The sequence below is a fragment of the Curtobacterium sp. AB7 genome (assembly GCF_044909335.1).
In the GTDB taxonomy this organism is placed as follows: Bacteria; Actinomycetota; Actinomycetes; order Actinomycetales; family Microbacteriaceae; genus Curtobacterium.
Genome location: NZ_JBIYED010000001.1, coordinates 1 through 229,282, shown reverse-complemented (window position 1 = coordinate 229,282; position 229,282 = coordinate 1). Strand labels below are relative to the sequence as shown.

At 70.2% G+C, this 229,282-nt stretch carries 229 protein-coding genes, 2 tRNA genes and 1 riboswitch (1 of these 232 cut by a window edge); of the genes, 146 read left to right on the top strand and 85 right to left on the bottom strand.

The window, feature by feature from the left end; all coding sequences use genetic code 11:
• Positions 1-615, top strand: partial view of a carbonic anhydrase gene (locus ABH929_RS01155; protein WP_404559811.1) — the 3' portion only. The gene continues 153 nt to the left of window position 1, outside the view; 615 of the gene's 768 nt are visible here — the last part of the coding sequence; the start codon falls outside the window, past its left edge; it ends in the stop codon at positions 613-615.
• A 3-nt stretch (positions 616-618) separates the two neighbouring features.
• On the opposite strand, the gene ABH929_RS01150 is transcribed toward ABH929_RS01155, so the two are convergent.
• Positions 619-1,251, bottom strand: coding sequence for a GNAT family N-acetyltransferase (locus tag ABH929_RS01150; protein WP_263089358.1), 633 nt, complete (start codon positions 1,249-1,251; stop codon positions 619-621).
• Between the two features lie 97 nt (positions 1,252-1,348).
• On the opposite strand from ABH929_RS01150, the gene ABH929_RS01145 reads away from it, so the two are divergent.
• Both ABH929_RS01145 and ABH929_RS01140 read left to right on the top strand, forming a co-directional pair.
• Complete coding sequence (locus tag ABH929_RS01145; protein WP_263089359.1) at positions 1,349-1,954, top strand: hypothetical protein; 606 nt, start codon at positions 1,349-1,351, stop codon at positions 1,952-1,954.
• 67 nt (positions 1,955-2,021) lie between these two features.
• Complete coding sequence (locus ABH929_RS01140; protein WP_111083501.1) at positions 2,022-2,324, top strand: DUF427 domain-containing protein; 303 nt, start codon at positions 2,022-2,024, stop codon at positions 2,322-2,324.
• Between the two features lie 18 nt (positions 2,325-2,342).
• Here ABH929_RS01140 and ABH929_RS01135 read toward each other — a convergent pair whose 3' ends face one another.
• From ABH929_RS01135 to ABH929_RS01110, 6 genes are all read right to left on the bottom strand, one after another.
• Positions 2,343-3,602, bottom strand: coding sequence for an Nramp family divalent metal transporter (locus ABH929_RS01135; protein ID WP_404559810.1), 1,260 nt, complete (start codon positions 3,600-3,602; stop codon positions 2,343-2,345).
• 451 nt (positions 3,603-4,053) lie between these two features.
• On the bottom strand, positions 4,054-4,749 hold the full coding sequence (locus ABH929_RS01130) for a CGNR zinc finger domain-containing protein (RefSeq protein WP_123311680.1): 696 nt from the start codon (positions 4,747-4,749) through the stop codon (positions 4,054-4,056).
• 47 nt (positions 4,750-4,796) lie between these two features.
• Positions 4,797-5,288: a SprT-like domain-containing protein gene (locus ABH929_RS01125; RefSeq protein WP_263089361.1), complete on the bottom strand. Its 492-nt coding sequence runs from the start codon at positions 5,286-5,288 to the stop codon at positions 4,797-4,799.
• Positions 5,285-6,115: a hypothetical protein gene (locus tag ABH929_RS01120; RefSeq protein ID WP_404559809.1), complete on the bottom strand. Its 831-nt coding sequence runs from the start codon at positions 6,113-6,115 to the stop codon at positions 5,285-5,287. Before ABH929_RS01120 ends, ABH929_RS01125 begins: the two co-directional genes overlap by 4 nt.
• 125 nt (positions 6,116-6,240) lie before the next feature.
• Positions 6,241-6,906, bottom strand: a complete 666-nt coding sequence (locus ABH929_RS01115) for a hypothetical protein (protein WP_404559808.1) — start codon at positions 6,904-6,906, stop codon at positions 6,241-6,243.
• Between the two features lie 115 nt (positions 6,907-7,021).
• A complete protein-coding gene (locus ABH929_RS01110) occupies positions 7,022-7,864 on the bottom strand; it encodes a spermidine synthase (protein WP_404559807.1) in 843 nt (280 codons plus the stop codon).
• Between the two features lie 142 nt (positions 7,865-8,006).
• Between ABH929_RS01110 and ABH929_RS01105 the strand changes: the two genes are divergently transcribed.
• The 6 genes from ABH929_RS01105 (at position 8,007) to rpoC (ending at position 19,427) form a co-directional block, all read left to right on the top strand.
• Positions 8,007-8,594, top strand: coding sequence for a hypothetical protein (locus tag ABH929_RS01105; protein ID WP_404559806.1), 588 nt, complete (start codon positions 8,007-8,009; stop codon positions 8,592-8,594).
• A complete protein-coding gene (locus tag ABH929_RS01100) occupies positions 8,591-9,925 on the top strand; it encodes a sensor histidine kinase (protein WP_404559805.1) in 1,335 nt (444 codons plus the stop codon). Before ABH929_RS01105 ends, ABH929_RS01100 begins: the two co-directional genes overlap by 4 nt.
• Positions 9,922-10,572: a response regulator transcription factor gene (locus ABH929_RS01095; protein ID WP_263089366.1), complete on the top strand. Its 651-nt coding sequence runs from the start codon at positions 9,922-9,924 to the stop codon at positions 10,570-10,572. Before ABH929_RS01100 ends, ABH929_RS01095 begins: the two co-directional genes overlap by 4 nt.
• A gap of 356 nt (positions 10,573-10,928) precedes the next feature.
• Positions 10,929-11,540, top strand: coding sequence for a hypothetical protein (locus tag ABH929_RS01090; RefSeq protein ID WP_263089367.1), 612 nt, complete (start codon positions 10,929-10,931; stop codon positions 11,538-11,540).
• A 471-nt stretch (positions 11,541-12,011) separates the two neighbouring features.
• Positions 12,012-15,500 (top strand): DNA-directed RNA polymerase subunit beta, encoded by a 3,489-nt coding sequence (rpoB, locus tag ABH929_RS01085; RefSeq protein WP_263055016.1) that lies wholly within the window; start codon positions 12,012-12,014, stop codon positions 15,498-15,500.
• Positions 15,501-15,545: 45 nt separating this feature from the next.
• Positions 15,546-19,427, top strand: a complete 3,882-nt coding sequence (rpoC, locus tag ABH929_RS01080) for a DNA-directed RNA polymerase subunit beta' (RefSeq protein ID WP_205463341.1) — start codon at positions 15,546-15,548, stop codon at positions 19,425-19,427.
• Between the two features lie 129 nt (positions 19,428-19,556).
• Here rpoC and ABH929_RS01075 read toward each other — a convergent pair whose 3' ends face one another.
• Positions 19,557-19,952, bottom strand: coding sequence for a VOC family protein (locus ABH929_RS01075; protein ID WP_111083488.1), 396 nt, complete (start codon positions 19,950-19,952; stop codon positions 19,557-19,559).
• Positions 19,953-20,052: 100 nt separating this feature from the next.
• Here ABH929_RS01075 and ABH929_RS01070 point away from each other — a divergent pair, with 100 nt between their 5' ends.
• From ABH929_RS01070 to map, 44 genes are all read left to right on the top strand, one after another.
• Positions 20,053-21,081, top strand: a complete 1,029-nt coding sequence (locus tag ABH929_RS01070) for a GNAT family N-acetyltransferase (protein ID WP_263055017.1) — start codon at positions 20,053-20,055, stop codon at positions 21,079-21,081.
• Positions 21,082-21,259: 178 nt separating this feature from the next.
• Positions 21,260-22,927: a GspE/PulE family protein gene (locus ABH929_RS01065; RefSeq protein ID WP_205463338.1), complete on the top strand. Its 1,668-nt coding sequence runs from the start codon at positions 21,260-21,262 to the stop codon at positions 22,925-22,927.
• Positions 22,928-22,946: 19 nt separating this feature from the next.
• A complete protein-coding gene (locus tag ABH929_RS01060; protein ID WP_276582678.1) occupies positions 22,947-24,473 on the top strand; it encodes a type IV pilus twitching motility protein PilT in 1,527 nt (508 codons plus the stop codon).
• The gene (locus ABH929_RS01055) at positions 24,473-25,696 is read left to right on the top strand and encodes a type II secretion system F family protein (RefSeq protein WP_263055018.1); all 1,224 of its coding nucleotides are present in this window, start codon (positions 24,473-24,475) and stop codon (positions 25,694-25,696) included. Before ABH929_RS01060 ends, ABH929_RS01055 begins: the two co-directional genes overlap by 1 nt.
• Before the next feature lie 196 nt (positions 25,697-25,892).
• Entirely contained in the window at positions 25,893-26,342 is a 450-nt protein-coding gene (locus tag ABH929_RS01050; protein WP_131845938.1) for a type II secretion system protein, read from the top strand.
• A gap of 73 nt (positions 26,343-26,415) precedes the next feature.
• A complete protein-coding gene (locus tag ABH929_RS01045; RefSeq protein WP_404559804.1) occupies positions 26,416-27,792 on the top strand; it encodes a prepilin-type N-terminal cleavage/methylation domain-containing protein in 1,377 nt (458 codons plus the stop codon).
• Complete coding sequence (locus ABH929_RS01040) at positions 27,789-28,499, top strand: type II secretion system protein J (RefSeq protein WP_404559803.1); 711 nt, start codon at positions 27,789-27,791, stop codon at positions 28,497-28,499. The genes ABH929_RS01045 and ABH929_RS01040 overlap by 4 nt, the downstream gene beginning before the upstream one ends.
• Complete coding sequence (locus tag ABH929_RS01035; RefSeq protein WP_404559802.1) at positions 28,496-30,337, top strand: hypothetical protein; 1,842 nt, start codon at positions 28,496-28,498, stop codon at positions 30,335-30,337. The genes ABH929_RS01040 and ABH929_RS01035 overlap by 4 nt, the downstream gene beginning before the upstream one ends.
• On the top strand, positions 30,334-31,176 hold the full coding sequence (locus tag ABH929_RS01030; protein WP_404559801.1) for a prepilin peptidase: 843 nt from the start codon (positions 30,334-30,336) through the stop codon (positions 31,174-31,176). Before ABH929_RS01035 ends, ABH929_RS01030 begins: the two co-directional genes overlap by 4 nt.
• Before the next feature lie 51 nt (positions 31,177-31,227).
• Positions 31,228-32,280, top strand: a complete 1,053-nt coding sequence (gene pilM / locus ABH929_RS01025) for a type IV pilus assembly protein PilM (RefSeq protein ID WP_404559800.1) — start codon at positions 31,228-31,230, stop codon at positions 32,278-32,280.
• Positions 32,277-33,041, top strand: coding sequence for a hypothetical protein (locus ABH929_RS01020; RefSeq protein ID WP_404559799.1), 765 nt, complete (start codon positions 32,277-32,279; stop codon positions 33,039-33,041). Before pilM ends, ABH929_RS01020 begins: the two co-directional genes overlap by 4 nt.
• Positions 33,042-33,043: 2 nt before the next feature.
• Entirely contained in the window at positions 33,044-33,778 is a 735-nt protein-coding gene (locus ABH929_RS01015) for a hypothetical protein (RefSeq protein ID WP_404559798.1), read from the top strand.
• A 176-nt stretch (positions 33,779-33,954) separates the two neighbouring features.
• On the top strand, positions 33,955-34,512 hold the full coding sequence (locus ABH929_RS01010; protein WP_404559797.1) for a hypothetical protein: 558 nt from the start codon (positions 33,955-33,957) through the stop codon (positions 34,510-34,512).
• A gap of 27 nt (positions 34,513-34,539) precedes the next feature.
• The gene (locus tag ABH929_RS01005) at positions 34,540-35,025 is read left to right on the top strand and encodes a DUF6121 family protein (RefSeq protein ID WP_205463327.1); all 486 of its coding nucleotides are present in this window, start codon (positions 34,540-34,542) and stop codon (positions 35,023-35,025) included.
• Positions 35,026-35,061: 36 nt separating this feature from the next.
• On the top strand, positions 35,062-36,255 hold the full coding sequence (locus ABH929_RS01000) for a hypothetical protein (RefSeq protein ID WP_404559796.1): 1,194 nt from the start codon (positions 35,062-35,064) through the stop codon (positions 36,253-36,255).
• Positions 36,256-36,484: 229 nt separating this feature from the next.
• Positions 36,485-36,853 carry a 30S ribosomal protein S12 gene (gene rpsL / locus ABH929_RS00995; protein ID WP_017885540.1) on the top strand — a complete coding sequence of 123 codons (369 nt, stop codon included), beginning with the start codon at positions 36,485-36,487 and terminating at the stop codon, positions 36,851-36,853.
• A 5-nt stretch (positions 36,854-36,858) separates the two neighbouring features.
• A complete protein-coding gene (gene rpsG / locus ABH929_RS00990; RefSeq protein ID WP_055950927.1) occupies positions 36,859-37,329 on the top strand; it encodes a 30S ribosomal protein S7 in 471 nt (156 codons plus the stop codon).
• Between the two features lie 87 nt (positions 37,330-37,416).
• Entirely contained in the window at positions 37,417-39,534 is a 2,118-nt protein-coding gene (gene fusA, locus ABH929_RS00985) for an elongation factor G (protein WP_111083473.1), read from the top strand.
• Positions 39,535-39,682: 148 nt separating this feature from the next.
• Complete coding sequence (gene tuf / locus ABH929_RS00980) at positions 39,683-40,870, top strand: elongation factor Tu (RefSeq protein ID WP_111083472.1); 1,188 nt, start codon at positions 39,683-39,685, stop codon at positions 40,868-40,870.
• Positions 40,871-41,077: 207 nt separating this feature from the next.
• Complete coding sequence (locus ABH929_RS00975) at positions 41,078-42,055, top strand: DNA topoisomerase IB (RefSeq protein WP_404559795.1); 978 nt, start codon at positions 41,078-41,080, stop codon at positions 42,053-42,055.
• Between the two features lie 79 nt (positions 42,056-42,134).
• The gene (locus ABH929_RS00970) at positions 42,135-42,962 is read left to right on the top strand and encodes a DarT ssDNA thymidine ADP-ribosyltransferase family protein (protein WP_404559794.1); all 828 of its coding nucleotides are present in this window, start codon (positions 42,135-42,137) and stop codon (positions 42,960-42,962) included.
• A gap of 510 nt (positions 42,963-43,472) precedes the next feature.
• Positions 43,473-43,781, top strand: coding sequence for a 30S ribosomal protein S10 (rpsJ, locus tag ABH929_RS00965; protein WP_017885534.1), 309 nt, complete (start codon positions 43,473-43,475; stop codon positions 43,779-43,781).
• 12 nt (positions 43,782-43,793) lie between these two features.
• Complete coding sequence (gene rplC, locus ABH929_RS00960) at positions 43,794-44,450, top strand: 50S ribosomal protein L3 (protein ID WP_027466731.1); 657 nt, start codon at positions 43,794-43,796, stop codon at positions 44,448-44,450.
• Between the two features lie 2 nt (positions 44,451-44,452).
• Positions 44,453-45,112 carry a 50S ribosomal protein L4 gene (gene rplD, locus ABH929_RS00955; RefSeq protein ID WP_111083469.1) on the top strand — a complete coding sequence of 220 codons (660 nt, stop codon included), beginning with the start codon at positions 44,453-44,455 and terminating at the stop codon, positions 45,110-45,112.
• Entirely contained in the window at positions 45,109-45,408 is a 300-nt protein-coding gene (gene rplW, locus ABH929_RS00950; RefSeq protein WP_111083468.1) for a 50S ribosomal protein L23, read from the top strand. Before rplD ends, rplW begins: the two co-directional genes overlap by 4 nt.
• An 18-nt stretch (positions 45,409-45,426) precedes the next feature.
• Positions 45,427-46,266, top strand: a complete 840-nt coding sequence (rplB, locus tag ABH929_RS00945; protein ID WP_111083467.1) for a 50S ribosomal protein L2 — start codon at positions 45,427-45,429, stop codon at positions 46,264-46,266.
• A gap of 11 nt (positions 46,267-46,277) precedes the next feature.
• Entirely contained in the window at positions 46,278-46,559 is a 282-nt protein-coding gene (gene rpsS / locus ABH929_RS00940; protein WP_017885529.1) for a 30S ribosomal protein S19, read from the top strand.
• A 25-nt stretch (positions 46,560-46,584) separates the two neighbouring features.
• The gene (gene rplV, locus ABH929_RS00935; RefSeq protein ID WP_111083466.1) at positions 46,585-46,977 is read left to right on the top strand and encodes a 50S ribosomal protein L22; all 393 of its coding nucleotides are present in this window, start codon (positions 46,585-46,587) and stop codon (positions 46,975-46,977) included.
• The gene (rpsC, locus tag ABH929_RS00930) at positions 46,977-47,789 is read left to right on the top strand and encodes a 30S ribosomal protein S3 (protein ID WP_017885527.1); all 813 of its coding nucleotides are present in this window, start codon (positions 46,977-46,979) and stop codon (positions 47,787-47,789) included. The genes rplV and rpsC overlap by 1 nt, the downstream gene beginning before the upstream one ends.
• Positions 47,790-47,791: 2 nt before the next feature.
• Positions 47,792-48,211 (top strand): 50S ribosomal protein L16, encoded by a 420-nt coding sequence (rplP, locus tag ABH929_RS00925; RefSeq protein ID WP_111083465.1) that lies wholly within the window; start codon positions 47,792-47,794, stop codon positions 48,209-48,211.
• A complete protein-coding gene (gene rpmC / locus ABH929_RS00920) occupies positions 48,211-48,531 on the top strand; it encodes a 50S ribosomal protein L29 (protein WP_111083464.1) in 321 nt (106 codons plus the stop codon). The genes rplP and rpmC overlap by 1 nt, the downstream gene beginning before the upstream one ends.
• Positions 48,531-48,815, top strand: a complete 285-nt coding sequence (gene rpsQ, locus ABH929_RS00915; protein WP_111083463.1) for a 30S ribosomal protein S17 — start codon at positions 48,531-48,533, stop codon at positions 48,813-48,815. Before rpmC ends, rpsQ begins: the two co-directional genes overlap by 1 nt.
• 31 nt (positions 48,816-48,846) lie before the next feature.
• Positions 48,847-49,215, top strand: a complete 369-nt coding sequence (gene rplN / locus ABH929_RS00910) for a 50S ribosomal protein L14 (RefSeq protein ID WP_111083462.1) — start codon at positions 48,847-48,849, stop codon at positions 49,213-49,215.
• A gap of 3 nt (positions 49,216-49,218) precedes the next feature.
• Complete coding sequence (gene rplX, locus ABH929_RS00905) at positions 49,219-49,578, top strand: 50S ribosomal protein L24 (RefSeq protein ID WP_111083461.1); 360 nt, start codon at positions 49,219-49,221, stop codon at positions 49,576-49,578.
• Positions 49,578-50,171, top strand: coding sequence for a 50S ribosomal protein L5 (gene rplE, locus ABH929_RS00900; RefSeq protein ID WP_404559793.1), 594 nt, complete (start codon positions 49,578-49,580; stop codon positions 50,169-50,171). The genes rplX and rplE overlap by 1 nt, the downstream gene beginning before the upstream one ends.
• A gap of 153 nt (positions 50,172-50,324) precedes the next feature.
• Positions 50,325-50,723: a 30S ribosomal protein S8 gene (gene rpsH / locus ABH929_RS00895; RefSeq protein ID WP_017885519.1), complete on the top strand. Its 399-nt coding sequence runs from the start codon at positions 50,325-50,327 to the stop codon at positions 50,721-50,723.
• A 6-nt stretch (positions 50,724-50,729) separates the two neighbouring features.
• The gene (gene rplF / locus ABH929_RS00890) at positions 50,730-51,266 is read left to right on the top strand and encodes a 50S ribosomal protein L6 (RefSeq protein WP_111083459.1); all 537 of its coding nucleotides are present in this window, start codon (positions 50,730-50,732) and stop codon (positions 51,264-51,266) included.
• A gap of 2 nt (positions 51,267-51,268) precedes the next feature.
• Entirely contained in the window at positions 51,269-51,643 is a 375-nt protein-coding gene (gene rplR, locus ABH929_RS00885; protein WP_031259041.1) for a 50S ribosomal protein L18, read from the top strand.
• The gene (rpsE, locus tag ABH929_RS00880; protein WP_123311742.1) at positions 51,640-52,473 is read left to right on the top strand and encodes a 30S ribosomal protein S5; all 834 of its coding nucleotides are present in this window, start codon (positions 51,640-51,642) and stop codon (positions 52,471-52,473) included. Before rplR ends, rpsE begins: the two co-directional genes overlap by 4 nt.
• Positions 52,473-52,658: a 50S ribosomal protein L30 gene (rpmD, locus tag ABH929_RS00875; protein ID WP_173168934.1), complete on the top strand. Its 186-nt coding sequence runs from the start codon at positions 52,473-52,475 to the stop codon at positions 52,656-52,658. The genes rpsE and rpmD overlap by 1 nt, the downstream gene beginning before the upstream one ends.
• Positions 52,655-53,119 carry a 50S ribosomal protein L15 gene (gene rplO / locus ABH929_RS00870; protein WP_027466723.1) on the top strand — a complete coding sequence of 155 codons (465 nt, stop codon included), beginning with the start codon at positions 52,655-52,657 and terminating at the stop codon, positions 53,117-53,119. Before rpmD ends, rplO begins: the two co-directional genes overlap by 4 nt.
• 147 nt (positions 53,120-53,266) lie before the next feature.
• Positions 53,267-54,589: a preprotein translocase subunit SecY gene (gene secY / locus ABH929_RS00865; RefSeq protein ID WP_111083457.1), complete on the top strand. Its 1,323-nt coding sequence runs from the start codon at positions 53,267-53,269 to the stop codon at positions 54,587-54,589.
• Positions 54,586-55,176: an adenylate kinase gene (locus ABH929_RS00860; protein WP_123293144.1), complete on the top strand. Its 591-nt coding sequence runs from the start codon at positions 54,586-54,588 to the stop codon at positions 55,174-55,176. The genes secY and ABH929_RS00860 overlap by 4 nt, the downstream gene beginning before the upstream one ends.
• Positions 55,177-55,236: 60 nt before the next feature.
• Positions 55,237-56,016, top strand: coding sequence for a type I methionyl aminopeptidase (gene map, locus ABH929_RS00855; protein ID WP_216834335.1), 780 nt, complete (start codon positions 55,237-55,239; stop codon positions 56,014-56,016).
• Positions 56,017-56,145: 129 nt separating this feature from the next.
• Here the strand turns inward: map and ABH929_RS00850 are convergent, their stop codons facing one another.
• Positions 56,146-57,432, bottom strand: coding sequence for an LCP family protein (locus ABH929_RS00850; RefSeq protein ID WP_263055032.1), 1,287 nt, complete (start codon positions 57,430-57,432; stop codon positions 56,146-56,148).
• Between the two features lie 294 nt (positions 57,433-57,726).
• Here ABH929_RS00850 and infA point away from each other — a divergent pair, with 294 nt between their 5' ends.
• The 8 genes from infA to ABH929_RS00810 all read left to right on the top strand — a co-directional run bounded on the left by infA (position 57,727) and on the right by ABH929_RS00810 (position 65,450).
• Positions 57,727-57,948, top strand: a complete 222-nt coding sequence (gene infA, locus ABH929_RS00845) for a translation initiation factor IF-1 (RefSeq protein ID WP_017885509.1) — start codon at positions 57,727-57,729, stop codon at positions 57,946-57,948.
• Positions 57,949-58,018: 70 nt separating this feature from the next.
• The gene (gene rpmJ / locus ABH929_RS00840; RefSeq protein ID WP_071276701.1) at positions 58,019-58,135 is read left to right on the top strand and encodes a 50S ribosomal protein L36; all 117 of its coding nucleotides are present in this window, start codon (positions 58,019-58,021) and stop codon (positions 58,133-58,135) included.
• Positions 58,136-58,321: 186 nt separating this feature from the next.
• Positions 58,322-58,696, top strand: a complete 375-nt coding sequence (rpsM, locus tag ABH929_RS00835; protein ID WP_058728274.1) for a 30S ribosomal protein S13 — start codon at positions 58,322-58,324, stop codon at positions 58,694-58,696.
• A gap of 9 nt (positions 58,697-58,705) precedes the next feature.
• Positions 58,706-59,104: a 30S ribosomal protein S11 gene (gene rpsK / locus ABH929_RS00830; protein ID WP_017885507.1), complete on the top strand. Its 399-nt coding sequence runs from the start codon at positions 58,706-58,708 to the stop codon at positions 59,102-59,104.
• Between the two features lie 190 nt (positions 59,105-59,294).
• Positions 59,295-60,290 (top strand): DNA-directed RNA polymerase subunit alpha, encoded by a 996-nt coding sequence (locus ABH929_RS00825; RefSeq protein ID WP_071259847.1) that lies wholly within the window; start codon positions 59,295-59,297, stop codon positions 60,288-60,290.
• 63 nt (positions 60,291-60,353) lie between these two features.
• The gene (gene rplQ / locus ABH929_RS00820) at positions 60,354-60,923 is read left to right on the top strand and encodes a 50S ribosomal protein L17 (protein ID WP_205463321.1); all 570 of its coding nucleotides are present in this window, start codon (positions 60,354-60,356) and stop codon (positions 60,921-60,923) included.
• A 160-nt stretch (positions 60,924-61,083) separates the two neighbouring features.
• The gene (locus tag ABH929_RS00815) at positions 61,084-62,202 is read left to right on the top strand and encodes an aromatic acid exporter family protein (RefSeq protein ID WP_404559792.1); all 1,119 of its coding nucleotides are present in this window, start codon (positions 61,084-61,086) and stop codon (positions 62,200-62,202) included.
• Between the two features lie 41 nt (positions 62,203-62,243).
• Complete coding sequence (locus tag ABH929_RS00810; protein WP_404559791.1) at positions 62,244-65,450, top strand: BTAD domain-containing putative transcriptional regulator; 3,207 nt, start codon at positions 62,244-62,246, stop codon at positions 65,448-65,450.
• A 10-nt stretch (positions 65,451-65,460) separates the two neighbouring features.
• On the opposite strand, the gene ABH929_RS00805 is transcribed toward ABH929_RS00810, so the two are convergent.
• Both ABH929_RS00805 and ABH929_RS00800 read right to left on the bottom strand, forming a co-directional pair.
• Positions 65,461-66,294, bottom strand: a complete 834-nt coding sequence (locus ABH929_RS00805; RefSeq protein ID WP_123339476.1) for an ABC transporter permease — start codon at positions 66,292-66,294, stop codon at positions 65,461-65,463.
• Positions 66,291-67,289, bottom strand: coding sequence for an ATP-binding cassette domain-containing protein (locus tag ABH929_RS00800; protein WP_404559790.1), 999 nt, complete (start codon positions 67,287-67,289; stop codon positions 66,291-66,293). Before ABH929_RS00800 ends, ABH929_RS00805 begins: the two co-directional genes overlap by 4 nt.
• Before the next feature lie 151 nt (positions 67,290-67,440).
• Between ABH929_RS00800 and truA the strand changes: the two genes are divergently transcribed.
• The 5 genes from truA (at position 67,441) to glmM (ending at position 74,224) form a co-directional block, all read left to right on the top strand.
• Positions 67,441-68,328 (top strand): tRNA pseudouridine(38-40) synthase TruA, encoded by an 888-nt coding sequence (gene truA, locus ABH929_RS00795; RefSeq protein ID WP_263055036.1) that lies wholly within the window; start codon positions 67,441-67,443, stop codon positions 68,326-68,328.
• Between the two features lie 81 nt (positions 68,329-68,409).
• The gene (locus ABH929_RS00790; protein ID WP_404559789.1) at positions 68,410-71,529 is read left to right on the top strand and encodes an ExeM/NucH family extracellular endonuclease; all 3,120 of its coding nucleotides are present in this window, start codon (positions 68,410-68,412) and stop codon (positions 71,527-71,529) included.
• Positions 71,530-71,858: 329 nt separating this feature from the next.
• Positions 71,859-72,305 carry a 50S ribosomal protein L13 gene (rplM, locus tag ABH929_RS00785; protein ID WP_071259898.1) on the top strand — a complete coding sequence of 149 codons (447 nt, stop codon included), beginning with the start codon at positions 71,859-71,861 and terminating at the stop codon, positions 72,303-72,305.
• Positions 72,306-72,342: 37 nt separating this feature from the next.
• Entirely contained in the window at positions 72,343-72,828 is a 486-nt protein-coding gene (rpsI, locus tag ABH929_RS00780) for a 30S ribosomal protein S9 (RefSeq protein WP_111083442.1), read from the top strand.
• Positions 72,829-72,850: 22 nt separating this feature from the next.
• Positions 72,851-74,224: a phosphoglucosamine mutase gene (gene glmM, locus ABH929_RS00775; protein ID WP_404559788.1), complete on the top strand. Its 1,374-nt coding sequence runs from the start codon at positions 72,851-72,853 to the stop codon at positions 74,222-74,224.
• Between the two features lie 254 nt (positions 74,225-74,478).
• Here glmM and coaA read toward each other — a convergent pair whose 3' ends face one another.
• Together coaA and ABH929_RS00765 are read right to left on the bottom strand one after the other, a co-directional pair.
• Positions 74,479-75,423 carry a type I pantothenate kinase gene (coaA, locus tag ABH929_RS00770; RefSeq protein WP_404559787.1) on the bottom strand — a complete coding sequence of 315 codons (945 nt, stop codon included), beginning with the start codon at positions 75,421-75,423 and terminating at the stop codon, positions 74,479-74,481.
• Positions 75,424-75,528: 105 nt separating this feature from the next.
• On the bottom strand, positions 75,529-76,014 hold the full coding sequence (locus tag ABH929_RS00765; protein ID WP_111083439.1) for a glutathione peroxidase: 486 nt from the start codon (positions 76,012-76,014) through the stop codon (positions 75,529-75,531).
• Between the two features lie 70 nt (positions 76,015-76,084).
• Here ABH929_RS00765 and glmS point away from each other — a divergent pair, with 70 nt between their 5' ends.
• The 9 genes from glmS to ABH929_RS00720 all read left to right on the top strand — a co-directional run bounded on the left by glmS (position 76,085) and on the right by ABH929_RS00720 (position 84,208).
• Positions 76,085-77,932 (top strand): glutamine--fructose-6-phosphate transaminase (isomerizing), encoded by a 1,848-nt coding sequence (gene glmS, locus ABH929_RS00760; protein WP_404559786.1) that lies wholly within the window; start codon positions 76,085-76,087, stop codon positions 77,930-77,932.
• Positions 77,933-77,939: 7 nt separating this feature from the next.
• Positions 77,940-78,314, top strand: coding sequence for a holo-ACP synthase (locus ABH929_RS00755; RefSeq protein WP_123293157.1), 375 nt, complete (start codon positions 77,940-77,942; stop codon positions 78,312-78,314).
• Complete coding sequence (gene alr / locus ABH929_RS00750; RefSeq protein WP_404559785.1) at positions 78,311-79,414, top strand: alanine racemase; 1,104 nt, start codon at positions 78,311-78,313, stop codon at positions 79,412-79,414. Before ABH929_RS00755 ends, alr (ABH929_RS00750) begins: the two co-directional genes overlap by 4 nt.
• Complete coding sequence (alr, locus tag ABH929_RS00745) at positions 79,411-80,577, top strand: alanine racemase (protein WP_404559784.1); 1,167 nt, start codon at positions 79,411-79,413, stop codon at positions 80,575-80,577. Before alr (ABH929_RS00750) ends, alr (ABH929_RS00745) begins: the two co-directional genes overlap by 4 nt.
• Positions 80,574-81,086 carry a tRNA (adenosine(37)-N6)-threonylcarbamoyltransferase complex ATPase subunit type 1 TsaE gene (tsaE, locus tag ABH929_RS00740; protein ID WP_404559783.1) on the top strand — a complete coding sequence of 171 codons (513 nt, stop codon included), beginning with the start codon at positions 80,574-80,576 and terminating at the stop codon, positions 81,084-81,086. Before alr (ABH929_RS00745) ends, tsaE begins: the two co-directional genes overlap by 4 nt.
• A gap of 41 nt (positions 81,087-81,127) precedes the next feature.
• On the top strand, positions 81,128-81,763 hold the full coding sequence (tsaB, locus tag ABH929_RS00735) for a tRNA (adenosine(37)-N6)-threonylcarbamoyltransferase complex dimerization subunit type 1 TsaB (protein ID WP_404559782.1): 636 nt from the start codon (positions 81,128-81,130) through the stop codon (positions 81,761-81,763).
• Complete coding sequence (gene rimI, locus ABH929_RS00730) at positions 81,760-82,311, top strand: ribosomal protein S18-alanine N-acetyltransferase (protein ID WP_404559781.1); 552 nt, start codon at positions 81,760-81,762, stop codon at positions 82,309-82,311. The genes tsaB and rimI overlap by 4 nt, the downstream gene beginning before the upstream one ends.
• Positions 82,298-83,353: a tRNA (adenosine(37)-N6)-threonylcarbamoyltransferase complex transferase subunit TsaD gene (gene tsaD, locus ABH929_RS00725; RefSeq protein ID WP_111083431.1), complete on the top strand. Its 1,056-nt coding sequence runs from the start codon at positions 82,298-82,300 to the stop codon at positions 83,351-83,353. The genes rimI and tsaD overlap by 14 nt, the downstream gene beginning before the upstream one ends.
• Before the next feature lie 90 nt (positions 83,354-83,443).
• Positions 83,444-84,208 carry a DUF4190 domain-containing protein gene (locus ABH929_RS00720; protein WP_404559780.1) on the top strand — a complete coding sequence of 255 codons (765 nt, stop codon included), beginning with the start codon at positions 83,444-83,446 and terminating at the stop codon, positions 84,206-84,208.
• On the opposite strand, the gene ABH929_RS00715 is transcribed toward ABH929_RS00720, so the two are convergent.
• Positions 84,201-85,391 (bottom strand): SAM-dependent methyltransferase, encoded by a 1,191-nt coding sequence (locus ABH929_RS00715; protein ID WP_404559779.1) that lies wholly within the window; start codon positions 85,389-85,391, stop codon positions 84,201-84,203. The two genes, ABH929_RS00720 and ABH929_RS00715, sit on opposite strands and share 8 nt — an antisense overlap.
• A gap of 160 nt (positions 85,392-85,551) precedes the next feature.
• Between ABH929_RS00715 and groES the strand changes: the two genes are divergently transcribed.
• Positions 85,552-85,848 (top strand): co-chaperone GroES, encoded by a 297-nt coding sequence (gene groES, locus ABH929_RS00710; RefSeq protein ID WP_110893972.1) that lies wholly within the window; start codon positions 85,552-85,554, stop codon positions 85,846-85,848.
• 154 nt (positions 85,849-86,002) lie between these two features.
• The gene (gene rarD / locus ABH929_RS00705; protein WP_404559778.1) at positions 86,003-86,965 is read left to right on the top strand and encodes an EamA family transporter RarD; all 963 of its coding nucleotides are present in this window, start codon (positions 86,003-86,005) and stop codon (positions 86,963-86,965) included.
• 172 nt (positions 86,966-87,137) lie between these two features.
• Here rarD and ABH929_RS00700 read toward each other — a convergent pair whose 3' ends face one another.
• From ABH929_RS00700 to guaB, 3 genes are all read right to left on the bottom strand, one after another.
• Positions 87,138-88,469 (bottom strand): ABC transporter substrate-binding protein, encoded by a 1,332-nt coding sequence (locus tag ABH929_RS00700; RefSeq protein WP_123339487.1) that lies wholly within the window; start codon positions 88,467-88,469, stop codon positions 87,138-87,140.
• A gap of 191 nt (positions 88,470-88,660) precedes the next feature.
• Positions 88,661-89,044, bottom strand: a complete 384-nt coding sequence (locus ABH929_RS00695) for a VOC family protein (RefSeq protein WP_205463310.1) — start codon at positions 89,042-89,044, stop codon at positions 88,661-88,663.
• A gap of 74 nt (positions 89,045-89,118) precedes the next feature.
• The gene (gene guaB / locus ABH929_RS00690; protein ID WP_123293173.1) at positions 89,119-90,621 is read right to left on the bottom strand and encodes an IMP dehydrogenase; all 1,503 of its coding nucleotides are present in this window, start codon (positions 90,619-90,621) and stop codon (positions 89,119-89,121) included.
• 242 nt (positions 90,622-90,863) lie between these two features.
• On the opposite strand from guaB, the gene ABH929_RS00685 reads away from it, so the two are divergent.
• The 7 genes from ABH929_RS00685 (at position 90,864) to ABH929_RS00655 (ending at position 98,542) form a co-directional block, all read left to right on the top strand.
• Positions 90,864-92,258, top strand: a complete 1,395-nt coding sequence (locus tag ABH929_RS00685; protein WP_404559777.1) for a branched-chain amino acid ABC transporter permease — start codon at positions 90,864-90,866, stop codon at positions 92,256-92,258.
• A 12-nt stretch (positions 92,259-92,270) separates the two neighbouring features.
• Positions 92,271-93,257, top strand: coding sequence for a branched-chain amino acid ABC transporter permease (locus ABH929_RS00680; protein ID WP_263055343.1), 987 nt, complete (start codon positions 92,271-92,273; stop codon positions 93,255-93,257).
• The gene (locus tag ABH929_RS00675) at positions 93,250-94,152 is read left to right on the top strand and encodes an ABC transporter ATP-binding protein (protein ID WP_205463308.1); all 903 of its coding nucleotides are present in this window, start codon (positions 93,250-93,252) and stop codon (positions 94,150-94,152) included. Before ABH929_RS00680 ends, ABH929_RS00675 begins: the two co-directional genes overlap by 8 nt.
• A complete protein-coding gene (locus tag ABH929_RS00670) occupies positions 94,149-94,967 on the top strand; it encodes an ABC transporter ATP-binding protein (protein WP_404559776.1) in 819 nt (272 codons plus the stop codon). Before ABH929_RS00675 ends, ABH929_RS00670 begins: the two co-directional genes overlap by 4 nt.
• Before the next feature lie 215 nt (positions 94,968-95,182).
• Positions 95,183-95,374: a hypothetical protein gene (locus ABH929_RS00665; protein ID WP_123936942.1), complete on the top strand. Its 192-nt coding sequence runs from the start codon at positions 95,183-95,185 to the stop codon at positions 95,372-95,374.
• A gap of 97 nt (positions 95,375-95,471) precedes the next feature.
• Positions 95,472-96,590 (top strand): GuaB3 family IMP dehydrogenase-related protein, encoded by a 1,119-nt coding sequence (locus ABH929_RS00660; RefSeq protein ID WP_123293181.1) that lies wholly within the window; start codon positions 95,472-95,474, stop codon positions 96,588-96,590.
• 65 nt (positions 96,591-96,655) lie between these two features.
• The gene (locus tag ABH929_RS00655; protein WP_404559775.1) at positions 96,656-98,542 is read left to right on the top strand and encodes a glycerol-3-phosphate dehydrogenase/oxidase; all 1,887 of its coding nucleotides are present in this window, start codon (positions 96,656-96,658) and stop codon (positions 98,540-98,542) included.
• Positions 98,543-98,675: 133 nt separating this feature from the next.
• Here ABH929_RS00655 and ABH929_RS00650 read toward each other — a convergent pair whose 3' ends face one another.
• Positions 98,676-99,179, bottom strand: coding sequence for a hypothetical protein (locus ABH929_RS00650; RefSeq protein WP_404559774.1), 504 nt, complete (start codon positions 99,177-99,179; stop codon positions 98,676-98,678).
• A gap of 84 nt (positions 99,180-99,263) precedes the next feature.
• Between ABH929_RS00650 and ABH929_RS00645 the strand changes: the two genes are divergently transcribed.
• From ABH929_RS00645 to guaA, 5 genes are read left to right on the top strand one after another with little or no spacing between them, the layout of a single operon-like run.
• A complete protein-coding gene (locus ABH929_RS00645) occupies positions 99,264-99,794 on the top strand; it encodes a cation:proton antiporter regulatory subunit (protein WP_194651291.1) in 531 nt (176 codons plus the stop codon).
• 3 nt (positions 99,795-99,797) lie between these two features.
• On the top strand, positions 99,798-101,240 hold the full coding sequence (locus ABH929_RS00640) for a cation:proton antiporter (protein ID WP_404559773.1): 1,443 nt from the start codon (positions 99,798-99,800) through the stop codon (positions 101,238-101,240).
• A gap of 5 nt (positions 101,241-101,245) precedes the next feature.
• Positions 101,246-102,025, top strand: coding sequence for an SURF1 family cytochrome oxidase biogenesis protein (locus tag ABH929_RS00635; RefSeq protein WP_404559772.1), 780 nt, complete (start codon positions 101,246-101,248; stop codon positions 102,023-102,025).
• Between the two features lie 10 nt (positions 102,026-102,035).
• The gene (locus ABH929_RS00630; RefSeq protein WP_111083416.1) at positions 102,036-102,482 is read left to right on the top strand and encodes a DUF3817 domain-containing protein; all 447 of its coding nucleotides are present in this window, start codon (positions 102,036-102,038) and stop codon (positions 102,480-102,482) included.
• The gene (gene guaA, locus ABH929_RS00625; RefSeq protein WP_404559771.1) at positions 102,479-104,059 is read left to right on the top strand and encodes a glutamine-hydrolyzing GMP synthase; all 1,581 of its coding nucleotides are present in this window, start codon (positions 102,479-102,481) and stop codon (positions 104,057-104,059) included. Before ABH929_RS00630 ends, guaA begins: the two co-directional genes overlap by 4 nt.
• 306 nt (positions 104,060-104,365) lie before the next feature.
• Here guaA and ABH929_RS00620 read toward each other — a convergent pair whose 3' ends face one another.
• Positions 104,366-105,229 (bottom strand): Bax inhibitor-1/YccA family protein, encoded by an 864-nt coding sequence (locus ABH929_RS00620; RefSeq protein WP_123339495.1) that lies wholly within the window; start codon positions 105,227-105,229, stop codon positions 104,366-104,368.
• Between the two features lie 36 nt (positions 105,230-105,265).
• Positions 105,266-106,255, bottom strand: coding sequence for a DUF817 domain-containing protein (locus tag ABH929_RS00615; RefSeq protein ID WP_404559770.1), 990 nt, complete (start codon positions 106,253-106,255; stop codon positions 105,266-105,268).
• A 106-nt stretch (positions 106,256-106,361) separates the two neighbouring features.
• On the opposite strand from ABH929_RS00615, the gene ABH929_RS00610 reads away from it, so the two are divergent.
• The 5 genes from ABH929_RS00610 (at position 106,362) to ABH929_RS00590 (ending at position 115,164) form a co-directional block, all read left to right on the top strand.
• The gene (locus ABH929_RS00610) at positions 106,362-107,372 is read left to right on the top strand and encodes a glycerophosphodiester phosphodiesterase family protein (RefSeq protein ID WP_404559769.1); all 1,011 of its coding nucleotides are present in this window, start codon (positions 106,362-106,364) and stop codon (positions 107,370-107,372) included.
• Positions 107,373-107,384: 12 nt separating this feature from the next.
• Positions 107,385-109,832 carry a UvrD-helicase domain-containing protein gene (locus ABH929_RS00605; protein WP_173168912.1) on the top strand — a complete coding sequence of 816 codons (2,448 nt, stop codon included), beginning with the start codon at positions 107,385-107,387 and terminating at the stop codon, positions 109,830-109,832.
• 150 nt (positions 109,833-109,982) lie between these two features.
• Positions 109,983-111,404, top strand: a complete 1,422-nt coding sequence (locus ABH929_RS00600; RefSeq protein ID WP_263055201.1) for an aspartate aminotransferase family protein — start codon at positions 109,983-109,985, stop codon at positions 111,402-111,404.
• Positions 111,401-112,777, top strand: a complete 1,377-nt coding sequence (locus ABH929_RS00595) for a lysine N(6)-hydroxylase/L-ornithine N(5)-oxygenase family protein (RefSeq protein ID WP_404559768.1) — start codon at positions 111,401-111,403, stop codon at positions 112,775-112,777. Before ABH929_RS00600 ends, ABH929_RS00595 begins: the two co-directional genes overlap by 4 nt.
• On the top strand, positions 112,774-115,164 hold the full coding sequence (locus tag ABH929_RS00590) for a GNAT family N-acetyltransferase (protein WP_404559767.1): 2,391 nt from the start codon (positions 112,774-112,776) through the stop codon (positions 115,162-115,164). The genes ABH929_RS00595 and ABH929_RS00590 overlap by 4 nt, the downstream gene beginning before the upstream one ends.
• Before the next feature lie 25 nt (positions 115,165-115,189).
• On the opposite strand, the gene ABH929_RS00585 is transcribed toward ABH929_RS00590, so the two are convergent.
• The 13 genes from ABH929_RS00585 to ABH929_RS00525 all read right to left on the bottom strand — a co-directional run bounded on the left by ABH929_RS00585 (position 115,190) and on the right by ABH929_RS00525 (position 129,186).
• Complete coding sequence (locus tag ABH929_RS00585; RefSeq protein ID WP_263055204.1) at positions 115,190-115,825, bottom strand: pyridoxal 5'-phosphate synthase; 636 nt, start codon at positions 115,823-115,825, stop codon at positions 115,190-115,192.
• 18 nt (positions 115,826-115,843) lie between these two features.
• Positions 115,844-116,494, bottom strand: a complete 651-nt coding sequence (locus tag ABH929_RS00580; protein ID WP_404559766.1) for an NUDIX domain-containing protein — start codon at positions 116,492-116,494, stop codon at positions 115,844-115,846.
• Positions 116,491-118,071: a nicotinate phosphoribosyltransferase gene (locus ABH929_RS00575; RefSeq protein ID WP_404559765.1), complete on the bottom strand. Its 1,581-nt coding sequence runs from the start codon at positions 118,069-118,071 to the stop codon at positions 116,491-116,493. Before ABH929_RS00575 ends, ABH929_RS00580 begins: the two co-directional genes overlap by 4 nt.
• Entirely contained in the window at positions 118,068-118,919 is an 852-nt protein-coding gene (locus ABH929_RS00570; protein ID WP_404559764.1) for a ribose-phosphate pyrophosphokinase, read from the bottom strand. The genes ABH929_RS00575 and ABH929_RS00570 overlap by 4 nt, the downstream gene beginning before the upstream one ends.
• 59 nt (positions 118,920-118,978) lie before the next feature.
• On the bottom strand, positions 118,979-123,349 hold the full coding sequence (locus ABH929_RS00565; RefSeq protein ID WP_404559763.1) for an FtsK/SpoIIIE domain-containing protein: 4,371 nt from the start codon (positions 123,347-123,349) through the stop codon (positions 118,979-118,981).
• A 312-nt stretch (positions 123,350-123,661) separates the two neighbouring features.
• The gene (locus ABH929_RS00560) at positions 123,662-123,907 is read right to left on the bottom strand and encodes a hypothetical protein (protein WP_404559762.1); all 246 of its coding nucleotides are present in this window, start codon (positions 123,905-123,907) and stop codon (positions 123,662-123,664) included.
• A gap of 58 nt (positions 123,908-123,965) precedes the next feature.
• Positions 123,966-124,550, bottom strand: coding sequence for a hypothetical protein (locus ABH929_RS00555; RefSeq protein WP_205463297.1), 585 nt, complete (start codon positions 124,548-124,550; stop codon positions 123,966-123,968).
• Between the two features lie 28 nt (positions 124,551-124,578).
• Complete coding sequence (locus tag ABH929_RS00550) at positions 124,579-126,039, bottom strand: hypothetical protein (RefSeq protein ID WP_205463296.1); 1,461 nt, start codon at positions 126,037-126,039, stop codon at positions 124,579-124,581.
• The gene (locus tag ABH929_RS00545) at positions 126,029-126,562 is read right to left on the bottom strand and encodes a hypothetical protein (protein ID WP_404559761.1); all 534 of its coding nucleotides are present in this window, start codon (positions 126,560-126,562) and stop codon (positions 126,029-126,031) included. Before ABH929_RS00545 ends, ABH929_RS00550 begins: the two co-directional genes overlap by 11 nt.
• Positions 126,550-127,224: a hypothetical protein gene (locus tag ABH929_RS00540; RefSeq protein ID WP_404559760.1), complete on the bottom strand. Its 675-nt coding sequence runs from the start codon at positions 127,222-127,224 to the stop codon at positions 126,550-126,552. Before ABH929_RS00540 ends, ABH929_RS00545 begins: the two co-directional genes overlap by 13 nt.
• Positions 127,221-128,495 (bottom strand): hypothetical protein, encoded by a 1,275-nt coding sequence (locus ABH929_RS00535; RefSeq protein ID WP_404559759.1) that lies wholly within the window; start codon positions 128,493-128,495, stop codon positions 127,221-127,223. Before ABH929_RS00535 ends, ABH929_RS00540 begins: the two co-directional genes overlap by 4 nt.
• The gene (locus tag ABH929_RS00530; RefSeq protein WP_263055212.1) at positions 128,495-128,788 is read right to left on the bottom strand and encodes a hypothetical protein; all 294 of its coding nucleotides are present in this window, start codon (positions 128,786-128,788) and stop codon (positions 128,495-128,497) included. Before ABH929_RS00530 ends, ABH929_RS00535 begins: the two co-directional genes overlap by 1 nt.
• A gap of 104 nt (positions 128,789-128,892) precedes the next feature.
• A complete protein-coding gene (locus ABH929_RS00525) occupies positions 128,893-129,186 on the bottom strand; it encodes a WXG100 family type VII secretion target (RefSeq protein WP_111089241.1) in 294 nt (97 codons plus the stop codon).
• A 165-nt stretch (positions 129,187-129,351) separates the two neighbouring features.
• On the opposite strand from ABH929_RS00525, the gene ABH929_RS00520 reads away from it, so the two are divergent.
• Complete coding sequence (locus tag ABH929_RS00520; RefSeq protein ID WP_205463292.1) at positions 129,352-129,816, top strand: FHA domain-containing protein; 465 nt, start codon at positions 129,352-129,354, stop codon at positions 129,814-129,816.
• Here the strand turns inward: ABH929_RS00520 and ABH929_RS00515 are convergent.
• From ABH929_RS00515 to ABH929_RS00495, 5 genes are all read right to left on the bottom strand, one after another.
• Positions 129,789-130,649: an oxygenase MpaB family protein gene (locus ABH929_RS00515; protein WP_404559758.1), complete on the bottom strand. Its 861-nt coding sequence runs from the start codon at positions 130,647-130,649 to the stop codon at positions 129,789-129,791. The two genes, ABH929_RS00520 and ABH929_RS00515, sit on opposite strands and share 28 nt — an antisense overlap.
• A gap of 92 nt (positions 130,650-130,741) precedes the next feature.
• Positions 130,742-131,107, bottom strand: coding sequence for a hypothetical protein (locus tag ABH929_RS00510; protein ID WP_404559757.1), 366 nt, complete (start codon positions 131,105-131,107; stop codon positions 130,742-130,744).
• Between the two features lie 61 nt (positions 131,108-131,168).
• Positions 131,169-131,462 (bottom strand): hypothetical protein, encoded by a 294-nt coding sequence (locus ABH929_RS00505; RefSeq protein WP_404559756.1) that lies wholly within the window; start codon positions 131,460-131,462, stop codon positions 131,169-131,171.
• Positions 131,463-131,505: 43 nt separating this feature from the next.
• The gene (locus ABH929_RS00500; RefSeq protein ID WP_123340960.1) at positions 131,506-131,940 is read right to left on the bottom strand and encodes an ester cyclase; all 435 of its coding nucleotides are present in this window, start codon (positions 131,938-131,940) and stop codon (positions 131,506-131,508) included.
• Between the two features lie 194 nt (positions 131,941-132,134).
• On the bottom strand, positions 132,135-133,766 hold the full coding sequence (locus ABH929_RS00495) for a RecQ family ATP-dependent DNA helicase (protein WP_404559755.1): 1,632 nt from the start codon (positions 133,764-133,766) through the stop codon (positions 132,135-132,137).
• Between the two features lie 178 nt (positions 133,767-133,944).
• Here ABH929_RS00495 and sucC point away from each other — a divergent pair, with 178 nt between their 5' ends.
• From sucC to ABH929_RS00455, 8 genes are all read left to right on the top strand, one after another.
• Positions 133,945-135,114 (top strand): ADP-forming succinate--CoA ligase subunit beta, encoded by a 1,170-nt coding sequence (sucC, locus tag ABH929_RS00490; RefSeq protein ID WP_404559754.1) that lies wholly within the window; start codon positions 133,945-133,947, stop codon positions 135,112-135,114.
• A gap of 11 nt (positions 135,115-135,125) precedes the next feature.
• The gene (gene sucD, locus ABH929_RS00485) at positions 135,126-136,013 is read left to right on the top strand and encodes a succinate--CoA ligase subunit alpha (protein WP_111085344.1); all 888 of its coding nucleotides are present in this window, start codon (positions 135,126-135,128) and stop codon (positions 136,011-136,013) included.
• Positions 136,014-136,117: 104 nt separating this feature from the next.
• On the top strand, positions 136,118-138,118 hold the full coding sequence (locus ABH929_RS00480; RefSeq protein WP_404559753.1) for a DUF6350 family protein: 2,001 nt from the start codon (positions 136,118-136,120) through the stop codon (positions 138,116-138,118).
• Positions 138,119-138,159: 41 nt separating this feature from the next.
• Positions 138,160-138,753, top strand: a complete 594-nt coding sequence (purN, locus tag ABH929_RS00475) for a phosphoribosylglycinamide formyltransferase (protein WP_111085342.1) — start codon at positions 138,160-138,162, stop codon at positions 138,751-138,753.
• Positions 138,750-140,384 carry a bifunctional phosphoribosylaminoimidazolecarboxamide formyltransferase/IMP cyclohydrolase gene (gene purH / locus ABH929_RS00470; protein WP_404559752.1) on the top strand — a complete coding sequence of 545 codons (1,635 nt, stop codon included), beginning with the start codon at positions 138,750-138,752 and terminating at the stop codon, positions 140,382-140,384. Before purN ends, purH begins: the two co-directional genes overlap by 4 nt.
• Positions 140,385-140,954: 570 nt before the next feature.
• Positions 140,955-142,763: an ABC transporter ATP-binding protein gene (locus ABH929_RS00465; RefSeq protein WP_404559751.1), complete on the top strand. Its 1,809-nt coding sequence runs from the start codon at positions 140,955-140,957 to the stop codon at positions 142,761-142,763.
• 92 nt (positions 142,764-142,855) lie between these two features.
• Positions 142,856-144,664, top strand: coding sequence for an ABC transporter ATP-binding protein (locus ABH929_RS00460; protein WP_404560462.1), 1,809 nt, complete (start codon positions 142,856-142,858; stop codon positions 144,662-144,664).
• A 37-nt stretch (positions 144,665-144,701) separates the two neighbouring features.
• Positions 144,702-145,127 carry a DUF805 domain-containing protein gene (locus ABH929_RS00455; RefSeq protein WP_404559750.1) on the top strand — a complete coding sequence of 142 codons (426 nt, stop codon included), beginning with the start codon at positions 144,702-144,704 and terminating at the stop codon, positions 145,125-145,127.
• A 24-nt stretch (positions 145,128-145,151) separates the two neighbouring features.
• Here the strand turns inward: ABH929_RS00455 and ABH929_RS00450 are convergent, their stop codons facing one another.
• Both ABH929_RS00450 and ABH929_RS00445 read right to left on the bottom strand, forming a co-directional pair.
• Positions 145,152-145,499: an MGMT family protein gene (locus ABH929_RS00450; RefSeq protein ID WP_240347464.1), complete on the bottom strand. Its 348-nt coding sequence runs from the start codon at positions 145,497-145,499 to the stop codon at positions 145,152-145,154.
• A gap of 14 nt (positions 145,500-145,513) precedes the next feature.
• Positions 145,514-145,969: a GNAT family N-acetyltransferase gene (locus ABH929_RS00445; RefSeq protein ID WP_205463285.1), complete on the bottom strand. Its 456-nt coding sequence runs from the start codon at positions 145,967-145,969 to the stop codon at positions 145,514-145,516.
• An 85-nt stretch (positions 145,970-146,054) separates the two neighbouring features.
• Between ABH929_RS00445 and ABH929_RS00440 the strand changes: the two genes are divergently transcribed.
• Positions 146,055-147,326 carry an ROK family protein gene (locus ABH929_RS00440; protein ID WP_404559749.1) on the top strand — a complete coding sequence of 424 codons (1,272 nt, stop codon included), beginning with the start codon at positions 146,055-146,057 and terminating at the stop codon, positions 147,324-147,326.
• A gap of 144 nt (positions 147,327-147,470) precedes the next feature.
• On the top strand, positions 147,471-149,876 hold the full coding sequence (locus tag ABH929_RS00435) for a lamin tail domain-containing protein (protein WP_404559748.1): 2,406 nt from the start codon (positions 147,471-147,473) through the stop codon (positions 149,874-149,876).
• 77 nt (positions 149,877-149,953) lie between these two features.
• On the opposite strand, the gene ABH929_RS00430 is transcribed toward ABH929_RS00435, so the two are convergent.
• Positions 149,954-150,463, bottom strand: a complete 510-nt coding sequence (locus tag ABH929_RS00430; RefSeq protein ID WP_263091664.1) for a hypothetical protein — start codon at positions 150,461-150,463, stop codon at positions 149,954-149,956.
• Between the two features lie 144 nt (positions 150,464-150,607).
• Here ABH929_RS00430 and ABH929_RS00425 point away from each other — a divergent pair, with 144 nt between their 5' ends.
• The 8 genes from ABH929_RS00425 (at position 150,608) to ABH929_RS00390 (ending at position 161,052) form a co-directional block, all read left to right on the top strand.
• Entirely contained in the window at positions 150,608-151,450 is an 843-nt protein-coding gene (locus ABH929_RS00425) for a PhzF family phenazine biosynthesis protein (RefSeq protein ID WP_404559747.1), read from the top strand.
• Positions 151,451-151,660: 210 nt separating this feature from the next.
• Positions 151,661-153,019 carry an extracellular solute-binding protein gene (locus ABH929_RS00420; protein ID WP_205463280.1) on the top strand — a complete coding sequence of 453 codons (1,359 nt, stop codon included), beginning with the start codon at positions 151,661-151,663 and terminating at the stop codon, positions 153,017-153,019.
• 108 nt (positions 153,020-153,127) lie between these two features.
• Positions 153,128-154,078, top strand: a complete 951-nt coding sequence (locus ABH929_RS00415) for a carbohydrate ABC transporter permease (protein WP_404559746.1) — start codon at positions 153,128-153,130, stop codon at positions 154,076-154,078.
• A complete protein-coding gene (locus tag ABH929_RS00410) occupies positions 154,078-154,977 on the top strand; it encodes a carbohydrate ABC transporter permease (protein WP_404559745.1) in 900 nt (299 codons plus the stop codon). The genes ABH929_RS00415 and ABH929_RS00410 overlap by 1 nt, the downstream gene beginning before the upstream one ends.
• A gap of 37 nt (positions 154,978-155,014) precedes the next feature.
• Complete coding sequence (locus tag ABH929_RS00405) at positions 155,015-158,128, top strand: alpha-mannosidase (RefSeq protein WP_404559744.1); 3,114 nt, start codon at positions 155,015-155,017, stop codon at positions 158,126-158,128.
• A gap of 316 nt (positions 158,129-158,444) precedes the next feature.
• Entirely contained in the window at positions 158,445-159,425 is a 981-nt protein-coding gene (locus tag ABH929_RS00400) for a hypothetical protein (RefSeq protein WP_404559743.1), read from the top strand.
• Positions 159,426-159,458: 33 nt separating this feature from the next.
• On the top strand, positions 159,459-160,199 hold the full coding sequence (locus ABH929_RS00395) for a histidine phosphatase family protein (protein WP_404559742.1): 741 nt from the start codon (positions 159,459-159,461) through the stop codon (positions 160,197-160,199).
• On the top strand, positions 160,189-161,052 hold the full coding sequence (locus ABH929_RS00390) for an NAD(P)H-hydrate dehydratase (protein WP_404559741.1): 864 nt from the start codon (positions 160,189-160,191) through the stop codon (positions 161,050-161,052). Before ABH929_RS00395 ends, ABH929_RS00390 begins: the two co-directional genes overlap by 11 nt.
• A gap of 138 nt (positions 161,053-161,190) precedes the next feature.
• Here the strand turns inward: ABH929_RS00390 and ABH929_RS00385 are convergent, their stop codons facing one another.
• Positions 161,191-161,628, bottom strand: coding sequence for a YdeI/OmpD-associated family protein (locus tag ABH929_RS00385; RefSeq protein ID WP_205463273.1), 438 nt, complete (start codon positions 161,626-161,628; stop codon positions 161,191-161,193).
• Positions 161,629-161,822: 194 nt separating this feature from the next.
• Here ABH929_RS00385 and ABH929_RS00380 point away from each other — a divergent pair, with 194 nt between their 5' ends.
• Genes ABH929_RS00380 through ABH929_RS00365 form a run of 4 tightly spaced genes read left to right on the top strand, consistent with a single transcriptional unit; the run spans position 161,823 to position 165,926 of the window.
• Positions 161,823-162,965, top strand: a complete 1,143-nt coding sequence (locus tag ABH929_RS00380) for an ABC transporter substrate-binding protein (protein ID WP_404559740.1) — start codon at positions 161,823-161,825, stop codon at positions 162,963-162,965.
• Positions 162,966-162,970: 5 nt separating this feature from the next.
• The gene (locus tag ABH929_RS00375; protein ID WP_404559739.1) at positions 162,971-163,948 is read left to right on the top strand and encodes an ABC transporter permease; all 978 of its coding nucleotides are present in this window, start codon (positions 162,971-162,973) and stop codon (positions 163,946-163,948) included.
• Positions 163,945-164,859 carry an ABC transporter permease gene (locus ABH929_RS00370; RefSeq protein WP_404559738.1) on the top strand — a complete coding sequence of 305 codons (915 nt, stop codon included), beginning with the start codon at positions 163,945-163,947 and terminating at the stop codon, positions 164,857-164,859. Before ABH929_RS00375 ends, ABH929_RS00370 begins: the two co-directional genes overlap by 4 nt.
• Positions 164,856-165,926, top strand: coding sequence for an ABC transporter ATP-binding protein (locus ABH929_RS00365; protein ID WP_404559737.1), 1,071 nt, complete (start codon positions 164,856-164,858; stop codon positions 165,924-165,926). The genes ABH929_RS00370 and ABH929_RS00365 overlap by 4 nt, the downstream gene beginning before the upstream one ends.
• Before the next feature lie 141 nt (positions 165,927-166,067).
• On the opposite strand, the gene ABH929_RS00360 is transcribed toward ABH929_RS00365, so the two are convergent.
• A complete protein-coding gene (locus tag ABH929_RS00360) occupies positions 166,068-166,547 on the bottom strand; it encodes an NUDIX domain-containing protein (protein WP_194647422.1) in 480 nt (159 codons plus the stop codon).
• Positions 166,548-166,606: 59 nt separating this feature from the next.
• On the opposite strand from ABH929_RS00360, the gene nagB reads away from it, so the two are divergent.
• The gene (gene nagB / locus ABH929_RS00355) at positions 166,607-167,392 is read left to right on the top strand and encodes a glucosamine-6-phosphate deaminase (protein WP_111085323.1); all 786 of its coding nucleotides are present in this window, start codon (positions 166,607-166,609) and stop codon (positions 167,390-167,392) included.
• A gap of 9 nt (positions 167,393-167,401) precedes the next feature.
• Here the strand turns inward: nagB and ABH929_RS00350 are convergent, their stop codons facing one another.
• Positions 167,402-168,589, bottom strand: a complete 1,188-nt coding sequence (locus ABH929_RS00350) for a MalY/PatB family protein (protein ID WP_404559736.1) — start codon at positions 168,587-168,589, stop codon at positions 167,402-167,404.
• Positions 168,590-168,634: 45 nt separating this feature from the next.
• Positions 168,635-169,207 carry a TetR/AcrR family transcriptional regulator gene (locus ABH929_RS00345; protein WP_404559735.1) on the bottom strand — a complete coding sequence of 191 codons (573 nt, stop codon included), beginning with the start codon at positions 169,205-169,207 and terminating at the stop codon, positions 168,635-168,637.
• A gap of 77 nt (positions 169,208-169,284) precedes the next feature.
• On the opposite strand from ABH929_RS00345, the gene ABH929_RS00340 reads away from it, so the two are divergent.
• Complete coding sequence (locus ABH929_RS00340; RefSeq protein ID WP_404559734.1) at positions 169,285-170,181, top strand: SDR family NAD(P)-dependent oxidoreductase; 897 nt, start codon at positions 169,285-169,287, stop codon at positions 170,179-170,181.
• 8 nt (positions 170,182-170,189) lie between these two features.
• On the opposite strand, the gene ABH929_RS00335 is transcribed toward ABH929_RS00340, so the two are convergent.
• Positions 170,190-171,080: an alpha/beta hydrolase family protein gene (locus ABH929_RS00335; protein WP_404559733.1), complete on the bottom strand. Its 891-nt coding sequence runs from the start codon at positions 171,078-171,080 to the stop codon at positions 170,190-170,192.
• A 127-nt stretch (positions 171,081-171,207) separates the two neighbouring features.
• Here ABH929_RS00335 and ABH929_RS00330 point away from each other — a divergent pair, with 127 nt between their 5' ends.
• Positions 171,208-173,664: a GH92 family glycosyl hydrolase gene (locus ABH929_RS00330; protein WP_404559732.1), complete on the top strand. Its 2,457-nt coding sequence runs from the start codon at positions 171,208-171,210 to the stop codon at positions 173,662-173,664.
• Positions 173,665-173,793: 129 nt separating this feature from the next.
• A complete protein-coding gene (locus tag ABH929_RS00325; RefSeq protein ID WP_404559731.1) occupies positions 173,794-174,096 on the top strand; it encodes a hypothetical protein in 303 nt (100 codons plus the stop codon).
• A gap of 5 nt (positions 174,097-174,101) precedes the next feature.
• Here the strand turns inward: ABH929_RS00325 and ABH929_RS00320 are convergent, their stop codons facing one another.
• The 6 genes from ABH929_RS00320 to ABH929_RS00295 all read right to left on the bottom strand — a co-directional run bounded on the left by ABH929_RS00320 (position 174,102) and on the right by ABH929_RS00295 (position 178,065).
• Positions 174,102-174,446, bottom strand: a complete 345-nt coding sequence (locus ABH929_RS00320) for an amidohydrolase family protein (protein ID WP_404559730.1) — start codon at positions 174,444-174,446, stop codon at positions 174,102-174,104.
• Between the two features lie 89 nt (positions 174,447-174,535).
• Positions 174,536-175,534 carry an FtsX-like permease family protein gene (locus tag ABH929_RS00315; RefSeq protein WP_404559729.1) on the bottom strand — a complete coding sequence of 333 codons (999 nt, stop codon included), beginning with the start codon at positions 175,532-175,534 and terminating at the stop codon, positions 174,536-174,538.
• A 101-nt stretch (positions 175,535-175,635) separates the two neighbouring features.
• Entirely contained in the window at positions 175,636-176,271 is a 636-nt protein-coding gene (locus tag ABH929_RS00310; protein WP_404559728.1) for an ABC transporter ATP-binding protein, read from the bottom strand.
• On the bottom strand, positions 176,268-177,359 hold the full coding sequence (locus tag ABH929_RS00305) for a peptidoglycan-binding protein (protein WP_404559727.1): 1,092 nt from the start codon (positions 177,357-177,359) through the stop codon (positions 176,268-176,270). Before ABH929_RS00305 ends, ABH929_RS00310 begins: the two co-directional genes overlap by 4 nt.
• Positions 177,332-177,661 carry a hypothetical protein gene (locus ABH929_RS00300; RefSeq protein WP_404559726.1) on the bottom strand — a complete coding sequence of 110 codons (330 nt, stop codon included), beginning with the start codon at positions 177,659-177,661 and terminating at the stop codon, positions 177,332-177,334. Before ABH929_RS00300 ends, ABH929_RS00305 begins: the two co-directional genes overlap by 28 nt.
• 200 nt (positions 177,662-177,861) lie before the next feature.
• Positions 177,862-178,065, bottom strand: a complete 204-nt coding sequence (locus tag ABH929_RS00295) for a hypothetical protein (RefSeq protein ID WP_404559725.1) — start codon at positions 178,063-178,065, stop codon at positions 177,862-177,864.
• A 305-nt stretch (positions 178,066-178,370) separates the two neighbouring features.
• Between ABH929_RS00295 and ABH929_RS00290 the strand changes: the two genes are divergently transcribed.
• Complete coding sequence (locus tag ABH929_RS00290; protein ID WP_404559724.1) at positions 178,371-178,574, top strand: hypothetical protein; 204 nt, start codon at positions 178,371-178,373, stop codon at positions 178,572-178,574.
• Positions 178,575-178,665: 91 nt separating this feature from the next.
• Here the strand turns inward: ABH929_RS00290 and nagA are convergent, their stop codons facing one another.
• The 9 genes from nagA to clpS all read right to left on the bottom strand — a co-directional run bounded on the left by nagA (position 178,666) and on the right by clpS (position 185,072).
• Positions 178,666-179,832: an N-acetylglucosamine-6-phosphate deacetylase gene (gene nagA / locus ABH929_RS00285; RefSeq protein WP_404559723.1), complete on the bottom strand. Its 1,167-nt coding sequence runs from the start codon at positions 179,830-179,832 to the stop codon at positions 178,666-178,668.
• Entirely contained in the window at positions 179,829-180,236 is a 408-nt protein-coding gene (locus tag ABH929_RS00280; protein ID WP_404559722.1) for a YrdB family protein, read from the bottom strand. Before ABH929_RS00280 ends, nagA begins: the two co-directional genes overlap by 4 nt.
• Positions 180,237-180,244: 8 nt before the next feature.
• Complete coding sequence (purU, locus tag ABH929_RS00275; RefSeq protein WP_205463260.1) at positions 180,245-181,105, bottom strand: formyltetrahydrofolate deformylase; 861 nt, start codon at positions 181,103-181,105, stop codon at positions 180,245-180,247.
• Positions 181,106-181,155: 50 nt separating this feature from the next.
• On the bottom strand, positions 181,156-181,368 hold the full coding sequence (locus ABH929_RS00270; protein WP_263055186.1) for a hypothetical protein: 213 nt from the start codon (positions 181,366-181,368) through the stop codon (positions 181,156-181,158).
• Between the two features lie 62 nt (positions 181,369-181,430).
• Positions 181,431-182,768 (bottom strand): MFS transporter, encoded by a 1,338-nt coding sequence (locus ABH929_RS00265; protein WP_404559721.1) that lies wholly within the window; start codon positions 182,766-182,768, stop codon positions 181,431-181,433.
• Between the two features lie 100 nt (positions 182,769-182,868).
• Complete coding sequence (locus tag ABH929_RS00260; RefSeq protein WP_404559720.1) at positions 182,869-183,294, bottom strand: MarR family winged helix-turn-helix transcriptional regulator; 426 nt, start codon at positions 183,292-183,294, stop codon at positions 182,869-182,871.
• Positions 183,295-183,370: 76 nt separating this feature from the next.
• Positions 183,371-184,297 carry a GNAT family N-acetyltransferase gene (locus ABH929_RS00255; RefSeq protein ID WP_404559719.1) on the bottom strand — a complete coding sequence of 309 codons (927 nt, stop codon included), beginning with the start codon at positions 184,295-184,297 and terminating at the stop codon, positions 183,371-183,373.
• On the bottom strand, positions 184,294-184,770 hold the full coding sequence (locus tag ABH929_RS00250) for a DUF2017 family protein (RefSeq protein WP_404559718.1): 477 nt from the start codon (positions 184,768-184,770) through the stop codon (positions 184,294-184,296). Before ABH929_RS00250 ends, ABH929_RS00255 begins: the two co-directional genes overlap by 4 nt.
• The gene (gene clpS / locus ABH929_RS00245; protein ID WP_185020990.1) at positions 184,767-185,072 is read right to left on the bottom strand and encodes an ATP-dependent Clp protease adapter ClpS; all 306 of its coding nucleotides are present in this window, start codon (positions 185,070-185,072) and stop codon (positions 184,767-184,769) included. The genes ABH929_RS00250 and clpS overlap by 4 nt, the downstream gene beginning before the upstream one ends.
• A 37-nt stretch (positions 185,073-185,109) precedes the next feature.
• A riboswitch (ZMP/ZTP riboswitch) is annotated at positions 185,110-185,195 on the top strand.
• Between the two features lie 54 nt (positions 185,196-185,249).
• Here clpS and glyA point away from each other — a divergent pair.
• The 3 genes from glyA to ABH929_RS00230 all read left to right on the top strand — a co-directional run bounded on the left by glyA (position 185,250) and on the right by ABH929_RS00230 (position 188,234).
• Complete coding sequence (gene glyA / locus ABH929_RS00240; RefSeq protein ID WP_404559717.1) at positions 185,250-186,554, top strand: serine hydroxymethyltransferase; 1,305 nt, start codon at positions 185,250-185,252, stop codon at positions 186,552-186,554.
• Positions 186,551-187,486 carry a bifunctional 5,10-methylenetetrahydrofolate dehydrogenase/5,10-methenyltetrahydrofolate cyclohydrolase gene (locus ABH929_RS00235; RefSeq protein ID WP_404559716.1) on the top strand — a complete coding sequence of 312 codons (936 nt, stop codon included), beginning with the start codon at positions 186,551-186,553 and terminating at the stop codon, positions 187,484-187,486. The genes glyA and ABH929_RS00235 overlap by 4 nt, the downstream gene beginning before the upstream one ends.
• Before the next feature lie 244 nt (positions 187,487-187,730).
• Positions 187,731-188,234, top strand: coding sequence for a hypothetical protein (locus ABH929_RS00230; RefSeq protein ID WP_404559715.1), 504 nt, complete (start codon positions 187,731-187,733; stop codon positions 188,232-188,234).
• Positions 188,235-188,357: 123 nt separating this feature from the next.
• On the opposite strand, the gene galK is transcribed toward ABH929_RS00230, so the two are convergent.
• Both galK and galT read right to left on the bottom strand, forming a co-directional pair.
• A complete protein-coding gene (galK, locus tag ABH929_RS00225) occupies positions 188,358-189,494 on the bottom strand; it encodes a galactokinase (RefSeq protein WP_404559714.1) in 1,137 nt (378 codons plus the stop codon).
• Positions 189,491-190,588 (bottom strand): galactose-1-phosphate uridylyltransferase, encoded by a 1,098-nt coding sequence (gene galT / locus ABH929_RS00220; RefSeq protein WP_404559713.1) that lies wholly within the window; start codon positions 190,586-190,588, stop codon positions 189,491-189,493. Before galT ends, galK begins: the two co-directional genes overlap by 4 nt.
• A gap of 64 nt (positions 190,589-190,652) precedes the next feature.
• On the opposite strand from galT, the gene ABH929_RS00215 reads away from it, so the two are divergent.
• Positions 190,653-191,498, top strand: a complete 846-nt coding sequence (locus ABH929_RS00215; RefSeq protein ID WP_404559712.1) for a DeoR/GlpR family DNA-binding transcription regulator — start codon at positions 190,653-190,655, stop codon at positions 191,496-191,498.
• The gene (locus ABH929_RS00210; protein ID WP_263055176.1) at positions 191,495-192,427 is read left to right on the top strand and encodes an aldose 1-epimerase family protein; all 933 of its coding nucleotides are present in this window, start codon (positions 191,495-191,497) and stop codon (positions 192,425-192,427) included. The genes ABH929_RS00215 and ABH929_RS00210 overlap by 4 nt, the downstream gene beginning before the upstream one ends.
• Before the next feature lie 74 nt (positions 192,428-192,501).
• On the opposite strand, the gene ABH929_RS00205 is transcribed toward ABH929_RS00210, so the two are convergent.
• The 4 genes from ABH929_RS00205 to ABH929_RS00190 form a co-directional block, all read right to left on the bottom strand.
• Entirely contained in the window at positions 192,502-192,822 is a 321-nt protein-coding gene (locus tag ABH929_RS00205; RefSeq protein WP_263055175.1) for a hypothetical protein, read from the bottom strand.
• A 164-nt stretch (positions 192,823-192,986) separates the two neighbouring features.
• Positions 192,987-193,736 (bottom strand): SGNH/GDSL hydrolase family protein, encoded by a 750-nt coding sequence (locus ABH929_RS00200; RefSeq protein ID WP_404559711.1) that lies wholly within the window; start codon positions 193,734-193,736, stop codon positions 192,987-192,989.
• A gap of 101 nt (positions 193,737-193,837) precedes the next feature.
• A tRNA-Lys gene (locus tag ABH929_RS00195) sits at positions 193,838-193,910 on the bottom strand.
• Between the two features lie 53 nt (positions 193,911-193,963).
• Positions 193,964-194,125 (bottom strand): DUF2207 domain-containing protein, encoded by a 162-nt coding sequence (locus ABH929_RS00190; protein ID WP_146249745.1) that lies wholly within the window; start codon positions 194,123-194,125, stop codon positions 193,964-193,966.
• Positions 194,126-194,251: 126 nt separating this feature from the next.
• Between ABH929_RS00190 and ABH929_RS00185 the strand changes: the two genes are divergently transcribed.
• The 3 genes from ABH929_RS00185 to ABH929_RS00175 all read left to right on the top strand — a co-directional run bounded on the left by ABH929_RS00185 (position 194,252) and on the right by ABH929_RS00175 (position 196,917).
• Positions 194,252-194,881: a DNA-directed RNA polymerase subunit beta gene (locus tag ABH929_RS00185; protein ID WP_173168866.1), complete on the top strand. Its 630-nt coding sequence runs from the start codon at positions 194,252-194,254 to the stop codon at positions 194,879-194,881.
• A gap of 558 nt (positions 194,882-195,439) precedes the next feature.
• Positions 195,440-196,039, top strand: a complete 600-nt coding sequence (gene sigK, locus ABH929_RS00180; protein ID WP_263055173.1) for an ECF RNA polymerase sigma factor SigK — start codon at positions 195,440-195,442, stop codon at positions 196,037-196,039.
• Positions 196,036-196,917, top strand: a complete 882-nt coding sequence (locus ABH929_RS00175; RefSeq protein WP_404559710.1) for an anti-sigma factor domain-containing protein — start codon at positions 196,036-196,038, stop codon at positions 196,915-196,917. The genes sigK and ABH929_RS00175 overlap by 4 nt, the downstream gene beginning before the upstream one ends.
• 300 nt (positions 196,918-197,217) lie before the next feature.
• On the opposite strand, the gene pstB is transcribed toward ABH929_RS00175, so the two are convergent.
• The 8 genes from pstB to ABH929_RS00135 form a co-directional block, all read right to left on the bottom strand.
• On the bottom strand, positions 197,218-197,997 hold the full coding sequence (gene pstB / locus ABH929_RS00170) for a phosphate ABC transporter ATP-binding protein PstB (protein ID WP_111085283.1): 780 nt from the start codon (positions 197,995-197,997) through the stop codon (positions 197,218-197,220).
• Between the two features lie 34 nt (positions 197,998-198,031).
• A complete protein-coding gene (gene pstA / locus ABH929_RS00165; protein WP_111085282.1) occupies positions 198,032-199,117 on the bottom strand; it encodes a phosphate ABC transporter permease PstA in 1,086 nt (361 codons plus the stop codon).
• Positions 199,118-199,130: 13 nt separating this feature from the next.
• Complete coding sequence (pstC, locus tag ABH929_RS00160; protein ID WP_404559709.1) at positions 199,131-200,081, bottom strand: phosphate ABC transporter permease subunit PstC; 951 nt, start codon at positions 200,079-200,081, stop codon at positions 199,131-199,133.
• A 173-nt stretch (positions 200,082-200,254) separates the two neighbouring features.
• On the bottom strand, positions 200,255-201,358 hold the full coding sequence (locus ABH929_RS00155) for a phosphate ABC transporter substrate-binding protein PstS (protein ID WP_205463240.1): 1,104 nt from the start codon (positions 201,356-201,358) through the stop codon (positions 200,255-200,257).
• Between the two features lie 210 nt (positions 201,359-201,568).
• Positions 201,569-202,516 carry an NUDIX domain-containing protein gene (locus tag ABH929_RS00150; RefSeq protein WP_404559708.1) on the bottom strand — a complete coding sequence of 316 codons (948 nt, stop codon included), beginning with the start codon at positions 202,514-202,516 and terminating at the stop codon, positions 201,569-201,571.
• Entirely contained in the window at positions 202,513-204,678 is a 2,166-nt protein-coding gene (locus ABH929_RS00145; protein ID WP_123293277.1) for an RNA degradosome polyphosphate kinase, read from the bottom strand. Before ABH929_RS00145 ends, ABH929_RS00150 begins: the two co-directional genes overlap by 4 nt.
• Positions 204,679-204,780: 102 nt before the next feature.
• The gene (gene mshD / locus ABH929_RS00140; RefSeq protein ID WP_404559707.1) at positions 204,781-205,593 is read right to left on the bottom strand and encodes a mycothiol synthase; all 813 of its coding nucleotides are present in this window, start codon (positions 205,591-205,593) and stop codon (positions 204,781-204,783) included.
• Positions 205,593-206,276 (bottom strand): winged helix-turn-helix domain-containing protein, encoded by a 684-nt coding sequence (locus tag ABH929_RS00135; RefSeq protein WP_123293289.1) that lies wholly within the window; start codon positions 206,274-206,276, stop codon positions 205,593-205,595. The genes mshD and ABH929_RS00135 overlap by 1 nt, the downstream gene beginning before the upstream one ends.
• A gap of 129 nt (positions 206,277-206,405) precedes the next feature.
• Here ABH929_RS00135 and ABH929_RS00130 point away from each other — a divergent pair, with 129 nt between their 5' ends.
• From ABH929_RS00130 to ABH929_RS00120, 3 genes are all read left to right on the top strand, one after another.
• Positions 206,406-206,687 carry a hypothetical protein gene (locus ABH929_RS00130; protein ID WP_214547251.1) on the top strand — a complete coding sequence of 94 codons (282 nt, stop codon included), beginning with the start codon at positions 206,406-206,408 and terminating at the stop codon, positions 206,685-206,687.
• 137 nt (positions 206,688-206,824) lie between these two features.
• Positions 206,825-207,427 carry an FABP family protein gene (locus ABH929_RS00125; RefSeq protein WP_404559706.1) on the top strand — a complete coding sequence of 201 codons (603 nt, stop codon included), beginning with the start codon at positions 206,825-206,827 and terminating at the stop codon, positions 207,425-207,427.
• Positions 207,427-208,512: a YgfZ/GcvT domain-containing protein gene (locus ABH929_RS00120; RefSeq protein WP_404559705.1), complete on the top strand. Its 1,086-nt coding sequence runs from the start codon at positions 207,427-207,429 to the stop codon at positions 208,510-208,512. The genes ABH929_RS00125 and ABH929_RS00120 overlap by 1 nt, the downstream gene beginning before the upstream one ends.
• Before the next feature lie 99 nt (positions 208,513-208,611).
• Here the strand turns inward: ABH929_RS00120 and ABH929_RS00115 are convergent, their stop codons facing one another.
• Positions 208,612-209,388 (bottom strand): class I SAM-dependent methyltransferase, encoded by a 777-nt coding sequence (locus ABH929_RS00115; protein ID WP_404559704.1) that lies wholly within the window; start codon positions 209,386-209,388, stop codon positions 208,612-208,614.
• A gap of 45 nt (positions 209,389-209,433) precedes the next feature.
• Between ABH929_RS00115 and ABH929_RS00110 the strand changes: the two genes are divergently transcribed.
• Positions 209,434-210,180, top strand: a complete 747-nt coding sequence (locus tag ABH929_RS00110; protein ID WP_123293294.1) for a phosphoglyceromutase — start codon at positions 209,434-209,436, stop codon at positions 210,178-210,180.
• A 188-nt stretch (positions 210,181-210,368) separates the two neighbouring features.
• Here ABH929_RS00110 and ABH929_RS00105 read toward each other — a convergent pair whose 3' ends face one another.
• Positions 210,369-210,908, bottom strand: a complete 540-nt coding sequence (locus ABH929_RS00105) for an ATP-binding protein (protein WP_263055283.1) — start codon at positions 210,906-210,908, stop codon at positions 210,369-210,371.
• A gap of 55 nt (positions 210,909-210,963) precedes the next feature.
• Positions 210,964-211,632, bottom strand: a complete 669-nt coding sequence (gene phoU, locus ABH929_RS00100) for a phosphate signaling complex protein PhoU (RefSeq protein WP_111085245.1) — start codon at positions 211,630-211,632, stop codon at positions 210,964-210,966.
• Between the two features lie 146 nt (positions 211,633-211,778).
• On the opposite strand from phoU, the gene ABH929_RS00095 reads away from it, so the two are divergent.
• Positions 211,779-212,945: a sensor histidine kinase gene (locus tag ABH929_RS00095; protein WP_404559703.1), complete on the top strand. Its 1,167-nt coding sequence runs from the start codon at positions 211,779-211,781 to the stop codon at positions 212,943-212,945.
• Complete coding sequence (locus ABH929_RS00090) at positions 212,942-213,622, top strand: response regulator transcription factor (RefSeq protein ID WP_111085241.1); 681 nt, start codon at positions 212,942-212,944, stop codon at positions 213,620-213,622. Before ABH929_RS00095 ends, ABH929_RS00090 begins: the two co-directional genes overlap by 4 nt.
• A 91-nt stretch (positions 213,623-213,713) precedes the next feature.
• Here ABH929_RS00090 and ABH929_RS00085 read toward each other — a convergent pair whose 3' ends face one another.
• A complete protein-coding gene (locus tag ABH929_RS00085; RefSeq protein WP_205463223.1) occupies positions 213,714-214,178 on the bottom strand; it encodes a hypothetical protein in 465 nt (154 codons plus the stop codon).
• 209 nt (positions 214,179-214,387) lie between these two features.
• Between ABH929_RS00085 and ABH929_RS00080 the strand changes: the two genes are divergently transcribed.
• Genes ABH929_RS00080 through rlmB form a run of 4 tightly spaced genes read left to right on the top strand, consistent with a single transcriptional unit; the run spans position 214,388 to position 218,569 of the window.
• Positions 214,388-214,870 (top strand): CarD family transcriptional regulator, encoded by a 483-nt coding sequence (locus tag ABH929_RS00080; protein ID WP_017888066.1) that lies wholly within the window; start codon positions 214,388-214,390, stop codon positions 214,868-214,870.
• A 41-nt stretch (positions 214,871-214,911) separates the two neighbouring features.
• A complete protein-coding gene (gene ispD, locus ABH929_RS00075) occupies positions 214,912-216,102 on the top strand; it encodes a 2-C-methyl-D-erythritol 4-phosphate cytidylyltransferase (RefSeq protein ID WP_404559702.1) in 1,191 nt (396 codons plus the stop codon).
• A gap of 18 nt (positions 216,103-216,120) precedes the next feature.
• Positions 216,121-217,530, top strand: coding sequence for a cysteine--tRNA ligase (cysS, locus tag ABH929_RS00070; RefSeq protein WP_404559701.1), 1,410 nt, complete (start codon positions 216,121-216,123; stop codon positions 217,528-217,530).
• A 28-nt stretch (positions 217,531-217,558) separates the two neighbouring features.
• Positions 217,559-218,569, top strand: a complete 1,011-nt coding sequence (gene rlmB / locus ABH929_RS00065) for a 23S rRNA (guanosine(2251)-2'-O)-methyltransferase RlmB (RefSeq protein WP_111085235.1) — start codon at positions 217,559-217,561, stop codon at positions 218,567-218,569.
• Between the two features lie 385 nt (positions 218,570-218,954).
• Here the strand turns inward: rlmB and ABH929_RS00060 are convergent, their stop codons facing one another.
• Positions 218,955-220,265 (bottom strand): DUF4032 domain-containing protein, encoded by a 1,311-nt coding sequence (locus ABH929_RS00060; RefSeq protein ID WP_404559700.1) that lies wholly within the window; start codon positions 220,263-220,265, stop codon positions 218,955-218,957.
• A gap of 88 nt (positions 220,266-220,353) precedes the next feature.
• Positions 220,354-221,454 (bottom strand): ABC transporter ATP-binding protein, encoded by a 1,101-nt coding sequence (locus ABH929_RS00055; protein ID WP_123311994.1) that lies wholly within the window; start codon positions 221,452-221,454, stop codon positions 220,354-220,356.
• Between the two features lie 264 nt (positions 221,455-221,718).
• Here ABH929_RS00055 and ABH929_RS00050 point away from each other — a divergent pair, with 264 nt between their 5' ends.
• Positions 221,719-222,669 carry a DsbA family protein gene (locus tag ABH929_RS00050; protein WP_404559699.1) on the top strand — a complete coding sequence of 317 codons (951 nt, stop codon included), beginning with the start codon at positions 221,719-221,721 and terminating at the stop codon, positions 222,667-222,669.
• 3 nt (positions 222,670-222,672) lie between these two features.
• On the opposite strand, the gene ABH929_RS00045 is transcribed toward ABH929_RS00050, so the two are convergent.
• A complete protein-coding gene (locus ABH929_RS00045) occupies positions 222,673-223,566 on the bottom strand; it encodes a neutral zinc metallopeptidase (protein WP_263055277.1) in 894 nt (297 codons plus the stop codon).
• A 112-nt stretch (positions 223,567-223,678) separates the two neighbouring features.
• Between ABH929_RS00045 and ABH929_RS00040 the strand changes: the two genes are divergently transcribed.
• Entirely contained in the window at positions 223,679-224,821 is a 1,143-nt protein-coding gene (locus ABH929_RS00040) for a glycerol dehydrogenase (RefSeq protein ID WP_404559698.1), read from the top strand.
• Between the two features lie 26 nt (positions 224,822-224,847).
• Here ABH929_RS00040 and ABH929_RS00035 read toward each other — a convergent pair whose 3' ends face one another.
• Positions 224,848-225,582 carry an NAD(P)H-hydrate epimerase gene (locus ABH929_RS00035; RefSeq protein WP_263092187.1) on the bottom strand — a complete coding sequence of 245 codons (735 nt, stop codon included), beginning with the start codon at positions 225,580-225,582 and terminating at the stop codon, positions 224,848-224,850.
• Between ABH929_RS00035 and ABH929_RS00030 the strand changes: the two genes are divergently transcribed.
• Positions 225,581-226,360 carry an alpha/beta fold hydrolase gene (locus ABH929_RS00030; RefSeq protein ID WP_404559697.1) on the top strand — a complete coding sequence of 260 codons (780 nt, stop codon included), beginning with the start codon at positions 225,581-225,583 and terminating at the stop codon, positions 226,358-226,360. The genes ABH929_RS00035 and ABH929_RS00030 overlap by 2 nt on opposite strands.
• A 74-nt stretch (positions 226,361-226,434) precedes the next feature.
• Positions 226,435-227,466: an aldo/keto reductase gene (locus ABH929_RS00025; protein WP_205463216.1), complete on the top strand. Its 1,032-nt coding sequence runs from the start codon at positions 226,435-226,437 to the stop codon at positions 227,464-227,466.
• Positions 227,467-227,667: 201 nt separating this feature from the next.
• Here ABH929_RS00025 and ABH929_RS00020 read toward each other — a convergent pair.
• Together ABH929_RS00020 and msrB are read right to left on the bottom strand one after the other, a co-directional pair.
• Positions 227,668-227,740, bottom strand: a tRNA-Thr gene (locus ABH929_RS00020).
• Between the two features lie 37 nt (positions 227,741-227,777).
• Positions 227,778-228,185, bottom strand: coding sequence for a peptide-methionine (R)-S-oxide reductase MsrB (gene msrB, locus ABH929_RS00015; RefSeq protein WP_205463215.1), 408 nt, complete (start codon positions 228,183-228,185; stop codon positions 227,778-227,780).
• Between the two features lie 65 nt (positions 228,186-228,250).
• Here msrB and ABH929_RS00010 point away from each other — a divergent pair, with 65 nt between their 5' ends.
• Positions 228,251-228,724 carry a GNAT family N-acetyltransferase gene (locus ABH929_RS00010; RefSeq protein WP_404559696.1) on the top strand — a complete coding sequence of 158 codons (474 nt, stop codon included), beginning with the start codon at positions 228,251-228,253 and terminating at the stop codon, positions 228,722-228,724.
• Positions 228,724-229,282 (top strand): DUF2332 family protein (locus ABH929_RS00005; protein ID WP_404559695.1); only part of this gene is annotated, 559 nt, incomplete at its 3' end. The genes ABH929_RS00010 and ABH929_RS00005, both read left to right, overlap by 1 nt.

Sequence of the window (229,282 nt, the reverse complement as noted above, 5' to 3'; positions counted from 1 at the left end):
GGTGGTCTCACCGACGAGTACGGCACGTGCGGCGCCGGCGACCAGCAGTCACCGATCGACCTCCCGGCGGCCCGAGGTGGCGCCGACCTCGACCTCGTGGGCTCGGGCGCTGTCCGGGGGCTGACGGCGGACAACGGGCACACCGTGCAGTTCACCGCTGACGACGGCGCCTCGACGACCGTCGCCGGCGAGGAACTCGACCTGGTGCAGATGCACTTCCACGCGGGCTCGGAGCACACCGTCGACGGCGATCCGGCCGACGCGGAGTTCCACTTCGTGCACGCCGACGACCGCGGAGCCCTGACCGTCGTCGGGGTCCTCGCCGAGCGGGGCGCGCACAACCCCGCGTACGAGAGCTACCTCGCCGGGGCGACGGCAGGGGCGGGTCGCGAGAGCACCGTGGACGTCGAGGCGATGCTGCCCGCGTCGCGCTCCTTCGTGACCTACGAGGGCTCGCTCACCACGCCGCCGTGCACCGAGGGGGTGCGGTGGATCGTGCTCGAGGACCCGATCGAGCTCGGCGCCGACCAGCTCGCCGACCTCGAGGCAGCGCACGTCGAGAACGCGCGTCCGGTCCAGCCACTGGGCGACCGGACGGTCCGTCACACGCTCTGACGGTCAGGCGTGCCGGGCGGACCGGCGGCGCGACCCCTCGGCGCGGTCGTGCCGCCGGAGCCGCTCGGCCAAGGACAATCGGACCGCCGGCCACTCCGAGGCGATGATCGAGAACACCACGGTGTCGCGGAGCGTGCCGTCGCGACCGATCGAGTGGCTCCGCAGCACGCCGTCCTGCTTGGCGCCCAGACCGGCGATCGCGGCGCGGGACTGGTGGTTGTGCCAGTGCGTGCGGAACTCCACCGCGATGCACTGCCAGGCCTCGAACGCGTGGGACAGCATCAGCAGCTTCGCCTCGGTGTTGATGCCCGATCGTTGCGCCGACTTCGCCAGGAAGGTGCTGCCGATCTCGACGTGCCGGTTGCCCGGGTCGATGTTCATGAAGGTCGTCGAACCCACGACGCGGCCGGTCGGACGGTCACGCACCGCGAAGGGCACCATGCGGCCGGCCTCGTGCTCGGCGAGGCGGCGGTCGATCTCGTCCTCGACCTGGGCCGGCGCGGGCACCGAGGTGTACCAGGTGCGCCACAGATCGCCGTCGGTCACCGCTGCCCGCAGGTCGTCCGCGTGCTCCTGCGACAGGGGCTCGAGCGTCACACGGTCGCCGGTCAGGGTGGGCGCGGGGGCGATCTCCATGGAAGTGCATCCTACGGTCGTCGACCATGGTGGAGCCTGTCGGGACGGCCACCCTGTGGAGAGGGACAGCATCGTCCGGGCGGCTATCGTGACGGACGTGGCAGAACGCACCCAGGAGCAGTACCAGGTCCGGTTCGCGTGGGGCGCCGGTGGTGCGGCACGCATCGTCCACGGCGCACACCTCGTCGTCTGGGTGGACGTCCTGCCGGCCTCGCCGGACGCGGCGGCGCAGCGCCGCGCGTTGCGGAACGCGACCGCCCAGCTGCCGGACGGTCCGGAGGTCGTGCTCGGCCACCTCGGCAACGCGAGTGCGATCGCCGAACGGGTGACGGGCCTCCAGGCCGATCGCGGCGACCGGTGCGTCGTCGCGGTCGTCGCCGCCGGACTGCACCATCCCGGAGCGCTGGACGACGCGGCCGAGGCCGCGGGCGAGACCGTCGACGTGCCCGACGCACCGGACTTCGCCGTCGAGGACCTGCTCGCCGCCGGCGCCGTCGTCGACGCACTCGCCGCGGTCGGGATCGACCACACCTCGCCGGAGGCCGCCGCGGCCTGCGCGGCGTACACCGGGCTCCGGCGCGCGGTGAAGCACCTGGTCACGGCGTCCGAGAGCGCGGCCGTCCTCGGTCGCGAGCAGTCGCACGCGGCGCTCGCCGTCGGACCGGACCTCGTCGTCCTGCGGGAATCGCGGGGCCGGGCGTAGCGTTCGGGCGGACAGGGACCGGAGCGCCGTCCAGGCCGTCCGGCACCAGCGAGCGAAGGAGCAACGCATGAAGGCAGTCGTCGGCGACACGGTGATCGCGGAGGCCCCCGAAGAGGACCTCATCAAGATCGAGGGCAACTGGTACTTCCCGCCGTCGAGCGTGAAGTCCGAGCTGTTCACCGAGAGCCCCACCCAGTACCACTGCCCGTGGAAGGGCGACACCCAGTACTTCACGGTGAACGTCGACGGACAGGCGCTGCAGGACCGCGCGTGGTCCTACCCGACGCCGATCCCGTCGTCGTTCGACCGCGTCGGCAAGGACTACTCGGGCTACGTCGCGTTCTGGAAGGACGTCACGGTCGTCGAGTGACGACCGACGTCATGGCGCTCACTGCGTCACCGTCAGCACGATCAGCGCGACGTTGAGCGCCACGATGACCGCCGCGATCACCCACGCCACCACGCGGGTGGTCGCGGCGTTCACGTCCGTGCCCATGATGCTGCGGCGCGACGTGTAGACGACCAGCGGGACGATCGCGAACGCGATCCCGAAGCTCAGCACCACCTGGCTCACCACCAGCAGCATCGTCGCGTCGGCACCGATCGCGAGCAGCACGATCGCCGGCGCCAGGGTGATCACGCGCCGCGCCACGAGCGGGATCCGGACGTGCAGCAACCCCTTCATGATCTCGGCGCCGGCCATGCAGCCGACCGAGGTCGAGGCCAGTCCGGACGCCAGCAGCCCCACCGCGAACAGCACTCCGACGACGGGCCCGACGTGGTCGGCGATCGCCCGCTGGGCACCGGGGATCGAGTCGGTGCCGGCGACGCCGGGCAGCGTCGCCGCGGCGAGGACGAGCATGCAGATGTTGACGCCGCCGGCGACGACGAGCGCGAGACCGACGTCCCACCGGGTCGCGACGAGCACGCGGCGGCGCTCGGGGCCGGCGGGCACGTCGCCGTGCCGGTCGCGGGCGAGCGCCGAGTGCAGGTAGACCGCGTGCGGCATGACCGTCGCACCGAGCATCGACGCCGCGAGCATCACCGACTCGGAGCCCTCGAACCGCGGCACCAGGCCGCTGACGAGCTCGGCGGGGGAGACCCGCGCGAAGAGCAGTCCGGCGCAGAACCCGACGGTCAGGATCGCGAGCATCGCCGTGACGACGGCCTCGAAGGTGCGGGTCCCGCGGCGGCTGTGCAGGGTCAGCAGGAGCATCGAGACCACGCCCGTGATGAGCCCGCCAGCGACGAGCGGCAGGCCGAAGAGCAGGTGCAGGGCGAGTGCGCCGCCGATCACCTCGGCGATGTCGGTCGCGGCCGCGACGATCTCGGCCTGCCCCCAGAACAGCAGTCTCGGGGTGCGACGCATCCGCAGGCCGAGGTGCTCCGGCAGGGACTTGCCCGTGACGACGCCGAGCTTGGCGGACAGGTACTGCACGACCACGGCGCTGGCGTTCGCGGCGACCAGGACCCAGAGCAGCAGGTAGCCGTACTTCGCACCGGCGGTGAGGTTGGCGGCGACGTTGCCGGGGTCGACGTAGGCGATGGCCGCGACGAACGCCGGGCCGAGCAGGGTCAGGCTCGTGGCGCGGCGGCGCGGCGTACCGGAGGGCTGCTCGGTGGTCCTGGCGGCGGCGGTGTCGGTCACGGGACCAGCATGCCAGAGAATTCGGCATGCCGAATCTTTATCTTCGATACGGCGTTGCGCTGGCCGGTCGCCACTTGCGCGTGAGTGTGTCGGGTGGTCACAACTCATCGCTTGCCTTACGTCGGCTGGTCGCAATCTGTCGGCTGCGCCGCTGTCGGGCGACGGTTGGTGACCGCTCGGCGGAGGTGAGCGGGGTGTCGTGACCGCTCACGAAGGGCGGACAGGAGGCCCGTGGCGGCGCGGCCACGCGCCTCCTGTGCGGTCGGGTGGTCGCGACTCGTCGCTTGCTTTTCGTCGGCTGGTCGCAATCTGTCGGCTGCGCCGCTGTCGGGCGACGGTCGGTGGCCGCTCGGCGGAGGTGAGCGGGGTGTCGTGACCGCTCACGAAGGGCGGACGGGAGGCCCGTGGCGTCGCGGCCACCAGAGGCGGTCACGCCGTGCTCACTCCGCGGTCAGGCCGCCGCGCGCCGAGCGCGGTGTGCACGGACCTTGGCGCGGTTCCCGCAGCGCTGCATCGAGCACCAGCGACGCGTCCCGCCCCGCGAGGAGTCGTAGAAGACCAGCGCGCAGTCGTCCGCCGAGCAGCGGCTCAGACGCGTCGGCCGGCCGTCGGCCTCGACGTCGTCGAAGCCGACCTCGGTGAACAGCGCGACGGCGTCGCGCGCGACGCTGGACAGCGCCTGGGCCAGTCGGACGCGGTTGGCTCCGGCACGGCGTCGGCCACCCGGGAGGCTCGGGGGCACGTCCGGCAGGGCGGCGAACAGGTTGACGGTGTCGATGTCGTCGGGCGCGGGGCGCGTGCGGCCGGTCCCGGCACGCAGGCCCGCCGCGACGGCGGTGCGCTCGGCCGCGGTGGTCGCCGGGCCGGGGGCCGCGGCGACGGCGAGTCGGGCGATCGCCGCGCGGAGCGCGCGGGCGTCCTGCAGCTCGCGCGCACTCGCCCCGACGTCGATCGGCTCGGTGTGGTCGCTGAGCCACTCGTCCAGGTCCGCCGGGCTCGCGAGCAGCTCACCGAGTTGCGATCGGGGACGCCGGCCGTCCGGGTCGTCGGCGAACCCACCCGTGTGCGCGAAGTCCAGGGCGATCCGACCGGCGTCGAAGAACCAGGTGGATCCGGCGTCCGTGCGGATGTGCTGCCCCGTGTGCATCCGTCCAGGCTAACGGGTTACCGGCGCGCCTCCGAGCGCGGACGGACTCATGCGGTAGTCGAGGCCACCGTCGACGGGGTGTCAGCGTCGCTCCGGCGCCGCCAGACGATGGCGTTGCGGGCGTCGAACCGGCGGGAGCACCGCGCACAGGCGAGCTGGCGGGTGGGCGTTCGGTACCGGAAGTGCTCGTGTCCGGCGGGACAGGTCCCGATCCACGGTGCGAGCTCGCTGGCGATCGGGCCGTCGTGCAGCCGCGAACCCGTGTACCCGATGGCGGCCGCGGTCCGCTTCCACTTCGGGCCGTGGCCCGCACGTGCCCCGGCGAGGGCGTGGGCGACCTCGTGCAGCAGGACCTGCTCGACGTCGTCGTCCGAGAACCGTGCGGCCAGGTGTCGGCTGACGGTGATGCGTTTCCGGGCGAAGTCGCACTGTCCCGCGCGGGTCTTCGCGTGGTCGAAGCCGAAGGCCCACGAACCAGCGCCGAGGTGCTCGGTGATGAGTGCCTCGGCCCGGGAGCGGACCGTCTCGAGTGCGGTCACTGGTCGGCGCGGGGGTCGGCCTGGCCCTTCTTGGCTGCCCGGGCGGCGATCCGTCCCCAGATGTCGTCGGCCTCGGTGCGCGCGGCGTCCGGCGCCCCGAGCACCCGGCGGCGGATCGGCGGGACCTGCTTGACCGGCTCGGCGACGCGCATGGTCGGTTCGTCGTCCTCGGCACGGCGGGCGGCGACCTCACGGGCCGTCCGCGGCTTGTCGGCGGGTTCGGCGGGGCGCGTGATCGAGGCCCGCATCGCCGCCTCGACCGCGGTGCGCAGGGCGTCGGTGCGCTCGGACGGGGCTCCGGCCTGACGGAACGCCTGGTAGGCGCGGGACAGTGCGGCGCGGGCCTCTTCGAAACGGTCGTTCTCGAACAGCGACCAGCCCTCGATCTCGGCGGCGGCACCCTCGAGCTCCGGCCACTCCTCGGTCGCCGCGGTGTCGCGGGCCAGGGCGGCCTCGGTCGCGGCACGGTCGTGCCGACCGAGGTCGTGCAGGATGTGTGCGCGCCGGATCCGGGCGGCGACCTTGTCCTGGCGTTCGCCCGTGAACATCGCGAGGCGGAAGACCTCCTCCGCGACGACGAGTGACTCGTCGAGGCGGCCGAGCAGGCGGAGGAGCTCGGCGCGTTCCGCGAGCGCCTCGGTGCTGCGGCTCTGACCGAGGTCACGCAGACGCTGGTGCACGGCGTCGACGTCGACCGCCGGCCGCAGGCTGATGGGCGCGAAGGTGCTGCCCGGGCTGACCCCGGCCGTCACGGGAGCCGCGTGGCGCGGTTCACGGGACTGGTCGGACGGGTCGGGCTGCTGGCGGTCGTCGGGCGGGAGGGACATCGGTTCGAGGGTAGCCGCGCTCTGCCGGGAGCGGCCGGTGCGACGCGCTCGGGCTTCGCGTCGGTGGACGCGGAACGGCCCGCCGTGCCGGAGCACGACGGGCCGTTCCGGACCGGTTCAGCGGGTCAGGACATCCCACTCGCCGCAACCGCAGCGACGCCGACCGCGACGACGAAGACGATGAGCGCGACGACGGCGAGGACGATCGCGAAGACGCCCCAACCGCGGCCACGCTTGGTGACGGCAGCGATGATGCCCTGCACGATCGCCCACAGGCCGAGCGCCGTGCCCAGGTAGAACATGAGGGACCCGGTGATGACGTTCGACGAGGTCATCAGCTCGGTGATCTGCGCATCGCTCGGCGTCGCCCCGCTGTTCTGCATCGATTCGCGGAAGGCGTCGGAAGCGCCGAACGACTGCCCGAACAGGTACCCGCCGATGGCTCCCACGACCAGGGCAGCGAGGCCGACCACGAACGCGATGACGCCGACGGTCTTCTTCTTGGCCTTCGGCTCCTCGTAGCTCTGCCACGCGGGGGAGCCCGAGCTCGCGGGCGCCGCAGCGTACGGCTGCTGGCCGTACCGCTGCTGGCCGTACTGGTTCTGCTGCTGCCCGTACTGGTCCTGCTGCTCGCCGTACTGCGGGGCGGACTGCCCGTACTGCGGCGTCGGGTCGCTCCGCTCGCCGTACCGCGGTGTGTCGGCGGCGGGCTGCTGCTGCGGGGCTCCGCCCCAGCTCGGCGCCTGGCCGTCGCCCGTCCGGTCCTGGTTGCTCCGGTCGTCGTTCGTCATCAGGGGATCCCATCGCTCGGTCGCGCACCTGCGCGGTCGTTCAGACCATCCTGACAGCCGCACCCGCCGAGTGCCCGGGAACGGCCCCCCGCGCCGCCCCGTCGTCGTCGCGGGGTCAGGCGCCGAACACGCTCCGGTTCGGCTCCGGTGACGCCACGGCCGTCGCGTCGGTGACGATCGGCGCCCCGGCGATGAACGCCCGCAACTCGGCCCCGTGGACCACCTTCGCCGGCATCGGGTCCGACGAGTACCGCCGCGGCATCTCGGCGATCGGCAGGTCGCTCGGCGAGCCGAGCAGCACGATGTTCCCGAACCGCCGCCCCTTGAGCATGCCGGTGTCCGCCACCGCTGCCACCGACGGCAGCACGGCCTGCAGCGTCGACGCCTGCCCCCGCGCGAACGCGAGGCCCGCGCCGTCGGCCACGTTCACGGCGACGATGCCGGTCGGTGACAGGAACGCGGCGACCTCGCGGTAGAACTCGATGCTCGTCACGTGCGCCGGGATCTGCGACCCGCCGAAGACGTCCACCACCGCCAGGTCCACCGTTCCGCGCAGCCCGGAGGGGAGCTTGCCGAGCACCTCGCGCGCGTCGCCGTACCGCACCCGGATCGACGCACCGCGGGGGAACGGCAGGACCTCGCGGACGTGGTCCACCAGGTCGCGCTCGAGCTCGATGACCTGTTGGCGCGAGCCCGGCCGGGTCACCGCGACGTACCGGGGGAGCGTCAGGGCGCCGGCGCCGAGGTGCAACGCCGTGACCGGGCCGGACGGCAGCAGGTCGATGGCGTGGCCGATCCGCCGGATGTACTCGAACGCCAGGTGGGTCGGGTCCTCGAGGTCGACGTGCGACTGCGGCGTGCCGTCCACCACGAGCGTGAAGGACCCGGGGCGGTGCCGGTCCGGCTCGACCACCGAGTACCCCGCACCGATCCGGAACCCGTCGAACGCATCAGCCATGCCGTCAATCGAACACCACCCGACCGGCACCGCGATCACCACCCGGGCCCCCACCCCTGGTTGGTGTGCCCGCGGACCCGCCGGAACGAGGCTGGATCCATCGGTCGGGGACGTCCCGCCGGGTCACCTCGAAAGGCACACCATGTCGGTCCAGCTCCTCGTCAACGTCCTGATCGGCGTCGCACTCGTCGGCTTCCTCGGGTACCGCCAGGCCACCTGGCAGTACCTCGACCCGGCGCGCATCTGGCGCACGCCCATGATCATGGCGATCGTCGGCGTGGTGGTCCTGGCGCAGTCGGGGGCGACGATCACCACGACCGACGTCGTGTTCCTCGGCATCGAGGCCCTGATCACGATCGGCGTGGGCCTGACGATGGGCACCATCACCCGGTTCCGTACCGCCGCCACCCCGGACAGCAAAGGTCGGACGATCCAGTCCCGCACGGGGTGGCTCGGGGCGTCGCTCTGGATCGTGCTCATCGCCGTGCGCGTCGGCCTCGACGTCCTCGGCGGCCACCTCGGTGCGCACCTGCTCACCTCGACCGGGGCGATCCTGCTCGTGCTCGCCCTGAACCGCGCCGCACGCGCCGTGGTCATCGACCAGCGCATCCCGCGCGGGCACGGCGGAGACCGAAGCGACCGCGGAGACCAGTGCGACCGCGGAGACCAGAGCGACCGCGGAGACCGGACCGCCAGCCGCCGCACCACCCGCGGCATGATGGTCCGGTGACCCTGCTGAGCGGACAGGACCCGACCGACCTCCCCGGGGGGCGGTCCCGTTCAGCAACCGCCTGGGGACTCAACGCCCTCGGCATCGTGATCGTCGGGTTCTGGTTCGTGAAGAACGGACTCGAGCTGCAGCTCCCCGCGTGGGTGTGGGTGCTCGGTGCGGTGGCGCTCGCCGCGTGGGCACTCCGTGAGTTCGGCCGGACGCCGCAGCTGCTCGTCGTCGCGGGCGCGGTGATGATCGTCGCCGGTTCCCTGACCGTGGTGGCGACCGACTCGCTCATGATCGTCCCCGTGATCGTCGGGCTCGTCCTGCTCGGCGCGAACCTCCGGGTGCCGGTCTGGGGCGCAGCGGTCGCCGCGGTGGGGGCGGTGGTGGTCATCGCCGTCTGCGCGAGGATCGAGCACGCCTCGGTCCAGTTCGTCCTCGGCACGAGCGGCGGGCTGCTGCTCGGCGTGCTCATCGGGTTCAGCCGCCGGCAGTTCCGGGTCGCGGCGCAGCGTACGCGGCAGGCCGAGCGGGAACAGCAGCGGGCACAGCTCCTCGCCGACCGGTCCCGGGCCTCGCGGGACATTCACGACGTCCTCGCGCACTCGTTGGGCGGTCTCGTCCTGCAACTCGACGCGGTCGAGGCCCTGCTCGAGGCCGGCCGGGTCGACGACGCGACGAAGCGCGCCGGCGAGGCCAGGACCCTGGCGGCGGACGGCCTTGCCGAGGCCCGCCGAGCCGTGCACGCGCTGCGCGACGACGCGGACGCCGAGCCCGACGCCACCCCGGACCGCGCCACCACCCCGGACCGCGCCACCGCCCCGGGCGCCTCCACCCCGGACCCGGCCACAGCACTGCAGCCGGCCACGCGGACGCGCGGCGCCGACCTGACGGACGCGGGCCGGGCCTCCCGGCCGTCCGACGACGACAAGCCGGGCCGCACCGACAGTGCCCGCACCGACCGCACCGATCTGACCGCCCTCGTCGACGCCCACCGCTCGTTCGGCGGCACCATCGTGGTGCAGGGCGACGCGACCCTGGCCGCACTCGACGAGGCGCACCGCGCCGCCGTCGTCCAGGTCGTCCGCGAGGCCCTCAGCAACGCCCGCAGGCACGCCCCCGGCCGACCCGTGTCGCTGTCCGTCATCCGCGACGGCGACGCCGTGGACGTCGTCGTGGCCAACCCGCTCACCGGCGGCGGCCAGGGCCTGCTCGGGATGCGCGAGCGCGTCGAGGAGCTCGGCAGCGGCGCGACGGTCGAGGCCGAGCGGTCCGACGACGAGTTCGTCGTCGCGCTGCACCTGCCGGTGGACGCCCTGGTCACCACCGAGGGGGACGCCTCGTGACCATCCGTGTCCTCGTCGTCGACGACCAGGCGATCGTCCGCGACGGCCTGGTGACGGTGCTGTCGCTCGTGCCGGACCTGCAGGTGACGGGTGAGGCCGCCGACGGCGCCGCGGCGATCGCGGCGGTGGACGGTGACGCCCCCGACGTCGTGCTGATGGACCTGCGCATGCCCGGTACCGACGGACCGACGGCGACCGCGCGCATCGTGGCCGACCACCCGCAGGTGGCGGTGCTCGTGCTGACGACCTACGCAGACGACGAGTCGATCGTGACCGCGCTCCGGGCGGGCGCCCGCGGCTACCTGACGAAGGACGCCGGACGGACCGAGATCGCGACGGCGATCCGGGCGGTCGCGTCGGGGCAGTCGACGTTCGACGCGACGGTGGGGGCGCGGCTGGTGGCGCAGCTCGCCGGCGGCGGGGCGACGGCGTCCGTGCCCGCTGTGCCGGCGCTGCGTGAGCGGTTCCCGGACCTCACCCCGCGCGAGGCGGACGTGCTCGAGCACATCGCGGCGGGCCGGACGAACCCGCAGATCGCGGCGGAGTTGTTCCTGACGGTGCCGACGGTGAAGTCGTACGTGAACCAGGTGTTCGCGAAGCTCGGGGTCGCCACACGCGCCGAGGCGGTCGCGCGCGTCCTGCGCTGACGCCACCGGGCGCGGCTCGCGCTGACGCGGCCGCGCGCGTCTCGCGCTGACCGGCCCCGCCCGGCACATGAATGCGTACACATGGACGGCCAGCGGACGCCAAGACTCATTCCGTACTGTTCATCCGGTCGTCACGCGGGACCGCGTCGATGCGTGCAGTGCCCCACACCTCGCGCGTCCGTCCTCCCGACGTGACCACGACGTGCCGTCGAGCGCCCCCACCGCGCGAGCGTGCGCGCCGTCGGCGCGCGTCCGCGTGCCCCTTCCGGTCACCCGCGCGCGCTGGCCGTGATCACATCGCATCCGTCATGTAAAATACGGGATGCAACACTCCGCCGAGCCGCAGGAGACCCGACATGACCGCCGACACGATGAGCGTGCCCACCGCACGCCTGGCCGCACCGACGGCACGCGCCACCGTGCGCACGACCGCGAGCCGGTCGATCCGGGTGCCCCGCGCCTCCCGTCCAGCCCACGCCGACCACGAGACGGCGCCCACCTGGATGCGTGTCGTCGGTGCGGTCCTGCTCCTCGGCGGGCTCGGCCTGACCGCCGCGGTGACCGCATGGCCCGGCGACGCGCCGGAGACCGCGCTCATCGTGCCGGCGCTGGTCGCCGTCGTGGCGGGCGTGCTCCTGTTGCTCGCGCGAGCCGGGTTCGCCGTCACCGACACGCACGTCACCCTGCACTTCCGGCCGCTGCCGCCACGGCGCATCGCGCGTCAGCGCATCACCGGCGTCCGACTCGTCGAGGCGGACGCCCGCACCTACGGCGGCGTCGGCCTGCGGATCGGTCGCGGCGTGCGCGCACTGATCCTCACCCCCGGACTCGGGATCGAGCTCACCGACGACCGCGGCCGCGTCACCTTCGTGCGCACCCGCCGGCCCGAAGACGCCTTGCGTGCGCTGGCGGGACGGCAGGTCCGGCCGGGAGGCTCGGGGCACGTCGAGCGCGAGCGCCTCGGCTGAGCGCACGGCCGGGTCCACTGCGCGGGCCGGGTGCGCAGGCCCGTTGCGGGCCGTCGCGGGCCGGGCGCCGGCCGTCGCGGGCCGGGCGCGGGCCGGGCGCGGGCCGGGAATTCTGCGGGCACGCGGCGGCTTATACACGCCACTGCCGAATCTGGTCAAGCCAGGACTGGACAGCACGACTCGGCGCGAACTATGATGGCAGTTCGCGCTCCCTGGCATCCGTGTCGTCATATTGCGGTCGACGCAGAGTTCTGAGTTGGACAAGCTCAACTCGCCCTGGTGCAGCCGGACCCGTATATGGCGGCGGGTCCCGCTCACGGAGATCATCCCACACGTGCACCGACGTTCCGCGTCAGGCACGCGTCGGCGTGGTCGCAGGGCATGAACTCGCGGGGATCGCCGAGCGATCATCTACTCACCTACATGCTGCTCGTCAGTATCGGCCCGACGGGGCCTACGGAGGTCACACCCTTGGCTGCTGCGCCCAACGCATCCACCAACCCCAAGAACGGTCGCAACCACTCGCGACTCTCGTTCGCCAAGATCACGGACACCCTCACGGTTCCTGATCTGCTCGCACTCCAGACGGAGAGCTTCGACTGGCTCGTCGGCAACGACGTCTGGAAGGCCCGTCTCGCAGAGGGACAGGAGCAGGGTCGCACCGACCTCGCCCTGCACTCCGGGTTGGAGGAGATCTTCGAGGAGATCTCCCCGATCGAGGACCTCGGCGAGACCATGCAGCTCTCGTTCACGGCGCCCGAGCTCGAGGACCCCAAGTACTCGATCGACGACTGCAAGGAGCGCGGCAAGACCTACGCCGCTCCGCTGTACGTCAACGCCGAGTTCATGAACCACATGACGGGTGAGATCAAGACGCAGACGGTCTTCATGGGCGACTTCCCGCTCATGACCGAACGCGGCACGTTCATCATCAACGGCACCGAGCGCGTCGTCGTGTCGCAGCTCGTCCGTTCGCCCGGCGTGTACTTCGAGCGCCAGCAGGAGAAGACGTCCGACAAGGACATCTACTCCGCTCGCGTCATCCCCTCGCGTGGTGCGTGGCTCGAGTTCGAGATCGACAAGCGCGACCAGGTGGGCGTGCGCATCGACCGCAAGCGCAAGCAGTCGGTCACGGTCTTCCTCAAGGCGCTGGGTCTGACCAGCGAGGAGATCATGGAGGAGTTCCAGGGCTTCGCCTCGATCGAGTCGACCCTCGAGAAGGACGCCATCCTCACGAAGGAAGAGGCGCTCAAGGACATCTACCGCAAGCTGCGCCCGGGCGAGCAGGTCGCTGCCGAGGCCGCGCGTGCGCTGCTCGACAACTTCTACTTCAACTCGAAGCGTTACGACCTGGCGAAGGTGGGCCGTTACAAGGTCAACCGCAAGCTCGGGATCGACGCCCCGCTGTCCGACTCGGTGCTGACCGTCAAGGACATCGTCGCGACGATCAAGTACCTCGTGTCCCTGCACGCCGAGAAGACCACGCTGAACGGCGTGCGTGACGGCGAGCCGGTGCAGCTGCGCCTCGACGTGGACGACATCGACCACTTCGGCAACCGTCGCATCCGCGCCGTCGGCGAGCTCATCCAGAACCAGGTCCGCACGGGTCTGTCCCGCATGGAGCGCGTCGTCCGCGAGCGCATGACCACGCAGGACATCGAGGCGATCACGCCCCAGACGCTCATCAACGTGCGCCCGGTCGTCGCCGCGATCAAGGAGTTCTTCGGAACGTCCCAGCTGTCGCAGTTCATGGACCAGAACAACCCGCTCGCGGGCCTGACGCACAAGCGTCGTCTCTCGGCCCTCGGCCCGGGTGGTCTGTCCCGTGAGCGTGCCGGCGTCGAGGTCCGTGACGTCCACCCGTCGCACTACGGCCGCATGTGCCCGATCGAGACCCCGGAAGGCCCGAACATCGGCCTGATCGGCTCGCTCGCGTCGTTCGGTCGGATCAACTCGTTCGGCTTCATCGAGACCCCGTACCGTCGCGTCGTGGGCGGCGAGGTCACGAAGACCATCGACTACCTGACCGCCTCGGAAGAGGACGAGTTCGTCGTCGCGCAGGCCAACGCCCCGCTGACCGACTCGTTCCACTTCGCCGACGACAAGGTCCTCGTCCGCAAGAAGGGTGGCGAGGTCGAACTCGTCGCCAAGGGCGAGGTCGACTACATGGACGTCTCGCCGCGCCAGATGGTGTCGGTCGCGACGTCGCTCATCCCGTTCCTCGAGCACGACGACGCGAACCGCGCCCTCATGGGTGCGAACATGCAGCGTCAGGCCGTCCCGCTGCTCCGTTCCGAGTCGCCGCTCGTCGGCACCGGCATGGAGGGCTACACCGCGATCGACGCCGGTGACGTCGTCACCGCCGACAAGGCCGGTGTCGTCTCCGAGGTCTCGGCCGACGCCGTGACCCTGCAGCTCGACGAGGGTGGCACGCAGACCTTCTACCTGCGCAAGTTCGACCGCTCCAACCAGGGCACGAGCTACAACCACCGCGTGGTCGTCTCGGCCGGCGAGCGTGTGGAGCAGGGCGAGGTCATCGCCGACGGTCCCGCGACGGAGAACGGCGAGCTCGCGCTCGGCAAGAACCTCCTCGTCGCGTTCATGCCGTGGGAGGGCTACAACTACGAGGACGCGATGATCCTGTCGCAGAACCTCATCAAGGACGACACGCTCTCCTCGATCCACATCGAGGAGTACGAGGTCGACGCCCGCGACACGAAGCTCGGCAAGGAGGAGATCACCCGTGACCTCCCCAACGTCAGCCCGGACCTGCTGGCCGACCTCGACGAGCGCGGCATCATCCGTATCGGTGCCGAGGTCCGCCCCGGCGACATCCTGGTCGGCAAGGTCACGCCGAAGGGCGAGACCGAGCTCTCCGCTGAAGAGCGCCTCCTCCGCGCCATCTTCAACGAGAAGTCGCGCGAAGTCCGCGACACCTCGCTGAAGGTGCCCCACGGTGAAGAGGGCACGATCATCGGCGTCAAGGTGTTCGACTCGCAGGACGGCGACGACGAACTCGGCTCTGGTGTCAACCAGCGCGTGGTCGTCTACATCGCCCAGAAGCGCAAGATCACCGCGGGTGACAAGCTCGCCGGTCGTCACGGCAACAAGGGCGTCATCTCGACCATCCTCCCGGTCGAGGACATGCCCTTCCTCGCCGACGGCACCCCGGTCGACATCGTCCTGAACCCGCTCGGCGTCCCCGGCCGCATGAACTTCGGCCAGGTCCTCGAGATCCACCTCGGTTGGCTCGCCAAGCAGGGCTGGAACGTCGAGGGCATCCAGGAGTGGGCATCGGCCCTCCCCGAGGCAGCGCACAGCGCCGCTCCGGGCACGAAGGTCGCCACCCCGGTGTTCGACGGTGCGTACGAGCGCGAGATCGAGGGCCTCCTCGACTCGACCCTCCCGAACCGCGACGGCGAGCGCCTGATCGGCTCGTCCGGCAAGGCGCAGCTCTTCGACGGACGCTCCGGCGAGCCGTTCCCCGAGCCCGTCTCGGTCGGCTACATGTACATCCTCAAGCTGCACCACCTGGTCGACGACAAGATCCACGCTCGTTCGACGGGGCCGTACTCGATGATCACGCAGCAGCCGCTGGGTGGTAAGGCGCAGTTCGGTGGCCAGCGATTCGGTGAGATGGAGGTGTGGGCGCTCGAGGCGTACGGCGCCGCCTACGCCCTCCAGGAGCTCCTGACGATCAAGTCCGACGACATCCTCGGCCGCGTGAAGGTCTACGAGGCGATCGTCAAGGGCGAGAACATCCAGGAACCCGGCATCCCCGAGTCCTTCAAGGTCCTCATGAAGGAGATGCAGTCGCTCTGCCTGAACGTCGAGGTCCTCTCGGCCGACGGCCAGGCGGTCAGCCTGCGCGACAACGATGACGAGGTCTTCCGCGCTGCGGAGGAGCTGGGCATCAACATCTCCTCGCGGTTCGAGTCGTCGTCCGTCGACGACATCTGATCCCGCCCGTACATCGAAGCCTGAATCAAGCAAGAGAGAAGAACATTGCTCGAAGCAACTTCCTTTGACGCCATTCGGATCGGCCTCGCGACCGCCGAGGACATCCGTCAGTGGTCGTACGGCGAGGTCAAGAAGCCGGAGACCATCAACTACCGCACCCTGAAGCCCGAGAAGGACGGTCTGTTCGGCGAGCAGATCTTCGGTCCTTCCCGTGACTGGGAGTGCGCATGCGGCAAGTACAAGCGTGTCCGGTTCAAGGGCATCGTCTGCGAGCGCTGCGGCGTCGAGGTCACCAAGTCCTCGGTCCGTCGTGAGCGCATGGGCCACATCGAGCTCGCTGCCCCCGTCACGCACATCTGGTACTTCAAGGGCGTCCCGTCGCGCCTCGGGTACCTCCTCGACATGGCGCCGAAGGACCTCGAGAAGGTCATCTACTTCGCGGCGTACATGATCATCGACATCGATGAAGAGGGCCGTCACGCGGACATGCCGGGCCTCGAGAACGAGATGCGTCTCGAGATCAAGACCCTCGAGGGCCAGCGCGACTCGATCATCGCCGACCGCCTCAAGAAGCTCGAGGACGACCTCGCAGCGCTTGAGGAAGAGGGTGCGAAGGCCGACGTCAAGCGCCGTACCAAGGACACCGCCGAGAAGGAGATGTCCCAGGTCCGCAAGTCGTTCGACGAGGACATCACCCGTCTCGAGCGTGTGTGGGAGGACTTCCGCAACCTCAAGGTGGGCGACCTCAAGCCCGAGGACGCCGTCTTCCACGAGCTCCAGGACCGGTTCGGGATCTACTTCGACGCCTACATGGGCGCCGAGGCGATCAAGCTCCGGCTCGAGGCGTTCGACCTGGCCGCCGAGGCCGAGGCGCTGCGTCTGCAGATCGCCGAGGGCAAGGGCCAGAAGAAGATCCGCGCGATCAAGCGTCTGCGCGTCGTCAGCTCCTTCCTCGCCACCGGCAACTCGCCGGCAGCGATGGTGCTCGGCGTCGTGCCGGTCATCCCGCCGGAACTGCGCCCGATGGTGCAGCTCGACGGTGGCCGTTTCGCCACGTCGGACCTCAACGACCTCTACCGTCGTGTGATCAACCGCAACAACCGTCTCCGCCGCCTGCTCGACCTCGGTGCCCCCGAGATCATCGTGAACAACGAGAAGCGCATGCTGCAGGAAGCCGTCGACGCGCTGTTCGACAACGGTCGTCGTGGACGTCCTGTCACGGGTACCGGCAACCGCGCCCTGAAGTCCCTGAGCGACATGCTCAAGGGCAAGCAGGGTCGTTTCCGCCAGAACCTGCTCGGCAAGCGCGTCGACTACTCGGGCCGTTCGGTCATCATCGTCGGCCCGCAGCTGAAGCTGCACCAGTGTGGTCTGCCCAAGCAGATGGCGCTCGAGCTCTTCAAGCCGTTCGTGATCAAGCGCCTGATCGACCTGTCGCACGCGCAGAACATCAAGTCGGCCAAGCGCATGGTCGAGCGTTCGCGTCCGCAGGTGTGGGACGTGCTCGAGGAGATCATCCGCGAGCGCCCCGTGCTGCTGAACCGTGCGCCGACGCTGCACCGTCTGGGCATCCAGGCGTTCGAGCCGCAGCTCGTCGAGGGCAAGGCCATCCAGCTCCACCCGCTCGTGTGTGCTGCGTTCAACGCGGACTTCGACGGTGACCAGATGGCCGTGCACCTGCCGCTGTCGGTGGAGGCCCAGGCCGAGGCCCGCATCCTGATGCTCGCCTCGAACAACATCCTGAAGCCGTCCGACGGCCGTCCGGTGACCCTGCCCGCACAGGACATGATCATCGGTCTGCACCACCTGACGACCGTCCGCGAGGGCGCAGTCGGTGAGGGCCGTGCGTTCTCCTCGGTCGCCGAGGCGATCCTGGCCAACGACCAGCACACGCTGCACCTCAACGCCATGGCGAAGATCCGCATGACGGGTGTCCACTTCGCCGAGGGTGAAGCTCCCGAGGGCTACGAGCAGGGCGACACCGTCCTCCTCGAGACGACCCTGGGCCGTGCGCTCTTCAACGAGACCCTCCCGGCGAACTACCCGTTCGTCCAGAAGGTCACCGACAAGGGCGTGCTGTCCGCGATCGTCAACGACCTCGCTGAGCGGTACTCCAAGACCGAGACGGCCGCTGCGCTGGACCGGATCAAGGACGCCGGCTTCTACTGGGGCACGCGCTCCGGTGTGACCGTCGCCCTGTCGGACGTCGTGACGCCTCCTCGCAAGAAGGAGATCATCGCGGGCTACGAGATCCAGGCCGCCAAGGTGCAGGGCGAGTTCGACAAGGGTCTGATCACCGACTCCGAGCGTCGCGCCGACCTGATCAAGATCTGGACCGAGGCCACCAACGAGATCGCGCAGGAGATGCGGGACAACTTCCCCGTCGACAACACGATCAACCGCATGGTGTCGTCGGGTGCTCGTGGTAACTGGCTGCAGGTCCGCAACATCGCGGGTATGCGTGGTCTGGTGAACAACCCGAAGGGCGAGATCATCGCCCGCCCGATCATCAACTCGTACCGCGAGGGCCTGACCGTGGCGGAGTACTTCATCGCCACCCACGGTGCTCGCAAGGGTCTTGCCGACACCGCGCTCCGTACCGCGGACTCCGGGTACCTCACCCGTCGTCTCGTGGACGTCTCGCAGGACGTCATCATCCGCGAGGACGACTGCGGTACGACCCGTGGCCTCGAGCTGCCGATCGCGACCGTGGACGCCGACGGCAAGCTGGTCCGCGACCCGCGCGTCGAGAACACCGTGTACTCGCGCACCCTGGCCACCGAGGCCGTGGACGCCAAGGGCACGGTCGTCGCCGAGGCTCGCGAGGACGTCGGTGACGTGCTCCTCGAGAAGCTGCTCGCAGCCGGTGTCGAGAGCATCAAGGTGCGCTCGGTCCTGACCTGCGAGTCGGCCGTCGGTGTCTGCGCGAAGTGCTACGGCCGTTCGCTCGCCACCGGCAACCTGGTCGACATCGGTGAGGCAGTCGGCATCATCGCCGCACAGTCCATCGGTGAGCCCGGTACCCAGCTGACGATGCGTACCTTCCACACGGGTGGTTCGGCCTCGGCCGACGACATCACCCAGGGTCTGCCGCGTGTCACGGAGCTCTTCGAGGCCCGTACGCCCAAGGGCGCGTCCCCGATCGCCGAGGCCCCCGGCCGCGTCGTCGTCGAGGACACGGACAAGGGCCGTCGGATCATCCTCACGCCGGACAACGGTGACGAGCCGTTCATCTACCCGGTGCTCAAGCGTGCGACGCTCCTCATCGAGGACAACCAGCACGTCGAGCTCGGCGAGCAGTTCATCGCCGGCACCGTCGACCCGAAGGAAGTCCTCCGGGTCAAGGGTGTCCGAGAGGTCCAGAAGCACCTGGTCAACGGTGTGCAGGACGTCTACGGCTCGCAGGGTGTGCCGATCCACGACAAGCACATCGAGGTCATCGTCCGTCAGATGCTCCGCAAGGTCACCGTCGTCGACCACGGCGACACCGACCTGCTGCCGGGTGAGCTCGTCGACCGGTCGCGCTACAACGCGCTGAACCGTGCGGCGCTGCAGGAGGGTCGCAAGACCGCCTCGGCTCGCCAGGAGGTCATGGGCATCACGAAGGCGTCCCTCGCGACCGAGTCGTGGCTGTCCGCCGCTTCCTTCCAGGAGACCACCCGCGTGCTCACGCAGGCGGCCATGGAGGGCAAGCAGGACCACCTCGTCGGCCTCAAGGAGAACGTCATCATCGGTAAGCTCATCCCCGCCGGGACGGGCCTCAGCCGGTACCGCGACGTGGACGTGAACGCGACGGAAGAAGCGAAGGCAGAGCGGTACCCCAACCGCATCTTCGCGGACGACTCGTCGTTCTCGGACGCCGACCTGAGCTTCGTCGACTTCGACAGCTTCTCGTCGGACGACTTCACGCCGGGCACGTACAACTGAGTCTGATGTGATCCCACGAAGGCCCCGTCTCCGCAAGGAGGCGGGGCCTTCGTCGTGTCGTCACCACGTGACGGACAGGAGGCACGGTGCCAGGCCGCCACGGGCCTCCCGGCCTGCGAGCGGTGGCGTCTAGAGCGCGCGGTCCGCGCCGTTGTCGCGTCCCGATCCGCGACCGGTCTCGTCGACGAGCGAGAACAGGCTGAGGACGTTGCCGTCGGGGTCGCGGACGTCGAACCAGTTCACGGCGCCGTCGACGCACTCGACCGGTCCGATGTCGATCCCGAGCGCGCCGATGCGAGCGTGCTGCGCCCCGACGTCGTCGACGCCGAACCGCACGCTCACCGGGTTCTCCTCGGCGGAGTCGTCCTCGTAGAGCTGGATCCAGATCCCGCCGACCTCGTACTCGGCGACACCGTCCTCGGGCTCGAGGTCCGGTTCGGTGCGCTCGAAGACGGCGCCGTACCAGAGGCAGGACGCCTCGATGTCGGTGACGGGCAGCCCCACGGTCACGCTCGTGATGTCCATGACTCATCATGGTCCCGGTCGGGCCTGCTCGTCGAGGGGTTTCCGTGACGCCCCAGCGCCGAGTGGAGCTGGCTGGATCGTGAGATGGCACTGTGGACGGATGGCGACCCTGCGCGAACGGATCACGGCCCCGGCACACCTCTCGTTCCCCACGGCGATCGGCGGGCTGACGTTCCGGGCCGCCGGGCAGGCCGACGTCGGGGCGATGCACGCCGTCGCGGTCGCGTCGGCGGCTGTCGACGACCCGCACGCCCGTCCCTCCACAGCTGACCTCGAACGGTCGTTGTCCACCGAGGGGCTGGACGTCACCAGGGACACCGTGGTGGGCGTCGATGCTGGAGGGCGTGTGCAGGCCTACGGCATCGTCATCGACGTCCCCTCCCGCGTCACCGCTGCGCGCGCCGTGCTCGACGGGGCGGTCCATCCCGACCTGCGCGGGCAGGGGATCGGACGGCAGGTACTCGCATGGCAGGTCGGCCGGGCCCGCCAGCGCCTGGCGACGCTCGACGTCGACCTGCCGGCGACGCTCGACGTCGGTGGGCGGCAGGGGTCCTCGGTGCTCCGGCTGGCGGCGCACCTCGACTTCGCGCCGGTGCGTACCTGGCTCGACATGCAGGTCGTGTTCGACGACCGCGGACCGGACGCCGGTGCCGTACCCGTCCTGGCGGACGGGCTCGTCCTGCGGCCCGTCACGGAAGACGACATCGAGCCGCTCCGGACGGCCAAGAACGACGCCTTCCGCGATCACTGGGGTTCCCAGCCGATGGTCGCGTCGGACTGGCGGGGGTTCCTCACCTCGGACAAGAGCCGGCTGGACCTGTCGCGGGTCGTCCTCGGTGCCGACGGCTCGGTCGTGGCGTTCACGATCGTCGAGGTGGAGCCCGACGGGTTCACTGCCCGGGGCCGTTCGTACGGGTACGTGCACTGGGTCGGCGTCGTGCGTGCCGCACGGGGGACGGGGCTCGCCCCGATCGTCCTCGATGCCACGCTGCAGGCGATCCGCGCCGACGGGTTGTCCGCTGCGGTGCTGCACGTCGACGCCGAGAACCCGAGCGGAGCCGGGCGCATCTACGAGCGACTCGGGTTCGTCGCCGGCGAGGTCCACGTCACCGCGTCGACGTCGCTCTGACCGTCACGTCGGGTGTCCCGGACCCCAGTTCTGGGTGCATCCGGACCCCCTCCGCCCCCTCTTTCTGGGACTGCGGCCGACGACTGCCGCAGAAGTAGCGTGGTCGAGCGCCACATCCCTGGTGGTGCGCAACCCGACCACGTCTCGCCGCGCGCGAGTCCAAGGAGGCACAGGACTCATGGCGACCCTGTCCGAGATCCTCATCCTGAACGGCGCCCTGCCGATCGAGCACCTCGACTCGATGACGGGCGACGAGGACCTGGACGAGCGCGCGATCCGCGGGCTGGTCGACCAGGGCGTCGTGAGCGAGGCGCAGTTCATCACCGCCCGCGCGGCGTCGAACAACTCCCGCACCGTCCCGTTGACCGACTACCCGGTCGACGGCACCGCGGTCTCGATCCTCCCCGCCGCGCTCTGCCGGCGGCACGGCGTCCTCGGCGTCGGGTTCGAGGGCGAGCTGCTCATCCTCGCGATGGTCAACCCCACCAACGTGCTCGCGATCGACGACGCCCGCGCTGCGTCCGGCCGACCGATCAAGCCGCTCCAGGTCGACGAGCGTGACCTGCTCACCGCGCTCGACCGCTACCTGCGTGCCGACGACGAGCTCAACGACCTGACCTCGTCGCTCGAAGAAGAAGCCTCGGTCAGCTCCTCGGCCCAGGTCGACCTGGCCGACGGTGCCCTCGACGACGTCCCGATCGTCCGCTTCGTGAACCTGCTCGTGTCGCAGGCGATCCAGGACCACGCCTCGGACATCCACATCGAGCCCGGTGAGCACGAGGTCCGGATCCGGTACCGCATCGACGGCGTGCTGCACGAGATGGCCCCGGCGCCGAAGAACATCCAGAACGGCGTCATCAGCCGTCTGAAGATCATGAGCGACATCGACATCGCCGAGCGTCGCAAGCCGCAGGACGGCCGCATGTCGGTCCGCCACGGTGGCCGCCAGATCGACCTCCGTGTGGCGACGCTGCCCACCGTGTGGGGCGAGAAGGTCGTCATGCGGATCCTCGACAACACGAACACGTCGCTGACCCTCAAGGACCTCAACCTCCTCGAGCAGAACTTCCAGGCGTACCAGCGCTCGTACTCGAAGCCGTACGGCATGATCCTGGTCACCGGGCCCACCGGCTCGGGCAAGTCCACGACGCTGTACACGACCCTGAACGCGGTCGCGAAGCCCGAGATCAACGTCATCACGGTCGAGGACCCGGTCGAGTACCGGATGGCCGGCATCAACCAGGTGCAGGTCAACCCGAAGGCGGGGCTGACCTTCGCGTCGGCGCTGCGCTCGATCCTGCGATCCGACCCCGACGTCGTGCTGCTCGGTGAGATCCGCGACCACGAGACCGCCCAGATCGCCATCGAGGCGTCCCTCACCGGGCACCTCGTGCTGTCCACCCTGCACACGAACGACGCCCCCTCGGCCGTGACCCGCCTGACCGAGATGGACATCGAGCCCTTCCTGGTCGGCTCCGCCCTGGACTCCGTCGTGGCCCAGCGTCTGGCGCGACGGCTGTGCGACCGCTGCAAGGCACCCGCCGTGTACGAGGCCGACCAGCTCCGCAGCCTCGGGTTCCTGCGACCCGGCGACGAGGTCCCGGCGTTCTTCGCCCCGATCGGCTGCGCGGTCTGCTCGAACACCGGGTACCGCGGCCGCCTCGCCCTGCACGAGGTCATGACCGTCACCGAGGAGATCGAACGCCTCGCCGTCTCGCGCGCCTCGAGCGCCGAGATCAGCCGTGTCGCCCAGGCGCAGGGGATGCTGACGCTCCGCCAGGACGGCTTCGAGAAGGTCAAGCTCGGTCTCACGAGCGTCGACGAGATCCTGCGCGTGGTCGCGTAGCCACGAGAGAGCGCAGCAGATGACCGACTCCGTGTACGACATCACGCACCCCGGCGACGAGCCCGTCGCCGGCTGGCACCCGGGCAACCCCGGCACCGAGGTGGGCTCCCGCCGTGCAGCACGTCTGGCTGCCGCCGCAGCGTCGGCCCCTCCGGAGCAGGTGTACGACCTCGGGGACGACACCGCCGGATGGCCGGCACCGTCCGGATCGCCCGTCGCCGTGCCCGTCGCGCAGCCGCTCGCCGCGCCGGCGACGCCGCCCGCCGGGGTGCCGTCGTCGATCGCGACCTACGGCTACGCCGAGGCGCCGACGCAGCAGCTGCCCGCGCCGCCTGCGGCCCCGGCACCGACCGCCACGATCGGCGGCGACATCGAGTTCTCGCGCCACGCGCGCGAGGTCGCCGACCCCGACCTCATCACCGCACTCGCCCAGGTCGTGTACCAGGGCGCGTCCGACCTGCACGTCACCGCCGACGCGCCGCCCACCGTCCGCGTCGACGGCTCGCTTCGTCCCGCAGTCCCCGGAGGCGCGTGGTCGCGCGGCAAGGTCATCGCCGCCCTCAAGACGATGCTGTCGGTCGAACAGGCCGGACAGTTCGACCAGGAACAGGAACTCGACTTCGCCTACTCGCTGTCGCCGGAGTACCGCTTCCGCGTGAACTTCTACCAGCAGCGCGGCAACTGGGGCGCGGCCTTCCGCATCATCCCCACCAAGATCAAGACGCTCAAGCAACTCGGCATCCCCGAGCACGTCGGCGACTTCGCCGGCCTGCCCCGCGGACTCGTCCTGGTCACCGGCCCGACCGGTTCCGGCAAGTCCACGACACTCGCCGCCCTCATCGACCTGGTGAACGAGAGCCGTGCCGACCACATCGTGACGGTCGAGGACCCGATCGAGTTCATGCACGAGCACAAGAAGGCGATCATCAACCAGCGCGAGGTCGGTGCCGACACGCACTCCTTCGCCGCCGCGCTGAAGCACGTGCTGCGCCAGGACCCCGACGTCATCCTGATCGGCGAGCTCCGCGACCTCGAGACCATCTCGGTCGCGCTCACCGCAGCCGAGACCGGTCACCTGGTGTTCGCCACCCTGCACACGCAGAGCGCCCCCGGCACGATCGACCGTGTCATCGACGTCTTCCCGCCACACCAGCAGGGCCAGATCCGCACGCAGCTCGCGGCGACCCTGCAGGGCGTCGTCTGCCAGACCCTGGTGGCGAAGGCCAACGGTGTCGGCCGGGTCGTCGCCACCGAGATCATGACGATCACCCCCGCCATCGGCAACCTGATCCGCGAGGGCAAGACCTACCAGATCACGTCCGCCATGCAGGCCGGTCGTGACCTGGGCATGCACACCATGGACCAGGACCTCGCCGAACTGGTCAACGTCGGCACGATCTCGCGCAAGGCCGCGATGGACAAGGTGCACGACGAAGAGGGCTTCGACCGGCTGGTGCAGCGCGTCGAGTCCCCGTCCGACTCCTCGGCAGCCGCGATCGCCGCCAGCGGGATCGACTTCGGCGACAAGTTCTCCGGAGGCTACTGATGTCCCTCGCATTCGACTACCGCGGGCGCGACGGTGCCGGCAAGCTCGTCAAGGGCCGTCTCGACGCCTCGTCCGAAGGAGCGGTCGTCCAGCGGCTCCGGGGCATGGGTGTCTCGCCGATCGCGATCACGGAGTCCAAGGCCGGCACGGGGCTGCAGACCGAGATCAAGATCCCGGGCTTCGACAAGGGCGTCGGTCTCAAGGACCTCGCGATCATGTCGCGCCAGGCCTCGACGATGCTCACCTCGGGACTCTCGCTGCTGCGCGCGCTGTCGATCCTCGCCGACCAGACCGAGAGCAAGAAACTCAAGGAGATCCTCGGCAAGGTCCGCGACGACGTCGAGCGCGGCGTCTCGTTCTCCGACGCGGTGGCGAAGTACCCGGTCGAGTTCCCGCCGATCATGATCAACATGATCCGTGCGGGAGAGACCGGCGGGTTCCTCGACGAGGCCATGGACTCCATCGCCACGAACTTCGAGAAGGAGCACAAGCTCCGCTCGACGATCAAGTCGGCGATGACCTACCCCGTGGTCGTGCTGTGCATGTCACTGGCCGCGGTCGTCATCATGCTCGTGTTCATCGTGCCGATCTTCCAGGGCATGTTCGAGTCGCTCGGCGGGCAGCTCCCGTTGCCGACCCTGATGCTCGTCTACCTGTCCCACGCGATGGTGTACGTCGGACCGTTCCTCGCGGTCGCCGTGGCCGTCGGCTGGTTCTGGTGGCGCGCGAACAAGAACACCGACCGTGTGCGTCGGGTGATCGATCCGCTCCGGATGCGCCTTCCGGTGTTCGGTCAACTCAACCGCAAGATCGTGATGGCCCGGTTCGCGCGCAACCTGTCGAACATGATCGGGGCCGGCGTGCCCATTCTCGAGGCATTGCAGATCGCCGGACAGGTGTCGAACAACTTCGTCGTCGAGCAGGCATTGGGGCGCGTTTCTGAAGCGGTTCGGAAGGGGGAATCAATCGCCGCCCCGCTCGAGCGGGAATCGGTCTTCCCGACGATGGTGACGCAGATGATCGCCGTCGGTGAGGACGCCGGTTCGATGGAATTGATGCTCGAGCGGATCGCGGTCTTCTACGACAACGAGGTCGAGGCATCGACAGAAGCGCTGACCTCGCTGATCGAACCGCTGCTCATCGGGTTCCTCGGGGTGGTGGTCGGAGGCATGATCGTCGCGCTCTACCTGCCGATCTTCGAGATATCGTCGCTCGTCAAGTAGCGAACCACCAACACGGGCCACCCTCCGACGGGGGTGGCCCGTGCTGTTCCACCCCCGGTACTGGGGGTATTCCGCACCCCGGATCACCCCCGTTCTCGGGATTCTGCACCGAACCTCGTGTGAATACGCTCGTCACCGGCGGCCGAGCAAGTGCCGGACACTTTCCCCATCACATTCCCGAAAGAATGGAAACACCATGTACTTCGCTCTCATGGGCAAGCTGAACGCTCGCCGCAAGGGTCTTCTCGAAGAGAACGAGAAGGGCTTCACGCTCATCGAACTCCTCGTCGTCGTGATCATCATCGGCATCCTCGCCGCGATCGCCATCCCGGTCTACCTGGGCATCACGAACAACGCTAAGGAATCGAGCACGAAGTCGGACATCACCAACTTCAAGACCGCGGTGATCAGCATCCAGTCGACCAGCGGTTCGTTCCCCGCCGCAGGGACGTACAACGGAACCACCGCGCTCACCACGGCGTTGAAGGGTGCCGGGGCGAGCCTCGGCAGCGACACGTCGTCGATCGTCTACACGATCGGCGGCACCACCGCTGCGCCGACGTTCAAGATCGTCGGCACCAGCTCGACCAACAGCACCTTCTGCACGTCGGACACCTCCGGCGTCGTCAGCGGTTCGACCTGCTGACCTGCCGTCCAGCGACGAGCCGTGACGTCCGTCACGGCTCGTCGCGACCACCGCTCCGACAGAGAGGCAGAACGTGTTGCTGCGCATCGTCGACCGCCTCCGGGCGGCTCGTGAGTCCGACGAGGGCTTCTCGATCATCGAGGTGATGGTCGCGATGACCGTCTTCGCGATGATCGCCGCGGGTGTCGCAGCGGGCATCGTCTCCACGCTCTACCTCACTCAGGACAACCGTTCGCGCGAAGCGGCGCTCAACCTGGCGAACCAGGCGCTGGACGCGGCACGCAGCACGAAGGACGTCTTCACGCTCGACGACGACACGACGCTGCAGTCGGTCGGCAACCAGGCCTACACGATCAAGCAGACCACCAACTGGATCAACTCGGACGGCTCAGACAACTCGTGCGGCGCGGGCTCAGGGGTCCTCGCCTACAAGCGCGTGTCGATCACCGTCTCCTGGACGAGTGGGACGTCGCCGCGCCAGAAGAACGTCGTGCTCGACACCCTGATCTCCCCTTCCGCTGCGGTGTCGAGCGCGAGCGCGTCCACGATCGTGGTCGGGGTCCAGACCGCGACAGGCGGACCGAACTCCGGCGTCGCCGTCACGATCACGCCCGTGTCCGGCGGCGCGACCGGCTTGTCGAACCCGCCAGCGGTGACCGATACGAACGGGTGCAGCTACGCGGTCGGGGTCACTCCGGGAACCTACAAGGTGACGATCGCGAAGGCCGGGAACATCGACAAGGACGGCGCCACCGCCCCGTCGTCGTCGGTGGCGACCACCGCCGGTGGCGTCGGCAACGCGACCTTCCTCTACGACCAGGCGATCACCGTCACGGCCGGTGCGCCGCTGAACCTCAAGGACGGCGTCACAGCGAAGCTGCCGACGTCGCTCCCGATGACCTACCGCTACGACGACACGGTGAAGACGTTCACCACCACGTCCACCGTGCTCTTCCCGTACCAGTGGACCGCGATCGCTGGCGCCTACACCTCGACGTGCAAGGACGTCGACCCGACGGCGTGGCCCACGGCGAGCAACCTGACGACATCGCCGAACATCTTCAACGGGGCCGACGGCTCCACGCCCGGGTACAACCCGACGACCGCGCTCACCGCGACCGCGCGCGCTCCCATGGGGGTGTTCGACGTGAAGATGGGCGGCGTGGACACCGTCCTCGTCGCGACGGTCAAGAACACGGCAGCGGTGACCAACGGCGATCCCGGATGCGCACCGTCGACGACGTACACCTTCACCGGCATGACGCCCTCGGCCGCGACGACGATCGCACTGCCGTTCGGCACGTGGACGCTGCGCGGGACGACCGTACTCGGTGGCGTGCTGAGCAGCAACACGCAGACCATCGCCTCGAACCCGAACGTGACGAACCTCAAGGTCTCCTCGAGCGGCAACGTCGTGACGCTCGACCCCCGAACGGTGCCGACCTCGTGATCGGCCGGATCCGCCGAGTCCTCGACCGCGCCCGTACCGACCAACGGGGCATCACGCTCGTCGAGCTCATCGTGGGCATGAGTCTCTCGCTCCTCGTGCTGACGATCGCGGGCTCCTTCCTCGTCGCGTCCCAGAAGGCCTCCGTGACGGCGAGCTCGATCAGTCAGAACACGCGAGCTGCGTCGACAGCCATGAACGAGATGGGCCGCATGCTCCGGGCGGCGACGGACAACCCGGTGCCGACCGGCGACGACTCGCAGTTCGCCTTCCAGTACGCCAGCGCGACGTCGATCCGGTTCTTCGCGTACGTGAACCTCGACTCGACACTCTCCCAGCCGGTCCAGGTCCAGCTGACGCTCGACCCGGCGACGAAGCGGATCACCGAGACGACGTGGATGGGTACCGCCGTCTCCGGCAACTCCTCGTACTTCTCGTTCCCGCTGGCCCTCGGTGCCACGCTGACGTCGACTCCCACGTCGAAGCGCACGCTGGTGTCCTCCGCGGTGAACGGGGTTGCGTTCTCGTTCACCGATGCGTCGAACAACGTGCTCGGAACGCTGACGTCACCGGTCGCGGTGACGGACCTGCCGAACATCCGTTCGGTCAGCGTGACGCTGACGGTCGGGTCGGGCACGACGGACCCGAACGCCGTGACCCTGACCAACAGGGCCAGCATGCCGAACATCGTGATGGGAGCCTCCTCGTGATCCGACTCCTCCGCGTCATCCGTTCCCGGGACGACGAACGTGGTGTCGCCCTCGTCGCCGTCGTGGGCATCGGCATGGTCGTGATGATCCTGGTCGCGACGATGGTCGCGATCGCGACGTCGGGCGCGAAGGTCACGTCGACGGACCGATCCTGGAACCGAGCCATCGCGGCGGCCTACGCCGGCGTCGCCGATTACCAGTCGCGGCTCAACGCCGACAACACCTACGGCAACTACGGGCAGTCGAGCGCACCGTTCAGCGCCGCGTCGAACAGCACCTTCAGCAAGGGCACCGGCGACAACGCGGCGTTCAACTACCAGACCGGCCAGCAGTGGGTGTCCGTCCCCACCGGCGACGGCTCCGCCAGCGACTCGTCGTACCGGTACGCCGTCGACAACAGCAAGCTCTCGTCGCAGGGCGTGATCCGGGTGCAGTCGACCGGGCGTTCCGGCACGACGACCAGGACCGTCGTCGCCAACGTGCGGCCGGACGGGTTCTCGAACTACCTGTACTTCACCAACTTCGAGTCCGGCGACCCGACCGTCACGAACGAGAAGGGCGTCGGGACGCTGCCGTGCACCTCGGTGTACCGACCGGTCGCGACGTCGTCGACCTGCGACCAGATCCAGTTCGGCGGCGGTGACGTGCTCGAGGGTCCGGTGCGGTCGAACGATCAACTCAAGGTGTGCGGCGCGCAGTTCAAGAGCACGGTCCAGAGCGTCTACGGCGTGAGCAGCAGTGGGTGCACGCTCGGGCGGTACGCCTCGAACCCGACGACGTCCTCGACGTTGACCCCGCCGGCCACGATCGGTGACCTGCGCGACTACACGCGCTCCGATCTGCCCTCGACCACCAGCACCATCGAGGGAGCCGGCTGCATCTACACCGGGCCGACGAAGATCACGTTCAACGGAGACGGCACGATGACGGTGCGCTCGCCGATGACGATCGCGACGCAGGTCACCGGAGCGACCGCGACACCGGGGGCACAGATCACCGGCGTGAACAGTGACACGTCGGCAGCCGCGGCCAAGTGCGGTGCTCCCACCGACCTCCGGAGCGCCAGCGGGGCTCGGGTCACGATCCCGAAGAACAACCTGATCTTCGTGCAGAACGAGCCGAGCGCACGTGCGGCCGGGACGACGCCGGACCCGAACTACTGGAAGGGCAACGCCACCCTCAAGAACGTCGCGACAGCGTGTGATGCGACCTCGGCCGCGAGCACCGCGACCACCCTGAAGCCGAACGGTGTCGGTTTCCCCTTCGTCGGTTCCTCGGCGAACAACTCCGAGACCGACCCCACCGCTGGCGGTGGCACCTCGGTGACGGCGCCGTACGGCTGCGACCGCGGCGACGCGTTCGTGCAGGGCACGGTCGACAAGGCGGTCACCATCGCCGCCGAGAACTACCTCTACGTCACCGGTGACATCCGGTACCCGACGACCCGGTCTGCTTCCACCGTCCTCGGGCTGATCGGCCAGCGTGCGGTCTGGGTGTGGAACCCGGTCAACACGAACAACGCGGCCATCCTGTCGAACGATCGCGAGATCGACGCGGCGATCCTCTCGAACACCGGCACGTTCGTCGTGCAGAACTGGACACGGGGTTCGTCGAACGGCCGGGGGACCCTCACGGTCAAGGGATCGATCGCGCAGAACTTCCGCGGTGCGGTCGGTCTGGCGAGCGGGCAGGGCTACACGAAGGCGTACACGTTCGACTCGAGCTTGGCGACCTACACGCCGCCGAAGTTCCCGCAGCCGACCGTGACGACGTACCGCGTCGCCACCCAGGTCGAGTCGAAGACGGCGTACGACTCGAACGGAGCGCCGATCTCGTGATCAGCGCCGTCCCGGCCCTCGCAGCGTTCGTCGCTGCGTTCGGAGCGGTCTTCGGGCTCGCCGTCGGTTCGTTCCTCAACGTCGTCGTCCATCGGGTCCCCGCCGGCATGTCCGTCGTCGCGCCCGCGTCCGCGTGCCCGAAGTGCGGGCGCGCGATCCGGGGGTTCGACAACGTTCCGTTGGTGTCCTGGCTGGTGCTCCGTGGCCGGTGCCGTGACTGCGCCGAACCCATCTCGGTCCGCTACCCGGTCGTCGAGGCATCGACGGCGGTGCTGTTCGTCGCGGTGATCGTCCGGTTCCTGCCGCGGGTCGGTGCGCCCGGTGCGGTCATCGCAGGCCAGACGGTCCTGCTCGTCGCCCTGCTCTTCGTCATGGCGGTGAGCGTCGCGTTGGCGCTCATCGACATCGACACGCACACGTTGCCGAACCGGATCGTCCTGCCGATGTACCCGGTACTGGTCGTGCTGCTCGCCGCCTCGAGCGTCCTGACCGGCGATTGGGCTGCGATGCTCCGCGGGCTGCTCGGTCTCGTGATCCTCGGTGGCGTGTACCTGGTCCTCGCGATCGCGGCACCGCGGGGGATGGGGTTCGGGGACGTGAAGCTCGCCGGTGCCCTGGGGCTCCAGCTGGCGTACCTCGGATGGGGACCCCTCGCTGTGGGTGCTTTCGGAGCGTTCCTCCTCGGCGGTACCTTCGGGATCGTCCTCCTCCTGACCAGGCGTGCGGGTCGCTCGACGGGGATCCCGTTCGGCCCGTGGATGCTCCTCGGCGCGTGGGTGGGCGCGTTCTCCGGGGCCCCGATCTGGAACGCCTACCTCCGACTCCTCGGTCTCGCCTGACGAGCCGGGCTGACACCCCACCGAGCCCGGCTCGACCGGAAGGAACACGACATGACCAAGAACATCGTCGGCATCGACATCGGTGCCGAGACGATCCGCGCGGTGGAGGTCGCCGACGCCGAGAAGGCGAACCCGACGATCGTCCGTGTCGCCGAGGTGCCGGTCCCGAAGGACGCGACGAAGCAGGGTGAGGTCCTCGAGGCGAACACGGTCGCGGCGGCGTTCCGCGAACTCTGGTCGATCGGCCGCTTCCGGACCAAGGACGTCGTCCTGGGCATGGGGAACCAGCGCGTCCTCTCACGTGACCTCACCGTGCCGAAGGCGCCGCTCGCGCAGATCCGCGAGTCGCTCCCGTTCCAGGTCCAGGACATGCTCCCCGTCCCGGTCGTCGACGCGATCCTCGACTTCTACCCAGTGTCCGAGGGTGTCGGCGAGTCCGGACCGGTCGTGCACGGCTTGCTCGTCGCCGCGATCAAGGACGCGGTCCTCGCGAACGTCCGCGCTGCGGAGCTGGCCGGACTGCGCCCGGTGGGTGTCGACCTGATCCCGTTCGCCCTGTCACGGGTCCTGGCGCCCCGGGTCGACGGCGCCGGAACGGTCGCGATCGTCGACTGCGGCGGCAACACGACGTCGGTCGTGATCGCCAACGACGGGGTGCCCACGTTCGTGCGCATCATCCCGACGGGTGGCGACCACGTGACCAAGACGATCGCCACCCGGCTCGAGGTCACCCTCGCCGAAGCCGAGGCGATCAAGCGGCACTTCGGTCTGGTCGGTCGAGCGAAGACGCCGGACGACGCCCGTGCCGTGGCCGTCACGCGTGAGACCGTCGGCGAACTGCTCACCAGTGTGCGGAACACGGTGACCTACTACGCCAACACCCGGCCTGCCGATGTCGTGCGGGGAATCGTGCTCGTCGGCGGCGGTGCGGCACTCCCCGGCTTCCGGGAGAGCCTCGGCGACGTCTCCGGCCTGCCTGTCGCCGTCGGGGACCCCTTCGTGTCCGCGCGGACGTCGCGGGGCATCACCCCGGAACTCCTCCGGGAGCGGTCGGCTTCCATCTCGGTCGCCTGGAGCCTCGCGGTCGGAGGCCGAGCAGCATGACCAAGATGATCGACACCACCTCGACCGACCGACGGCGCCCCTTCCGGGCGACTCCCGGCCGCAGTGCAGACGCCGCTCCCCACACGGCGAGAGCCGGCGCGAAGTCGCGTGTCCTGGTGGTCGGAGGACCGCCGCGGGTGGACCTGCTCCCCACCGAGGTCCACGTCAGGCGGCGGCAGCGCGCAACGGTCCGGCGCGCGTGGGCGGGCGTGCTGGTCGTCGCGATCGCGGTCGGACTGGCGACGGCGTGGGCGATGACGGACCGCATGTCTGCCGAGCAGGACCTGGCCGCGGCCCAGAGCGAGACGGCGACGCTCGCCAAGCAACAGGGCCAGTACCGGGACGTCCGGGTGACCGAGTCCGAGAGCGCGTTGCTGCAGAGCGCGCAGACGGTCGGCGGGTCGACGGAGATCGACTGGGCGGCGACGCTCGCGTCGGTGCGTTCGAGACTGCCGGCCGGGGTGCAGATCACCGGACTGACGATCGACTCCGCCGGAGCCGAGGAAGCCTACGCGCAGTCGGACGACCCGCTGCAGGGGCAACGCATCGCGACGCTCACCTTCGACGCCACGAGCGACGCCCTGCCCTCGATCCCGGACTGGCTGACCGCAGTCGGCGGGGTCACCGGGTTCGTCGATGCGAACGCCAACTCGGTCGCGCGGTCGCAGGACGGCGGCGGGTACGCGGTCAACATGACCATCCACCTCGACGAGAAGGCGTTCGACGGCCGGTACGCCGCCGACGACGCGAAGAAGGACTGACCATGTCTCGCAACCGCATGAGCCTCTTGCTCGCCGTCCTCGCGATGGCGGTCGTCGCCGTCGGCGGGTTCTTCCTCGCGGTCCAGCCGCAGCTCGCCCAGACGGCTGCGGCGCACACCCAGACGGCGTCCGTCGAGCAGACGAACGACACCAGCCGGAGCGAGCTCGCACGCCTGCGCGAGCAGGCGGCGGACCTGCCAGCCATGAAGCGCGAGCTGTCGACCCGTGCGGCCTCGGTGCCGGACACCGCTCGGCTGTCGGCGTTCATCGACGAGCTCAACACCATCGCCGCGGCTTCCGGGATGCAGGTCTCGTCGTTCACGGCGAGCGATGCGACGGCGTACTCGCCAGCGGTCACGGCGGAGCCCGCGGCTGCGGGGCAGGGCGCTGCAACGCCGTCGGCATCGCCGTCCGCGACGGCCGGAGCGGCGACGTCCGCCCCGCAGGCGCCGAGCCTCGTCACGGACGCGGCGATCACCGGCCAGAACTTCTCGGTGATCCCCGTCACCGTCGCGGTCGACGGCTCGTTCGACCAGGCGCTGCAGTTCGTCAAGGGAGTCCAGGGTGGCGATCGACTGTTCCTCATCACGACGATCTCCTCCGCGGAGAAGAGCGGCGAGGACGGAACCGCCAGCAGCAGCAGCAGTTCGTGGACCTTCGGCGGATCGATCTACGTGCTCGATCGTTCCGCAGACGGGGCCGCCACGACCACGGCGACAACCTCCGCGAACGGCTGATCCGACCCCCTCCCACTGGGGTGTGACGCGCCACGCCGATCCCTCTTCCGCGACATCCGTCGGTGTGCGTACGATGCTCACGACGCCGTGATCGCGGCTGCTCATCTCCCTCTCGAACGGTCGGCCCGAACCGGCCGTTCCCGTCGTGCCCGGAGTCGCGCGTGTTGGTCGGAATCGTGGAGTTCCTTGGTTGGTTCGGCGCTGTAACCGTGCTGGCAGGTTACATTCTCTTCTCGACGGGGAAGCTCCCGAACGGGCCGGTCTACCAGCTCTTCAACCTCGTCGGTGGCCTGGCCGTCGCCGTCAACGTGGCCGCGCACCACGCGGTGCCGTCGACCATCGTCAACGGCATCTGGGCGATCGTCGCCGTGGTCGTCCTGGTGAAGATGGGACGCGCCCGTCGCGCGGCGAAGCGGGGCGAGCCGGCGGCCTCCGAGGCGACCGTCCTGCACGCCGAGCCGGCGTCCACCACCGGCGTCCTGCCGATCATCGGCCCCGCCCTGCGTGACCACGAGCCGGAGGAGCCCTCCGAGGCGGACGCAGCCCCGGGCCTCCAGACCGCACCGACCACCAGCACGACGCAGGTCGCTCCGATGACCGAGACCGTCCCGATCATCACCGCGACGATCGCACTGGCCCTGGTCGCCGCAGCCCAGGGGCACGTGGAGCGTGCGGACAGCGCGGACAGCGCAGACGGCATCGACCACGCGGAGCGGACCGAAGCCATCCGCTGACCGTCCCGTCGGCGATACGATCACCTCATGTCCCGGTGGTTGATCGCGACGATGACGTCCGTCCTCTTCATCGCGCTCGTCGTCGCCGTCGCGGGGTTCGAAGCGCTCCTCGCCGACGTCGAGGCGATCGCGCAGCCGGACGCGACCCCGTACCTCGGCCCGGCCATGGTGGTCGGCGCCGCCGTGGTGGTGTTCCTCGCGACCGCGGTCGGCGCGCGCGAGGGCAACCCCGGTGTCACCGGCCTGGTCGCCGCCGCGACCGCCTACCTGGTGATGCTCGGCGTCGGCGCCGTCGGCTACGCGGCGATCCGCCGCGACCTGACCGAGCTCCTCGTCTTCCCGGCCGGCTACGCACTCGGGCCGTTCGTGGTCGGGTCCGTCGTGGTGGCGCTCCTGTCGGTGATCGGCGGGATCTCCATGGCCCGGCACCAGGCCCGGACGACGGACCGGACGCCCGCTGCCGGGCAGCGGCAGGAGACCACCGTCTCGGGGGACGACACCGTCGGGCGGTAGTCTTCCCGGGCACGACGCACACGCAACGGGGGAACGATGAGCGACCAGCACACGCCGGATCCGGACCAGCAGGACGGCTGGGGAGCCGTGCCGTCGGTGGCGTCGATCCGCGGGACGCAGGAGACGCCCGCCGCCGCGCAGAACGCGCAGGCCGGGTCGAGCGCGCACGGCGCGCAGTACGCACCGTCCGGCTCGCCCGCTCCGCGCCGGAAGCTCCGTCGTGGCCAGCTCATCGGGATCATCTCGGGCGGCACCGCCGTCGTGCTGCTGCTCGTCGCCGGTGTCGTCGGGTTCTCGGTCGGCTCCGCCACCCACTCGGCCGACCGACCCGTGCGGGCCTTCCTCGACGACCTGACCGCGGGCAAGGTCGCCGACGCCCTCGACGCGGCCGGCATCGACCGGACGAAGTCGGACGTGCTCCTGACCGACGACGCGTACGCGAAGGCGACCGCGAAGGTCACCGGTTATCGGGTGGCTGCGACGCGGACGGACGGCGACACCGCCACCGTCCGCGCCTACCTGCGCCAGGCCGGCCGTGACGTCGCGGCGACCTTCACGCTCGACAAGACCGGCACCGACTGGGGCGTGTTCCCGGTGTGGGAGCTGCAGGCGCCGGAGCTCGGCAGCGTCGACGTCAGCGTCCGGGGGCCGTCCGGCGCCGCGGTGCAGGTCGCGGGCACGTCGACGAAGACCTCGAAGGACGGCACGGTCGGTCTCCGCGCGCTCCCCGGCACCTACGCGGTCACGTACGACGGCGGCAAGTGGACGAAGGCCACGGGCGGCAGCGCCGTCGTGGGAGGGTTCGGTGGCAGCGCCTCGACGCCCGTGCAGATCACCGCGACGCTCACGAGCGCGGGGGACCAGGCGGCGAAGCGGGCCGTGGACGCCTGGGTGGACGGCTGCATCGCCTCGGACGACGCCGCACCGGCCGGGTGCAGCTTCTACGCGTACGGCGAGAACCCCGCGTACACGTACACGAACGAGAAGTGGACGCTCGAGTCGCGGCCGACCGTCGCCGTCGGCAGCTGGACCACGAACGGCTGGCTCGTCTCCACCACGACGTTCGGCCGGGCCACCTTCACGGCGGACATCGCCGGCGCCGGCGGCACCGGGACGGCCACCGCCGGGCCGCTCAACGTGAACGCCAGCGGGTACATCACGGGGTTCTCGAGCTCGGGGGCGACGTTCCGGTCGGCGGTCGGCAACGGGTCCTCGGACACCGGCTCATGACGGTGTCCGGCGTGGTGCCGGCCCGGATTGATTTCGTCCCGTTACGCGGGTAGTCTCTTCTGGGTGTGCGCCCTCGGGCGCGCCCGAAAAGTCCGGCGGGCGAGATCGCCCAGTCGGACCACTCCGTCCCCCCGCAGGTTCCTCCGCCGTCAGGCGGTCATCAGCGTGGGACGAGGAAGTCGGCGGATCGCGCCGGCCAGAGAGCACGAGCGAAGAACCAGGAGAACAGTTGCCTACTATTCAGCAGCTGGTTCGCAAGGGTCGTACGCCGAAGGTCACCAAGACCAAGGCGCCCGCCCTGAAGGCGAACCCCCAGCAGCGTGGTGTGTGCACCCGCGTCTACACCACCACCCCGAAGAAGCCGAACTCCGCACTGCGCAAGGTCGCTCGTGTGAAGCTCTCGAACGGCACCGAGGTCACGGCGTACATCCCCGGTGAGGGCCACAACCTCCAGGAGCACTCGATGGTGCTCGTCCGTGGCGGTCGTGTGAAGGACCTCCCCGGTGTGCGCTACAAGATCATCCGTGGCGCCCTGGACACCCAGGCCGTGAAGAACCGTAAGCAGGCTCGTAGCCGCTACGGCGCGAAGAAGGGTTGAGTTAGATGCCTCGTAAGGGTCCCGCCCCCAAGCGTCCCGTCGTCGCCGACCCGGTCTACGGTGCGCCGATCGTCAGCCAGCTCGTCAACAAGATCCTGCTCGACGGCAAGAAGGGCCTCGCTGAGCGCATCGTCTACGGTGCACTCGAGGGCGTCACTGCCAAGAACCAGCAGGATGCTGTCGTCACGCTCAAGAAGGCGCTCGACAACGTCCGTCCGACCCTCGAGGTCCGCAGCCGCCGCGTCGGTGGCTCGACCTACCAGGTCCCGGTCGAGGTCAAGCCGCACCGCGCGAACACCCTCGCGCTCCGCTGGCTGACCTCGTACGCCAAGGCCCGTCGCGAGAAGACGATGACCGAGCGTCTCATGAACGAGATCCTCGACGCGTCGAACGGTCTCGGTGCCGCGGTCAAGCGCCGCGAGGACACGCACAAGATGGCCGAGTCGAACAAGGCCTTCGCCCACTACCGCTGGTAGTCCCGGCACCGTCCGGGCACCGGTGGTCAAGAACCCCGGCGCCCGGACGGCCGCCAACCTCTCCTACAACTCTTCCGGAGGAACCCTGTGGCACAGGACGTGCTCACCGACCTGAACAAGGTCCGCAACATCGGCATCATGGCGCACATCGATGCCGGCAAGACCACGACGACCGAGCGCATCCTGTTCTACACGGGCATCACGCACAAGATCGGTGAGGTCCACGACGGCGCTGCCACGATGGACTGGATGGCGCAGGAGCAGGAGCGCGGCATCACGATCACGTCGGCCGCGACGACCTGCTTCTGGGACAACAACCAGATCAACATCATCGACACCCCCGGTCACGTGGACTTCACGGTCGAGGTGGAGCGTTCGCTCCGCGTCCTCGACGGTGCGGTCGCCGTCTTCGACGGCAAGGAGGGCGTCGAGCCCCAGTCCGAGACCGTGTGGCGTCAGGCCGACAAGTACAACGTCCCGCGCATCTGCTTCGTCAACAAGATGGACAAGCTCGGCGCGGACTTCTACTACACCGTCGACACGATCATCAACCGCCTCGGTGCGGAGCCCCTCGTGCTCCAGCTGCCGATCGGTTCGGAGAGCTCGTTCGAAGGCGTCGTCGACCTCGTCCAGATGCGTGCACTCACCTGGCGCGGCGACGCCAAGGGTGACGTCGCGATGGGTGCGAAGTACGAGATCGAAGAGATCCCGGCCGACCTGCAGGACCGCGCCGCCGAGTACCGCGAGAAGCTCATCGAGCGCGTGGCCGAGGCGGACGACGTCCTCATGGAGCGTTACCTCGAGGGCGACACCGACTTCTCGGTCGACGAGATCAAGGCCGCGATCCGCGCCCTCACCGTGAGCAGCACGCTCTACCCGGTGCTGTGCGGTTCCGCGTTCAAGAACCGCGGTGTCCAGCCGATGCTCGACGCAGTCATCGACTACCTCCCGTCCCCGCTCGACGTGCCGCCGATGATCGGCCACGACGTCAAGGACGAGGAGAAGGAGATCATCCGCAAGCCCGACGCGTCGGAGCCGTTCTCGGCTCTCGCGTTCAAGGTCGCGGTGCACCCCTTCTTCGGTCGCCTCACCTACGTCCGCGTGTACTCCGGCTCGATCGAGTCCGGCGCACAGGTCATCAACTCGACCAAGGGCAAGAAGGAGCGCATCGGCAAGATCTTCCAGATGCACTCCAACAAGGAGAACCCGGTCGCCAACGTGACCGCTGGCCACATCTACGCGGTCATCGGCCTCAAGGACACCACCACCGGTGACACCCTGTGCGACCCGACCAACCAGGTCGTCCTCGAGTCGATGACGTTCCCGGAGCCGGTCATCGAGGTCGCGATCGAGCCGAACACGAAGGCTGACCAGGAGAAGCTCTCCACGGCCATCCAGAAGCTCGCCGAAGAGGACCCGACGTTCCGCGTCGAGCTCAACGCCGAGACCGGTCAGACGACGATCAAGGGCATGGGCGAGCTCCACCTCGACATCCTCGTCGACCGCATGAAGCGCGAGTTCCACGTCGAGGCGAGCGTCGGCAAGCCCCAGGTGGCCTACCGCGAGACCCTCACGAAGATCGTCGAGCGGTACGACTACACCCACAAGAAGCAGACCGGTGGTTCCGGCCAGTTCGCGAAGGTGCAGATCGCCCTCGAGCCGATGGAGGTCACGAGCGAGAAGGTCTACGAGTTCGTCAACGCGACCTCCGGTGGCCGTGTCCCGCGCGAGTACATCCCGTCGGTCGACGCCGGTATCCAGGACGCCATGCAGGTCGGCATCCTCGCGGGCTACCCGACCGTCGGCGTGAAGGCCATCCTCAAGGACGGCGCGGCGCACGACGTCGACTCGTCCGAGATGGCGTTCAAGATCGCCGGTTCCATCGCCTACAAGGAAGCGGCCCGCAAGGCCGGTCCCGCGATCCTCGAGCCGATCATGGCCGTCGAGGTCCGTACTCCTGAGGAGTACATGGGCGACGTCATCGGTGACCTGAACTCCCGTCGTGGCCAGATCGCCTCGATGGAGGACGCCTCGGGCGTCAAGGTGGTCCGCGCGAGCGTGCCGCTGTCCGAGATGTTCGGCTACGTCGGCGACCTGCGGTCGAAGACCTCTGGTCGTGCGGTCTACTCGATGACCTTCGAGACCTACAGCCAGGTCCCGGCCAAGGTCGCCGAGGAGATCATCGCGAAGAACGCGGGGGAGTGACGCTCGAGCGTCTCTCCACAGGCGGGGGTGCCCGGCGACGGGCCCCTCGCCACCAAGTAAAGTAAAGACACACACCGCGCATCAACGGTCGCGAGCCCATCCAGGGCCGGCCGGGGATGACGCTTCCGAGTCCTGAGGAGGACCCACAGTGGCCAAGGCCAAGTTCGAGCGCACCAAGCCGCACGTCAACATCGGAACCATCGGTCACGTCGACCACGGCAAGACCACGCTCACGGCGGCGATCACCAAGGTTCTGCACGACCAGTACCCGGACCTCAACGAGGCCCGTGACTTCGCGCAGATCGACAACGCTCCCGAGGAGCGCCAGCGCGGCATCACGATCAACATCTCGCACGTCGAGTACCAGACCGAGAAGCGTCACTACGCGCACGTCGACGCCCCCGGTCACGCCGACTACGTGAAGAACATGATCACGGGTGCGGCGCAGATGGACGGCGCGATCCTCGTGGTCGCCGCCACCGACGGCCCGATGCCCCAGACGCGTGAGCACGTGCTGCTCGCCCGCCAGGTCGGCGTCCCCTACATCGTCGTCGCGCTGAACAAGTCCGACATGGTGGACGACGAGGAGATCCTGGAGCTCGTCGAGCTCGAGGTCCGCGAGCTCCTCGGCTCGCAGCAGTTCGACGAGGACGCCCCCGTCGTGCAGGTCTCGGCGCTCAAGGCGCTCGAGGGCGACGAGAAGTGGGTCAAGTCGGTCCAGGACCTCATGGCCCAGGTCGACGAGCACGTGCCGGACCCGGTGCGCGCCACCGACCAGCCGTTCCTGATGCCCATCGAGGACGTCTTCACGATCACCGGTCGTGGCACCGTCGTCACCGGTCGCGTCGAGCGTGGCACGCTCAACCTGAACGAGGAGGTCGAGATCGTCGGCATCCGCGCGACGCAGAAGACCACCGTCACGGGCATCGAGATGTTCCGCAAGCTGCTCGACCAGGCGGTCGCCGGTGACAACACCGGTCTGCTCATCCGTGGCCTCAAGCGCGAGGACGTGGAGCGCGGCCAGGTCGTCGTCAAGCCGGGTTCGGTCACGCCGCACACCGAGTTCCAGGCGAACGCGTACATCCTGACCAAGGAAGAGGGCGGGCGTCACAACCCGTTCTACGCGAACTACCGCCCGCAGTTCTACTTCCGCACCACGGACGTCACCGGCGTCATCACGCTGCCCGAGGGCACCGAGATGGTCATGCCCGGCGACACCGTCGCCATGACGGTCGAGCTGATCCAGCCGATCGCCATGGAAGAGGGCCTCCGTTTCGCCATCCGTGAGGGTGGTCGTACGGTCGGCGCCGGTACGGTCGAGAAGATCGTCAAGTAACTCCGGTTACCTGCCTCAGCGGGGTCGAGCCTTCGGGCTCGGCCCCGCTTTGCCGTTGCCCCGACAGGTCGTGGTACCGCCCGCGAGCCGCTGACGGCCGCTCACGGCCCTGGCGGGCGGCGGACGGGAGGCCCGGGGTACGCCCGCCACGACGGCGCCGGTCCGCCCCGTACGGCGTCCCAGGCATCGGGGAGTTGGCTCGGACGGGTGACCCGTCTGCGCCGTTCCACGACCTCCGGTCGTGGCTACCACCGTGTCCGGAGTGGACGCGGCTTCTCGTACCGCGACCCCGACGGCGCGACCGTCACCGATGCCGCGGTGCGTCAGCGGCTCGAGGACCTCGTCATCCCGCCGGCCTGGGACGACGTCTGGATCTCGCCGTACGAGAACGGGCACGTCCTCGCGACCGGGATCGACGGGGCCGGCCGCCGCCAGTACATGTACCACCCGTCGTGGCGCGAGCGGATGGACCGGATCAAGTACGACCGTGCGCTCGCACTCGCGGAGTCGTTGCCGGTCGCACGGCGCGGGGTGACGCAGGACCTCCGGCGACCGGAACCGGATCGCCGCCGAGCGCTGGCCGCGGCGTTCCGGATGCTCGACCAGGGCTCGCTGCGAGTCGGTTCAGAGCGGTACGCCAGCGAGCACGGCAGCCGAGGGCTGTCGACCCTGCTGTGCGCGCACGCCCACGTCTCCGGTGACGACATCGAGCTCGACTTCCCCGGCAAGAGCGGGCAGGAGTGGTCGTCGTCGATCCACGACGCCGACCTCGCGACGGTGATCGCCGGCATGAAGCGCCGCGGGCCGAACGCCCGACTGCTGTCGTTCCGCGAACGCCGCGGTGACGAGTGGGAGCCGTTGTCCGCCGAGGACATCAACGCCTACGTCAAGGAGCGTGCGGGTGACGACTTCACGGCGAAGGACTTCCGCACCCTGCACGGAACGGTGGCGGCAGCCGTCGACCTGGCGCAGACCGGTCCGCTGTCGTCGCAGGCGAAGCGGAAGCATGCGGTGTCCCATGCCGTGAAGGCCGCGAGCGAGGAGCTCGGCAACACCCCGACGGTGTGCCGGCAGAGCTACATCGACCCGCGGCTGCTCGACGCCTACGAACACGGCGAGACCATCGATCCGGCCCGGATCCACGCCGCCGAGTCCGAGGTCCGGGCGCTGCTCTACCGACAATGACCCCGGGAGCGTCCGGATGACGTAGCGTTGGTCGACGTGCCGGACCACCCCACACGGCACGGAAGGACCCACAACAGTCGTGACTGACGAGTGCATCCACGGTTTCCCCACCGAGCTCTGCGACATCTGCGCGCCCCGGCAGCGTGAGGAGTCGGCGATCCCAGCCGCTCCGGCGCCACGGCGGACCCGCATCACCACCAACCTGCGCGTCGACCCGCCGGCCTCCGGCCCCGGGACGTCGCTGCGTTCGCCGACGTCCCTCCGGTCGTCGTCGGCCGACCTGCCCGAGGCTCGGGTGTTCGCGTCGCTGCGTGCGCACCACGTGACCCACATCGACAACCTCGACGGCATCGTCGGCTCCGGTGCGATCCTCGCAGCAGACCAGGCGGAGCCCGCCGTCGACGTGAGCAGCGCCGAGACCCGTGCCGCTCGCGCCGAGGCCGAAGCACCCGACGGCAGCACCATCGCGAGCCACGTGCCGTTCACCCTGTCGCCGGATGCCCTCCGGTGGGACGAGCTCCGCACCGGCGCCGTCGGGGAAAGGTGGTCCGACGCCGCCCGACGCACGCGCGCGGTGGACTACGTCGTGCTCGTCGTCCCGGTCTCGGCGTTCGGTGACTCGGTGGTCGTCGCCGACCAGGACGCCGACGCCGACGACGTCCGCTTCGCCGTCGGCCCCGACGCCGGGACGAACCTGATCCGCCGGACGGACTTCTCCGACCCGGAGATGCTCGGGCTCGAGCTCCTCGCGGGGCCGAGCGTGCCGTTCTCGTCCGTCGCGGTGATCGGCGTCCCGAACGACAAGGCCCGTCAGACGGTCCGTGCGGTGCTCGCCGACCACGGCGGCCACGCGCCGCGCGTGGCGGTCTTCCCGCCGTGGTTCGTCCCCCCGGTGACGGCCGAGTAACCGTCTCCACGAGCGCCCTCCGGACCATCTCCGGAGGGCGCTCCGCGTTGCGGCGGCGACCCGTGCCTCCAGGCCGTCCGATCCCCGTGGATCCGGGGAAGCGAGCCGGTGCCGACACGCCCGGCACATCGCGACACGCCCGGGTTGCACGTGGGCTCGGGACATGCGAGACTTGTCCGGTTCCGAATTCCCCGCGGGTGCGAGTCCGCAGGATCACTGCTCTGGCAGTGCACAACCCCCCTGTTCAGCAGGGCTGGGTTGGGCCGCAGGCAGCAGAACACGACTCCCCGAGGTCATGACGGACGCGACACTGTTGCGCCCGGAGTGCGAGGAAGTCGATTGCCCACGCTGGACGGCCAAGGTCGCCCGCGCGGTTGACAGGTGAACAGCGGTCATCCCCAGCGGATGCGGCCGGTTGGTTCAGGAAAACAGCACGGTCCGCAGCAATGCGGAGCCGAGCGGCGTCAGGCGGCCTGCGGGTGCGCGGCGCAGAGAGAGGACAAGAGACACATGGCGGGACAGAAGATCCGCATCCGGCTCAAGTCGTATGACCACGAGGTCATCGACACGTCGGCCCGGAAGATCGTCGACACGGTGACCCGTGCCGGTGCGACCGTGGTCGGCCCGGTGCCACTCCCCACCGAGAAGAACGTGATCGCAGTGATCCGTTCCCCTCACAAGTACAAGGACTCGCGCGAGCACTTCGAGAAGCGCACGCACAAGCGGGTCATCGACATCGTCGACCCGACGCCGAAGGCCGTCGACTCGCTCATGCGACTCGACCTTCCGGCAGACGTCAACATCGAGATCAAGCTGTAAGGGGGCAGACCAATGGCGAACTCAACCAAGACCGTCAAGGGCCTCCTCGGCAAGAAGCTCGGGATGACCCAGGTGTGGGACGAGAACAACAAGTTCATCCCCGTCACCGTGATCGAGGTCGGCCCGAACGTGGTCACCCAGATCCGCAACGCTGAGCGCGACGGCTACGAGGCGATCCAGATCGCCGCCGGTGCCATCGACCCGCGCAAGGTCAACAAGCCGGCCGCCGGCCACTTCGAGGCCGCTGGCGTGACCCCGCGTCGCACCCTCACCGAGATCCGGACCAACGACTCCGCTGAGTACACGCTCGGCCAGGAGCTCACCGTGGACGGCACGTTCACGGCGGGCCAGAAGGTCGACGTCGTCGGTACCTCCAAGGGCAAGGGCTTCGCCGGTGTCATGAAGCGCCACGGCTTCCACGGCGTCGGCGCCTCGCACGGTGCACACCGCAACCACCGCAAGCCCGGCTCGATCGGTGCTTCCTCGACCCCGTCGCGTGTCTTCAAGGGCATGCGCATGGCCGGTCGTATGGGTGGCGACCGTGTGACCGTCCTCAACCTCACGGTGCACGCCGTCGACGCCGAGAAGGGTCTGCTGCTCGTCAAGGGCGCCGTCCCCGGTGCTCGCGGCCGCTCCGTCTTCGTCCGCACCGCCGTGAAGGGTAAGTGATCATGGCCACCACGACCGCAACCACGATCGACGTCCTCGACGCATCGGGTGTCAAGTCCGGCACCGTCGAGCTGCCCGCAGCTCTCTTCGACGTCGAGACCAACGTCCCGCTGATCCACCAGGTCGTCACCGCGCAGCTCGCAGCCGCGCGTCAGGGCACCCACAAGACCAAGAACCGCGGCGAAGTCCGCGGTGCCGGTCGCAAGCCGTTCAAGCAGAAGGGCACCGGCCGCGCCCGTCAGGGTTCCGTCCGTGCTCCCGAGCACACCGGTGGTGGCGTCGTCCACGGACCGACCCCCCGCGACTACTCGCAGCGCACCCCCAAGAAGATGATCGCCGCAGCGCTGCTCGGCTCGCTCTCGGACCGCGCCCGCGGTGGCCGCATCTCGGCCGTCGACGGCTTCGTCGAGGCCGACGTGCCGTCGACCAAGGTCGCCCGGACGCTCCTCGAGAAGGTCGCGCCCGTCAAGCACGTGCTGATCGTGCTCGAGTCGAACGACGAGCTGACGCTCAAGTCGATCCGCAACCTGCCGAACGTCCACGCGCTCTCGTACGGCCAGCTGAACGCCTACGACGTCCTCAAGTCGGACGCCGTCGTCTTCAGCAAGAGCGCCCTCGACGCCTTCATCGCGTCGAAGACCGCGAAGGAGATCACCGCATGAGCGGCTTCAACAAGGACCCGCGCGACGTCATCATCTCGCCGGTCGTCTCGGAGAAGAGCTACGCGCTCATCGACCAGGGCAAGTACACGTTCATCGTGGACCCCCGCTCGAACAAGACCGAGATCAAGCTCGCCATCGAGAAGATCTTCGAGGTCAAGGTCGCGAGCATCAACACGCTGAACCGCCCGGGCAAGACCCGCCGCACCAAGTTCGGTCTCGGCAAGCGCAAGGACACCAAGCGCGCCATCGTGACGCTCAAGTCCGGTTCGATCGACATCTTCACGGCTGTCGGCTGAGGACCAGAGGGATAAATCATGGCTATTCGTAACTACAAGCCGACGACCCCCGGTCGTCGCGGCTCGTCGGTCGCCGACTTCGCTGAGATCACCCGTTCGACTCCGGAGAAGTCCCTGCTTCGTCCGCTGCCGAAGACCGGTGGTCGCAACAGCTCCGGCCGCATCACCACGCGTCACATCGGTGGTGGCCACAAGCGCCAGTACCGCGTGATCGACTTCCGTCGCTCCGACAAGGACGGCGTGGACGCCAAGGTCGCTCACATCGAGTACGACCCCAACCGCACTGCGCGCATCGCGCTCCTCCACTACGTGGACGGCACGAAGCGGTACATCATCGCGCCGAACAAGCTCAAGCAGGGCGACGTCATCGAGCAGGGCCCCGGTGCCGACATCAAGCCCGGCAACAACCTGCCGCTGCGCAACATCCCCGTGGGTACCGTCGTGCACGCCATCGAGCTCCGCCCCGGTGGCGGCGCGAAGATGGCCCGCTCGGCCGGAGCCTCGGTGCGTCTCGTCGCCAAGGACGGCCCCTACGCGCAGCTCCGTCTGCCGTCGGGCGAGGTCCGCAACGTCGACGCACGCTGCCGCGCCACGATCGGCGAGGTCGGCAACGCCGAGCAGTCGAACATCAACTGGGGCAAGGCCGGCCGCATGCGCTGGAAGGGCGTCCGCCCGACCGTGCGTGGTGTCGCGATGAACCCGGTCGACCACCCCCACGGTGGTGGCGAGGGCAAGACCTCCGGTGGTCGTCACCCGGTCAGCCCCTGGGGCCAGGCCGAGGGTCGCACGCGCAAGCCGAACAAGCCGAGCGACAAGCTCATCGTCCGTCGCCGTAACGCCGGCAAGAAGCGCAAGTAGGAGTTCAGAAGATGCCACGCAGTCTGAAGAAGGGCCCCTTCGTCGACGAGCACCTGCTCCGCAAGGTCGTCACGCAGAACGAGGCCAACACCAAGAACGTGATCCGTACGTGGTCGCGTCGGTCGATGATCGTCCCGAACATGCTCGGGCACACCATCGCCGTGCACGACGGCCGCAAGCACATCCCGGTGTTCGTCACCGAGTCGATGGTCGGTCACAAGCTCGGCGAGTTCGCGCCGACCCGCACCTTCCGTGGTCACGTGAAGGACGACAAGAAGGGCCGTCGCCGCTAACGCGGGGACGCAGAGGAGGAACGAAATGGTGGAGTCGATCGCACGCGTGCGACACATCCGCGTCACGCCTCAGAAGGCCCGTCGCGTCATCGAGCTGATCCGCGGCAAGCAGGCCCACGAGGCGCTCGCCATCCTGAAGTTCGCCCCCCAGGGCGCTTCGGAGCCCGTGTACAAGCTGGTCGCCTCGGCGATCGCGAACGCCCGGGTGAAGGCTGACTCGACGAACAGCTTCCTCGACGAGCGCGACCTCTACGTGAGCCGCGTCTTCGTCGACGAGGGAACGACCCTGAAGCGGTTCCAGCCGCGCGCCCAGGGCCGGGCCTTCCGCATCAACAAGCGCACCAGCCACATCACGGTCGTCCTCGCGACGCCGGAAGAGGCCGAGGCTGCCGCGACGAGCAAGAAGGCGAGCAACTAATGGGCCAGAAGGTCAACCCGTACGGCTTCCGTCTCGGGATCACGACGGACCACGTCTCGCACTGGTTCACCGACAGCAAGAAGGCCGGTCAGCGCTACGCCGACTACGTGGCCGAGGACATCAAGGTGCGCGAGTACCTGAAGAAGACCCTCGACCGCGCCGGTGTCGCCCGCATCGAGCTCGAGCGCACCCGTGACCGTGTCCGCGTGGACATCCACACGGCGCGTCCGGGCATCGTCATCGGTCGCCGCGGCGCCGAGGCGGAGCGCGTTCGCGGTGAGCTCGAGAAGCTCACCAAGAAGCAGATCCAGCTCAACATCCTCGAGGTCAAGAACCCCGAGACCGAGGCCCAGCTCGTCGCGCAGGGCATCGCCGAGCAGCTCTCCGCTCGTGTCGCGTTCCGTCGCGCCATGCGCAAGGGCCTGCAGGGTGCACAGCGCGCCGGCGCCAAGGGTGTCCGCATCCAGGTGTCGGGTCGTCTCGGCGGCGCCGAGATGTCCCGTTCGGAGTTCTACCGCGAAGGCCGTGTGCCGCTGCACACCCTCCGCGCGAACATCGACTACGGCTTCTACGAGGCCCGGACCACGTTCGGCCGCATCGGCGTGAAGGTCTGGATCTACAAGGGCGACATCACGAACAAGGAGCTCGCTCGCGAGCAGGCGAACCAGCGTTCGTCGCGCCCCGAGCGTCGTGGCGGCCCGCGCGGTGAGCGTGGCGACCGTGGCGGCGACCGTCGTGGCGGCGACCGCGGTGACCGCCGCCCGCAGCAGGCCCCGCAGGACGCGCCGGCCGGCGCAGGAGTTGAGGCGTAACCATGCTTATTCCCCGTCGAGTCAAGCACCGTAAGCAGCACCACCCGAAGCGTTCGGGTCAGGCAACCGGTGGTACCAAGGTCAGCTTCGGCGACTACGGCATCCAGGCCCTCACCCCGGCGTACGTGACCAACCGTCAGATCGAGTCCGCTCGTATCGCCATGACGCGTCACATCAAGCGTGGCGGCAAGGTCTGGATCAACATCTACCCGGACCGTCCGCTCACGAAGAAGCCGGCTGAGACCCGCATGGGTTCCGGTAAGGGCTCGCCCGAGTGGTGGGTCGCCAACGTCAAGCCGGGTCGTGTGCTCTTCGAGCTCTCCGGCGTCACCGAGGACATCGCCCGTGAGGCGCTGACCCGTGCAATCCACAAGCTGCCCCTCAAGGCACGCATCATCAAGCGCGAGGAGGGCGACGCATAATGGCGATCGGTTCCAAGGAGCTCCGTCCGACGGAGCTCGACACGTTCGAGAACGAGCGTCTCGCTGACGAGCTGAAGAAGGCCAAGGAGGAACTCTTCAACCTCCGCTTCCAGTCGGCCACCGGCCAGCTGGAGAGCCACGGTCGTCTCCGTGCCGTCAAGCGCGACATCGCTCGCATCTACACCGTCCTCCGCGAGCGCGAGCTCGGCATCCGTGCCACTCCCGCGCCCGTCGAGACCGCCACCAAGGCCAAGAAGACGACGAAGAAGGCTGACAAGCCGGCTGAGTCGACCGAGGCCGAGACCGCCGAGGAGAAGTAATGGCGAACGAAGAGAAGACCTCCGCCGCCCTCACTCGCGGCTACCGCAAGACGCGTCGCGGCTACGTGACCAGCGACAAGATGGACAAGACCATCGTGGTCGAGGTCGAGGACCGCGTGAAGCACGCGCTCTACGGCAAGATCATCCGTCGCACGTCCAAGGTGAAGGCCCACGACGAGCTCGGCACCGCTGGTGTCGGCGACCTCGTCGTGATCAGCGAGACCCGTCCCCTCAGCGCTTCCAAGCGCTGGCGCCTGGTCGAGATCCTCGAGAAGGCCAAGTAGGCCTCGGCCTGCTTCGGAATAGGAGACAGCAGTGATTCAGCAGGAATCCCGCCTGAAGATCGCCGACAACACGGGTGCCAAGGAGATCTTGACCATCCGCGTGCTCGGTGGTTCGGGTCGTCGCTACGCCGGTCTCGGTGACGTCATCGTCGCCACGGTGAAGGACGCCATCCCCGGCGGCAACGTGAAGAAGGGTGACGTCGTCAAGGCGGTCATCGTTCGCACCAAGAAGGAGACCCGTCGTCAGGACGGCTCCTACATCAAGTTCGACGAGAACGCGGCAGTGATCCTCAAGGCCGACGGCGACCCGCGCGGCACGCGCATCTTCGGTCCGGTCGGTCGCGAACTCCGTGACAAGAAGTTCATGAAGATCATCTCGCTCGCGCCGGAGGTGCTGTAAGCCATGGCGAACATCAAGAAGGGTGACCTCGTCCAGGTCATCACGGGCGCGACGCAGGAGCGTGGCGGCGACCGTGGCAAGCAGGGCAAGGTCATCGAGGTCCTCAAGGACAAGCAGCGCGTCGTCGTCGAGGGCGTGAACTTCGTCACGAAGCACGTCCGCGTCGGCCAGACGCAGCGCGGCTCGAAGACGGGTGGCATCGAGAAGCACGAAGCCTCGATCCACGTGTCCAACGTCGCTCTCGTCGACCCGAAGACGAAGAAGCCGACCCGCGTCGGCTTCCGTACCGAAGAGGTGGAGAAGGGCGGGGTCAAGAAGACCGTCCGCGTCCGCTACGCCAAGAAGTCAGGTGAGACGCTCTGATGACCGACACGACTGCAACGACTGAGGCCACCAAGGTCCAGCCGCGCCTCAAGCAGAAGTACAAGGACGAGATCAAGGCCACGCTCACCGAGCAGTTCGGCTACGCGAACGTCAACCAGGTCCCCGGCCTGGTCAAGGTCGTCGTGAACACCGGTGTCGGCGAGGCCGCTCGCGACTCGAAGATCATCGAGGGGGCCATCAAGGACCTCACGGCGATCACGGGACAGAAGCCCCAGGTCAACATCGCTCGCAAGTCCATCGCGCAGTTCAAGCTGCGCGAGGGCCAGGCGATCGGTGCGCACGTCACCCTCCGTGGTGACCGCGCCTGGGAGTTCCTCGACCGCCTGATCTCCCTCGCACTGCCCCGCATCCGCGACTTCCGCGGTCTCAGCGACAAGCAGTTCGACGGGAACGGCAACTACACGTTCGGTCTCTCGGAGCAGTCCGTGTTCCACGAGATCGACCAGGACCGCATCGACCGTGTCCGCGGGTTCGACATCACTGTCGTCACCACCGCGAAGACGGACGACGAGGGACGCGCGCTGCTCCGTCAGCTCGGCTTCCCGTTCCGCTCCAACGAGCAGACGGTCTAAACTACTTCGGGCGGTGCGGGCCGGAGGATTCACGTCCTCCGGCCCGCACGCACGAACACACCGATCCTGGGGAACCGCCCCGGGATCACTCGATCGCTCAGGTCGGCATTCGTGGAACGGGTGTCGAAACCAGGCGAGAAATGGACGAACATCATGACGATGACCGATCCGGTCGCAGACATGCTGACCAGATTGCGGAACGCGAACTCCGCGCACCACGACGCCGTCGCGCTCCCGAGCTCCAAGCTCAAGAAGAACATCGCCGACATCCTCAAGCGTGAGGGCTACATCAGCGAGTGGAAGGTGGAGGACGCCCGAGTCGGGCAGACCCTCACCATCGACCTGAAGTACGGCCCCGAGCGCGAGCGTTCGATCGCCGGCATCAAGCGCGTGTCGAAGCCGGGCCTCCGGGTCTACGCGAAGTCGACGGAGATCCCCCAGGTCCTCGGTGGCCTCGGCGTGGCGATCCTCTCGACCTCGTCCGGGCTGCTGACCGACCGCGAAGCCGAGCAGAAGGGCGTGGGTGGGGAAGTCCTCGCCTACGTGTGGTGATCGACAATGTCACGAATCGGACGTCTTCCCATCGACATCCCCGCCGGCGTGACCGTCTCCGTTGACGGTCAGAGCGTGGCGGTCAAGGGCCCGAAGGGCGAGCTCGCGCTCGTCATCGCGGAGCCCATCCAGGCCAAGGTCGAGGAGAACCAGGTTCTCGTCACCCGTCCGGACGACGAGCGCGAGTCGCGTTCGCTCCACGGCCTGACCCGTACCCTCATCGCCAACAACATCATCGGCGTGACCCAGGGCTACACCAAGGGCCTCGAGGTCGTCGGCACCGGTTACCGCGTGCAGGCGAAGGGCTCGAACCTCGAGTTCGCGCTCGGGTACTCCCACTCGATCACGGTCGAGCCGCCCGCGGGCATCAGCTTCGCGGTCGAGGGCAACAACAAGGTCACGGTCGCCGGCATCGACAAGCAGGCAGTCGGCGAAGTGGCGGCGAACATCCGGAAGCTCCGGAAGCCCGAGCCGTACAAGGGCAAGGGTGTCCGTTACGCCGGCGAGAACGTGCGCCGCAAGGCCGGAAAGTCAGGTAAGTGATCATGGGACTCCTCAAGACACGAGGCAAGAGCAAGGCGGCCGCCAAGGCGCGTCGTCACAACCGTCTCCGCAAGAAGATCACCGGCACCGAGGCTCGTCCCCGTCTCGCCGTCACCCGCTCGTCGCGTCACGTGTTCGTGCAGGTCATCGACGACGCGAAGGGGCACACCCTCGCAAGCGCCTCGACGATGGAGGCAGACCTCCGCTCGTTCGACGGCGACAAGACCGCCAAGGCCCGTCGCGTCGGTGAGCTCCTCGCCGAGCGCGCGAAGTCGGCTGGCGTCGAGGCCGTGGTCTTCGACCGCGGTGGCAGCAAGTACGCCGGTCGCGTCGCCGCGATCGCCGATGGTGCCCGTGAAGGAGGGCTGAACCTGTGAGCGACAACGCGAACACCAACGAAGACGCCAAGACCGAGGCCGTCGAGGCCACGGACGCCGTCGAGACCACCGAGGCGAGCACGGAGGCCACCGAGGCCACCGAGGCAACTGCTGAGGGCACCGACACCGCCGCGAAGGGCAAGGAGGCGGAGGCACCTGCCGTCGCCGAGCGTCCCGTCGAGACCGCTGCCGGTTCCGCATCGAACAACCGTGACTCGGCCGACAACCGTGGCCGTCGTGGTGGCGGTCGTGACCGTCAGCAGGGCCGCGACCGCAACAACCGCGGTGGCGACAGCCAGTTCCTCGAGCGCGTGGTGACCATCAACCGCGTGTCGAAGGTCGTCAAGGGTGGTCGTCGCTTCAGCTTCACGGCGCTCGTCGTCGTGGGTGACGGCAACGGCCTCGTGGGCGTCGGCTACGGCAAGGCCAAGGAGGTCCCCACGGCGATCTCCAAGGGTGTCGAAGAGGCGAAGAAGAACTTCTTCCGCGTCCCCCGCGTCGGCAACACCATCCCGCACCCCGTGCAGGGTGAGGCCGCTGCTGGCGTCGTCCTCCTGCGTCCGGCCGGCCCGGGTACCGGTGTCATCGCCGGTGGTCCCGTCCGCGCCGTGCTCGAGTGCGCCGGCATCCACGACGTCCTGAGCAAGTCGCTCGGTTCGTCGAACACCATCAACATCGTGCACGCGACCGTCGAGGCTCTGAAGCAGCTCGAGGAGCCCCGCGCCGTCGCGAGCCGTCGTGGCCTCGACGTCGAGCGGGTCGTCCCGGCTCGTCTGCTCCAGGCCGAGGCCGCAGCACTGCGTGCCGCGACCGAGAAGGCAGGTGCGTGATGGCGACGCTGAAGATCACGCAGATCAAGTCCGTTATCAGCGAGAAGCAGTACCAGCGCGACACGCTCCGCAGCCTGGGTCTCAAGCGCATCGGCCGTACGGTCGAGCGTGAGGACAACGCCCAGAACCGCGGGTACATCGCAACGGTGGCGCACCTCGTGAAGGTCGAGGAGGTCGACGCATGAGCGACGAGAAGAACGAGCGCGTGCAGGTGCTGAAGCTGCACCACCTCCGCCCCGCAGAGGGCGCCAAGAAGGACCGCACCCGTGTGGGTCGCGGTGAGGGCTCGAAGGGCAAGACCGCTGGGCGTGGTACCAAGGGCACGAAGGCCCGTTACCAGGTCCGGGTCGGCTTCGAGGGTGGGCAGATGCCGCTGCACATGCGCACCCCGAAGCTCCGCGGGTTCAAGAACCCGTTCCGGGTCGAGTACCAGGTCGTGAACCTGGACAAGATCTCGGAGCTCTACCCCGATGGTGGCGACGTCACCGTTGCGGGCCTGGTCGCCAAGGGCGCCGTCCGCAAGAACGAGAAGGTCAAGGTTCTCGGTCAGGGTGACATCACCGTGAAGATCACGGTCACGGTCGACAAGGTCTCGGCGTCCGCCGCCGAGAAGATCGTGGCTGCTGGCGGCACCGTCTCCCAGTAACCCCCGTCGGCGGCCCGTGCGTTTGCGCACGGGCCGCCGTTACGGTTTCCTTGACAGTGGCCGGCATCCGCCAGCCTGGTCGGCCCTGCCGACCGACACCGGAACGGCCGCGATCGACGGCCCCGGTCCCAGAAGTTCGGAGTCCTCGTGTTCAGAGCGGTCGCGCGCATCATGCGCACCCCTGATCTTCGCAAGAAGATCGGCTTCACCCTCGCGATCATCGCGCTGTTCCGGCTCGGGTCGTACATCCCGGCACCGTTCGTCGACTACGCGGCCGTGCAGAGCTGTCTCGCCAGCGCCTCGTCGTCCGGCGGTCTCTACGACCTGATCAACCTGTTCTCCGGCGGCGCGCTGCTGAAGCTCTCGGTCTTCGCGCTCGGCATCATGCCGTACATCACGTCGTCGATCATCGTGCAGCTCCTGCGCGTGGTCATCCCGCACTTCGACTCCCTCTACAAGGAGGGCCAGTCCGGTCAGGCGAAGCTGACGCAGTACACGCGCTACCTCACGATCGCGCTGGGCGTGCTGCAGTCCACCACCCTGATCACGGTCGCCCGCTCGGGTGCCCTCTTCGGCACGAACGCGTCGTCCTCCTGCTCGTCGATCATCTCGAACGACAGCTGGTACGCGATCATGCTCATGGTCGTCACGCTGACCGCCGGTACCGGCCTCATCATGTGGATGGGCGAGCTCGTCACCGAGCGCGGCATCGGCAACGGCATGTCCCTCCTCATCTTCACGTCGATCGCGGCGCAGTTCCCGTCCGCGCTCTGGGCCATCGAGCAGTCGCAGTCGTTCGAGCTCTTCCTGTTCGTCATCCTGGTCGGACTGGTCATCATGATGGCCGTCGTGTTCGTCGAGCAGTCGCAGCGGCGGATCCCGGTCCAGTACGCCAAGCGCATGGTCGGCCGACGCACGTACGGCGGCAACAACACGTACATCCCGATCAAGGTGAACATGGCCGGCGTCGTGCCCGTCATCTTCGCGTCGTCGTTGCTGTACCTGCCGGCCCTGGTCGCGCAGTTCAACAAGCCCTCGGACGGCTCCGAGCCCGCGGCATGGGTCACCTGGATCGAGAACAACCTCGTCTCCGGCGACAACCTGTTCTACATGGTGCTGTACTTCCTGCTCATCGTCGGGTTCACGTACTTCTACGTGGCGATCACCTTCAACCCCGAAGAGGTCGCCGACAACATGAAGAAGTACGGCGGGTTCATCCCCGGCATCCGGGCCGGTCGTCCGACCGCCGAGTACCTCGACTACGTCCTCACCCGGGTGACGCTGCCCGGCTCGCTCTACCTCGGTTTCATCGCGCTCATCCCGCTGGCAGCACTGGCGCTGTTCGGCGCGAACCAGAACTTCCCGTTCGGTGGCGCGAGCATCCTGATCATCGTGGGTGTCGGTCTCGAGACCGTTAAGCAGATCGACTCGCAGCTGCAGCAGCGTCACTACGAAGGGCTTCTCCGTTGAGCGCACGTCTCATCATCGTCGGACCCCCCGGAGCGGGGAAAGGCACCCAGGCCGGCCGGATCGCCGAGTCCTTCGGGATCCCGGCCGTCTCGACGGGCGACATCTTCCGCAAGAACGTCGCGGAGGGCACGCCGCTCGGTGTGCAGGCCAAGGCGATCATGGACGCCGGCGACTACGTGCCGGATTCCCTGACGAACGAGCTCGTGAAGTCGCGCCTGAACGAGGCGGACGCAGCCGAGGGGTTCCTGCTCGACGGGTACCCCCGCACGGTCGGGCAGGTCGAGTACCTCGACGCGCTGCTCGCCGAGCAGGGCACCGGGATCGACGCGGTCGTGCAGCTCGTCGCCGACCAGGACGAGCTCGTCGGCCGGTTGCTCAAGCGTGCCGAGCAGCAGGGCCGCAGTGACGACAACGAGGAGACGATCCGTCGTCGCCAGCAGGTCTACACCGAGCAGACCGCGCCGATCGTCGGCGCCTACGGCGACCGTGGTCTCGTGCTCGACGTCGACGGCCTCGGCGCGATCGACGAGGTCGGCGACCGCATCCAGGCCGCGCTGTCGGCTCGCGGGCTCACCGCGGGCGTCTGACCCGGCGTGGTCCGTTTTCGCAAGCCCTCGATCTACAAGACGCCGGACGAGCTCCGCGCCATGGTGCGCCCCGGGCTGCTGACCGCCGAGGCGCTCGACGCCGTGCGTGCGGCGATCCGTCCGGGCATCACGACGGGTGAGCTCGACGCGATCGCCGAGCGGACGATCCGCGACGGCGGCGGGATCCCGAACTTCCAGCTCGTGCCGGGCTACCGGCACACGCTGTGCGTGTCCGTGAACGACGAGATCGTGCACGGCATCCCCGGTGACCGCGTGCTCGCTCCCGGTGACATCGTGTCGGTGGACGCCGGTGCCGAGGTCGACGGCTGGAACGGCGACAGCGCGTTCACCACGGTCGTCCCCGGTGGCGACGCCGAGGTGTCCGCAGCGCGCCAGACGCTCTGCGACACCACCGAGCGATCGCTCTGGCACGGCATCGCGGCGCTCGCCCACGCGAAGAACCTGCACGAGGTCGGTTCCGCGGTCGAGGACGCCATCGACGAGACCGGTGCCTGGGGCATCGTCGAGGACTACACGGGGCACGGCATCGGTCGCTCCATGCACGAGGACCCGCCGGTCTTCAACTACCGCGTCCGCGGTGCCGGTCCGGCGGTGAAGCCCGGCCTGGTGGTGGCCATCGAGCCGATGGTCACCGCGGGCACGATCGACAGCTCGACGGACGACGACGACTGGACCGTCCGCACGATGGACGGTGGGGACGCCGCGCACTGGGAGCACAGCGTCGCGGTGCACGCCGACGGCGTGTGGGTGCTGACGGCCGCCGACGGCGGCGCTGCGGGCCTGGCCCCGCTGGGCGTGACGCCCGTCCCGATCCCGTAGGACGGGCCTCCAGTCCGCTTCGGTCGCGACGGCCAGGAGGCGCGGGTCGTCCCCGCCTCGTCGCCAGCCGCGCGCAGCCGCGTCTGCCCAGTGCCCGGAGGGCGCCGCGCCGTCAGCCCTGTCCGGCGGTCAGTTGCCGACCGAGCAGGTCTGCTCGGAGGCGCTCTGCCCGGTGATCGACGACGGCAGCGGGGTCGACGTCGCCGTGCTCGTGGCGGACGAGCTCGGTGCGGACGACGTCCCCGACGATGCGCCGCCCGACGCGGGCGACGACGACGTGTCGGACGGCGTGGTGCCGGTCGACGGTGCGGTCGTCGCGGCGCCCCCGGCGGTCGGCGACTCCTCAGACGCGCGCCCCGTGCTCGAGTCGCTCAGCGAGGACTTCACGTCGTTCTGCAGCGCCACGTTGAGCGTGTGGGCGGTCTCCTGGTCGACGATCACCCGCGCGCTGTCGTCGGGGTCGTCGGCGACCGGGTACTGCACGAAGAGCATGTTGGCGGTGCTCATGCCGCGCAGTGCCGAGGCGAGGCCGACGAGGGTGCGGGCCTGTGCCAGGCCGTCCGACAGGGTCATGTTCGACAGTGCCGCGCCAGCGAGCTTGTAGAGCGTGATGGGGTTCGACAGTGTCCCGTCGGAGGTGACCTTGCGGAGCAGCGCCGACAGGAACACCTGCTGCGAGCTGATCCGGGCCAGGTCGCTGCCGTCGCCGACGCCGTGGCGGGTGCGCAGGAACGCGAGGGCGTCGGAGCCCTCGAGGTTGTGGGAGCCGGCGGTGAGGTGCAGACCGGTGAAGGTGTCGTCGATGGGCTCCGCGACGCAGACGTCGACGCCGCCCAGGGCGTTCGACATCTCGATCACGCCGTCGAAGGTGATGAGCCCGGCGTACGGGATGCTCAGGCCGGTGAGGTTCTCGACGGTGTCGACGACGCACGAGACGCCGCCGTTGCCGAGCGCCGTGTTGAACATGGCGGAGGTCGAGGCCGGGTAGGTCGTCCCGCTCGCGGGGTTGGTGCAGGCCGGGATCGGGACCATCAGGTCACGGGGGAAGCTGACCGCGGTGAGCTGCTGGTGGTCCTGCGAGACGTGGATGAGCATCGTGACGTCGTTGCGGGCGCCCTCGACGTCCTCGTCGGAGTCGAACTGGCCGACGCGGGTGTCGCTGCCGATGAGCAGGATGTTCGCACCGCCCTTGATCGCGGTGATGTCGGCGGTCTTCGCGGTGCTCTGGTCGTCGGTGCTGAGCTGCACGGTCTGCGGCGCGGTCGCCAGCTGGGCGCCGGCGATGGCGGCGACGCTCGTCCCGCTCACGAGCACGACGGCCAGCGCTGAGGCCACGACAGCCACGAGCGTGGTCCAGCCGCGACGGCGGGCCTGCTTGCCGTGTGTGGCGAAGGGGCGTCGTGTGGCGTCGGGCACGTGGTCTCCGTTCGGTGGTCCGCGCGAGGTACGTCGGCGGCGGACGTGGCTGCGGAGCAACGCTACGGTCCGGGCAGGGGCGTCGGCCCGGAGCGCGCCGTCAAACCACTGTGGAACACTCAGGCATGCCGCCGGAAGCCCCAGGTGAGGGGGCGTGCCGTGCCTGCACTTGGCAATTGCGGGTTTACCACATAAGATCGATCTTTGGTGTGTCATGCCCTCTCGGGTGTGGCGACCGACCCGCAGACCGGTTCGGGGATCACACCTGTTCCACAACCAAGCGACAGTGAGGCTATGGCCAAGAAAGACGGCGTCATCGAGATCGAAGGCTCGGTGCTCGAAGCTCTGCCCAACGCGATGTTCCGCGTTGAGCTGACGAACGGACACAAGGTCCTCGCGCACATCTCCGGGAAGATGCGCCAGCACTACATCCGCATCCTCCCCGAGGACCGCGTGATCGTGGAGCTGAGCCCGTACGACCTGACCCGCGGCCGGATCGTCTACCGCTACAAGTGATCCGCGAGCTGGAAAGGAACGGCTCGGCAATCCTGCCGCGCACGAAGCCAGCGAGCACGAGGAAAGAACAATGAAGGTCAACCCCAGCGTCAAGCCCATGTGCGAGCACTGCCGAGTGATCCGCCGCAAGGGCCGCGTCATGGTGATCTGCAAGAGCAACCCGCGTCACAAGCAGCGCCAGGGCTAGTCCCCGGCGCGTGACCGGCACCGACGCTGTCCCTCGGACAGCCGGCTGCTCGAGCACGACCCACAACTGAAGATCGACAACGCAGTACCAGAACCCGGTCGCACGACGACCGGGGGACACCTCGGGTCGGAGGCCCGGGCACCGGTACTGCTCCACACCTCCATCGACAACAGGAGCAGCCATCACATGGCACGTCTAGCAGGCGTCGACATCCCGCGCGAGAAGCGCGTGGAGATCGCACTCACGTACATCTACGGCGTCGGCCGTACCCGCGCGGTCCAGGCACTCGCCGAGACCGGTATCTCCGGTGACATCCGCGTCAAGGACCTGACCGACGACCAGCTCGTCGCCCTCCGTGACTTCATCGAGGGCAACTTCAAGGTGGAGGGTGACCTCCGCCGCGAGGTGGCAGCCGACATCCGTCGCAAGGTCGAGATCGGTAGCTACGAGGGTCTTCGCCACCGTCGTGGTCTCCCGGTGCGCGGTCAGCGCACCAAGACCAACGCGCGTACCCGCAAGGGACCGAAGCGCACCGTGGCAGGCAAGAAGAAGGCTCGATAGGAGACCCCGATGGCTACCCCCAAGACTGCCGCGCGCAAGCCGCGCCGCAAGGAGAAGAAGAACGTCGCAGTGGGCCAGGCCCACATCAAGAGCACGTTCAACAACACGATCGTCAGCATCACCGACCCGTCGGGTGCCGTCCTCAGCTGGGCGTCCTCGGGTGCCGTCGGCTTCAAGGGTTCGCGCAAGTCGACGCCGTTCGCGGCGCAGCTCGCTGCCGAGTCCGCTGCGCGTCAGGCGCAGGAGCACGGCGTCAAGAAGGTCGACGTCTTCGTGAAGGGTCCGGGTTCGGGCCGCGAGACCGCGATCCGTTCGCTCCAGGCCGCTGGCCTCGAGGTCGGCTCGATCAACGACGTCACTCCGCAGGCGCACAACGGTTGCCGCCCGCCGAAGCGTCGTCGCGTCTGACGCGAGGAGCAACCGGCCGCGCCCTGCTCGTCCCCTGACGGGGTCGGGCAGGGCCCGCGGCCATTCCTGGTCGTTCGATCGCGCACATCGGTGCGCGTGATCACAACTCAACAGACCCGTCGGGGCCCACGCGGCCCCGTCGTACCGCCAAGTGTCATATAGCGGACACTTCGCCGAAAGGAATCCCACAGTGCTCATTGCACAGCGCCCCACCCTGACCGAGGAGTCGATCTCCGAGCACCGCTCGCGCTTCGTCATCGAGCCGCTCGAGCCGGGCTTCGGTTACACCCTCGGCAACTCGCTGCGCCGCACGCTCCTCTCCTCGATCCCCGGCGCGGCTGTCACCAGCATCCGCATCGACGGTGTCCTCCACGAATTCAGCACCGTTCCCGGTGTGAAGGAAGACGTCACCGAGATCATCCTCAACATCAAGAGCCTTGTCGTCTCCAGCGAGCACGACGAGCCGATCACCGCGTACCTGCGCAAGCAGGGTGCCGGTCAGGTCACCGCAGCGGACATCTCCGCTCCGGCCGGCGTCGAGATCCACAACCCGGAACTCGTCATCGCGACCCTGAACGACACCGCGCGGTTCGAGCTCGAGCTCACGATCGAGCGCGGCCGCGGCTACGTCTCGGCCACGCAGAACCGTTCCGAGTTCTCCGAGGCCGGTCAGATCCCGATCGACTCGATCTACTCGCCGGTCCTCAAGGTCACCTACCGCGTCGAGGCGACGCGTGCCGGTGAGCGCACGGACTTCGACCGCCTGGTCGTCGACGTCGAGTCGAAGCCGGCGATCACGCCGCGCGACGCCATCGCGTCGGCCGGTCGCACGCTGGTCGAGCTGTTCGGGCTCGCTCGCGAGCTCAACACGGCCGCAGAGGGCATCGAGATCGGCCCCGCGCCGGTCGACGCTGTCCTGTCGAACGAGCTGCAGACCCCGATCGAGGACCTCGACCTGTCGGTCCGCAGCTACAACTGCCTGAAGCGCGAGGGCATCAACACGGTGTCCGAGCTCGTCGCCCTGTCGGAGACGCAGCTCATGAACATCCGCAACTTCGGTCAGAAGTCGGTGGACGAGGTCAAGGACAAGCTCACCGAGCTCGGCCTGTCCCTCAAGGACACCGTCCCCGGATTCGACGGCGCCCACTTCTACAGCGGGTACGACGAGGACGAGTCCAACAACTGATCTCGCGCTCACGCGCAAGCGCGCTGACACCGCGCGCACCACTTTCACCACTGGAGAACTGACATGCCGAAGCCCACCAAGGGCCCCCGCCTCGGTGGCGGTCCCGCTCACGAGCGCCTGCTCCTGAGCAACCTCGCCAACGCCCTCTTCACGCACGGTCGCATCACGACCACCGAGACGAAGGCCAAGCGCCTCCGTCCGGTCGCCGAGCGGCTCATCACGTTCGCGAAGCGCGGCGACCTGCACGCTCGTCGTCGGGTCATCGCGACCCTGCGCGACAAGTCCGTCGTGCACACGCTGTTCACGGAGATCGCCCCGCAGGTCGAGGACCGTCAGGGCGGCTACACCCGCATCACGAAGCTCGGCTTCCGCAAGGGCGACAACGCCCCGCTGGCGTCGATCGAGCTCGTCCTCGAGCCGGTGTCGGGCACGCCCGCCCCGGTGAAGCGCACCGCGGCTCCGGCCGCCGCCGCTCCGGTCGAGGAGCCGGCTGCCGACGAGACCACCGAGGAGGCCCCGGTCGATGAGACCGAGACCACCGAGGAGTCCGCGCCGGTCGAGTCGGAGACCGAGACCGAGGCTGCCGCCGAGGTCGAGGCCGACGCCGCCGAGAAGAGCGACGACACCAAGTAGGACCCCGCGTCACCACGACGAAGCCCCCGCGACCCAGGTCGCGGGGGCTTCGTCGCGTTCGGGAGCGATACCCGTGCACCCCGACGTCCGGAGAACGCAGGACCGTCGCCTTCCCAGTGCGTGCCCCGTAGCGTGTCCGCCCGACAGGGAGAGTCACCACATGGAGTTCCAACACATCGCGGGCGTCGGTCGCCGCGCGTGGCGGTGGAGCCGCACGTCCGGCACACAGCCGCGACTGCTGCACGCAGCCAAGGCCGCCGGCGCCGCGGCACTGGCCTGGTTCATCGCCAGGCACGTGCCCGGGGTCGCGTCCGACTACCCGTACTACGCACCGCTCGGGGCGATCGTCGCGATGCAGACGACGGTCTACGCGGGGCTGCGCAACGGCATCCAGACGCTCGTCGGCATCCTGCTCGGCATCGCCGTCGCGGGCTTCACGATGATCGTGGGCGACCCGGGGATCCTCGCCGTGGCCCTCGCGGTCGGCATCGGGGTGCTCGTCGGCGGGTTCCGGGTGCTCGGCGAGGGCAGCACCTGGGTCTCGACGGCGGCGTTGTTCGTGCTCCTCGTCGGCGGGGCGAACGCCGAGGGCTACTCGTTCGGGTACCTGGTGCAGATGGCCGTCGGCGTCGTCGTCGGTCTGCTCGTGAACTTCCTGGTGTTCCCTCCGCTGCACTTCTGGGACGCCGAACGTCGGATCGACGAGGTGAACGCCGTCTTGGCCGAGCACCTCGAAGGCCTCGCCCGGGTACTCGAGAGCGGGGAGCGCGACGAGGACGCCTGGAACCGGCAGCAGGACAAGCTCGACCGCGCGATCGCCGATGTGCGCGCGCGGGTGTCCGTCGCCCACGAGAGCCGGAAGATCAACCCCCGCGGGGCGCTCCGAGGGTCACGGGCCCGGCTCCAGCAGGACGGGGCACGCTTCCGGGCGCTCGAACGGGTCGCCTGGTACACGACGGACCTCACCGAGCTCGTCGCCCGGTCGGGTCCGGTGTCCTCGAACCTCGGTCGTCCGGACCCGGCGTTCACCGAATCGCTCACCGAGGCGATCCGGCAACTCGCCTGTGTGATCCGCGGGGAGTGCCCCGAGGACGAAGGCGACAAGGCGATCGAGCGACTCGAGCAGGCGCTCGACGCCTCGCGCGAGAACCCCTCACACGTCGCGGTGACGGCGTCCGCGCTCGTGGCGCTCCGCGGCATCGTGGAGTCCGAGCGTCGTGCGACGGACAACCTCGACACCCGCACGGGGCCGTCGGCGTTCCACCGTCCGCGCGGCTGACGCGAGGACCCCGTGACACCGGCGCTCCGTAGACTCGCACCGTGACCGTCCCGCCCCGCATCGCCGTCCTCGGACCGGTCACGGTGACGGGTGCGGACGGCCGGCAGTCGCCCGTGCCCGGAGCGCTCGCTCGGGCGTTCCTGACGGCGCTGGTGCTCGCGCGCGGCCACGCCCTGACCACCGAGTCCCTGATCGACGACCTCTGGCCGGACGCGCAGCCGCGGGGTGCGCGTGCGGCGCTGCAGACGCTCGTGTCCCGACTGCGCCGGAGCGTGGCGGACGGCCTCGTGGTGTCGACGAGCACCGGGTACGCGCTGGGCGGCGACCCCGAGGACGTCGACCTCGCCCGTGCCGCGCGTGCGGTGGGCGAGACGGAGCCGGCAGCGGTCCGTGCCGCCCTCGACCTCTGGCGTGGTGACCCGGGCGCCGACGTCGACGGCGACCTGGGCGCGGCGCTCGCGGACCGTGCGGCAGCCCTCCGGCGCACGCTCCGGCGCGCGCTCGGCGGCGCCCTGCTCGACGAGGGCGACGCCGACGAGGCCGCCGCACTCTGGTCGGCAGAGGCCGTCGCCAACCCCTACGACGAGGTCGCGGTCGCCGGTTCGATGCGCGCCCTTGCCGCAGCCGGCCGCACGAGCGAGGCCATCGCCGCCTTCGCGGCGCACCGTGACCGCCTCGCCGACGAACTCGGCGCCGACCCCTCGGCCGACCTGGTCCGCCTCAACGCCGAGTTGCTGCGCCGATCCGGCCCCGCAACGGGCAGCGTCCGCCGCGTCGGCCTGCGTGCTGCGCCGAACACGTTGGTCGGGAGGGAGGCCGACCTCGCCGCCGTCTCGGACCTGCTGTCCGCCGGACGGCTGGTCACGATCCTCGGAGCGGGTGGGCTGGGGAAGACCCGCCTGGCGCAGGCGGTCGCCGCCGGCCTGCCTTCGACACAGGGCGTCGTCGTGGTCGAACTCGCGCCGCTCGCCACGGCCGACGACATCGTGCCGGCCCTCGGCGCGCTGCTCGGCATCGCCGAGTTCCGCTCCACCCGATCGCTCCGGGACGCCGTCGCGGCCGACCTGCGCAGCCGGGTCGTGCGGGCGCTCGCCGACGGGCCGACCGTGCTCGTCCTGGACAACTGCGAGCACCTGGTGGCCGAGGTCGCCGCCTTCGCCGCGGACCTGCTCGCGACCGTGCCCGCCCTGCGGATCCTGACGACGTCGCGCGCGCCGCTCGCCATCGCCGGCGAGGTCGTGGCTCCCCTCGCACCCCTGCCCGTCGAGGCCGACGGGGCGGCCGTCCGGCTCTTCACCGAGCGGGCGCGGGCCGCACGACCCGGAGCCGTGCTGCCGGTGGACACGGTGCGCCGGATCTGCACGCGGCTCGACGGGTCACCGCTGGCCATCGAGCTCGCGGCCGCACGCATCCGGGGGATGAGCGCCGACGAGATCGAGCGCCGGTTGGACGACCGGTTCGCGCTGCTGCGCGGCGGTGACCGGAGCGCCCCGGAGCGGCACCGCACCCTGCTCGCCGTGATCGAGTGGAGCTGGCGTCTGCTCGACGACGGGGCCCAGGACCTGCTGACGCGTCTGGCCCTCTTCCCGGACGGACTCGCGGTCGACGCCGTCGAGGCGGTCGCGGCCCCGGACCGCCGGGCGGACGTGCTCGACGACCTCGCCGAGCTCGTGGAGCAGTCGCTCGTGCAGCTCGTCGAACACGAGGGTGAGCCCGTGCGGTACCGGCTGCTCGAGACCGTGCGGGAGTTCGGTGCGGCCCGGCTGGGGGACCGCGGCGCCACCGAGGCCGTCCGTGCGGCCATGATCGGCTGGGGCCGGGGGTTCGCGGCCGAGCGCAACCTGCTCACGATCACGGGTTCCGCACAGCTCGAGCGGTTCCGCGAGGTCGCCCGTGAATCCGACAACCTCGTCGCGCTGCTCCGCTGGAGCCTCGCTGCCGACGACACCGCGGCGGTCGCGCACCTGTTCGCGGCACTCGGCGGCTACTGGTCGCTGCGCGGGGCCCACGGTGAGGTCGTCGCACTCGGCCCCGAGGTCGTCCCGGTCCTGCGCCGTACCGGACCGGCGGCCGAGGACCGTGCCGCGACGGTGCTCGGACTCGTCGTCACCGGCGGGTCATCCGCGTTCAGCGACAAGCGCACCGCAGCCCTGGCCGTGTCGACCCTGCGCCGCGTGATGCGCGACGGCACCACCGGGTTCGCGGTGCTCGACGCCCAGGCAGCGCTGCTCCTCACCCTGGGGCGACCGGCCGACGGGTACGCCCTGCTCGCCCGCTACCGCGACGACCCGGAGCCCGGTGTCGCCTGCCTGGCGAACATGCTCAGCGCGCCGCTCGCCGAGAACGACGGGGAGTCCGCTGTCGCCCTGCGGTACGCGACCCGCGCCGAGACGCTCTCGCGGTCGAGCGACGACGCCTGGACCACCGGGTCGATCGCCGTCACCATGACCCAGCTCCTGGCGCAGACCGGTCGGCACGCCGACGCCCTGCGGTCCGCCGAGGTCGCCCGCGAGCAACTCGAACGGTTCGGGGCCGACGACGACCTGTACGAGATCGGCTGGACCGTCGGCCTCTGCGCCGCGAGCACCGGCGACGTCGTGCGTGCCCGGCAGGTCGCCGACGACCTGCAGCACCGTCCGGTCGAGGCCCGCGGCGGGTTCGACGAGGACCGGGTGCAGATCGGCGTGCTCGCGATGGCCATCGGTGCGGAGTGCTCGCGCTGGGAAGGAGCCCTCGACGACGCGGCGGCGGAGTACGCCCGCGCCTGGGACTCCGTGCTGCCCCTGCGGAAGCAGACGCCGCACTGGACGCTCATGGCGGGCTCGGCGCGGATCGCGGCGCGGGACGAGGCGGCGGCGCGCCGGTCCGACGGAGCCGCGCCGGGCCTCCCGGTCGACGACGTGGCGGTCGCGAGACGCCTGCGTGTCGGTGCGCTCGTGATGCTGCGCGTCCACCCGTGGTGGCTGGACCTGCCCGTGATCGGGACCGCCCTGCTCGGGCTGGCGCTCGCCGCCGCCCGTGACGGACGGCCGGAGCACGCCGCTCGCTGCTGGGGGCTGGCGACCCGACTCGGTTCGCGGCAGGACTTCGGCGTGCTCGCGCACACGCGGATGCGGTCGGTGCTGGCCGACGCCCTCGGCGACGCGGTGCTGGCCGACGCCGAGACGGCCTCGGCCGGATCGAACCGGACCGAGGCCGTCTCGCAGGCGCGGCTCCTGCTCGAGGAGCTGCGGTTCCGCGTGCGCTGACCGGCGCCCGTCAGGCCTTCCGCATGTACGCGCGGACCGTCAGCGGCGCGAACACCGCGACCACGACCGCTGCGCCGAGCAGGCTGATCCAGAGATCGACGCCCACCGTGCCGTGGTTCACGAGCTCGCGGACCGCCGTGATGAGGTGCGAGATCGGGTTCACCTCGGAGAACCAGCGCAGCCAGTCCGGCAGGGTGTCCGCCGGCACGAACGCGTTCGACAGGAACGTCAGCGGGAACAGCACCATGTTGGAGATGCCGGAGACGCTCGACGCCGTCCGAGCGACGACGCCGAAGTAGGCGAAGATCCAGCTGATCGCCCACGCGACGACGATGACCAGCAACCCGGCCAGGACGACCGCACCGAAACCGCCGGCCGGACGCAGACCCATGATGATGCCGACCGTGAAGGTGATCGTCGTGGCGATCGCGTACCGGACGGTGTCGGCGAGCAGCGCACCCGCGAGCGGGGCGATCCGGGCGATGGGCAGGGACTTGAAGCGGTCGAAGACGCCCTTGTCCATGTCCTCGCGCAGCTGCACGCCCGTGACGATCGACGACGTGATGTTCGTCTGCACCAGGATGCCGGGGATGATGATCGGCAGGTAGCTCGCGACGTCACCCGCGATCGCACCACCGAAGATGTACGTGAACATCACGGTGAAGATGATCGGCATCAGGGTGACGTCGAACAGCTGCTCCGGGGTGCGCCGGACCTTGATCAGGCCGCGGTACGCCATCGTGAGCGACTGCCGGACGGTGGCGCCGAGCCCGGTCGCACCGACGCCGGGGCGCGGGGTGATCCGGGGCGCAGCGGTGCCCGTGGTGGTGGTGATGGTGGTCATGCGATGCTCCCTGCGAGTTCGCGGTCGGTGCTGTCGTTGTCGTCGTCGGTGGTCGCCGGTGCGCCGGTGATCGTCAGGAAGACCTCGTCGAGGGTGGGCTTCTGCACGCTCATCTCGGCGAGGGTGATGCCGGCCTCGCGGAACGACACCAGCAGGTCCGTCACGCGGTCGGGGTCCGACATCGGTGCGGTGAGACGCGAGCCCTCGGGGCTGGCCACCGCGTCGACACCGAGGGTGTTCCGGACGATCGTGCGCGCGGCGTCGAGCCGGAGCGCATCGGTCAGGCGGAGCTGCAGCGACGAACTGCCGATCGAGGCCTTCAGTTCGTCGCTCGTGCCCTCGGCGACGACCCGGCCGTGGTCGATCACGGCGATGCGGTCGGCGAGCTGGTCGGCCTCGTCCAGGTACTGCGTCGTCAGCAGGACCGTCGAGCCCGTCGCCACGAGCTCGCGGATGGTGTCCCACATCTGCGCACGGGTCCGGGGGTCGAGCCCCGTGGTCGGCTCGTCGAGGAAGATCAGCGGCGGCTGCGCGATCAGGCTCGCAGCCAGGTCGAGCCGGCGACGCATGCCACCGGAGAAGGCCTTGAGCGGGCGCGACGCGGCTCCGGTCAGCCCGAAGCGCTCGAGCAGCTCGACCGCCTTGCGCTTCGAGTCGGCGCGGGACAGCCCGAGCAGACGGGCGAAGATCACCAGGTTCTCGGTCGCGCTGAGGGTCTCGTCGACGCTGGCGTACTGACCGGTCACCCCGATCAGGGTGCGGACCGTCTGCGCCTCACGTCGGACGTCGTGCCCGAAGATCCGGGCCTCGCCGCCGTCCGCCTTGAGCAGGGTCGCGAGCATGGAGATGGTGGTGGTCTTGCCGGCGCCGTTGGGACCGAGCACGCCGTAGACCGTGCCGGCCTCCACACGGAGGTCGACACCGTCCACTGCGCGGTTCGTCCCGAAGGTCTTCACGAGGCCGGAGGCCTCCACCGCGAGCGGTGTCGTGTTCATCGAAGGGTCCTTTCGTCGATGTCGAGGACGATGGTGCCGCGGGGCGCTCACGCGGCACTGACGTGGCGCTGACATCGGTGGACAGCGCGCGTCAGCCGGGTGCTGTGCAGGACGGACGGGAGGCGCGGTGCAGCCCCGGTACGGTGGTCGCGTGGACGAGACGGCGGGCCTGCAGGGCGGCGGCGAGGCTGCCGGGATCCGGCTGCGGCTGGACATCGCGTACGACGGGGCCGCGTTCTCCGGGTGGGCACGGCAGCCCGGGCTGCGGACGGTGCAGGGCGCGCTCGAGGCCGCCCTCGCCACCGTCTTCACCCGGTGGGGCGAACCGCCACTGCTCACCGTCGCCGGACGCACCGACGCCGGCGTGCACGCCACCGGACAGGTCGCCCACCTCGACCTGTCCGCCGAACAGTGGGACGCGCTCAGCGCCAAGCGTGGCTCGGGGCGCTCGCCGCTGGACGGCCTCGTCAAACGCGTGAACGGCATCGCGGCACCAGAGGGCGACGTCGTCGTCACCCGGGCCTCGGTCGCGCCGGACGGGTTCGACGCCCGGTTCTCGCCGCTCTGGCGACGGTACGAGTACCGGATCGCGGACGCCGACGCCCCGCGCGATCCACGTCGGCGCGGGTACACGGTCTGGCACGGGGCGAGCCTCGACCCGGCAGCGATGGAGCGCGGTGCGCTGACGCTGTTGGGGCTGCACGACTTCGCGACGTTCTGCAAGCCGCGCGAGGGCGCGACGACCATCCGGACGTTGCAGGAGTTCCGCTGGGACCGCGAGCCGGACGGGGTGCTGGTGGCGCGCCTCCAGGCCGATGCGTTCTGCCACTCCATGGTGCGCGCGATGGTGGGGGCGACCATCGCCGTCGGCGAGGGGCGGTTCGGGCCGGAACGGCTCGAGGAGCTCCGCGTCGCCGAGACGCGGACGAGCGCGTTCAAGACGGCGCCGGCGAAGGGGCTGACGCTGACCGAGGTGGGGTACCCGGCTGATGGGGAGCTCGCGGGGCGGGCGGAGCAGACGCGGGCGCGGCGGGAGTGAACGCCCGGTCCTGATGTTGCCGAACGCAATCATTTACCTCGACGCAACCTGAGGGACTCCGCAGGTCGGTAGCGTGCGGGCATGCCCAACTCCCTCGGGCGCACTCTGCTGTGCGCCACGGCTGCTGCGACACTCCTCGCGGCCCCGCTCGTCACCGTCACCGCAGCGACCGCGAACCCCGAGGGGAGTGGCCTCGTCATCGAGGAGGCCTACCTGAAGGCCGGCAGCAACGGTGCTTTCTACAACCAGAAGTTCATCGAGATCGGCAACCCGACCGACGCCCCGGTGTCGCTCGACGGCTGGTCGCTGCAGTACCGCTCGGCGACGAGCACCGGCGCCTTCTCGACGAGTGCGCTCGAGGGCACGGTGCCGGCCGAGGGCACGTTCCTGGTGTCGATGGCCGGCAACGGCGGGGCCACCCCGGTCGGAGCGGACCTGCCGACGGCGGACGACACCGCCTCGCTGAACCCGTCCGGCACCACGGGCACGCTCGTGCTGTCCGACACCGCCACACCGGTGGCGCTCGCCGCCGGCCCGGTGCCGACCGGCACCGCGGGCGTCGTCGACCTGCTCGGCTACGGCGCCTCGAACACCTTCGAGGGCACCGTGCGCACCGTCGAGGGTGCGAACGCCGTGCCGAACGGCCTGGTCCGCCAGGGCACGGCGGACACCGACGACAACGGCGCGGACTTCTCGGTGACGACGACCCTGACGCCGCGGAACGCCGCGGGCGAGACGGCTGCGCCGACCGATCCGACCGATCCGACGGAGTCGACCGACCCGACGGAGCCGACGGACCCCGGTGCCCCCGCCGAGGCCGTGACCATCGCGCAACTGCAGGGCACCACGGACACCTCGCCCTACGCCGGCAAGACCGTCACCACCGACGGTGTCGTCACCGCGGTCTACGCGTCCGGCGGCTTCAACGGCTACACGATCCAGACCCCGGGGACCGGCGGCGCGATCGACCTCGGCACCCACACCGCGTCCGACGCCGTCTTCGTCTTCTCGTCCGCGACCGCCGGGCTGGTGGCCGAGGGCGACCACGTGCGCGTCACCGGTGGGGTCTCCGAGTACTTCGGCCTGACCGAGCTCACGGTGTCGGACACGGCATCGTTCGAGAAGCTCACCGACACCGTCGTCGCCCCGCAGCCCGCAGCGGTCGCGTTCCCGTCGTCGGACGCGCAGCGTGAGTCGCTCGAGAGCATGCTCATCGCCCCGCAGGGCTCCTTCACGGTCGCCGACAACTACACGACGAACCAGTACGGCGAGGTCGTGCTCGCCAGCGGCGCCGGCCGGCTCGTCCAGCCGACCGAGGTCGGCCGCCCGGGCAGCGCCGAGGCGAAGGCCGTCGAGGCGTCCAACGCCGCGCGCAAGGTCACGCTCGACGACGGCGCCAGCACCAACTTCCTGACGAAGGCCAACCAGGGCATCCCGGTGTCGTGGCTCACCCAGGGGCCGGTCACCGTCGGGGCGACCGCCACGTTCGAGGCTCCGGTCGTCCTCGACTACCGCAACAGCGGGTGGAAGTTCCAGCCGACCACGCCGATCACCGGTGCGACCCCGGCGGCCGACCTGCCCGCGTCGTTCTCGAACGTGCGACAGGCGAAGCCGCAGGACGTCGGCGGCGACCTCAAGCTCGCCGGGTTCAACGTGCTGAACTACTTCCCGACCACGGGCGACCAGCTCACCGGCTGCTCGTACTACACCGACCGCGCGGGCGACCCCGTCACGGTGAACTCCGGCTGTGACGCGCGCGGTGCCGCTGAGGAAGAGGACTTCCTGCGCCAGCAGGTCAAGATCGTCAAGGCGATCAACGGCCTCGGCGCAGACGTCGTCTCGCTCGAGGAGATCGAGAACTCGGCACGCTTCGGCCAGGACCGCGACGCCGCCGTGGCGACGCTCGTCGACGCCCTCAACGCTGCCACCGGCGAGGACACCTGGGCCTACGCGAAGTCCCCCGCGACCGTGCCGGCGAGCGAGGACGTCATCCGGCTCGCGCTCATCTACAAGAAGGACCGCGTCGAACCCGTCGGCGACTCGACGATCCTGCTCGACGCCGCCTTCACCAACGCCCGGCAGCCCGTCGCGGACGCGTTCCGCCCCGTCGGCGGCACCTCCGAGGACGACTTCCTCGTGATCGCGAACCACTTCAAGTCGAAGGGCTCCGGCACCGGCGAGAACGCCGACCAGGGTGACGGCCAGGGCGCCTCGAACGCCGACCGGGTGCGGCAGGCGAAGGCCCTCGTGACCTTCTCCACCGACATGCAGGCGCAGTACGGCACCGACAAGGTGTTCATGCTCGGTGACTTCAACGCCTACAGCAAGGAGGACCCGGTGGTCGTCCTCGACGACGCCGGCTACACCGACCTCGGCCCGGCGCTCGACGCCACCGAGTACTCGTACGTGTTCTCCGGCCTGAGCGGGTCGCTCGACCACGTGTTCGCGTCCCCGGCCGCCACCGAGACGGTCACGGGCGTGGACATCTGGAACATCAACTCGGTCGAGTCGGTGGGCCTGGAGTACAGCCGCTACAACTACAACGCGTCGGACCTGTACAGCGAGTACGTGTTCCGGGCGAGCGACCACGACCCGATCCTGGTCGGGTTCGACCTGGACGCTGCCGGCACCGACCCGGGCACGGACCCCGGGACCGACCCGACTCCGGTGCCGACCCCGACCCCGACGCCGGGTGACGGCGGCACGACCCCGACCCCGACCCCGACGCCCACGTCGAAGCCGACCCCTGCCCCGACACCGTCGGCTCCGGGCGCGGTGACGCCGGTTGCCCCGTCGGAGACCGGCCTGACCGACACGAACCGTGGGAGCGTCTCGGCGCCGTCGTCGGCTCGCGCGGGGGAGACCATCACCGTGACCGTCGGCACGCAGTACGCGGGGGACGTCGTGAACGTCTGGCTGTACTCGACCCCGACGCTGCTCGGCACCGTGACGGTGGCCGCCGACGGGACGGTCCGGGTGACGATCCCGTCGGACACCCCCGCTGGCGCACACCGCCTCGCGGTGACGGCCGCGGACGGGAGCCTGATCGGGTGGACCCCGATCACGATCACCGCTGACGGGCAGCTCGCGTTCACGGGTGCCGAGGGCTTCGGTGCCGGTGCGCTGGTCGCGTTCCTGCTGCTCGCCGCGGGTGCGGGTGTGCTGGTCGTCCGTCGTCGCAAGGCGGCGGCTGCGGAGTAGTCCCCACGCCCCGCGGGGCACTTCGTGAGCAGGAATGGTCGGGTTCGCCGTGCGCGACCCGACCATTCCTGCTCACCAAGCGGGGGAGGCGCGAGTCCACGGCGGACGGGAGGCCCGTGGCCAGGCCGCCACGGGCCTCCCGTCCGGCAGTGGCTGCGTTTGACCGACGCGACCCGCATCGGCTAGGCTCTCACCTTGGTCTGTGCGCCATGCGCGCCGGACAGTCAGATGAGCCCTCCATCCGGGCGTTCCGCCGGCTTCTGCCGCGGGGAACCCCGACCGGAGTGGGATTCACGGACTCCTCACCTCGACACGAAAGCAGCACTCCTGTGACTCGCACGTTCTCACCGAAGCCGGCAGACGTCCAGCACGACTGGATCGTCATCGACGCGACCGACGTCGTCCTCGGCCGTCTCGCCACCCACGCCGCGGCGCTCCTGCGCGGCAAGCACAAGGCCACCTTCGCCCAGCACATGGACATGGGTGACTACGTCATCATCGTGAACGCCGACAAGGTCGCCCTGACCGGTTCGAAGCTCGCGAAGAAGGTCTACTACCGCCACTCGGGGTACCCGGGCGGCCTGACGGCGACCTCCTACCCGGAGATGCTCGAGAAGCACCCCACCCGCGCCGTCGAGAAGGCGATCCGCGGCATGCTGCCGAAGAACACCCTCGGTCGCGAGCAGCTCAAGAAGCTGAAGGTCTACGCCGGCGCGGAGCACCCGCACTCCGCGCAGCAGCCCAAGGCGTACATCTTCGACCAGGTCGCACAGTAGTTCCGGCCACGACGACTTCAAGGACATAGAGAAACTCATGGCTCAGATCGCTGATTCCCTCGACCAGACCCCGGAGAGCTTCACCACGGAGAGCGCACCCGCCGCTGCCGAGGCTGCTCCCCGTCAGATCCTCAACGTCTCCGGCGGTGCCGTCGGGCGCCGCAAGGAGGCCATCGCGCGCGTTCGCCTCGTTCCGGGCTCCGGCACGTTCGTCGTGAACGGTCGCTCGCTCGAGGACTACTTCCCGAACAAGCTGCACCAGCAGCTCATCAACGACCCGTTCAAGGTGCTCGAGCTCCTCGGCTCGTACGACGTCGTCGCCCGCATCACCGGTGGCGGCCCCTCGGGTCAGGCCGGCGCACTCCGCCTCGCCATCGCCCGCACGCTGAACGAGATCGACCGCGAGAACAACCGCGCGACCCTCAAGAAGGCCGGCTTCCTCACCCGTGACGCCCGCGTCATCGAGCGCAAGAAGGCCGGTCTCAAGAAGGCCCGCAAGGCTTCGCAGTTCTCGAAGCGCTAGTCGTCACCGGCTGAAGATCGCAATGCCGCGTCTGTTCGGTACCGACGGGGTTCGTGGTCTCGCCAACGGCGAGCTGACGGCCGCGCTCGCACTGGGTCTTGCCCAGGCGAGCGCGGCCGTCCTCACACACGGACACCATGCGGACGCCCGGCGGGCGTCCGGTCGGCCGCGCCCCCGCGCGGTCCTAGCGCGCGACCCGCGCGTCTCCGGTGAGTTCCTCGGTGCCGCGGTCGCGGCCGGACTCGCTTCTGCCGGCGTCGACGTGCTCGATGCCGGGGTCATCCCCACCCCCGCTGCGGCGTTCCTCGTCGCGGACATCGACGCCGACTTCGGCGTGATGATCTCCGCGTCGCACAACCCCGCCCCGGACAACGGGATCAAGTTCTTCGCCACGGGTGGTCGCAAGCTGCCGGACGAGGTCGAGGACCGCATCGAAGCGGCCATGCACGACCACTCCGCGCCGACCCCCACCGGCATCGACGTCGGTCGGATCACCCGGTTCGCCGACGCCGAGGACCGCTACGTCGTCCACCTGCTCGGCACGCTGCCGCACCGGCTCGACGGGATCCACGTCGTGCTCGACTGCGCCAACGGTGCAGCCGCCGGCGTCTCGCCCGAGGTGTTCGTCAACGCCGGGGCCCGTGTGACGCTCATCGGCGCCGAGCCCGACGGTTGGAACATCAACGACGGCGTCGGCTCGACCCACATCGACAACCTGTCCCGCGCCGTCCTGGCCGCCGGCGCCGACGTCGGCATCGCGCACGACGGCGACGCCGACCGCTGCCTGGCCGTGGACGCCGCCGGCAACGCCATCGACGGTGACCAGATCATGGCGATCCTGGCGCTGTCGCTGCAGGAGCGCGGCCGCCTGAAGGACGACACCCTCGTCGCGACGGTCATGTCCAACCTCGGGCTCAAGCGCGCCATGGCCGACGCGGGCATCACCGTGATCGAGGCCGGCGTCGGCGACCGCTACGTGCTCGAGAAGATGAACGAGGGCGACTACTCCATCGGCGGCGAGCAGTCCGGCCACATCATCTTCAACGAGTACGCCACCACGGGCGACGGCATCCTGACCGGGCTGCACCTGGTCGCCGAGATCGCGCGCACCGGGAAGTCGCTGCAGGAGCTCGCCTCGTGCATGACGGTGTTCCCGCAGGTGCTGCTCAACGTCCGCGGGGTCGATCGGCACGGGCTGGCCGACCAGGGCGTGCAAGACGCGGTCGCCGCGGCTTCAGCAGCGCTCGGGGACACCGGCCGTGTGCTGCTCCGTCCGTCGGGCACCGAGCCGGTCGTGCGCGTGATGGTCGAGGCCGCCTCGCAGGACGACGCCCAGCGCATCGCCGAGGAGCTCGCCGCCGTCGTGCAGGAGCGCCTGGCGCTCGACGCCGCGTAGGGCGGGGCGCCGGGCGCGACTTCGCGCCGCGCGCGCCGCGTTCGCGCCCCGCTGCGGTCGTTGCGCCCCGACTCTTCGGGGCGCGATGACCGTACGGGGGCGCGCACCCGCACCCGCACCCGCGCTCGCGACTGCGTCGCGCTTGCGTTGCGTGCCGCTTCCGTCGCGCGCCCCGCTGCGGTCGTTGCGCCCCGACTCTTCGGGGCGCGATGACCGTACCGGGGTGCAAGCCCGCGCGCACCCGCCCGCCCGCGCTAGATCTTGCGGAGCAGGACCGAGTTCACCTTGTGGTCGGCGGCCTTCTTCAGCACGAGGGTCGCGCGGGACCGGGTCGGCAGGACGTTCTCGAGCAGGTTCGGCTCGTTGATCGCGCGCCACACCTGGGTCGCCGTGTCGATCGCGTCCGAACGCGACAGGCTCGCGAACCGGTGGAAGAACGAGTCCGGGCTCGAGAACGCCTCTTCCTGCAGGGCGAGGAACCGGTCGACGTACCAGGCCTCGATGTCCTTGGTCTTGGCGTCGACGTAGATCGTGAAGTCGAACAGGTCGGACAGCGCGAGCCGCCCGTGCACCGGCGGGGCGAGCACGTTCAGGCCCTCGACGATGAGGATGTCCGGCTGGCGGACGACGATTTCGGCGTCCGGCACGATGTCGTAGACCAGGTGCGAGTAGTACGGCGCCCGGACCTCGGTCGCGCCGCTCTTCACCTGGCTGACGAACCGCAGCAGGGAGCGACGGTCGTAGGACTCCGGGAAGCCCTTGCGGTCCATGATCCCGCGACGCTCGAGCTCGGCGTTCGGGTACAGGAACCCGTCGGTGGTCACCAGCTCGACCCGCGGGGTGTCCGGCCAGCGCTTCGTCAGCTCGCGGAGCAGTCGGGCGACGGTCGACTTGCCGACGGCGACGGAGCCCGCGACCCCGATGACGAACGGCGTGCGACCGGCGCGGTCACCGAGGAACCGGCTCGTCTCGGCGTGCAGGTTCCGTGCCCCGGCGGCGTAGAGCGTCAGCAGCCGCGACAGCGGGAGGTAGACCTCCTGCACCTCCTGCATGTCCAACCGGTCGCCGAGCCCGCGCAGCTGCACGATCTCGGTCTCGGTGAGCGACAGGTGCTCCTTGGGTGCGAGCTGCGACCAGTCGTGCCGCGGGATCTCCACGAACGGTGTCGGGTGCGCGACGGCGGTCTCCGGGATCGGCATGGGGACGAGCGTACAGACGGGAGGCCCGGTGCAGGTGAGCTGACCGGCTCACCTGCACCGGGCCTCCCGTCCAGTGCTCGGTGTACGTCCGCAGGACGCGGTGCATCAGGCGGGCAGGGCGGCCTCGATGGCCGCGATCACCTCGGGGGCGTCCGGCTTCGTGGTCGGACGGAAGCGCGAGACGGTGCCGTCGGGCGCGACGAGGAACTTCTCGAAGTTCCAGCTGACCCGTCCGGCCTTGCCGTCGGCGTCCGGGGTCTCCTTGAGTGCCTGGTAGAGCGGGTGCGCGCTCTTGCCGTTGACCTTGACCTTCTCGGACATCGGGAAGGTGACGCCCCACGTGGTGGAGCAGTACTCGTCGATGGCCTCGGACGAGCCGAGCTCCTGCAGGAACTGGTTGCTCGGGAACCCGAGGACCGTGAAGCCGCGCGGGCCGTACTGCTTCTGGAGGGCCTCGAGCTGCTCGTACTGCGGAGCGAGACCGCACCGCGACGCGACGTTCACGACCAGCACCGCCTTGTCCGCGAACGAGCCGAACGTGGTGTCCTCGCCGTGCAGCGTGGTGATGGCGATGTCGTCGAAGCGTCCCATGGTCGAAACGTTATCCCCAGCCCTGCTGCTTCGCAGGGTCCGCGCTCAGGCAGACCGTAGGATCGCTTCCATGTGTGGAATCGTCGGCTACGTCGGCAGCAACAGCAGCCAGGACGTCCTCCTCGGTGGCCTCCGTCGCCTCGAGTACCGCGGCTACGACTCGGCGGGCATCGCCGTGGTCGACCCCGCGGGGGACCTCGTCTCCGCCAAGAAGGCGGGCAAGCTCCAGGCCCTCGTCGACGAGCTCGAGTCGTCGCCGATCCCGGACGGCACCACGGGCATCGGACACACCCGCTGGGCGACCCACGGTGGCCCGACGGACGGCAACGCCCACCCGCACCTGGCCGACGGCGACAAGCTCGCCCTCATCCACAACGGCATCATCGAGAACTTCTCCGAGCTGCGCGCCGAGCTGCAGGCCGAGGGCATCGAGTTCCGCAGCGAGACCGACTCCGAGGTCGCCGCGCACCTGGTCGGTCGGGCGTTCCGCGAGACCGGTGACCTGACCGCCGCCATGCAGCGGGCCGTGCAGCGACTGGACGGGGCGTTCACGCTCCTCGTCGTGCACGCCGACCAGCCCGGCGTCGTCGTCGGCGCCCGTCGCAACTCCCCGCTCGTGGTGGGCCTGGGCGACGGCGAGAACTTCATGGGCTCGGACGTCGCTGCGTTCGTCGCCTACACGCAGCGTGCGCTCGCGATCGGACAGGACGAGGTCGCCACGATCCGCCCGGACGGCGTCGACGTGATCCACTTCGACGGCACCCCGGCCACCCCGAGCGAGTTCGAGGTGAACTGGGACGCCTCCGCCGCCGACAAGGGCGGCTGGTCCTCGTTCATGGCGAAGGAGATCAGCGAGGAGCCCGAGGCCGTCGCCAAGACGATCCTCGGCCGCGTGCACGACGGTGCCGTCACCCTGACCGACCTCGACCCGATCGCCGAGCGCCTGGCCACGGTCGACCGCGTCATCGTGATCGCCTGCGGCACCGCTGCGTACGCCGGCATCCTCGGCAAGTACGCCATCGAGCAGTGGGCCCGCATCCCGGTCGAGGTCGAGCTCGCCCACGAGTTCCGCTACCGCGACCCGGTGCTGAACGACCGCACGCTCGTCGTCTCGATCAGCCAGTCCGGCGAGACCATGGACACGCTCATGGCCGTCAAGTACGCCCGCGAGCAGGGCGCGCAGGTGCTGTCGATCTGCAACACCCAGGGCGCGACGATCCCGCGCGAGTCCGACGCCGTGATCTACACGCACGCCGGGCCCGAGGTCGCCGTCGCGTCGACGAAGGCCTTCATCGCCCAGGGCGTCGCGCTGTACCTCCTGGGCCTGCACCTGGCCACCCTCCGCGGCACCATGACGGCGGAGCAGATCGCCGAGCAGGTCGCCGAGCTCGAGGGCCTGGCCCCGAAGCTCCAGCAGACCATCGACGACGCCGCCGGCATCAAGGACCTCGCGCGCTGGATGGCGGACACCCGCAGCGTGCTGTTCCTCGGTCGCCACGTCGGCTACCCGATCGCGCTCGAGGGAGCGCTGAAGCTCAAGGAGCTCGCGTACATCCACGCCGAGGGCTTCGCCGCCGGTGAGCTCAAGCACGGCCCGATCGCGCTCATCGAGCCCGGGCAGATCGTCTTCGTCATCGTGCCGTCGCCGCGTGACCCGCGGTCGCTGCACCCGAAGGTCGTCTCGAACATCCAGGAGATCCGCGCCCGCGGTGCCCGCGTGATCGCCATCGCGGAAGAAGGGGACGCCGCCGTGCTGCCCTTCGCCGACGAGGTCCTGCGCATCCCGCTCGCGACCCCGCTGTTCGAGCCGCTGCTGGCCGTGGCGCCGCTGCACATGTTCGGCATGGAGCTCGCCGCGGCCAAGGGCCTCGACGTCGACCAGCCGCGCAACCTCGCGAAGTCGGTCACCGTCGAGTAGTCGCACGATGATCATCGGCATCGGGGTCGACGTGGTGGACCTGGAGCGGTTCGAGCGGGTGCTGTCGCGCACGCCGGCGATGCGTGCGCGGTTGTTCACCCCGGCCGAGCAGGTCCGCGACGGCGAACAACGGCCGATCGCGTCGCTTGCTGCGCGGTTCGCCGCCAAGGAGGCCCTGATCAAGGCGTTCGGCTCCAGCGCAGGGCTCAGCTGGCAGGACCTCGAGGTCGTGTCGGACGACCAGCGCAACCCGTCGCTGACGCTGCACCAACAGGCGCGACAGGTGGCGGATGCGCGTGGCGTGACGAGCGTGCACCTGTCGCTCTCGCATGATGGAGGGATCGCGACCGCGTTCGTGGTCCTGGAGGGAACAACGAAGTGAGTGCGTTCACCGGCATCACGGTCGATCGTGAAGCGCTGATCGAGAACTACGCGACGATCGCCGAGCAGGTCGCACCGGCCGGTGTCATCGCGGTCGTCAAGGCCAACGCCTACGGCCACGGCGCGCTCGACGCCGCACGGGCCTTCGTCGATGCCGGTGCCGAGTGGCTCGGCGTCGCGGACATCGACGAGGCCGTCGCGCTCCGGCAGGGCGGCATCGACGAGGACGTCCGGATCCTCGCGTGGTTGCACGCCCCCGACGAGGACTTCCGCCGGGCAGCGCAGTACGGCGTCACCCCGGCGGTGTCGAGCGTCGAGCAGTTGTCCGCCGCTGCCGACTCCGAGGTCGGCGCCGTGCACATCTGCGTCGACACCGGCCTGAGTCGCAACGGTGCGGTCGAGTCCGAGTGGGCCGAGCTCTTCGCGACCGCCGGCGCTCTCGCCCGTGGTGGCAACCGCACCCGTGTCGAGGGGCTGATGTCGCACCTCTCGAACGCGTCACGCACGGACGACCTCGACCAGGACGCCGCACTGCAGCGCGCACTCGACGGCCTCGCCGCCAACGGCATCGTGCCCGACCTGGTGCACCTCGCCGCGAGCGCCGCGAGCATCGCCGTGCCGGAGACGCGCCGCGACCTGTCCCGCGTCGGACTCGCCCTGTACGGCCTGAGCCCGTTCACCGACCGCACGTCGGCCGACCTCGGCCTCCGCCCCGCCATGCGTGTGACCGCTGCCGTGCTCCGCACCGTCGAGGTCCGCGCCGGCGAGGGCGTGTCCTACGGCTACACCTGGCGGGCGTCGACCGACACCCGCCTCGCGGTCATCGGTCTCGGGTACGCCGACGGCTTCGACCGCGACTTCGGCAACCGGGTCTCCGTCCGCATCGGCGACCGCACGTTCCCCGTGGTCGGCCGGGTCGCGATGAACGCCATGCACGTGGACATCGGCGACGCCGACGTCAGCATCGGCGACGAAGCCGTGCTCTGGGGCGACCCGGCGAACGGCGACCCCGCGGTCGAGGACTGGGCCGCCGCGATCGGCACCATCAACTACGAGGTGGTCGCCCGGGTCGGCCACAGCGTGCACCGGAGGACGACGTGAGCTCCGCACCCCTGCGCCAGGCACGGATCGACCTGGACGCCTACCGCGCGAACCTCGACCTGGTCCGCGAGTGGATGGACCCCGTCGCGGTCATGGCGATCATGAAGGCCGACGCCTACGGCCACGGTCTCGAGCCGATCGCGCTCGCCGCGGTGGACGCCGGCATCCGCTGGATCGGGGTGCTCACGGTCCCCGCGGCCCTGCGGCTGCGGTCGATCGGCGTCGGTGAGGACGTCCACCTCTTCACCTGGCAGCACGACCCCGCACTCGACTTCCGCGACGCCATCGACTCCGCCGTCGACCTCGGTGTCTCGAACGTGCCGGAGCTGCAGCGCGTCATCGACGCCGTCGACCAGCGACCCGCGCGCGTGCACCTCGGCTTCGACTCCGGGCTGCACCGCGACGGAGCGACCCCGGCGGCCTGGCCAGCGCTCGTGTCGCTCGCGCTGGACGCCCAGCGCGCCGGCCGCATCGAGGTCGTGGCGGCGTACACGCACCTGGCGGAGTCCTCGGACCAGGACGACGCCGACGCCGTGGCGCTCTTCGACGCCGCCGTGGAGCAGGCAGACGACCTCGGGCTCGACCTCCCGATGGAACACGTCGCCGCTTCGCTCGCCGGGTTGGAGCGCAAGGAGTTCCGCAAGGACATGGTCCGGATGGGCGCCAACCTGTTCGGCATCCCGGGCGCGGACGGTGTCTCGGCAGCCGACCTCGGGCTCGAACCCGTGATGACCCTGACGGCGTCGGTCGCGAAGACCAAGCGGGTGCCCGTCGACACCGGCGTCTCGTACGACTACACGTACCGCACCGCCTCGGAGACCACCCTCGCGCTCGTGCCCGTCGGGTACGCGGACGGCGTCCCCCGTCTGGCGCAGGGCCGCATCGAGGTCGCGATCGGCGGCAAGCGCTACCCGATCGCCGGCCGTGTGGCCATGGACCAGTTCCTGGTCGACGTCGGCGACGACGACGTCCGCACCGGCGACACCGTGACCCTGTTCGGCACCGGCGAGCACGACGAGATGACCGTCCTCGACTGGGGCCGTTCGCTCGGCACCATCGGCGAGGAGATCGTCTGCCGCATCGGAACCCGCGTGCCACGGTTCTACGAGGGCCACGACATCGAGGGACGCGTCGGGGAGTACCTGCGGGGCGACCAGTCGTGACCGGCACCCCTCGGGTCCTGCTGGACACGGCCGTCGACGGCACCGATGCGATGGGCGAGCTCGGGGCGCGGTTGGCCGCGGTCCTCCGTGCCGGCGACCTGGTCGTGCTGACCGGGCCGCTCGGCGCCGGCAAGACGACGCTGACCCGTGGCCTCGGCGCTGCCCTCGGCGCGCGTGGCCAGGTGTCGAGTCCGACCTTCGTCCTCGCCCGGACGCACCCCACCACCGCCGGACCGGACCTGGTGCACGTCGACGCCTACCGGCTGTCCGACCCCGTCGAGCTGGACGACCTCGACCTCGACTGGGATGCGTCGATCGTCGTGGTCGAGTGGGGCCGCGGCATGGTCGACGGCATCAGCGACAGCGTGCTCGACGTCGAGATCACCCGGGCCACCGGTGCCGACGCCTCCGGCACCACCGAGGCCGATGACCCCGACGACGTCCCCGACGAACCCCGCCGCGTCGTCGTCACCGCCACCGGCCCACGCTGGGCCGACGTCTCGCTCTGACGCGGCCTCGCTGCCACGACGAGCACGCCTACGATGGACGGGTGCTCCTCGCCATCGACACCTCCGCCGGAACGTCCGTGGCCGTCGTCGACCCGACCACCGGCACGCCCGTCGCGACCCGTGACACCGAAGACAGCCGCCGGCACGCCGAGGTGATCGGCCCGTTCCTGGCCGAGGCGCTGGCCGAAGCGGGCATCACCGGCCCGGACGTCACGGGCGTCGTCGCCGGCATGGGCCCCGGCCCGTTCACCGGCCTGCGCGTCGGCATCGCCGCCGCCCGAACCTTCGCCGCCGCGGTCGGCGTGCCCGTCCTTCCGCTCGTCAGCCACGACGCGGTCGCGGCCGACGAGCGCGACGGCCGACGGGACGGACCGTTCGTCGTCCTGACGGACGCCCGCCGGCGCGAGGTCTACTGGAGCGCGTACGACCAGACCGGCACGCGCGTTGCGGGCCCGGGTCTCGCCAGGCCCGCCGATCTCGACGAGGCGATCCGTGCCTCCCGGCCCGGAGCGGTGGGCTGGGACCGCGTGACGGCCCTGTCCATCCCTGCCTGGAGGCTCGGATCACTCGCCGCGGACCGCCTGCGGTCCGGCGCGGGGTTCGACCAGGACACCCCCCTCTACCTGCGGGAACCCGACGTCACGGTGCCGGGTGCGCCGAAACGGGTGAAGCAGTGACGGTGCCGGACGGGCTCCGCTTGCGGCGGGCGCACCCGCAGGACCTCGACGACATCATGTGGCTCGAGCACGTCTCGTTCCCGACGGACGCCTGGTCGGCGTCGCAGATGTCGGGCGAGCTGTACTCGCCGCACGGGTACTACGTCGTGATCGAGACCGTCGACGAACCGGCAGCGCCGTCGGTCGTCGGCTACGCAGGACTGTCCTCGTTGGCGGGCAACCCGGTCGCCGACGTGCAGACCATCGCGGTCGCAGCCGAGCATCGCGGCAAGGGGCTCGGACGGGTGCTCTTCACGGACCTCCTCGACGAGGCCCGTCGCCGCGGTGTGCGCGAGGTGTTCCTCGAGGTGCGCGCCGACAACCCGGTCGCGCAGTCGATGTACACGGCGTTCGGGTTCGAGCACATCGCGACCCGGCCCCGCTACTACCAGCCGGACGGCGTCGACGCGTGGGTGATGCGGGCGGAGCTGCCGGTCGCAGCAGACGCGGCGCCGACGCCGTCGACCGTCGGCCCGATCGGACAGGAGGCGCTCGATGAGCGTGGCTGAACCACTGGTGCTCGGCATCGAGACGAGCTGTGACGAGACGGGCGTGGGCATCGTGCGGGGGAGCACCCTGCTCGCGAACGTCATCGCGTCGAGCATGGACGAGCACGCCCGGTACGGCGGCGTCGTGCCCGAGGTCGCCGCGCGCGCGCACCTCGAGGCGATGACCCCGACGCTGCACGAGGCACTCGAGCGGGCCGGGGTCACCCTCGACGAACTGGACGCCGTCGCGGTCACCGCCGGGCCGGGTCTGGCGGGCGCGCTCATGGTCGGGGTCGGTGCCGCGAAGGCGCTCGCCGTCGCCACCGGCAAGCCCCTGTACGGCGTGAACCACCTGGTCGGGCACGTCGGCGCCGACGTCCTGCGCACGGACGGCAGCGACATCGAGCTGCCGACGATCGCGCTGCTGGTGTCCGGCGGGCACACCTCCCTGCTGCTCGTGAAGGACCTGGTCGGCGACGTCGAACTGCTCGGCGAGACCATCGACGACGCCGCGGGTGAAGCGTTCGACAAGGTCGCACGGCTGCTCGGCCTGCCGTACCCCGGCGGGCCGCAGATCGACAGGGCCGCGGCGGACGGCGACCCGAAGGCCATCCGGTTCCCCCGCGGCCTGACGCTGCCGAAGGACCTGGCCGCGCACCGCTACGACTTCTCGTTCTCCGGACTGAAGACCGCCGTCGCCCGCTGGGTCGAGCGCTGCCGTGACGAAGGGCGCGAGGTGCCCGTGGCCGACGTCGCCGCGAGCTTCCGCGAAGCGGTCGTCGACGTCCTGCTGACCAAGGCCCTGAACGCGTGCCGCGACACCGGCGTGGACCGGCTCCTGCTCGGTGGCGGTGTGGTCGCGAACGCCCGGCTGCGGCAGGTCGCCGAAGAGCGGTGCGCCGCCGCGGGGGTGCAGCTGCGGATCCCGCCGTTCGACCTGTGCACGGACAACGGTGCCATGATCGCGGCCGTCGGCGCACGCTTGGTCGCCGAGGGGCACGCCCCGAGCGACCTCGGGATCGCGGCCGACTCGACGTTGCCGGTGACGACCGTCCAGGTCTGAACCGTCCCGGCGTCGACCCGGTCGGCCCTCGGGCGCCTGTGGGAGGATTCACGTGGCGTCGGAGAGACCGGGCGCCGAGAGGGGTGGACGGTGTCCGATCAGAACGAGTGGCCGAAGCCGGGCGAGACGACGCCGGGCGGCACGACCGGCGGGCAGCCCGAGGGGACGTCCGCTCCGGACGCGCCGCAGGCCCCCGACGCACCCCAGGCCCCGTCGGCTCCCGAGCAACCGCAGAACCCGTACGGGCAGCAGCAGCCGTCGAACCCGTACGCCGCACCGCAGCAGCCGAACCCCTACGGCCAGCCGCAGCAGTCCAACCCGTACGGCCAGCCGCAGCCGTCGAACCCGTACGCGGCTCCGCAGCAGCCGCAGAACCCGTACTCGGCACCACAGGCGCCACAGGACCCGTACGGCGCCGCCCAGAACCGGTACGGCCAGCAGAACCCGTACGCGCAGCAGCAGGGCGGCCAGAACCCGTACGCGCAGCCGCAGCAGCATCCGTACGCGCCCGCGGGTGCCTACGGCGCGACGGGGTACCAGCCCTACGCGCAGCGCCCGAAGACGAACACGCTGGCGATCCTGTCGATCGTGTTCGGTCTCGCCGCCGTCCCGATGTGGTTCATCGCGATCCTGCTCGGCCCGGCCGGCGCGATCCTTGGCCACGTCGCACTCGGCAAGATCAAGCAGAACGGTGAGGCTGGCCGAGGGCTCGCCCTGACCGGCATCATCGCCGGGTGGGTGATGACCGGCGTCTGGCTGATCTGGATCGCCTTCATCATCTTCCTCGCGGCGGTCGGTCAGAGCGGCTACTCCGACTACGGCTACGACTCGGGCACCGGCGCGTTCCTCAGCTGAGCCGCTCGCACAGGATCGCGGTGTGCCGGCCCTCGAGCCGGGTGAGCACGAGCGTGACGCGACCGGTCCCGCGCAGCCGCAGCCGCTTGCGGAACTGTGCGGGATCGACGTCGACGCCGCGCTTCTTGATCTCGACGGTGCCGATGTCGTCGGCGGCGAGTCGCGCTGACAGCCGCTTCACGTCGAGCGGCATGGTGTCGAGCACCCGGAAGCCCTGGGCGAAGGGCATCGACACGGCACGGTCCGAGGTCACGTACGCGATCCCGTCGGAGAGCATGTGGCCGTCCAGGGTGCGGGCCAGGTCGCCGATGAGCCGTGCGCGGATGACGGCGCCGTCCGGCTCGTACAGGTAGGCCCCGAGCGGCCCCACCTCCTCGTCGGGGGTGTCCTCCGGTGCGGTCATCTCGGCGATGCCGTGTGCACCGATCACCGTCGCCGCCCGTCGGATGCCCGGCCGGGCGAGCGGGCCGAACCAGAGCGCGAGCTCGACGACCTCGCGGTCGACGGACGTCCACTGCGCCTCGGCGGTGTCCGGGATCAGGTCGCGGTCGATGCCCGGCCCGAGCTTCACCCCGGTCGGGGTGGTCGTCGCGGTGGCGAACACGGTGTCCAACGAGGGCGACCAGTCGTCCGGGTCGGCGAGGCGACGGGTGTCCGAGTGGCCGGAGGTCCGACGTGCGGGGTCCATCCAGATGCCGTCGACGCGTGCGACGTCGAACGAGGCCGCGTCGCCGAGTTCGACCCGGGCGTTCGGCCACACCGCCAGGTTGTGCGTGGCGACCGCGGCGGTGACCTCGTCGCGGTCGACCGCCGTGACGTCGAGGTCGAGCGCGGCCATCGCCATCGCGTCGCCGCCGATCCCGCACCCGAGGTCGGCAACGCGGGTGAGTCCGGCCGCGGCGAAGCGTCCGGCGTGCTGCGCGGCGACCTGCAGGCGGGTGGCCTGCTCGAGCCCCGCCTCGGTGAAGAGCATGCGGGCGGCGAAGTCGCCGAACTTGGCACGGGCCCTGAGCCGGAGCTTGGCCTGGGTCAGGACCGCCGCGACGAGCTGCGGGTCGTGCCCCTCGGCTCGGAGCCGCGACACCACCCGGACGATCTCGCCGCCGTCCGAGACGCCGGGGGTACGGTCGAGCAGGGCCATCCCGTCAGGGGTCAGCAGTGCGGCGAGTTCGGCGGCTTCCATGTCCCGATCCTCCCAGGTGCTGGATGTTCTCCTGATGTGCTGGCACTCGGATTGACCGAGTGCCAATGGCCCCCTAGAGTTGGCGTTGGCACTCTCCTCTGCGTAGTGCCAACCCGGTTTTCATCTGTACCGAGTCCGTACCGAGAAAGAAGAGGTCACCGTGGCCGTCAGCATCAAGCCGCTCGAGGATCGCATCGTCATCCGCCAGGTCGAGGCAGAGCAGACCACCGCATCCGGTCTGGTCATCCCCGACACCGCGAAGGAGAAGCCCCAGGAGGGCGAGGTCGTCGCCGTGGGTCCGGGTCGCATCGACGACAACGGCAACCGCGTCCCGCTCGACGTCGCCGTGGGTGACAAGGTCATCTACTCCAAGTACGGCGGAACCGAGGTCAAGTACTCGGGCGAGGACCTGCTGGTCCTGTCGGCCCGCGACGTCCTCGCGGTCGTCGTCAACTGAGTCCAGTACTCCACACGAACGCCCCGTTCGGCCTGTCGGCCGGCGGGGCGTTCGTCCGTCTGCGGGCTCCCGGCGGGTCCGTCGCGTGCCCGTGCTCCGACCGGGAGGCCCGTGGCACGCCCGGCCCGTCGGTGGCCGTTCCTAGGATGGTTCCGTGAGTGAACCGAGTCCCGCGCGACCCGTCCGCAGCGAGGCATCCGTCGGCGTGGTGCAGGCGATCATCGCGTACGGGCTCTGGGGCCTCATGCCCCTGCTCTTCGCGGCGATGGCCCCCGCCGGCGCGTTCGAGATCGTCGCCTGGCGCATCGTCTTCGGACTGGTGTTCTGCGCGGTCGCGATCGCCGTCACCCGCTCGTGGCTCCGCACCCGCACCCTGATGGCGCAGCGGCGGGTGATGGCCGTGATGGGTCTGGCCGCCGTCCTCATCCTGGTGAACTGGACCGTGTACGTCCTGGCGACCACGACCGGGCACACCGTCGAGGCCGCGCTCGGGTACTTCATCAACCCCCTGGTCACCATCGCGCTCGGCGTCGTGGTGCTCCGCGAACGCCTGCGGCCGGCGCAGTGGGCCGCGGTCGGCATCAGCGTCGTGGCGGTCGTCGTGATCGCTGTCGGCTACGGCCAGGTGCCGTGGATCTCCTTGGTTCTGGCGTGCTCGTTCGGCCTGTACGGCCTGGTGAAGAAGCGGGTCGGCGGCACCGTCGACGCGTTGAGCGGCCTGACGATCGAGACCGTGTGGCTGCTGCCGATCGCGGTCGTGGCGCTGGTGGTGCTCGGTGCGACGGGGCTCGGGGGCGGCGTGACGTTCACGAGCGAGGGCTGGGTGCACGTCCTCGTCACCGTGCTGACCGGTCCGGCGACGGCGGTCCCGCTCCTGCTGTTCGCGTCGTCGGCGCGGCGGGTGAGCCTGTCGACCCTCGGCCTGACGCAGTACCTCGCCCCCGTGATGCAGCTGCTCGTCGGTGTGGTGGTGCAGCACGAGGCGATGCCGCCCGCGCGCTGGTTCGGCTTCGGGATCGTGTGGTTGGCGCTCGTGGTGCTGACGGCGGACTCGTTCGCCGCCGCGCGGGCGTCCCGTCGCCGAGCGCTCGCACCTGCTCCGGCCGAGCCGACCTGACGGACGCACCCCGGGCCTCCCGTCCTCCCGTCCGCCCGTCCGCGCCGCGCCTGGCCCGAGTCTCGGCGTGTGCGACAGTTCTCGCGTGCGCGACACCGAGAAACGTCGCTGGGCCCGAGTCTCGGCTCCGTGAAGCCGAGACTCGGGCCCAGCGTGGGACCGGTAGTGGTGGTTACTTCTTGACCGCGCCCTGGATGGCGCTCTGGTAGACGGGCTTGTTGTCGCCGTCGAACTTGTAGATGCCGATGTAGGCGCTCGACGGGTCGTTGTTGTCGTCGAACGGACCGATGCCGGACGGGCCGGTGTAGTGGATGTCCTTGCCGTCGTCGAGCAGCGCGACGCACTCCTTGAACGTGGCGCACTCGGTGCCACCGTCCGCTCCGGAGACCGCGGCCATGTTGGCCTGGATCGTGCCCGAGTCGGTGCCCTTGCCCTTCACCGCAGCGAGGGCGGCGAGGACGGTGGCGTCGTAGGACTCCGCCGCGTACGAGTAGTCGGCGAGCGTCTTGTTCGACGACTCCTTGTAGAAGTCGGACAGCTGCTTCTTGAAGTCGTCCTTCGGCGAGGCACCGGGGATGGTGCCCTGGGCGCCGGTCAGGGTGCCCTTGTCGAAGTCCTTCGAGTAGTCCGCCGTGTTGCCGTCGGACATGTAGATCTTCGCCGTGTTCCCCTGCGAGACGAGCTCCGGGATGATCGACTTCGTCTCGTCGAAGGCCAGGACGACGATCGCGTCCGGCTTGGCGGCGAGTGCAGCCGTCACCTCGGACGAGAACGTGGTCTGACCGGGCGGGAACTCCTGGCCCTCGCCCTTGCCGCCGTAGACGACCTGGCCACCGGAGGCCTCGACCGCGGACTGCACCGAGTTGCGGAGGCCCGTGCCGTAGGTGTCGTTGAAGACGAGGAACGCGACCTTGGCGTTGCCGTCACCGGTCACGAGCTGACCGAGCGCCGAACCCTGCACCGAGTCCGGCGGAGCGGTCCGGTAGTAGTACGACGAGTAGCCGGACAGGTCGCTCGCGGTGTTCGCGGGCGAGATCTCGACGATGCAGTTGCTGGTGAGCTGGTCGATGACGTTGAGCGTGACCGACGAGGACTCGGCGCCGATCGCGACCGGGACCTTCGCGTTCACGAGCTTCGTCGCGGCCGAGCTCGACACGGTCATGTCGTTGCTGTCGCCCGAGTCCGTCGCCGGGTCGATGGTGACGTCCTTGTCGAGGACGCCGCCCGCGGCGTTGATGTCCTTCACCGCGAGGCCGACGCCGGACTCGGCCGGCGGGTTCAGGTACGCGAGCGAGCCGGTGAGCGGCAGGATCGTGCCGATCTTCAGCGCGTCGGTGCTGGGGGTGTCGGGGGCCTTGCAACTGGCGGCGGGGTCCTTCTTCGCACCGCTCGACGCCGAGCTGGAAGGCGAGTCGCCGCTGCTGGTGGTGGAACACGCGGCGAGGAGGACGGCTACTGCACCTGCCAACGCCAGTGCCGTGGTGGCACGGGTGGTTCTGATCATCCGTGGAGCCCTTTCTCTGCGCGGAGGCCGTGCCGCTTCGGGTCGAACGCGGCGCCTCCACTGGATGTCGAGAAACGTAGGGTCCTGGTGTTTCGCCCGTGTGACGGGGCGGTACGGAAAGTGTTTCGTTACCGAGCCGTGATCGTTTCTGTGCGGAGGATCAGGGATCGGCGATCCGGGCAGCCCGCGCGTCAGCCGTCGAGTTCAGCCACGGAACGCAGCACGCAGAACTCGTTGCCCTCTGGATCGGCGAACACGACCCACCCGCCGTCGTCGTGGCGGAGGTCCGCGAGTTCGGTCGCACCGATGCCTCGCAGTCGCTCGACCTCGGCATCGCGCGTGCGGTCGGTGGGACGCAGGTCGAAGTGGATCCGGTTCTTCACGGACTTCGCCTCGGGGACCTGGATGAACAGCACCTGGTGCGAGCCGTCGGGTGCCGTGATCATGCACTCCTCGTGCCCGGGGGCGTTCGGGTCGTCGGCGATGTCGACGTAGCCGAGGACCTGCTTCCACCACTCCGACAGGGCGAAGGCGTCACGGCAGTCGATCGTGGTGTGGGAGACGGCGCTGACCATGCCGCGACACTACTGCCGGCAGACGACGAACGCCCCGCTCCGGTGGGGAGCGGGGCGTTCGGGGTGCAGTCGGCTCAGCTGCGGTAGTTCGGCGCCTCGACGACCATCTGGACGTCGTGCGGGTGCGACTCCTTGAGCCCGGCGGCCGTGATGCGGACGAACTTGCCGCGGGCCTTGAGCTCCGGGATCGTGCGGCCGCCGACGTAGAACATCGACTGCCGGAGTCCACCGGTGAGCTGGTACACGACGTTGCCGACCGAGCCGCGGTAGGGCACCTGGCCCTCGATGCCCTCGGGGATCAGCTTGTCGTCGTTCGGGACGTCGGCCTGGAAGTAGCGGTCCTTCGAGTACGAGGTCTTCTTGCCGCGGGTCTGCAGTGCACCCAGGGAGCCCATCCCGCGGTACGCCTTGAACTGCTTGCCGCCCACGAAGACCAGGTCGCCGGGGGACTCGTCGGTGCCGGCCAGCAGCGAACCGAGCATGACGGTGTCGGCGCCGGCCACCAGGGCCTTGGCGATGTCGCCCGAGTACTGCAGGCCTCCGTCGGCGATGATCGGCACACCGGCCTCGCGCGCAGCGAGGGAGGCTTCGTACACCGCGGTGACCTGCGGGACACCGACGCCGGCGACGACGCGGGTGGTGCAGATCGAGCCGGGTCCGACGCCCACCTTGACGGCGTCGACACCGGCGTCGATGAGCGCCTGCGCGCCGGCACGCGTCGCGACGTTGCCGCCGATGACGTCGATGTCCGCGAAGGACGGGTCGGCCTTGAGGCGGCGCACCATGTCGAGCACGCCTTCGCTCTCGCCGTTGGCGGTGTCGACCACGAGCACGTCGACGCCCGCGTCACGCAGGGCCTCGGCACGCTGCCAGGCGTCGCCGAAGAAGCCGATCGCGGCACCGACGCGCAGTCGGCCCTCGTCGTCCTTGGTGGCGTCCGGGTACTGCTCGCTCTTGTCGAAGTCCTTGACGGTGATGAGGCCGCGGAGCTTGCCCTCGGCGTCCACCAGCGGGAGCTTCTCGATCTTGTGCTGCGCGAAGATCGCGATGGCCTCTTCGGGGTCGATGCCCTCCATCGCGGTGATCAGCGGCGCCTTGGTCATGACGTCCCGCACGAAGGTGGTCGACTGCTCGAAGGTCGCCACGAACCGCATGTCGCGGTTGGTGATGATGCCGACGAGGGTGCCGTCCGCTTCGACCACGGGCAGGCCAGAGACGCGGAACTGTCCGCAGATCGCGTCGACCTCGGCCACGGTGGCGTCCGGGGTGGTGGTCACCGGGTTGGTGATCATGCCCGACTCGGAGCGCTTGACCTTGTCGACGTAGGCGGCCTGGTCCTCGATGGAGAGGTTGCGGTGGAGGATCCCGATGCCGCCCTGCCGCGCCATGGCGATGGCCATGCGGGCTTCGGTGACGGTGTCCATCGCTGCGGAGAGCAGCGGGACGTTGACGGAGATCCGCCTGGTGAGCCGGGACGCGGTGGACGCCTCGCTCGGGATGACGTCGGTGTGCCCCGGCAGGAGCATGACGTCGTCGTACGTGAGTCCGATGAATCCGAACGGATCCGGCTGGTCCATGGGTCCCCTTCGTGGGCGAGTGAAGTGGTCGAGACACCGAGAACGCAACGGCGGGTTCCGGATAGGACATGGTAACGCGCGTGGGCCGTCCCGCTATTCCGCGTTCCGCCTGGGAGAACGGATCGCGGCTCTCCTCCACACAGGTCACGGTTGCGCGACGACTCACAGCGGGAACGAGTTGGAAACACGGGTGTCACACAATCCCCATAACGTCACTCGACATCCGAACGAGAGGCTCTTCCGTGGGATCCATCACTCCTCCGGGACGGGCGCAGCCGCGCCTGTTCCGCCTCCGCCAGGCCCGGCGACGACCGGTCCTGGCGGCCGTGCTCGTCGCCGCGTTCCTGGCGACCTTCCTGATCGACTGGGCGGTCACCCTGCCGGCCTTCAGCGCCACGTCGGCACCGGCGACCAGCCAGGCCTGCACCGTCAGCCCGACGAACGGGTGCATCCAGGGCACGATCACCGACTCCGAGCGGGAACCGGCCGTCGACGTCGACGTCGACGTCGCCGGGCCCGGCGGCTTCGCCGAGACCGCCACCACGAACGACGACGGCCGCTGGTCGGTCAGCGTCGACGAGGCCGGCGAGTACACCGTCAGTGTCGACCAGGACACCCTGCCGAAGGGCCAGTACCTGACGAACGCGGCGGATGCGGAGCGCAAGGTCCAGGCGACCCTGAACGCCAACGTCGGACAGATCTTCCAGCTGTCCGACCAGAAGGGTGCCACGACCACGACGGACTCGTCGAGCGTCAGCCCGCAGCGGGCCTGGCAGCAGTTCGCCTCGGGGATCCGCCTCGGCCTGCTCATCGCGCTGGCGTCGATCGGGCTCTCGCTCATCTACGGCACGACGGGGCTGTCGAGCTTCTCGCACGGCGAGCAGGTCACCCTCGGCGGGCTGCTGGCCTACGTGTTCGCGAACCAGCTCGGTTGGAACATCTGGGTGACCGGCATCGTCGTCACGCTGCTGTGCGCGGCGACCGGGTACCTGCAGGACGCCGGAATCTGGCGGCCACTGCGGCGCAAGCGGATCAGCCTCACGCAGCTCATGATCGTGACGATCGGTCTGTCGATCGCCGCCCAGTACGCGTTCCAGTACTTCTTCGGCGCCGCGACCGTCCGGATCCAGCAGGGCAACCCCGAGACCGTCCGGTTCGCCGGGGTCACGCTCACGGTGCAGTCCTACGTGGCGATGGGCATCGCGCTGGTCGTCCTGATCGCCACCGGCCTGTTCCTGGCGAAGACCCGCTTCGGCCGGGCCACCCGCGCGGTGTCGGACAACCCGGCGCTCGCCGCGGCGTCGGGCATCGACGTCGACCGGGTCATCCGGTTCGTGTGGACGCTCGCCGCCGGTCTCGCCGGCCTGTCCGGCGTGATGCTCGGCCTGGTGCTGAACGGCGTGAACTGGCAGACCGGCCTGCAGCTGCTCCTGCTCATGTTCGCCTCGGTGACCCTGGGCGGTCTCGGGACGGCCTACGGCGCGCTGGTGGGGTCGATGATCATCGGCGTCGTCGTCGAGCTCACGAACCTCGTGCTCCCCGGTGACTTCAAGTACGCCACCGCCCTCGTCATCCTCATCCTCATCCTGCTGTTCCGGCCGCAGGGCATCTTCGGCCGCGCCGAGCGGATCGGCTAAGGGAGCACGCGCATGGACTACATCCTCAACCTGCTGTCCTCGCTCACCCAGGAGGCCCTCGCCCCGACCACGGCGGCGTTCGCCCTGGCGGCCATCGGACTGAACGTGCACTTCGGCCTGACCGGGCTCGTGAACATGGGTCAGGCGGCGTTCCTGCTGCTCGGCGCCTACGGCTTCGCGATCTCGATCACGAACGGGCTGCCGTTCGTGATGGCCGTGCTCATCGCCCTGCTCGTCGCCATCGTGTTCGCGATCATCCTCGGCGTCCCGACGTTGCGGCTCCGCGGCGACTACCTGGCGATCGTGACGATCTCCGGCGCCGAGATCATCCGCATGGTCGGCCGCTCCAGCCTGCTGACCACGACGACGGGCGGCTCCAACGGCATCACCGGGTCGAGCTACCGCGACCCGTTCACCGCGCTGAGCCCGCTGCCGGACGGCACCACGACCATCCTCTGGTTCACCTACGCGAACAACGGCGTCAACGGTTGGTGGATCCGCATCGCCGCCTGGGCCCTCGTCGCGTTGTTCACCCTCGTGCTCTTCCTGCTCATGCGCAGCCCCTGGGGCCGTGTCCTGAAGGCGATCCGCGAGGACGAGGACGCCGTCCGCTCCCTCGGCAAGAACGTCTACTCGTACAAGATGCAGGCGCTCGTGTTCGGTGGTGCGCTCGGCGCGATCGCCGGGATCATCTACGTGCTGCCGAGTTCGGTGCAACCGGACGCCATGGGCCGCTCGATGACCTTCTTCATCTGGACGGCACTCATCCTCGGTGGTGCCGCGACGGTGTTCGGTCCGGTGCTCGGTGCGGTGCTGTTCTTCGTCGTCCGGCTCTTCATCCGCACCCTGGCCGGCGACTTCATCCCCGACTCGATCATGAACGCCCAGCAGGCCGAGCAGTTCTCGTACGTGCTCGTCGGCGTCGCGCTCATGCTCCTGATCGTGTTCCGACCACAGGGCCTGCTCGGCAACAAGAAGGAGCTGACGTTCAGTGTCTGAGACCTACGGCTACACGAAGGCCGACCCGATCCTCACGGTCGACGGCGTCACCCGGCACTTCGGCGGCATGACCGCCGTGGACGTCGACCACCTCGAGGTCCAGCGCGGCTCCATCACGGCCCTGATCGGCCCGAACGGCGCCGGCAAGACGACCTTCTTCAACCTGCTGACCGGCTTCGACAAGCCCAGCCCCGGCGCCAGGACGCAGTTCAACGGCGCCACGCTGCAGAAGACCAGCGCGACCCACATCGCCAACCGCGGCATGGTCCGCACCTTCCAGCTGACGAAGGCGCTGTCGCGGCTCACCGTGATGCAGAACATGCTGCTCGGCGCCCGCGACCAGCCCGGCGAGAACTTCTTCGCCGCGCTCGTCAAGCCGGTGTGGGCGAAGCGCGAGCGGGAGATCACCGCGAAGGCCGAGGACCTCCTCGCCCGCTTCAAGCTCGACGACAAGGCGGACGACTACGCCGGTTCGCTGTCCGGCGGCCAGCGGAAGCTCCTCGAGATGGCCAGGGCGCTGATGTCCGACCCGACGATGATCATGCTCGACGAGCCGATGGCGGGCGTGAACCCTGCGCTGACGCAGTCGCTGCTCGGGCACATCCAGTCCCTGCGCGACGACGGCATGACCGTGCTGTTCGTCGAGCACGACATGCACATGGTCCGGCACATCTCGGACTGGGTGGTCGTGATGGCCGAGGGCAAGGTCGTCGCCGAGGGCCCTGCCGACACCGTGATGGACGACCAGGCGGTCATCGACGCGTACCTGGGTGCGCACCACGACACCGACCTGGGTGACGACTCGCTCCTCACCGAGGAGACCTTCGAGGAACTGGCGGAGGAAGTCGCGGAAGAAGACGCGGCGGACGCAGCAGCAGAGGAGAAGACCCGATGACGGACGCAGTCGACCCCACGGACGGGAGCAGCGCCTCCAGTCCGGAAGCGCCGAAGGCGAGCACCGCCACGCTGGAACGCGAGCCGGTGCTGAGCGCGAAGAACCTCGTCGCCGGCTACCTGCCGGGGGTGAACATCCTGAACGGCTGCGACCTGGACTGCTACCCGGGCGAGCTGATCGGGATCATCGGGCCGAACGGTGCGGGCAAGTCCACGCTGCTCAAGGCCCTGTTCGGTCTCGTGTCGATCCGTGAGGGCTCGGTCACGCTGCAGGGCGAGGACATCACGAACCTCAAGGCGAACAAGCTCGTCCAGGCCGGCGTCGGCTTCGTCCCGCAGACGAACAACGTGTTCCCGTCGCTGTCCATCGAGGAGAACCTGCAGATGGGGCTGTACCTGCGGCCCCGCAAGTTCGCCGAGCGCCTCGAGGTCATCTACGACCTGTTCCCGGTGCTCGCGCAGCGCCGCGGCCAGCGGGCGGGATCCCTGTCCGGCGGTGAGCGACAGTCGGTCGCCATGGCACGTGCGCTGATGATGGACCCGAAGGTGCTGCTGCTCGACGAGCCGAGCGCCGGGCTGTCCCCGGTGCGCCAGGACGAGACGTTCCTGCGGACCCGCCGGATCAACAAGGCCGGTGTGTCGATCGTGATGGTGGAGCAGAACGCGCGACGCTGTCTGCAGATCTGCGATCGTGGGTACGTGCTCGACCAGGGGAGGAACGCGTACTCGGGCACGGGGAAGGAACTCGCGGACGACCCGAAGGTCATCGAGCTGTACCTCGGGACGCTCGCAAAGGACGTCGACGCGGGGCGCTAGCGCACTGTGTCGACTGCGGGTACCGCTGTGGGGGTGGTATCCGCGACGGGTGGGGCCGTGCGTGGTCGCTTCGCGCCGCACGGCCCCGCTCCTGCACGTGGGGCCCGTCGGCTCGCGACGGTGCGTGGGGCCCCGTCGGCTCGCGACGGTGCGTGGCCGGTCCGGACCGGACGGGAGGCCCGCCCCGCGTCCGCCGGGTCGGTATCGTTCCGCAGGTGCAGAGACTGTCGGCGGGTGCGATGGACGCCCTGGTGTGGGTGGTCTTCATCGCGCTGTTCGTCGGTGCGGCGCTGCTCGTGAAGGTGGCGGCTGCGCTCCTGGTCGTGCTCGTGGTGCTCGCGCTCCTGCTCGGCTTCGTGCTGCGGGTGCTCCGCAAGCGACGCCGGACCCCGCGCCGTCCCCGCTGACCCCGCGGCCCGCCGCCCCCGCCGCCCCGCGGCCCCTGCCCTGGTCCGCACCGTCCGGTCCGTGCACGCCCCCGGACCTGCCCGGTAGGCTTGCCGGGTGAGCGAAGTCGAGATCGGTGCAGGCAAGCGCGGACGTCGGGCGTACGCGTTCGACGACATCGCGGTGGTCCCCTCCAGGCGCACGCGTGACCCGCGCGACGTCAGCGTGCAGTGGTCGATCGACGCGTTCACCTTCGCGTCGCCGATCCTCTCCGCGCCGATGGACTCCGTGTCCTCGCCGGCCACGGTCATCCAGATGGGCAAGCTCGGGATCCTGGGCGTCCTCGACCTCGAGGGGCTGTGGACCCGCTACGAGGACCCGACGCCCTACTACGACGAGATCAAGTCGCTCACCGACGGCAACGTCACGAAGCGCATGCAGGAGATCTACTCCGAGCCGATCAAGCCGGAGCTGATCACCGCTCGCCTGGCCGAGATCCGCGCCGCCGGGGTGCCGGTCGCCGGCTCGCTCAGCCCGCAGCGCACGCAGGAGTTCTCGAAGACGGTCGTCGACGCCGGTGTCGACCTGTTCGTCATCCGCGGCACGACGGTCTCGGCCGAGCACGTGTCGCAGAACGAAGAGCCCCTCAACCTCAAGAAGTTCATCTACGAGCTCGACGTCCCGGTGATCGTGGGCGGTGCCTCGACCTACACGTCGGCGCTGCACCTCATGCGCACGGGAGCCGCCGGTGTCCTCGTCGGCTTCGGTGGCGGTGCTGCGTCCACCACGCGTGCCGCGCTGGGCATCCACGCGCCGATGGCCACCGCGGTCGCCGACGTCGCGGGTGCGCGACGTGACTACCTCGACGAGTCGGGTGGCCGCTACGTGCACGTCATCGCCGACGGCGGTCTCGACACCGCCGGCGACGTCGTCAAGGCGATCGCGGTCGGTGCGGACGCCGTCATGCTCGGCACCGCGCTCGCCCGTGCCACCGAGGCACCGGGTGGCGGCTTCCACTGGGGTGCCGAGGCGCACCACCCGGAGCTGCCCCGTGGCCGCCGGGTCGAGGTGGGCACGATCGCCCCGCTCGAGAACGTGCTGAACGGCCCGACCCCGACGTTCGACGGCCGCGCCAACCTGGTCGGTGCGCTGCGCCGCTCGATGGCGACGACCGGGTACTCCGACGTCAAGGAGTTCCAGCGAGTAGAAGTGGTCGTGGCGCCGTACCACCAGTGACCACGGTGGCACCCGTGCACCGACGCGGGTGACGCTTCGGCGCCGACCGTGACCCGGAGGCGACGATGGCGAAGTCCAGCACCACGAAGCAGACCAGTTCGGCCGGACGTCCTGGCGACGTCGTGCCGGGGGCGGGGTTCGACCCCGCGGGCAAGCTCGGCCCCGACGAACGCGCGGCAGCGATCGAGACCCTCAAGACGAAGGAGCTCGACGTCCTGGTCGTGGGCGGCGGCATCGTCGGTGCGGGCAGTGCGCTCGACGCCGTCACCCGTGGTCTGACCGTCGGCATCGTCGAGGCCCGTGACTGGGGTTCCGGCACGTCGAGCCGTTCGTCGAAGCTCGTGCACGGTGGCATCCGCTACCTGGAGCAGTTGAACTTCGGGCTCGTGCGCGAGGCCCTCATCGAACGTGGCCTGCTGCTGCAGCGGATCGCCCCGCACCTGGTGAAGCCGGTGCGCTTCCTGTACCCGCTCAACCACCGCGTGTGGGAGCGGTTCTACATCGGCATCGGCATGGCGATGTACGACGCCTTCAGTTGGTCCGGCGGTCGTCCGCCCGGGGTCCCGCACCATCGGCACCTCAGCCGCGCGCAGGTGCTCCGCTCGATGCCGTCGCTCAAGAAGGACGCCTTCGTCGGCGGCATGACCTACTACGACGCCCAGGTCGACGACGCCCGCTACGTGGCCTCGCTCGTCCGCACGGCGGCGTCCTACGGTGCGCACGCCGCGAGCCGGATCCGGATCGAGGGCTTCATCAAGGTGGGGGAGCGCGTGGTCGGCGCGCAGGCCCACGACATCCAGACCGGTGAGCGGTTCGAGATCCGCGCGAAGCAGGTCGTGAACGCCACGGGCGTCTGGACGGACGACACCCAGGCGATGATCGGCACCCGCGGGCAGTTCAAGGTGCGGGCGTCGAAGGGCGTGCACCTGGTCATCCCGCGCGACCGGTTCCAGTCGAACATGGGCATGATCCTGCGCACCGAGAAGAGCGTGCTGTTCGTGATCCCGTGGGGCCGGCACTGGTTGGTGGGCACGACCGACACCGACTGGTACCTCGACAAGGCGCACCCGGCGGCGACCGCGGCCGACATCGACTACATCCTCGAGCACGTCAACAAGGTGCTGCGCGTCCCGCTCACCCGTGAGGACGTCGAGGGCGTCTACGCCGGCCTCCGTCCCCTGCTGGCGGGGGAGTCCGACCAGACCTCGAAGCTCAGCCGCGAGCACGTCGTGGCGCACACGGTGCCCGGACTCGTCGTGGTCGCCGGCGGCAAGTGGACGACCTACCGGGTGATGGGCAAGGACGCCATCGACGAGGCGGTCGCCGCGATGGACGGCAAGATCCCGGCGTCCACGACCGAGGACATCCCCCTGCTCGGGGCCGAGGGCTACCCGGCCGCGTGGAACCGTCGCGCACGGACCGCCCGCAGCTTCAACGTGCACAAGGTCCGCATCGAGCACCTGCTGAACCGCTACGGCACCCTGGCCACCGAGGTGCTGCAGCTCGTCGAGCAGGACCCCGCCCTGGCCGAGCCGCTGCCGGGAGCCGACGACTACATCGGCGCCGAGGTCGTGTACGCCGCCTCGCACGAGGGAGCCCTGCACCTGGAGGACGTCCTCGCCCGCCGCACCCGCATCTCGATCGAGGCCTGGGACCGCGGTGAGTCGGCGGCCCCGGTCGCCGCGAAGCTCATGGCCGACGTGCTCCGCTGGGACCAGGAGGCCACCGAGCACGAGGTGTCGAACTACCTGAAGCGCGTGGCCGCGGAACGCGAGTCGCAGCTGCAGCCCGACGACGAGAGCGCGGACCGGGTGCGGCTCGAGGCACCGGACATCGCGTTCGGCTTCGACGAGGACGACGTCGTCGTGGGCGGCGGCCGCAGCAGCGGCGCCGAGGGCGCGAAGGCGTCCGACGAGCAGGTGGTGGGGGAGAAGACGAGCGAGCCGGAGTAGCGACCCGCGGACGCGGACGCGGCCACAGACCTCTCCCCACCGGCACGGCCGTGACGCCGCTGGCGCGTCGCCCCGGAACCGGCGGCGTGGGCCCAGACCGGGAACACCGGACGGGAGGCCCGTGGCGCGTCCGTCAGATGACGCGCGCCCGCAGGGCGGCGCGGCGCACGTGCACCGCCTGGCCGACGACGAGCACGACCGGCACCGCGATCAGCGCGACGAGACTCGTGACGTACAGCACACCGGCCCAGATGGTGTGGTCCCCGCCGCCGATCCCGTAGCCGTCCGCGACGTCCATGCCGAGTGCGAACCCGCTCCAGAACGACGCCGGAGCACCGAACGCGACGACGGCGAGCAGCACGGCCGCCATCACGTGTGCGGTGGCGCGGGTGATCAGCAGCAGCACGGAGAGTCCGGCGGCGAGCAGGACACCGACTGCGGCGACCACGATGACGATCACCGTGTCGGTCCGCACCGAGAAGCCCTGGCGGGTGAGCTCGGCGTGGATCTGCGCGAGCGACTGCCCGGGCACAGCGCCGAGCGGATCGAGTACGAGCGCGTTGAGCGCCAGCAACCCCGCGTACAGCGTGACGACCAGCGTCCCGACGACCCCGACGACGATCCGAGTTCTCCCCATGCGGTGACGATAGCGGCCCGGCAGGTGTGGAATGGCCGGGCACCACCGGTGGTTATCATCGGGGTACTCGAAAAGGGAGCCATCATGGTCGACGTCCATCGCGTCAAACTCCCCGGAGTCGGCGTGTTGCACACCTTCTACACCGACGACGGTGGCAAGTGCGGTGTCATCACGCACCGGTCGGGTCACTCCGACCTCATCTCGTTCGCCGACGTCTCCGACGGCGCGGACAAGTCCGAGAAGGTCTCGCTGCGCCTCAGCGAGGACGAAGCCCGCACGCTCGCCGAGCTCCTGGGCGGCACCCGGATCACCGAGGGCCTCGACAAGCTCGACGAGATCCCCGGGCTGTCCATCGACTGGTTCTCGGTCGACTACGACGACGCGATCGCCGGCAAGCCACTCGGCGACCTGCACGACTCGGGCTTCATCGGCCTGACCGTGGTCGCCGTGGTCCGTGGCGACAGCGCCAACCCGGCACCCTCGTCGGACTTCGTCGTCTTCCCCGGTGACACCATCGTCGTCGCCGGTTCCCCCGAGAAGGTCGCCAAGGCCTTCTCCTTCTACCGCAGCGGAGAGCTTGCGGCCGCATCGGCCGAGGCCCCGCGGAAGAGCTAGCGCATGCACCTGGGCGGTGAACTGCTCACCATCGGTGTGCTGTTCGTCATCGCCTACGTGCTCGGGCGGCTCGGCAAGACCATCGGTCTGCCGGCGATCCCGATCTACATGATCGTCGGGCTCATCGCGAGTCCGCACACCCCGTGGATCGGGCTCAACGTCGAGTCGCACACGATCGAGCTCATCGCGACGTTCGGGCTCATCCTGCTGCTGTTCAACCTCGGGTTGGAGTTCGACCAAGAGGAGTTCTACGGCAACGCCGGCAAGCTCCTGGTGTCCGGCGGCACCTACGTCGTCATCAACATGGGCGTCGGGTTCGCGTTCGGGTTCTCGCTCGGCTGGGGCACCCGGGAAGCCCTGATCATCGCCGGCATGACGGCCACCTCGTCGAGCGCGATCGTCACGAAGCTCCTCATCGAGCTGCGACGACTCGCGAACGACGAGACCCCGATGATCCTGGGCGTCACGGTCATCGAGGACGTCTTCATCGCCATCTACCTGGCGATCGTCTCGGTCGTGCTGTCCGGCGACACCAACGCCTGGGCCGTCGTCGGCAAGCTCGCGCTCGCGTTCGGCTTCCTCATCGTGATGTTCACGCTCGCCCGGTTCGCCGGCAAGTGGGTCTCGAAGATCTTCGCGACGCGTGACGACGAACTGTTCACGGTGTTGTTCTTCGGGCTCGCCGTGATGTTCGGTGGCATCGGCGACCTGCTCGGCGTGACCGACGCCATCGGCGCGTTCGTCATCGGTCTGCTCTGCGGCGCCACCCGGTACCGCGACCGCATCGAACAGCTCGCCCTGCCGATGCGTGACGTCTTCGCCGCGTTCTTCTTCGTGAACTTCGGCCTCGGTCTCGACCTGTCGACCTTCGGCGAGGTGCTCTGGCCGGTCCTCGGTGCGATCGGCATGACGGTCGTGCTCAACGCGGTCGCCGGGCAGATCGTCGCGCGCATGAACGGCTTCAACGTCCAGCAGGGGATCAACACCGCCGTCATCCTGGTGAACCGTGGCGAGTTCGCGCTGATCCTCGCAACGCTCTCGGCTGCCGCCGGACTGGAATCCCGGATCACCGCGTTCGCGGGCCTCTACGTCCTCGTCATGGCGATCCTCGGGCCGTTGCTCGCTGTGAACTCGGAGCGGATCGGCCGCCTCGTGGTGCGTCCCGCCCGCCTCGCACGCCTGCGCGGGCGACTCGGGGGCCGTCGAGCGGTCGCCGCGGCTGCCGCCGCCGAGTCAGCAGAGGCCGAGGAAGCGTCCGCCGCCGCGGTCCGTCGTGCCGAGCGGGACCGTCAGTTCGCGGAGGAGTTCGCGCTCGTGGAGGCCGCTGGCAGGGACGAGCAGGAGAATGGGTCACCGGAGGCGACCGACGAACCCGTCACGTCGCCCGTCGAGATCCCCACCGAGCGCCCCGAGCGTCCGGTCCGACAGCGCGATCCGGAGTACTGATACAGATGTGGGCCGTTGCCCGACGACCGAGGTGGATCGCGCTGCTGTTGCTGGCGCTCGTGCTCGCGGCGGTGTTCGCCGGGCTGGGCAAGTGGCAGCTGGAGCGGAGCATCGCCAACGGCAAGCCGCTGCCGGCGACCACCGAGACCCGCAAGACGCTCGAGGCGGTCACCGCTCCCGAAGAACCCGCGAGCGAGACCATCGCCGGCCAGAAGGTCACCGTCACCGGCACGTTCGTCGCCGGTGACACCACGATCCTGACCGGCCGCACCGGGGGTGGGACGTACCAGACCGTGGGTCACCTGGTGGACTCGGATGGTGGGGCGAGCCTCCCGGTCGTCATCGGGTGGTCCGACCAGCGGTCGGCCGCCGTCGCCGGTGGTGACCGCCTGGCGGACGGGCAGACGCTCACGGTGCAGGGCCGGTACTACCCCGCCGAGTCGCCCGACCAGGACACCTACAAGCAGGCGGAGTACTCCGCCGTGGCGCCCGCGCGCTTCGTGAACACGTGGAAGGCGTTCGACGACCGGATGTACCTCGGGTACGTCGTCGCCGACGGTGCCACCGCGCAGGCCGCCGACCTCGGCACCATCGCCGACCGGGCACCGTCGCGCGAGGTCCAGTTCGACTGGCTGAACCTGTTCTACGCGATCGAGTGGGTCGTCTTCGCCGGCTTCGCGGTGTTCCTCTGGTACCGGTTCGTGAAGGACGCCTGGGAGCGCGAGGAAGAGGAGCGGCGTGAGGCTGCCCTCAGCGTCGACGGGGCCCTCGCGGACCGACGGTAGGCTGGTCGTCATGGCCTTGACCGTCCGAACCCGCGACATCCCGAAGATCCCGGGTGCGGTGAAGTGGTACCGCGTCTCCGCGTACATCACCGGTGTGCTGCTGCTGGCCCTCGTGATCGAGGTCATCATCAAGTACACGCCGCTCCAGCTCGAGATGCAGCTCGGCAACGGCCCGTTCTTCGTGCCGAACGGCACGGCCGGTGAAGCACCCGGCACGTTCAACCTGTCGATCGCGATCCTCATCGCGCACGGCTGGCTGTACGTCCTCTACCTCTTCACGGACTTCCGTCTGTGGAGCATCATGCGCTGGAAGCCCTCCCGCTTCCTGCTCATCGCCCTCGGTGGCATCATCCCGTTCATGTCCTTCGTGGTCGAACACCGCATGCAGCAGAAGGCCATGGACACCTACCACGAGCTGATCGCTGCCCAGCAGCGTGAGAAGGAGGCCGCTCGGTGAGCGAGACCGAACAGCGTCCCGTCCTCGTCGTCGACTTCGGGGCCCAGTACGCGCAGCTCATCGCGCGCCGGGTCCGTGAAGCGAACGTCTACAGCGAGATCGTCCCGCACTCCATCACGGCGGAGGAGATCCGCGCGAAGGACCCCGCAGCCATCGTGCTGTCCGGTGGTCCGTCGTCCGTGTACGAAGCAGGTGCACCGTCCCTCGACGGCGACATCCTCGACCTCGGCGTCCCCGTGCTCGGCATCTGCTACGGCTTCCAGGCCATGGCGACCGCCCTCGGTGGCGAGGTCGCGAACACCGGCCTGCGTGAGTACGGCGCGACGTCCGTCGACGTCAGCGGGACCGACAGCGTCCTGCTCGGCGGGCAGCCCGGGTCCCAGGTCACGTGGATGTCGCACGGCGACTCCGTGGCGAAGGCCCCCGAGGGCTTCGAGGTCCTCGCGTCGAGCGCGTCGACCCCCGTCGCGGCCTTCGCGTCCGACGAGCGCAAGCTCTACGGCGTGCAGTGGCACCCCGAGGTGAAGCACTCCGAGCACGGCCAGGCCGTCCTCGAGAACTTCCTCCACCGCGCCGCCGGTCTGCCCGGTGACTGGAACTCGAGCAACGTCATCGACGAGCAGGTCGCCCGGATCCAGGCCCAGGTCGGGTCGAACCGTGTGATCGCCGGCCTGTCCGGCGGTGTCGACTCCGCCGTCGCCGCAGCCATCGTGCACAAGGCCGTCGGTGACCAGCTCACCTGCGTCTTCGTCGACCACGGGCTCCTCCGCGCCGACGAGCGCAAGCAGGTGGAAGAGGACTACGTCGCCTCCACCGGTGTCCGGCTCATCACGATCGATGCCGAGCAGCAGTTCCTCGACGCCCTCGCCGGCGTGAGCGACCCCGAGCAGAAGCGCAAGATCATCGGGCGCGAGTTCATCCGCACGTTCGAGGCCGCGGCCGAGGCGCTCGTGCTCGAGGCGCGTGGGGACGGTGACGACGGCGAGGTCAAGTTCCTCGTGCAGGGCACCCTCTACCCCGACGTCGTCGAGTCCGGCGGCGGAGCGGGGACCGCGAACATCAAGTCGCACCACAACGTGGGCGGCCTGCCCGAGGACATGACCTTCGAGCTCGTCGAGCCGCTCCGTGCGCTCTTCAAGGACGAGGTCCGTGCCGTCGGTCGCGAGCTCGGTCTGCCCGAGGTCATCGTCGGCCGCCAGCCGTTCCCCGGACCGGGGCTCGGCATCCGCATCGTGGGTTCGGTCGACAAGCAGCGACTCGAGCTGCTCCGCGCCGCCGACAAGATCGCGCGCGAGGAACTCTCCGCAGCGGGCCTCGACGGGGAGATCTGGCAGTGCCCGGTCGTCCTGCTCGCCGACGTCCGCTCCGTGGGTGTCCAGGGTGACGGCCGCACGTACGGGCACCCGATCGTGCTCCGTCCGGTCTCGTCCGAGGACGCCATGACCGCGGACTGGGCGCGCCTGCCGTACGACGTGCTCGCGAAGATCTCGAACCGCATCACGAACGAGGTACCCGACGTCAACCGGGTCGTGCTCGACGTCACGTCGAAGCCGCCGGGGACGATCGAGTGGGAGTGACGCTCCCCTGAACGACCGGAGGCCCGGCACGCCCTGCGTGCCGGGCCTCCGGTCGTCCGGGCGTGCGTCCGGGGCCGGGCGCGCGTGCGCTGCCAGGGACCGTCGAGTGGCCACAACACCCCGCGGGCCCGTTGCCGAGCGGTCACGAACTGTCGGCTGGCCCCGGCCCGGACGACACTTCGTGACCACTCGCCGGGCGACTGGCGGGATGTTGTGACCGGGCGGCGGAGCGAACGTGGTCGCCCAACGGCCCGGGAACGACGAAGGGCCCCGGCAGCGCCGGGGCCCTTCGTGTACGCGGTGGTACTAGTTGCGCGCGCTGCTCGCGACGATGGCGAGGATGCGCAGGATCTCGAGGTACAGCCAGACGATCGTCATGATCAGGCCGAACGCCGCGGTCCAGGCGTAGATGCGGGGAGCTCCACGACGGACACCGGTCTGGATCTGGTCGAAGTCGAGGATCAGCGAGTACGCCGCCATGACCACGACGAGGATGCCGATGATCACGCCGAGCGGGATGCCGAAGACGGTGATCCCGAGGGCGCCGAACGCGGTGTTCGTCACCCCGGTCCACATCAGGACCAGGTTGATGAGCGAGAACACCATGTACCCGACCATGGCGACGAGGAAGAAGCGCGTGGCCTTCGGTGTGGCCCGGACCTTGCCCGATGCGAACAGCGCGAGCGTCACGGCGAAGACACCGAGCGTCCCGAACACTGCCTGGGTGACGATGCCGCCCCACATCGAGTTGTACGCGCCGGAGATGCCGCCCACGAACAGACCCTGGGCGAACGAGTACGCCAGGACGAGGCCCGGTGAGGGCTTCTTCTTGAACATGTTCACGAGCGCCAGGACGAACCCGACGACGGCGCCGATGATCCAGACGATCGGGGGCAGGTTCCAACCGGCCACTGCACCGACGACGAGCACGCCGAAGGCGAGCAGCGTCTTGACGATGGTGTCCTCGTACGACATGCGGTCGGTGTCGACCGTCGATGCCGCCGGGCGGTCGTACATGTACTGCAGCTGCTCGGGGGTCATCCCGCCCTGTGCCTGCTGCGGGGTCTGTCCCCAGCCGGCCTGCTGCTGACCAGCGCCACGCCCGCCCCAGGTGTTGGCTCCCTGGGCGTTGAAGGCGGGGGACTGGTCGAAACCGGGCTTGAAGGCCATGGTGTCCTCTTCCTAGGAGATATGAGTCCTCTCAGCCTAGGTGCGCTCGGTCGCGGAAGGCTGAGGATTCGCGGCGAGCGGACGCGGGCCCGGAGGCCCTGACGATGGCAGCCTATGGGCGCCCGCTGCACGCACGCCTCGAAGACGTCGAGAGTCCGCTGTCCAACGCGCCGAGCCGGACGGCAGCGCCGGGTGGAGCCAGGTGACGAGCGCCACCGAGATCGTCATGAGCAGGAACCACGCGACGATCTTCGTGGGGGACACCGGGTGCCAGACGGCGAGCTGCGCGGGGTAGCTCCACGCCCCGGCCCAGGTCGCGACGTTCTCGGCGAACCAGATGAACACGGCGACGAGTCCCATGGCGACGAGCACCGGCATGCGCATCGTCGTCCGGTGGATCCGGACGTGCATGGTCGTGCGGGCGAAGAGCAGCACGACGAGTGCGAGCAGGACCCAGCGGGCGTCGGGCAGGAAGTGGTGCCCGAAGAAGTTCAGGTACACGCCGGCAGCGACGACGGCGAGCAGCCACTGCCGCGGGTACCGGTCGAACCGCAGGTCGAACAGGCGGTACACGCGGACCATGTACGACCCGACCGCGCCGTACATGAACCCGGAGAACAGCGGGACCCCGGCGATCACGAACAGCCCGCCGGGTTCGTACGACCACGAGCCCATGTGCGTCTTGAAGACCTCCATGGCGGTGCCGACGACGTGGAAGAGCAGGACGACCCGGAGTTCCCGCACGGTCTCGAGTCCGAACACGAGCATGCCGAGCTGCAGCAGCACCGCCACGACGGTCAGCGCGTCGTTCCGGAACGCCGCCGGCACGGTCAGCGAGGCCACGGCCATCGAACCGAGCAGCAGTGCGCCGAACGCGCACGCCCACGCCTGCTTCGCGCCGAACACCAGGAACTCGGTGACGAACAGCCGGACGGGCCGGTGCGGTTGGTGCCCGGCGTCGAGCAGTCGGCGGGCGGCACGGTCGATCCTGGCCTCGACGGCGGTGGAGAGCGATCGGACGGTCATGCAGCGATGGTCAGCGCCGATGCTGAGATGCACGGGCTCCGGCCGGGTGCGTGTGTCCCGCGACACAGGACGGTCCGCCGTCACCCTGGCCCAGTAGGGTCGCGCCATGACCCTCGTGATCGCCCACCGCGGTGCGTCCGGCTACCGCCCCGAGCACTCGCGGAGCGCGTACGAACTCGCCATCGAGCTCGGTGCCGACGCGATCGAGCCGGACCTGGTGCCCACGAAGGACGGCGTGCTCGTGCTCCGCCACGAGAACGAGGTGTCCGGCACCACCGACGTCGCGGACCACCCGGAGTTCCGGCACCTGCGCACGACGAAGACCGTCGACGGCCAGAGCCTGTCCGGCTGGTTCACCGAGGACTTCACCTGGGCCGAGCTGCAGACGCTCCGCACCCGGGAACGTCTGCCCGCCCTGCGGCCCGGGTCGGCCGAGCACGACGGTGAGGAGCCGATCCTGCGCCTCGAGGACCTGCTCGCGATCCTCGACGCCGCGCCTCGTCCGGTCGGGCTGGTCGCCGAGGTCAAGCACGCGGCGTTCTTCGACCGCGCGGGCTTCCCGATGGGCGAACTCGTCGACCGCACGCTCGGTGACGCCGGGTGGCGCCGTGACGAGCGGCTCACGGTCGAGAGCTTCGAGAAGGGCGTGCTCCGCGACCTGCGCGAGCGGCACACGGGTGGTCGGCTGGTGTACCTCCAGGAGGCCCGTGGCAGCGCCGCCGACGAGGTCGCGTCCCACGGATCGCTCGCCCCCACCTACGCTGCGGAGCGTTCCGAGGACGCGCTCGCGTCGTTCGCGACCGAGTTCCACGGCATCAGCGTCGACCTCGGAACGCTGATGGCCGGGGTGGACAGTGTCGCGCTCGAGGACCCGACGCCGGTCCGGAGCGCGATCGTCGACCGTGCGCACGCCGCGGGCCTCGCGGTGTACACGTGGACGCTCCGTCCGGAGAACCGGTTCCTGCCCGGGCCGCTGCGCCGGGGCGGGGACGTCGCGGCGTTCGGCGACTGGGAGCGCTGGTACACCTCGGTGATCCGGACCGGCCTCGACGGGGTGTTCGCGGACCACACCGACCTGGCGGTCCTCGCCCGGTCGGCTGTCGGGGGTCCCGCTTAGACTGTCCCGAACATGACGATCGTGCTCGACCCCTTCGAATCGACGCCCGAGCCGGGCGCCGGTGCCCGTGCGTACGAAGACCCGTTCACCGCGGGTCTGAACCCCCAGCAGAAGGAAGCCGTCGAGTACCGCGGCGAGTCCCTGCTGATCGTGGCCGGTGCCGGATCCGGCAAGACGAGCGTCCTCACACGCCGCATCGCGCTGCTGCTCGCCAACCGTGAAGCCTGGCCGTCGCAGATCCTCGCGATCACCTTCACGAACAAGGCCGCGGCCGAGATGCGTGAGCGCGTCCGGGCCCTGGTGGGCGGCGAGTCCGACGGCATGTGGATCTCGACGTTCCACTCGGCGTGCGTGCGAATCCTCCGGCGCGAGGCCGAGCGGTTCGGGTTCGCGCAGTCGTTCACGATCTACGACTCCGCCGACTCCAAGGCGCTGCTGAAGCGGATCATCAAGGACCTCGAAGCGGACACGCTCGGGCTCACCGTGGGCGCCGCGGCGTCGAAGATCTCGAAGCTCAAGAACGAGCTGCAGGACATCGACTCGTACGCGCGCAACATCAACGTGAACGACCCGCAGGAAGTCATGTTCACCGAGGTCTTCCGTCGGTACACGAACGACCTGCGCCGGGCGAACGCCTTCGACTTCGACGACCTCATCGGCCAGACCGTCTTCCTGTTCCGGGCGTTCCCCGAGGTCGCTGCGCTCTACCAGCGGCGCTTCCGATTCATCCTGGTCGACGAGTACCAGGACACCAACCACGCGCAGTACTCCCTGATCCGCGAACTCACGCGTCCGGTGCCGGTCGAGCAGGTCGACAAGCTCGAGGACTCCGGCCAGCACGTCGCCCGCATGCGCGAACGCGACGGGTCGATCGCCGGAGCGTCGCTGACCGTCGTCGGCGACTCGGACCAGTCGATCTACGCGTTCCGCGGGGCCGACATCCGCAACATCGTCGAGTTCGAGCGCGACTTCCCGAACTCCAAGGTGATCCTGCTCGAGCAGAACTACCGCTCGACGCAGACCATCCTCGACGCCGCGAACGCCGTCATCGCGAACAACTTCGACCGTCAGGCGAAGAACCTGTTCACGGACGTCGGCGCGGGCGAGAAGATCGTCGGCTTCACCGGGTACACCGGCCACGACGAGGCCCAGTTCGTCGCCGACGAGATCCAGCGCCTGCGCGAGGACGGCATGGACTACCGCGACATGGCGGTGTTCTACCGGACCAACTCGCAGACCCGTGCGCTCGAGGAGATCTTCATCCGCGCCGCGATCCCGTACCGGGTGCTCGGCGGCACGAAGTTCTACGAGCGCGCCGAGATCAAGGACGCCATGGCGTACCTGATCACCGTGGCGAACCCCGCCGACCCGATGGCGCTCCGTCGCGTGCTCAACGTGCCGAAGCGCGGCATCGGCTCCGTCACCGAGACGACCCTGCAGCGCTACGCCGACGAGCACGAGACCACGATGCGCGATGCCCTGCGGCACGCGGGCGAGCTCGGCTTCGGGCCGAAGGTGCGGAACGCCATCACCGAGTTCGCGGCGCTGCTGGACTCCGTGTCCGAGAAGGCCCCGACGCAGCCGGTCGTCGACACCCTGACCCAGCTGCTCGACGGCTCCCACCTGCTCGAGAACCTACGGAAGTCGCCCGACGCGCAGGACGCCGCCCGGGCCGACAACATCGACGAGCTCGTGGCGGTGACGCGCGAGTTCCAGAAGAACAACCCCGAGGGCACGCTGACGGACTTCCTGACCGAGGTGTCGTTGGTCGCGGCGGCGGATGAGCTCGACGACTCGTCCGGCACGGTGTCGCTCATGACGCTGCACACGGCCAAGGGGTTGGAGTACGAGGCCGTGTTCCTGACCGGGGTCGAGGAAGACCTGCTGCCGCACCGGATGTCCGCGAACGAGCCGGGTGGCCCGTCGGAAGAACGCCGGCTGTTCTACGTCGGCATCACCCGCGCGAAGAAGGTCCTGTTCCTGTCACTGGCGATGACCCGCGCCCAGTTCGGTGACGTCAACGTCGCCATGCCGTCGCGCTTCCTGCAGGAGATCCCCGAGGGGCTCATCGAGTGGAAGCAGTCGCCGGGCATGGCGAACAGCCGTGGCGGCACGCAGCCCCGTGCGCTGAACGCGAAGCGCGAGGGCGGCATCGGCGGGGGTGGCGGCGGCGGTGGCTACCGCGGTGGCGGCGGCTGGGGCGGTGGCTCGTACGACCGCGCGGCCGCTGCGTCGAAGACCCGCCCGAAGACCGAGTGGGCGAACCGGGTGTCCGGCCAGGTCCGCGACAACGGCGACATGGAACTCGTCGCCGGCGACCGGATCAAGCACGTCGACTTCGGCGAGGGCACCGTCTCGGCGGTGACCGGCCAGGGCGCGAAGCGCATCGCCGAGATCGCGTTCGACTCCGCGGGCCGCAAGAAGCTGCTCATCAAGATCGCGCCGATCGAGAAGCTCTAGCCAGAGCCGGCTGAACGTCCGTACACCCCGCCGGTTCCCCGGCGGGGTGCGCTCGTCGTGGGTGCGAGGACGTCGCGCCACGCCCGAGACCTGGGAGTCCACCCCTGTTCGGGTGACACCGAAAACCAGGTGAGGTTAGCCTTACCTAACGTGACACCCATCGAACTGCTGACCACTGCCAACGCCGAGCGCTACCGGTCGACCGTCGGGTCGACGGTGGACCAGCTCGCCGACCGACTCGCCACCGTGGATCGCCCGACGACCGCGACCAACCCGGAAGCGCTGCACGACCGGGTGCGCGCGGTCGACCTGGACGCCGCTCCCGTCGGGACGGAACAGGCGCTCGCCGAACTCGACGACCTGTTCGTCCGCGAGGCCGTGTGGTTCCACGACCCCGGCTACCTCGCACACCTCAACTGCCCGGTCGCGCTGCCCGCGGTCGCCGCCGAGTCCGTCCTCGCCGCGGTGAACCCGTCGGTCGACACCTGGGACCAGTCCCGCATCGGCACCGACATCGAACGCCACGTGATCGATTGGCTGGCCCGTCGTGCCGGGTTCGCTGCCGGTGACGGGGTGTTCACCTCGGGCGGTTCGCAGTCCAACCTGCAGGCGCTGCTGCTGGCGCGCGAATCGGTCGGCGTGGCCGGCACCGTGTTCACGACGGCCGAGACGCACTTCAGCATCGCGAAGTCGGCACGACTCCTCGGTCTCGAGGCCGTGGTCGACGTCGCCACGGACCACGCCGGTCGGATGCGGCCGGCGGCCCTCGCGGAGGCGATCGCCGCGACGCGGGCATCGGGCGGGACCCCGATCGCGGTCGTCGCGACCGCCGGCACCACCGACCGCGGGGTCATCGACCCGATCGAGCCGATCGCCGACGTGTGCGACCTCGAGGACGTCTGGCTGCACGTCGACGCCGCGTACGGCTGCGGACTGCTCGTGTCCCCGACGCGTCGGCACCTGCTCGCCGGCATCGAGCGGGCGCGCAGCGTGACGACCGATCTGCACAAGTCCTTCTTCCAGCCGGTGTCCTCGAGTGCACTGCTCGTCCGTGACCCGGCCGACCTGCGTAGGACTGCCTGGTACGCCGACTACCTCAACCCCGAGGACGCCGCCGAACCGAACCAGGTCGACAAGTCGCTGCAGACCACCCGCCGGTTCGACGCCCTGAAGCTCTGGGCCACCCTGCGCGCGACCGGGGCCGACGCGATCGGCACCGCGTTCGACGCCGTCATCGACCTCGCCGCCGCCACCCACCGGATCGTCGAGGAGCACCCCGACCTGGTGCTCGTCGCCCCGACGCAGCTCAGCACCGTGCTCTTCCGCTGGCAGCCGGCCGGGGTGACCGACGAGCAGGCCGACGCGCTCGTCGCCCCGATCCGTGCGGCCCTCCTCGCCGAGGGCCGGGTCCTCATCGCGAAGACCGTGATCGACGGCCGACCCTGCAACAAGCTGACGCTGCTCAACCCCGAGACCACCCCGGCGCAGATGCGCGCCTCGCTGGAGCACGTCGCCGCGACGGCCGCGCGCGTCCGAGCCGTCACCACCACCCCGGAAGGAGCGATCCGATGAGCCACGACGAGCAGCCCGTCCACGACCTGATCGGCATCGGCATCGGCCCGTTCAACCTCGGCCTCGCCTGCCTCACCGACCCGCTCGACGACCTCGACGCGGTGTTCCTCGATGCCGCCGACGGCTTCGCCTGGCACCACGGCATGATGCTCGACGACGCCACGATCCAGGTGCCCTTCATGGCGGACCTGGTGACGATGGCCGACCCGACCTCGCCGTTCTCGTTCCTCGCCTGGCTCAAGGAGACCGGCCGCCTGTACCCGTTCTACATCCGCGAGGACTTCCACCCCCTGCGCAGCGAGTACGACGCCTACTGCCGGTGGGCCGCCGACCGGCTCGACACGCTCCGCTGGGGCCGGTCCGTCACGGCGGTCGAGCACGACCCGGCGACGGACGTGTTCACGGTGCACGCCGAGACCGATCAGGGTCCCGAGACGTACCGCGCGCGCCACGTCGTGGTCGGCATCGGTACGGAGCCGTCGGTCCCCGCCCCGCTGCGTGGGATCGCCGGACCGGTCATCCACTCCGCCGAGTTCCTGCCGAACCGCGACGCGCTCCGCGGTGCCGCCTCGATCGCGGTGGTCGGCAGCGGGCAGTCCGCTGCCGAGGTCTACCGCGAGCTGCTCGAGGACCTGCGCCAGGACGGCTACCGACTCGACTGGATCACCCGGTCGCCGCGGTTCTTCCCGATGGAGGACACGAAGCTCACGCTCGAGATGACGAGCCCGGAGTACACGGACCACTTCCACGGCCTGCCCGAGGGGGAGCGCGACCGCCTCGGCCGCGAGCAGCGCGGGCTCTACAAGGGCATCAGCGCGGACCTCGTCGACGAGCTCTACGACCAGCTGTACCGGATCAGCGCTCGAGGCCCGATCCCGACGACCCTGCGCACCGAGACCAGCGTCGTCGACGCCGAGTGGCTCGCCGACCGGGGGACGTACCGGCTGACGCTCCGCCACGAGCAGCTCGGCGAGACGTACGAGCACGAGGTCGAGCGGCTGGTCCTGGCGACCGGGTACACCCCGCGGGTCCCGCGGTTCCTCGACCCCGTCGAGCACCTCGTCGCCCGCGACGGTCGTGGGCGCCTGGCCGTCGCACGCGACCACCACGTCGACACCCTGGGCGGACGCATCTGGGTGCAGAACGCCGAGGAGCACACGCACGGCCTGACCGCGCCCGACCTCGGCATGGGTGCGTGGCGCAACGCGTCGATCATCCGGTCCGTCACGGGTCGCCCCGTGTACGGCCTGGAGGCCCGGATCGCCTTCCAGGAGTTCGGCCTGCCCGCAACGGACCAGTCCACGACCCCACCCGACGGCGCGCACCGCGCGCCGGCCCGGCAGACGACCGAGCGCACGGAGGTGCCCGCATGAGCACGCACGTGACGGGCGCCCGTCTGACGGGCACTGGACTGGCCGGTGTGCCCGAGGTGCCGGTGTCTGCCGGAGTCACTCCGGGCCTCCTGACCGTCGAACCCGTGGACCCGGATCGCGACGCCGCCGTCGTCCGGTCGTGGCTCGCCCACCCGGCGTCGTCGTGGTGGGAGATGGGGCACCTCGACGTGGCGGGCGTCCGCGACTACCTGGCCGGGGTGCAGGCCGACCCGGCGCAGGCCGCGTGGCTCGGCCGACGCGACGGTGAGCCGTGCTTCCTGGTCGAGACCTACGACCCCGCCGTCGTCCTGCTCACCGACGTGTGGGCGGCGGAGCCGGGCGACGTCGGCATGCACCTGCTCGTCGCACCGGTCCCTGCCGGCGGACGCGTGCACGGACTGACGAGCGCCGTGATGCGCGCCGTCGTCGAGCACTGCCGCGACGCCCTCGGTGCACGCCGGGTCGTCGTCGAGCCGGACGTGCGGAACACCGCGGTGCAGGCGAAGAACGCCGAGGTGGGGTTCCGCGCGCTGCGCCAGGTGGACGTCGACGGCAAGCGGGCCCTGCTGTCGGTGCTCGACACCGACCGGATCGGCGTGACGGACGACGACGGGCCGGCCGCGCACCTGCGACCCGAGCACCTGGAACCCGCCGAACGGCACCTCGTCGCGAAGGCCATCGCCGAGTTCACGCACGAGCGGCTGATCGCACCGGTTCCGGACGAGGAGGGCTGGCGGCTCGACGCGGCGGACTCGACCTACCGGTTCCGCGCACGGCAGCACGTGCTCGAGCACTGGTCGATCGACGAAGCCTCGCTGACGCGCACTCGCTCTGGGATGCCGACGTCACTCAGTGCGCAGGACCTCGTGCTCGAACTGCACGAGGTCCTCGGGATCCCGGACGAGCTGCTCGGCACGTACCTGGAGGAGATCGCCTCGACCTTGGCGAGCGCCGCGGCGAAGCACCGGCGGGGTGGCCCGTCCGCCGCGCAGCTCGCGCGTGGGCGGACTGGCGATTCCGTCGAGGCTGCCGTCGCCTCGTTCCAGGACGTCGAGGCGGCGATGACCGAAGGACACCCGGCGTTCGTCGCCGCGAACGGGCGGATCGGGTTCGGGCTCGACGAGTACCGCGCCTTCGCGCCCGAGGTCGGCGGCCGGTTCCGCTACCGGTGGCTCGCCGCCCGACGCCAGCACACCCACCTGGCGCTCGCCGCGGACCGCACCGAGCGCGACCACTGGGCGGCCGAGCTCGACCCGCAGACCATCGATGGGTTCCGGGCCGTGCTCGTGTCCCGCGGCCTCGACCCCGACGACTACGTGTGGATCCCCGTGCACCCCTGGCAGTGGCAGCACCGGATCGCCGTGACGTTCGCACCCGACCTGGGGCGGCAGGACCTCGTCGACCTCGGTGAGGGGCCGGACGAGTACCAGCCGCAGCAGTCGATCCGCACCGCGTTCGACCACTCGGACCCGACGCGCTCGTACGTCAAGACGGCGCTCGCCGTGCAGAACATGGGATTCCTGCGGGGGATGTCGCCCGCGTACATGCGGAACACCCCGGCGGTGAACGACTGGGTCGAGTCGATCGTCGCCGCCGACCCGACACTCGAGTCGGTCGGGTTCTCGGTGCTCCGGGAGCACGCCGCCATCGGGTACACCGGCGACGCCTACCACCGGGTCGACGTGTCGTCGCCGCAGCGGAAGATGCTCGCGGCACTGTGGCGGGAGAGCCCGCTGCCGCGGCTGGCGGAGGGCGAACGGCTGCTCACCATGGCGGCGCTGCTGCACCGTGACGCCTCGGGCAACGCCGTCGTCTCAGCGCTGATCGAGGCGTCGGGACTTCCTGCCGACGAGTGGGTGCGGCGATGGCTCGACGCCTACCTGTTGCCCGTCGTGCACTGCCTGACCGTGCACGACCTGGTGTTCATGCCGCACGGCGAGAACCTCGTGCTCGTCGTCCGCGACGGTGCCGTGGTCCGTGCCGTCATGAAGGACATCGGGGAAGAGGCCGCGGTGCTCGGGCGGCACGACGACCGTCCCGTGCCCGCCGACATCGACCGGATCGTGCACCCGGTGTCCGACGACGAGGCCGCGCTCGCGGTGTTCACCGACGTGTTCGACGGGGTGCTGCGGTTCGTCGCGGCGATCCTCGACGACGACGGAGTGTTGCCGGAAGGCCGGTTCTGGCAGGTCGTGGGGGAGTGCATCGACGCGCACGCCGCCGCGCACCCGGACCGCCGGCGGCCGCTGGACCTGCGGGTGCCGACGTTCGAGCACTCCTGCCTGAACCGGCTGCAGCTGCGGAACACGCTGTCGATGGTCGACCTGGCGGACCAGTCGTCGTCGCTCATCCGGGCGGGGGCGATGCCGAACCCGATCGGGCGGTAGGGGCTGCGGGCGGGAGCGGACTCGACTACGGCTGCAGGCGGGTGGCCGACCAGGTGCCCTCGTCGAGCACGTACTGCAGCCGGCGGTGCATGCGGTCGCGGCTGCCGTGCCAGAACTCGACGACGTCGGGCTCGAGCCGCCACGCCACCCACCCGGCGGGTCGTGGCACGGCGTCGTCGGACTCGTCGAGCAGCACGTTGGCGTCGTCGATCAGGTCCTGCAGCGTCCTCGGTTCGAGCACGGCGGACTGGTCGGCGATGGCTGTGGCGGCGCGGGACTTCGGCGAACGATCGGCAAACAGCGCGTCGGACTCGTCGTCGGACAGCTGCACCGCCCGGCCCTCGAACCGGAGCTGCTGCATGGTCTCGCGCCAGTAGACCTGCAGCGCCGCGTGCGGGTTGTCGGCGAGCTGACGACCCTTCGGGCTCAGCGTCGAGGTGCCGAACACGAGCCCGCGATCGTCGAGCCGCTTCACGTCGACCGTGCGGGCGGACACTCGGCCGTCCGCCCCGGCCGTGGCAAGGGTCATCGACTTCGGCTCGGAGACGTCGCGTTCGTCCGCGGCATCCAGCCACTGCTGCGCGAGGTCGAGCGGCGACGCCGGGGGTGCGTCGAACTCGGGCAGGTGCAGGGAGTCGTCACCGGACAGGGAGGAGGACATGACTCCACCCAACCGTGCTCAGTCCTGCCACGTCCAGGCTGCCGGGGGACGCCCCCCGCGGGGTCCCGCACTCGCTGGGAGGTCGACCCGGGCAAGCGCGGTGTTCGTGCGGAGCGTCCGGTTGAGGTTGCCCGGGTCCGGTGCGGTCCCCGTCAGTGCGATCCGCAGCCGAGCGGCGTCCGCCGTGGTGAACGGATCACCGAGGAGTGCCCGTGTGAACGGGAGGTCCGACCAGAGGAGGACCCGTGCGCGCTCGAGCGCCGAGTCGACGATCCGGTCGTGGTCGAACGGCAACCCGAGCGGCAGCGCACCGACGTCGTGCCACGTCGCGTCGGCGTGCGCTGCCGGGTCGATGACCGCGAGGAACGCGATGCTGATCGCGGCGTTCCGTGGATCGCGGTCGGGTCCGTCGAACGCGCCGACCTGCGCGAGGTGTCGCACCGCTGCCGGGCCGATGCCGGTCTTGGTCCGCAGGGCGCGCCGCGCGCCGTCGGCGAGGATCTCGGTGCCGTCGAGGAGCACGCCGGGGAGCGCTTCTCGTCCGGCGTACGGTGCGTACGCCCGACGCGCGGTGGCGATCCGCAGACCGTCCGTCGTCGCGAAGGACACCGGGACGACGTCGATCGCGATGAGCGGTTGGTCGCGGATCGCCGCTGCGGCATCGGTCACGCGGTGGCCGCCCGGCGGGTGGCACGAGCCGAACGCTCGTCGCGGAGCGTCTGGCGGACGTCGGCGAAGGACTGGAGGCGCGTGAAGCGGCCGTCGACCCAGACCGGCTGGAGCAGGCTGGTCGCCTCGTCGTCGGCCGTGGCCTGGTCCGTCTGCCGGATCTCGCCGGTCTCGTCGCGGTGCAGGGCGATGCGGCCCTTCGCGCTCTTCTTGCCGCTGCCGGTCTTCGGGTCCTTCTGGATGTCGACGGGCTCGCCGTCGACGAGTGCCCACGTGGCCTTGACCGCGCTGCCGAGGTTGTCGCGGGTCATGTACTGGTACGTGTACGACCCGATGCCGAGCACGATGTTGTCGCTCGAGTACCCCTTGGCGGCCAGGCGCTCGTAGATGCGGCGGGCACGGTCGAGCGTGATGCTGTCGCCGTAGATGACGCCGATGTGCTGGTCGAGGACCTTGAAGCCCTGCTCGTTCACGGTGTGCCCGAAGATCTCGTCGAGCAGTTCGACGACGCCCTTCTGCTCGTGGCTGCGGTCGGCGGCGAACAGTTCCGCCTCGTCGACGCCGTGCACGGTGCCGGTGACGATGTCCACCGGGTCGCCCGAGTCGGGTCGGATGACGAGTTTGCCGTCACGACCAGTGATGCGGTCCTTGAGCTGCGGCAGGGTCTCGGTGATGACCTTGAACAGGTCGAAGCCGTCGCTGACCGCCGAGACGATGCCCGTCGGGTACACGTCGAGGATCTGCTCGAAGGTCGCCAGCTCGCCGTCGGCGCCGCGGACGCACATCACGCTGTGCTCGGTGGCGGGCACGCTCGCGGCCACGAGGCCGTTGTCGCCCGGGTAGTAGCGGTCGATGAAGTCGAGCGACGGCATCGAGTCGGTGCCGAGGAACGACAGGAGGTGGCCCGCGCCGCCGGCTGCGGCCGACTCGATGCTCGACTGCCCACGGAACGAGAAGTCGTGCGCGGCGAAGTCGATGCCGGCCGGGACCGCGCCGGTGCGGGCGGCCCAGTCCTCCATCAGGTCGCGGTACTCGAGCGCCTTCGTCGCGACCGTCGACGGGTGCCAGATCGACGCCGACAGGGCGGTCTCGATGTAGTTGGGCAGCCAGTAGAACTCGTCGATCGTGTTCTCGACGGTGAGGGTCGCGACGCCGATCGGGGCGAGGGTGCCCTCGGGAAGCGCACGGATCTCGAGGGGGAGGAAGCCGAGACGGTGCAGGGCCCGGACGTGGTCGGTGCCGATGTGGTTCGGGCCGAAGTAGCTCTGCAGCGCTTCGTCGAACAGCCGGACGACCTCGTCTTCGTCTGCAGCGAAGAAAGGCGCCCAGGCCTCGACGAGCGAGCGCTGGATGAACGCCTGCAGTCCGAACACCACGGCGTGCGTCGACTCAGGCATGTGCGCGTTCGACCGGTTCGTCCAGTTGATCAGGATGCGGGTGGTGCCTGCCGGGTAGACCTGCCGGTGCGAGTGCTTGTAGCCGTCGACGGCCAGCAGGGGCGCGATCGGGCTCGCCGTGGTGATGCGCGGCTCGATCCCGGTGCTCGTGCTGGTCGTGGTGCTCGTGGTCTGCGTCATCGGATCTGCTCCGTCAGGTAGGGGGTGAGTGCGATCGTGCGCAGGCCGTCGATGGCGTTCTGCGCGGGGTACGAGTCGGTGGTGACGATCTCGCCGAAGTGGTCGGCGAGCTGTGCGGCCCGACCGGAGAAGACGCCGTGCGAGACCCAGAGGCCGAGGCGTTCCTTGGGCAGACCCGTCGAGCCGGCGAGGCCCATGAACGTGCCGCCGCCGTCGCAGATGTCGTCGACCACCAGGAACCGTCCGGTGTCGGGCAGGGGTTCGCAGGTGAAGCCGTCGAGCTTGCCGGTGTCGGGGTTGCGGTGCTTCTCGGCCCGGTAGAGCGGCAGCCCGCACGCCTCGGCGACCGCGGTGGCCCGGAGGACCGCGCCCTTGTCCGGGGCGATGATGCCGGTGTACGGGTCGCCGCCGTCGTACCCAGGTGCGCTGACCACGGCGTCGCGGACGACCTGCTCGCTCGTGACGACGGTCAGGTTGTCGACGAGTCCGACGATGACCGGCGAGTGCGGGTCGAACGCGATGACCTGGTCGAGGTGGAAGCCGTTGAGGATGTCGGCGTAGACCTTCGCGCCGAACGGCAGGCCGCGGTCCTGCCGCGCACCGGGCAGGTAGGGGACGAGCGCGACGGACATCGAGCCGCGCTGTCGCACGGCGTCCGCCCACATGCCGAGCATGATCAGGTCGTCGCCGTTCGTGCCGCGCAGGGTCGCGATCTCGGTGAGGTCCCCCGGCTCGGCGGTGTCGTTCGCGACCTTGACGTGGGCTTCACCGGCGGGGAACCGCATGGCGGAGAACGTCGGTGTCGTCTGGTTGCCCTGGGCATCCCAGGTGCTGAGTTCGACTGCCATGACTCGACCGTACCACGGTAATTGTCAGAATGACAAGAAGCCGTGTCGACTCCCCGGCCTCAGGGTGTCGGGACCTGGACGGAGACCAGTTCGCCGTCACCCAGGTGCACGATCGCGGAGCCGACCTGCACGCGCTCGACGATGCTGCTGCGCGGCAGGCGCATGCCGAGCAGGTCGCCCTCGGTGATCGTCTGCGGACTGAGCAGGGCTCCGGACCGGCGGCGCTTCATGTCGACCTGCCACCCGGTGAACCCGACACCGAACTCGGCCGTCAGGCCCGCGGCGACGATCGCCTGGCCGTTGTCCGCCGCGCTCTTCACGAAGGCCTGCAGCCAGCTCTTCGCCGGGGCGTCCTTGACGAGCTCGGCGTCGTCGATGACGAGGACCCGGCGGCCGGGCCGACCGTCGAACAGCGGTGCGAGGTCGTCCTCGGCGAGGTCGACGCCTTCGTGGGCCGCGAGGACACCGGGCTCGGTGGCGAGTGCGCGGAGCGGGGACTGCCGCGGGGTCACGAGCACGACCTCGCCTCCCTCGCGCAGGACCGACCGGGTCATCGACAGCAGGACGGCGCTGCGCCCGGACTTCGCGGGTCCACCCACCACGAACGATCCGGCGGTTGCGAGGTCCGGACCGATCGCGGTGAGGTCGTCACCGCCGATGCCGACCAGGCCGAACAGCCCGGCATCGTCGTCGCGCATCTCCCATGCGCGCTCGAACGGCACCGGGCCGGAGAGCTGGTCCACCCGGAACGGACGGCGGGCACGTTCGACCGCGCGGTCGCGTTCGGTGGCGAAGGTCGCGAGGGCGGTGATCGCCGCGGCCTGCGACTGGCCGGTCCCGGCGGCGGCGAGCAGCGCGATCTGGGTCTCGGTCGCGGACTCGGAGGCGAACGCGCGACCGTCGGGCACCTGCTCCGGGAGCTTGCGCGGGTTGAGTGACGCGAGCCCGTAGTCCCCGCGGTCCGACAGCCGGAGGACGAGCTTGTCCTCGACCAGGGTCGCCATCCGGCTGGAGAGCAGTTGGCGGTCCCCGGTGACGACGAGGTGGATGCCGACGCTCGCGCCCTCGCGCAGCAGGGTCATCACCTGGTCCGTCGGGGCACCGTGGTCGAGTTCTCCGAGGGAACCGACGAAGCCCTCCCACCGGTCGAGCATGAACACGACGTGGGGGAGCCGCTCGGCCGGCACCACTGCAGCGGCGCGCTGCTCGACGATGCTCGCGAACCCGCCGTCTGCCAGGACCTGCTGCCGCCGGGCGAGCTCCTGCGTGAGCTTCGTCAGGAGGCGCTGCGCCCGCTCGGTCTGCACCCGCTGCACGACCGCGCCGGCGTGCGGGAGGGCCTGGATCGGCAGCAGTGCGCCGTTGCCGCAGTCGAGCGCGTACACGTGGACGTCGGCCGACGAGGTGTTCCGCGCGATGGCCGCCGCGATGGTGCGGAGGACCTGCGAGCGGCCGCTCCGCGGGGCGCCGACGACGTACAGGTGGCCGTCGGAATCGAGGTCGAAGCTGCGCACCCGCTGGGCCTGCTCGGCCGGGAAGTCCTGGAACGCGAACGGCAGCGGGGTCAGCCGGGCGTCGGTCACGGTGCTGTCGTCGAGCTGCCACGCACGGTCGTTGAGGTCGGTGAAGAGCAGGGTCTCCGGCAGGGCGTCGAGCCACGGCCGGTACGGTGCCGGCCCGCCGAGGTCGACCGCGGCCTGGGTGACGGCGCTGACGAGCTCCTGCAGGTCGGTGCGCGCATCGGTGTGCTGTTCCTGCGACTTCGGCGGCGCCGGCGGGGTGGTGCCGAGCGCGGACCACGAGACGGCGCCGGCCCAGACCTGCTTCCGCTGGGTCGACTGCCCGGGACGGCGTCCACCGACGCGACCGGACTGGAAGGGCAGCAGCGCACCGGCGCCGAGCCGGATGTAGCCACGGCCCGGCGTGCTCTTCTGGATCTGCGCCGCGTCTCCGGCGTCGATCACGTCGGTGCTCTCGCTCGAGTCGGTGACCCGCAGCGCGATCCGCAGGTTCGTGTTCGCGCGGATGTCGTTCGACACGACGCCGGTCGGACGCTGGGTGGCGAGGATGAGGTGGATGCCGAGCGAACGGCCGCGTTGAGCGATGTTGACGAGCCCCGTGACGAAGTCGGGCAGCTCCCGCACCAGGCTCGCGAACTCGTCGATCACGATGAGCAGGCGCGGCATCGGCGGCAGGGGCTCGCCACGGCTGAGGCGGTCGAGGTAGTCCTCGATGTCCTTCGCCGCCGCATCGGCCAGCAGGTGCTCGCGACGCCGGAGCTCGGCGCCGAGGGACTCGAGTGCCCGTTCGACCAGGTGCGTGTCGAGGTCGGTCACCATGCCGACGGTGTGCGGCAGCGGTGCGAAGTCGCGGAACGCCGCGCCGCCCTTGTAGTCGATGAGGACGAAGTTCATGCCCTCCGGTGTGTTCGTGGCCGCGAGCGAGGCCACGATCGTCTGCAGGAGTTCGGACTTGCCGGAGCCCGTGGTGCCGGCGACGAGCCCGTGGGGGCCGTCCTTCCGCAGGTCGAACGCGAACGGACCGTCGAGGCTCTCCCCGACGACCACCTCGGTCGTCCGCGGTCGGACGGTCCACTTCCCGGTGATCGCCCGGGCCGTCGGCGGTTCGAGCAGCATGACGTCGAGCAACCGCGACGAGGTGGGGAGGCCGCCGGCATCGCTCTCGTCGTCGGCGTCGACCATCGGTGCGACCGCACGGGCGACCGTCTCGAACCAGCCGTCCGGGATCCGGTCGGGACGCACGTCGGTGACCGTCGCCTGGCGTTGGGCGGCCACGCGGATGCGCTCCGGGCCGACGGTGACGACGACCGAGCACTCCTCCGGCAGCAGACGCGCCTCTTCCTCGATGCAGACGGACCGGACGCCGACCGCCGGACCTTCCTTGAGGATGCGGATCAGGCCGGGCAGCGCGCGGAGCCGTCGAGCGCCGTCGAGCACGACGACGATGTCCGGACCGGGGATGCCGCGCAGGTTGGACTCCCGCATCGCCCGCTGTCGTGCATCGATCAACTGACCGACCTCGGCCACCCGGGCGCCGAGCGTCTCGGCGTCGTTGCCGATGGCGATCACCGCGTCCTGCCCGAAGCCCGGACGGGCCTGTGGGATCCACCGCAGCCACGCCCACTCGTCAGCCGACCGGGTGTCGGTCAGCACGACGAACTGGGTGTCGCGCGGGCTCTGCAGCACCGCGAGTTGCGCGACGAACCACGACGTGAGGTGGCGGGTGTGCTCGTCACGACCCGCGACGCCGACGACGCCCTGCACGCCGAGGTCGACGACCACCGGCACGTCCTCCGCCAGCTTGTCCACGGCGCGACGGTGCTCGAGCGCCGCCGGGTCCTCGAGCACGACACCGGACGGCACGTCAGCGGTCCCGACGCGGAGCGTCAGGTAGTCCGGATCGGTCCGGCGTCGCTCCCACAGGCGGGCGCGACGCCGCAACGCGACGTCGAGCACGGTCGCGGGGTCGGGTGCGCTCGTCCGCAGCTCGCGCTGGTACCGGACCACTGCCTCCAGGGCGTCCGCCTCGACCGCCTTCTTGGTCTCCTCGTACTCGGCGACGCGCTGCTTGTGGGTCTTCTTGCCGTTCCGGCGGTCCCACCAGGCGTTGCCGAACATGATGATCGGCGACATCAGACCGAACGCGAGGTACGCGACGTTGTGGAAGATCGAGATCATCACGGCGGCCATGCCCAGCGGCGCGAGCGCCGCGATGATCGGGATGGAGCGCCGCGACTGCTGCGCCGGCACGGCCGGCAACTTGAACACGGAGGGGTGGTCCTCGGGCAGGAGCCGCGGCGGCCGTGTGTAGTCGAGCGAGCCGCCGCCGGCGGTCAGGGTGATCGCTGCTCGGTCGGCGTCCGGCACCGCGACCGACAGCAGGGTGTCGCCGATGGTGACGATGCTGCCCGGCTCGACCGCGGTCTCGTCGTCGATCTCGGCGCGGTCCACCAGTACCGTGGCGCCTTCGGTCGGCGTGATCGTGAACCGACGGTTGAGGTCGAGCCGCAGGATCGCGGCGTACTCCGGTGCGCTCCGGTCCGGCAGGGGCACGGTCGCGTCGGGCGCTGAACCGACGTGGGCGATGCCGGCGTCGAGCACCACGACGGTGCCGGCGCCAGGTCCGCCGACGATGCGGACGCTCGGCAGGTCACCGGGCAGTGGGAGCACCGGGGCCGGGGCCCCGAACGTCAGCCGAGCACCCTCGAGCAGGACGCCGTCACCGATGCGGGCGTGCGGGGTGGTCGGAACCGCGTCGACCGCGACGTCGACGATCGCCGCGGCCCCGTGGCCGAGCCGCTTGGCGACGACCTCGACGACCTCGCCGAGCAGGGTGTCCTCGTCGCACTCCACCACGAAGTCGGCGGAGGCGCTCGACGGAAGGTGGCTCGCGGTGAACGTCAGGCGCACGTGTGGCGCCCTGCACCGGAGATCGTGGTCGTCGTGGTCGCAGCGCGGTGGTCGGACGAGGCCCCCCGCAGCGTCATGCTGCCGCTCATTCGTCGATTCTCGCAGGTTCCCCGGTCGGGCAGGTCGTGTTGCGTCCGGATTGTGGATGGGCGCTCGGCCTGGAGGCGCGGTGTGGGGGAGCGGGTCGGTTCACCTCGACGCGGGCTCAGTGCAGCCCCCATCGGTCACGTCGCGCCGTGGATGCGTCGGACACGAACGGCCAGGTCATGCGCTGCACGTGCGCGGGCGGTGCGCCGCCGCCAGCGGGCGTCGTCATCGTCCGCCCCTCGATGGACGGGATGCCTTCAGGTGACGACTTCCGATGACGACGCCGACGACCAACGCGATCGCCCACACGACGTACCGGATGAGCCACGCGGTCGGTCCGTCCCAGGGACCCGTGTCGTACTTGCCACCTGGGAGGAGGGAGACGCCGACACCGATGGCCAGCACGATCACCGTGTCGCGGGCGAATGCGGCCCAGCGGCGTCCGGGTGTGCGGGGGACCCGTCGTGTCATCGCTTCCTTCGCGGGTCGGTGGTCGTGGTCGTGGTCGTGGTGGTTGTCGTGGTCGTTCTCACTCGGCGTCTGGAGTGAGCACCAGCCCGAGGGCGAACTGGTCGGCCAAGGGCGCAGCGAACGACTCGTCCGCACGCTTCGGGATGAACGTGGTCAGGACGGCGGTCAGCGGATCGGGCAGCTGTCCGATGGGCTGCACCCATCGGATCGTCGTGGACGGAACCGCGCGGCGCAGGAGTGAGCGAGCCGGTGTCTCCGTCCGGTCGAGGATCCTCGTTGCGGGGCCGAGTGCCGTCGTGACGGTGGACACATCGGCATCCGCTGTCCGTTCGGCGAGCGGGAGGAGTGCGTCGTCGACCGCCCGGGCTGCAGCATCGAGTCCTGGGAAGTACTGGATGACCGTGTAGGCGAGTATCTCGATGGTCGGGGCGTCGGTCGTCAGGACGAAGAAGTCGTGGGCATCGACGTCGTTTCGCAGTCGTGCCAGTTCAGTCATCGCCGACTCGAGCGATCCTGCGACACGCTTCGGAACAGGCCGGTGGATGTGGCTGATCACGTTCGCTGTTGCGGCGCGCCCCGCGGTGGCCGGGTCGCCCTCGATGAACCTCGTCCAGGCGTTGACGTAATCGAATTCGAGTCCCATCAGGAGTTCTCCCTTCTCGGCTGTCCGGTCAATTCCTGCATCCCGTTGCGAGCCAGCGCCCGATGCTCGTCACTCCACGCCGGGACTGGATGGCACGGCGACGGTACAGCGACCAGTGCAACGCCACACTCGCGAAAGCAAGCGCTTCCGCGTAGCAGGCGGTCCCCGGGTCTCCGACCGCGAGGAACCCGACTGCCACGGCGGAGAGGAGGACGAACCAGCCGACAACAGACCCGAAGGTCCGAGAAGGCCGGAAACCTCGAGGAGGCGGTTCGACAGGGGGCAGTCGTCCGCCGAGCTCGGTGCCGATGACCGCGAGCAGGATCACGACGGACGCGGAACCGAACGAGAGGGCGATCCCCCATGTCAGCGGCCCTCCGATCTTCGCGAAGACCGAGACCATCAGTTGCAGGATCGTCGCACCGCCCACGGCGGTGAGCGGGACGACCCCGAGCGAGGTCCACGCGATGAGTGATGTGCCCGGAACGGCGGCACCGCGGTGCGGGTCGAAGCGCACGTCCGCAGACCTGCGTCGGTCGCTGCCTGCATCTCGGATCACCGAGAGCTCTCGGAGCAGTTCGTCGATGTCGGACTCGGGCCAGGACGCGAACGGCAGCTCGGCGCGGACGACGTCCGTCCCGTCGATCAGTACCGCGCGAGCCTGCTTCCCGCGGACCGTGCGCGCACGAACGACAGCCGACGCGGATGAGGTCGCTTGCGGTGTGGACAGCAGGACGGATCGGCCGCGTCCGTCGTCGATCACGACCATGCCGCTCGCGACTGAGATGCCGGCTCGCGCTCGGAACCACCCGGGCCCGGATCTCGGACGAACCACCGTGGTCCCGATCCGCAGTCGCGTTCGACGTCGTCCTCGGACACTGAGCACGACGTTCACCAGAGCGGCTGCTGAGACGGCCGCACTCAGCCAACCCAGCACCGCGACGCTGCCGCCCCACCCTCGGCCGAGCAGCGCGAACGCGATGGGGACGGGAACGAGCGCGATCGCCTGCAGGAGCGCGACCACGAAGGTGCGCCGTCGGGCGCGGCGTGCTGCGGTGTCCGGAAGCGGGACGTGGACGACGGCGCTCGCTGTCTGGAAGCCCGTCATCGCGTCCGGATCGAACGCGATCTCGAGACCGAGTCGGTCGGCGAGGTCGTAGAACCCGCTTGATGACACTGCTTGGCGAGGCGTCGCCGGAGCGGCAGGCTCGATCCACCACACGTCCAGTGGGAACACGTTGGTGCTGTCGTCGCTGATCAGGACAACCGCCCCGACGGAGGTGACGACGCCGATCTCCCGTGGCAGTGCCGTGGCGGGAGCCCATGCCGCTCGGCGGATGCCGGAGCAGAGCGTCTCGATGCGGCCGTCCGATCGGACCGAGAAGACCGTGCCATCGACGACGGTCAGACCGATGAACTGGTCACGCGCCGCTGCCCGATCACTGACGACCGCGCTGCGGACGACGAGTTCAGGGAGATCAGTGGACAACGTCGATGCCGTTCGCTACCAGATCGACGTGACGGGCGACCCAATCGGAATAGACCAGTTGTGTTGTGTTCGAGTGCACGCACAACATCATGTCCGCCGGGAGGACCCACGACCAATTGAGACTCTCGCTCACGATGGTGGCATTCGGTTCGTCGCGCCTCGGCGCTGTGATGGCGGCTCGTTGTCGAAGTCGAAGCGCTCGGCCGAGCGTCGTGTTGCGCATCGCCTCGTCGCTCTCGATCGGATCGTCGTAGCGCGCGGCTCGACGGACGACACCCGGCGCAGCACCTCCGAGGGGTCGGAGCGTGAGCGCGATCCAGGACGCGATCGAATCGTCGACTTCGTCGAGGAGGGCCCATGCGGCATCTGCTCCCCGCGCAGCCAGCAGCTGGCCGAGCTCGGAAAGGTCCTCGCGATCCGTCGTGGCGAGGTCCTCGCTGGTCTGGACGCGGTTCGACACGATCCCGAGCGGGGCCATCACGGTGGTGACAGGGACCTCCAGCCGCGTCGTCATCGTGTCCACCCGAACCCTGCCATGAGCACGTCGAAGTGCCCGACACGTGCTTCGACGTTCGTGGGGCCGGGAGCCGTCAGCGAAACGAGGACGAAGGTCCCCTGCTCACCCGGGATGGGAGCGAGGTAATCGACCGTTGTCGTTGACACCTCGACGTCGGCGTTGTCTGCGACGAATCGGTTCAACGCCTCCAGCGAGCGCTGGGACGGCGCGGAGAGGAGACCGATCCCGGTGGCAGGGGGCCCTGCGGCGCGGAGTGCTGCTCCGGCAGTCTCGCTGACTTCCTTCCGAGCACGGATCATCTTGCCCGCGGGGAAGTCGACGACCCGCGCGTCACCCGAGTCGCTGAGCGCCTCTGCGAAGACCTCGAGCGGCAGGGCGCCGACGGTCACGCCGAAGTGCGCCACGGAGACCGAGAAGCTCATCGGCAGCCGGACACCGCTGACCTCGCCCTCGAAGGAGTACATGTCGACCGCTCCTGCGTCGGCGGCGGCGCCGAAGGACTGGCGAAGGTCGTCTCTGAGCCGGCGTCTGGCGATGGCACCGTCCGAGTCTCCGAAGCGCCCGCGCGGGATCGTCCGCTCGACCATCTGGTCGACGACGTGGTCGAGGTCGCCGGAGAGGCGGGTCCGGATCCACCCTTCCGGGAGTTGCAGGCGGTAGCCGGTCACAGAGAGCCGACCTGCACCGACGTCGCGTTCTTCCAGTAGTTGCCGGAGAAGAGGTCGCCGAGGTCGTCAGCAGCGTCGACGACGCCGTCGTAGATGCCCTTCGCCCCGAGTACCGAGGCGGACACGGCTGGGAGCAGGATCTTCGGCAGCATCTCCTGAGCGATCGGCCCGCCGCTCGCAAGCCGGCTGATGAGCACCGGCGCGATCGCACCGTTGGTGAGCGTGTTGTCGAAGAACTTGACCCAGGCCTTGTCGCCGACCGTTGCCGCGCTCGCTCGCAGTTCGGCGTACTTGGCAGAGAAGACCGGTCCCTCCGGGATGCCGGCCGCTCGCGCGCTGTTCGCAGCTCCGCGTGCGCCGGACTGCAGGGTCGACCGTGTCAAGGCCGGTAGCGCGGACGCAGCAGTCTTCGCGGCTCCGAGGCCTACAGCGGACGCCGCGACGCCGACGGCCGCCCACGCCACATCCGACGCTGTGGCGTCTCCGGCGGCGGCCTGCGTTGCAGTGATACCGAACGTCAGACTCGCCACGACGAGACCGGCGACGGCGAACGCGATGAGGTTGACGCCCGGGATCGCGAAGGCGACGATGACCGCGGCCACCACGAGGACGAGGGCGACCACGTTCAGGATGCTCTTGATCGCCTCGAGCACCCCCTTGGCATCGTGGATCGCCTGCTTCACGTGGTCGAACCAGCCGTCCTTCATCCCGTCGTCCGCACCGTCCCGGATGCGGCTCGCGACGCGGTCGGAGAGGTCCCCGTACTCGCCTGCCAGCCCGGACGGGCCAGCGATCCGGTGGATGATCGCCTTCGCCGCGTCGATGTCGCCCTGCGCCGCACTCAGCGCGCGGTCCTGCGCGTCGACCTGGTCCTGGTGGTCCGGGCTGTCGGCCTCGGCGGTGATCGTCTGGTTCGCCGCCGCGCGGTGCGCATCCCGCGCGTCCTGCGCCTGCACCAGGGCCGCGTCGGCCTCGCGCTGGAGCCCCTCGAGCCCGTTCGCCCAGTCGTCGAGCGCCGCGGCGAGCTGGGTGTAGCGCCCCTTCGCCTTCTCGACGGCGCCGGCGAGGTCACCGGCCGAGTCGCGGAACTTCGTACCCGACTCGCTCTCCCAACCCTCGCCGTCCTTGAGGGAATTGAGGTGGTTGACCTGCTCGGTGATGGCCCGTTCGATCGAACGAGCGCCCGATGCGGACTGGCGGATCTCCGTGGGATCGCCGGGCACCGGGTCGATCGGCAGGTCGACGGCGCTCCAGTCGGTGGGACGCGCCATCAGCTGTCCTTCCCGAGGATCTTGTTGGCGAGTTCGACCTCGGTCTCCGTGAAACCGTCGTGTGCGCTCTCAGCCATCTCGGCGACCGCCTTGATGGACTCCTGGAGTCGCCCCCGGCGGATGTCCCAGTTGCTGGCGAACTCGTCGATCGCACTGACGATGGTCGACGAGCCGACCCCGGACTTGTAGTCAGCAGCAGTCGAGGCGACGTGTTCGAAGTCGCCGTGCAGCCTCGATAGATCAGCTGCCAGGCCGCCGATCATGTCGAGATCGAGTTTGAGCGTGCCGCCCACGGTCCCCCCGTTGGTCCAGTCGTCGTTCGAAGCGTGTGCTGCCGGAGCAGCGAGAGCGGTGGCCGGCATCCGAAGACGCCGGCCACCACCGTTCCGAGCCGGTCTCAGCCGATGCTGGACGCGAGCTGCTCGTCGGTCGACTCGAGGGTGTTCGCCGCGCTCTCGAGGAACCCGGCCATGCCGTCGATGGCCTGGATCGTCTGCGTCGCGCCGGAGTTGAACTCCGAGTAGGTCGAGTCGAACGCCTTCGAGGACTTGTCGGTGACGTAGCCCGACGAGACGAGGTTGTCGATCTGGCTCTTGAGCTGGCTCAGCTGGTCCTCGATGGCCTTCTGGCCGTTGCGAAGCTGCGAAGCCTGGTTGCGAAGATCGTCGTAGGTGACGTTGACGTTGGCCATGGCGCATGCCCTCCCGATGCGTATGTGAAGTACCGGGCGACCCCCGGCGCGATTCGACCATACTGGATCGCGTTGCATCTCGCACCACTTCTGAACAATCACCAGAACGAGGGGTACACGGTGGCTCGACGCCGGAAGGACGACGACACTCCGAGACGTCCGGTCGTGACGCGTGCCGACGTCGAGCGCGACCGACAGGCCGGGTACCTGTCCCGGGCATGGGTGCTGCCAGCGGCTCCGGTGTCGGACGACGAGCCGGACGCCGTCGTCCGGACCGAGCAGCCGCTGCCGACGATCGGCATCGTGCCGCGACTCGTGCTCGAGGTCGCGCCGGGCACCGTCGTGCCGCTCGACCAGCCGGTCGTCGTGGGACGACGCGTCCCGACCGCGCCGGGGCGACGAGCCGTGCTGCTCGACGACCCGGGGAAGTCGGTGTCGCGCGAGCACGCCGCGATGCGGCCGACGGGGGACGGCGGCCTGGTGGTCGAGGACCTCGGATCGTCGAACGGCACGGTGGTCGTCCGCGCCTCCGGTGCCCAGGAACCGAGCGTGGGCGGTGCGCAGGTCATCGCCCGGCCCGGTGACGTCGTGATGGTGGGGGACTACGCCGTGCGGGTACTCGCCGGCTGAGCAGCAGCAGCAGCAGCGCCAGCAGCAGCACCAGCAGCAGTGGCGTGTCGCCCGGCCGTCCGCCGCATCGCCCGCAGCAGCAGCGGACCCGGCAGCCGCAGCAGGGCCCCGGGCAGGACCGACCGCACCCAGCTGACCACGGCGACCGTGCGCTGGAACCGACGGTGCTCGCGCGGCCCCCACGCGAACCCGTAGGCGGTCCGCAGCCGTTCCGGCAGCATCCCGACCGTGACGATCCGGACGAGCGGCATCGCGGCACGCACCCAGAACGGCGCGAAGCGCGGGTGGAGCAGGTCCCGCACCACGCCGCGGGCGTCGTCGGTGACCTCGAGCCGCTCGAGGGCGTCGGCCCAGTACTCGTCGAAGGCCGCGACGGAGGTCGGCCAGCGCTCGGCGGGCACCCGCAGCGTCGTCGCGATCGGGGCGTACGCGGCGAGGACGTCCTCCGCGCGTTCCGCCGTGACGGGCGCACCGAACAGGTCGTGCGCCCGACGAGCCGAGTCGAACAGGGTCGCGGCCACCCACAGCTGCCGGTCGACGTCGTCCGCGCCGGTCACGGGCGCATGGGCCCGGTTCACGAAGCCGGCGGCGATCGCGGCGTCCCGCTCCGTGCCGGAGACGACGGCGTACACGAACATCAGGGTGTGGGCCAGCCGCTGCTGCGGTCGTCGTGCGAAGTCCGAGTGCCGGCGGACGCCAGCCGCGACGACCGGGTCGGCGATCTGCAGCAGGATGGCACGGCCGCCAGCGGCCACGGGCGTGCTGTCACCGAGGAACCGACGCAGGCTGCGGTCGTGGACGTGACCGGACGACGGACGGGAGGTGGGCCCCACCAGCCGGTTCCGGCGCACCGCGCCAGCGGGGTGACGGCCGTGACTGGAGGGACGTGGCGGGCCCGGCACCGGGCCTCCAGGCTGCGGGGTGGTCACGACGCACCCCGTCGGCGTCGCGCCCGCAGGACGGGGACGAGATCAGCGGCGATCGCCGCGACGAGCGTGATCGCGCCGGTCGCGAGGGCGGTCACCAGGTACGTGCCGTCGACCCGGACGGCGCCCGTCAGGGCGAGCAGGGTCGCGACGAGCCAGATCGCGGGGAGCGGCCAGAGGCGGCTCGGTGCTCCGGTGACGACGGCTCCGACCACCGCGATCGCGAGGAGCGGGGCCCACCGTCCTGCCGGCTCGGACTGCGCGGCGAGGTGTGCAGAGGCCGCGACGAGCAGCATCGCCGCGATCGCCACCAGCCGGGCGGCCGACGGCGTGCTGCGGACGCTGGCTCGGACGCGACGGAACACGGCCCGATGCTACGGGCCGTGTTCCGCGGATCCCTGGGGATCGCTGGTCAGGGGAAGCGGATCAGAGCGGCTTGGTGCCGAGGTCGTCACCCAGGTCCGGCCGGTCCTCGTCGGTGTCGTGCTCCCACAGGTCGGGCGAGCCCTCGCGTGGGGAGCCGCCGGTCGGACCGTCGTCGGTACCGTCACCGGGCTGCGGCTCGACGGTCTCGCCGGCGACGGCGTCGTTCGTCACGGTCTCGAGGGACTCCTCGGACTCGTCCACCTCGTACGGGCCGACGTGCTCGCGGTCGATGTCGTCGTCGCGGCGCTGCTGGGCCTCGAAGTCGTCGACGGGGCTGATGCCGGGATCGCTCATGGTGTCCTCCTGGGTGTGGGTGGTGCCGGGTGTCTGATGGTGTTCAGGCGCTGACGAAGTGGACGTCGCCGGAGCCGAGCGCGAGCTGCTCCGCCAGACCCTTCTCGTCGGTCGCGCCCCAGCGTTCGGCGATCTTGCCGTCGCGGAACTTCGAGACCTGGATGCCGCGGACCTCGAAGGTGCGACCCGTCGGCGCATGGCCCTGGAACGGACCGGTGTGGGTCCCGCGGATCGTGAACACCGCCGTGATGTAGTCGTCGGTGACGACGAGCGGGTCGGGCTCGAGCGTGAGGTCCGGGAACGCGGTGGTGAACTCGGTCCAGAAGTCGACGATCCCCGCGAGGCCGGGCTGCTGGTCGGGCGCGGGGTCGTGGTCCACGACGTCCTCGGCCCACACCTCGGGGAAGCGGTCGAAGGCGCGCGCCTCCAGGATCTCGCCGAGTCGTTCCTGCGCCTGCTGGTTCCGTTCCGCGGTCATGCGGGGTCCTTCCGTCGGGGTCTTCTGGTGTACGCCGGTCCCCCTGGGACGACCCGCAACGTCGGGGGAGTTCACCTCGACGTCACCTGCTCGTCACGAGGGACGTGCACACTGCCGGTGCTCGGGGGAGTGGAGCGCGGTCGCCGACGGGTGGTCGAGCGACCGCGCCTTCCCCCGTGGGTCGCGGGGGCGGATCAGACCCGCTGGAGCAGATCCCGCTCGGCGATGTCCGCCAACGCGAGCGTGCGGTACCCGGCGGACTCGAAGAAGACGGTGATGCGGTCCTCCTCCGTGCTCATCACCACGCCGGTGCCCCACTCGGCGTGCTCGACGCGGGCATCCGGCGGCCAGAAGTCGTCGTTCGCGCCGTCGGCCACGTGGGCTCCGCCGTTGAGGGCCGTCCCCGACGAACAGGTGTCGCAGTTGCCGCACGGCTCCGGGAGCTCGTCGCCGAAGTAGCCGAGCAGGAACTGCCGTCGGCACCCGGTCGTCTCGGCGAGTTGGCGCATCATCGCGATGCGGGACTCCTCGACCCGTTCGCGCTCCGCCGCGCGGTCCGCCGTTGCGCGGGCCGCGTGGGCCGCGGTCGCCGGGCCGTCCGGCACCCGCGTGATCCCGTCGACGTCGTCGCGCAGGACGCCGGCGTCGAGCAGGGCGTTGAGGGCACGGCCGGCGGTGCGGGACGACAGACCGGAGGCCTCCGCGAGCGCCGACCGGGCAATCGGGCCGGTGGCCGGGAACGCGTCGAAGACGGCGCGGACCGACGCGGGTCGGGGCGAACCGGACGCGAAGAACGTGCGCAGGCCGAAGTCCTCGGCCCGGTAGTGCAGGGTCGCGCCGGCCGGCTCGGCATCGCGGCCGGCCCGCCCGATCTCCTGGTAGTAGGCGTCGACCGACTCGGGGACGTCGGCGTGCACGACGAAGCGGACGTCGGGTTTGTCGATGCCCATGCCGAACGCGCTCGTGGCGACCACCACGTCGACGTCGCCGTCGAGGAACCCCGTGTGGACCGCCTCGCGCTCCGCCACCCGCATGCCGGCGTGGTACGGCCGCGCGCGACGACCGCGGGCGGCCATCGCGTCGGCGTACTCCGTCGTCGCGGCGCGGGTGGCGACGTAGACGACGGTGGCCCCGTCGAGTCCGACGACCTGGTCGACCACGGCCGCGCGCTTCTCGGCGTCCTCCGCGTGCCGGACCACCTCGAGCCGGATGCCGGGGCGGTCGAACCCCGAGGCGAGCACGAACGGGTCACGCATGCCGAGCCGTTCGACGATGTCGTCCCGCACGGGAGCGGAGCCCGTCGCGGTCAGTGCGAGCACCGGCGGCCGGCCGAGGCGTTCCACGACCTCGCCGAGCGCCAGGTAGTCCGGTCGGAAGTCGTGCCCCCAGGACGAGATGCAGTGCGCCTCGTCGACGGCGACGAGCGCGACACCGGCGTCGCGGAGTCGTTCGAGCACGTCGTCCTTCACGAGCTGTTCGGGTGCCAGGAACACGTAGCCGACCTCGCCAGCGGCGACCGCGTCCCAGGCCTCGGCGACGTCCCGGGCCTTCCTTGTGGCGTTCATCGCGACCGCGCGGGGAGCGTCCACGTGGTGCTCGAGTCCGACGACCTGGTCCTCCTGCAGCGCCACGAGGGGCGAGACGACGATGACGACGCCCTCCAGCTCGAGGCCGGCGACCTGGTAGATCGCCGACTTTCCCGATCCGGTCGGCATCACGGCGAGCGCGTCGCGCCCGTCGAGCACGGCGTCGATGACGGATTCCTGGTCGGGGCGGAGGTGCCAGCCGAACACGTCGGCGGTGCGGGTACGGAGTGCAGCGTTCACCGATCCACCGTGCCGGGAGCTCGCTGGGGAACGGGCCGGGATAGCGCGCACCGGACGTCCACGGTCCGGCGCTAGGCTGGCTCCCGGCCGTTGTCTCGACATCGAGCGACCCTCGATGTGGAGTGCGCGACCGGGAAACCGATGCCGATCGCACGAACCGTGCGGGAAGAAGAACAGCGTGGATCTTTTCGAGTATCAGGCCAGGGACCTCTTCGAGTCCTACGGCGTCCCCGTACTGCAGGGGATCATCGCCGACACCCCGGAAGAGGCGAGAGCGGCGGCCGAGAAGATCGGTGGCGTCGTGGTCGTCAAGGCCCAGGTGAAGGTCGGTGGGCGCGGCAAGGCCGGCGGCGTCAAGGTCGCGAAGACCCCCGACGAGGCGTTCGAGCACGCGCAGGCCATCCTCGGGCTCGACATCAAGGGCCACACCGTCAAGCGCGTCATGATCGCCCAGGGCGCGGACATCGCCGAGGAGTTCTACTTCTCCGTGCTGCTCGACCGGGCCAACCGCTCCTACCTCTCGCTCACCAGCGTCGAGGGCGGCATGGAGATCGAGCAGCTCGCGGTGGAGAAGCCCGAGGCGCTCGCGCGCGTCGAGGTCGACCCGCTCACCGGGATCGACGCGGCCGCCGGCCGTGCGATCGCCGAGCAGGCCGGGTTCCCGGCTGAGCTCGTCGACCAGGTGGCCGACGTCTTCTCGAAGCTCTACGACGTCTACAAGGGCGAGGACGCCACGCTCGTCGAGGTGAACCCCCTCGTCCGCACCGGCGACGGCCAGATCCTGGCGCTCGACGGCAAGGTCTCGCTCGACGAGAACGCCGACTTCCGCCACCCCGCGCACAAGGACCTCGAGGACTCCGCGAGCGAGGACCCGCTCGAGGCCAAGGCGAAGGCCCACGGCCTGAACTACGTGAAGCTCGACGGCCAGGTCGGCGTCATCGGCAACGGCGCGGGCCTCGTCATGTCGACGCTCGACGTCGTCGCCTACGCCGGTGAGCGGCACGGCGGCGTCAAGCCCGCGAACTTCCTCGACATCGGTGGCGGTGCCTCGGCCGAGGTCATGGCCAACGGCCTCGACGTCATCCTCGGCGACCCGCAGGTGAAGAGCGTCTTCGTGAACGTCTTCGGCGGCATCACCGCCTGCGACGCCGTCGCGAACGGCATCGTCGCCGCCCTCGGCATCCTCGGCGACGCGGCCACCAAGCCGCTCGTCGTGCGCCTGGACGGCAACAACGTGGAAGAGGGCCGACGGATCCTGGCGGAGGCAGCGCACCCGCTCGTCACCGTCGCCGCGACCATGGACGACGCGGCCGAGCAGGCCGCCGAACTCGCCGCTGCCGCGGCCTGAAGGGACTGACCATGTCGATCTTCCTCAACAAGGACTCCAAGGTCATCGTCCAGGGCATCACCGGCGGCGAGGGCACCAAGCACACCGCACTGATGCTCAAGGCCGGCACCCAGGTCGTCGGTGGCGTCAACGCCCGCAAGGCCGGCACCACCGTCACCCACGGTGACGTGTCGCTGCCCGTCTTCGGCACCGTGCGCGAGGCCATCGACACCACCGGTGCCGACGTCTCCATCGTCTTCGTGCCGCCGGCCTTCGCCAAGGACGCCGTGCTCGAGGCCATCGATGCCGCGATCCCGCTCGTCGTCGTCATCACCGAGGGCATCCCGGTGCAGGACGCCGCCGAGTTCTGGGCACACGCCAAGGCGCTCGGCGGGAAGACCCGCATCATCGGCCCGAACTGCCCGGGCATCATCACCCCGGGGGAGTCGCTCGTCGGCATCACCCCGGCGACGATCACCGGCAAGGGCCCGATCGGCCTCGTCTCGAAGTCGGGCACCCTGACCTACCAGATGATGTACGAGCTGCGTGACCTGGGCTTCTCGACCGCCATCGGCATCGGCGGCGACCCGGTCATCGGGACGACGCACATCGACGCGCTCGCCGCGTTCGAGGCCGACCCCGAGACCGAGGCCATCGTGATGATCGGTGAGATCGGTGGCGACGCCGAGGAGCGCGCAGCCGAGTTCATCAAGGCGCACGTCACGAAGCCGGTCGTCGGCTACGTCGCGGGCTTCACCGCTCCCGAGGGCAAGACGATGGGTCACGCCGGGGCGATCGTGTCCGGTTCCGCCGGCACCGCCGAGGCGAAGAAGCAGGCGCTCGAGGCCGCAGGCGTGAAGGTCGGCAAGACGCCGTCCGAGACCGCTGCGCTGCTGCGCGAGGTCGTCGCCGCCCGCTAGCGACCATCGCCCGGCACACGGTCGGGACGAAGCCGGGAGGCTCGGTGCGGCTTCCGCGCCGAGCCTCCCGTCGTTCGGGGGTCGGCTCACGTATCCTCGCTGCGATGAACCGCCTGGGAACCGCTCTGCTCGCCGCGATCGAGGCGGTCGTGACGGTCGGCGTCGGCATCGGGATCGCACTGGTCCCGCTCACGCTGCTGTGGGGCTTCGAGTACGGCCTGCAGATCGACTGGGACGTGTTCTGGAAGGCCACCGGCAGCGTCTGGCTCGTCGGCCACGGTGTCGACGTCTCGTTCCTGCTCGGGTCCGCGCTGGCGAAGAGCTCGGGGGTCAGCGGCGCCGCCGACCCGATCAACGTGACGCTCGCGGCGCTCGGCTTCGCGGTCGTGACCGCCTGGCTCGGCGCCCGTGCCGGTCGACGCTTCGCGGAGACCGAGCACCGCACCACCGGCCTGCTGGTCGGGACGGCGGTCGTCGCGGCGCTCGGGCTCGGCGTCGCGCTGTCGTCGACCTCCGCAGCCACGCAGCCCACGATCTGGCAGGCCGTGGTCCTGCCTGCCTTGTGGTTCGGGATACCGGCGCTCATCAGTTCGGAGATCTGCCGACGCCGGCGGGACCTGCCGGCGGACCCCGCCACCCAGCGTGTGCTCGACCTGCTCGACCGCGTGCCCCTGCTCTGGCGTGCGATCGCCGGGTTCGGTCTCCGCGCCGGAACCGCCGCCACCGCAGTCGTCGTCGCGTTCGCCGGAGTCGTCGTCGCGCTCCTGCTCTTCACCTCGTTCGCCGAGGTCATCACCCTGTACGAGCAGTCCCACGCCGGCGTCATCGGCGGCATCGCCCTCACCGTCGGACAGCTCGCGTTCCTGCCGGACTTCGTCGGGTGGGCGACGTCGTGGCTGATCGGCCCCGGGTTCGCCATCGGCACCGGTTCGAGCGTGTCCCCGATCGCCACGACCCTCGGGCCGATCCCCGGACTGCCGGTGTTCGGCGCACTGCCGGCCGCTGGTCACACCTTCGGCCTGGTCTGGATCCTGGTACCGGTGATCGCCGGCTTCGCGATCGGCGGCTCGATGCGCCCGCGACTCGTCCGCGCGCTGGGGAACGCCGACTCCGCACTCCACCGAGCGCTCGCCGGTGTCGCGACGGGCGTCGTCGCCGGTGTGCTGACCGGGCTGATCGCCTGGGTGTCGTCCGGATCGTTCGGCCCCGGACGACTGGCCGACGTCGGCCCGCACGCCCTGGTGGTGGGGGGCTTCGCCGCGCTCGAGATCGGCCTGCCGGCGGTCATCGCCCTCGCCGCGGGCAGCGACCTCGTCCGCCTGGCGGACCGGGGCTGGACACGAGAGCGCTGGACCGAGGCGGACGACGACGAGGCCGTTCGCGGCGGTGCTGACGCGGGGGCGGGCTCGCTGCTCGCCGCGCTCGACCAGGCCGGCGCGGGACGGACCACGGACGTGCACCGGTTCGTGGTCGAGGAGTCCCACGACGGCTCGACCGCTGCTCGCTCGCGCGCCACTGTGGACAGCCCGACGGAACCGATCGCCGACGAGCCGGTCGTGCCTGCGCCCATCGCAACGCATCTGACGCCCCCGCAGGACCCGGACCACGACGTGGAACTGCCGGCCTGGGCGAAGACCGACGCCGTCGCTTCGGAGCGCCTGGCCGACGAGAGCCCGAGTGAACCCCGCTCGTCGGGACGTGCCGCGATGGGTGCCCTGCGCGATCGACTGCACGGTGTCGCCGGCGGTGCGCGCGAACGGGCTGGTGGACTCCGCGAGCGAGCCGGTGGACTCCGCGACCGCGCCGGTGGACTCCGCGACCGTGTGACCGGTGCCGACGCCGTCGCCGAGCAGCAGCGCCCGGTGCCCGCTCCGGAACGGCCCGCCACGTCGACGTCCACGCCCGACCACACCGACGCGCAGCCGGCGTTCCCGTGGAGCACCGAGGAGTTCGTCGCCGGACGGGACGACGTCGACGACGAGCCGGCCGCACCCGAGGCCGCCGCCGCTTCCACCCCGTCGGCGCGGCCGACGAACTGGGACGTCACCGACCAGATCCCCGACGAGGAGCTGCCCTGGTGGCGCCGCCCGAAGGGCGATCGCTAGCGCCGACGTCACGACCCGCGGGTCCCGGTAGGGTTGGTGCCGTGCTCGAACTGGTCGTCCTGATCTCCGGTACCGGGTCGAACCTCCGAGCCCTGCTCGAAGCGACCTTCGACGCCGAGTACCCCGCCCGTGTCGTCGCCATCGGTGCCGACCGTGATGCCGAGGGCCTCGGCCTGGGCGAGGAGTTCTCGATCCCGACCTTCACGGTGCCGTTCTCGCGCTACGAGACCCGCGCCGAGTGGGGACAGTCGCTCGCCGAGCAGATCCGCCCGTGGTCGCCCGACCTGCTCGTGCTCTCGGGCCTCATGCGCCTGCTGCCCCCGGCTGTGGTGTCCGAGTTCGCCCCGGGCATCATCAACACCCACCCGGCGTACCTGCCCGAGTTCCCCGGCGCCCACGGCGTGCGGGACGCCCTGGCAGCCGGCGTCACCGAGACCGGCGCGAGCGTCATCGCGGTCGACGACGGCGTGGACACCGGCCCGATCCTGGCCCAGGAGCGCGTCCCCGTGCTCCCGGGCGACTCCGAGTCGACGCTGCACGACCGCATCAAGCCGGTCGAGCGCCGCCTGCTCATCCAGACCATCCTCGACATCGCCAACGGCACCACCGACCTGAAGGGCACCCCGAGCGCATGAGCGTGCACGCAGCCGACCCCAGCCTCTACCGCGACCGTGACGTGGTGCCGGTCCGCCGCGTACTCATCTCGGTGAGCGACAAGTCCGGCCTGCTCGAGCTCGCCGGCGCCCTCGCCGAGTCGGGTGTCGAGATCGTGTCGACGGGGTCCACCGCCCAGACCATCCGCGACGCCGGGTACGCCGTCACCGACGTCGCGAGCGTCACCGGGTTCCCGGAGTCGCTCGACGGCCGGGTCAAGACGCTGCACCCGTCGGTGCACGCCGGTCTGCTCGCCGACCTGCGGCTCGAGTCGCACGAGCAGCAGCTCGCCGACCTCGGGATCGCGGCGTTCGAGCTCGTCGTCGTGAACCTGTACCCGTTCGTCGAGACGGTGGCCTCCGGCGCCGACACCGCGACCGTGGTCGAGAACGTCGACATCGGCGGCCCCGCGATGGTCCGTGCGTCGGCGAAGAACCACCCGAACGTCGCGATCGTCGTCTCGCCGTCGTCCTACGCCGAGGTCGTCGAGGCCGTCCGCGCGGGCGGCACCTCGCTCGAGCTCCGCAAGCGTCTGGCGGCCCAGGCGTTCGCGCACACCGCGGCGTACGACACCGCGGTGGCGTCCTACTTCGCCAGCGACGTCGTCGCGGCCGCTGCGGCGCCGACGACCAGTGGCGACATCCAGACGCCCGGCTCGTTCGACGAGCACCTCGGCTTCACCGCCGACCTGTCGGCCACGCTCCGCTACGGCGAGAACGCGCACCAGGCCGCCGCGCTGTACACGAGCACCGACGGCGCCGGCATCGCGCAGGCGACGCAGCTGCACGGCAAGGAGATGTCGTACAACAACTACGTCGACGCCGACGCGGCCGTCCGTGCAGCGTTCGACTTCGACACCCCCGCCGTCGCGATCATCAAGCACGCCAACCCGTGTGGCATCGCGATCGCCCCCGCGGACGCCGCCGACGCGATCGCCTCGGCGCACGCCGCCGCGCACGCCTGCGACCCGCTGTCGGCGTTCGGTGGGGTCATCGCCGCGAACCGTCCGGTCACCGTGGCGATGGCCGAGACCGTCAAGGACATCTTCACCGAGGTCGTCGTGGCCCCGGGCTTCGACCCCGAGGCGCTCGAGATCCTGTCGCGCAAGAAGAACATCCGCCTGCTCACGCTGCCGGCCGACTTCGCCCTGGCGCCTCGCGAGGTCAAGCAGATCTCCGGCGGCTTCCTGGTGCAGGACGCCGACCGCTTCACGGCGTTCGACCAGTCCACGTGGACCCTGGTCGCCGGCGAGCCGGCCGACGACCAGACCCTCGCCGACCTTGCCTTCGCGTGGAAGGCGAGCCGTTCGGTCAAGTCGAACGCCATCCTGCTGGCGAACCAGGGCGCGAGCGTCGGGGTCGGCATGGGCCAGGTCAACCGGGTGGACTCGTGCCACCTCGCGGTCAACCGCGCCGGTGACCGCGCGACCGGCAGCGTCGCGGCGTCCGATGCGTTCTTCCCGTTCGCCGACGGCCTGCAGGTGCTGCTCGACGCCGGTGTGCGCGCGGTGGCCCAGCCCGGTGGCAGCGTCCGCGACGACGAGGTCATCGCCGCAGCGACGGCCGCGGGGGTCACGATGTACTTCACGGGCGAGCGCCACTTCTTCCACTGATGCGAGCACCGGTTCGTCCACTGAAGTGAACAAATCGCGGCACCCTATTGCGCGCTGAGAGTCACTGTGAATAGTCTGTAAGGCTCCGCGACAGGCAGCCGACGATCCTCCGGGACCGGTGGCACCGCGGACACAACGGTGACGAAGACGACGACTGGAGTGACGATGGACAACATGACCGGAACCGTGGCGACGGCCGCCCGTGCAGGTCTCGTGTCCGTCGTGGGGACCACTCCCGCACGGCGATCCCTGATCGCACCGCGACCGCGCGTCGCGGCCGCCGTCTAGTCAGGCCGTTCCCACGGCCTCGCGGCGCCGCACGACGAGCGTCCGCGAACCACCCGCCTGAACCCGGGGGACGAGTGTCTCCCGGTGCCCTCCGGCCCGACCGACGTCACGCGAGTGACGGCGGAGGCGCGACCACGCGCCCGGCCGATGATCACCACGCAACGCCACACCGAGCCTCCAGGTCGAGGCCGCGCACGCACCGCACGCCAGCAGCAAGCAAGCAGCAGGCGGCCAGGGCGCAGCGCGACCCGGGGACCCGGCAGACGCATGAGGACGCAACGCATGTCCAAGTCGCCCACCACGGCGCGCCCGTCCACCTTCCGCGCGATCGCGCGGATCTACCCCTACGTGAAGCCCTACCAGGGGCGCCTCATCGGCGGCATGGCCGCAGCGATGGGAGCCTCCTTGGTGGCGCTCGCAATCCCCTACGTCCTGCAGTGGCTCGTCGACGGTCCGCTGTCATCGAAGGACGGCGCACAGATCTGGCCCGCCGGCCTCGGCGTGCTCGCCCTCGGTGTGCTCGAGGCGTTCTTCATCGCCTCGCGCCGCCGGATGGTGATGCGTCCCTCGACGCGGATCGAGGCCAGCATGCGGAACTCGCTGTACGCGAAGCTGCAGGACCTGCCCGTCGCGTTCCACGACCGGTGGGAATCGGGGCAGCTGCTGTCCCGTTCCGTGTCGGACCTGTCGCTGATCCGCCGCTGGCTGGCCTTCGGTGTCGTCCTGCTCGTCGTGAACGTCGTGACGATCGTCGTCGGCTTCGTCGTGCTGTTCACCTTCGGGTGGCTGCTCGGGCTGATCTTCCTGATCGCGTCGATCCCGCTGTGGATCAACGGGTTGCTGTTCGAGCGTCGGTACTCCGTCGTCGCGCGCCGCAGCCAGGACCAGGTCGGTGACCTCGCGACGAGCGTCGAGCAGTCGGTGCACGGCATCCGCGTGCTCAAGGCGTTCGGTCGCGGCGGGTCGAAGCTCGAGGAGTTCAGCGAGCAGGCCGAAGCCCTGCGCGGCACCGAGATCAAGAAGGCGAAGGCCATCGCGAGCATCTGGCTGTGGCTGCTGCTCGTGCCGGACGTCGCGTTCGCGCTGTGCCTGCTCGCCGGCATCTGGCTGGCGTCGCAGGGCGAGATGACCGTCGGGCAGCTGTTCGCGTTCTTCGCGACGGCGACGGTGCTGCGGTTCCCGATCGAGTCGATCGGCTTCCTGCTCTCGATGACGTTCGACACCCGCACCGCGGTCGACCGCTTCTTCGAGGTCATGGACTCCGAGAACACCATCACGGACCCGCAGGACCCGAAGACGATCGCGGAGCCGCACGGTGCACTGTCGTTCAACGGCGTGCACTTCCGGTACCAGGACTCCGCGCCGCAGTACCCGGACCTGATCAACGGCGTCGAGCTGCAGCTGCAGCCGGGCGAGACCATGGCGCTCGTCGGGCTCACGGGCTGCGGCAAGACGACGCTGCTCTCGCTGGTGCCGCGCCTCTACGACGTGACCGGCGGTTCGGTGACGATCGACGGGGTCGACATCCGCGACCTCACCCGCGAGGAACTGCGACGTCACGTCGGCGTCGCGTTCGAGGACGCCACCCTGTTCTCGACGACGGTGCGGCAGAACGTGCTGCTCGGTCGTCCAGACGTGCAGGGTGCCGAGGCCGAGGCGCTCATGCGCGAGGCCCTCGACATCGCGCAGGCGTCCTTCGTGGACGACCTGCCCGACGGCGTCGACACCCGCGTCGGTGAAGAGGGCCTGTCGCTGTCCGGTGGACAGCGACAGCGTCTGGCGCTCGCCCGTGCGATCGCCGCGCGGCCGTCGGTGCTCGTGCTCGACGACCCGCTGTCGGCGCTCGACGTCGACACCGAGGCGCGGGTCGAGGCCGGCCTCCGCCGCGTCCTCGCCGAGACGACGTCGCTCATCGTGGCGCACCGTCCGTCGACGGTGACGCTGGCCGACCGGGTCGCCCTGATGGAGAACGGCGTCATCACCGCCGTCGGGACCCACCACGACCTGATGGCCGCCAACGAGCACTACCGCTACGTCATCTCGTCGCTCGACGACGATGACCAGGTCGCACGACAGGAGGCGATGGCATGAGCCAGCAGACGGACCAGGACCTGCCGGGAGGCACGGCACCGGTCACCGACGACGCTGCGGACGCGCAGTCTGCCGCGCCCGTCACCGCCTCGATCACCACCCTGGGCGTGCGCGGCGAGGAGCGCGAGGACTTCACCAAGGCGGAGAGCAAGCGCCTGCGGCGTCGCTCCCTCGCCCTGCTCGGTTCCCTCGCGGCCCCGCTGAAGCTCCGCCTGGTGCTGCTCGGGATCGTGGTCGTGGTCTCCACGGCGGGCACCGTCGCGGGTCCGGCGCTCATCGCGTGGGGCATCGACAACGCCCTGCCCGCGGTGATGGACCAGAACGACTGGGTGCCGGCGTTCGGCGTCGTCGCGACGTACATCGTCGTGGCCGTCCTCGGCGCGGTGCTCACCGCCTGGTACACCGTGCTCGCCGCCCGGATCAGCCAGGCGATCCTGTTCGACCTCCGCAAGCGGGTGTTCCTGCACACGCAGCGGCTGTCGCTTGAGTTCCACGAGACCTACACGTCCGGCCGGATCATCTCCCGCCAGACGAGTGACCTCGACTCGATCCGCGAGCTGCTCGACTCCGGGCTGAACCAGCTCATCCAGGGCGTGCTCTACATGGTGTTCACCGCCGTGGCCCTGGTGCTGCTCGACCCGACGTCGGGGCTCGTGCTCGCGGTGTCGCTCGTGCCGCTCTGGTTCCTGATCCGCTGGTTCCAGACGAACTCGCAGACGCTGTTCCGCGCGACCCGCGTCACCTCGGCACGCGTGATCGTGCACTTCGTCGAGACGATGACGGGCATCCGCGCCGTGCAGGCGTTCCGCAAGGAGTCCCGCAACAAGGACGAGTACGGCGGCTTCGTCGAGGACTACCGGCTGGCGAACACGAAGGTGTTCAACCTGTTCGGGACGTTCGACCCGGTGCTCGTGCTCATCGGCAACGCGACCCTCGCCGCGGTCGTCATCGTCGGCGGCTTCCGGATCGTCGGCGGGACGCTCGAGGTCGGTGCGCTGCTCGCGGTCGCGCTGTACGCCAAGCGCTTCTTCGACCCGGCGCAGGAACTCGCGATGTTCTACAACGGGTACCAGTCGGCCTCGGCGGCGATGGAGAAGATCTCCGGCGTCCTCGAGGAGCGGCCGAGCGTGCCGGACCCCGTGAAGCCGACCAAGCTGGCCGATGCCACGGGCAAGATGGACTTCGACGAGGTCGTGTTCGCGTACAACGCGGGCAAGGTCGTGCTGCCGGAGTTCGACCTGCACATCCCCTCGGGGCAGACCATCGCACTCGTCGGGTCCACCGGCGCCGGCAAGTCGACGCTCGCCAAGCTCATGGCGCGCTTCTACGACCCGTCGCAGGGATCCGTGCGGCTCGACGGCGTGGACCTGCGCGACCTCGACACGAAGGACATGCGTCGCGCGATCGTCATGGTCACGCAGGAGGCCTACCTGTTCTCCGGCACGGTCGCCGACAACATCGCGCTCGGCAAGCCGGGGGCCTCCCGCGCCGAGATCGAGGCGTCCGCCAAGGCGGTCGGCGCGCACGAGTTCATCATGGCGCTCCCCGACGGGTACGACACGGACGTGAACAAGCGCGGTGGTCGTGTCTCGGCGGGACAGCGGCAGCTGCTCTCGTTCGCGCGGGCGTTCATCGCGGACCCGAAGGTGCTCATCCTCGACGAGGCCACGGCGTCGCTCGACATCCCCTCGGAGCGGCTGGTGCAGGAAGGGCTCGAGACCCTGCTCGCCGACCGCACCGCGGTGATCATCGCGCACCGCCTGTCCACCGTCGCGATCGCGCACCGGGTGCTCGTGATGGAACACGGGAAGATCGTCGAGGACGGCACCCCCGCCGACCTCATCGCGGGTACCGGGCGGTTCGCCCAGCTGCACGCGGCCTGGCGCGACTCGCTTGTGTAGGACGCGGCCGGGCTGCACCACGTGGTTGGCTTGCTCCATGAGCAACGACAGCGTGCAGCCCGGCGGCGTCGCCCTGCGCGACCCCTTCTACGGCGCACCCTTCACCGAGGCCGTCCGGCGGTTCTGGCGGAAGTACACCGTGTTCACCGGACGGGCCTCGCGTGCCGAGTTCTGGTGGTGGTGGCTGACGTCGCTCGCCATCGGACTCGTGCTGCAGCTCGTCCCGCAGGCGTTCACGCCGGACACCGCGCTGTTCGAGAACCCCGTCGGGTCCTACCTGTTCGTGCTCTGGGGCCTCGCGACCCTGATCGGGTCGCTCGCCCTCGGCGCCCGACGGCTGCACGACGCCGGACTGTCCGGGTTCTGGCAGTTCCTGCACGTCGTGCCCGGCATCGGTTCGCTCGTCGTGTACGTGCTGTGCCTGATCCCGACGAGCCCGAAGGGCGAGCGCTTCGACCGCTGACGGCCCACGTCCGCGGGCGGCGCGTCAGAACGGATCGTCCGCATCCGTGGACGGCGACCAGCGGGCACGACGCATGTCGAGCCTCCAGGCCGCCGTCCCCTGCACGATCGGCGTGCCCTCCGCGCGGTAGTGCTGGAGCGCACGAGCCTCGTGGTGCAGCGGCGGGTGCCCACCCGCGCGCACCACACGCCACCAGGGCAGGTCGGCGCCCTCGTGGGCCATCACCTTGCCGACCGCACGCGACGCGCGTGAGCCGAGCGCCGCGGCGACGTCGCCGTACGTCATGACGTGACCGGACGGGATCATCCGGACCACCTCGGCCACCGCCGCCCCGAAGTCCTGCTCCGGCGCGGGGGCGTCGTCCTCGGGCACGTCGGCGGGAAGTACTAGAGCGTCAGGACCGCGAAGTGGTCGCCGTACTGGGTCTCACGGACGACCTCGAAGCCCACGGCGCGGAAGAACGCCTCGGGGCTGTCGTCGCCACCGGGCTCGTACACGACCGTCAGGCGTTCCTGCCCACGGCTGCGGGCCTCGTCCGCCAGGCCGTGCACCGCGAAGCGGCCGACGCCGCGACCCTGCGCGGTGCCAGCGACGTTGACCCGCCAGATGGCACTGCGCAGTTCTTCCTGCGAATTGTCGGCGTCGAACGAACCGATGATGAGGCCCAGGACCTCGTCACCGTCCAGGACCACCCGGGTCCACGCGGAGCTCGGCTTGACGTCGGACTCGGCGACCCCGTAGGTGGTCGGCTGCACGAACTGTTCCTGCCCCGGCTTGAGCGTCAGGGAGTTCGCCGCGGCAGCGGTCTTCGCGGAGAGTTCTTCGAGACGCAGGTCGGCCATGCGGCCAGGGTAACGGTGCGACCCGTGTGGGGGCCAGCGCGGACGGGAGACCGAGACCGCACCGTTGCCGCGGTATGGTCGCGGAATGGCAGAACATCGGCGTGGAGCGAACCTCCCGTCGATCGGCGGGTTCAACCGCACGGTCGTGCTCGATGCCGTCCGACGCTCGCCGGACGGCCTGAGCCGTGTCGAACTCGCCTCGCGAACGGGCCTCAGCGCGCAGACGGTGTCGAACGTCACCCGGTTCCTGATCGAGGCGGGCATGATCGTCGAGTCCGGCACCGTCGTCGCCGGTCGGGGCAAGCCGCGCACCATCCTGCGGCTCGAACCCGGCAGCCGCTACGCCGTCGGCGTGCACGTCGACCCGGCCGTCGTCACCTACGTGCTCCTCGACCTGGCTGGCACCGTCGTCGCCTCGTCCACCACCTCGACCCCCACCGCGGACGACCCGTCCGAGGTCGTCCGCACCATCGGCTCCGCCGTCGACGGCCTGATCGCCGACGCCGGCGTGGACGTCGACGGGGTGCTCGGCGTCGGGATCGCCAGCCCCGGCCCCATCGACGTCGACGCCGGCATCGTGGTCGACCCGCCGTTCCTGCCCCGGTGGCGGGACGTGCCCCTGCGTGACGCGCTCGCCGAGGCGACCGGCTACCCGGTGCTGCTCGAGAAGGACGTCACGGCCGCCGCGGTCGGCGAGATGTTCCTAGCGGGGGAGTCGTCGGCGCGGAACTTCGCGTTCGTGTACTTCGGCACCGGTTTCGGCGTCGGGCTCGTCGTCGACCACGAACCCGTGCGCGGCGTCGGGTCGAACGCCGGGGACGCCGGGCACATCATGGTCGACCAGCGATCGCTCGCCGGCACCCCCGACGGGTCCGGCAGCCGGGGCGAGGTGGGTGCGGCCGTGGCGCCGGACCGGCTCGTGCGGATCGCGCGGGACCGGGGGGTGGCGTTGTCCGGCGGCGGCGATCCTGCTGGTGTGGTCTCGTCCGATGGAGCGGTCGATGCGGTGAACCGCGCGTGGGACGAGCTCGCCGAGGCCATCGTCGCCGGAGACGAGGCCGCGATCACCCTCGCCGCCGAGGCCGGCACCGTGATGGGCGACGCCGCGGTCGTCATCGTGAACCTGCTCGACATCGACCGGGTCGTGTTCGGCGGACCGTTCTGGTCGCGCATCGCCAGTGCCGCGCTGCCGGCTGCTCGCGCGGCGATCGTCGGGTCGCCGTTGCTCGTCCCGAAGCACGCGGTCGACGTGGTCGAGAGCGACCGCGGTGCCGACGTCGCCGCGGTGGGAGCCGCGTGCCTGGTGCTCGACGCCGCGTTGTCACCGCGGGCGAGCGGGCTGCTCATCCGCCGCTGACGTCGAACGTTGCGACGTCGAGCGCTGCGGCGTCGAGTGTTGCGGCGCCGCGCGACACCTGTCGTTCACCGGCCGGCCACCGGTCGGACGCCCGGGTGCTGAACAGTCGTGCAGGTCTCCCCTCCCCTCCCGAGAAGGACCTGCATGCGCACTCCTGCCCTGCGCCCCCGCTCCGTGCGGCTCGGTGCCACGATCGTCACCGCGCTGGCCCTCGGTGCCGGCGTCGTCACGGCCAGCCCGGCACTCGCGACCGTCGGTGACGACGACCCGAGCGTCGGCGCCGCCGCTCGGAACGGCCTCGTCGTCAACGAGGTCGAGTCGAACGGCGACGACACCGACTGGGTCGAGCTGAAGAACACGTCGTCGGCGTCGATCGACCTGACCGGTTACGCGTTCCTCGACGACGACAGCACCCACGACGCATACGTCCTGCCCACCGGCTCGACGATCGCCGCCGGCGGGTACTTCGTGATCGACCAGGTCTCGGCGACCGCGCCCGGGTTCGACTTCGGGCTCGGCGGCGCCGACACCGCGCGGGTGTACGACCCCGCCGGCGACCTGGTGCTGCGGTACTCGTGGACGAGCCACGCGGTCGTCACGTACGGCCGGTGCGCCGACGGGACCGGTGCGCTGGTCGACACCACCGCGTCGACGAAGGGGGCCGCCAACGACTGCTCCTCGCCCGTGCGCATCAACGAGGTCGAGTCGCAGGACGGCACCCCCGGTGACTGGGTGGAGCTGACCAACGTCGGCAGCGCCACGGTCGACCTGGGTGGGTACGTCCTCAAGGACAGCGAGGACGACCACGCGTACACGATCCCCGCAGGCACGACCGTCGCGGCCGGGGGCTTCGCCGTCCTCGACGAGGCGGACTTCGGCTTCGGCCTCGGCAAGGCCGACTCCGCCCGGGTCGTCGATCCGCGGGGTGCGCTGGTCGACTCGTACTCGTGGACGGCCCACGCTGCCGCCACGTACGGCCGCAACCCGGACGGCACCGGCGACTTCGCCGACACCGCCGAGCCGACGAAGGGCACCGCGAACCGGTTCGCCGGAGTCGTCACCGCCGAGCCCTGGCCCGGCGGCCCGGACGAGACCGTGCTCGACGACGAGGACACCTTCACCGGTGACCTGAGCGGCATCGACTGGACCACCTCGAGCACGTCCGAGGACGGCCAGCTGTGGGCCGTGCAGAACGGCGACGGCCTGCTCTACCACCTGACCTCGGACGGTCAGGGCGGCTGGGCGCCGTCGAACGCCGCGGGCACGGACCTGCGGTACGCCGACGGCACGGGAACCCCGGACGCCGAGGGCGTCACCGTGACGAGCGACGACCCGGGCGCCGTGTACGTGTCGACCGAGCGGGACAACGACGTGTCGAAGACCAGCCGTCCGTCGGTCCTGCGGTACGCCACCACCGACGGGTCCGAGTCGACCCTGCGCGCCACCGACGAGTGGGACCTCGCAGCCGACTTCCCGGGGCTCGGTGCGAACGCCGGCCTCGAGGGCGTCACCTGGATCCCGGACTCGTGGCTCACCGAGCACGGCTTCGCCGACGAGCACACCGGCGCGGCCTACGCACCGTCGACGTACGCCGGACACGGCGCGGGGCTCTTCTTCGTCGGCGTCGAGGGCACCGCGAGCGTGTACGCGTACGCCCTGATGGCGGACGGTTCGTCCCAGCGCGTGGCCACCATCGGGTCGCCGTTCGCGGTCGTCGCCGACGTGCAGTTCGACCCGACCCTCGACGCGCTCTGGGTGGTGTGCGACGACGCCTGCGCCGGACGCACCGCGCTGTACGAGCTGACCGACGGCGCCTTCACCGCCGCGAAGGTCTTCGAGGCACCGTCGAACGCCGACCGGACCCTCGCCAACGAGGGCTTCGCGATCTCCGGCGTCTGCACCGACGGGGAGCGCGCCACCTTCTACGCCGACGACAACGACACGGACGGGTTCTCGCTCCGCACGGGGACGTACCCGTGCGAGGGCGGCGGCACCGACCCGGGCACGGACCCGACGCTGACGCCGACACCGACGCCCACGCTCGCTCCGGGTGGCGGTGGATCGACGCCCGCGCCGACCCCCGGGACCGGTGGATCGACGCCGACCCCGTCGCCGGTCGCTCCGATCGCTCCGGTGGCCCCCTCGGAGACCGGCCTGACGGACACGAATCGCGGAAGCGTCTCGGCCCCGTCGTCCGCCCGCGCGGGGGAGACCATCACGGTCACGGTGGGCGCGCAGTACGCCGGTGACCGGGTGAGCGTGTGGCTGTACTCGACCCCGGCGCTGCTCGGCACGGTGACGGTGGCCGCTGACGGCACGGTGCGCGTCACGATCCCGGCCGATGCTCCGGCTGGCGAGCACCGCATCGTGGTGACCGCTGCGGACGGCACGGTGCTGGGCTGGACCACGATCACCGTCACCGCTGACGGGCAGCTCGCGTTCACGGGTGCCCAAGGCCTCGGGGCCGGTGCACTGATCGCGTTCCTGCTGCTCGCCGCGGGTGCCGGCGTCCTGATCGTCCGTCGTCGCAAGGCGGCGGCTGCGGAGTAGCCCTGGGCGCGAGTCCCAGGCGGACGGGAGGCCCGTGGCCAGGCCGCCACGGGCCTCCCGTCCGCCCTGGGGGCGCGTCAGCCGTCCGTGCGCAGCGTGCTCGAGTCGTCCTGACCGGGGATCGCGTCCTTCGTGGTCCAGCCGTACCAGCGGTCGCCGATCTCGGCGACCGCGCGGCCGTCGCCGCACGTGACCAGGCCCGTCGTGGGCAGGTCGTCGGGCAGGAAGTCCGCCTCCATCGCCGGGCCGCCGTACGAGCCGTCGAGCTTCGTGCACGCGGTGAGGTCGACACCGTCCTGTGAGGCGAACCGGATGACGTACCCGGGCTGGGAGGCATGCAGTCGGACGTCGATGTCCTCCGCGTCCTCGGGCACCCACTCCGGCATGAAGAACGCCATGTCCTCCGACTCACCGGACCGCGGCGCGTCCGAGTACGTGGCGAAGTGCTTCTGCGGCGTCTTGTTCGGGACGATGTCCTGGATCACGCTGCACCCCGTGGTCAGCAGCAGCGCGGACAGTGCTGCGGCCCCGGCGAGGGCGATGCGGAGGGTGCGGCGGGAGGTGTTCGGTCGCGTGTCGGTGCTCATGCACCCAGTCTCGTGACGGATCACCTGCTGAAACATCACGTGCACACCCGGACCCGTGCGGGGGTTACCCCCACCTGAGGTGCCGAGCCACCCGTCGGTGATCGGCCCGCGCGGACCTCGCTGCCCCCGCAGTAGCGTCGCACCATGAGCATCGACGTCCTCCGGTACACCGCCTTCGCCGCCGAGTCCGGGGGCGGCAACCCCGCCGGCCTTGTCCTCGACGCAGCAGCGCTTTCCGACGACGAGATGCTCGCCGTCGCCCGCGAGGTCGGCTACCCCGAGACCGCGTTCGTCGTCGGCGCCACCGCAACGGGCCCGCACGTCCGCTACTTCTCGCCCGCCGCCGAGGTGCCGTTCTGCGGCCATGCCACGGTCGCGCTCGCGGTGGCGCTCGCCGAACGGCAGGGGCTCGGCCGCCGGGTGTTCACGACGGCCGCCGGCGAGGTCGCCCTCGACGCCACCACCGGCGCCGATGGTGCGGTCCAGGTCGCGATGACGAGTGTCGAACCGGCGACGCGGGACATCGACCCGGCGCTCCTCGCTCGGTTGTTCGACCTGCTCGGGCTCACGGCTGACGACATCGCGCCGGGGTTCCCGGTGCTCGAGTCCTTCGCCGGCAACTGGCACCCGGTGCTCGTGCTGCACGACCGGGAGCTCTTCCACCAGTTCCGCTTCGCACCCGGCCCGCTCGCCGACCTCAAGCACGAGGCGGGCTGGCAGGGGACGGTCACGGTGCTGCACCGGACCGGGGAGCGTGAGTACGAGGCGCGGAATCTCTTCCCCGCCGGCCGCATCACCGAGGACCCGGCGACGGGTTCGGCGGCGGCGTCGACCGGGGCGTACCTGCGCGAGGTCGGCGCCGTCGAGCCGGGGGACCGCGTCGTCATCCGGCAGGGGCGGCACGTCGGTCGTCCGAGCCTGCTGCTCGTCGACGTCCCGTCGGCCGGCGGGATCACCGTGACCGGGGGCGCGACCCCGATCGCGTGAGCCGCAGCGCGTGGGATGGGAAGCGGAATCGGGCGTACCGGGTCGAAACTTCTGACCAGGTACGCCCGATTCGGCACGGTTCACCCCCAACCACGCGCACCCGACGCGCGCGGCCCGAGAAACTCCTTGACACGGATAAGTCCATACGCTGGACTAATCCTGCGCGCGGGCGATGGAGCCCGCGGATGTCACCCGTGCAAAGGAGCACCGATGAAACGCACCCGCATCATCGCCGGACTCGCAGCCGTGGCCGTCGCCGCGGTCGGCCTGGCAGGCTGCTCAGCCTCGGGGTCCGCCTCGAGCGACACGATCAAGATCGCGTACCAGAAGTTCGGAGCCTTCCAGCAGCTCGACGCCCAGATGAAGGTCGTCAAGAAGGAGTACGAGAAGGACAACCCGGGCAAGAAGGTCACGCTCGTCCCGATCCAGGCCCAGGGCAACGACTACTACACGAAGCTCGCGCTCATGAACAAGGCGCCCGCGACGGCTCCCGACGTCATGTACGAGGACACCTTCCTCGTCAAGGCCGACGCCGAGGCCGGCTACCTCCTGCCGCTCGACAAGTACACGGCGAAGTGGAAGGACTGGGACCAGTTCTTCGACAACGCCAAGCAGGCCGGGCAGGGTGACGACGGCAAGATCTACGGCGTCCCGATGGGCACCGACACCCGCGCTCTTTGGTACAACAAGGACATCTTCGAGTCCGTCGGCCTGCCCGTGCCGTGGCAGCCGAAGACCTGGGACGACGTGCTCGCCGCGGCGAAGACGATCAAGGACAAGAAGCCCGACCTGATCCCGTTCAACATCTACTCGGGCAAGGCGCAGGGTGAGGCATCGACCATGCAGGGCTTCGAGATGCTCCTGTACGGGGCGGACGGCTCCGGCAACACGCTCTACAAGGACAAGAAGTGGGTCACGGGCTCGAAGCAGTTCGAGGACTCGCTGCAGTTCGTGAAGGACGTCTACCAGGGCGGCCTCGGCCCGACACCGCAGCAGGCGCTCGACACGAACGTCGGCACGACCATCGCGCAGACGTGGCTGCCGAAGGGCAAGCTCGCGATCGACCTCGACGGTTCGTGGCAGTCCGGCACGTGGCTGAAGTCCGGCACCGCTCCGTGGGCCGAGTGGAACGACGTGATGGGTCAGGCGCCGATGCCGACGCAGAACGGTCAGGACCCGGGCTACAACTCGATGTCCGGCGGCTGGACCCTGGCGGTCGGCGCGAAGTCGAAGAACCCGCAGGCGGCGTTCGACTTCATCACGAGCTTCCTCGACAAGGACGGCTCGCTGAAGTACGACACCGAGAACAGCCAGATCGCGGTCCGCAAGGACGTCGCGGACGACACCGCCTACACCGACGCCAACCCGACGTTCAAGTTCTTCTCCGGACTGGTGGAGAACACGAACTTCCGCCCGGCGACGAGTGACTACTCGCAGGTGTCCAACGCGATCCAGGTCGCGATGGAGTCGGTCATGACCGGACAGCAGACACCGAAGCAGGCGGCTGCCGTGTACGACAAGGCCGTCACGCAGGTGGTCGGCAAGGAGAACACCGTCTCGGCTGGTTGACGGACGTCACCCACTGACGGACGGGAGGCGCGGGGCGGCCCCGCACCGCGCCTCCCGGTCCGTCCTTCCCCACCTTCGGAACCCCTCCGCACCCGGAAGGCACCCATCGTGTCCAGCACCCCCCTCGCGCCGACGCTGTCGGCGCCCGGTGCGCCGAAGCGCACCGATCCACCCGCGCCGCGCAAGCGGCGGCCACTGCGGAACGTCGGTCGAGCGGTCCCGCTCCTGCCCGCCCTCGTCCTGCTCGTCATCTTCCTGCTCGGCCCCGTCATCTCGTCGTTCTACGGGTCGTTCACGAACTCCGCGCTCACCGGCGCCGGCGCTGCAGACCAGCAGTTCGTCGGCTTCCAGAACTACGTCGAACTGTTCCAGGACCCGGACTTCCCGAAGTCCGTCATCCTGACGGTCGTGTTCCTCCTCGCCTCGGCGGTCGTGGGACAGAACGTGCTGGGGCTCGGCCTCGCACTCCTGATGCGCTCGGCCAACAAGGCGGTCCGCGCGATCGTCGGCACCTTCGTCGTCGCCGCCTGGGTCCTGCCGGAGATCGTCGCCTCGTTCGCCGCGTACGCGTTCTTCAACGACGAGGGCACGCTCAACGAGTTCCTGGGGTCCATCGGCATCAGCGGACCGAACTGGCTCTACACGTTCCCGATGTTCGCCGTGATCCTGGCGAACATCTGGCGCGGTACGGCCTTCTCGATGCTCGTCTACTCCGCCGCCGTGCAGGAGGTCCCCGAGGAGATCACCGAGTCCGCCGAGGTCGACGGTGCCACCGGGTGGCAGCGCCTCGTCTACATCACCTTGCCGGTGATCCGACGGAGCATCTCGACGAACCTCATGCTGACGACGCTGCAGACGCTGTCGGTCTTCACCCTCATCTTCGTGATGACCGGGGGTGGGCCGGGCACGAACTCGTCGACCCTGCCGATCCTCGCCTACCAAGAGGCGTTCAAGTTCTCGCAGCTCGGCTTCGGGACCGCGATCGCGACCATCCTGCTCGTGGTGGGGGCGGTCTTCTCGATCATCTACATCCGAGCCCTCAAGCCGGAGGTGGACTGATGGCCATCACTGCCCCGTCCCTCGACCCGACCACCACCCGATCGGTGACCGCTCCCGGTTCGCTGCACATGACGTCGCCCCGCGGCCGCACCATGCGGTGGGTGGCGAACGTCGTGCTCCTCGTGATCGCGGTGTGCTTCGCGGTCCCGCTCCTCTGGCTCGTCCTCGCCTCGGTCGACACCCAGGCGTCGCTGTCCGTGAAGCTGCCGACGCAGTTCACGTTCGACAACTTCACGAAGGTGCTCACGCCCGAGCTGTCGTTCATCCCGCTCGCGAACAGCCTGCTGCTCTCCGGCGGCACGGCGGTCGTCACCGTGGTCTTCGCACTGCTCGCCGCGTACCCGCTGTCCCGCTACAAGATGCGGGTCAACAAGCCGTTCCTGTACAGCATCCTGTTCGGGACCGGCCTGCCGATCACCGCGATGATGGTGCCCGTCTACGCGCTGTTCGTGTCGCTCAACCTGATCGACAACGTGTGGGGCTGCATCTTCTTCCTCGCCGCCACGTCGCTGCCGATGGCGATCTGGATGGCGAAGAACTTCATGGACTCCGTGCCGATCTCGCTCGAGGAAGCAGCGTGGACCGACGGGGCGTCGATGATGACCACCCTGACGCGCATCGTCGTCCCGCTCATGCGTCCGGGCATCGCCGTCGTGTTCATCTTCGTGTTCATCCAGGCGTGGGGGAACTTCTTCGTCCCGTTCGTCCTGCTGCTCTCGCCCGAAAAGGTGCCCGCCGCGGTGAGCATCTTCAACTTCTTCGGGCAGAACGGGGCGGTCGCGTACGGACAGCTCGCCGCGTTCTCCATCGTCTACTCCGTGCCCGTCATCGCCCTCTACGTGATCGTGTCCCGAGGCCTCGGCGGCGGCAACGCCCTCGCCGGCGGCATCAAGGGCTGATCTGCTGGCCCCGGCCGGCTCTCTCGAAAGGAACCACATGCACCAGGACGAACCGCTCGTCGAGGCCCGGATCGCCCGCCTCGTTCGCGACCGCGTCGACCCCGCCGTCCACCGCCGCTCGGCGCCGGTGACGATCGAGGCGTGGGAGGTACCGGGCGAGCCGGTGCCGTTCGACTCCGCCGTCCAGCAGGCGTACACACCGTTCACCGTGGGCAGCGCCTGGGGTGGCCGGCCGTGGGGGACCACCTGGTTCCGGATCACCGGCACCGTCCCCGCCGACTTCGGCACGGCGCCGGGCACCACCGCGGAGCTGCTCGTCGACCTCGGGTTCACGAAGCGGCACCCGGGGTTCCAGGCCGAGGGACTGGCGTACCGGCCCGACGGTTCCACGATCAAGGGCGTCGAGCCGCGGAACGACACCGTGCCGGTCGAGGTCGGTGCCGGGGAGTCGTTCGAGCTGTACGTCGAGGCCGGTGCGAACCCGGACATCGGCGGCGACTCGTTCCAGGGCGCGACGCCCCTCGGGTCGCGCTCCACCGCGGGTGACAAGCCGATCTACCGGGTGCGCGCCCTCGAACTCGTCGAGCGCGACGACACCGTGTGGGAGTTGCAGCAGGACTTCTGGGTCCTGCGCGGCCTGATGGCGGAGCTGCCCACCGACGGCACCCGCGGCGCGGACATCCTGCACGCCCTCGAGCTCGCAGCCGACGCGCTCGACCCCGACGACGTCGCCGGCACCGCAGCCGACGCCCGCCAGGTTCTCGCACCCGTGCTGGCCGTCCCCGCGAGCGCCGCGGCACACCGGGCGATCGCCGTCGGCCACGCCCACATCGACTCCGCCTGGCTCTGGCCGGTGCGCGAGACGATCCGCAAGTGCGCCCGCACCTTCTCGAACGTCCTCGACCTGATGGACCGCGACCCGGACTTCACCTTCGCCTGCTCGTCCGCGCAGCAGTACGCGTGGATCCGCGACGGCTACCCGTCGATCTGGGCCCGCATCAAGCAGCGCGTCGCCGAGGGCCGGTGGATCCCGGTCGGTGGCATGTGGGTCGAGTCGGACACGAACCTGCCCGGTGGTGAAGCGCTCGCCCGACAGTTCGTCGCCGGCAAGCGCTTCTTCCTCGAGGAGTTCGGCATCGACACCACCGAGGCCTGGCTGCCCGACTCGTTCGGCTACACCGGCGCGCTGCCCCAGATCGTCCGCGCCGCCGGCTCGAAGTGGTTCGTCACCCAGAAGCCGTCGTGGAACGAGACGAACGTCATCCCGCACACCTCCTTCCACTGGGAGGGCATCGACGGCTCGCGCGTCCTGACGCACCTGCCGCCGGCCGACACCTACAACTCCGACGTCTCCGCCGCCGACCTGCACCGCGGCGAACGGAACAACAAGGAGCGCGGGGTCGCGAACACCTCGATGCTGCTCTACGGCTTCGGTGACGGCGGCGGTGGACCCACCCGCGAGATGGTCGCCGCAGCCCGACGCCAGCACGACCTGGACGGCTCGCCGCGCGTGCAGCTCGGCACCCCGGCGCAGGTCTTCGAGGAGCTCGAACGGGTCCTGCCGACCCCCGGCGTGTGGTCCGGCGAGATGTACCTCGAGTTCCACCGCGGCACCTACACGTCGCAGATCCGCACGAAGCAGGGCAACCGCCGCTCCGAGCACCTGCTCCGCGAAGCCGAGCTCTGGGCATCGACCGCGGCCGTGCGCCTCGGGCTGGACTACCCCTACGAAGAGCTCGAGCGCGCCTGGCACACCGTCCTGCTGCAGCAGTTCCACGACATCCTGCCGGGGTCCTCGATCGCCTGGGTCTACGAGAACGCCGAGGAGAACTACGCGCAGATCGCCCGGGTGCTCGAGGGGCTGATCGGCAACGCGACGACCGCGCTCGCGAACGGGGGCGCTGCGGCGCTCGCCGGGGTCGGGGCCTCGTCGTCGACGGCCGCCGGCGGCAGCAGTGCGCTGCTCGACGCGCCGTCCGGCGGCGACACCGTCGGCGGTAGCGGCTCGTCCGGGAACGTCGTGCGCTTCAACGCCTCGCCGGTCGCGGCAGGGGACGCAACCGCCCTGGGTGGTTCGCTCGGCTCGGAACCCCGACCCGTGCCTCCCGTCCGCTCCGGCGACCACTTCGTGTTCGACACCGGCGTCGTCACGGCGACCATCGACGGAGCCGGGCACGTCGTCTCGCTCGTCGACCGCGCGAGCGGACGCGACGCGATCGCACCGGGTGCGGCCGCTGCCGAGTACACGGTCTTCCGCGACACCCCGAACCAGTGGGAAGCGTGGGACATCGACCGCGCGTACCAGCGCAACGGCACCGTGCTGTCGGCCTCGTCGGTCGCGATCGACGGCTCTTCGCTCGTGGTGGAACGGTCTTTCGGGTCGTCGACGCTCACGACCCGCTACTCGGCCGTCGAGGGCGGGCCGGAACTCACCATCGAGACCGAGGTCGACTGGCACGAGCACCAGAAGCTGCTGAAGCTGGCGTTCCCGGTGGACGTCCGTGCGTCGTCCGCCTCGAGCGAGATCCAGTTCGGCCACATCGACCGGCCGACCCACCAGAACACCTCGTGGGACCACGCCCGCTTCGAGACCTCGGCGCACCGCTGGGTGCACGTCGCCGAGCCCGGGTTCGGCGTCGCGGTGGCGAACGACTCCACCTACGGACACGACATCACGCGCTCCACGCGGCCCGACGGCGGCACCACGACGCTCGTGCGCGAGTCACTGCTGCGCGGGCCGACGTTCCCGGACCCGAACGCCGACCAGGGGCACCACGTGTTCCGGACGGTGCTGCGGGTGGGGGCATCGGTGCTCGATGCCGCCGACTCCGGCTACCGGCTGAACCTGCCGGTGCGCTCTGTCGCCGGTTCGACCGTTGTTTCGCCGCTGGTCTCGGTGTCGTCGCCGCAGGTGTTCGTCGAGGCCGTGAAGCTCGCCGAGGACCGCTCCGGTGACGTGGTCGTGCGACTGTACGAGGCCTCCGGTGGTCGGGCGACCGACGTCGGGGTGTCGTTCGGGTTCGACGTCGCTTCGGTGGCGACGGTGGACCTGTTGGAACGCCCGCTGGGGAATTCGTGGGACTCGGGGGAGCCGGTCGTGCTCACGCTCCGGCCCTTCGAGATCGTGACCTTGCGGGTACGCCGGGCCTGAGGCAGCGGGGCCGGTCCCCTCGGGGGAGAGACCGCGGCGCCGGACGGGACACGGGTGCGTTCCGTCCGGCGCCGCCTTCTGTGTGGTGCGTGGGGGCCTGGGTGGGTGGCGCGGGTACCTGGTCGATTCGGGCGTAGGAGGTCGATTCGGGCGTACCTGGTCGAAAGTTCCGACCAGGTACGCCCGATTCCACTTGGCATCGCGGCCGTTGTGGGAAGGAACGTCCTTCCTCCACAGACGGGAAAGCCTGGAGGCCCGTCCACAGTCCTCGACGTCAGCCCGCTGGGCGCATGGCGGGTCGGGCAACGTCTCATCCATGAACGAACCGCTGCCCATCCTCCGAGCCTCGCCCACGCGAGAGGCCGGACTCGACGCCACCACCCTGCGCCGCCGGACCCGACTCCAGGGTCCGGGCCGACTCGTCCGGGCAGGGCCGAACGCGTTCGTCGACGGGGCAGCGTGGGACGCGGCCGGGACACGGCAGCGGTACGTCACCCGCGTGTACGCGCGGCTCGGCCGGCTCGGCCGGCTCGGCCCGCGGGCGACGGCATCGCACGACTCAGCGGCCGCGGTGCACGGGCTGCCCGCGCTCGGCGGGTGGGGCGTCCCGGTGCACGCCACCGTGCCGGATTCGATGTACCGGGGCAGGACCCCCGAGCTGGTCCTGCACACGAGACCGGTGTCCGGTGCCGAACGGGTCCGGGTCGGCGACCTCGCAGTGACCGCGGTCCCGCGGACGGTGATCGACATCGCGATGACCGGAGACCTGCGCACGGGGGTCGTCGTGGCAGACGCCGCGCTGCGCAACGGGACCGGGCGCGACGAGCTGTGGCGAGCGGTGCACCCGAGTGCTCGCGGGCGGGCGCGGGCAGCGCAGGTCCTCGACCTGGCCGACGGGCGTTCGGGTTCCCCGGCGGAGTCACTCGCGCGCGTGGTCTTCCGCGAGCTCGGGTTGCCTACGCCCGTGCTGCAGCAGGAGTTCGTCGTCGATGGTCGCCGGTCCGCCGTCGACTTCTGGTTCCCCGCAGAAGGCGTCGTCGTCGAGATCGACGGACGCGCGAAGTACACGCAGGAGCGCTACCTCGGGGGCCGCAGCCAGGCCGAGGTGTTCCTCGACGAGAAGCGGCGGCACGGTCGGCTGCTCACCGTGCCGGGTGTCCGGACGATCATCCGGCTCGAGTGGCGAGACCTGTTCGACCTCGATGCGCTGGCGCTCCGGTTCCGCGCCGCGGGGTTGCCCTGCGCGATCCGCCCGGTCCGGAGCGCCCGCCGCACCGCAGTCGGTGGGCGTCGGTGAGCCGGCTCAGCGCGTCGTGGTTAGCGTGGCGGCATGGGAGTGCAGGAGATCTGGCTCGTCCGCCACGGTGAATCGCTCGCGAACGTCGCCGCCGCCCGAGCGGAGGCCGCGGGCGACGACGTCATCGACGTCCAGTACCGTGACGCCGACGTCCCGCTCAGCCCGCTCGGCGAGTCGCAGTCGCGGTCGCTCGGGCAGGAACTCGCCGATCGTGGCATCGACGACGTCCCCGTGGCGCTGTGGGTCTCCCCGTACCTGCGTGCGCAGCAGACCATCGAGATCGCGCTCGGGGCCGGCGGACTGGCCGAGCCGGAGAGACGGGTGGACGAGCGGCTCCGCGACCGCGAGCTCGGCGTCCTCGACCTGCTCACCCTGCAGGGTGTCCGGAACCGGCACCCCGACGAGGAACGTCGCCGGCAGTGGCTCGGCAAGTACTACCACCGGCCAGCGGGCGGTGAGTCCTGGGCCGATGTGATGCTCCGCCTCCGATCGGCACTGGTCGACGTCGACCGGATCGAGGGCACCGAGCGGCTCGTCGTCGCGGCCCACGACGCCGTCGTGATGCTGGTCGTGGCGGTGTGCCTCGACCTCGACGAGCCGGCGCTCATGGAGTTCGCTCGGACGCACGCGGTCGCGAACGCCTCGCTCACACGACTCCGGCGCGAACGTGCCGGTGCACCGTGGGTGCTCGAGGAGTTCTCCTCCGTCGGGCACCTCGACGACGACGAGGTCACGGCACACACCGGCCGGAAGGACGACGAGCATGTCCGCTGAGACCGTCACCCCGAACTTCCTGCGGGACTGGCCGCTCCCCGAGCCCGGCGCCGGCAAGTACGGTCGCGGGCAGGTGCTCGTGGTCGGCGGCGCAGCGCGGACGCCCGGAGCCGCGATGCTCTCGGCACTCGCTGCACTCCGGGTGGGAGCGGGGCGGCTCACCCTCGCAGTGGGACGGAGCATCGCGAACGAGGTCGCGGTCGCCGTGCCCGAGTCCGGCGTCGAACCGCTCGACGAGGACGCGGACGGTCACGTCGCCGTCGGTGCCATCGAGGGGATCGCCGCCGCCGCCGCGAGTGCGGACGCGCTGCTGGTCGGCCCGGGGCTCGACGAGCTGAACGGCACCCGTGACCTGGTGGCCGGCCTCGCCGACGTCGTCGGACCACAGACCACCGTCGTGCTCGATGCGTTCGCCCTCGGGGTGGCGGCCGACGTGCGGGACCGTCTGGAACCGCTCCGGGGTCGGCTGGTGATGACGCCCAACTCCGGCGAAGCCGAACGGCTCCTCGGTCGGGAGGGCAGCGACGACGACGTGGCCGACGCGATGGCGATCGCGCAGCGGTTCGGTGCGGTCGTGGCCCTCGGGGACGCCATCGCGACTCCGAAGGGGCGGAGCTGGATCAAGGGCACCGGCTCCGGAGGACTCGGCACCAGCGGCAGTGGGGACGTCCTGTCGGGTGCGGTCACGGGGCTGCTGGCACGGGGTGCCGATCCCGCGCAGGCAGTGGCGTGGGCGTCCTACGTGCACGCGGCTGCGGGTGACCGGCTCGCGGTGCAGGTCGGCCCGCTCGGTTACCTGGCGAGCGAGCTCGTAGCCGAGATCCCGCGGGTGCTCGTCGAACTCGGCGCCTGAGCTCGCCCGTTCTTTCCCAGGGCGCGCGCGATACCTGATGTTCTCGGGCATACCTGCCAGGAACTTCTGACCAGGTACGCCCGAATCGACCAGGTACGCCGCCCGCCCGCCCCGCGCCCCCGCCCCACCCCGCCCCGCTCAGCCCTGCAGCGCCTCCACGGCCTTCGCGATGCGCCGCGCTCGGGTCTCCGGCGCCTTCGCCTGCGACACCGGGTCGGCGAGCGCTCGCTGCCGCGAGTTCGACAGCGTGTCGAAGGCCGCACGGACCCCGGCCTCCTGCAGCGCAGCCGCCAGGTCGTCGGGCAGGTCGATGACCCGGGGCTGCGTGTCGACGACGAGCGTGACCTCGACGGTGTCCCCGGCAGCGATCCCGGCGGACTCGCGGTGTGCTGCGGAGAGCGGCACCAGGAACTGCTCGTCCATGACCCCGACGGTGGACCGGTAGGTGTAGCCGCCGTTGATCGTGACGACCACGGGTGGGCGCTTCCCCGAGCCGAGCGCATCGATCACGGACGACGGGACCGGGAGCCCTGTTGCCGTCTTCCTCGCCAGCAGGACCGTCGTCGTGAACTGCATCCGTGCCTCCAGGCCGTGAACCGGAGCACGCACCGAGCGTGCCGCCAGGCGAGATCGTACCGGCGCACCCGCTGTTCCGCAGCCGTTCACCGGCGCAGCACGGGCCGGAAACCGGCCGCCTCCACGATCGTCCCGGGCCGAGAACCGCGGCCCGACCCGAAGCACCCGCAGCACCCACCCGAAAGGCACCTCCCGTGCAGCACAAGCGCACCATCGCCGGCATCGCCCTCGCCGCCGCAGCGATCGTCACCCTCGCCGGATGCTCGGCCACGAGCTCGGCCAGCACGACGAAGGACGACACGAACTGGAAGACCGCCACGAGCGCCGAGGCCTCCGGCGGCATGGACGCCCTCGTGAAGGCCGCGAAGGCCGAGGGACAGCTCAACGTCATCGCGCTGCCGCCGTCGTGGGCCAACTACGGCAAGATCATCGACGGCTTCACGAAGAAGTACGACATCAAGGTCAACTCCGCGAACCCGAACGGCTCCAGCGCCGACGAGGTCGCCGCGGTGAAGTCGCAGAAGGGGCAGTCCACCGCTCCCGACGTGCTCGACCTCGGCAACGCCGTGCTGCAGGAGAACCTGGACCTGCTGACGGACTACAAGGTCGCGAACTGGAGCGACATCCCGGACACGCTCAAGGACAAGGACGGCGCCTGGACCCGCGACTACACGGGCCTGATGTCCATCGGCTACGACTCGTCGAAGATCACGGACGCACCGAAGGACCTGACGGACCTGCTCGGCTCCGAGTACAAGGGCAAGGTCTCCATCGCGGGCGACCCGACGCAGGCGAACCAGGCCGCATCGGCCGTGTACCTGGCAGCGCTCGAGAACGGCGGCTCGGCCGACGACATCACCAAGGGCGTCGACTACTTCGGCAAGCTCAAGCAGGCCGGCAACTTCCAGAACGTGCTGCCCACGCAGGCCACGGTCGCCTCGGGTGAGACCCCCGTGGTCATCCAGTGGTCGTACAACAACCTCGCGTGGGGCCCCGCAGCGGGTGCGAGTGGCAACAAGGACTGGAAGACCGTCGTGCCCGAGGGGCAGGCGCTCGGCTCGTACTACTCGCAGGCGATCAACAAGGACGCCCCGCACCCCGCCGCCGCTCGCCTGTGGCAGGAGTACATCGCGAGCCCCGAGGCGCAGAACCTGTACCTGCAGGCCGGTGCGTTCCCCGCGACGCTCTCCGCCCTGGAGCAGTCCGGCAAGGTCGACCAGGACGCCCTCGACGCCGCCGGTGGTGCGCCGAAGGACTACGTCGAGCTGACCGACGCCCAGGTGGCAGACGCCGCGAAGGTGCTGTCGGCCAAGTGGTCCTCCACGATGGGGTCCTGACCAGCATGACCACCGCATCGGCGGGCGCGCCCGCGCCAGCGGCGAGCGCACCGGCGACGAGCGCGACGAGCCCCGTGCTCCCGACGTCCGCACGAGCGTCCGCCGATGCCACCCGCGGCGCCGGACCCCGTGTCCGGCGCCGTGTCGGCCTGGCGTGGCTGGGCCTCACCCCGTTCGCCGCGTACGTCCTGCTCTTCCTCGCCGTCCCCGCGGTGATCGCGGTCGGCAGCGGGTTCTTCACCGACGACGGCGCGTTCACCCTCGCGAACCTCGCAGCGTTCGCCGATCCGTCCGTCCTGCGGGCCTTCGGCGGCTCGTTCGGCCTGTCCGCGGTGTCCGCCGTGATCGGCGCCGTCATCGGAGCGCTCGTCTGCTGGGCACTGTCGGCACTGCGGCCCGACGGGCTCGTCCGGTCGATGATCGACTCGGCCGCGAGCGTCCTCGCCCAGTTCGGCGGCGTCATGCTCGCGTTCGCGTTCATCGCCACGATCGGCGTGCAGGGTCTCGTCACGACGTGGTTGGTGTCCCTCGTCGACGTCGACCGCAACGCGACCGGCGCCTTCCTCTACACGGTGCCCGGTCTCGTGATCCCCTACGTCTACTTCCAGGTGCCGCTGATGGTCCTCACGTTCATGCCCGCGCTCGAGGGCGTGAAGACGCAGTGGGGCGAGGCCGCCGCCACCCTCGGTGCCTCCCGCGCCACGTACTGGCGCCGGATCGCCCTGCCCGTGCTCGCACCGGCGTTCTGGGGCTCGTTGCTCCTGCTCTTCGCGAACGGCTTCTCGTCGTTCGCCACCGCCGCGGCACTCATCTCGCAGGGCGGCATCGTGCCGCTCACGATCCGCACGCAGCTCACGAGCGAGACCCTCATCGGTCTGCAGAACGTCGCCGGGGTGCTCGCGTTCGGCATGGTCGTCGTGATGGCGGTCGTGATGGGCGCGTACTCGCTGCTGCAGCGCCGGGCTGCCCGGTGGCAGCGATGAGCGCGGCAACGCCGGTGGGCCCGTCGCGTCCGGCGGCGGTCGCGTCCGGTCGGTCGGGAGGCCCGTCCCGCGTCGGCCGCTTCGGCACGGCCCCGTCACGGGGCACCGCCACGGCCGTGCTCACGGTCGTCGGGATCGTCTTCGCCGTCCCGCTGGCCGCGTTGGTGCAGTTCACCTTCCGCCAGGGCACCGACGACGGTCTGACCTTCGCGCACTGGGCGGCCATCGTCGACCCGGTCAACGCGTTCACCTACCAGCCGGTGTTCGACGGCCTCGGGGCATCGCTGCTCATCGCCGCCATCACCGTCGGCATCGTGCTGTTCGTCCTGCTGCCCGCCCAGGTCATCACGGCGCTGCGCTACCCGAGGCTCCGCCGCGTGCTCGAGTTCGTCTGCATCGTCCCGATTACGGTCCCTGTCGTGGTGCTCGTCGTCGGCTTCATCCCCGTGTACCAGGTGGTCTCGCGGGTCTTCGGGTCCGGCGCGTGGACGCTGGCCTTCGCGATCGGCATCGTCACGCTGCCGTTCGCGTTCCGCCCGATCGCCGCCGCCATCACCGCGACGGACATGACGGTGCTGTCCGAAGCTGCCCGGTCGCTCGGCGCCTCGTGGTGGACGGTCACCTGGCGGGTGCTCCTCCCGAACCTCCGCCGGGGCATCACCGCCGCGTGCTTCCTCACCATCACGGTGGTCCTCGGCGAGTACACGCTCGCCTCGTTCCTGTCCCGCACCACCTTCCAGACCGCGCTCGTGCTCGTGCAGCAGACCGACCCGTACGTCGCCGCGATCTTCTCGGTCGCGGCCCTCGTGTTCGGCTTCGTCCTGCTCGTCGTCATCGGCCGCATCGGGACCGGCCGTCGTGCCGGCCGTGCCCGCACCGTCCGCACCACCCGCGTCAAGGAGTCCGCATGACCGTCACCGCACCGGCAGCCCCGGCGTCCCTCGTCTCCACCGGCGCCGTCGTCGAGCTCGAGGCCGTCGAGAAGCACTACGGCACGCACCGGGCCCTGGCCGGGCTGTCGCTCCGTGTCGAACCGGGCGAGTTCGTGTCCCTGCTCGGCCCGTCCGGCTGCGGCAAGACGACGGCGCTCCGAGCGCTCGCCGGCCTCGAGGCCATCGACGCCGGAGCCATCCGCATCGACGGCCAGGACGTCGCCGCCACCCCGGTGAACAAGCGCGACATCGGGATGGTGTTCCAGCAGTACTCGTTGTTCCCGCACATGACGGTGCGGCAGAACGTGGCCTTCGGCCTCGAGATGCGCCGCGTCCCCGCCGCCGAGCGCAGGAGCCGCGTCGTCGAGGCGCTCGACATGGTGCACCTGGGCGAGTTCGCCGAGCGCTTCCCCCACCAGCTGTCGGGTGGCCAGCAGCAGCGCGTCGCCCTCGCCCGCGCCCTGGTCACGCGGCCCCGCGTCCTCCTGCTCGACGAGCCGCTGTCCGCCCTCGACGCCAAGGTGCGCGTCTCGCTCCGTGAGGAGATCCGCCGCATCCAGAGCGACCTCGGCATCACCACGGTGTTCGTCACCCACGACCAGGAAGAGGCGCTCGCCGTCTCCGACCGCATCGCCGTGATGAACGCCGGCGACATCGAGCAGATCGGCACGCCGGAAGAGCTCTACCGCTCCCCGTCGTCGGCGTTCACGGCGGACTTCGTCGGCCAGTCCAACCGGCTGCAGGGTGACCTGCGCGGCGGCGACGTGTTCGTGTACGGGTTCCGTGTGCCCGCGCTGGACGCCTCGGTCGCCGACGGGCCGGTGCTCGCCTACGTCCGACCGGAGGACGTCGCGTTCGCCCCGGAGGGCACCACCGGCACCGTCGTGTCGTCGAGCTTCCTCGGCTCGATCCGCCGCACCACCGTCCGGCTCGACGACAACACCGTCGTGACCGTGCAGCACGAGGTCGGCGACCGTCGCGCCGCCGGCGAGTCCGTCGCCGTCCGCCTGCTCGGCGCCCCCGTCGCGGTCGCCCCGCTCACGTAGCACCCGCCCCGCTGCCCCACCGCAAGTTTCGCGACAGGTGCGCCCAGACTCGGCCAGGGCGACAGTTCTCGCGACGAAACTGGCGAGAACAGTCGCTCACCCCGAGTCTCGGGGACGACGCGACGCGACGGGGCCGGGCGGTCAGCGCTGGAAGCGCGCCTCGCGCTCGTCGGACAGGGCGGCGGAGACGCGCGCACGCATGTTCGGGTGCATGTCCGGCAGGGCGTCGAGCCGGGCCCAGAACGCCTCGGTGTTCTCGCCGTCGGCGGGGTTCGGCGTGCCCGAGACGTACCGGCAGGCGAACACCAGGTCGAGGTACTGCGCCCGGTCGCCGTTCGCGTACGTCAACTCCGGCAGCACCTGCACCCACGCCAGCCGTTCGGCGACGGCGACGACGTCGGCCTCTTCCAGGACCTCGCGTTCGGCGGCGACGGCCGGTTCCTCGCCCGGGTCGATGATGCCGGTGACGGGCGTGAGCGCACCGTTGTCCGCACGCCGGACCACGAGGAGTTCGCGATCGTCCCCGTCGCCCCGGGTGACCACCGCCGTCACGCCGGTCATCCAGAGGGGATCGGTGCCGATCTTCGAGCGGAGGGACAGGACGAAGTCGGGGGTGGGCATGTCCCAACGCTACCGATCCCGCCCTGTCGGAGACTGGTCATGACCAGTAGCATGGGCGCGTGGAGATCATCATCCTGCCCACGCCGGCTGAGGTCGGTCGCGTCGCCGCGGCCAAGATCGCGTCCGTCGTCGCCAAGAAGCCGTCCGCCGTCATCGGTCTCGCCACCGGATCCAGCCCGCAGGGCATCTACACCGACCTGCAGCGCCGGGTCGGTGCGGGCGAGATCTCGTTCGCCGAGGCTCGCGGGTTCGCCCTCGACGAGTACGTCGGCATCCCGCTCGAGCACCCGGAGTCGTACGCCAGCGTCATCGCGCGCGACGTCGTGGCGCCGCTCGGGTTCGACCCCTCGCGGGTGCGGGTGCCCGACGGCCGTGCCGACGACCTCGAGTTCGCGGCGAAGGAGTACGACGCCGCGATCCGTGCCGCCGGCGGGATCGACGTGCAGATCCTCGGCATCGGCGCGAACGGGCACATCGGGTTCAACGAGCCGACGTCCTCGTTCGCCTCGCGCACCCGCATCAAGACCCTGGCGCCGTCGACCCGTGACGCCAACGCGCGGTTCTTCGACTCGCCCGAGCAGGTCCCGACGCACTGCATGACGCAGGGGCTCGGCACCATCCTCGACGCCCAGCAGCTCGTCCTCGTCGCGCAGGGCTCCGCCAAGGCCGACGCGGTCGCCGCAGCGGTCGAGGGGCCGCTCAGCTCGTTCGTCCCCGGTTCGGCGCTGCAGCTGCACGAGCACGCGACGGTCGTCGTCGACGAGGAAGCCGCGGCCGGCCTGCAGCTCGCCGACTACTACCGCTACACGTACGCGAACAAGCCGGCCTGGCAGGTGTTCGAGTAGGACCGACGATCAGCCGTCTGCGCGCTGCCGGAACGCGGTGTGCAGGCGGCTGAGCCCGTCGTCCAGGGTCTCCGCCGAGCACCCGAAGTTCAGCCGCGCGAACCCCTGACCCTGGCGTCCGAACGCCGGGCCGGAGGCGAGTGCCACCTTCGCCTCGTCGACCAACAATGCCGCGGGGTCGTCGCCCCACGGCAGGGCGCGCAGGTCCAGCCACGCCAGGTAGGACGCCTGCGGCTGCCGGTACTCCGCTCCGGGCAGGACGTCACCGATCCGCTCGGCCAGGGTGCGGCGGTTCGCGGCCAGTTCGGTGAGCAGTGACGCGAGCCACGGCCCTCCTTCGCTGAACGCGGCGACGCTCGCGGTGTACCCGAGGATCCCGGTGCGCTCGACGACCTCGGTCGGCAGGGCGTCGAACCAGGCACGGGCCCGCTCCGAGGCGCCGACGATCAGCGCGCACTTCGTGCCCGCGAGGTTCCAGGCCTTGCTCGCGCTCGTCAACGAGACCCCGATCGCGGCGGCCTCGGCGCAGGACTCCAGGAACGGCGTGAAGACCGCGTCGGCGTGCACGAGCGGCGCGTGGATCTCGTCCGAGACGACCACGGCGTCCCACTCGGCGGCGAGCTTCGCGAGTGCGACCAGCGACGCGCGGTCGTGCACCAGGCCGAGGGGGTTGTGCGGGTTGCAGAGCAGCACGGTGCGGGCCCCGTCGGCGAACGCCTGCGCGAGGCCGTCCAGGTCCATCCGCCAGCCTGCCGTGGTGTCGAACGGGTCCGCAGGGCCGTCGGGTGCGAGCAACGGGACCTCGGTCACGGTGCCGCCGGCTTCGGACACGTACTCCCAGAACGGTGGGTACACGGGCGGCATGATGACGACCTGGTCGCCGGGCTCGATGATCTGGCGGAGCATCTCGACCGCGGCGACCGACACGTCGGTGGTGGTGCGGACGAGGTCCGGGTCGACGCGCCAGGCCCACCGGCTCTCGGCGAAGTCCGCGAACGCCTCGGGCAGCGCACGACCGTGGCCGACGTACCCGGTGTCACCGTTGGTGACCGCGGCGACGAGGGCGTCGCGCACCGGTTCCGCGAGCATCGAGTCCATCTCGGCGACGAACATCGGCAGGACGTCCGGCGGGTACGCCGTGTACTTCTCGCTCGTACGGCTGCGGTGCGCATCGAACACGGAGACCATGACGCTCATGCGCCCATCCTGACAGTGCCCGCCGGTTCGTGGCAGTGCCGGCCCTCAGGCCGGACGGAGCCCGGCGAGCAGGATCTCGACGTAGCGCTCCGGATCGCTGACCCGGGTGCCGCCGGCGACGGCCGCCTCGCGCAGCCCGCACAGCAGCCGGCGGAGGTCGTCGGCGTCGACGTCCGTCCGGACGATCCCCTCGGTGCGTCCCCGCGCGAGCAGCGCGTCGACGGACACGACCAGGTCGCCGGCGAGGGCTGCGGTGTCCGCGCAGGAGAACCCGCCGTTCGTCAGCAGGTCACCGAGGGCTGCGTCGTCCACCATGCTCCGGAACGCGGCCGTGACGACCCCGCGGAGCGCATCGGCTGCGTCCGGCAGCACGACGGCGTCGCGGACCTGGTCGAGCATGTCCTCGAGCGCGTCGATCGCGAGCGCTTCGAGCAGGTGCTGCTGGCTCGGGAAGTGCCGGTAGGCGGTCCCGACCCCCACTCCTGCCTCGTGTGCGACGGCGTTGAGCAGGGCTGGTTCGCCCCGGTCGACGAAGGTGCGGGCGACGTCGAGCAGTGCCGTCCGGTTGCGCTGGGCATCGGAGCGCAGTGCCTCGGGCCGGGCCATCGCGATCGTCATGTGGACACTCTATCCGGTTGTGCTAGCGTTCCGGATGAATCATCCGAATCGGTACGGCGAGCGAGCAGGAGACGACGATGGACAGCTTCGAGTGGGAACCGGCAGCGATGCCCGACCAGCACGGCAGGACCGTGGTGGTCACCGGCGCGACCGGTGGACTCGGCCTCGTCGTCGCCACGACCCTCGCGTCGGCCGGCGCCCGCGTCGTCGCCGGCGTGCGTGACCTCGACAAGGCGGCTCGCGTCCTCCCCGTGGGTCTCGACCTGGAGGCGCGGCTCGTCGACACCGCGTCCGTCGCCTCCGTCACGGCGTTCGCCCGGCAGCTCGCCGAGGACGGCGTCGTCGTGGATGCCCTCGTCAACAACGCCGGTGCGACGATCGGCACGTTCGGGCGCACCGACGAGGGCATCGAGCGCACCTGGGCGACGAACGTCGTCGGGCCGGCCGTGCTCGCCGAGGCGATGCTCCCGCTGCTCGGCGGGCCGTCGCCCCGCATCGTGCTCGTCGGCTCGAACCTGTCGCAGCGCACCCGCCGCGTGCCCGGTCCCGGCGGGGTCGACGGTCCGGACGACTACTCGCAGTTCGGTGTGTACACCGACTCCAAGACCGCGGCCGCGGCGCTGAGCGTCGACCTCGGTGAACGACTCCGTGCTGCCGGTTCGGACATCCGGTCGGTGATCGCGCACCCCGGCATCGCGGCGACGGGGATGAACGACCAGGCGGAGACCCTGACGCAGCGCCTCGGCGGCATGGTCGCACGCAGCCTGTCCCGGACCGCCACGGACGGCGCTCGTTCGACACTCTGGGCAGCCACCGCCCCGGACGTCACCGAGGGGGTGTTCGTCGGACCGGCACTGCGCCGTGGCGACCGGCGGCTGCACGTCGTGCCGGTGAAGGGCCCGGCGGCGGACCCGGCGTTCCGAGCTCGGGTCCGGGCGTTCGTGGACCAGGTCGCGGTGCGCGCCGGAGCCTGATCATCAGTTCACGTGGACAGGAGTTGCCGGACTGCCGCTTGCGCGATGCGCGGCGGCATCGCGTGGCCGCCGTCGAACAACTCGGTCTTCGCGACGCCTGGACGGAACGCGTCGAGGACGCGCTGCACGCCGGCGAGGGGGAACAGTCCGTCGTCCCGTCCCGCCGTGACGAGCACCGGTTGACGGACGGCAGACGCGACCAGAGGGACGTCGCCGGCGGCGGTCAGCCCCGGGACGAACCACGCTGGGTTGTGGTGGATCCGAGCGGCCTCGAACGAGGCCAGCGTCCCGAGCCCGCAGCTCACCACGCCCCGCGTGAACCGGGCGTCCACGGCGAGTGCGAACAGTGCCACCTGACCGCCGAGGGAGTGCCCGATGACGCCGAATTCGGTGTCTGCGGCGCTCGTCTCGATCATCCAGGACGTCACCGTGGCGATGTCGTGCGAGTGCTTCGCCTGCAAGCTGCTGCCGTTCGCCACACGGAAGAGCGCGTCGAGACGTTCGTCGGCCGCCGGGTCGTCCGTCCAGTCCCGTCGGCGTTCCTCGAAGCCGATCAGATCGGGGATGACCACGCGTGCCCCGCCGCGAGCGAGCATCACGCCGTATGCGAGGCTCGGGTCCCCGACTCGTCCGGCGGCCTCGCTCTTCCCGGAGGCGAAGTCGCCCGCGTGCTGGTGGACGGCGATGACGTCTGTTCCGGTGCCGTGGTCCGGTGTCAGGACAAAGCACGGGATGGTGTCGCCGTCGGCGGTGTCCAGCTCGATGCGTGCCCACTGGACCGACCCGTCGCGACCGAGCGGTTCCAGACGGACTGCGACCGGACGGAGTTCGTCAGGGGACGGCAGCCCGAGCAGTTCTCGTACACGTCCTCGGGCCGGTTCGTCGGTCGTCGACACCATGCCCGGACGCTACCAGCGGCGATGGGACCTGCCGGTGAGTCCCGGACACGTCGACTGTGGTGAACAGCGGGAGGCCGCTCGGTGACGGATCGCGCGTCCCCCGTCCGAGGGGGCTAGCGTCGCCGACGTGAACCGTTCTCGCGTGCACCGTCGCCCGCTCGTCCGTCCGCTCCCGCTCGCCGCGGCGGCCACGATCGCCGCACTGCTGGGGACGGGGATCGTCGCCGCTCCGGCCGTCGCCTCGCCCTCGGGACAGGCAGTGCGGGCGGGCCGCACGGTCTCCGATCCCGCCCGGTACGTCGACCCGTTCATCGGCACGAGCGGCGACGGCAACACCTGGCCGGGCGCGACCGCACCGTTCGGCATGCTCCAGTGGAGCCCCACGGGCACCGCGGGCGACCAGACCTCGACCCCGGTCGCGAACGGCTACTCGTACGACGTGAACCGGCTGCGCGGCTTCAGCCTGACGCACCTGAACGGAGCCGGCTGCGCGCCGGGAGCCGCCGGTGACGTGCCGATCATGCCGGTCACGACCCCGATCACGACGTCGCCGTCGGCCGACAGCACCGACGCGGTCTACGCCGCCGGCTACTCGCACGACGACGAGTCCGCGAGCCCCGGGCGCTACGGCGTCGCGCTCGACAACGGCGTCCGCACCGACCTCGCCGTCACCACCCGTGCCGGGATCGGCGAGTTCGCCTTCCCCGCTGGGAAGGCAGCGAACCTGCTCTTCCGCACCTCGAACTCGATCAACGGCAGCGAGGCCGCGACCACCCGCGTCGACGCCCGCACCCGCACGGTGAGCGGCAGCGTCCTGACCGGCGGCTTCTGCAGCCGCCGCGCGAACGGCGGCGGTGCCACCAACCCCGACCGGCGCAGCTACTACCGGCTGTTCTTCTCAGCCACCTTCGACAAGGCGTTCGCGAGCACCGGCACGTGGCAGGACGGCACGGTCCGACCGGGAGGCACGTCCTCCTCCGGTGGGGAGGGCTACCTGACCGGCGCCGATCGTGCCGGACGCGGCTCCGGCGCGTGGGTCGGGTTCGACGCGCGTCACGGTGCGACGGTGCACGCGAAGATCGGCATCTCGTACGTGAGCGCCGCAGGAGCGATCGCGAACCGCGACGGCGAGGTGACCCAGCGCTCGACCGTCGCCAGCGTGGCGGCCGGTACACGGGCCTCCTGGAACCGCGAACTGTCGCGTCTGCGCGTCGGAGGCGGCACCGCGGACCGGACCACCCAGCTGTACACGTCCGTCTACCACGCACTCATGCAGCCGAACACGTTGAACGACCGCGACGGCCGCTACCTGGGGCCGGACCAGCGGGTGCACCGCATGGACCGAGGGCACCGCGCCGTCTACGGCACGTACTCCGGGTGGGACCAGTACCGGGGCCAGATCCAACTGCTCGCACTGCTGCGACCGGACGTCGCCGGGGACATGGCGCAGTCGATGCTGCGGTTCGCCCAGCAGAACGGCGGGGTGTGGGACCGCTGGCTCCACCTCGGGGCGCCGACGCACGTGATGACGGGTGACCCCTCGGCCGCGACCCTCGCCACCTGGTACGCGATGGGGGTCCGGAACTTCGACGTGCGAGCCGCCTACGCCTCGCTGAAGCACCAGGCGACCGTCGAGAACGCCGACGCCGAGAGCGACATCGGGTGCCCGGGCCAGTGCCTGGCGCAACGCCCGGCGCTCGACGAGTACCTGCAGCGCCAGTACGCCGCGAACGACGACTGCTCGTGCTGGGGCGGTGCTGCCGAGACGCTCGAGGACTCGATCTCCGACAGTGCGCTCGGGTACTGGGCGGGTTCCCTCGGGCTGCGCTCCGACGCCCGGGTGTTCGCGGAGCGCGGGTCCTACTGGAGGAACACGTTCAACGCGGCCGTCGGCTACCAGGCCGCTCGCCAGGCGGATGGATCGTGGACGCCCGACTGGTCGCCCTCGACCGGCACCGGGTTCGCGCAGGGGACGAGCGCGCAGTACACGTGGCTCGTGCCGCAGGACGTGCAGGGGCTGTCGGCCGCGCTCGGTGGCGACGACGCGGCGGTCGCGCGACTCGACGCGTTCTTCCACGACAGCACTGGTGCGTTCGCGGTGACCGGCGGCGACGCCACGAAGTTCGACCCGACCAACGAACCCGACATCCACACGCCGTGGATGTACAACGCGCTCGGCAAGCCGTGGAAGACGCAGGAGACCGTGCGCCGGGTCGTCGACGACGCCTATACGACCGGGCCGAGCGGGCTGCCGGGCAACGACGACCTGGGCACGATGAGCGCCTGGTACGTCTTCGCGTCGATCGGGTTGTTCCCGCAGACGCCGGGGCGGGCGGAGATGCTCATCGGGAGCCCCACGTTCAGCACGGTCGACATCCGGCGGTCGAGCGGGGAGCGGATCGTCGTGCGGTCCTCCGGCACGGCGCCCTACGTGCACGGTGCTCGGTTGAACGGGCGAACCCTCGAGAAGTCGTGGGTGCCGGCGTCCTTCGTGACGCGCGGTGGGACGCTGTCGCTCCTGGTCGGGGACACCGCGGACACGACGTGGGCGACCGGTGCTCGGGAACGCCCGATCGACCGCTGAGAAAGCGAACGGCTACGAGACCGAGCCCGACCGTCCATGACTCGATCGAGTCATGCGTGACTTCGTCGAGTTGCGACAGCCCTGACCGACGTGCAGGCCCCTGCGATCGACCTGACAGGGGGGAACACCATGACCGAACTCGCCGACTGGGAGACCGAGGGCGCCAAGGCCCGACCGACGACACCGGACGACCGCAACCGGGTACCAGCACCGCTCGCGCTCCGCGCCACGACCTGGATCGGTGTGCTGCTGCTCGTCGCCGCGACGTTCGTGTTCGTGGGTGCGTCGTACATCGGCCTGCGCGAGGACGAGACCGCGGCGCACGCCCTCGCCCGACTCGTGATCGTGGTCGTCATCGGGGTCGCCGTCGCCGTGGTCGGCGCGGTCGCCCTGCTGCTCCGGCTCGTGGCAGGAGCGCTCGCCCGGCGCTGATCGGGTCAGCGCAGCTCGTGCCCGCCGCCCCACACCCGCTGCACCTCGAGCGCCGGTGACAGCGCCACGAGGTCGGCCGCGGACCCCGGTGCGAGCCGCCCCAGCCGGTCGCCGAGCCCCAGCGCCGCAGCCGGCACGCTCGTCAGCGCTGCGACGGCCTCGGGCAGCGTCCGTCCGGCGAGCGAGATCGCGTTCCGCAACGCTACGTCCTGCGTCAACGTCGACCCGGCGATGGTGTCGGTGCCGGCGACGTGCGCCACACCGTCGGTCACGGTGACGTCGAGCGACCCGAGCCGGTAGGACCCGTCGGCCGCGCCGGCAGCACCCATCGCATCGGTGATGAGCGCCACCCGGCTCGGAGCGCGGCTGTCGGGACCGAGAAGGTGCCGGTCACGATGCGGTGGACGCGCACGCGCTCCGGTGGGTGATCACGTCGTATCTACGGTGATCGCATCTCCGACGCGGGATCGAGGTTGGAGGCGACTGCTGCGGGGATCAGCGCGAGTCCAACAGTGACGGTCACCAAGATGGCTGCAAACGCGAGGGCGAGTTCTCCGGGTGGAACGGAGAGTTCCGAGAAGCGCAGTCCGATGATGGTCATGATGCCCCCAAGGGCGGCTCCGGTTGCGGATGCGGCCAGAGTGTGTCCGGCGATGAGCGCGATGATCATCAGCCGGGACGCGCCGAGTGCGCGTCTTCTCCCGAAATCCTTCCGCTGCAGGAGCACGAGCCCGGCTTGAACGATCGCCACCAACATTCCCGAGCCGACAATCGCGCTCAGGATCAGGCTTCTGCTGAAGGAATCAAGTTGTATTCCGATGAAGCTCGACAGTTGCGCGACGGTGTCGCTGGTACGAATCCGGACCGTGGGCGACGGATCACTCGGAAGCGCGGCGCGCATGACGCGCGCCAGTGAAGCGACGTGTTCAGCCGAGCGGGCGACGACGACGATCCGCGTAACGTTTCCGGGACGGGAATCGGGAGTCGGGACAACGAGTCCGGTTAGTCCGCTGGCTGCCGCTCGGGACGGGTCGAGGTGTCCAACGACGGTGTTGGTCGAGCCGGACCCGTTCACGACCGTGGCGGGGAGCGAGCCGATTCCGAGCAGGGCGACCGCATCCTTGCTGGCGAACGCAGAGGCATCCGCGTCACCGCGTGGCGGCTCGGGCAGGCCGAGCTGCGACCAGTTGCACGTCCAGATGCGACGGCTCGGTACCGCCGCTCCACCTGGTATGGCTCGGTTCGTCACGTCCGTGGCGGGTCCCGATGCGACCGCTGACTCGACCCCATCCACGCCGTCGAGTACTGCCAACGTGCTTGAGGGAAGTTGATCCTCGAGCGCGCCCTGAACGGTGATGGTTCGTGCTTCAACGCTGGCGAGCTCGGCGAGTACCGAGGTGGCGAGGCTCGAGCTCTGCGCTGTTGCGATCATCGTCATCCCGAGCCCTGCTGCGGTTATCAAAGCAATGATGCTCGAAAGGAGCCACTTCGTCCGAGCGATGACAGCGACCTCTGAGCAGGTCAGTGACCAGGCCAAGATCACAATCGGACCTCGCGAGTGCTCGCTCGGATCACACGCTGGTCATGAGTGGCGACGATCACGGTGTTTCCCGCTCGGCTGTACGCGTTCAGCGTGTCGACGACTGCCGCAGCGCTTTCGCTGTCGAGACTCGCTGTGGGCTCGTCTGCAACGATGATCGGTGGGCGCAGAATCAGGGCACGAACGAGTGCGATTCGTTGTGCCTGGCCTCCCGAGATCTGCCTGGGGAGCGCGTCCGCGCGCTGATCGACTCCGAGGGACCCGAGAAGATCTAACGCGTCGCTTCGCAGCTGCTTGCGGCGCGTCGCTTGCGCGTAGAGGGCCGGCTCGGTGACGTTCGCAAGGACGGTCCGACTCGGGTCGAGCGCGGCGTCCTGGAACAGGTAGCCAAATGCTTCTGCTCGCATCATCGAACGTTGTCTGTCTGAAATCCGCGCGGTATCTCGTCCAGCAACCAACAAGGTGCCGTTCGTCGGCTTGAGGAGCAGGCCGATGATGAACAGCAATGTCGATTTGCCCCGACCAGAGGGACCCGTGAGTGCGACCATCTCTCCGATGTTGAACGAGGTCGAGATGTGGTTGATGATCGGTTGGCGGCGGTCGTAGGAATGGGAGACATCTTCCACACGGATCATTCGGACGTTTCCGCACTGATCCGCACCCGCATTCGGGGCTCGATGCCGTCGACGACAGCTCGTCCAGATGCGGACGCGAGGATGGTCACAGGGTGACGATGCCCCCTCGCATCGACAACGTATCTATCGGTGCCTGCCGAACGTATGGCGGCAACGGGTACGACTGTGCCTTGAGTACGTGGGACAAGAACGACTTCTCCTCGGACCTGCACAGAGTCCTCCGATCCGGGTACGAACGGGCATTGTTCGCCACACGACGAGCCATCCTTCTGGCCGAGAACGGCCTTGCCGGTTCCGTCCTGACCGACTTCCGTGGAGCGGATCACACCTGTCCAGGTCGATCCCTCCGCGGCGAGCGTCGACCTTGCGCCATCTTGAACGCGGGCAAGAAGGTCCGCTGAGAGCGCAGCTTCAATCTGTGGGTCCGTAGCGAGTTCGATCACCGCTGGCTCGTTCCCGGCGAGTAGCGCGCCCACACTGACACTTTGCCGGTCCAGCGACAGCCGTGCGGGGAGCGTAGGCACGAACAGCACGCGGCCTCTGGCGACGGCGCCAGTCGCCTTCTCGCCATCGGATAGTTGCCAATTCCTCACAGCAGATTTCGTTGAAGGGCCGAAGATTCCGTCAGGAGAGGAGCGCAGCCATCCCTGGACGGCGAGCATCGCCTGCAGTTGCCGGACGTCCGGACCGGTCATTCCCTCTTCGAGGTCCCGGAAGGCCGGTGTCGATCCGGCCGCCACGTGGACGGGGCGGAGGTCGACTGAGTAGAGCTCCTGCCCGTTGTGCGCCATCGCGGTGTCTTCGAGCGCAACGGAGGTCACCGTTCCGGTCACGAGGTTGCGCGCGACCGGAGCCCGGCCCCAACGTACCTCAGCTCGGATCGCGGCGGACTGGCCAACGACCCCCGCGCGTGCCGTGGCGACGGTGTAAGGCTGCGCCGTCGGGGACGGAGCAACTTCGGTCTGAATACGCCACAACGACAAGAGCACAATTCCGAGTGTCACGGAGGCGGCAGCGATCATCACCACCGTCGGCCACTTCGGAGCCGCACGTCCACTGACTAGTAGGTCGGTTCCGGCGTCGGGCATGATCTTGCCGCCTCAGCGAAGTCCTCTTCTGGGACCTCTGCCCACGGGTACCAAGGGTTGGAGTCGTATTGGTCCTCGAAGGTGTCGAAGGTCGGCGTAGTCGAGATCGTCCAACCACCGTCGCGGAGACACGCTGCGCCCTGCACCGACGCCTCGTACGCCTGCATGAGCTGCGTCCGTGACGGAGACGCATCAGGATCGATGCCGAGTCGCTTCAGACACCGCTCATCATCGTGGCGGTAGTCGGCCTCGGTACCCGGTTTGAGGTCGACACTGATCGATGTGTCGTCCTGGACCGACACTGCCCATCCTGCCTCAGCCAGACATTTTGCTCGCGCCTCCGCAAGATCGACGGGTTCCGGAAATTTGCTGCGGACGCCACTCACCGCTGAGGTGGTGTCTGCGGACGGCGTGGATCCGGTTGTGGTGCACCCACCCAAGGTGACGGCGGCGCAGAGCGCAAGGACCCCGGCGGCACCTCGACGCGCCTGCCTGACCAGGCTCATCGGCATCGCACCGACGCTGACTTGATGGCGGAACCGAACACCTTGCCGCCGTTGGAGTAGTACTCCCAGACGTGGTGCGAGTCCCAGCTTGCGTACGTCGAGGAGTACCCCATCGTCACCGAGTTCGTGTGGGCCCACGGCGTTGAGTGGCCCTTCGCACCGTAGATGTCGTGTCGCACGTTGCCCCTCGAGTTCGACACGGTGTGCACCTCTTTGCCGCTGGGCTGACAGTTGAGCTTTCCGGTACCAGCCTGCGCCGCGTTCGCAATCGATGGGGCCGCAAGCAGGCCTAGCATCAAGGCGGCCGTGGCGGCCACGCTGAACACAATCTTCGTGATCATTACTCCCTCTCACATCCGACCTCAGTGTCGAGCTTCTGACATGATCTATCCAGAGCGTGATATGTGCAAGATCAGAGCATCGCGGGCGTGTCGATGCCACGGAAGGAGGTGTGTTTCGTAAGCGGGCTATCACCCCGTCGAGGGAACGAGCGACATTGCGGAATGTGCTGACGCATGCGCGTGGCCGCCCCCTACGATCGCCCAGGGACACCGGGTCCGAACTCGCCGACTGGAAGACCGAGGGCGCCAAAGCCCGGCCCGCGACGCCGAACCATCGCGCCTGGGTACCGGCCGCGCTCCGCGCGACGACCTGGATCCGGGTGCTGCTGCTCATCGCTGCGGTGTTCGTGTCGCCGTCCGATTCGTGATCGTCGTCGTCGGGTGCGCCGTCGCCGTGGTCGGCACGGTCGCCCTGCTGCTCCGGCTCGTCGCGGGAGCACTCGCCCGGCGGTGACCGGGTCAGCGCAGCTCGCGCCCGCCGCCCCACACCCGCTGCACCTCGAGCGCCGGTGACAGCGCCACGAGGTCGGCCGCGTACCCGGGCGCGAGCCGCCCCAGTCGGTCGCCGAGCCCCAGCGCCCCGGCCGGCACGCTCGTCAGCGCCGCGACGGCCTCGGGCAGCGTCCGTCCGGCGAGCGAGACCGCGTTCCGCAACGCCACGTCCTGCGTCAACGTCGACCCCGCGATGGTGTCGGTCCCGGCGACGTGCGCGACGCCGTCCGTCACGGTGACGTCGAGCGATCCCAGCCGGTACGAGCCGTCGACAGCGCCCGCGGCCCCCATGGCGTCGGTGATGAGTGCCACCCGGCCCGGGGCAGCGCGGAGCAGGGTGTCCGCGACGACCGGGTGCACGTGCACCGCGTCGAGGATGAGCTCGAGGGTCACGCGGCCGTCGGCCACCGCGGCACCGATCGGCCCCGGCGCGCGGTGGTGCAGCCCTGGCATGGCGTTGAACGCGTGGGTCAGCAGCGTCGCACCGGCGTCGAACGCGGCACGGGCCTGGTCGTAGGTGCCGACGGTGTGGCCGACGGCGACGGTGACCCCGGCGGCGACGAACCGGCGGACGGCGTCGAGCGCGCCCGGCAGTTCCGGCGCGATGGTGACCTGACGGATGACGCCCTCGCCGGCCTCGAGCAGCGCGTCGACCGCTGCGGGTGACGGGTCGATGAGGAACGACTCGTTGTGGGCGCCCTTGTTGTGCGGGGACAGGAACGGCCCCTCCAGGTGCACGCCGAGCACGAGCGGGTCGGTCGCCATCACCGAACGGATCCGCGCGAGCGACTGCGCGAGGGTGGGGACCGGGTTCGCGACGAGGGACAGGACCGACCTGGTCGTGCCGTGCGCCCGGTGGACGGCCAGCGACTCGGCGAAGGAGTCGTCCTCGTAGGACTCGGTCGCACCGCCGTGCCCGTGCAGGTCGATGAACCCGGGCGTCAGGACCGCGTCGCCCAGGTCGACGACCTGGTCCGCCGTGGGGGCTTCGGGGCCGGCGCCGACCGCGTGCACCACGTCACCGGTGAGCAGGACCCAGCCGTCCGCCGTGGACCCGGCCGCGTCGACGACGCGGGATGCGCGCACCAGGGTGCGCCGGGCCTCCCGGCCGGCCTGGAGGCCCGTGGCGGTCATGCGGTCTCCCTGCGGAACGCGATCACGCCGCTCAGGGCGGCGATCACGATGAAGACGAAGCCCACGACCGGGTGGCCGATGGAGATCCAGGTCGCGCCCGCGGCGATGACCAACGCGACCTCGACGATCGTCTTGCCGACGATGTCGGTCTCGATCGGCGACGCCGGCGAGCGGAAGAAGTACCAGACGACGGCCGCGAACAGTGGGGCGCCGACCATGAACACGTACCCGGGCAGGGGGAGCTGCCACGACCAGTACCCCCAGAAGGCCAGGGAGAGCAGACCGAACGTGCAGACCAGGACGCGGAGCACGCGCCAGGCATCGAACGGCCGTCGCTGCCTGCCGGCGGGGGATGGGCCTGGGACTGCTTCCCAGTCGACGGGGGACTGCGGGGCGTTCGTCATGGTGCTGCCTACTTGAAGATGATGGTGCGGGCGCCGTCGAGCAGGACGCGGTCCTCGGCGATCCAGCGCACCGCCTGGGTGAGGGTGCGGGACTCTTCGTCCTGACCGATGGAGACCAGCTCGGCGGGGTCCTTCGTGTGGTCGACGCGCACGACGTTCTGCTCGATGATCGGGCCCTCGTCGAGGTCGCTCGTGACGAAGTGGGCCGTCGCGCCGATGAGCTTCACGCCGCGGGCATGCGCCTGGCGGTAGGGGTTCGCGCCCTTGAAGCCGGGCAGGAACGAGTGGTGGATGTTGACCGCACGGCCTTCGAGCGCCGCGCAGAGCTCCGGCGACAGGATCTGCATGTAGCGGGCGAGGACGACGAGTTCGATGTCGTGCTCCTCGACCGCCTCGAGCACGCGGCGCTCCATGGCCGCCTTGCTGTCCGCGTCGGTGACGGGCCGGTGCTCGAACGGCACCGAGTAGAACGACGCGAGCTCGGACAGGTCCGGGTGGTTGGACAGCACGAGGGGGACCTCGATCGGCAGCTGCCCGCCGCGCTGGCGGTAGAGCAGGTCGTTGAGGCAGTGGCCGGCCTTCGACACGAGGACGAGGGTGCGCAGCGGGCGACCGACGACGTCGAGCTGGACGCGGGCGTCGTAGCGGGCGGCGACGGGGGCGAGGGCCGCCTCGAAGGTCGCGCGGTCCACCGGCGCCATGACCTGCAGGCGCATGAAGAACGTGTTCGTGTCGACGCTCGAGAACTGCTGCGACTCGGTGATGTTGCCGTTGGCGGCGACGACCGCTCCGGAGACGGCGTGCACGATCCCGGGCTGGTCGTCGCAGACGAGCGTCAGGGTCCAGTGCGTGGGGGTCGGGTCGGTCACCGGATCAGGGTACCGGGCGCGGCGATGAGGCCGGTGCGGGGCGCCGGACGTCAGCGGCGGCGGGCGCGGAGGCGTCGGACGAAGTAGACCTCCATGCCGATCGCGAGCACCGTCACGACGATGCCCATGGTGACGTAGAAGGTGCCTCGGTTCGCGTTGACGATCGTGAAGACCGGTGCCGCGATGCAGATGATGCCGCAGATCACCACGTTCCAGATCGCGCCTGGTCTGGTGTCGCTGCTGAACCCGCCGCCGTGCGTCATGACCCCGACGCTACCGACGCTACCGACGCTACCGACGCGCGGGTGCGTCGGACCGGATCCGCTCACGAAGCGGGCATGGCGGCCGCAGTGCGGAGGCGGCGATCGGCCAGGGTCAGCACCGTCAGGAGCACCGCGACGCCGAGGATCACCCACGCCAGCACGTGCAGGTCCGGTGTGGTCGGGGCCTGGCCGAACACACCACCGATGAGCGACGAGGCCCCGATCGCCCCGATGTACACCGCCGTGCGGGACAGCCCGGCCGCGGTGCCGATGTACGCCGCGGGCACGAGCCGGTACAGCGCCGCCTGGTTCGACACCGACGCCAGGGCCTGCGGGACGCCGAACAGCGCTGGCGCCAGCGCGAGCAGCACGACCGGCGACCCGGTGTGCAGGAAGAGCAGGAGTGCCCCGCCGACGATCGGCACCACGGCCGCGACGATCAGGGGTCCGCGCACGGCGGTCTTCCGGGCGACGACGAACGACGCGATCCCGGCCACGATCGCGGCGGGCAGCTGGATGTACCCGGCGACGTCGCTCGAGTACCCGGCGACGTCCTGCACCCACTGCGAGAACCCGTAGGTCATCGTGTACGCGAGCAGGTAGGTCAGGAAGAGCCGGACGTAGGTGCGCGACAGGGCGCCGTTCTGCGCGAGCATCCGGACGTCCACGAACGGCCGGACCGCCCGCAGCTCCCAGAGCACCAGGCCGACGAGCAGCACGATCGCCACCGCGAGCAGCCACCACAGCCCGGCGGACAGGTCGAGCAGGAACACGAGCAGCGCGGAGACGGCGCCCGTCATGAGCAGCATGCCGAACGGGTCGAGCGCCTGCAGGACGGGCAGGGCCTCGTCGTCACGGGGACGGAGACGGTCGGACGGCAGCCACATCGATGCCACGACGATGCCGAACGCCGCCAGGGGCACGTTCACCAGGAAGATCGCGTGCCAGCCGAACGCGGCGATCAGCGCACCGCCGAGGGGCGGCCCGGCCGCCGCCGACACGAGCGAGGTGATCGACAGTGCCCCGAGCACGAGCGGCGGGGTCGGCTTCCCGATCCGTGCCGAGTGCTGTCGCAGGGTGGTGAGTGCCGCCGGGTACGCCGACGAGGTCCCGATGCCGATGAGCACGCGGGCGAACAGCGCGCCGCCGAAGCCGGTCAGGAACTCGGGTACCACCCCGGCGACGCCGACGATCACGAGCCCGGTCAGGAACACCTTCTTCGGGCCGAAGCGGTCGGCGAGCTTGCCCATCGTCGGCTGCGCGATCGCACTCGCCAGGTACAGGGCGGCGACGAGCCAGATCGCCTGCGCCGCGCCGATCCTCAGGTCGCGGGAGATCGGCGTGAGCGCGACGGACACCATCGTGGTGTTGATCGGGTTGAGCAGCGGCCCGACGAGCACCGGGATGAGGAGCTTCGGGCCGAAGCCGGTGCCGGTGCTGCCCGGGGCGACGACGGGGGTGGGAGTGGTCGAGGTGGACGTGGGAGTGCTTCTTCCGGGGTCAGCGTTCGGTGAGCGGGGCGAGGATCGCGATCGCTCGGGCGACGGTGTCGCGGTCGGCGTCGGGCAGCGCGGCGAGCCGGTCGGTCAGGACGCGGGTGCGCGTGGTCCAGGCGTCCTCGCGGGCACGGGCGCCCTGGTCGGTCGCGCGGACGAGCGCACGGCGGCCGTCAGCGGGGTCCGGACGCCGTTCGACGAGGCCGAGGTCCTCGAGCGCCTGGACGGTGGCGCCCATCGACTGCGGCCGGACGCCCTCGGCGCGGGCGAGCTCGGCGACCGTGCTCTCGCCGTGGCGCAGCAGGCGGCCGAGCGCGGCGGTCTGGGACGCCGTGACCTCGTCGGCCTTGCCGGTCAGCAGCGTGCGACGGATCCGGCCGTACAGCGTCAGCAGGTCACCGGCGAGCGCGGTCGGATCGGGTGATTCCATACCGGCACGGTACTACTTCGACAGCACGACTTGCAAGTCTGCCTTGCGAGTTCCGGGTTCGCCGCTCCGGATCGGCTCAGCGCTCGAACACGATGCGGCGCTTCGTCACCACGAAGCCGGCCCGTTCGAACGCCCGGCGCATCGGGGTGTTCGCCGCGTCCGTCGTGCCGACCACCTTCGGCTCCCCGGCCTCTGCGTGCACGCGCAGCCCCTCGGCGAGCAGCCCGTCGACCACACCGCGCCCCCGGTGCTGCGGCAGCACGCCGATGAAGCTGACCGCCGCGTCGTACGCCGTCCGCGTCGCCAGGACGAACCCGACCACCAGGCCGTCGGGGTCGAGCGCGACCCGCCAGTCGTCACGCGACCCCGGCAGCGAGCGGTAGAACTCGAGGTCGTCGGCGGCGGCGCCCCGCGGGCCGAGTTCGTCAACCGACGCAACGGTGTGGGCGTCGAGGCTCCCCACCGCGACGCGGGCGAACAGGTCCCCGAACTCGTCGTCGCCACCGGACCGGAAGCGCAGCGAGGACGGCGCCGGCAGCTCGCGATCCGGCGTCCACGCCACACTCACCCGCTCCGTCGACCGTCCGAGCCCCGCCGAGCGGGCGGCCGCCGCGCGCCACGACACCGCGGCGACGGCCTCGGGGTCGTCGTGCCAGTCCACCGCGACGTCGACGATCCACTCCGGCCGCGCGCCGAACGCAGCGGTCCCCGCGGTGATCAGCCCGGCTGCGATCGCCACCCGATCGCCGTCGGGCACGTCCGGAGCCACCAGCAGGTCGTCGAGGGTCGACGGCACCTCGGCGTCCGCGCCACCCCACCAGAGCGCCCGTGCCACCGGACGGCCGTCGCGCTCGGCCAGCCACGACCACCCCGGGCGGTAGTTGTCCGTGCCGGACTCGGCACGGTACCGGTCCGGACCGATCCACGCGACCGGTTCCGACGTCGAGAACGCGAGCAGGGCCTCCCGGTCGTCCTCGGTGGTCGCGCGGAAGGCGACCGTCACCGCGGGTCGGTCATCGTCGTGATCAGGTGCTCCTGCACGTAGCCGAGCCAGTCGTAGACGTCGCGCAGGCCGACGGCCGCGTCGGCCTCGACGGAACGCTCGTCGTCGTCGGCGTCGACGATCCCGAGGCGGTCGGCGATCGTCAGCCGCAGGTCGGTCAGCGTGCGGAGCCACGCCTGCTCGTCCTCCGGGCCGAGCGCGCCGTCGCGGGTCCCCGTCAGCCACTCGTGCACGGTCGTCGCGTTCGTGGTCTTCTGCGCCAGCAGGTCCGACTGCGTGTACTTCCGGAACTCCGCGCTGGCGTCGTCGTCGTCCGGGTAGGCGTCCGGGAACATCCGTGCCGCCACCGGGTCCGCCGTCAGGTCGCCGTCGAGCACCTGGCGCAGCTGCTCGGTCAGGGACGTGAGCAACCCGCGCTCGCCGGAGGACATGCCGAGGTGGACGCCGTCGGCCCGGCGGACGAAGGGGATCACGCTTCGGGGGCCTTGTCGACGGTCGCCTGCAGGCCGTAGCCGTGCATCGACTGGACGTGGGCCTCCATCGCCTCGCGCGGACCCGTCGCCACGATGGCCCGACCCTCGGTGTCGACCTGGTGCATGAGTCGCTCCGCCTGCTCGCGTCCGAAGCCGAAGTGCCGCTGGAAGACGTAGGTGACGTAGGACATCAGGTTCACCGGGTCGTCCCACACGACGGTGACCCACGGGGTGTCCGCGCGGGCACTGGTGCGTTCGTCCGGGGTGGTCCGTTCGTCCACGTCGGGCGAGGTCAGCGTCATGCATCCAGGGTGACACAGGGCGGGCGGCTCGGTACGATCGTCACGTCGCGACTGGCGTTGGATGGGTCACCATCGGGGAGCGACACCTGACACGGTGCGCGGCCGTACGCCTGGGCTGCACCGACCGATCGTCCGTGCGCGACCTCACCGGTCGTCGCCAACCCACGTAGGAGAACCGTGTCCATCACCGATCTGCCCGCCGTCGACGGCTCCGTCGACACCGACCGCGCAGCCTTCAACGCCCCGCTCACCGAGGTCGACCCCGAGATCGCCGCCGTCCTGCAGCAGGAGCTCGGCCGTCAGCGCGACACCCTCGAGATGATCGCGTCCGAGAACTTCGTTCCGCGTGCCGTGCTCGAGTCCCAGGGCTCCGTCCTCACCAACAAGTACGCCGAGGGCTACCCGGGCAAGCGCTACTACGGTGGCTGCGAGTACGTCGACGTCGCCGAGCAGCTCGCCATCGACCGCGCCAAGGCGCTCTTCGGTGCCGAGTACGCCAACGTGCAGCCGCACTCGGGTGCGACCGCGAACGCGGCCGTCCTGCACGCCATCGCGTCGGCCGGCGACACGATCCTCGGCCTCGAGCTCGCGCACGGCGGTCACCTGACCCACGGCATGAAGCTCAACTTCTCCGGCCGCATCTACAACGCCGTCGCGTACGGCGTCGACCCCGAGACGTTCGAGGTCGACTACGACGACATCCGCGCGAAGGCCATCGAGCACCAGCCGAAGGTCCTCATCGCCGGCTGGTCCGCGTACCCGCGCCAGCTCGACTTCGCGAAGTTCCGCGAGATCGCGGACGAGGTCGGCGCGAAGCTCTGGGTCGACATGGCGCACTTCGCCGGCCTCGTCGCCGCCGGTCTGCACCCGTCCCCGGTCCCGCACGCCCACGTCGTCTCGTCGACCGTGCACAAGACCCTCGGCGGCCCCCGCTCGGGCATCATCCTGTCCAACGACGAGACGCTGTTCAAGAAGCTGAACTCCGCGGTCTTCCCGGGTCAGCAGGGTGGCCCGCTCATGCACGTGATCGCCGCCAAGGCCACCGCGTTCCTGCTCGCCGGCACCCCGGAGTTCAAGGCCCGCCAGGAGCGCACCATCCGCGGTGCCCGCTTGCTCGCGGATCGGCTCACGCAGCCGGACGCCCGCGCGGCCGGCATCGACGTCCTGACCGGTGGCACCGACGTGCACTTGGTGCTGGTCGACCTGCGCACCTCCGAGGTCGACGGCAAGCAGGCCGAAGACCTGCTGCACGAGGTCGGCATCACCGTGAACCGCAACTCCGTGCCGTTCGACCCGCGTCCGCCGATGGTCACCTCGGGTGTCCGCATCGGCACGTCGGCGCTCGCCACGCGTGGCTTCGGCGACGCCGAGTTCACCGAGGTCGCGGACATCATCGCGCTGACCCTCATGCCGAACCCGGACATCGCAGCGCTCTCGGCCCGGGTGAAGACCCTGACCGACGCGTTCCCGCTGTACGCGTGAGCGGTTCTGTGGCTGCTGCGCTCCCGCGCGAGCACTGGGCTGGTGAGGGCACTGCCGTCCGCATCGACGGCACCGCCCTCGCCGCCCGGACCCTCGACGAACTGCGCGGCCGCATCGACCGGCTGCACGAGCACGGCATCCGTCCGGGGCTCGGCACGATCCTCGTCGGCGAGAACCCGGGTTCGCTGTCCTACGTCGCGGGCAAGCACCGCGACTCGGCGCAGATCGGACTCGACTCGCACCGCATCGACCTGCCCGCGACGGCGTCCGCCGCGGACATCCGTGCCGCGATCCTGCAGATGAACGACGACCCCCGGGTCACGGCGTTCATCGTGCAGCTCCCGCTGCCGGAGGGCATCGACCCGACGCCGATGCTCGAGCTGATGGACCCGTCGAAGGACGCCGACGGCCTGCACCCGACGAACCTCGGTGAGCTCGTGCTCGCCGTGCCCGGTGGCGCCGGCACGATCGACGCGCCCCTGCCCTGCACCCCGCGGGGCATCGTCGCGATGCTCGAGGCGTACGACATCCCGATCCGCGGCGCGCACGTCACGATCATCGGGCAGGGCCTGACGGTCGGCCGGCCGCTCGGTCTGCTGCTCACCCGGCTCGAGGCCACCGCCACCCTGACCCACTCCCTGACGGCGGACGTCGCCGCGGAGTGCCGTCGCGCCGACATCGTCATCGCGGCAGCCGGGGTCGCCGGGCTCGTCAAGCCGGACTGGGTGCAGCCCGGCGCGGCCGTGATCGACGTGGGCATCACCCGCGTCGTGAACGACGAGACGGGCAAGGCGAAACTGCACGGGGACGTCGACCCTGCTGTCGCGTCCGTGGCTGGGTTCATGTCGCCGGTGCCCGGCGGCGTCGGGCCGATGACCCGCGCGATGCTCATGAAGAACGTGGTCGAGGCTGCGGAGCGCCACCTGAAGTAGGTGCGGCTGGCCGTGCGGCGCGCGGGCCTGCTGGCGTCCGTCCGTACTGCCGTCGGTCCGTACCGGCGTCCGTTCGTACCGGCGTCCGTTCGTACCGCCAAAGCGACAGAATCCCGCGAACAGTTCGCGGGATTCTGTCGCGTTGCCGGGGCTGTTGCGTCCAGAGACGGCCGGGCGCGGCTCGCCCCCGCCCCGCGCCTTCTGGGGATGGGTGCGGAGCCGGCCCCAGTGCTACGGTCGCCGCATGGGGGAGAACGTCCAGACCACGCCCGTGATGGCGCATGCCGGTCGGAAACTGCGTCCGCGTGCGTGGGGACTCGCACTCGTCGGGATCGTCGCACTGGTGCTGTCCCCGAACCTGGTGCTCTGGAGCACGTCGTCGGGGTACGGCGGGGTCGACGCAGACGACAACTGGATCGACAACGGCGGCAAGGTCCTCGAGACCGCGCCGGTCACGGTGCAGGTCGAGGGGCACGTCGCGCCGGCCGCACTCGCACTGCTGCTGCTCGTGGTCGTCGTCGGGATCGTCCTGCCGCCGACGCTCGCGCGCTCCGGGCACCGCGCCCTCGGCGACATCGTCCGGTACTCGGCGTACCTGGCCGTCCCGGTGTGCATCGTCGTCGGCGTGCTGGTCTACACGGTGTGGCAGAGCCAGGTCGTGATGGACCAGGTGCAGCACGAGGTGCTGCACCCGCACGGCTTTCCGTGGGGCGGCGTCACCGTCACCACGGGGCACATGACGCGCTGACGCCCGAGTCTCGGCTGCGCTGCCCCGAGTCTCGCGGTAGGCGACCGTTCTCGGAGGCTGTGCCGCGAGGACCGTCGCCCAGCCCGAGTCTCGCGGGCGCCCGCCCGAGACTCGGCGCAGGGCTCAGTCGCGGCGGGCGCCCTGCGCGGCGTGCACCGTGAAGACGTTCGGCTCGCGGTAGCCGGCCTCGGCGAAGGCGGCGGTGACGGCCTCGGTGATCGCACCACGCGATTCCTGGCCGACCAACGCGATCGCTGCACCGCCGAACCCGCCACCGGTCATCCGCGCACCGACGGCACCGTGCTCGACCGCGGTCGCGACGGCCAGGTCGAGCTCCGGCACGGAGATCTCGAAGTCGTCGCGCATCGACTCGTGCGATGCGACGAGCAGCGAACCGATCGCTCGCGGACCCTGTTCGCGCAGCGTCCGGACGGTGTCGAGGACGCGCTGGTCCTCGGTCACGACGTGGCGCACGCGGCGGAAGGTCTCGTCGTCGAGCAGCTCCTGCGCACGGGGCAGGTCGTCGACGCTCAGGTCACGCAGGGCCTCGACCCCGAGCACCTGCGCACCCTTCTCGCACGAGGCCCGACGCGCTGCGTACCCACCGGTGGCGTGGGCGTGCTCGACCCGGGTGTCGATGACCAGGACCTCGAGACCGTTCGCCTCGAGCGCCAGGTCGACCACGGCGGTGTCGAGCGTGCGGCAGTCCAGGAACACGACGGCGTCCTGCTCGCCGAGCAGGGAGGCGGACTGGTCCATGATCCCCGTGGGCGCACCGACGGCGTGGTTCTCAGAGTACTGGCCGACGCGCGCCAGGGTCTTGCGGTCGAGGCCGAGCTCCCACAGGTCGTTGAAGGCGAGTGCGATGCCGCACTCGATCGCTGCGCTGGAGGACAGGCCCGCGCCGACGGGGACGTCGGACTCGATGAAGACGTCGAATCCGGTCTTGTCGGACAGGTCCGCGCCGGCCTGCTCGCGGAGCGCCCAGGCGATCCCGAGGACGTACGCCGACCAGCCGGTCATGTTCGACGGGTCGAGGTCGTCGAGCGACAGCTCGAGCACGGTGCCGGCGTCGAACGCGGACGAGACGCGCAGCAGACGGTCCGGCCGCAGAGCGATCGACGCGGTGGTGCGCCGGTCGATCGCGAACGGCAGGACGTACCCGTCGTTGTAGTCGGTGTGCTCACCGATCAGGTTGACCCGGCCGGGGGCGGAGTACCGCACCGACGGCTCGTACCCGTAGACCTGCTGGAACGTCATGCTCGCTCGATTCCCTGTCGGATGAACTCGGCTGCCTTCTCGGGCACGAGGTCCCCGATCCAGGCGCCCATGGCGGCTTCACTGCCGGCCAGGAACTTCAACTTGTCCGCCGCCCGACGCGGCGACGTGATCTGCAGCATGAGCCGCACGGTGTCCCGCCCGACGTGCACCGGCGCCTGGTGCCACGCGGCGATGTACGGGGTCGGGTCGTCGTAGAGCTTGTCGATGCCCCGCGTCAGGCGCAGGTGCATGTGGGCCAGTTCGTCCTTCTCGGCTTCGGTCAGACCGGCGAAGTCGGGGACGTGGCGGTGCGGCAGCATGTGGATCTCGACGGGCCAGCGTGCGGCGAACGGCACGAACGCCGTGAAGTGCTCGCCCTGCAGCACGACACGGTCCGAGGCCCGCTCGTTCGCCAGGTGCTGCTCGAACAGGTCCGGTCCGAAGCGCTCGATCGAGTCGAGCAGGCGCTGCGTGCGGGGCGTGATGTACGGGTACGAGTAGATCTGCCCGTGCGGGTGGTGCAGCGTGACGCCGATCGCTTCGCCGCGGTTCTCGAACGGGAAGACCTGCTGGATGCCGGGCATGGCGGAGAGCGCGGCGGTGCGGTCCGCCCAGGCCTCGACCACGGTGCGGGCACGCGACTCGGAGATCGACGCGAAGGACCCCTCGGTCGCGGGGGAGAAGCACACGACCTCGCACCGGCCGACGCTGCGCAGCTGCCGGTTCAGGCCGACGTCGCTGAGCGAGTCGAGCGATCCGGGTGCGTCATCGGCCTCGAGCGCCGGACCGAACGACGGTGACCGGTTCTCGAACACGGCGACGTCGTAGGTACTCGGGATCTCCGACGGGTTCTGCGGTGTCTGCGGCGCGAGCGGGTCCTGGTCAGCCGGCGGCAGGAACGCACGGTTCTGCCGGCTCGCGGCGATGGAGACCCACTCGCCGGTCAGGACGTCCTGGCGCATCCGCGCGGTCTCGGGCCGAGGGTCGAGCGCACGCTCGTCGATGGCACGCTCAGCGGGCAGGGTGCTGTCCGCATCGTCGAAGTAGAACAGGTCGCGGCCGTCCGCGAGCTTCGTCACGCGCTTGGTGATCACCGGAACAGCCTAGCGCCGATCCGAAGCGTTGCGAAAGTCTTCGGAAGCAAGCGAAACTAGAGCCGTGACCGACGACGACCTCTCCTTCCTGGCTGGATCGCTACCAGCACCGCTGCGACAGGACCGCATCGTCTCCATCGTCGAGGGCGCACCCGGCATGGTCCGGACCGCCGCGCTGGCCGCGTCGCTCGGCACGAGTGAGGTGACGGTCCGGCAGGACCTCGCGGTCCTCGACCAGGAGGCCCGGATCCGCCGAGTGCACGGTGGAGCGGTCCGCCTCGGGGCTGGGTCCACCGAACGCCCCTTCGAGGAGACCGCGGTCGAGCACCAGGTGGCCAAGGCCGCCATCGGCCGCGCGGCCGCAGCGCTCGTGCGCTCCGGCGAGTGTGTCGTGCTCGACGTCGGTACCACCCCGGCCGCGGTCGCCGAGGCGCTCGTCGCGCGCACGGAGCTGTCCGACGTCACCGTGGTCACGAACTCGCTGACGACCGCCCTGGCCCTCGAGCGCGCCGTGCCGCGGTTCACCGTGATCGTCACCGGCGGCACCCTCCGACCGCTCCAGCACTCGCTCGTCGCGCCGTTCAACAACACCCTGTTGCCGGTGATCGCCGCCGACGTCGTGTTCCTCGGCGGCACCGGTGTCGACGTCGCGCACGGCCTGACCAACGTCAACCTGCCCGAGACCGAGGCGAAGCGGGTGCTCGCGGCCACCGCTCGGCGTACGGTCGTGGTCGCGGACGGGTCGAAGTTCGGCCGGGCCCACATCGGGGTCGTCCGCGCGCTCGAGGACATCGACGTCGTCGTCACCGCCGAGGCCGAAGCCGACGCGGTCGCCACGATCCGGGCGGCCGGCGTCGAGGTCGTCGTCGCGGACGGCGAGGACACAGCCGGAAGGAACCACATCCCATGACCGCAGCACCCACCGGTGGCCAGTACCGCCTGCACCACGCCGGACCGGACGGCGTCGTCGAGGCCGTCGTGACCGAGGTCGCCGCCGGCATCCGAGAACTCCGCGTCGCCGGCTTCGACCTGACCGAGCCGTTCCCCGTCACCGAGCAGCCGCCGGGCGCCAACGGCATCGTGCTCGTGCCGTGGCCGAACCGCGTCGCCGGAGGGGTCTGGGAGCTCGACGGCAAGCGACAGCAGCTGGACGTCTCGGAGCCGAAGTACGGCAACGCCTCGCACGGACTGCTCCGCTTCGCGCCGTACCGCGTGGTGTCGCAGACCGAGACGGGCATCGTGCAGGAAGCCACGATCCACCCGCAGCACGGATGGCCGTTCACCCTCGAGACCCGGGTGCGCCACGAGCTCGTCGACGACGGCATCCGGGTGACGCACGAGATCACGAACCGCTCCGGAGCCCGCGCACCCTTCGCCGTGGGGGCGCACCCGTACCTGCGTGCCGGTGACACCCCGGCCGACGACCTCGTCGTCACGCTCGACGCCGCCACCGCCTTCACCGTCGACGAGCAGAAGGTGCCGAACGGGTCCGTGTCGGTGGAGGGCACTTCGTTCGACCTGCGACGGGGGCTGCGTGCCGGTGATGCGGATCTCGACACCGCGTACTCCGACATCACCCCGGACGCCGACGGGGTCCGCCACACGACGCTGCACGGCCCCGAGGGTGACGGCGTGCAGCTCTGGCAGGACGCGTCGTTCCCGTACGTGCAGGTGTTCACCTCGCGCGAGTACCCGCGTGGTGACGCCAAGGGCCTGGCCGTGGCGGTCGAGCCGATGACCGCTCCGGCCAACGCCCTGAACTCCGGCGAGGGCCTGCGGTGGCTCGAGCCCGACGAGACCTGGACGGGTACCTGGGGCATCCGCCGCGTCTGGTCCTGACCGTCGTCGTGCACCGAGCAGGCCCCGTCGGATGTCCGGCGGGGCCTGCTGCGTTCGTGGCGTGGAGCTGCTGGTCAGCCGCGGCGCATGCGGAGCGCCTCGACCGCGAGTGACTCGCTGGCGTAGCGGCCGACCTCGTGCGCCCAGGCCGGGTCGTCCCCGCGCAGGGCGATGAAGTCCTTGCGCTGTCGGCACACGTAGCCGAGCACCGCGGTGGCCGTCGCGACCTCGATGAAGTCCTTGCGGATGTGCCGGGTCGTGACCTGCGCGTTGCGGCGGAGCGTGTCGAGCAGGAGCTCGTTGCTCATCGTCGTGTTCGTCGCTGCTGCGAGCTCGACGATGCGGCGCGCGTCCCCGGTGGTGCTGGTCGGCGTGGCTTCGATGGGCTCGATCACGGTGTACCCCGTTCGTTCGTGGTGGTGCGGTGCTGCAAGATCCGGTGATCGGATCCGGGAACGACACTATCGGCGGCAGCCCAACAGTCGGCTGTGCGCGGGCTGATGTGTGCAGGGGATCTGCCATGAGCCAGCTGGGGGCGACTTGTACCCCGAAGCCGAGGTCAGGCGCAGCGTTCGTCGTCGGGCACAGCGAGGGCGTCGAGGGAGTTCGAGACCCGTTCGGCCATGTACTGGTAGCCGGCGTCGTTGAGGTGCCCGCCGTCGATCGCCGCGTAGCCCGGGCTGTTCGCCGCGGTGAACCACTGCCCGGCGAGCGGGTCGATGAACGGCACACCCGCTGCTGCTGCCCCTGCGGAGACCGAGGCGGCGACCCCGACGTTCGCCTTCGCCCGCGGCATCGGCGCTGACGGCCCGAGCGCCACGACGACCGCGTCCGGCCAGGTCTGTTCCGCGGCGCGGAGGGTCTGCTCGACCCGGGCCTGCAGCGTCGACGAGTCGACGAGCCAGTCGTTCTGGCTGCCCTGCACGATGACGAGCTGCGGAGCGTCGGTCGTGGCGTGCCGTTCGAGGCGGGGGCCGAACGTGTAGTGCGAGGACCCGGTGCGCCCGGTGTCGACGTAGCCCGTTCCCGGGTAGCCGTCGATGGTGGCCTTCCAGTCCCGGTCGGCTGCGAGGTCCTGCGCCCATCCGTGGACGCCGCTGGTCGAGCCGCGGCCGGTGGTGTACGAGTCGCCGACGATCAGGACGTGCGAGCCGGGGGCGATCGCGTCCGCGACCTCGGCGGAGGAGACGCTCGACGACGTCGTGACGGGCTGGCATGCACTCGACACGGTCGGCAGGATGACGAGCAGCCCGCTGACGCCGAGAGCCATGGCTCCGAGCGCGATGCCGGGGAGGAGTCGTCGTGCCACCCGCCACATTCTAGACAACGGGACTGGAACAGCAGCTGAGGTGGGCCCCGTGGCGCTCGAACCCACGACCCTCGGATGAAGAGCCGGCGTTCAGGAGGGTGTGGGCCCCGTGGGGCTCGAACCCACGACCCTCGGATTAAAAGTCCGGTGCTCTACCAACTGAGCTAGAGGCCCTCACCCGCAAGGCTAGCGGGTGAGGGCCTCTGGGAAGAACCTGGTGTCGCCGGTCAGCCGCGGCGCCCGGTGAGCGTCCGCAGCAGCCACAGGACGACGGCCACGATGAGCAGCACGATGCCGACCCACAGCAGGAACTTGAGGCTCGCGGTGAAGCCACCGACGAACAGCAGGATGACCGCGATGACGGCCAGGATGATGAGCAACGGGTTCATGGGGGAGTCCTCTCCTTCACGTTCGGGAGGAGCGCCTCCCGACGAGACACCGTACCCGCGGCGCTGCCGTTGCGTTCTGGGCGAACGGAGGGCGGGCGTGTCACCGGCCGTGCCTACACTGACGCGGTGCCTCGCGATCACCACCGTCCTGTCCACTTCACCGATGCCGAGTTCGCCGCGATCCAGGGCGGCGAGGACCCGGCCGTCGTGAACCGTGTCGCGCACGAGACCGCGAACGCGTTGCTGCACCGGGTGCGTCAGGACCCGGACCCCGCTGTGGTCGAGCGGCTCGTCACCTACACGGACGTGCACGGCATCGACGCGATCGCCGAACTCTGGGCGCGGGTGGGTGCGCACACCCTGCCGGGTGCCCTGTGGCGGGTGTACCTCGTCCGCACGGTGATCCGGCAGAACCCGGAGGAGATCGCGTACTTCTTCCAGCGCGGCACCGAGCGCATCGGCACGATCGACCAGGCCGTCGCGGGGGCCGAGCAGCCGACCGGTCCCGCCGAGATCCTCACCCTGGCGGACCGCATCCTGCACGGGCTGTACACGGGTGACTTCGCCGTGGCGCTCGACCGTGGGGCGGCGTTCTGCCGGCTCACCGCGGCCGGTGCGACTGCGGTGGCGGACGACTCCGACCTGACCGCGACCGGCCGCGCGAGCGAACTGACGCGGCGGGCGCTCCGTCTCACGGAACTGGCGGCCGACCTGACCGAGGCGGCGGCGCTCTGGCGTCGCGAGAGCCTGGACTAGCGAGCGAACGCGCCGGACCCGCACCGGGCCTCCCGGCAGAACGCCGCAGGGCAGAACGCGGAAGGCAGAACGCCGCAGGGCAGAGAAGAACCGGGCCGCAGAAGCGCCTCTCGGCGCGAGGCCGCTCGAAGCGGCGAATTTTGGAGCCCGGGGCTTGCTGCGGCCCGGCGACGTCAACTCTACGACGCGTCGGCTGAGTCCGCTGCCCTGTTCACTCTCGGTGGACAGATCCGGACCCGGGCGTGCCCGGCAGACGGCCGGTCGCGGCGTCTCCACAACTTCTCGGCATCCGATCCAATCCACCACGGGCACCGCGCCGAATCATCAGCGTGACGGACTTGATGACCGTCACGAACGCGAGAGGCCCGGCGTGACCCGGACCGGTATCCGCCGGTCAATTCCCTGTGGGTCACGCTGGCCTCTCGTCTCGACCGCACGACGCGGCGGCTCCGTCCTACCCGGGGCAGGACCGCAGCACAGCACCACCGCACCACACAGCACCCCTGACAGAACGGCCACAACCGGTCGACGAAGCACCCGAGAGGAGGGAAACCTGCAATGCTTGCCCTCGTGGATAGCGACACCGAACGCTGGAGCTCGTCAGAGCCAGCCCCGGCATCGCCGGACGACCTCTTGGCGCGGGTTGCCTCCGGTGACCAAGCCGCCTTCGCGGACCTCTACGACGTCCTCTCCGGCCGGGTCCTCGGACTCGTGACGCGGCTCCTCCGGGACCGCGCTCAGTCCGAAGAGGTCACGCAGGAGGTCTTCCTCGAAGTCTGGCAACAGGCCACCCGGTTCGACCGGAAGCGCGGGACCGCCTCCAGCTGGGTCCTGACCATGGCGCACCGCCGAGCGGTGGACCGGGTCCGGGCGTCGCAGGCCTCGCACGACCGGGACACGAAGATCGGTATCCGCGACCTCGAGTCCGGTTTCGACCAGGTCTCCGAGTCGGTCGAGATCCGCATCGAACACGAGCGGGTCGGCCGGGCACTGGCCAAACTGACCGAGTTCCAACGGCAGGCCGTGCAGCTCGCGTACTACGGAGGCTTCTCGCACAGCGAGATGGCCGAACAACTCGGTGTCCCCATCGGCACCGTCAAGACCCGTCTGCGTGACGGGATGATCCGACTCCGAGACGAGATGGGGGTGACCTCATGACCGAACGACACGACGACCCCGCACTGCTGACGGGTTCCTACGCACTCGACGCGCTGTCCGACGATGAGCGCATGCTCCTCGAGGACGTCCTCACGACGTCGCCCGAACTCCAGGCCGAGGCCGACTCGCTGCGCGAGACCGCGCTGCAGCTGGCCTTCGCCGCCGCGCCGATCGAGCCCCCGACGTCGCTCCGCGCGTCGCTGCTGGCCCAGATCGCCACGACCCCGCAGGCTGCACCACTGGCCGACACGGCGGTCGACCAGACCTCGGTCGCCGAGACCACCTCCGTCCAGGAGGCCCGTCCCGAGCCCGCCAGGCACGTCGCCTCGATCGCCGACGGCTCCACCACCGGTGGTCGGGTGACCTCCGAGGCCCGCCGCCGCTGGTTCCAGCGTCCGGCAGCCATGCTCACCAGTGCTGCTGCGGTCGCCGTGGTCTTCCTCGGTGTCGGCCTGGGGGTCGGCGTCGCGAACGGCCCGGCCGACGGACCGGGCACCGGCACCACGCAGGCGTCGAGCGGCCTCGACCGCATCTACGCGGCGTCGGACTTCCAGCGCAGCACCACCAAGGTCGAGGGCGGTGGTACGGCCACGGTCGTGTGGTCGAGCGACCTCGGCAAGTCCGCGGTCATCCTCGACGGTGTCGCCCAGGCACCGAAGGGCAAGACGTACGAGCTCTGGTACATCGGCTCCGAGAACGAGGGCGGCACGATCAAGTCGGCCGGTCTGGTCGACGGTGTCGCCGACGGTGTGCACTCGGCCGTGCTGAAGGGCTCGATGTCCGACGGTGCGACGATCGGCATGACGGTCGAGCCGGCCGGTGGTTCGGAGCAGCCGACCACGACGCCGATCATGGCGGTCCCGACCACCTCGGCCTGACCCTCCCGGAAGGTGCCCACGCGATCGATGCGTGGGCACCTTCCGTCGTTCCACGAGGCGATCGACGCGTGGAACGACGGAACATGCGCACGCAACGTCTGCGTGCGCATCGAGCGACGAACCACGAGGCGATCGACGCGTGGATCGTCGGAACATGCGCACGCACCCACCCACCCACGCCGTGCGGCACCCAACCCCGCCGGCCCCGCACCCAACGCGACCACGAAGGCCCGGTGCGCGTCCGTGGCGGACGTGCACCGGGCCTCCCGGTCGTCCGTCAGCACGACGGACTGACAGCGATCAACCGAAGCGACCCGAGACGTAGTCCTCGGTGGCCTGGACGGACGGGTTCGAGAACATCGTCGCGGTGTCGTCGAACTCGATGAGCTTGCCCGGCGCACCGGTGCCGGCGATGTTGAAGAACGCGGTCTTGTCGCTCACGCGCGAGGCCTGCTGCATGTTGTGCGTGACGATGACGATCGTGAACTCCTTCTTGAGCTCCTCGATCAGGTCCTCGATGGCCAGGGTGGAGATCGGGTCGAGCGCCGAGCAGGGCTCGTCCATCAGCAGCACGTCGGGCTGCACCGCGATGGCGCGGGCGATGCAGAGACGCTGCTGCTGTCCACCGGACAGGCCCATGCCGGGCTTGTCGAGGCGGTCCTTGACCTCGTTCCACAGGTTCGCGCCCTGCAGGGAGCGCTCGACGATGTCGTCGGCCTCGGACTTCGAGACGCGCTTGTTGTTGAGCTTCACGCCCGCGAGCACGTTGTCCTTGATGGACATCGTCGGGAACGGGTTCGGACGCTGGAAGACCATGCCGACCTGGCGACGGACGAGCACCGGGTCGACCCCGGGGCCGTACAGGTCGTCGCCGTCGATCTTGACCGAGCCCTCGACCCATGCGCCGGGGATGACCTCGTGCATGCGGTTCAGGGTGCGGAGGAAGGTGGACTTGCCGCAGCCGGACGGGCCGATGAAGGCGGTGACGGTGCGGGGCTCGATGGTGATGTCGACACCCTCGACCGCCTTGAACTTCGAGTAGTAGACGTTGAGGCCGTCGACCTCGATGCGCTTGGACACGTTGATCCTTCTGGTGGGTGGGGAAGTGGGTTCGCTAGCGCGAGAGCTTGGGGGCGAAGAGTCGGGTGACGAACCGGGCGAGCAGGTTGAGCGCCATCACGATGAGGATGAGCACCAGCGCGGCGGTCCAGGCACGGTCGACGAACGGCTGCGGGTTGGCGCCCTGCTGCGAGTACTGCGTGTACGCGTACACCGGCAGGGTCATCATCGGGTCCTTGAACAGGTCGTAGTTCATGCTCGCGGTGAAGCCGGCGGTGACGAGCAGCGGAGCCGTCTCACCGATGACGCGGGCGATGGAGAGCATGACGCCGGTGGTGATGCCGGCGAGCGACGTGGGCAGGACGACCTTGAGGATCGTGAGGTACTTCGGCACCCCGAGGGCGTACGACGCTTCGCGGAGCTCCATCGGCACGATCTTCAGCACCTCTTCGGTGGAGCGCACGACGATCGGGATCATCAGCACCGACAGGGCGACGGAGCCGACGAGTCCGAAGCGGGCGCCCGGGCCGAGGAACAGCGCGAACAGCGAGTATGCGAACAGACCGGCGACGATCGAGGGGATGCCCGTCATGACGTCGACGAAGAACGTGATGCCCTTCGCCAGTGCGCCGCGGCCGTACTCGACCAGGTAGATCGAGGTGAGCAGACCGATCGGCACCGAGATGAGCGCCGCGAACAGGGTGATCTCGAGCGTGCCGACCAGCGCGTGGATCGCGCCGCCGCCCTCGGAGATCACGCCGCGCATCGAGTACGAGAAGAAGTTCGCGTCGAAGCGGGCCAGGCCGTCGGCGATCACGGTCCAGAGCAGCGACACCAGCGGCAGGACCGCGATGACGAAGGCGGTGATGACGAGCGACGTGACCAGTCGGTTGACGGCCTGACGACCGCCCTCGACGATGCGCGAGACGACCACGATCAGGACGTCGAACAGGACGGTGCCGAGGAACAGGGCGGCGACGACGTTGAAGTCCTTGACCGCGCCACCGGCGTTGAGCAGGGCGAACACGGCCACCAGGGCGACCCAGCTGCCGACCAGCAGCAGCCACGGCACCGAGCGGTGCAGCTTGCCGTTGGCGTAGACGTTGCCGGCGGTGCCGGTCTGACGGAGCGCGAGGGACATCGGGTGCGACCTCTCAGCTGACCCGCGTGCGGACGATGTACCGCGCGAGCATGTTGATGACCAGGGTGATGACGAACAGGATCAGGCCCGTCGCGATCAGGGCGTTCAGGGCGGTTCCCGATGCCTCGGCGAACTGCAGCGCGATGTTCGCAGCGATCGTCGAGGGGTTCTGCGAGGTCAGCATCTGGAAGGTGACGTTCGCCGAGACCGACAGCACCAGGGCGATCGCCATCGTCTCGCCCAGGGCACGTCCGAGCCCGAGCATGATCGCGGAGACGATGCCGGACTTCGCGAACGGCAGCACGGACAGGCGGATCATCTCCCAGCGCGTCGCACCGAGGGCCAGGGCGGCTTCCTCGTTGAGCGTGGGCGCCTGCAGGAAGATCTCGCGCATGACCGCCGTCATGATCGGGATCGCCATCACGGCGAGGACGATCGACGCGGTCAGGATGGTACGGCCGGTGCCGGACACCTGGCCGGAGAAGAGCGGGAACCAGCCGAGGTACTCGTTCAGGAAGGCGTAGAACGGCTTCACGAACGGTGCCAGCACCACGATGCCCCAGAGGCCGTAGACGACCGACGGGACCGCGGCGAGCAGGTCGATGACGTAGCCGAGCACCGGCGCGAGGCGTCGCGGTGCGTAGTGCGAGATGAACAGGGCGATCCCGAGCGCGAGCGGGACCGCGATCACGAGCGCGATGAGCGCGGACCAGACGGTGCCGAAGACCAGGGGGCCGACGTAGTCCCAGAAGTTCGTGGCGTTGTTCGGCAGGTCGCCGACCTTGGCGGCGAACGCGGGGATGCTCTGCCAGACGAGGAACGCGGCGACGAGCACGAGCACGAAGAGGATGAGGCCGCCGGCGATCACCGAGGCGGCGGAGAACACCCGGTCGCCGACGCGGACGACGGCCTTCGGCTTGGTCGGGGTGACGGTGGCCCCTGGCTGGGCCGGTGCGGTCGTCATGGGACTCCTGTCGGAGGAACGCCGGGGGAGGCGACGGGTTCGGGTGGTGGAGCGTGGAGCGGGGTGCCGGTCGGACGGGCGCTGGCGGTGGAGCCGGGCTGCTCACGTCGCGACGAGCAAGGGCCCGGACGCCGGTCAGGTGGGTGGGACCGGCGTCCGGGCGCTTGGGGGTCTTACTTGATGGAGTCGACCGCGGCAGCGGCCTTGTCGGCCAGGTCGGACGACAGGGCGGCCGACTTGGCCTCCTTCGCCGCGGCGTCCTGGGCGTCGCCGGAGACGACGTAGTTCAGGAAGCCCTTGACCAGGTCGGCCTTGTCCGAGTCCTTGTACTCCTGGCACGCGATGGCGTAGGAGACGAGGACGAGCGGCCAGGCGCCGTCAGCGGTGTCCTTGCGGTCGATGTCGATCGCGAGGTCGTTGTCCTCGCGGCCGGTGGCGACCTTCGAGTCGGCGACGACCTGTGCGGCGCCGTCGGCCGAGATCTCGGTGGCCTTGTCGCCGACCATCAGCTTCGCCTTGTCGAGGTCACCCGCGCCGGAGTCGTCGATGTAGGTGATCGCGTTGGTGGCGCTGCCCATGGCGGAGGCGACACCGGAGGTGCCCTTCGCGCTGTCGCCGACCGAGTACGGGAAGGTCTGGCTCGGCTCTTCGGTCCAGACGTCGCCGGCGTTCGCAGAGACGTACTCCGAGAAGTTCTGCGTGGTGCCCGAGTCGTCGGAGCGGTGCACGACCGTGATGTTCGCGTCCGGCAGCTTCGCGTCCTTGTTCAGCGAGGCGATCTGCGAGTCGTTCCACTTGGTGATCTTGCCCGAGAAGATGCCCGCGATGGTCTTCGCGTCGAGGGTCAGGTCGCTGACGCCGTCGACCTTGTAGGCGATCGCGATCGGGGAGATGTAGACCGGGATGTCGATGGCCTTGGTGTCGGCCTTGCACAGGTCGAAGGAGCCCGAGAGCTCCTCGTCGTTCAGTGCTGCGTCGGAGCCGGCGAAGTCCGCGGCGCCCGAGATGAAGTTCTTGCGGCCGGCACCCGAGCCGTCGGGCGAGTAGTTCACCGTGACGCCCTTGGCGACGTCCTGGAAACCGGCGGCCCAGGTGGCCTGCGCGGTCTGCTGGGCGGAGGAACCGGAGCCGGTCAGGGTTCCGGTGAGGCTCGAGGAGCCGGAGTTGCTCGAGGAGGACTCGGTGCTGCCCGCGTCCTCGTTCGCCGCGCACGAGGAGAGCACGACTGCGCCGGCGATCGCGATTGCTGCGATCGAACCGATTCGCTTGATGTTCACAGGGGTCCCTTCGGGGATGGGGTGCAGTGGGACCACTGCGGTCCCTGGGCCGGTGCCGACCCGGGAGCGACTGTAGGGACGCGAGGTGACGGGGATCACGCGCGTTGGTGAACGGAAGGTGAACGAGGGGTTGTGCCGACCGGGAGGCGCGGATCGCGTTCCGGGCGCGGCGGACGCCCGGCCCGTGGCCGGGTGCAGGGCGTGCGGTCGCTACGCCGGGATCGTGTTGCGGTGCGTCTCGACGGCGACGAGCGTCTCGCCGGCGATGTGCATCACCGAGAAGTCGCCGACCGACAGCATCGCGGCGCGGCGCAGGTCGAACCGGCCCGAGTCGTCGGCGGTCGCGGTGGCGATCCGGGCGATGATGTCGGGGAGCACCGGGCCGTGTGAGCAGAGCACCGTGCTCTTGCCCTTGTCGAGCCGACGGCGGACGACGCCCTTGACGTCGGCGGCGCCGCGGTCGTGGGCGTCCTGGCTGATGTCGGGGGTGTTCGAGACGCCGAGCTTCGTGGTGGCGGACAACGGTTCGACGGTGGCGAGGCACCGGGCCGCCGTGCTGCTCACGATCTTCTTCGGGCCGAACGCGGCGACGGGCGACGCGGCGGCCTTGGCCTGCGAACGACCGACGGGCAGGAGCGGACGGGTGGCGTCCGGGCCGTTCCAGTCGGAGCCGGGCACGGTCTTCGCGTGCCGCAGCGCGATCAGGGCGAACGTACGGTGGTGGCCGGCGGCGGCGCGCTCGGCGAACCGGTCGAGGATCGCCACGTCGCGTTCGTACGTCAGGCGGTTGCGGGCGTCGTCGATCGTGACCCACTCGAGGGCGGCGACCTCGTGGTTCGGGGTGAAGTCACCCGCGCGGGCGTACTCCTTCGACGAGACGCGCGCAGCCCAGTAGTGCACGACCTTGTCGCGACCGTTCGGCAGCACGTACTCCGCGGTGCCGAGCGGTGCACCGAGGTGCACGCGGTACCCGGTCTCCTCGTCGATCTCGCGCACGGCGGTCGTCGGGACGGCCTCGCCCGGGTCGACCTTGCCCTTGGGCAGTGAGACGTCCTTGTGGTGGTCGCGGTGGATGAGCAGCACGAGCGGCGTGCCGTCCTGTTCGCGCCAGACGACCGCGCCGGCGGCGACGACGGGGCCCGAGGGACCGCCGCTCACCGAGTGGAGCGCTTCCGAGCCGAGATCTTCCGCATCGTCACATTCTGCACGTCTTCGAGCGGGCGACCGTCATCGTCGGTCGAGTGGCGGGTCCACTCACCGTCGGACTCGAGGTGCCACGAGCTCGCGGTGTCGGCCATCGCCAGGTCGAACATCGCCAGCACCTCGTCGATGTGGTCCGGTGCCGTCAGCCGCACGAGCGCCTCGACGCGGCGGTCGAGGTTGCGGTGCATCATGTCGGCGCTGCCGATGAACACCGCCGGGTCGCCGTCGTTGTGGAACGCGAACGCACGGGAGTGCTCGAGGTACCGCCCGACGATGCTCCGTACCCGGATGGTGTCGCTCACGCCTTCCATCCCCGGCTTGAGCGAGCAGATCCCGCGCACCCAGACGTCCACCGGCACGCCCGCCTGGCTGGCCAGGTACAGGGCGTCGATGATCTGCTCGTCGACCATCGAGTTGACCTTGATCCGGATGCCGGACGGCTTGCCGGCGCGGGCGTTGTCGGACTCGGTCTGGATCCGCTTGAGCAGCCCCTTGCGCAGGTGCAGCGGCGCGACGAGCAGCCGCTTGAACTTCTTCTCGATCGCGTAGCCGGACAGCTCGTTGAACAGGCGCGTCAGGTCCTTGCCCACGGTGTCGTCGGCGGTGAAGAGGCCCATGTCCTCGTAGATCCGCGAGGTCTTCGGGTTGTAGTTGCCCGTGCCGATGTGGCTGTAGTGCTTGAGCGTGCCGCCCTCTTGCCGGATGACGAGGACGAGCTTCGAGTGCGTCTTCAGCCCGACCAGGCCGTAGACGACGTGCACGCCGGCCTTCTCGAGCTTGCGGGCCCACGTGATGTTGTTCTGCTCGTCGAAGCGCGCCTTGATCTCGACGAGCGCCAGGACCTGCTTGCCCGCGGCCGCGGCGTCGATCAGGGCCTCGACGATGGGGCTGTCACCCGAGGTGCGGTACAGCGTCTGCTTGATCGCGAGCACGTGCGGATCGGCTGCGGCCTGCTCGAGGAACGCCTGCACGCTCGTCGCGAAGGACTCGTACGGGTGGTGCACGAGGACGTCGTTCGCCTTGATCGCGCGGAACAGGTCGGGCTTCGTGTTCGGCTCACCGGGCTGGAACTGCACCGGGGTCGTCGGCACGTGCTTCGGGTAGTGCAGGTCCGGGCGGTTGATCTTCGAGAGCTCGAACAGGCCACCGAGGTCGAGCGGCGACGGCAGCCGGAAGACCTCCTGCTCGGTGATGTCGAGTTCGCGCACGAGCAGGTCGAGGGTCACCGGGTCCATGTCCTCGGTGATCTCGAGGCGGATGGGCGGACCGAACCGGCGACGCAGCAGTTCGCGCTCGAGGGCCTGGATGAGGTTCTCGGCCTCGTCTTCCTCGATCTCGACGTCCTCGTTGCGGGTGACCCGGAACACGTGGTGCTCGAGCACCTCCATCCCCGGGAACAGGTCGTCGAGGTGGTTCGCGATGAGGTCTTCGAGGGGGATGAAGCGCATCCGGCCGGAGTTGTCGTCCGGCAGCTTGATGAAGCGGGAGAAGTTCTGCGGCACCTTGAGGCGCGCGAACTCCTGGCGCTGCGACTTCGGGTTGCGGACCCGGACCGCCAGGTTGAGCGAGAGCCCGGAGATGTAGGGGAACGGGTGCGCCGGGTCGACCGCCAGGGGCATGAGCACCGGGAAGATCTGCTCGTTGAAGTACTCGCGCATCCGGAGCCGGTCGGCTTCGTCGAGGTCGGACCAGTGCTCGACGTGGATGCCGGCGGCGTCGAGGTCGGGCTTGAGCGACCCGATGAACGCCTGGGCGTGCCGGTCCTGCAGCTCGTGCGCCTTCTTCGCGATGTCGCGCAGGACGTCGCTCGGGGCGCGGCCGACGTTCGTCGGCACGGCGATGCCGGTGTCGATGCGGCGCTTCAGGCCCGCGACCCGGACCATGAAGAACTCGTCGAGGTTGGACGCGAAGATCGCCAGGAAGTTCGCCCGCTCGAGCAGGGGCTGCGTGCGGTCCTCGCCCAGCTCGAGCACGCGCTGGTTGAAGCGCAGCCAGCTCAGCTCGCGGTCGAAGTAGCGGTCCGACGGCAGCGACTCGTGCTCGATCTCGACGACCTCGTCGAAGTCGTCGAGGTCGGGTGCGACGGATTCGCCGTCGAGCTGCGGTTCGGTGTCCATGTCCACATCCTGCCACCAGGGCCCCTCGGTCGGAGGGCCTCCGGTGGACGCTGTGGAAACCGCGGGTGAACGAGCGGGTGTGGAGGGGTGCTGGTCGGATGCCTAGTGCTCGGACGTCGGCGCGGCGTACTGCACGTCGATCGCGTACTGCTCGAACCCGGATCGCCGGTAGAGCGCCAGCGCGGGCTCGTTGTCGCCCTCGACGTACAGTGCGGCGGCGGTCAGCCCACGCCCGGTCAACCGAGCAGTCCCCGCGCGCATGAGCACCCCACCGAGCCGCTGTCCCTGCAGGTCGGGCCGGACGGCGACGGCGTAGAACTCGCCGATGCCGTCCTCGACCTTGAGCCAGCACGAGCCGGCCAGCTGCCCGGAGGCGTCGCGGAGCAGCAGCAGGTCCTCGCCGGAGAACCAGGCGTCCGACTCGCGGGCGCGCAGGTCGTCGAGCGTCATCCGGCCCTGCTCGGGGTGGTGCGCGAAGGCCGCGGCGTTCAGGGCGAGCCAGTCCGCCTCGTCCTCGGTGCCGGGCCGGAACGCGGACAGGCTGTACCCGGCCGGCACGTCGACGGACGGACGGTCGGCCTCGTCGATCGGCGCCCGGAGCTGCAGCAGGGTGCGGACCGCGCGCCAGCCGAACCGATCGGCCAGGGCCCGCGCTGCGGGGTGGTCCCCGTGTGCCCAGGCGAGCACGGGAGCGGCCCCGCCGCCCAGCGCGAGCGCCTGCGTGACGAGGGCGGTGCCGGTGCCGCGGCCACGGGCCTCCCGGTCGACCACGAGTTCCAGCTCGCCGTCACGGACCACGGCGACCCCGTCGTCGACGGAGAAGACCGTCGCGCGTCCGGCGCGGACGTCGACCAGGGTCTGGTCCGAGAACGGCGGTGCTTCACCGGGCACGAGGAACCGAGCGAGGTCCGGCACTACTGGCCCATCAGGCGCTCGGCCTCGTCGTCGTAGACGTTGAAGCGGTACCCGACGTTGCGGACCGTGCCGATGAGCGACTCGAGGTCGCCGAGCTTGGCGCGGAGACGTCGGACGTGCACGTCGACCGTTCGGGTGCCACCGAAGTAGTCGTAGCCCCAGACCTCGCTGAGCAGCTGCTCGCGCGTGAAGACCCGGGACGGGTGCGTGGCGAAGAAGCGGAGGAGCTCGAACTCCTTGAACGTCAGGTCGAGCGGCCGGCCGCGGACCTTCGCCGAGTAGCTGGCCTCGTCGATGACGACACCCGACGCCTGGATCTTCGAGCTGGACTGCCCCTTGGCCGCGCGGCCGGCGGAGAGGCGGATGCGGGCGTCGATCTCGGCGGGTCCGGCGCTCTCGAGCACCACGTCGTCGACGTTCCACTCGCTGTTGACGGCGGTCAGGCCGCCCTCGGTCACGACGAGCACGATGGGCGTCGTCGAGCCGGACGAGGCGAGGATCTTGCACAGGGCCTTCGCGCTGACCAGGTCGGTGCGGGCGTCCACGAACATCAGGTCGCTCTGCGGCGCGTTGACCAGCTGTGCGGCCTCGGCCGGCACGTGACGGATCCTGTGGCTCAGGAGACCGAGGCTCGGCAGGACGTCGCCGGGCGCGGTCGAGGTGAGTACCAGGAGCTGTGCCACAGGACCTCCGCAGGTGGATGACGTCGTGGACACATCCTAGTGATGCTCGGGAAGTCCTCATCCGGCCGGACGGTTTGCGCGGCAACCCGCAAGCGCGCGCCGGGCGTGACCCCTGTCATGATGGAACGCGTGACCCAGCCAGTGCAGCCCACCGACCAGCGGCGCCTCAAGCTGACGTCCGTCCTGCCGGTCTGGATCATGGCCGTCGTCGGGGCGGTGCTCGTCCTGACGCTCGCCGAGCGCGACGCCTTCGCCTGGCTGCTGCTCGTGTTCGTCGCCTGCGTGATGGTGAGCTTCGTGCTCCAGCTCATCACCGCGACGAAGGACGGGCTGGTCGAACGGATCAGCATCGCGTCGTCCGGTGCCTTCGTCGTGGTGCTCGTCACCGCGGTGGTGCTCCTGGCGCGTTGAGCCGAGCCGCGTAGACTCCGGGACATGGATTCGCTGCTTGCGCTCGAGCTGTTCTACGTGGGCCTCCTCGGCCTGGCGTCGCTCGCGATCGCGTTCATCTCGGTCGTCGTCGTCGTGAAGCTGTTCAAGGGTCAGCGTTGATCGAGGTCCCCGAGGGCCTGGCGCCCGAACTGGTCCCGTTGTCGTGGCTCGTCGGCGTCTGGGAGGGCACCGGCGTCGTGGAGTACCCCGTCGGTGACGAAGAGGCGCCCCGCACCTACGAGTTCGGCCAGCGCGTGAGCTTCAGCCACGACGGGCTGCCGTACCTCAACTACTCGTCCACCACGTGGTTGCTCGACGACGACCACACCCCGCTCGCCGCCGAGATGGGCTACTGGCGCATCGACCGTCCGACCGAACCCGGTGACCGCGGCCCCGCGATGCTCCTGGGCGAGGGGACGACCCCGTTCAGCACCGTCGAGAGCGTCGAGGCGCTGCGCAACACCACCGACGGCTTCGACGTCGAAGCCGCGATCGTGCACCCGACGGGCGTCAACGAGCTCTACGTCGGCCGTGTGCTCAAGGGCCGGATCGACCTGGCCACGGACGCCGTGATGCGCTCGCCGAACGCGAAGGACTACTCCGCCGCGACCCGCCTGTACGGCCTGGTCGAGGGCAAGTTGTTCTGGGCGTGGGACATCGCCGCGCTCGGCCGCGAACTCACCTCGCACGCCTCGGGGCAGCTCGCGAAGGTCGACTGATGTCGGCGTTCGCGGTGCGCGACGGCTTCGTCGCGTCAGCGCAGGGCCCTGCTGCGCACTTCGGCAACCCCCTGGGCGAGCAGCGGCTGCTGGCCCGTGGCCGCGCGGTCGTCGATCTCGGCCTCGGTGTCGTCACCGTCTCCGGCCCGGACCGCCTGTCGTGGCTCAACTCGATCACCTCGCAGCAGCTGACCGGTCTGCCGACCGGCGTCAGCACCGAGACCCTCGTCCTCGACCAGTCCGGTCGCGTCGAGCACGCCGCCCGCGTGGTCGACGACGGTGCGGTCGTGTGGCTGCTCACCGAGCCGCAGGACGCCGCGCCGCTCGCCGCCTGGCTCGACTCGATGCGCTTCATGCTGCGGGTCGAGGTCGCCGACCGTTCGGCCGACTTCGCGACCCTCGGCTGGTTCGGCGAGGCCGCCCCGTTCGCGTCGACCGTCCTGCCGGAACCGCCCGTCGTCGAGTGGGTCGACCCGTGGGCGACCGTCACGCCCGGTGGGTGGAGCTACGCCGACCAGGAGGCCCACCCCGGCTCCGACTGGACCCTCCGCATCGCCGTGGTCACGCCCGGCACCTCGGCCGCGATCGCTGCGTCGGACGAACCCGTCGCGGGGCTGCTCGCGTACGAGGCACTGCGGATCGCCGCCTGGCGTCCGACGCTGTCCGACGCGGACGAGCGCACCATCCCGCACGAGCTCGACTGGCTCCGCTCCGCCGTGCACCTGACGAAGGGCTGCTACCGCGGGCAGGAGACCGTCGCGAAGGTGCACAACCTGGGCCACCCGCCGCGTCGGGTCGTGCAGCTGCACCTCGACGGCTCCGACGCCGTGCTGCCGGCCCCGGGCACGCCCGTGATGCTCGGCGACAAGCAGGTCGGGCGGCTGTCGGCCTCGGCGGTCCACCACGAGCTCGGCCCGATCGGGCTGGCCGTGGTCAAGCGCTCCCTCGACCCCACCGCGACGCTGACCCTCGCCGCCGACGACGTCGTGGTGACGGCGGCGCAGGAGACCATCGTCCCGCCGGAGGCCGGCGCAACCGCGAACGTCCCGCGGTTGCCCCGGCTCGGAGCCGTCAAGCGCTCCTAGGCTCCGTCCGGGGTTGATGCTGGCGCGCGACTCGGCCTGAGCGACACTTCTCGGGCCCCGGAGCGCGAGATCAGTCGCTGAGCGCGAGACTCGCCCCCCTCAAGTGGCGGGTTCGACCGCTGACCACGGCACGCTCAGCTCGCCGAGCCGCCACCTGCTCGGCCCGTGCAGCACCGGCCACCCGCGGTCGCGCATGCCCCGCACCGTGGCGATCCACCGCTGCCGGGGTCCGTACGTGCCGAGCGGCGCCGCGACCGCCCACGACAGGTCGAGGTCGCGCAGGAACGCGTGCACCCGCTCACCCGGCACGTTCCGGTGGATGAGCGCCTTCGGCAGCCGTTCGGCGACGATCGACGGCACGTCGAGTCCGGCGAGCCGCAGCGACACCGTGAACGACACCGGTGTGTGCTCGTCGAGCGTCACCCACGAGGCCACCCGCCCGACCTCGTTGCAGGTCCCCTCGACCAGTGCGCCGCCGGGCTGCAACCGGTCCTGCATGATCCGCCACGACGCCACCACCGCGGACTCGTCGTACTGCCGCAGCACGTTGAACGCCCGGATCACAGCGGGTCGGCGCTGCCCGGGCGTGGGCGTCTCGAAGCCGCCGAGCCGGAACGTCACGCCGTCGCGGGTGCCCGCGTTCGCGAAGGCGACGCGGGCCGGTTCGATCTCGATGCCGGTGACCTCGACGTCCGGACGCACCAGCGCCAGACGGTCGCGCAGCTCGAGCGTCGTCGTCGGCGAGGCCCCGTACCCGACGTCGGCGACCAGCGGGTCGTCGGCCTTGCGGAGCGCCGGCAGCGACGCGATCCACCGGTCGACACGGCGGAGCCGGTTGTACCCGGTCGTCCCGCGCGTCACGTTCCCGATGGGCATGACGTCAAGGGTACGGGCCTGCCGACGCTCGGTAGACTCGGCAGCATGACCTCCACGCTCGTCCTGCTCCGTCACGGAAACAGTGACTGGAACCAGAAGAACCTGTTCACCGGTTGGGTCGACGTCCGGCTCAGCGAGCTGGGCGAGAAGGAGGCGAAGCGCGCCGGCGACCTCATCGCCGAGTCCGGCATCGTCCCCGACGTCCTGTACACCTCGCTCCTCACCCGCGCGATCCAGACGGCCGACATCGCGCTGCTCCAGGCCGACCTCGCCTGGCTGCCCGTCAAGCGTGACTGGCGCCTCAACGAACGCCACTACGGCGACCTGCAGGGCAAGGACAAGGCCCAGACGCTGGCCGAGTACGGCGAGCAGCAGTTCATGGAGTGGCGCCGGTCGTTCGACGTCCCGCCGCCCCCCATCGCCGACGGCGCCGAGTGGTCGCAGGCCGGTGACCGCCGCTACGCCGACCTCGGCGACCAGCTGCCGCGCACCGAGTCGCTCAAGCTCGTGATCGACCGACTGCTCCCCTACTGGGAGTCGGACATCACGAAGGACCTGGGCGAGGGCAAGACCGTGCTGGTCACCGCGCACGGCAACTCGCTCCGCGCGCTCGTGAAGCACCTCGACGACATCTCCGACGACGACATCGCCGGGCTGAACATCCCGACGGGCATCCCGCTGGTGTACGAGCTCGACGACGACTTCCGTCCGACGAAGCCGGCGTACTACCTCGACCCCGAGGCCGCTGCCGCCGGCGCTGCCGCCGTGGCCGCCCAGGGCGCCAAGAAGTAGCACCGCACACACGAACGCCCCGTCCGGTCTCCGGGCGGGGCGTTCGTCGTTCTCCATGGTGGGTTCGCGAAAGCGACAGGGTGCCGCGAACGTTCCGCCGACTCCTCTCGCTCTGCCGGGAGGAACGGATCACCGCATCGACGATGTGTCGCTTCCGCAGGGTGGTCGGCTCCTCGGGCCGCGACCGGTCAGACGAAGTGCGACGCGATCTCCTGCACGAGGGCGCCGACGTCGTAGGGCTTCGTCGTGTCGACGCGCACGACGGGGAGCAGCCCGGTCGGTCCCGCGGTGGGACCGAGGGTGTCCCAGGTGTCGATGATCGACGCCAGGTCGCCGTGGACCTCGTGCCGGAGCGGAGCGTCCGGCTCGTAGCGATCACGCAGGCGTTCGTCGGCGGTCGCGCGGTCGACGTGGCACCAGACCTCGACGGCACGGGGCGAACCGGCCGTCAGGAGCCCGGCGGTGAGGAAGTCCCGGCTCTCCGGTGTGACCCAGACCGCATCCAGGACGACGCCGTTCTCGACCGCGCCGGCCATCGCCCACACGGTGTCCATCGCGATGCCACCGAGCGGACGCGACGCGATCATCGGCCCGACGATGTCGGCGAGGGGCTCCTTGATGCGGTCCTTCGACAGGAACGGGCAACCGAGCACCTCGGCCAGCGCAGCGCCGATCGTGCTCTTGCCGGAACCGGGCATGCCGTTGACGATGATCGCGACCTGAGCCATGCGTCGATCCTCGCAGAACCGAACGGCCCGAGCGTCCCGACCGGACCGAACCGGGTCAGACCGCGGCGGTCGAGGTGGACGCGCCGGTCCAGTCGCCGGTCGCCAGGTACTCGACCTTCTTGGCGATCGACACCGCGTGGTCGGCGAAGCGCTCGTGGTAGCGGGAGGCCAGGGTGGCGTCGACGGTGTCGATCGGCCCGCCCTTCCACGCCTCGCCGAGCACGAAGTCGAAGACGCTCGCGTGCAGTTCGTCGACGGCGTCGTCCTCGTCGCGGATCTCCGCGGCCAGGGCGATGTCCTCGGTCGCGAGCAGCCGCGTGAGCTTCTGCGACATCGCGACGTCGTGCTTGCCCATCTCCTTGAAGGTGCCGCGGAGGCCCTTCGGCACGACCTTCTCGGGGAAGCGCTGGCGGGCGAGCTGCGCGATGTGCTCGGCCATGTCGCCCATGCGCTCGAGCGAGGAGCTCACGCGCAGGGCGGTGACGACGACGCGCAGGTCGCGGGCGACCGGTGCCTGGCGGGCCAGGATGTCGATGGCGATCTCGTCGAGGCTGTTGGCGGCCTCGTCGATCTTCTGGTCGTCGGCGATCACCTCCTCGGCGAGGGCGACGTCGGAGTCGCTGAAGGCCTGGGTGGCCCGGGTGATGGCGGACTCGACGAGTCCTGCGATCTCGGTCAGTCGCTCCTGGACGTCCTGGAGTTCCTGCTGGAAGACTTCGCGCATGGGGGAGTACCTCTCTCTGCGTACCGGACGAGTGTCGTCAGCCCAGGTGAACGAACGGTGACGTGGGGCTGAACGCTTCGCGATCCGGCCTTCCGAGGCGGGTGAACGGTATCGGAACCCCGCATGACCATCCCTACACTGGCGACATGGACAACGCGTGGCTCGTGCCACTGTCGATGCTCCTCGGCGGGGTCTTCGGCGCGGGCGTCGTGGTGCTGATCATCACCGCCGAGCGCACGGCACGTGCTGCCGACGTGGCGGAACGCACCCTGCCGGACGGCGTCGCAGCGGTGATCGCGACGATGCACAACCCGGCGGTGGTGATCGACCCGTCGAACACGGTCGTGGCCGCATCGCCCCAGGCACTGACCGTCGGACTCGTCGTCCGGCGCCGGCTCGTGCACCAGGAGCTCCTCGACCTGGTCGACCGGGTGCGCAAGAGCGGCGAGATGGGGGCGGAGGACCTCGAGCTCCCGCGCGGACGGCACGGGGAGCTCATCGGCTACCTCAGCTTCCGGGCAGCGCAGCTCGGCAACCGGTACGTGCTCATCACGGCCGACGACCTGACCGAGAGCCGGCGCATCGACGAGGTCCGCCGTGACTTCGTCGCCAACATCTCGCACGAGCTGAAGACCCCGATCGGCGCCATCGGCCTGCTGTCCGAGACGCTCGTGATCGCGGCCGACGACCCGGAGCACGTCAAGAAGTTCGCCGCGCAGCTCATCACCGAGTCCGATCGGCTCGGCGCCCTGACGAAGGACATCATCGAGCTGTCCCGGCTGCAGTCGGTCGACGCGTTGGAGAACAGCGAGGAGACCGGTGTCGACAAGATCGTGCAGGCCGCGGTCGACGCGAACGAGGTCGTCGCGCGGGCCCGCTCGATCGAGATCATCCGGGCGAAGAAGTCGAAGCTCCGGGTGATGGGCGACCCGGGTCTGCTGCAGGTCGCCGTGTCGAACCTCATCGCCAACGCGGTGAAGTACTCGCCCGACGGCACCCGCGTCGGCGTGGGCGTCCGGTCCGCGAAGGGATTCGTCGAGATCGCGATCACCGACCAGGGCGTCGGCATCCCCGAGGCCGACCTGGACCGGGTGTTCGAGCGGTTCTACCGCGTCGACCCGGCACGGTCACGGGCCACCGGCGGCACCGGCTTGGGGCTCGCCATCGTCAAGCACGTCGTGGGCAACCACGGCGGGGACGTCCGTGTCTGGTCGCAGCCCGGCAAGGGCTCGACCTTCACCATCCGCCTGCCCGAGGCGGACACCGAACTGACCACCGCACTCGAAGAGCAACTGGAAGAGCAGCCATCGTGACCAAGATCCTCATCGTCGACGACGAGCCGGCCCTGAGCGAGCCCCTGGAGTTCCTGCTGCAGCGTGAGGGGTACGAGACCTCCGTCGCGGCCGACGGCGTGACCGCGCTGTCGAAGTTCGACTCGGAGAACCCGGACCTGGTGCTCCTCGACCTCATGCTGCCGGGGCTCTCCGGCACCGAGGTCTGCCGCCAGATCCGGACCCGGTCGAACGCGCCGATCATCATGTTGACGGCGAAGGACTCCGAGGTCGACATCGTCGTCGGGCTCGAGCTCGGCGCGGACGACTACGTGACGAAGCCGTACTCGACGCGCGAGCTGCTGGCCCGCATCCGTGCGGTCCTGCGCCGCCGCACCGAGGACGACCCGGCGGACAGCGGGATCCTGCAGGTCGGCGGCATCCGGATGGACGTCGAGCGCCACACGGTGTCGGTGGACGGGTCGGAGACGGCGATGCCGCTCAAGGAGTTCGAGCTGCTCGAGCTGCTGCTCCGGAACGCCGGCCGGGTGCTCACCCGTGGGCAGCTCATCGATCGCGTGTGGGGCTCCGACTACTTCGGGGACACCAAGACGCTCGACGTGCACATCAAGCGCATCCGCTCGAAGATCGAGCGCGTGCCGTCCACCCCGGAGATCCTGGTGACGGTCCGCGGTCTCGGGTACCGCATCGAGGCCTGAGACGCACGGACAGGAGGCCCGGTGCGAGTCCGTGGGACTCACACCGGGCCTCCCGGTCTGAAGCGCTTGCGCTCGCTCGTGCGCGGTGCGGCTACTCGCCGTCCGTCGGCGTGGCGGAGGGGGTCTCGACCGGCAGCGTGATCTGGCTGGTCGGCTCGGGGGTCGAGGTCGGCGCGAGGGTGGCGTACTCCTCCTGCGAGGTGGTCAGCACCGGCACGTTGGCCGAAACGCCCTCGGCGTCGGGGTAGGAGAAGTACACCTTGACGAGCGAGCCGGGCTCGGCGTCCGCGCTGTCGAAGTCGAGGGTGTCGTGCTGCGAGTCGTTCGCCAGGTCGACGTGCGAGTTCGCCGGCACCAGCACGGTCTCGGTGTCCCCGCCGATCTCGACCGACACGGTGATGCCGTCGGTGTCGGAGTTGTTCACCAGCGTGCCGATGAAGCGCGCGCCCTCGCCGTCGTCCGAGATGAGGATGGCGTTCCGCACGTCGACCTTGCCGGTCGAGACGTTGACGCCGTCGGTGATCTGCTTGATGTCGACGGTGTGCGCAGGCGACATGAACTCGCACCCGGTGGCGCCCAGCGCGATGGTTGCCGCAACGGCGACGGACACGAGTACCCGAGCTCGCAAGAGATTCCTCCGTAAGTCGATGAGGACCAGGCGGTCCCGCTCCATCCTAGCGATCACCGGGAAGCCCCAGTGCTGAGGGTCCCCTTACCCGAACACCCCTTGTGGTAAACTGGAAGTCTGGGAACGGAGCCTGATACATGCAATTCGAGGTCGGCGAGACCGTCGTCTACCCCCACCACGGGGCGGCAACCATCTCTGAAGTCAAGACGCGCGTCATCAAGGGCGAGGAAAAGGTCTACCTGAAACTGCGGGTCACGCAGGGTGACCTGACGATCGAGGTACCGGCGGACAACGTCGACCTGGTCGGGGTCCGCGACGTGATCGGCAAGGAAGGGCTCGACAAGGTGTTCGAGGTCCTCCGGGCGCCGTTCACCGAAGAACCCACCAACTGGTCGCGCCGGTACAAGGCGAACCTCGAGAAGCTCGCTTCCGGGGACGTCATCAAGGTCTCCGAGGTCGTCCGCGACCTCTGGCGACGCGATCAGGACCGCGGCCTGTCCGCGGGCGAGAAGCGGATGCTGGCCAAGGCCCGGCAGATCCTGATCTCCGAGCTGGCCCTGGCCGAGAAGACCGACGAGGACAAGGCATCGACCGTCCTCGACGAAGTCCTCGCGTCCTGAGCGCACTGCACACCACGACGACCGCACGGTTCCCCGAAGAGGTGGACCGGGCGGTCGTCGTCGTTGCAGCCGGGTCCGGCACCCGGCTCGGCATCGGCACCGCGAAGGCCTTCGTCCCCGTCGCAGGGCGGCTCATGCTCGCGCGGGCGCTCGAGCCACTGTTCACGCTGTCGTCCCCGACGTTGGTCGTCGTGGTCGCGCCGTCGGCGCTGCTCGAGGACTGCCGTCAGGCGGTTGCCTCGGTCGCGGGCGCTGCGGTCGCGTACACGGCGGTCGTCGCCGGAGGCACGGATCGCCACGGCTCGGTCCAGGCCGGCCTGGCCGTGCTGCCGGACTCCGTCGGTTCGGTGCTGGTGCACGACGCGGCGCGGTGCCTCACGCCGGCGGCGCAGTTCGACCGGGTGTTCGACGCGGTCGAGGGTTCGGTGGCGACCGGCACCGGTGACGGCGTCGTCCCCGCGCTGCCCGTCACCGACACGGTCAAGCGGGTGTCCGGCGACGTGGTCGTCGAGACCGTCGACCGGTCCGCGCTCGTCGGGGTCCAGACGCCGCAGGGCTTCCCGCTCGACGCACTCCGACGGGCGTACGCGGTGTCGACGCAGTCCGAGACCGACGACGCCGGCGTGTTCCAGGCGGCCGGTGGCACGGTGCGCTTCGTGCCGGGCGACGCCGACGCCTTCAAGATCACGACGCCGTGGGACCTCGGACGGGCGGAGTCGATCGTCCGGTCGCGCACCACGGTCGCGGGTGACTCCGCTGCCTCGGCGGTCCGGCTCGGGCTGGGGGTCGACGTGCACGCGTTCGACGTCGAGTCGCCGTGCCGCGTCGGCCTGCTCGACTTCCCCGGCGAACCCGGCCTCTCCGGGCACAGCGACGGTGACGCCGTGGCGCACGCGGTGTGCGACGCCCTGCTCTCCGCCGGTGGCCTCGGTGACATCGGTGGGACGTTCGGTACCGCCGACCCCGCCTACGCCGGAGCCGCGGGGGACGTCTTCATCCGCGGAGCCGTCGGTCTGCTCGCCGACGCCGGCCTGGTACCCGTGTCGGTCACGGTGCAGGTCATCGGGAACCGGCCGCGCATCGGGGCCCGTCGCGCCGAGATGCAGGACGCCCTGTCCGCCGTCGTCGGTGCCCCGGTGGCGGTGTCCGGCACGACGACCGACGGCCTCGGGTTCACCGGCCGGGGCGAGGGGCTCGCCGCGATCGCCACGGCCGTCACCCGACCGGCCTGACGTCCTAGGCTTGGGATCGTGACCGTTCGCCTCTACGACTCCCGCGCCGCAGCCGTCGTCGACCTCGTCCCCCTGGTCGACGGACAGGTCAGTGTCTACGTCTGCGGTCCGACGGTGCAGTCGTCGCCGCACATCGGTCACCTGCGTTCGGCCCTGGTCTACGACATCTGGCGCCGCTGGCTGACGTACCGCGGGCTGCGCGTCACCCTCGTGCGGAACGTCACCGACATCGACGACAAGGTGCTCGACCTGGCCGCCGGCACCGACGAAGCGTGGTTCGCCCGCGCCTACCGCGTCGAGCTCGAGTTCACCGCCGCGTACAACGCCCTCGGCATCCTGCCCCCGACCTACGAGCCGCGGGCCACCGCGAGCGTGCCGCAGATGCACGACATCATCACGAAGCTCATCGACCGCGGTCACGCGTACGTCGCCGCCGACGACTCGGGCGACGTCTACTTCGACACCGGCAGCTGGGAGTCCTACGGTGCCCTGACGCGGCAGCGCCGCGAGGACATGGTCGAGGCCGCCGACGCCGACCCCCGCGGCAAGCGGGACGCCCGCGACTTCGCGCTCTGGAAGGGCGCGAAGCCCGGCGAGCCGTCGACCGCGTCGTGGGACTCCCCGTGGGGGCCCGGCCGTCCGGGCTGGCACATCGAGTGCTCCGCCATGTCGCGGCGGTACCTCGGTCCGGCGTTCGACATCCACGGCGGCGGACTCGACCTGCGGTTCCCGCACCACGAGAACGAGCTCGCGCAGTCCACCGCGGCGGGTGACCCCTTCGCGTCGTACTGGTTGCACAACGGGCTCGTCACGGTCGAGGGCCAGAAGATGTCGAAGTCGCTCGGCAACTCGATCTTCGCCGCCGACTTCCTCGCCGCTGCCCGTCCGGCCGTGGTGCGGTACTTCCTCGGCGCTGCGCACTACCGCTCCTCGATCGACCACCACGACGGCTCGTTGGCCGAGGCCGAGGCCGCCTACGACCGCATCGACGGGTTCCTGCAGCGGGCTGAGGTGCGGCTCGAAGGAGTACACCTCGCCGACGCTCCCTCCGTGCCGGACGCCTTCGCCGCCGCGATGGACGACGACCTCGCAGTGCCCCAGGCGCTGGCCGTCCTGCACGAGACCGTGCGCACCGGCAATGCTGCCCTGGACGCCGACGATGCGGAAACGCTCGGGGTCGCGTACCATCAGGTGGCCGCCATGGTAGAAGTCCTCGGCATCGACCCGCGAGCCGCCCACTGGTCGGGGGGCGGTCAGGACACCTCGGCAGGCCCGCTCGCCGCTCTCGTCGAACGCCTCGTGCAGGAGCGCGCGGACGCCAGGGCAGCACGGGACTTCGCTGCGGCCGACCGCGTGCGCGACGACCTCGCCGCCGCGGGCATCACGATCGAGGACACGCCGTCCGGAACACGCTGGAGCATCGCCTGAACACGGCAGTGCCGAACAGGAGCTACGCATGAAGAACGTCTCGGGAAGCAAGAAGGGTCGGCCCGGCGCCGTCCGCACCGGTCGCAAGGGCAACAAGCAGGTCGGTTCCGGTGGTCAGGGTGCCCAGGCGCTCGAGGGTCGCAAGCCGACCCCGAAGGCCGAGGACCGGCCGTACCACCCCGCCGGCAAGCGCAAGGCAGCGAAGGACCGCTTCGAGGCAGCCAAGGGCCGTCACGGTTCCTCGAGCACCCCGCAGGGCCGCACCGGTCGCCCGCCGGCCCGGAAGACCGATGACTCCGAGCTCGTGACCGGACGCAACTCCGTGCTCGAGGCGCTGCGCACGAAGACCCCGTCGACGACGCTCTACATCGCGTCGCGCATCGAGGTCGATGACCGCGTCAAGGAGATCCTGACGCTCGCGAACCACCGCAGCGTGCCGATCATCGAGCTCATGCGCCCCGAGCTCGACCGCATCACCGGCCACGACAGCGTGCACCAGGGCGTCGCGCTCAAGGTGCCGGCGTACGAGTACGCCGTGTCCGAGGACATCGTCGAGCAGGCCTTCTCGCGCGACCAGGTCCCACTGCTCGTCGCCCTCGACGGCATCACCGACCCGCGCAACCTCGGTGCGATCATCCGCTCGACCGCCGCGTTCGGCGGACACGGCGTCATCGTGCCGCAGCGTCGCTCGGTCGGCGTCACCGCGTCGGCGTGGAAGACCTCGGCCGGCGCCGCGGCCCGCACGCCCGTCGCGATGGCACCGAACCTCACCCAGACGCTGAAGTCCCTGAAGTCGATGGGCCTGTTCGTCCTCGGTCTCGACGGTGACGGCGACGTGGAGCTCGACGGCCTCGCGCTCGCCGACCGCCCGATCGTGATCGTCGTCGGTTCCGAGGGCAAGGGCCTGTCACGCCTGGTCACCGAGACCTGCGACGCGATCGTGTCGATCCCGATCTCGAGTGCGACCGAGTCCCTCAACGCCGGCATCGCCGCGAGCGTCACCCTGTGGGAGGTCGCCCGGCGCCGTCGCGCCGAGTAGCCGCACCGGCACGGGGCCGGCGGGGGTCGGCGCGAACGGTCAGGACACGTCGGCTTGTGTTCGCCGTGTGGTCACGAGTCGTCGGTGCGAGACGCCGCAGGCGACGATCTGTGACCAGTCGGCGCCCACCCGGCGGGGTGTCGTGACCGCTCGACATGCAACGTCACCACCGGCGGTGCGGGCGTGACGGTCTGGAGGGTCGGCGCTGGTCTCCGGGACGCGGGCCGGGCCTCCAGATGGTCGCGTTCTCGAGCCCCGAAGGGTCAGGACACGTCGGCTGGTGTTCGCCGTGTGGTCACGAGTCGTCGGTGCGCGACGCCGCAGGCGACGATCTGTGACCAGTCGGCGCCACCCGGCGGGGTGTCGTGACCGAGCGGGAAACGCGTCAGACGGTGGTGCGCCAGTCCTCGACGTCGGCGTCGTCGTCTGCGGGCTCCGCGTCCTCGACCACGGGGATCGGCAACGTCATCGACGACGTCGGCGGGTTGATGAGCAGGCGCTCGTCGCGGCGGTGGCGCAGCACGTCGTTGATGTACGCCGTCGTGGCCTCGGGCAGCGAGACCGACCGCTCCTCTTCCTGCGACATGAACCAGCGGTGCTCGAGCAGCTCGTGGAAGACCTCGGCGGGCTCGAGGCGTCCACGCAGGTCACGGGGGATCGAGCGGACCACGGGTTCGAAGACCCGCGAGACCCACTCGTGCGCCACCATTTCCTCGTCGAGTTCGTCGCGGCCGTTGCGTGCCCGGTAGGAGTCGAGGTCGTTGAGCAGGCGTCGGGCCTGGTTCTCGCCGGCGTCCAGGCCGGTCAGCCGCAGCAGGCGTCGCTGGTGGTGTCCGGCGTCGACGACCTTCGGCTGGATCCGCACCTGCGAACCACCCTCGGTCGTGTGGATCGAGAGCTCCTCGATGTCGAAGCCGAGCTCGTTGAGCCGCTCGACGCGGTCGTTGATGCGCCAGCGTTCCTTGATGTCGAACTGCTCGGTGCCCGTGAGCTCGGTCCAGAGCGTCCGGTACTGCGCCACGATCCGGTTGGAGACGTCGACGGGGTCGGCGTTCTCGTCCAGCCGTCCACCCGCCTCGAGGTCGAGGAGCTCGCCGGCGATGTTCACGCGCGCGACCTCGAGGTCGTTCTCGCGCTGCCCGTTCGACAGACCGCCGGGGTAGAGCTTGCCGGTCTCGGCGTCGACCAGGTATGCGGCGAACGAGCCCGCGTCGCGACGGAACAGCGTGTTCGACAGCGACACGTCGCCCCAGTAGAAGCCGATGATGTGCAGCCGGACGAGCAGCAGCGCGAGGGCGTCGACGAGACGGGTCGCGGTCTCCGGGCGCAGGGTCTGCGAGTACAGCGCGCGGTACGGCAGCGAGAAGCGCAGGTGGCGCGTCACGAGCACGGGGTGCAGCTGCTCACCGTCGGCGTCCACCCGGTTGGTGATGACCGCGACGGGGTCCACGCACGGCACGTCCATCCGCTGCAGCGTGCGGAGCATGTCGTACTCGGCCCGGGCGACCTCTTCACCGGTCTCCTTGACGGCTGCGACGTAGCCGCTCAGGTGCACGAACCGCACGAGGTGCCGTGAGATGCCCTTCGGCAGGGCGACGATGGTCTCGTCCGGCCAGTCCGCCAGCGGCAGGTCCCACGGCAGGTCGAGCAGGCCGGGGTCGACGGTGGCTGCGGTGATGGACATCGAGTCGGGCACGGTGGATCCTTCGGTGTCGTGGGGGACAGCCGAGAGCCCGCGACCCGCCCTTGTGAGGCGGCGCGGGCTCTCGGGGAGTGCGCTTCGGTTACGCGCTGACGACGGCCTTGTCGTCCAGGCGCTCGCCCGACTCGGTGTCGAAGGCGTGCACGTGGCCCGACTTCGGCGTCACCACGATGGTGTCACCGATCGACGGGTGCGAACGGCCGTCCACGCGGGCGACGATGTCGACGCGCGTGCCCTTGACGTCGGCGTGACCGTAGAGGTAGCCGTCGGCGCCGAGTTCCTCGACCACGTCGACCGTGACGGGCAGGCCCTCGCCCGACTGCGCCACGACGACGTCCTCGGGACGGATGCCCACCGTGATCTGGCCGGAACGCGCGTTGGAGAGCGTGTCGCGGTCGATCGCGTGGTTGAGCGTGCCGAACTTGATGCCGCCCTCGACGACGTCGGCCGGCAGCAGGTTCATCGCCGGCGAGCCGATGAAGCCCGCGACGAAGACGTTGTTCGGCTTCTCGTACAGGTCGCGCGGCGTGCCGACCTGCTGCAGGATGCCGTCCTTGAGCACCGCGATGCGGTCACCCATGGTCAGTGCCTCGGTCTGGTCGTGCGTGACGTAGACCGTGGTCACGCCGAGACGACGCTGGAGCGACGCGATCTGCGTACGGGTCTGGACGCGGAGCTTGGCGTCGAGGTTCGACAGCGGCTCGTCCATGAGGAACACCTGCGGCTGGCGGACGATCGCACGGCCCATCGCGACGCGCTGACGCTGACCACCGGAGAGCGCCTTCGGCTTGCGGCCGAGGTAGTCCTCGAGGTCGAGGAGCTTGGCGGCCTCCTGCACGCGGGTGGCGCGCTCGTCCTTGCCGACACCGGCGATCTTGAGCGCGAAGCCCATGTTCTCGGCGACGGTCATGTGCGGGTACAGCGCGTAGTTCTGGAACACCATCGCGATGTCGCGGTCCTTCGGCGGGACGTCCGTGACGTCGCGGTCGCCGATGCGGATCTGACCGGAGTTGACCTCTTCGAGGCCGGCCAGCATGCGGAGCGAGGTGGACTTGCCACAACCCGAGGGGCCGACGAGGACGAGGAACTCGCCGTCGGCGACGTCCAGGTCGAGGGAGTCGACCGCGGGACGGTTGCCTCCGGGGTAGAGACGGGTTGCCTTGTCATAGGTGACGGACGCCATGAGCGTTCGGTCCTTTCTTCACCGGCAGGTACGTGCCGGACGATCCGAGTGAAGCGGTCAGCCCGCGAGGGCCCCGGATGGTCGTCGTCGACCATCGAGGTTCATACAACACGAGTTCTCGCGGGTGCGCCAGTGTTTTCCACCTGGCCGGTCGGTTCCCAGAGCGTGGTTGGGTGGTTCCCAGAGCGGCCCACTACAATCGCCGGGTCCGTCCGCCGAGCGGGGGTAGGTCGTGCGGACGCCGATCAGGAGGACGACGCACCGATGACCAACCGCCCCGAGGGTGACGCCCGCGCCGCGCGGAACGAGCGCCGCGAAGCCGCCCGACAGCGAGCGCAGCGCCACAGGACACAGCAGAAGCGCCGCCAGCGCGGAACCCGGCTCGGACTCCAGATCGGACTCGGTGTCGTCCTGCTCGCAGCGGCCGCCGTCGTCACGCTCGTCCTGGTCGACTCCGTGAAGCCAGCAGGCCCCGGACCCTCGACCATGTCGCAGGGCGGCATCACCCTCGGCGAGGGGCTCAAGCCCGTGACCGCGTCGAGCAGTGCATCGCCGAGCGCCTCGGCGACCGCCGGTGCGGGCACGGTGCGCATCACGCTGTACGTCGACTACCTCTGCCCGACCTGCGGCGCATTCGAGCAGGCCAACGGCGACTACATCGAGAGCCTCGTCGACTCCGGCGCCGCCACCGTCGACATCCACCCCGTCGCGGTCCTGTCGAACCGCTCGCAGGGCACGAAGTACTCCCTCCGCGCCGCGAACGCCGCGGCCTGCGTCGCCGAGCACTCGCCGGACCAGTTCTACGCGGTCAACAAGGCGCTCTACGCCGAGCAGCCGGAAGAAGGCACGCCTGGCCTGACCGACGCGCAGCTCACGAAGGTCGTCACCGGGGTCTCCGGCCTGCAGGACCGCCGGGCCGTCACGAGCTGCATCGCCGACCAGGACTACAGCAAGTGGGTCGACGAGCAGACGACCGCGGTGTCCGGCGGCGACATCCCCGGATCCTCGCTGAGCGAGTTCCCCGGTACGCCGCTGGTGCTCGTCAACGGGCAGCAGTACGAGCTGACGTCGCCGATCACGAACGACGACTTCCGCACCTTCGTGGTCACCGCGGCCGGCGCCACCGAGGCCACGCCCACCCCGACCCCCACGCCGAGCGCGACGCCGTCCCGCACGCGGAGCGCGACACCGACGCCCACGCCGACGAAGGGCTGATCCCTACAGCGACGACCCGGGGACGCTGAACGTGTCGCAGCTCGTCGCGCCCTGCTGGTAACCGCGGACGAACCACTTCTGGCGCTGCTCACTCGAGCCGTGCGTGAACGAGTCCGGGTCGACCCGGCCGCTCGAGCGCTCCTGGATGCTGTCGTCGCCCACGGCGCTCGCGGCGGACAGGGCATCGGCGATCTCGGACCGGCTGATCGGCTCGAAGAAGGTCTCGCCGTTCGCGTCCTCGGTGTTCGCCGCGTCGCCGACCCAGGCGCCGGCGTAGCAGTCGGCCTGCAGCTCGACGCGGACACTGCCGGACGACGCCCCGGTGCCCGAACGGTCCGTGCTCGCGAAGGCACCCTGCAGCTGCTGGATGTGGTGGCCCCACTCGTGCGCGACGACGTACATCTGCGCGAGCGGCCCGCCGGACGACCCGTACTCCGACTGCAGGTCGTCGTAGAACGCGGTGTCGAGGTAGATCGCGCGGTCCGGCGGGCAGTAGAAGGGCCCGGTTGCAGCGGACGCCTGACCGCACGACGTGTCGGTCGAGCCGTCGAACAGGAAGAAGTCCGGCGCCGTGTACGCGATGCCGAGCTTCCGGGCCTCGGCCGCCCAGTAGCCGTCGAGTGACTCGGCTGCCCCTTCCATCCGGCACTCGACCTTCAGGTTGGCGTCTCGCCCGGTGCGGCACTCCGGGGCGGCGTCCACGGTCTCGCCCTGCTGCTGGATCTGCGTCGTGCCGCTGCCGCCGTCGACGAACCCGCTCAGGTCGAAGCCCGTGAACTGCGCGATCAGGAAGACGACGATCGCCGTGACGCCGACGGCACCGCCGCCGACCGCGGCCGTCCGACCCCGGCGCTTCACCCTGCCGCCCTTGAGCTGCGAATCGTCGTTGAACGTCATGCCCCCGAATGTACGGCCCACGGGACTCGCACGCCGCACGCATGCCCCGCGCGTACCGTCTGGGACGTCGGCGACCCCGACACATGTCGTACAACCGGAAGGAACCACAACCATGGCCACTCCCATCAGCACCGTGATGAGCCCCGCACGCTACGTGCAGGGCAAGGACGCGATCACCCGCGTCGGCGAGTTCGTCGCCCCCATCGGCAAGCGCCCCCTGATCGTCGCCGACGACGTCGTGTGGGGCATCGTCGAGGCCGCGGTGACGACGAGCTTCCAGGCGGCCGACCTGCGGGTCGAGCGGGTCGGCTTCGGTCGCTTCGCCACTCCGAAGGCGGTCGACGACCTCGTCGAGCAGATCCGGTCGACCGACGCGGATGTCATCGTCGGGCTCGGCGGCGGTTCAGCGATCGACGCGGCCAAGGCCTCCGGACACCTGGCCGGCATCCGCTGGGCGAGCGTCCCGACAGCGGCGAGCACCGACGCCCCGACCTCGGCGCTCGCGGTGATCTACTCCGAGGAAGGGGAGTTCATCGAGTACCGGTTCTTCCCGCACAACCCCGACCTCGTCCTCATCGACACGAAGCTCGTCGCGAACGCGCCCGTCCAGTTCCTGGTCGCGGGCATCGGCGACGCCCTGGCCACCTGGGTCGAGGCCCGTGCCGCCAAGCGTGCGAACGCCGACACCATGGCCGGCGGGTTGCAGACCGAGACCGGCGTCGCGCTCGCCGAACTGTCCTGGAAGCTGCTGCACGAGAACGCCCTGCAGGCCATCGAGGCCGTGAAGGCCGGGGTCGTGACGCCCGCGCTCGAGAAGGTCGTCGAGGCGAACACCCTGCTGTCGGGCCTCGGGTTCGAGTCCGGCGGACTGGCGGCAGCGCACGCGATCCACAACGGCCTGACCGCCGCTCCGCAGGCGCACGGTCTGGCGCACGGGCAGAAGGTCAACATCGGCACGATCGCGCAGCTCGTGCTCGAGGGTGCACCGGCCGAGGAGATCGAGGACTTCGTCGTCTTCACCACGAAGGTGGGCCTGCCGAACACCCTGACCGAGATCGGCCTGACCGTCGACGACACGACGGAACTCCGCGCCGTGGCCGAGGCCGCGACCGTCGCGGGCGAGACCATCCACAACATGCCGTTCCCGGTCACGCCGGAGCTCGTGGTGGACGCACTCATCGCCGTCGAGGGCATCGCGCGCAGCATCCGCGCCGAGCACGGCCTGCCGGAGCCGGTCCTGTACCAGCACCACTGAGGGACGGCTGCGCTGACGGATCGGGGTCAGGTGCGGACCAGCGGCTCCATCGTCGCCAGGTCCGTGCCGATCCCGACGTCCACCAGCTCGATCCGTCCCGCGAGGGTGGCGGCCGGCCCGGTCAGCAACCCGGCCTTCACCCCGCCGAACGTGACCGTGACGTCGGCGTGCAGGACGTGGTCGTCCGCGATCCCGCCGGTGTCGACGTCGATGCCGCTCGGCACGTCGACGGCGACGACGAACGGTGCGCGCTGGTCGCGGGCGAGCTCACGGATGGCGTCGACGACCTCGCGGGCGGGGGAGCGGAGGGCCGCAGGCCCCCGCACCCCGATCCCGAGGATCGCGTCGAGCACCAGGTCGGCGTCGAGTGCCGCGTCCGTCACCGCAGCCTCGGGTCCCGCAGGATCATCAAGGAGGCGCACCCCGGCGTCCAGCGCCGCTGCCAGGCCCGCCTCGTGGACACGTGAGCCGACGCGCAGGACCGCCACGTGCCTCCCGGCCGCCGCCAGCCGCGCACCCGCGAACAGGGCGTCGCCACCGTTGTCGCCACTGCCCACCAGCAGCAGGACGGACCCCGGTCCGTCGCCCGGCCGGACGGCCGGATCGTCGAGCAGGTCGCCGACGATGCGGGCCAGGCCGTCGGCCGCTCGTTGCATGAGGGGCTCACCCGCGTCGAGGTGCGGCCGCTCTGCCGCCCGGATCTGGTCACCGCCGTAGCCGTCCATGACGACCACAGTGCCCCGGTACCCTGGAGGGGACATGTCACTCGTCCCCGAAGCGCCCCGTCCCCGCATCGTGATGTCGCCCGACGGCCTCCGGATCGCGACCTACGACTTCGGCGATCCCGACGCCCCTGCGGTCGTCGCGGTGCACGGGTTCGCCTCCGGTGCGGTGCTGAACTGGCACGCCTCCGGCTGGACCCGCGACCTCGTCCGCGCCGGGTACCGTGTGCTGGCGTTCGACCAGCGCGGGCACGGCGCGAGCGCGAAGCCGCGCGATCCCGGTGCGTACTCGATGGACCTGCTGGTGGCGGACGTCACGACCGTCATCGACACCCACCTGCTCGACGAGGTCGCGTTCCTCGGGTACTCGCTCGGCGCACGCGTCGGCTGGCACACCGCCGAACGGCTGCCGGACCGCATCACCCGCGCGGTGTTCGGTGGGATCCCCGACGCCGACCCGATGCGCCGCGTGCGGGTCGACCAGGCCAAGGCGTACCTGGCGGACGGCACACCGATCGAGGACCGCGTGACCAACGGCTACCTGACCATGGCGGGGAACGTCGAGGGGAACGACCTCGCGGCGCTCGTGGCGATGGTCGAGGGGATGCGGAACAGCATCGAGCCGACGCCCGACAACGCCCCCGCGCAGCCGATCCTGATGGCCGCCGGCAGCGAGGACGGCATCCGCGACAGTGCCGTGCGGTTGGCGCAGGCGGCCCCGGACGCGTCGTTCTTCGAGATCCCGGGGCGGAACCACTTCAACGCACCGACGTCGCGGGCGTTCCGCGAGGCCGCACTGGCGTTCCTGCGGGGCTGACGCCTGTCCGCGTCGCGCTGACGGGTACTGCCAGGTCCTCGTTGACGAAGGCCGTCGCGCGTACCGTCCCCGCCATGGAATACAGACTCCTCGGCAACAGCGGGACATCGGTGTCGACGCTGACCCTCGGCACCATGACGTTCGGCAGCGAAGCCGACGAACCCACCTCCCACACCATCATCGACACGTTCGTCGCGGCCGGCGGCACCCTCATCGACACGGCCGACGTCTACTCGGGCAACGAGTCCGAGCGGATCATCGGCCGCTGGCTCGCGGCACACCCCACCGAGGCGCAGCAGGTCGTGCTCGCCACCAAGGGCCGCTTCCCGCAGGGCGACGGTCCGAACGACGTCGGCCTGTCGCGCCGGCACCTCCGGGTCGCCCTCGACGCCTCGCTCGAGCGCCTCGGCGTCGAGCACATCGACCTGTACCAGATGCACGCCTGGGACGCCCTGACGCCGATCGAGGAGACGCTCCGGTTCCTCGACGACGCGGTCTCCGCCGGCAAGATCGGCTCGTACGGCTTCTCGAACTACCTCGGCTACCAGATCACGAAGGCCGTGTACGAGGCGAAGGCGCACGGTTGGGCCCCGCCGGTCACCCTGCAGCCGCAGTACAACCTGCTCGTCCGCGACATCGAGCACGAGATCGTGCCCGCCAGCCTCGACGCCGGGATCGGCCTGCTGCCCTGGTCGCCCCTGGCCGGCGGCTGGCTGTCCGGCAAGTACCAGCGAGACGAAGCACCCACCGGCTCCACCCGCCTCGGCGAGAACCCGGCACGGGGCATGGAGGCCTGGGAAGCGCGGAACGGTGACGAGCGCACCTGGGCCGTCCTCGACGCGGTGTCCGCGGTCGCCGACGCGCACGGCGCCTCGCGGTCGCAGGTCGCCCTCGCCTGGCTGCTCGCCCGGCCGGCGGTGACGAGCGTGATCCTCGGCGCCCGGACGGTGTCCCAGCTCGAGGACAACCTCGGTGCGGCCGACCTCGTGCTGACCGATGCGGAGCTCACGCAGCTCACCGACGCCAGCGCGCCGCGCATCGACGACTACCCGTACGGCACCGCCGGCGTCGCCCAGCGGGAGCGCAAGATCACCGGCGGACGCTGAAGATCCGTGCACGTTCGTGCGGATTCGCGCGGATGTGGGGTCCGGGTGTGGACGCACGGTTCGGTGAGGTGTCATCCTCGTCGCACGACCGGCTGGTTACCGTGTCCAGCGCCGGGAACACTCCCTGATCCGTGTTCCACATGCGCCGATGCCCCGGGTGAGTGATCACCCGGGGCATCGCTCCGCCGGACGGCGGTTGTGGGCCGGCAGCGGGACTTGAACCCGCAACCCCCGTATTACAAGTACGGTGCGCTACCAATTGCGCCATGCCGGCTGACGCCGCTCATCCTACCGGTGAGGGCGTCGGGGTCTCACTCGGCCGGCTTCTCCGAGAAGTTCAGCGAGATCGAGTTCATGCAGTACCGGTCGCCGGTGGGGGTGCCGAAGCCGTCGGGGAACACGTGGCCCAGGTGCGAACCGCAGTTCGCGCAACGGACCTCGGTGCGCACCATGCCGAGCGACTTGTCGTCGATCAGCTGGACGGCGTCGGGGTTCACCGACTCGTAGAACGACGGCCAGCCGCAGCCGGAGTCGAACTTCGTGCCGCTCTTGAACAGCTCCGCGCCGCAGGCCGCACAGGTGTAGACGCCGGCACGCTCCTCGTCGAGGAGTTCACCGGTCCACGGCCGTTCGGTCCCCGCCTGACGCAGGACGGCGTACTGGTCCGGGGAGAGCTCCTCGCGCCACTGGGCGTCGGACTTGTCGACGTTGTATGCCATTGTTTCCTCCTGCTTCCGGTCGGGTTCTTCCGGGCACTCCCGACCACTTCAGTAAACTCGCGACGATGTCCGAGCATTCCGTGCACCACGCCCGCTGGACCCGTCTGACGACGGACGAACTGTACGGCATCGTGGTGCTCCGGAACCGCGTCTTCGCACTCGAACAACGGGTGACGGCCGAGGACTTCGACGGCCGTGACCGCGAGCCCGAGACCGAGCACTGGTGGTTCGGTACGGACACCGGAGCGGTTGGGTACCTGCGCCTGATCCGACCGTCTGCCGACGAGGAACACCCGGCGGACGCACCGCCGCCGTCCTGGGTGATCGGCCGGGTCGCGACGCACCCCGACCACCGTGGGCAGGGCATCGCCGGCCGGCTCGTCGCCGCCGTGCTCGCGGCCCACGGGCACGAACCCGTCGTCCTGCACGCCCAGGAGTACGTCGCCGCGCTCTACGAACGCCACGGCTTCGTCCGGTTCGGGGCACCCTACGACGAAGCCGGCATCCGGCACGTCGGCATGCACCGCCCGGGGCGCTGATGGGCACCCTCGGCCGCTACGCCGCCTACGCCGACCGCATCGAGGCCGTGTCCCCGTCCTACGCCGCCTGGGCGCGGTCACTCGACCCCGGGTTGGTCGCGCTCCTCGACGAGGTGGCCGAGCAGCAGCGGCAGCCGGAACTGCTCTTCGCGGTCGCGCGGCGGCTCGGCGCGGATCCGTCGGACCCCGGTGCGCTGCGCGCGATCGGTCGGGAGGCCCGCCCCGCCCTGGTCGCAGCGCTCGCCTCCGCCACGGTGCAGGCCAACGACCCGCGGCGGCTCGGTCCCGTCGTCCCGCTGTTCGCGGCGCTCGCCGAGCGGGCCTCGCGGCCGCTCGGGCTGGTGGACGCGGGGGGCGCCGCCGGGCTCTGCTCGATCCCGGACCGGGTCACGCTCGACCACCGGACATCGGAGTCCCGGGTGCCGGCGGATCGCGCCCCGGAGCTGTCGTGGGGGCCCCCCCCCCCCGGGGGGGGGCCCCCCCCCCCGGGGGGGGGCCCCCCCCCCCGGGGGGGGGCGGGGGGGGGGGGGCCCCCCCGCCCGGGAGCGGGCGCTGGTG

Coding starts and splice junctions, on each gene's coding strand:
- ABH929_RS00050 (WP_404559699.1), top strand. CDS start 221,719: ATGACCAACCGCCCCGAGGGTGACGCCCGCGCCGCGCGGAACGAGCGC.
- ABH929_RS01050 (WP_131845938.1), top strand. CDS start 25,893: ATGTACTTCGCTCTCATGGGCAAGCTGAACGCTCGCCGCAAGGGTCTT.
- ABH929_RS00410 (WP_404559745.1), top strand. CDS start 154,078: ATGGCCATCACTGCCCCGTCCCTCGACCCGACCACCACCCGATCGGTG.
- ABH929_RS00555 (WP_205463297.1), bottom strand. CDS start 124,550: ATGGGACTCGAATTCGATTACGTCAACGCCTGGACGAGGTTCATCGAG.
- ABH929_RS00575 (WP_404559765.1), bottom strand. CDS start 118,071: ATGACGCAGACCACGAGCACCACGACCAGCACGAGCACCGGGATCGAG.
- rplD (WP_111083469.1), top strand. CDS start 44,453: ATGGCCACCACGACCGCAACCACGATCGACGTCCTCGACGCATCGGGT.
- ABH929_RS00110 (WP_123293294.1), top strand. CDS start 209,434: ATGACCTCCACGCTCGTCCTGCTCCGTCACGGAAACAGTGACTGGAAC.
- ABH929_RS00535 (WP_404559759.1), bottom strand. CDS start 128,495: ATGGCGCGTCCCACCGACTGGAGCGCCGTCGACCTGCCGATCGACCCG.
- ABH929_RS00405 (WP_404559744.1), top strand. CDS start 155,015: ATGCACCAGGACGAACCGCTCGTCGAGGCCCGGATCGCCCGCCTCGTT.
- ABH929_RS00790 (WP_404559789.1), top strand. CDS start 68,410: ATGCCCAACTCCCTCGGGCGCACTCTGCTGTGCGCCACGGCTGCTGCG.
- ABH929_RS00035 (WP_263092187.1), bottom strand. CDS start 225,582: ATGTCCCCTCCAGGGTACCGGGGCACTGTGGTCGTCATGGACGGCTAC.
- ABH929_RS00620 (WP_123339495.1), bottom strand. CDS start 105,229: ATGGCCTTCAAGCCCGGTTTCGACCAGTCCCCCGCCTTCAACGCCCAG.
- ABH929_RS00325 (WP_404559731.1), top strand. CDS start 173,794: ATGACCGAACTCGCCGACTGGGAGACCGAGGGCGCCAAGGCCCGACCG.
- ABH929_RS01115 (WP_404559808.1), bottom strand. CDS start 6,906: ATGACGAACGACGACCGGAGCAACCAGGACCGGACGGGCGACGGCCAG.
- pstA (WP_111085282.1), bottom strand. CDS start 199,117: ATGTCCCTCGCGCTCCGTCAGACCGGCACCGCCGGCAACGTCTACGCC.
- glmS (WP_404559786.1), top strand. CDS start 76,085: ATGTGTGGAATCGTCGGCTACGTCGGCAGCAACAGCAGCCAGGACGTC.
- ABH929_RS00440 (WP_404559749.1), top strand. CDS start 146,055: ATGGCAGAACATCGGCGTGGAGCGAACCTCCCGTCGATCGGCGGGTTC.
- ABH929_RS00230 (WP_404559715.1), top strand. CDS start 187,731: ATGGGGGAGAACGTCCAGACCACGCCCGTGATGGCGCATGCCGGTCGG.
- ABH929_RS00120 (WP_404559705.1), top strand. CDS start 207,427: ATGTCGGCGTTCGCGGTGCGCGACGGCTTCGTCGCGTCAGCGCAGGGC.
- sucD (WP_111085344.1), top strand. CDS start 135,126: ATGTCGATCTTCCTCAACAAGGACTCCAAGGTCATCGTCCAGGGCATC.
- phoU (WP_111085245.1), bottom strand. CDS start 211,632: ATGCGCGAAGTCTTCCAGCAGGAACTCCAGGACGTCCAGGAGCGACTG.
- ABH929_RS01070 (WP_263055017.1), top strand. CDS start 20,053: ATGGCGACCCTGCGCGAACGGATCACGGCCCCGGCACACCTCTCGTTC.
- ABH929_RS00765 (WP_111083439.1), bottom strand. CDS start 76,014: ATGGGACGCTTCGACGACATCGCCATCACCACGCTGCACGGCGAGGAC.
- ABH929_RS00375 (WP_404559739.1), top strand. CDS start 162,971: ATGACCACCGCATCGGCGGGCGCGCCCGCGCCAGCGGCGAGCGCACCG.
- ABH929_RS00605 (WP_173168912.1), top strand. CDS start 107,385: ATGACGATCGTGCTCGACCCCTTCGAATCGACGCCCGAGCCGGGCGCC.
- ABH929_RS00505 (WP_404559756.1), bottom strand. CDS start 131,462: ATGAGCGATCCCGGCATCAGCCCCGTCGACGACTTCGAGGCCCAGCAG.
- rlmB (WP_111085235.1), top strand. CDS start 217,559: ATGAAGAACGTCTCGGGAAGCAAGAAGGGTCGGCCCGGCGCCGTCCGC.
- ABH929_RS00270 (WP_263055186.1), bottom strand. CDS start 181,368: ATGACGCACGGCGGCGGGTTCAGCAGCGACACCAGACCAGGCGCGATC.
- rpsM (WP_058728274.1), top strand. CDS start 58,322: ATGGCACGTCTAGCAGGCGTCGACATCCCGCGCGAGAAGCGCGTGGAG.
- ABH929_RS00455 (WP_404559750.1), top strand. CDS start 144,702: ATGAGCAACGACAGCGTGCAGCCCGGCGGCGTCGCCCTGCGCGACCCC.
- ABH929_RS00420 (WP_205463280.1), top strand. CDS start 151,661: ATGAAACGCACCCGCATCATCGCCGGACTCGCAGCCGTGGCCGTCGCC.
- ABH929_RS00335 (WP_404559733.1), bottom strand. CDS start 171,080: ATGGTGTCGACGACCGACGAACCGGCCCGAGGACGTGTACGAGAACTG.
- ABH929_RS00190 (WP_146249745.1), bottom strand. CDS start 194,125: ATGAACCCGTTGCTCATCATCCTGGCCGTCATCGCGGTCATCCTGCTG.
- ABH929_RS00610 (WP_404559769.1), top strand. CDS start 106,362: ATGACCCTCGTGATCGCCCACCGCGGTGCGTCCGGCTACCGCCCCGAG.
- ABH929_RS01110 (WP_404559807.1), bottom strand. CDS start 7,864: ATGGCTGATGCGTTCGACGGGTTCCGGATCGGTGCGGGGTACTCGGTG.
- ABH929_RS00345 (WP_404559735.1), bottom strand. CDS start 169,207: ATGACGATCGCGATGGCCCGGCCCGAGGCACTGCGCTCCGATGCCCAG.
- ABH929_RS00360 (WP_194647422.1), bottom strand. CDS start 166,547: ATGCCCACCCCCGACTTCGTCCTGTCCCTCCGCTCGAAGATCGGCACC.
- ABH929_RS00055 (WP_123311994.1), bottom strand. CDS start 221,454: ATGGCGTCCGTCACCTATGACAAGGCAACCCGTCTCTACCCCGGAGGC.
- ABH929_RS00670 (WP_404559776.1), top strand. CDS start 94,149: ATGACGGACGCAGTCGACCCCACGGACGGGAGCAGCGCCTCCAGTCCG.
- ABH929_RS00040 (WP_404559698.1), top strand. CDS start 223,679: ATGGCCACTCCCATCAGCACCGTGATGAGCCCCGCACGCTACGTGCAG.
- ABH929_RS01120 (WP_404559809.1), bottom strand. CDS start 6,115: ATGTCCCTCCCGCCCGACGACCGCCAGCAGCCCGACCCGTCCGACCAG.
- ABH929_RS00115 (WP_404559704.1), bottom strand. CDS start 209,388: ATGCCCATCGGGAACGTGACGCGCGGGACGACCGGGTACAACCGGCTC.
- ABH929_RS00175 (WP_404559710.1), top strand. CDS start 196,036: ATGACCGAACGACACGACGACCCCGCACTGCTGACGGGTTCCTACGCA.
- ABH929_RS00590 (WP_404559767.1), top strand. CDS start 112,774: ATGAGCACGCACGTGACGGGCGCCCGTCTGACGGGCACTGGACTGGCC.
- ABH929_RS01130 (WP_123311680.1), bottom strand. CDS start 4,749: ATGCACACGGGGCAGCACATCCGCACGGACGCCGGATCCACCTGGTTC.
- ABH929_RS01005 (WP_205463327.1), top strand. CDS start 34,540: ATGTCCCGGTGGTTGATCGCGACGATGACGTCCGTCCTCTTCATCGCG.
- rplX (WP_111083461.1), top strand. CDS start 49,219: ATGGCGAACATCAAGAAGGGTGACCTCGTCCAGGTCATCACGGGCGCG.
- rplB (WP_111083467.1), top strand. CDS start 45,427: ATGGCTATTCGTAACTACAAGCCGACGACCCCCGGTCGTCGCGGCTCG.
- ABH929_RS00800 (WP_404559790.1), bottom strand. CDS start 67,289: ATGAACACGACACCGCTCGCGGTGGAGGCCTCCGGCCTCGTGAAGACC.
- ABH929_RS01090 (WP_263089367.1), top strand. CDS start 10,929: ATGACCGCCGACACGATGAGCGTGCCCACCGCACGCCTGGCCGCACCG.
- pilM (WP_404559800.1), top strand. CDS start 31,228: ATGACCAAGAACATCGTCGGCATCGACATCGGTGCCGAGACGATCCGC.
- ABH929_RS00400 (WP_404559743.1), top strand. CDS start 158,445: ATGAACGAACCGCTGCCCATCCTCCGAGCCTCGCCCACGCGAGAGGCC.
- ABH929_RS00480 (WP_404559753.1), top strand. CDS start 136,118: ATGAACCGCCTGGGAACCGCTCTGCTCGCCGCGATCGAGGCGGTCGTG.
- ABH929_RS00080 (WP_017888066.1), top strand. CDS start 214,388: ATGCAATTCGAGGTCGGCGAGACCGTCGTCTACCCCCACCACGGGGCG.
- ABH929_RS01020 (WP_404559799.1), top strand. CDS start 32,277: ATGACCAAGATGATCGACACCACCTCGACCGACCGACGGCGCCCCTTC.
- msrB (WP_205463215.1), bottom strand. CDS start 228,185: ATGGCATACAACGTCGACAAGTCCGACGCCCAGTGGCGCGAGGAGCTC.
- rplQ (WP_205463321.1), top strand. CDS start 60,354: ATGCCGAAGCCCACCAAGGGCCCCCGCCTCGGTGGCGGTCCCGCTCAC.
- ABH929_RS01075 (WP_111083488.1), bottom strand. CDS start 19,952: ATGGACATCACGAGCGTGACCGTGGGGCTGCCCGTCACCGACATCGAG.
- infA (WP_017885509.1), top strand. CDS start 57,727: ATGGCCAAGAAAGACGGCGTCATCGAGATCGAAGGCTCGGTGCTCGAA.
- ABH929_RS00095 (WP_404559703.1), top strand. CDS start 211,779: ATGGACAACGCGTGGCTCGTGCCACTGTCGATGCTCCTCGGCGGGGTC.
- ABH929_RS00310 (WP_404559728.1), bottom strand. CDS start 176,271: ATGATCCGTGTGGAAGATGTCTCCCATTCCTACGACCGCCGCCAACCG.
- ABH929_RS00340 (WP_404559734.1), top strand. CDS start 169,285: ATGGACAGCTTCGAGTGGGAACCGGCAGCGATGCCCGACCAGCACGGC.
- rpsQ (WP_111083463.1), top strand. CDS start 48,531: ATGGCGAACGAAGAGAAGACCTCCGCCGCCCTCACTCGCGGCTACCGC.
- ABH929_RS00365 (WP_404559737.1), top strand. CDS start 164,856: ATGACCGTCACCGCACCGGCAGCCCCGGCGTCCCTCGTCTCCACCGGC.
- ABH929_RS00010 (WP_404559696.1), top strand. CDS start 228,251: ATGTCCGAGCATTCCGTGCACCACGCCCGCTGGACCCGTCTGACGACG.
- ABH929_RS00030 (WP_404559697.1), top strand. CDS start 225,581: ATGTCACTCGTCCCCGAAGCGCCCCGTCCCCGCATCGTGATGTCGCCC.
- ABH929_RS00680 (WP_263055343.1), top strand. CDS start 92,271: ATGGACTACATCCTCAACCTGCTGTCCTCGCTCACCCAGGAGGCCCTC.
- ABH929_RS00370 (WP_404559738.1), top strand. CDS start 163,945: ATGAGCGCGGCAACGCCGGTGGGCCCGTCGCGTCCGGCGGCGGTCGCG.
- rpsC (WP_017885527.1), top strand. CDS start 46,977: ATGGGCCAGAAGGTCAACCCGTACGGCTTCCGTCTCGGGATCACGACG.
- rplV (WP_111083466.1), top strand. CDS start 46,585: ATGGTGGAGTCGATCGCACGCGTGCGACACATCCGCGTCACGCCTCAG.
- ABH929_RS00425 (WP_404559747.1), top strand. CDS start 150,608: ATGAGCATCGACGTCCTCCGGTACACCGCCTTCGCCGCCGAGTCCGGG.
- rpmJ (WP_071276701.1), top strand. CDS start 58,019: ATGAAGGTCAACCCCAGCGTCAAGCCCATGTGCGAGCACTGCCGAGTG.
- ABH929_RS00085 (WP_205463223.1), bottom strand. CDS start 214,178: ATGTCGCCTGCGCACACCGTCGACATCAAGCAGATCACCGACGGCGTC.
- ABH929_RS00695 (WP_205463310.1), bottom strand. CDS start 89,044: ATGGTCAGCGCCGTCTCCCACACCACGATCGACTGCCGTGACGCCTTC.
- ABH929_RS00260 (WP_404559720.1), bottom strand. CDS start 183,294: ATGGAATCACCCGATCCGACCGCGCTCGCCGGTGACCTGCTGACGCTG.
- ABH929_RS00435 (WP_404559748.1), top strand. CDS start 147,471: ATGCGCACTCCTGCCCTGCGCCCCCGCTCCGTGCGGCTCGGTGCCACG.
- ABH929_RS00585 (WP_263055204.1), bottom strand. CDS start 115,825: ATGTCCTCCTCCCTGTCCGGTGACGACTCCCTGCACCTGCCCGAGTTC.
- ABH929_RS00560 (WP_404559762.1), bottom strand. CDS start 123,907: ATGACACGACGGGTCCCCCGCACACCCGGACGCCGCTGGGCCGCATTC.
- ABH929_RS00145 (WP_123293277.1), bottom strand. CDS start 204,678: ATGGACACCGAACCGCAGCTCGACGGCGAATCCGTCGCACCCGACCTC.
- rpsG (WP_055950927.1), top strand. CDS start 36,859: ATGCCTCGTAAGGGTCCCGCCCCCAAGCGTCCCGTCGTCGCCGACCCG.
- ABH929_RS00570 (WP_404559764.1), bottom strand. CDS start 118,919: ATGGCAGTCGAACTCAGCACCTGGGATGCCCAGGGCAACCAGACGACA.
- guaB (WP_123293173.1), bottom strand. CDS start 90,621: ATGGACCAGCCGGATCCGTTCGGATTCATCGGACTCACGTACGACGAC.
- rplR (WP_031259041.1), top strand. CDS start 51,269: ATGGGACTCCTCAAGACACGAGGCAAGAGCAAGGCGGCCGCCAAGGCG.
- ABH929_RS00445 (WP_205463285.1), bottom strand. CDS start 145,969: ATGGCCGACCTGCGTCTCGAAGAACTCTCCGCGAAGACCGCTGCCGCG.
- ABH929_RS00025 (WP_205463216.1), top strand. CDS start 226,435: ATGGAATACAGACTCCTCGGCAACAGCGGGACATCGGTGTCGACGCTG.
- ABH929_RS00640 (WP_404559773.1), top strand. CDS start 99,798: ATGCACCTGGGCGGTGAACTGCTCACCATCGGTGTGCTGTTCGTCATC.
- ABH929_RS00715 (WP_404559779.1), bottom strand. CDS start 85,391: ATGGAAGCCGCCGAACTCGCCGCACTGCTGACCCCTGACGGGATGGCC.
- ABH929_RS00755 (WP_123293157.1), top strand. CDS start 77,940: ATGATCATCGGCATCGGGGTCGACGTGGTGGACCTGGAGCGGTTCGAG.
- rplP (WP_111083465.1), top strand. CDS start 47,792: ATGCTTATTCCCCGTCGAGTCAAGCACCGTAAGCAGCACCACCCGAAG.
- ABH929_RS00305 (WP_404559727.1), bottom strand. CDS start 177,359: ATGCCCGACGCCGGAACCGACCTACTAGTCAGTGGACGTGCGGCTCCG.
- glmM (WP_404559788.1), top strand. CDS start 72,851: ATGCCGCGTCTGTTCGGTACCGACGGGGTTCGTGGTCTCGCCAACGGC.
- nagA (WP_404559723.1), bottom strand. CDS start 179,832: ATGACCGCCACGGGCCTCCAGGCCGGCCGGGAGGCCCGGCGCACCCTG.
- map (WP_216834335.1), top strand. CDS start 55,237: ATGGTGCGCCCCGGGCTGCTGACCGCCGAGGCGCTCGACGCCGTGCGT.
- ABH929_RS01105 (WP_404559806.1), top strand. CDS start 8,007: ATGTCGGTCCAGCTCCTCGTCAACGTCCTGATCGGCGTCGCACTCGTC.
- coaA (WP_404559787.1), bottom strand. CDS start 75,423: ATGCCGATCCCGGAGACCGCCGTCGCGCACCCGACACCGTTCGTGGAG.
- galK (WP_404559714.1), bottom strand. CDS start 189,494: ATGACGTTCCAGCAGGTCTACGGGTACGAGCCGTCGGTGCGGTACTCC.
- ABH929_RS00645 (WP_194651291.1), top strand. CDS start 99,264: ATGGTCGACGTCCATCGCGTCAAACTCCCCGGAGTCGGCGTGTTGCAC.
- ABH929_RS01060 (WP_276582678.1), top strand. CDS start 22,947: ATGACCGACTCCGTGTACGACATCACGCACCCCGGCGACGAGCCCGTC.
- ABH929_RS01015 (WP_404559798.1), top strand. CDS start 33,044: ATGTCTCGCAACCGCATGAGCCTCTTGCTCGCCGTCCTCGCGATGGCG.
- rplC (WP_027466731.1), top strand. CDS start 43,794: ATGGCGAACTCAACCAAGACCGTCAAGGGCCTCCTCGGCAAGAAGCTC.
- tsaD (WP_111083431.1), top strand. CDS start 82,298: ATGAGCGTGGCTGAACCACTGGTGCTCGGCATCGAGACGAGCTGTGAC.
- ABH929_RS01140 (WP_111083501.1), top strand. CDS start 2,022: ATGAAGGCAGTCGTCGGCGACACGGTGATCGCGGAGGCCCCCGAAGAG.
- ABH929_RS00525 (WP_111089241.1), bottom strand. CDS start 129,186: ATGGCCAACGTCAACGTCACCTACGACGATCTTCGCAACCAGGCTTCG.
- ABH929_RS00635 (WP_404559772.1), top strand. CDS start 101,246: ATGTGGGCCGTTGCCCGACGACCGAGGTGGATCGCGCTGCTGTTGCTG.
- ABH929_RS00210 (WP_263055176.1), top strand. CDS start 191,495: ATGACCGCAGCACCCACCGGTGGCCAGTACCGCCTGCACCACGCCGGA.
- ABH929_RS00465 (WP_404559751.1), top strand. CDS start 140,955: ATGTCCAAGTCGCCCACCACGGCGCGCCCGTCCACCTTCCGCGCGATC.
- ABH929_RS01150 (WP_263089358.1), bottom strand. CDS start 1,251: ATGGAGATCGCCCCCGCGCCCACCCTGACCGGCGACCGTGTGACGCTC.
- ABH929_RS00615 (WP_404559770.1), bottom strand. CDS start 106,255: ATGACCGTCCGATCGCTCTCCACCGCCGTCGAGGCCAGGATCGACCGT.
- ABH929_RS01065 (WP_205463338.1), top strand. CDS start 21,260: ATGGCGACCCTGTCCGAGATCCTCATCCTGAACGGCGCCCTGCCGATC.
- ABH929_RS00350 (WP_404559736.1), bottom strand. CDS start 168,589: ATGAGCGTCATGGTCTCCGTGTTCGATGCGCACCGCAGCCGTACGAGC.
- ABH929_RS00430 (WP_263091664.1), bottom strand. CDS start 150,463: ATGAGCACCGACACGCGACCGAACACCTCCCGCCGCACCCTCCGCATC.
- ABH929_RS00390 (WP_404559741.1), top strand. CDS start 160,189: ATGTCCGCTGAGACCGTCACCCCGAACTTCCTGCGGGACTGGCCGCTC.
- purH (WP_404559752.1), top strand. CDS start 138,750: ATGAGCGTGCACGCAGCCGACCCCAGCCTCTACCGCGACCGTGACGTG.
- rplF (WP_111083459.1), top strand. CDS start 50,730: ATGTCACGAATCGGACGTCTTCCCATCGACATCCCCGCCGGCGTGACC.
- ABH929_RS00630 (WP_111083416.1), top strand. CDS start 102,036: ATGGCCTTGACCGTCCGAACCCGCGACATCCCGAAGATCCCGGGTGCG.
- rplE (WP_404559793.1), top strand. CDS start 49,578: ATGACCGACACGACTGCAACGACTGAGGCCACCAAGGTCCAGCCGCGC.
- rplW (WP_111083468.1), top strand. CDS start 45,109: ATGAGCGGCTTCAACAAGGACCCGCGCGACGTCATCATCTCGCCGGTC.
- ABH929_RS01055 (WP_263055018.1), top strand. CDS start 24,473: ATGTCCCTCGCATTCGACTACCGCGGGCGCGACGGTGCCGGCAAGCTC.
- rpsI (WP_111083442.1), top strand. CDS start 72,343: ATGGCTCAGATCGCTGATTCCCTCGACCAGACCCCGGAGAGCTTCACC.
- ABH929_RS00700 (WP_123339487.1), bottom strand. CDS start 88,469: ATGATCAGAACCACCCGTGCCACCACGGCACTGGCGTTGGCAGGTGCA.
- rplO (WP_027466723.1), top strand. CDS start 52,655: ATGAGCGACGAGAAGAACGAGCGCGTGCAGGTGCTGAAGCTGCACCAC.
- rpmC (WP_111083464.1), top strand. CDS start 48,211: ATGGCGATCGGTTCCAAGGAGCTCCGTCCGACGGAGCTCGACACGTTC.
- ABH929_RS00385 (WP_205463273.1), bottom strand. CDS start 161,628: ATGCAGTTCACGACGACGGTCCTGCTGGCGAGGAAGACGGCAACAGGG.
- clpS (WP_185020990.1), bottom strand. CDS start 185,072: ATGACGCTGACCTCGCCCGACGTGGACGAACGGACCACCCCGGACGAA.
- ABH929_RS00655 (WP_404559775.1), top strand. CDS start 96,656: ATGGCGAAGTCCAGCACCACGAAGCAGACCAGTTCGGCCGGACGTCCT.
- ABH929_RS00815 (WP_404559792.1), top strand. CDS start 61,084: ATGGAGTTCCAACACATCGCGGGCGTCGGTCGCCGCGCGTGGCGGTGG.
- sigK (WP_263055173.1), top strand. CDS start 195,440: ATGCTTGCCCTCGTGGATAGCGACACCGAACGCTGGAGCTCGTCAGAG.
- ABH929_RS01000 (WP_404559796.1), top strand. CDS start 35,062: ATGAGCGACCAGCACACGCCGGATCCGGACCAGCAGGACGGCTGGGGA.
- ABH929_RS00105 (WP_263055283.1), bottom strand. CDS start 210,908: ATGGCTCAGGTCGCGATCATCGTCAACGGCATGCCCGGTTCCGGCAAG.
- ABH929_RS00500 (WP_123340960.1), bottom strand. CDS start 131,940: ATGACCGCGGAACGGAACCAGCAGGCGCAGGAACGACTCGGCGAGATC.
- rpsJ (WP_017885534.1), top strand. CDS start 43,473: ATGGCGGGACAGAAGATCCGCATCCGGCTCAAGTCGTATGACCACGAG.
- ABH929_RS00280 (WP_404559722.1), bottom strand. CDS start 180,236: ATGACGAACGCCCCGCAGTCCCCCGTCGACTGGGAAGCAGTCCCAGGC.
- ABH929_RS00805 (WP_123339476.1), bottom strand. CDS start 66,294: ATGACCACCATCACCACCACCACGGGCACCGCTGCGCCCCGGATCACC.
- rpmD (WP_173168934.1), top strand. CDS start 52,473: ATGGCGACGCTGAAGATCACGCAGATCAAGTCCGTTATCAGCGAGAAG.
- pstC (WP_404559709.1), bottom strand. CDS start 200,081: ATGACGACCGCACCGGCCCAGCCAGGGGCCACCGTCACCCCGACCAAG.
- ABH929_RS00395 (WP_404559742.1), top strand. CDS start 159,459: ATGGGAGTGCAGGAGATCTGGCTCGTCCGCCACGGTGAATCGCTCGCG.
- ABH929_RS00595 (WP_404559768.1), top strand. CDS start 111,401: ATGAGCCACGACGAGCAGCCCGTCCACGACCTGATCGGCATCGGCATC.
- ABH929_RS00650 (WP_404559774.1), bottom strand. CDS start 99,179: ATGGGGAGAACTCGGATCGTCGTCGGGGTCGTCGGGACGCTGGTCGTC.
- ABH929_RS00045 (WP_263055277.1), bottom strand. CDS start 223,566: ATGACGTTCAACGACGATTCGCAGCTCAAGGGCGGCAGGGTGAAGCGC.
- rpsS (WP_017885529.1), top strand. CDS start 46,278: ATGCCACGCAGTCTGAAGAAGGGCCCCTTCGTCGACGAGCACCTGCTC.
- rpsH (WP_017885519.1), top strand. CDS start 50,325: ATGACGATGACCGATCCGGTCGCAGACATGCTGACCAGATTGCGGAAC.
- rpsK (WP_017885507.1), top strand. CDS start 58,706: ATGGCTACCCCCAAGACTGCCGCGCGCAAGCCGCGCCGCAAGGAGAAG.
- ABH929_RS00315 (WP_404559729.1), bottom strand. CDS start 175,534: ATGACGATGATCGCAACAGCGCAGAGCTCGAGCCTCGCCACCTCGGTA.